Below are 185593 nucleotides of genomic sequence, written 5' to 3'. Positions count from 1 at the left end.
CCTGTTGGGGGGGGGGGGGCGGGGGGGGGGCCGTGACACACACCCCCGGCGCCCCCCCCGCCCCCGGGGCGGGGGGGGCCCCCCCGCGGGGGGGGGCCCCCCCCCGGCCGTGTCACGTACGCCGGTTCTCCTGCGCCGAGCTCCGGTGTACGCCCTCCCGACGGGAGGGTGAGCGGTCAGTCGTACCCGCGCGTGAGTAGGGGATGCCTACCCTCTCAGCGCGAGTCGCTGCCCGCCGTCTCGATGGCGGCGCGGCCTGCCTCCAGGCGCGCCACCGGGATCCGGAAGGGGGAGCAGGAGACGTAGTCCAGCCCCACCTCGTGGAAGAAGTGCACCGACTCCGGGTCGCCGCCGTGCTCGCCGCAGACGCCGAGCTTGAGGTCGGGGCGGGTGGCCCGGCCGGCCTCGACGGCGTGCTTGACCAGCGAGCCGACGCCGTCCCGGTCGATGGTCTCGAACGGGGAGACCCCGAAGATGCCCTTCTCCAGGTAGGCGGTGAAGAAGGAGGCCTCCACGTCGTCCCGGGAGAAGCCCCAGACCGTCTGGGTGAGGTCGTTGGTGCCGAAGGAGAAGAACTCGGCGGCCTCGGCGATCTGACCGGCGGTCACCGCGGCGCGCGGCAGCTCGATCATGGTGCCGAGCTTGATGTCCAGCGGGACGCCGGTGGACTGGACGACCTCGGCGAGCACCCGCTCGCACTCGTCGCGGACCAGCTCCAGCTCCTGGACGGTGCCGACCAGCGGGATCATCACCTCGGGGCGCGGGTCCCCGCCGGCCAGCCTGCGCTCGGCGGCGGCCTCGGCGATGGCCCGGACCTGCATGCCAAACAGACCGGGGATGACCAGGCCGAGGCGGACGCCGCGCAGGCCGAGCATCGGGTTCTGCTCGTGCAGCTTGTGCACCGCCTGGAGCAGGCGCAGGTCGTTCTCGTTCGGGTCCTTGCGGGCCTCGGCGAGGGCGACGCGCACCGACAGCTCGGTGATGTCCGGCAGGAACTCGTGCAGCGGCGGGTCGAGCAGGCGCACGGTGACGGGCAGCCCGTCCATCGCCTGGAAGAGCTCCAGGAAGTCGCCCTTCTGCAGCGGCAGCAGGGTGGAGAGGGCGAGCTCGCGGTCCTTGTCGTTGTCCGCGAGGATCAGGTGCTCGACCTCCTTGCGGCGCTCCTCACCGAGGAACATGTGCTCGGTGCGGCACAGGCCGATGCCCTGGGCGCCGTAGCGGCGGGCGCGCCCGCCGTCCTCGGCGTTGTCGGCGTTGGCCCGCACGGCGAGCCGGCGGCGGCCGTCGGCGTGCGACATCAGCCGGTGGACGGCCTGGACCAGTCCGCCCTGGACGTCGGCGCCGGCGTGCAGGGTGCCCTCGAAGTACTCGACCACCGGGGACGGCAGGACGGGTACCTCGCCGAGGTAGACCTTGCCGCTGGCGCCGTCGATCGAGACCACGTCGCCCTCGTGCACCACCAGGCCGTCGGCGGTGGTGAACTTGCGGGCCTTGGTGTCGACCTCCAGCTCCTCGGCGCCGCAGACGCAGGTCTTGCCCATGCCGCGGGCGACGACGGCGGCGTGCGAGGTCTTGCCGCCGCGCGAGGTGAGGATGCCCTCGGCGGCGATCATGCCGTCCAGGTCGTCCGGGTTGGTCTCGCGGCGGACCAGGATGACCTTCTCGCCGGAGCGGGACCACTTGACGGCGGTGTACGAGTCGAAGACGACCTTGCCGATCGCGGCGCCGGGCGAGGCCGCCAGGCCCCAGCCGATCTGCTTGGACTCGCCGGTCGGGGCGAAGCGCGGGAACATCAGCTGGGCCAGCTGGCCGCCGGTGACCCGCATCAGGGCCTCGTCGAGGTCGATCAGGCCCTGGTCGACCAGCTGGACGGCGATCCGGAAGGCGGCCGCGGCGGTGCGCTTGCCGACCCGGGTCTGGAGCATCCAGAGCTTGCCGCGCTCGATGGTGAACTCGATGTCGCAGAGGTCGCGGTAGTGGTTCTCGAGCTTTTGCATGATCGCCATCAGCTCGTCGTACGACTTCTTGTCGAGCTTCTCCAGCTCGGACAGCTGCAGCGTGTTGCGGATGCCGGCGACGACGTCCTCGCCCTGGGCGTTGGACAGGTAGTCGCCGTAGACGCCCTGGGCGCCGGTGGAGGGGTCGCGGGTGAAGGCGACGCCGGTGCCGGAGTCCTCGCCGAGGTTGCCGAAGACCATGCTGCAGACGTTGACCGCGGTGCCCAGGTCGTTCGGGATGCGCTCCTGGCGGCGGTACAGCCGGGCGCGGTCGCCGTTCCAGGAGTGGAAGACGGCGTGGACGGCGAGGTCCATCTGCTCGCGCGGGTCCTGCGGGAAGGCCCGGCCGGTCTCGCGCTCGACGATGCCCTTGAACACCTCGACCAGTTCCCGGAGGTCGGAAGCGTCCAGGTCCAGGTCGTTGACGGTGCCCTTGGCGTGCTTGGCCTCGTCCAGGGCCTCCTCGAACAGCTCGCCCTCGACGCCCAGCACGGTCTTGCCGAACATCTGGACCAGGCGGCGGTAGGAGTCCCAGGCGAAGCGCTCGTTGCCGGACTGGGCGACCAGGCCGACCACCGAGGCGTCGGAGAGGCCGATGTTCAGGACCGTGTCCATCATGCCGGGCATGGAGAACTTGGCACCGGAACGGACGGAGACCAGCAGCGGGTTGTCGGCCTGGCCGAGCTTCTTGCCCATCTCCTGTTCGAGGGCGTCCAGGTGGGCGCTGATCTCCTCGTGCAGGGAGGACGGCTCGCTACCGGTCTCCAGGAAGACCTTGCAGGCCTCGGTGGTGATGGTGAACCCCGGAGGGACGGGGAGCCCCAGATTGGTCATCTCGGCCAGGTTCGCGCCCTTGCCGCCAAGAAGATCCTTGAGGTCCTTGTTTCCTTCGGTGAAGGAGTAAACAAACTTCTGCTGGGACGGCACGGGTCGGTCTCCTCGTACGCGGTTGCCCTGACGCCGGAGAACATACCCATTTCGAAGGCACTTCTCTGCCCTGAATAGGCCACACGAGGCCGGTACCGAGTGGTAACCCGCTAGATCGAATGCACATAAAGGCGTTCACCTCTGTTGGTGAAATCGTCCCCCTGACGCGAGCCAGCGTTCAAGTCTTGAAGGCTCGGAAACGGGAAGATCGCCCGATTCGGACGCTGGGTAGCGACCGCGGGTCGGTCGCGTTGCCCCGGCTTGATTTCCTGCACCCGGATCGGCCGATCGGCGTCGAACCGGCTTCGGGAAGCGTTCCACGCTCGACCTGTCCATTCCGTCCACTGACCGACCGTCACCCGCCCTGGCGTGTGGCAAGCGTCACCAGCCCGTCTCACGGCTCGAACGTAGGACGCCTGCGCCAATCGTCGCACTGCGTCCAGGAACGTGCCCGTTCCGTGACATCAGCACGCCGAAAAGGAGCCCTCCTGTCCAGAATGGACAAGAGGGCTGGGACCGGGTGGCCAGCGGCCCCGAGGGGTCGAATTCGACGGATCGGCTAGATCATCCGCCGGAGGTGTCCGATTCGGCGTCCTCGCCCGGTCGGGCGCAGTCGTACGGATCGTCCAACCAGCCCTCCGGCAGGACCACCCGGCCGTTGCCGCTGGTGCGCCCGCGCGGGCCGTCCGCGCCGATCGGCCAGGTCTGGGTCTGCTCCACCTGGGCGAGGGTCCCGGCCAGTTCGGCCAGCGAGGAGGAGTTCGCCAGCCGCACCCGCAGCTCGGAGCCGACCGAGAAGCCCTTGGTGTACCAGGCGACGTGCTTGCGGAAGTCGACCACACCGCGCGCCTCGTCCCCCAGCCACTCGCCGAGCAGCTGGGCGTGGCGCACCATCGCCCGGGCCACGTAGCCGAAGTCGGGGCGGGCGTGGTCGACGTCGCCCTCGAAGATCGAGACCAGGTCCTTGAACAGCCACGGGCGGCCCAGGCAGCCGCGGCCCACCACCACGCCGTCGCAGCCGGTCTCCCGCATCATCCGCAGCGCGTCCTCGGCGGACCAGATGTCCCCGTTGCCCAGCACCGGGACGTGCGCCGGGACGGACTCGCGCAGCCGGGCGATCGCCGACCAGTCGGCCGTCCCGCCGTAGTGCTGGGCGGCGGTGCGCCCGTGCAGGGCGATCGCGGCCACGCCCTCCTCGGCACCGATCCGGCCGGCGTCCAGGAAGGTCAGGTGGTCGTCGTCGATGCCCTTGCGCATCTTCATGGTCACCGGCAGGTCCCCGGCGTTGGCGACGGCCTCGCGCAGGATCTCGCGCAGCAGGTTGCGCTTGTACGGCAGCGCCGAGCCGCCGCCCTTGCGGGTCACCTTGGGGACGGGGCAGCCGAAGTTGAGGTCGATGTGGTCGGCCAGGCCCTCGTCCGAGATCATCCGGGCCGCCTTGCCGACGGTCACCGGGTCCACCCCGTACAGCTGGATCGAACGCGGCTTCTCGCTCGGGTCGAACTTGATCAGCTGCATGGTCTTGGCGTTGCGCTCGACCAGCGCCCGGGTGGTGATCATCTCCGACACGTACAGGCCCTTGCCGCCGCTCTGCTCGCGGCACAGGGTGCGGAACGGCGCGTTGGTGATGCCGGCCATCGGCGCCAGCACGACGGGCGGCCACACCCGGATCGGGCCGATGTCCAGCGGCGCGAACCCGGTCGCGGTCGCGGTCGCCGACTCGGGCGCGGTGGGTGCGGGCGTGACTGTCATGCGCGGCTGACCTCTGGGCGAAGGGGACGGGACTCTCCATTGTCCCCCACCCGGGTGAGCCGCCCCGCCTACTCCGGATCCTGGCGGTACCCGATGTCCAGGGAGCCCGAGCCGACGTCGGCCTCCAGGCTCCTGCCGCTGGCGGCGTCGCCCAGGGCCGGATCGATGGAGCTGCTGCCCGAACCCGTCCCGCCGTTGATCCGGTAGCGGCTGTCCTTCGGCACCCGCACGGTCACCGAGCCGGAGCCGGTGCTCACCTTGACGTCCTGCGGCGCCGACCGGAAGGTCAGGTCCACCGACCCGGAGGTGCTGGACACCTCCGCCCGCGCCGAGGAGAGGTCCCTGCCCTGGGTCATCCCGGAGGTGGTGCGGGCGCGGACCGGGCCGGACAGCCCGTGCAGGAGGATCGAGCCGGAGGTCCCGTCCAGCCGGACGGCGCCGCTGAGGTCCGACACCTCGACCGCCCCCGAGGTCACCGTGCCGGCGACCTCCGTCCCCGCGGGCACCTCCAGCTCGATCGAGGCGCCGCAGTTGTAGAAGGGCAGCGAACGCCGGCACTCCACGCCGACGGTCATCGTGTCGCCGACCACATCGGCGCGCACCCGGGGCTCGGAGACCGTCCAGTCGAGGTTCTTGCTCACCACCACCCGGCCCTCCACCCCCGGCTTGATCCGCACGGAGGCGCTGCTCGTGGCCAGCTGCAGCTTGTGGACGGCGGTGACGAAGGTCTGCTGCTCGGTCCGCGACTGCCGGGCCACCAGGGCCAGGGTCTGCGCCCCGCCCATGACCACCACGAACACCACGGTGAGCACGCCGGTGATCCGCCACGCCTTGGTGGACCGCGCGCTCACGTGATCTCCAGGAAGCGCAGCACCGCCATCACCCGGCGGTGGCTGTCGTCGGCCGGCGGGAGGTCCAGCTTGGTGAAGATCGAGTTGATGTGCTTGGCCACCGCGCTGTCGCTGACCACCAGGGCGCCCGCGATGGCCGCGTTGGAACGGCCCTCCGCCATCAGCGAGAGCACGTCCCGCTCGCGCGGGGTCAGCTTCTCCAACGGGTCCCGGTGGCGGCGCACCAGCAGCTGGGCCACCACCTCCGGGTCCAGCGCGGTGCCGCCCTCGGCGACCCGCTGGAGCGCGTCCACGAAGTCGTCCACATTGGCCACCCGCTGCTTGAGCAGGTAGCCGACGCCGCTGGTGTTGGTCGACAGCAGATCCGCGGCGTACCGCTCCTCCACGAACTGGGAGAGCAGCAGCACGGCGGTGTCCGGCCACTGCTGCCGGATCACCATCGCCGCCTTGACGCCCTCGTCGTGGAAGCCCGGGGGCATCCGGACGTCCGAGACCACCACGCCCGGACGGTGCTCCTCGACGGCGGCCAGCAGTTCGACGGCGTCCCCGACGGCGGCCACCACCTCGAAACCCACCGCCTCCAGGACCTTGACCAGGCCGACCCTCAGCAGGACCGAGTCCTCGGCGATCACAGCACGCACGGCAACTCCACGGTGATGGTGGTGGGGCCCCCGAGGGGGCTGAGAACGGACAGCGTCCCGTCGACCGAGGCGGCGCGCTGGCGCAGACCGGTGAGCCCGGTGCCGCGCGAGGCGTCCGCGCCGCCCACGCCGTCGTCGCTGACGACCAGGCGCAGCCGGCCGCCGATCGTCCGCACCGAGACGTCGGCCCGCTCGGCCCGGGCGTGCTTGGCCACGTTGGTGAGCGCCTCGGAGACGGTGAAGTAGGCGACCGCCTCGACGGTCGGGGCGATCCGCTCGGACAGCTCGACGTCCAGCCGCACCGGCAACGGGGCCCGGGCGGCGACGCCGGACAGCGCCGCGTCCAGCCCGCGGTCCTCCAGGACCGCCGGGTGCAGGCCGCGGACCAGGTCGCGCAGCTCGTCGATGGCCGCCTGCGCCTCCTCGTGCGCCGCGACGATCACCTGCATGGCGTCGGGCGGGCAGTCCTTGAGGGTGCGCCGGGCCAGGCCCAGGTTCATCGCGAGGGAGGTGAGGCGCTGCTGGGCGCCGTCGTGCAGGTCCCGCTCGATCCGGCGGCGCTCGGCGTCCACCGCGTCCACCAGGCCGGCCCGGGACTCGGCGATCTCCTCGACCCGCTGCTCCAGCTGCTCCGCCCGGTTCGGGCCGAGCAGCAGCTGCGCCGCCCGCACCTCCAGCCGGGCGGCCAGCGCCGTCGCCCAGGGCGCCGCCGCCAGCAGCAGCACCCCGAACACCGTGAGCGCCGCGTCCAGACCGGCCAGCTCACCGCGCAGCCCCGCCTCGGGCGGCAGCAGCCACACCCAGGCGTACAGGGTGGTCAGCACCAGGGCGATGCCCCAGAGGTAGACGGCGGCCAGCGCGCAGAGCGCCAGCACCGGGCCGATCAGCAGGTGGTAGCCGACCTGGCGCCAGGTGAGGCCGATCCGCAGCCGGGCCAGCCGCCGGCCCGCGGGCGCGCCGGGCGGCGGCACCTCCACGCCGCGGAGGGCGCGCAGCCGTCCGCGCTGGAGGGCGGTGAGCCAGCGCGAGCAGACCAGCACGGCCCCGAGGACCGGGAAGAGCAGGCTGGACTCGGTCAGCGCCAGCCAGACCGGCACGGCCACGGGTATTCCGGCGGCGATGAAGCGGGCGTCCCGCCAGGTCCCGGCCGACCACGGTGGTCGCCGAAGGCTCCTGACGAGCGCTCGGCGCAACGTGGTGGAGGGCATGCCGGACAGCGTAGGGCCCGGTGATCAACGGCCGCCATGAAGGGGGGTCCCCGCCGGGGGTGTAGCTAGATACACCCCCGATTCGGTGTGGGGCACCACCGACAGGACCCCCCTCGCGACGAGAGGCTTGGGGACATGACGAGCACCGCATCGCACTCCGCCACCCCGCCGCACGGGCGGCCCGTCCCCGGGAACCACGGGGGTGTTCCCGGGGGCGCGCTCCGCCCGGCGCCGGGGCCGGAGGGGACGCTGCCCGCCGGGGCCGGGCCCTGGTCGGTCCGCAGCGTCGGGTCCGGTCGCGGCCGGGCCGCGTTGGAGCTGTACCAGCACGGCGAGCTGGCCGACGTCCTGGTCGCCGCCCGGCTCGCCCCGCGGCTCGTCCGCGGCGCGCGGCGCAGCCCGTCCGCCGGTCGGGGCTCGCACGTGCTCGCCTGGGGGCGGCTGCCCTCCGACGGCCGGGTGCCCTCGGTGGTGTTCACCGGCGGGCGGCGGCTGTTCGGCACCGTCCGGGCGGCGGCGGGCGAAGTGGTCACGGTGGCCGGGCAGTTCTGGCTCGCCCTGGCCGAGGGCCCGTTCGATGCGGTGCTCGTCGGGCACCCGGCGGGCGGGCCCGTCGAGCGGCTCCCCCTGCAGCGCGTGCGGAGCGAGGTCGGCGCATGAGTATCGCCCTCGTCCCCCCGGGCACTCCGGCGTACGTGCTGCCGGAGCGGTTCCAGCGGCTGCCGCGACTGGCCGCCTTCGGGCTGCTGCCCTGGCTGATGGTCCTGGCCGTCAACCACGAGACCCCGTGGGTGGTGCTGGACCTCGCGGAGTTCGCCGCGCTGCTCTCGCTGGACGCGCTGCTGCGCCGGCGCAGCCCCGCCGCCCTGTGGGCGGGCGCGGTGGTGGCGCTGCTGCTCGCCGGGGACGCCCTGGCCGACATCGCCTGCGCCGGGCCGGGGCACGCGGTGCTCGCCGCGCTGGTGATGGCCTGCTGCGTCGAACTGCCGCTGGCGGCGGTGTGCCTGCTGCTCGGGCGCGAGGCGATACCCGGGGCGGCCGGGCGCGGGATCGTACGTGGCGCGGCGGTACGCGGCTAGGGCCTGTCCGGCGGATCTTGCCAGGCGCGCGACGCCGGGCATCCCGCCTGGACGCACGCCCGAATCGCCCAAGTACGTCCAGTACGAGGCCGACTCGGGCGCACGCCCAGCCGGGCGCCCAACGCCGCGCGCTGATCTGCCAAGATCCGCCGGACAGGCCCTAGCGCCGTGTCGGCAGCCGGTCCATCAGGAGGCGGGTCTCCTCGTCCAGCGGGGTGTAGCTGATCAGCCGCGTCCCGAGCCGGGGGCCGAGCCAGAAGTTGGTGTACTCGCAGCGCAGCAGGCCCACGCCCGGCACCTGGAAGCGCTTGATCCCGTTGCGCGGCCGCATCACCTCGTGCCGCTGCCACTCCTCCTCGAAGTCCGGCGAGGCCTTGCGCAGCCGGGCCAGCAGCGCCTTCCAGGCGGGCTCGGCGGAGTGGTCGGCCATCGCGGCGCGGAACCGGGCCACCATGCCGAGGCGCTCCGTCCGGTAGTCGATCAGCACGTCGCGGAAGCGGGAGGGGGTGAACGCCAGCCACATCAGGTTCCGCTCCTCCGGGGGCAGCTCCCCGAGGTCGCCGACGATGGCGGTGTACGGCACGTTGTGCGCCAGGATGTCGTAGCGGGAGTTGACCGCGGCGGCCGGGTACGGCGCCAGCTGGTCCAGCACCAGTCGCACGCTCGGCGTCACCGAGGGGCACTCCTTCACCGGCGCCGGATCGTCCGCACCGGCCAGGGTGAACAGGTGCGCCCGCTCGCTCGGGTCCAGCAGCAGCGCCCGCGCCACCGCGTCCAGTACCTGGGCGGACACCTGGATGTCCCGCCCCTGCTCCAACCACGTGTACCAGGTCACCCCCACCGCGGCCAGCTGCGCCACCTCCTCCCGGCGCAGCCCCGGGGTGCGGCGGCGGCCGGTCAGCGGCAGGCCCACCTGCTCGGGCGCGATCCGCTCCCGGCGGCTGCGCAGGAACGCCGCCAGGTCGTGCCGGCGGGCTTCGCCGGGTGTGGCGCGGTGCGGCGCGGCGGTGCCGGGGCGGGCTTGCGCGGCCGGGGTCATCAGGCTCATGCTCCCCAGCATGCGGCACGCCGCAGCCTGTTGCCAGGTACTTCTCATACCTGGATAACCACACTCTGGTACCAGGCTGGGAACCGGCGGATCGTATGACCCGTGACTCAACGACTCGCCGTCGCCCCGGCCCCGCCCAGCACCGCCCGCACCACCGCCCCGAGCACCACCGCCCCGCAGGCCGCCGCCCCGCACACCCCCGCCCTCGGCACCGCCGGGCTGGTCACCGTCCTGCTCGGGGCCTTCCTGCCGATGCTCGACTTCTTCATCGTGAACGTCGCCCTGCCCACCATCGACCAGGACCTGGCCGCCGGACCGGCGGTGCTGGAACTCGTCGCCGCCGGCTACGGCATCGCCTTCGCCGTCCTGCTCGTCCTCGGCGGGCGGCTCGGCGACACCTTCGGCCGCCGCCGGCTCTTCGTCGCCGGGGCCACCGCCTTCGCCGTCACCTCGCTGGCCTGCGGCCTCGCCCCCGACGCGTGGTCCCTGGTCGCCGCCCGGGCCGCCCAGGGCGCCTCGGCCGCGCTGCTGATCCCGCAGGTGCTCGGCACCATCACCGCCGCCACCGACGGCGCCCGGCGCGGCCGCGCGCTCAGCGTCTACGGCGCGGTCGGCGGCATCTCCGTGGTGATCGGCCAGGTGCTCGGCGGGATGCTCGTCGCCGCCGACCTCTTCGGCACCGGCTGGCGCTCGGTCTTCCTGCTGAACGTCCCGTTCGCGCTGCTCGCCGTCCTCCTCGCCGTCCGGTACGTGCCGGAGAGCCGGGCCACCCGGGCCGCCGCCGTCGACGTACCCGGCACCGTGCTGCTCACCGCCTCCCTGCTCTCCCTGCTCGTCCCGCTGATGGAGGGCCGCGCGGCCGGCTGGCCGCTCTGGTCCTGGGTGCTGCTCGCCCTGTTCCCGGTGTTCGCCACCGCCTTCGCCCTGGTCGAGAGCCGCGCGGAGCGGCGCGGCGCCACCCCGCTGGTGCCGCCCAGCCTGCTGCGGATCCCCGAGATGCGGCGCGGCCTCGGCATCGCGCTGCCCTACTTCGCCGGCTTCGGCGGCTTCATGTTCGTCATCGCCGTCGCCCTCCAGCAGGGCCTGCGGCTCGGCGTGGTCGCCGCCGGCTGGGCGCTCGTCCCGATGGCCGTCGGCTACTTCACCGCCTCGCTCTCGGGCCCGCGGCTGATCGGCCGCTGGGGCAGCCGGGTGCTCAGCGCCGGTGCCGTGGTCCAGGCCCTCGGCCTCATCACCATCGCGCTGACCGTCCTCGCCGACGCGGACCACTTCTCCCCGCTGCGGATGGCCCCCGGCGTCGCCCTCGCGGGCATCGGGCAGGGCCTGATCGGCACCCCGCTGTTCCGGGTCGTGCTCGCCAAGGTGCCCGCCGCCCGGGCCGGCGTCGGCAGCGGCGTCCTCGCCACCGGCCAGCAGTCCAGCCTCGCCCTCGGCGTGGCCACCCTGGGCACCCTCTACTTGTCCCTCTCCCCCAGCCTCGGCATGGGCCGCGCGCTCGCCCTGTGCCTCGGCGTCCAGCTGCTGGGCTCCTTCACCGTGCTGTACCTGACCACCCGGCTGCCCCGCTCCATCGGCTGAGCCCCGCGGGCCCACGGGCCCGGGCGACGACGAACGGCCCCGCGACCGGTTCCCGCCGGTCGCGGGGCCGTCGCGCTGCGGTCGCGGGGCCGTCGCGCTGCCGCGACCGCCCGTACGGTCAGGCGAGTTCCCTGACCACGGACAGGTACTCCTGGATGGCGTCGCGGTTGCGGGTCAGGCAGTGGATGCGGCGGGTCATCCGCTCGGTCTCGGACTCCAGGGTGTCGAGCATCTCCGGGGTGGCGTCCGCGAAGTGGATCTTCCGCGGGGCGTCCAGGCAGGGCAGGATCTGCTTGATGATCCGGGTCGGCAGCCCCGCGTCCAGCAGTCCGCGGATCTGGATCACCCGGTCGACCAGGTACTCGTCGTAGTCCCGGTACCCGTTCGCCTCGCGGCGCGGGAAGATCAGGCCCTGCTTCTCGTAGTAGCGCAGCAGGCGCGGCGAGGTCTCCGTCCGCCGGGCCAGTTCGCCGATCCGCATGTGACCACCCTCACGTCGGGGCCGGGCCGTTCCGGCTGGACCTTGACATCCGTGTCAACGATAGACGATCGGTCACATGCCGACCCACGAACTCCCCTCCCCCTCCTGCCCCATGACGACCCCGGCCACGGCCGGAGGCGCCGCCTCGACCCCCTCGCCCGACCCGGGGCTTCCGCTCGGCCCGGCGAGAGGGGCGCCACCGGCCGGACTGCCCTGGCCGGCGCTGCTCGCCCTGAGCACCGGCGGGTTCATCACCCTGATGACCGAGGCGCTGCCCGCCGGCGTCCTGCCCGCGATGAGCCGGGACCTCGGCGTCAGCCAGTCCGGCGCCGGACAGTCCGTCACCCTCTACGCGATCGGCTCCATCGCGGCCGCCATCCCGCTGACCGCCGCCACCGCCGGCTGGCCGCGCAAGCGGCTGCTGCTCCTCGCCGTCGGCGGCTTCACCGTCGCCAACGCCGTCACCGCGGTCTCCGGCGACTACCCGCTCACCATGGCGGCCCGCTTCGCGGCGGGCCTGGTCGCCGGAATGCTGTGGGCCCTGCTGGCCGGGTACGCCCGCAGCATCGTCGCGCCCGAACAACGCGGACGGGCCATGGCCGTCGCGATGGGCGGCGCCACGGTCGCCCTGTCCGTCGGGGTCCCGGCCGGCACCCTGCTCGCCGGGGCCGCCGGGTGGCGGGTCGCCTTCGGGCTGATGAGCGTCCTCGCGCTCGCCCTCGCCGGCTGGATCGCCGCAGCCGTCCCCCCGGTCCCCGGCCGGGCCGAACACGACCGGCTGCCGCTCCGGCAGGTGGTGCGGATCCCCGGCGTGGCGGCCGTCCTGGCCGTCACGGCGACCTTCGTACTCGCCCACAACGTCCTCTACACCTACGTCGCGGCCCTGCTCGAACCGCTGCACCTCGGCGGACGGACCGACACCGTGCTGCTCGTCCTCGGCCTGGCCTCGCTGGTGAGCATCGCCGCCACCGGAGCCCTGATCGACCGGCACCTGCGCACCCTGACCCTCACCGCCTGCCTCCTCGTCGGCGCCGCGACCCTGACCCTCGCCGGCGCCCTGCTCGGCTCGTCCCCCTGGCCCGTCTACGCCGCCGCCGCGATCTGGGGCCTCGGCTTCGGCGGCGTCGCCACCCTGCTGCAGACCGCCGTCGCCGACGCCGCCGACACGGCCGCCGACCTCGCCCAGTCCCTGCTGGTCACCTGCTGGAACCTCGGCATCGCCGCCGCCGCGTCGGCCGGCGGCCTCCTCCTCGACCACGCCGGACCGCGCTCCCTCCCCTGGTCGGCCCTCGCCCTGCTGGCCCTCGCCCTGGCCGTCACGGCGGCCGCCCGCCGCCACGGGTTCCCGGGCAAGGGGTGACGCCCGTCCGGGTGAACCGGCCGCCCCGGGCCAGAGATCAGGACTGCTCGACCGGGTGGCGGCCGGGGAGTTGATCGGAATCACCCGCGAGGGACGGCTGATCGCCGTACTCACACCGCCGGCCCCGGAGCAGCGGGTGCTGGAGAACCTCGTACGCGACTGCACCAGCGGCCGACTGGATCCCGCCCTCGATCGCCGTCCGACTCCCGTCGGCCACCGAGGCCCTCCACGGGATGCGCGACGAGGAAGGTCGCTGATCGGCCTCGGCTCCTGCCCGCTCCGATCCCCCGGGCCACCGGCGGCGCCCCTGCCTAGGCGGCCGTCCCCCCACCCGGGGGCAGTCCGCCGATGAAGGTGTCCAGGCGGGCGACGGCGGTGCGGAGCAGGTCGATGGATCCGGTCGGGTCGTCCGGGAGTTCGAGGCCGTGGTCGGCGGCGGGGAGTTCCAGGACCTGGTGGCCGGTGGCGTCGGCGACGCTCCGGTCCCACAGCCTGTCGGCGCTGCCGCCGATCAGGAGGGTCGGCGCGGTGGCCCGGCCGAGGGCGCGGGCCACGTGGTCGAGGGTGAGCACCGGGGTGAGCCAGGCGGCCGGGAGGGCGCGGTCCGCGGCGAGGCCGGCGGCCAGGGAGCCCAGCGACTTGCCGACCAGCAGGCGGCAGGCGCCGCCCTCCGCGTCGACGGCCGCGCCGACCTGCCGCTCGACCCAGGCGATCCGCTGCTCCGTCGTGAACTCGGCGAACGCCTCCGGGATCCGCCACCACAGCTCCTGGACCGTCCAGCCGTGCCGGGCCAGGACCGAGGAGGCGAAGTGCAGCAGTGGACGGGCGGGCGAGTAGCCGACGCCCGGGACGACCAGCGCGACCCGGTCCGGGTCGCCGTCGATGCGGGTGGGGAGGCTCGGTGCGGGGGAGGCGGACATGCCCGCAGGCTACTGCCGTCCGCCCTGGCGGGTGCCGGTCAGGCCCGGTTCCCCTCCGGGAGGACGGCCTGGGGCCGGGTGCCGACCACCGCGAGGGTGCCGGCCACGGCGATCGCGGCGAAGACGGCCAGCGCCCCGGTGACGCCGACCGCACCGGCCAGCGTGCCGCCCAGCAACGCGCCCACCGGCATGACGAGTTGGCCGATCGAGCGGGACAGGCCGAGCACCCGCCCCAACTGCTCCGGCGGGGACAGCTGTTGCTGCAGGGTCACCCAACTGACGCCCCAGACCGTCGCGCAGAAGCCGAACACCGCCTGGTAGACGACCAGCACCGGAAGGGCCGCCCCGAGCGAGGCCAGCGGGATCAGGAACAGGGCGGCCGCGGCCAGCGGGCCGAAGAGCGGGATCACCCTGGTCAGCCCGACCCGCCGGATCACCCGCTTCGCGGTGAGCACCGCCGTCACCGCGGCGATGCTGTAGACGGCCTGGGTCAGACCGAGCTCCCCGGGGCTCAGGTCCACGACCTGGTAGGCGAAGTAGGCGAACAGCCCGGCCAGCCCGGCCCCGCCCAGGTTGAGCGCCGCCGCGGCGACGGCCAGCCGGGCCAGCAGCGGCCGGCCGCGCAGGACGTCGACGCCCTCCCGCAGCGAGGCCGCGACCCCCGGCCGGGCGGCGGCCTGCGGCGGCTCCTCGTCCCGGCGGAGCCGGGGCAGGCTCATGGCGAGGGCGGACAACCCGTAACTGACCGCGGCCGCGACCATCGCGGTGGCCGCCCCGACCGCCTGCACCAGCGCGGCGGCCAGCCCCGGCCCGGCGATCTGGCCGACCGAACGGGCCCCGGCCAGCTTGGCGTTGACCGCCACCAGGCCGTCCTTCGGCACGAAGTCCGCCGCCACGGTCGGCACCGCGATGGCGGAGATCCCGCCCAGCGCCCCGGAGACCGCCGCGACCGCGCAGAGGTGGGCCAGCGTCAGCGCACCGGCGGCGTGCGCTAGCGGGACGGTGGCGATCAGCAGCAGCTGGGCGAGGTCCACCGCGACCAGCAGTCGCCGCCGGGAGGCGACCCGGTCCACCAGCACCCCGGCGAACGGGCCGGTCAGCCCCTGCACCCCGTACTCCAGGGCGAACAGCAGCGAGGCCGCCAGCGGCCCGGCGTCCAGCAGCAGGATCGCCAGCGCGGGCAGGGCCAGCGCCGTGACCTGGGTGCCCGCCACGCTGACGCCCTGCGAGAACATCAGGGCCGGTACGGCGTTCCGCGAGGCCCGCGGAGTGACCGACGGACCGGCCGCGGGGGACGTCCTGCGCCATCATCTGCCATGCGCCCCAAGCTACTTCAGCTATGGCGGACGGGCACCCCGGTCCGCGATACTTGGTTCGCACAGTGATCGAGTCCGAAGGAAGGGGGAGCTCATGAGCTTCGTTCTCGCGTTCCTGGCCGCCCTGGCGGCCGTCGTCGTCGGCACCACCCTGTTCCTGGCCCGTCGCGACCGGGCCCACCGACGGTGGGCGGACGGCACGGAGGGCCTGCTGATCGAGCGGCGGCGGACCTCCCAGGCCGCCCGGATCCGCACCACCCACTCCACCTGGGCCACCCACCACGGCAACGGCCTGTTCCCCGACGACCTCCAGACGCAATACGTCTGACGGGGCGACGCCAGGGCGGACGCGGCGGTACGGCGCCGGACGGAAACCCGGGTGCACCCACCGGCCCGGCCGCGCGACACTACCCCGCATGAGCTCCGACGCCGCCCCGACCCCGCAGGTCCGGGCCCTCGACCACGTGGCCTCGCTCGCCGCCGGCCCGCCGGTCGACCCGGCCCTGCGGGTGACCCTCAACTTCCACCCGGACCGGGTCTCCCGCGGCCGGGCCGTCCTCGACGCCCTGGCCGAGGACGGCGTCTACCTCTCCCAGTTCGCCACCGGCACCAGCAACGGCGGCCTGACCGCCCACCCGGGCGGGGACCGCTGGCGCTGGGAGAGCCGGATCTTCAACGGCGCCTACGACGACGCGGCCCCCGGCGAACGCCCCGTCTACGGTGCCCTCGACCACCGCCGCAATCCCGTCGGCGCCGCACCCCGCTTCGGGTCCGCGCACTTCCGGCTCACCGCCCCCGCCCTGGAGCGCACCACCTTCTGCTACCCGGACAGCTTCCTGGAGCCCACGGACTTCGGCACCGCGGCCCACATGGGGCTCATCCCGCTCGCCCTGGCCGACGACCGGGACGCCCTCGACGACTGCATCGAGGCGCACGTCCACGGCCCGGTCCGGCTGGCCGTGGACGTCGAGGCCCTGGTGCTGGACCCCTGCTACCGGAACACCCCGGTCGAGGACGCCGCCCGCCGCCTCCCCTGCCCGCTGGAGTGGCACCCCGGCTTCCGGCTCACCGTCGAGGAGCTCCGCCGCCACCCCGACTACCGCGGCCGGGAGTTCGTCGACCTCGGCGCCCGGATCGCCGAGGACGGCGCCCTCGACCCCCGGATCATCGGCGCCGCCGCCGCGACCGGCCGCCACGACCCCCCAGGACCTCAAGAGGGTGTGGCACTACCTCGCCCGCTTCGGCGCCCCCGCGTAGGGGGGTCGGCGGATCCTCGCGGCCCGGTGCGACAGTCCGGCGCCGCCCTGCTCCGGTGACCCGCGTCGCTCCTCCCGCCGCGGTTACCCTGGGGGCGGCGCCGGAGCCGGGGCGCGATCGAGAACCGAGGTCTCCCCTTGTCCGAGTACCAGGCCGCGCCGCGGACGGTCGTCGAGGCCTGCTTCGACCCGCAGGGCACCGCTTCCCTCGCCTACGTCTACGACCTCGCCGCCGCGGCCGGACTCGCCGACCAGCCGGTCCGGCTGGCGATCCGCCGGCTGGAGGCCGCGGGCGTCCTCCGGCAGGAGGGCCGCGGCCGCAAGGGCCGCCTCCTGCTGACCGACACGGGCCGGCTCCGCTCCGACACGGACGTCCGCCTCGTCCGCCTCGCCTACGCCCAGGACGCCGGACTCGCCCCCTGGGACGGGTTCTGGCGGCTCCACACCTTCTCCGTACCGGAACAGCGCCGCCCCGAACGCGACGCCCTCCGCACCGCGCTGACCCGCCTCGGCGCCGCCCCGCTCGCCCCCGGCGCCTACCTCAGCCCGCACGACCTGCTGGCCGAACTCGTCGGCGAGACCTCGGAGTCCACCGTCGGCAGCTACCTGGTCACGGCGGAGGCCACCCGGCTGACCGGCCCCGGGTTCACCGACCCGGCCTCCGTCGCGGAGCGCCTGTGGCCCGCGGCCGACACCCTCGCCGCCTACCGGCCGCTCGCCGAGGCGCTCGCCGCGGAACCGGTCGGCACCGACCACGGCTCCACCGCACTCGTCGCCTCCGCCCTGGGGTTGGCCGACGCGTTCAGCCGGGCACTGGAGCACGACCCACTGCTGCCGCCCGAACTGCGGCCCGCCCCCTGGCCGCCCGCACGACTGCGCCACGCCTTCCGGGAGCGGTGGGCGGCGATCCGGCGCCAGGCCCCCGACCTGTCCCTCTTCCGCTCCTTCGACCCGCCCGGGGCAGAAAAGGCCTGAGTGCCGAGAAAAGCAGTTGGCCCGGCGGCGCCGCCGCTCCGACAATCGCCGGATGACCGATGACCAGATCGACCCGGCCCGCCTGCGCGCCGCCCGCCGGGCCTGCACCCGCTTCCTCTCCGGCGCCCGCCCGCTGACCATGCGCGAGCGCCTCACCGCGCTCGCCGAGGCGGTCGAGCCGGACGCCCACCCCGACATCTACGGGAACGGCGGGCCGGTCGGGGAGCTGGAGGAGCGCACCGCCGAGCTCCTCGGCACCGAGGACGCGGTGTTCTTCCCCAGCGGGACGATGGCCCAGCAGGTCGCCCTGCGCCACCACGCCGAGCGGACCGGCAACCCGGCCGTCGCGCTCCACCCGCAGAGCCACCTCGAACGGCACGAACGCCACGCCCACATCCAGCTCACCGGCCTGCGCAGCCTCTGGCCCACCACCGAGGCGCGGCAGCCGACCGCCGACGACCTGCGCGGTCTCGGCGAACCGTTCGGCACCCTGGTGGTGGAACTCCCACTCCGCGACCCGGGCTTCCTCCTGCCCAGCTGGGACGAGCTCACCGAACTGGTCGCCGCCGCCCGCGAGGCCGGTGCCCGGGTGCACTTCGACGGCGCCCGCCTCTGGAACACCACGACCCACTTCGGCCGGCCGCTGGACGAGATCGCCGCCCTGGCCGACAGCGTCTACGTCTCCTACTACAAGGACCTCGGCGGCATCAGCGGGGCCGCCCTCGCCGGGGACAAGGCCTTCACCGCCTACGCCCGCACCTGGCGCCACCGTTACGGCGGCCAGCTCTACCAGCAGTGGCCGGCCGCCCTCGCCGCGCTCGCCGGCCTGGACACCGAGCTCCCCCGGATCCCCGGCTACACCCGCCACGCGGCGACCCTCGTCCCCGCCCTGGCCGCCCTTCCCGGGGCGCGGATCCTCCCGGAGGCGCCGCCCACCCACGACTTCCAGCTCTGGCTCCCCCACCCGGCGCGCGTCCTGAACGCCGCCACCCTCGCCCTCGCCGAGCGGGAGGGGACCTGGTTCCTGGACTGGACCGACGCCGCCCCCGGCCTCGCCATGGCCGAGGTCCGACTGGCGGGCTCGGTCCAGGACTGGACGGCGCAGGAGGTCACCGGACTCGGGCTGCGCTTCCTGGAGCTGGTCGCCGCCGCCGAACAGGACTGACCCCCGGGAGGGCCGGCCCTCCGACGGAGCCCGCCGTCAAACGGATGGCGGGCGCCCGACCCTTCGTGTCAGAATGACGATTATGAGCAAGCAGCAGGCCGGAGACTTCGCCGACGTCCGCAGCCGCGAGCAGTTGGCGGGCCTGATGGCCACCGGGGCGCGGCCGAAATGGGTGATGTTCTGGGGGCACACCGCCCGCAAGGGCGGCAGAACGCGACAGGAGTGCCTGAGCCAGTGGTGGCCCGGGCAGTTCACCGTCGACGGGGTGGCGTACGCCTCCGCCGAGCACTGGATGATGGCCGGCAAGGCCCGGATGTTCGGCGACCGGGCGATCGAGCAGCAGGTGCTGGCGGCCCGGACGCCCGCCGAGGCGAAGAAGCTGGGCCGGCTGGTCCGGGACTTCGACGACGAGACCTGGACGGCGGGCCGGTTCGACCTGGTGGTCGAGGGGAACGTCGCGAAGTTCGGCCAGGACGAGGCCCTGCGGGAGTACCTGCTCGGCACGGGCGGCCGCGTCCTGGTCGAGGCCAGCCCGGTGGACCGGATCTGGGGCATCGGCCTCGGCGCGGACGACATCCGGGCCGAACGCCCGCTGGAGTGGCGGGGGTTGAACCTGCTCGGGTTCGCACTGATGGAGGCGCGGGCGCGACTGGCCGGATGAGGCCGGTCGCTCCCCGGCCGGACGGGGCGGCCCCGCCGCGGAGCGCGACCGGCGCACTTCTCGCAACGGCCGCCCTCTGCGCGCTCCTTGACACCACTCGGGCACGACTGGTCGCGCTCTCGTAACTCCATCGCCACATTCCGACGCCAGGATGTCCCGCAGTCAGGGTACAGATGGACAGGTTGGGGCGATCATGCGCATGCGGTCGACGGAAGAATCCGCAGGCCAGCAACCGGAGGGCGAGCAACGGGCCGCCGAACTCCGGTCGGAACTGGACGAGTTGCTCCGCGCGAGCCGTTACGCGGGCCAACGCGAACGCCGGCTGAACGAGGCGATACGGGCGGCCCCGGGCCGCCGGCGCCCGGACGACGACCTGCTGCGGCAGCTCGCCCAGGCCCGCACCCTGCGCGAGGGCCTGGGTGCGCGCTGCCTGCAACTGAGCGATCAGTTAAGGGAATTGGAGATCCACCTCAGACAGCGGCCGCACCCCCGACCCGCCCCGGAGCAGGCGGATCACCCGCCCCTCTCTCCTCACCAGCCCCCACCGCCCCCGCCACCGGCGCCGACCCCACCCCCGGCCCCGATCCCGGCGACGGCCCCGCCCCCCGCAGCGGCGCCGTCTCCCGCTCCACCCGTCCGCCCCGACCTCGGCGCCCTCACCGAGCGGATCACCGGACTCCACCGCAGCGGCGCCCTCCCCGAGGCCGGGGAGCTGCTGGACCGGGCCGCCGCCCACCTCGCCCCCGCCGACGCCGCCCTGCTGGTCGGGATGCTCTCCCGGCGCGGCCCGACCGGCGCCTCGCTCCAACTGGCCCGGACGGCCGCCCGGGGCGCCCCCGAGCACGCCGTCACGGTGCTGGCGGAGCTGCGGGAGCTGGGCCTGGCCGAGGAGGCCGCCGAACTGTTCCACGCCTTCCGGGCCTACCCGGCCGCCGCGGTCCCGGCCCTGCTCGCCGCGCTGGAGCGGGCCGGGCAGCACGCCGACAGCGCCACGCTGCTCTGGGAGTGGGGCTCGGCACCGACCCCGGAGCTGACCTCGCTGGCCGCCGGCCTCCAGCAGCACGGCCGCCCCGCCGACGTCCGCACGCTGCTGCGCCAGGCGGCCGGCCGCCCGACCGCGGACCTGGCCGGACTCGCGACCGAGCTGCCGCCCGCGCTCGCCACCCTCCTGCTGCACGAGCTGGCGGCCCTGCGCCCGCCGGTCGAACTGGTGCGCCTGGCCGCCGCGTTGGAGAACCACCGGGACCTCTACGGGCAACTGCTGGCCGCACTGCTCGCCGACGGCACCCGCCACCGCACCACCCTGGCCGCCCTGCGCACGGCCGGCCTGCCGACCGCCCCGCCGGCCGCCCCCCGCTCCCGCTGGGGCCGGCGGTAGCCCCCCGCCCCCGGAACGACAGGAACGCAGGGAGCCCCCGGCCCGCCTCCACAAAGGAGGACGGCCGGGGGCTCCCCGAAGTACCGCAGTACCGGACTACCGCAGTACCGGACTACCGAAGGACCGGACTCAGCAGCCGATCAGCCGCGCCGCCAGGTAGCCCTTCACCTGGTCGAGCGACACGCGCTCCTGCGACATGGTGTCGCGGTCGCGCACGGTCACCGCGTTGTCCTCGAGGGTGTCGAAGTCGACCGTGACGCAGAACGGCGTGCCGATCTCGTCCTGGCGGCGGTAGCGCTTGCCGATCGCGCCCGCGTCGTCGAACTCGACGTTCCACGCGGTGCGCAGGTCGGCGGCCAGGCCGCGGGCCTTCGGGGAGAGCTCGGCGTTGCGCGACAGCGGCAGCACGGCGACCTTGACCGGGGCCAGGCGCGGGTCGAGCCGCATGCCGACGCGCTTCTCCATGACGCCCTTGGCGTTCGGCGCCTCGTCCTCGAAGTAGGCGTCGATCAGGAAGGCCAGCATGGCGCGGTTGAGGCCGGCCGCCGGCTCGATGACGTACGGGAAGTACCGCTCGCCGCTCTCCTGGTCGAAGTACCGGAGGTCCTTGCCGGAGGCCTCGCTGTGCACCCGCAGGTCGTAGTCCGTGCGGTTGGCGACGCCCTCCAGCTCGGAGAACTCGGAGCCGCCGAAGTTGAAGCGGTACTCGATGTCCACGGTGCGCTTGGCGTAGTGGGAGAGCTTCTCCTTCGGGTGCTCGAAGAAGCGCATGTTCTCGGTGCGCATGCCGAGGTCGACGTACCAGTCCCAGCGCTGCTGGAGCCAGTACTCGTGCCACTGCTCGTCCTCGCCCGGCTTGACGAAGAACTCCATCTCCATCTGCTCGAACTCGCGGGTGCGGAAGATGAAGTTGCCGGGGGTGATCTCGTTGCGGAAGCTCTTGCCGGTCTGGGCGATGCCGAACGGCGGCTTCTTGCGCGACGTGGTCTGGACGGAACTGAAGTTGGTGAAGATGCCCTGGGCGGTCTCGGGGCGCAGGAACGCCAGGCCGCTCGCCTCCTCGGTGACGCCGAGGTGGGTCTTCAGCATGCCCGAGAAGTCCTTGGGCTCGGTGAACTGGCCCTTGGTACCGCAGTCGGGGCAGTTGACGTCCTTGAGGCCGTTCGGCGGCGGGAAGCCGTGCTTGGCCTCGTACTTCTCCTCCAGGTGGTCGGCCCGGTGGCGCTTGTGGCAGGAGAGGCACTCGGTCAGCGGGTCGTTGAAGGTGGCGACGTGGCCGGAGGCCTCCCAGACCTCGCGGGCCAGGATCACCGACGAGTCGAGTCCGACGACGTCCTCGCGGGCCTGGACCATCGTGCGCCACCACTGGCGCTTGATGTTCTCCTTGAGTTCGACGCCCAGCGGCCCGTAGTCCCAGGCGGCACGCGTGCCGCCGTAGATCTCGCTGCAGGGGTAGACGAAGCCTCGGCGCTTGCTCAGGCTGACGATCGTGTCGATCTTGTCGGCGGCCACAGTGCTCTCTTCAGTACGTACGGCACGGTCAGGGCACGGCTGGTTGCTCGTACCCGAATACCCAAGGTTACCGGCCGGACGGGTACGGGTTTCAAATCGATATGGTCCGGCTCCCCCCGTCCACGGCCACCTGTCGTTCACCCGTCCGAGTGAGTTGACAATCATTTCCACTTGAGATGAGAATGATTGTCATGATGATCGGACTGCTCAGCCGCCGGACCCGCAAGACCGCCGCCCTCGCCGTCGCCGCCCTCGCCTCCTCACTGGCCCTCACGGCCTGCGGCGGCAGCAGCAGCGCCCAGGGCACGGACGGCAAGCTGAACGTCGTCGCCTCCTTCTACCCGATGGAGTTCCTGGCCCAGCAGATCGGCAAGGAGCACGTCTCGGTCACCGACCTCACCGCGCCCGGCGTCGAGCCGCACGACCTGGAACTCACCGCCAAGCAGGTCGCCGGCGTCCAGAAGGCCGACGCGATCCTCTACCTCAAGGGCCTCCAGCCCACCGTCGACCAGGCCGTCGACCAGTCGGGCAGCAAGCACAAGATCGACGCCACCGCCGCCAGCCCGCTGGTCGACCACCACCTCGACGAGGGCACCGCCGAGGGCGACGGCCACAAGCACGAGGGCCCGGCCGGCGACCCGCACGTCTGGCTCGACCCGAGCCGCTACGCCGCGATCGCCAAGAGCGTCGGCGCCGAGTTCGCCAAGGCCGACCCCGCCCACGCCGCCGACTACCGGAAGAACACCGACGACCTGGTCACCCGGCTCACCGCCCTGGACCAGGAGTTCCGGACCGGGCTGCAGGACGTCAAGACCAAGACCTTCGTCACCAGCCACGCCGCCTTCGGCTACCTCGCCGACCACTACGGCCTCACCCAGGTCGCCATCAACGGCGTCGACCCGGAGTCCGAGCCCACCCCGGCCCGCCTCGCCGAGGTGCAGAAGGCCGCCAAGGACAACGGCGTCACCACGATCTTCTTCGAGACCCTGGTCAGCCCCAAGCTCGCCGACACCGTCGCCAAGGACCTCGGCCTCAAGACCGCCGTGCTGGACCCGCTGGAGGGCGTCAAGACTGATGCATCCAACGGCGCCGCCAAGGACGACTACCTGACCGTCATGAAGCAGAACCTGGCCAACCTCCGGGCCGCCCTCGGCGCGCCCACGGCGACCGCCGCCCCCACCCCCGCGAGCTGACGGGACGCACCACCATGACCCACCCGATACCCCCGGCCGTCCGCCTCCTCGACGCCGTCGCCTCGCGCGGCGGCCGGCCGGTGCTGCGCGGCGTCGACCTCACCGTCCGACCCGGCGAGGTCGTCGCCCTGCTCGGCGCCAACGGCTCCGGCAAGTCGACCACCGTCAAGGCCGTGATCCGCTCCGTGCCGCTGGAGCAGGGCACCCTGGAGCTGTTCGGCACCCCGTACGGCTCCTTCCGCGCCTGGCACCGGATCGGGTACGTCCCGCAGCGCACCACCGCCGCCTCCGGCGTCCCCGCCACCGTGCGCGAGGTGGTCTCCACCGGGCGGCTGGCGCAGCACCGGCTGCTGCCGTTCCGCCGCCGGGACCGCTCCGCGGTGGACGGCGCGCTGGCCGCCGTCGGCATGCTGGACCGGGCCGGGGACGGCGTCGCCGACCTCTCCGGCGGCCAGCAGCAGCGGGTCCTGATCGCCCGCGCCCTGGTCGGCACCCCCGACCTGCTGATCATGGACGAGCCGATGGCCGGCGTCGACGCCGCCAGCCAGCAGGTGCTCGCCGACACCCTGCGCGCCGAGGTCGGCCGCGGCGCCTCGGTGCTCCTGGTGCTGCACGAACTCGGGCCGCTGGAGCCGCTGATCGACCGCGCCGTGGTGCTGCGGGACGGCTGCGTCGCGCACGACGGCCCGCCGGTCCCCAACACCGGCCTGCACGCGCTGCCCGGCCACGACCACGTCCACCCGCACGCCGACCTCACCCCGCCGAGGCTGCTCGCATGACCGAGATGCTCTCCTACGACTTCATGCAGCGCGCCCTGCTGGCCGCCGTACTGGTCGGGATCACCGCCCCCGCCGTCGGGATCTACCTGGTGCAACGCCGCCAGGCGCTGATGGGCGACGGCATGGGCCACGTCGCGATGACCGGCGTCGGCCTCGGCTTCATCTTCCAGACCAGCCCGGTCTGGATGGCCGTGCTGGTCTGCGTGCTCGGCGCCGTCACCATGGAGCTGGTCCGCTCGCGCGGCAACCAGCGCGGCGACATCGCCCTGGCGATGCTCTTCTACGGCGGCATGGCCTGCGGCAAGCTGCTCGTCTCGATGTCCGCCCAGGCCGGGGCCGGCTCGCTGGAGAGCTACCTGTGGGGCTCGATCCTCACCGTCGCCCCCGCCGACCTGGCCACCATCGCGGTGCTCGGGGCCGTGGTCATCGCGGTCACCGTCGGCCTGCGCCGCCAGCTCTTCGCGATCTGCCAGGACGAGGACTTCGCCCGGGTCACCGGCGTTCCGGTGCGCACCCTCAACCTGCTGCTCGCGGTGATGGCCGCGGTCACCGTCACGGTCGCCATGCGGGTGGTCGGCCTGCTGCTGGTCAGCGCGCTGATGGTGGTCCCGGTGGTCGCCGCCCAGCAGTTGACCCGCTCCTTCGCCGCCACCCAGGCCGCCTCGATCGCGCTCGGCGTGGTGGTCGCGCTGGCCGGCGTCACCGGTTCCTACCAGCTCGACGTGCCCTCCGGCCCGGCCATCGTGCTGCTCGCCATCGCGGTGTTCGCGGTGTTCAGCGCGATCGCCGCCCCGCTCGCCCGCCGCCGCCACCGGCGCCGCAGCGACGCCGACCCGGCCCCCCAGGTCTGCGACGTCCGGCTCCCGGACCGAATCCCCGACGCCTTCCCCGACGGAATCACCGACGCCTTCCCCGACCCGATCCCCGGCCGCGGCACCGGCCGGATCCCCGGCCAGGACCCGGGAAGGACTTCCTCCGACACGACCACTCCGGAGCGGCGGGCCGGGCTGGCACAATGAGGTGCGTGACGCCCACGACCCCAGGAGGACCCACGGTGACCACCGCAGGCCCGTCGCCGCGCGCCCGCTCGACCCGGCAGCGAGCCGCCGTCTCGGCGGCCCTGGACGAGATCGCGGACTTCCGCAGCGCCCAGGAGCTCCACGACCTGCTCAAGCACCGCGGGGACTCCGTCGGTCTGACCACGGTCTACCGCACCCTCCAGTCGCTCGCCGACGCCGGTGAGGTGGACGTGCTGCGCACCGCCGACGGCGAGGCCGTCTACCGCCGGTGCAGCAGCGGGCACCACCACCACCTGGTCTGCCGGCACTGCGGCGCCACCGTCGAGGTCGAGGGCCCCGCGGTCGAGCGCTGGGCCAACTCGGTCGCCGCCGAGCACGGGTTCAGCGACATCGCGCACACCCTGGAGATCTTCGGCACCTGCGCGGACTGCGCGAAGAAGGGCTGAACGGCCGTCCGTACGGGGGCAGCCCGCGCGGACGACGGCCGAAGGGCCCGCGGGAACGGTTCGTTCCCGCGGGCCCTTCGGCATGCGCGCGCCGGTCGGCGTCAGCGCTGGGTGGGCAGCTCCAGCGGCGCGGCGACCTCGTTCGGGATCGCCCCGCCGAAGCGGCGGTCGCGCATCGCGAACTGCTCGCAGGCGCGCCACAGGTCGCGGCGGTCGAAGTCCGGCCAGAGCACGTCCTGGAACACGAACTCGGCGTACGCGGACTGCCAGAGCAGGAAGTTGGAGGTGCGCTGCTCGCCGCTGGGGCGCAGGAAGAGGTCCACGTCCGGCATGTCCGGGTGGTACATGTACTTGGCGATGGTCTTCTCGTTGACCTTCTTCGGGTCCAGCCGTCCGGCCGCCACGTCCAGCGCGATCGCCTGCGCGGCGTCGGCGAGTTCGGCCCGGCCGCCGTAGTTGACGCACATGTAGAGCGTCACGGCGTCGTTGCCCTTGGTCTGCTCCTCGGCGACCTGGAGCTCCTGGACGACGCTCTTCCACAGCTTGGGCATCCGGCCGGCCCAGCGGATCCGCACGCCCATCGCGTCCATCTCGTCACGGCGGCGGCGGATGACGTCCCGGTTGAAGTTCATCAGGAACTTCACCTCGTCGGGCGAGCGCTTCCAGTTCTCGGTGGAGAACGCGTACAGCGAGATGTTCTTGACGCCGAGCTCGATCGCGCCCTTGAGCACGTCCAGCACCACGGACTCGCCGATCTTGTGGCCCTCGGTGCGGGGCAGCCCGCGCTCCTTGGCCCAGCGGCCGTTGCCGTCCATCACGATGGCGACGTGGTCCGGGACCAGCTCGCCGGGGAGCTTCGGGGGCTTGGCGCCGCTGGGGTGCGGGGTCGGGGGTTCGTAGACCCGCTGCTTGCCGCCGCCGAAGAGCCGTCGCGCTGCCATGTGCTCACTTCTCCACGTATCTCATCGAGCGGATGCCCCGCTCCAGGTGCCACTGCAGATAGGCCGCGACCAGGCCGCTGCCCTCCCGCCAGTACCGCGGCTCGCAGGCGTCGGCCGTCCGCCAGTCCCCTGACAGCAGCGCCCCGAGCAGTACCAGTGTCTCAGGGGAGGGTACGGCACATCCGGGCACTCGGCAGTCCGCGCAGAGCACCCCCCCTGCGGGGAGGGAGAAGAAACGGTTCGGCCCGTCCAGGCCGCATTTGGCGCAGTCCGTGAAGCTCGCGCCGTACCCGTTCACCGCGAGCGAGCGCAGCAGGAAGGCGTCCAGCACCAGGTGCGACTCGTGCGTCCCGGCCGCCAGCACCCGCAGCCCGCCCACCAGCAGCAGGTACTGCTGGACGGCCGGCTCGCCCTCGTTCTCGGCGAAGCGCTCGGCCGTCTCCAGCATCGCCGTGCCGGCGGTGTAGCGGCCGTAGTCGGTGACGATCGATCCGCCGTACGGGGCGATGGTCTCCACCTGGGTGCACAGCGGCAGCCCGCGCCCGACCAGCTCGCTCCCCCGGCTGAAGAACTGCACGTCCACGTGCGAGAACGGCTCCAGCCGGGCGCCGAACTTGGACTTGGTCTTGCGCACCCCGCGCGCCACCGCCCGCACCTTGCCGTGGTGGCGGGTCAGCAGGGTGATGATCCGATCGGCCTCGCCGAGCTTCTGCGCCCGCAACACGACGCCGTCGTCCCGGAAAAGACTCATGCCCCCCATTGTCCCCCAGGGCTCTGACAGCCGTGGACAGCCGTGTTGCCCGCACCGGGGGCCGTGGGGGAGGACCACTGCGGTGCGGGTCACGGCGGGCCCGGAGGGGGGCGGGCCCGTTTGTGGGGGATACGGAAGGTCCGGAGGGGCGGGGCCGAGGCCCTACAGGTTCTCGTACGGTGCCCGGGTCGCCGCCTCCAGCAGCGCCGGCACCTGGCTCTGCGGCAGGTCCAGGCAGCTGCCGACCGCGGCCAGCGCCTCGCGCTCCTGCGGCAGGTAGCGCCCGTCCGCCAGGGCGATCGCCGCACCCAGCAGCAGCAGCCGCTCCCGGCCCTGCTGGGCCAGGTGCGGGGCGAGCGGTTCGAGCACCGCGTGCAGTTCCACGGTCAGGCCGCCGGCCATCCCGTGGGCGTCGTGGAGTTCGCCGCCGAGCCCGGACAGCGCGGCGAGCGCGGCCAGCACCTGGGCCTCGCCGCAGTCCTCGAACCCGGCCTCGCGCACCGCCGTGCAGGCCGCCTCGCGGGCCGCCCGGTGGGCGGTGCCGCCGGCCGCGAGCAGGGCCAGGGCGATGGTGTACTGGGCGTCCCGCAGCATCGCGCCGAGGCGCACGCTGGTGGGCTGCTCCAGGGACTCGACACCGTAGCGCCCGTGGCAGCTGGTGCACTGCACGCTGCCGATCACCGGTCCGAGCGGCGCGACCGGCGTCCCCAGCAACCGCAGCCACCGCCGGCCGTGCTGCCGGCGGTAGTTGCGGTCCCCGCCGCAGCCCGGACAGAAGAAATCACCGAGAACATCGGTCCGCCACCTCGGGCGAACACCCCACAACCTGGTCACGGCGCCACTCCCCAGACATGGCAGGCGGCCTGCACAACTATGGACAGGTCACGCGACCGGACACCGAGGCCGTCCCACCGACCCGGCTTGCCGGTGGATCGATGTTGCCACGGTTACCGGCACGTGTCAGTACCTCGAACGGCTTCCGATCCGAAAAAATGTGGCGCAGGCCACAGCCCGCCCGGGACGCCCGGCGGACACGGCGAAGGGCCGTCCCGCGGGACGGCCCTTCGCGTACCACCCTCGGGAGTTAGCCGCGCTGCGAGCGGTTGACGGCACTGATCATCGCCTTCAGCGAGGCCAGCACGGTGTTGCCGTCGATGCCCACGCCCCACAGCACCTTGCCGTCCACCGCGCACTCCACGTACGCGGCCGCCTGGGCGTCGCCGCCCTCGCTCAGCGCGTGCTCGGCGTAGTCCAGCACCCGTACGTCCACGCCGATCCGGGCCAGCGCGTCCGCGAAGGCCGAGACCGGGCCGTTGCCGGTACCGGTCAGGGTCACCGGCGCACCGTCCACCACGGCCTCGGCGGTCAGCGCGTCCCGGCCGTCCTCGGTGGTCAGGGTGCGCGAACCGGCCAGCGACAGCCGGCCCCACGGGTTGCCGGTGGTCGGCAGGTACTCGTCCTCGAAGACCCGCCAGATCTCCGCCGGGCTGACCTCGCCGCCCTCGGCGTCGGTCTTGGCCTGGATGATCCGGGAGAACTCGATCTGCATCCGGCGCGGCAGGTCCAGCTTGTGGTCGTTCTTGAGGACGTAGGCCACCCCGCCCTTGCCGGACTGGCTGTTGACCCGGATGACCGCCTCGTAGGTGCGGCCGACGTCCTTCGGGTCGATCGGCAGGTACGGCACTCCCCAGGTGTGCTCCGCCACCGGCACCCCGGCCGCCTTCGCGTCCGCCTCCAGGACGTCGAAGCCCTTCTTGATGGCGTCCTGGTGCGAGCCGGAGAAGGAGGTGTACACCAGGTCCCCGGCGTACGGGTGGCGCGGGTGCACCTCCATCTGGTTGCAGTACTCGGCGGTGCGGCGCACCTCGTCGATGTCGGAGAAGTCGATCTGCGGGTCGATGCCCTGCGAGAACAGGTTCATCCCCAGCGTCACCAGGTCGACGTTGCCGGTCCGCTCGCCCTGCCCGAACAGGCAGCCCTCGATCCGGTCCGCGCCCGCCATGTAGGCCAGCTCGGCGGAGGCCACGGCGGTGCCGCGGTCGTTGTGGGGGTGCACCGACAGGCAGACGAACTCGCGGCGCGACAGGTTGCGCGACATCCACTCGAACTGGTCGGCCTGGACGTTCGGGGTGGCCCGCTCGACGGTGGCCGGCAGGTTCAGGATGATCTCGCGGCCCTCACCGGGCTGCCAGACGTCCATCACCGCCTCGCAGACCTCCAGCGCGAAGTCCAGCTCGGTGTCCACGAAGATCTCCGGCGAGTACTGGTAGCCGAAGACGGTGTCGTCGCCCAGCAGCTTCTCCGCGTACTCCATGACCAGCCGGGTGCCGTCCACCGCGATCGCCTTGGTGGCCGCCTCGTCGTTGCGGAACACCACCCGGCGGAACAGCGGCGCGGTCGCGTTGTACAGGTGGACGGTCGCCCGCGGGGCGCCGACCAGCGCCTCGACGGTCTTCTCGATCAGCTCCTCGCGGGCCTGGGTCAGCACCGAGATGGTGACGTCCTCCGGGATCGCCCCCTCCTCGATCAGCGACCGCACGAAGGCGTGGTCGGTGGCGCCGGAGGACGGGAAGCCGACCTCGATCTCCTTGTAGCCCATGGCCACCAGCAGGTCGAACATCTTCCGCTTGCGGGCGGGGGACATCGGGTCGATCAGCGCCTGGTTGCCGTCCCGCAGGTCGGTGGAGAGCCAGCGCGGCGCCTTGGTGATCACCTGGTGCGGCCAGGTGCGGTCCGGCAGGTCGACGGTGCCGAACGGCAGGTAGCGCCCGTGGCGCATGCCCGAGGGCCGCTGGCGCACGGAGGCGGCGGTGATCGGGGTCGGCCGGTCGACGAAGGCGCGAGCGGCGGGGACGGACGCGGCGGAGGTCTGCTCGGTCATGGAGGGGACTCTCGGCTTCCTGTGGATGCGTGGTGCGGGCGGTCGGGAGGGATCGACACCGACTGGCCGGCCGCTGCTGCGCCCCGCGATACGCCGTCGCATCGCCGTTTCCGCGCACAGCTCGTTCCCCGCGGCGAGGGAGCCGGCCCGGTGGACTACAGGCCCTCGACGCGGCAGCTAAGAAGAAGCAGCCCGTTGCGCATGATGTGGCCCAGCGTAACCCAGGCCCGCGCGCCCCCGAAGTGATCCGGGCTTCCGTTCCACCCCTTGAGACGTGGAACGGTCCTGCCACGGGTGGTGACATCCGGTCATCCAGGCCTCACCCTGGGCCACATGACTGCAGGAGTCCCGCGCTGCGCGATCGTCCCGCCGTACGTCCTGGACCGCCTCGCCGAGGCCGGTCACCAGCCCGCCGTCCACTCCCTCGCCCTGGACGCCGCGCACCGCGCGGCCCGCCTCGCCGCTCCCCCGCCGACCACCGGCGCCCCCGGCCTCAGCCGGCTGGTCTACGACGCCGGGCACGGCCAGCGGCTGCCCGGGCGCACCGTCCGCACCGAGGGCCACGCCCCGGTCGCCGACGCCTCCGTCAACCACGCCTACGACGGCCTGGGCGCCACCTTCGCGCTCTACTCCGACGTCTTCGGCCGCGACTCGATCGACGGCCGCGGCCTGCGGATGGACGCCAGCGTCCACTACGGCCGCAACTACGACAACGCCTTCTGGAACGGCTCGCAGATGGTCTTCGGCGACGGCGACGGCCAGGTCTTCGGCGACTTCACCGCCTGCATCGACGTCATCGGCCACGAACTCACCCACGGCGTCACCCAGTTCACCGCCGGACTGGACTACCAGGACCAGCCCGGCGCGCTCAACGAGTCGGTCTCCGACGTCTTCGGCTCGCTGGTCAAGCAGTACGCCCTGCACCAGGACGCCGCCTCCGCCGACTGGTTGATCGGCGCCGGACTGCTCGCCCCCGGCGTCCAGGGCGTGGCGCTGCGCTCGATGAAGGCGCCCGGCACCGCCTACGACGACCCCCAGCTGGGCAAGGACCCGCAACCCGCCCACATGCGGGACTACGTGGACACCACCGACGACAACGGCGGGGTGCACATCAACTCCGGCATCCCCAACCACGCGTTCTACCTGTTGGCCACCGCCCTGGGCGGGTCGTCCTGGGAGCAGGCCGGGCGGATCTGGTACGACGCCCTGACCGGTGGCGGGCTGCCCGCCACCGCCGACTTCACCGCCTTCGCCCGGGCCACCGTGGCCGCCGCCAAGGCCCGTTACCCCGACAAGCCCCCGGTCGCCGACACCGTGACGGCCTCCTGGGCCCAGGTCGGCGTCAGCCCAGGCTGACCGCGGACGACCGGTTCACCACCGGTCCGGAGCGGTTTGAGACCGCCTTAAGGTCACGGTCGGGGAAAAGAGCCGCAAAAGCCTCCCCTGCGTAGCACCATGGACACCATGCGCATCCAGGTGACCCGGACCGGCGGACTCGCCGGAATCCTCCGCCACGCGGAGCTCGAAACCGTCGACCGCACGGACGCCCCGCACGTCCACGCGCTCGCCCGCGAGGCCGTCGCGGGCGGGCTGCGCGCGCCCTCGTACGGGGTGCCGGACGGCTTCCACTACGAGATCACCGTCGACGGGCGGACGGTGTACTGCGCCGACCCCAAACTCACCGACTCCCAGCGGGAGCTGGTCTCGCTGGTGCTCCGCGAGGGGGCGTAGGCCCCTCCCGGGCCCGGCGCGGCACGGGCCCGCCCGGACGCGCACGGCGTCCGGACGGGCCCGGGGCGGCTCACCGCCCGTCGCCGAACTCCCCGGTCAGAAGCCGAGCTTGCGCAGCTGCTTGGGGTCGCGCTGCCAGTCCTTGGCCACCTTGACGTGCAGGTCCAGGTAGACCGGCGTGCCGAGCAGCGCCTCGATGTGCTTGCGGGCGGTGGTGCCGACGTGCTTGAGCCGGGAGCCCTTGGCGCCGATCACGATCGCCTTCTGGCTCTGCCGCTCGATGTAGACGTTGGCGTGGATGTCCAGCAGCGGACGGTCCGCCGGGCGGCCCTCGCGCGGCAGCATCTCCTCGACCACGACGGCGAGCGAGTGCGGCAGTTCGTCCCGCACGCCCTCCAGGGCGGCCTCGCGGATCAGCTCGGCGACCATGATCTGCTCGGGCTCGTCGGTGAGGTCGCCCTCCGGGTAGAGCTGGTCGCCCTCGGGCAGCAGCTTGGTGAGGAGGTCGGCGACCAGGTCGACCTGCTGGTCGCCGACCGCCGAGACCGGGATGATCTCGGCCCACTCGAAGCCCAGCTCGATGCCGAGCTGGTGGATGGCGATCAGCTGCTCGGCCAGGCGCTTGGAGTCGACCAGGTCGGTCTTGGTGACGATGGCGACCTTGGGGGTCTTCTTGATCCCGGCGATCTCCTTGGCGATGAACTTGTCGCCGGGGCCGAGCTTCTGGTCGGCGGGCAGGCAGAAGCCGATCACGTCGACCTCGGCCCAGGTGGTGCGGACCAGGTCGTTGAGGCGCTCGCCGAGCAGGGTGCGGGGCTTGTGCAGGCCGGGGGTGTCGACCAGCACGAGCTGGGCGTCCGGGCGGTGCACGATGCCGCGCACGGTGTGGCGGGTGGTCTGCGGGCGGTCGGAGGTGATCGCGACCTTCGTCCCCACCAGGGCGTTGGTCAGGGTCGACTTGCCCGCGTTGGGACGGCCGACGAAGCACGCGAACCCGGAGCGGTACGAGGAGGAAGGGGCATTCATGCGCCCCATTCTCCCTGATCACCGGAGCCCCGCCGTCCGGGGCCGGTCCGTCCGGGGCGCTCAGCCCTTGCCGCCGCCCCGTCCGACCAGCGAGAACACCACCAGCAGCAGCAGGAAGGCGAGTGAACCCCAGAGCCAGTAGACCGTGCCGGTCTCCTGCCACTTGCCCATGCCCATCACGAACAGCACCAGCCCGGCGACGAACGCCAACGCCCCCATGCCCCAGCCCCTCACCGAGTCCACCCCTCCGGTGAGATTATCTGCTGAATGCAGGGGGCGCGGTCTCCCCGCACCGGCCCCGAGGGGGCCGCCGGGGGCCGCTCAGCGGGCCTCGGCCACCACCCGCAGCGTCCCGTCCGGCCCGGCCAGCAGCACCGGCGTACCGGCCCCGCCCAGGTCCCGCACGGCCGCCAGATCGGCCTCGGCGGGCTGCTCGGCCTCGCTCACCACGGCGGCCGCCTCCAGCGACTTCGCACCGCTGGCCACCGCCATCGCCACCGCCGTCCGCAGCGCGCTCAGCCGCAGCGACTCCAGCGCGACCGTCCCGGCCACGTAGGTGCGGCCGGTCTCGTCACGCACCGCGGCCCCCTCGGCCACGCCGTTGCGGGCGCGGGCCGAGCGGGCCAGGGTGATGATCTTCTTGTCTTCGGGGTCGAGTTCGACGATGTCACTCATGCCGCCGAGCATAGGCGGCACCCTCCCGGCGCCCTCGGTCAACCCGGCCCCCTCGCGCAACCCGGCCCCTCCGTCAACCCGGCTCAGTGGCCCACCGGGTGGGTGCGGCCGGGGTTCGGGTTGAGCACCTTGACGAAGGTCTTCGCGGCGCCGGACGGCAGCGGCTCCTCGTGCGAGGCCCGCTCGCGCCAGAACGGGTTGTCGTGCGGCAGGTGGCTGCTCACCCGGCCGTACATCCCGAAGGTGGTCACGACGATCCCGAAGACGAACGCGAACAGCACGTTCGACATCCGGAAGTTGAGGATGTTCGCGTCCGGCCGGCCGAGCACCGTCAGCCCGTAGAAGCCGGACAGGACGAACAGCACGCCGATCACCATGTTGAGGTTGGACGCGAAGTTCCCGCCGATCACCGCTCCGACCAGCAGGACCGCACCCGCCACGATGGACAGGATGCTCAGCGCCCCGTTGGTCGACAGCCCGGCGATCCGGTCACCGTGGGTGGCCAGGAAGCCGGGGTGGTCGGCCAGCCCCAGGATCCCGAACACGATCAGGAAGATCCCCCCGAGCCCCGCCCCGACCCGCCACACCAGGGCGAGCCGTCGATCGACGGTCGGCAGTTCGTCTTGCAGCTTCATGGCGACCTCCAGAGCCCGGCCGTCGCCGCGGGGCACGGCCGGGAGGCACGGCTAGCTGTAGGGATGGCTCCCCTGCATGTGGGGCGTCTCGTGCATGTAGAGCGAGCCGCACTGCTGGCAGCAGCGCAGCCCGGTGCCCCATTCCTGCTCGGGCCGCGTCTCGGCGTCGTCGGGCATGCTCCGGCCGCAGAGCGCGGTCGACGGGTCCTCGTCCCGCACCACGTGCCAGGACTTGACTCCGCCGGCCGCCCCCTGCGGGCCGTACTCCGCGCGAAGTTTGTGCGTCATGCCCTCCATGGTCGCGCGGCGACCGCCCACCCGCTACTCGCCCGCGGCCCGCACCGTTTCCGACCGGCGCACCGGCGAGGCGACCATCGAACCGATCCGGTTGCGGCGCCCGGCCGAGGACTCCGCGGTCAGCAGGATGCCGGTCAGGCCGTCTGCGGCCGGCTCGGGCAGCGGGATCTCGCAGGCCGACCCGGGGATCGGCACCCGGCCCAGGTGCTTGGCCAGCAGGCCGCCGACGGTCTCGACGTCCTCGTCCTCCAGCTCGATCCCGAACAGCTCGCCCAGGTCCTCCACCAGCAGCCGGGCGGTGATCCGGTACGAGCCGTCGCCGAGGTCCTCGACCGGCGCGATCTCCCGGTCGTACTCGTCGGTGATCTCGCCGACGATCTCCTCCAGGACGTCCTCGATGGTGACCAGGCCCGCCGTGCCGCCGTACTCGTCGATCACGATCGCGACGTGCGAGCGGCGCTGCTGCATCTCCCGCAGCAGGTCGCCGGCCGGCTTGGAGTCCGGGACGAACACGGCCGGGCGCATCACCGCGCCGACCTCCTCGGCCTCCGCCTCCCGGTTGATGTGGGTGCGGCGCACCAGGTCCTTGAGGTAGACGATGCCGACCACGTCGTCCTCGTTGTCGCCGACCACCGGGATCCGCGAGAAGCCCGAGCGCAGCGCCAGGGTGAGCGCCTGCCGGACGGTCTTGTGCCGCTCGATCATCACCAGGTCGGTGCGCGGCACCATCACCTCGCGCACGATGGTGTCGCCCAGTTCGAAGACCGAGTGCACCATCCGGCGCTCCTCGTCCTCGATCAGGTCGTCCTTCTCGGCGAGGTCGACCAGCGCCCGCAGCTCCGCCTCGGAGGCGAACGGCCCCTCCCGGTACCCCTTCCCCGGGGTCAGCGCGTTGCCCAGCAGGATCAGCAGCCGCGGGATCGGGCCGAGCACCGCGGCCAGCGGCAGCAGCACGAAGGAGGCCGCGGTCGCGGTGGAGATCGGGTGCTGGCGCCCGATCGTGCGCGGCGAGACGCCCACCGCGACGAAGGACACCAGCACCATCACGCCGAAGGCCAACAGCACGGCCTGCCAGGTCGGGTGGATGTTGCGCACGCACACCGCGGTGACCAGCACCGCGGCCGCCATCTCGCTGGCCACCCGGATCAGGGTGGCCAGGTTGAGGTAGCGGAACGGGTCGGAGGCGACGGCCAGTAGCCGCGCGGAGCCGCGCCGGCCGTTGCGCACGGCCTCCTCCGCCCGGAACCGGGAGACCCGGGAGATGCCCGCCTCGGCGCACGCGGCCAACCAGCCCAGGACGACCAGGGCCACGGCACCGAGGATGAAGCTCGTACTCTCACCGCTCACAGGAGTTCGGGCCCCGCGCTCAGTGGGTGGTGGGGGCCGGGGAGATGCCGCCGAGGCCCCGGCCCGCCCGCCAGTCGTCCAGGATCCGCTTCTGGAGGGCGAACATCTCTTCCTCCTCCTCCGGCTCCTCGTGGTCGTAGCCGAGGACGTGCAGCACGCCGTGGACGGTGAGCAGCTGGAGCTCCTCGTCCATCGAGTGCTTGGAGGGGGCCGCCTTGCCCTGCTGCTCGGCGACCTCGGGGCAGAGCACGATGTCGCCGAGCAGGCCCTGCGGCAGCTCCTCGCCCTCCTTGCCCGGACGCAGCTCGTCCATCGGGAACGACATCACGTCGGTCGGTCCGGGCAGGTCCATCCACTGGATGTGCAGCTCCTCCATCGCCGCACCGTCCACCAGGATCACGGACAGTTCGGACTGCGGGTGGATCCGCATCTTGTCCAGGGCGAAGCGGGCGACGTCGAGGATGGCTTCCTCATCGGCGTCCCAACCGGACTCGTTGGCGATGTCGATCGACATGACGGGCTGTGTGCTCAGCTTTCGGTGCGATGGGACTGTCGGGGTGCGCGCGCCGCGGCGGTCTTTCCGGGGCGCCGCTGGGCGGGCTTGCGGGCGGCCGGGGAGTTCTCCTCGGCCTCCTGCCGCGCGTCCCAGCGTTCGTAGGCGTCCACGATCCGGCCGACCAGCTTGTGGCGGACCACGTCGGTGCTGGTGAGGACGGAGAAGTGGATGTCCGGGACGCCGGCCAGGATCTCCTGGACGACCTTGAGCCCGCTGCGGGTGCCGCCCGGGAGGTCGATCTGGCTGGTGTCGCCGGTGACCACCACCCGGGAGTTGAACCCGAGGCGGGTGAGGAACATCTTCATCTGCTCGGGCGAGGTGTTCTGGGCCTCGTCCAGGATGATGAAGGCGTCGTTGAGGGTGCGGCCGCGCATGTACGCGAGCGGCGCGACCTCGATGGTGCCGGCCGCCATCAGGCGCGGGATGGAGTCCGGGTCCATCATGTCGTGCAGCGCGTCGTACAGCGGGCGCAGGTACGGGTCGATCTTCTCGTAGAGGGTGCCGGGCAGGAAGCCCAGCCGCTCGCCCGCCTCGACCGCCGGGCGGGTCAGGATGATCCGGTTGACCTCCTTGGCCTGGAGGGCCTGGACGGCCTTGGCCATCGCCAGGTAGGTCTTGCCGGTGCCGGCCGGGCCGAGGCCGAAGACGATCGTGTGCTTGTCGATCGCGTCGACGTAGCGCTGCTGGTTGAGCGTCTTGGGGCGGATCGTGCGGCCGCGGTTGGACAGGATGTTCGCGGTGAACACCTGGGACGGCGCCGGGCTGTCCGGGCCCTCCTCGCGGAGCATGGCGATGGAGCGCTCCACGGAGTCCTCCGTCAGGGGCTGGCCGGTGCGCAGCACCAGCATCATCTCGTTGAAGAGCTTCTGCACGAGGGCGACCTCGGCGCGCTCCCCGGTGGCGGTCACCTCGTTGCCGCGGACGTGGATGTCGGCGGCGGGGAACCCCTGCTCGATCACGCGCAGCAGCGAGTCCGCCGTGCCGAGCAGGGTGACCATCGGATGCTTCTCGGGGATGACGATCCGGGCGCTCACCCGGCCGTCGTCGGTCGGTTCGGGGCGCGACTGTCCATCGGTACGGGTCTGCGATGTGTCACTCATGGGTCGGCGCTGGGCCTGCCTCATCCCATCCGTGGTCTCGTGTGCCGCTCGGTCTCTCCGGGGCACCAGGGTACGCCGCGAGCGTGATCGCTGCGGCGGGCGGCGGGGCCGCACCCGACGATGCTGCGGCAGATCGCGGGGCGGCGCGAGCCCTTTTCGCGGGGAGCCCGTGCGGCGTCCACCCCCGGCGCCGCGCCGTCCCCGGGTGACGGCGGGTGCTCCACGGGTGGCGGCGGACCGTTCACGGGTGGCGGCGGGCGGGGACGGGCACCCGGGCGAGGTCCTCGGCGAGCACCAGGTCCCCGTCGAAGTGCTTGCGGGCGTCGGCCAGGTGCTGGCCCAGGTCCGGGTAGCGCTGCGAGAAGTGGGTCAGCACGAGGGTCCGCGCCCCGGCCTCGGCCGCGACCTTGGCGGCCTGGCCGGCGGTGAGGTGGCCGTGGTCCTCGGCGAGGTGGGCGTCGGCGTCGGTGAAGGTCGCCTCGACCACCAACAGGTCGGCCCCCTCGGCGAGTTCGTGCACCCCCTCGCAGAGCCGGGTGTCCATCACGAAGGCGAAGCGCTGGCCCCGGCGGTGCTCGCTGACCTCGTCCAGGGTGACGGTGCGGCCGTCCACCTCGACCGCGCCCTCGTGCTGGAGCCGGCCCACGGCCGGGCCGCGCACGCCGGCCGCGGCGAGCCGCTCGGGCACCAGCCGGCGGCCGTCCGGCTCGGACAGCCGGTAGCCGAAGGACTCCACCGGGTGGTCCAGCCGGACGGCGTCCAGCGCGAAGCGGGCGCCGGGCGCGGGCAGCGGGCCGGGCTCGTCGATCGGCCGCGGCCGCAGCACGGCGGTCTCGTGGTACGCGGTGGCGTGCCGCAGCCGCTCGAAGTAGACCTCGCCGGACGCCGGGAAGTAGACGTCCACCGGGTGCGGGACCCGGTCAAGGTTGATCCGCTGGATCACCCCGGCGAGGCCCAGGCAGTGGTCGCCGTGGAAGTGGGTCACCGCGATCCGGGTGATCTGGGTGGCCGAGACCCCAGCGTGCAGCATCTGGCGCTGGGTGCCCTCGCCGGGGTCGAACAGCAGGCCCTCGCCGTCCCAGCGGAGCAGGTAGCCGTTGTGGTTGCGGTGCCGGGTGGGCACCTGGCTGGCGGTGCCGAGGACGACGAGTTCGCGCTGGGACACCTGGGATCAGACCATGCTCTCGTTCATCGGCATCCCGCCGAGCACGTGCACATGGGCGTGGAACACGGTCTGCCCGGCGCCCGCGCCGGTGTTGAAGATCAGCCGGTAGTCCTCGATGCCCTCGTCCCGCGCCACCGCGCCCGCCTCGGCCAGCAGTTCGCCGGCGACCTCGGGCTCGGCGGCGCCCAGCGCCGCGGCGTTCGGGTAGTGGACGTGCGGGATCACCAGGACGTGCACGGGGGCCTTGGGGGCGATGTCGCGGAAGGCGAGGACGCGCTCGGTCTTGCGCAGCACGGTCGCCGGGATCTCGCCCGCCACGATCTTGCAGAACACACAGTCGGACTGCGGCTCGCCAGCCATCGGAATCTCCTCGGTTCGGTCGTCGATCACGGTTGCACGGGCCGTACGGGCGCAGCCTAGCCGAGCCGCCCGAGCGCCTGCTGGTACTCCTGCAGGTGCTTCCAGCGCACCGAGCGCATGCCGATGATGTCCCCCTCCTCCAGGTCGAACTCGTCGAAGACGAACGAGAGCACCAGGACGACGAAGCCGACCAGCCAGCGCCGGGTCAGCCGCCAGGTGTTGGGGCGCATCACCCGCTTGCGGCGCACCACCCGCATCGCCAGGATCCCCTTGCCCACGCTGAACCCGACCAGCCGGGCCAGCACCACCTGGTTGAGGAACGAGACCAGCACGCAGACGCCCAGGAACGCCGCCCAGAACGGCACCACCGGCCCGCTCGCGTGCTGGACGGCGTGGCCGGCCGCGGCCGCGACGGGCTTGGTACGACCCGCCGCGACGTCGGAGGCGACGGCGGCGGCGAAGCCCGCGCCCAGCGCGAGGCCGGCGTCCAGCACCATCGCCAGGAAGCGCCGGAAGCCGCCCGCCTCCCGGGGGCACGGCGGCAGCGCGGGCTGCGGGTGGGGCTGTTGCTGCGGGTACGGGGCCTGCCCGTACGGCGGCTGCGCCTGCGGGTACGGCTGGGGCTGACCGTACGGCTGGGGCTGCGGCGGGTACGGCTGCGGGGGCTGGGCGTACGGCCCCTGGCCGTACGGGTTCGGCCCCGGGCCGCCCGGCGGGTACTGCTGCTGCGGGTACGGCTGGTTCTGCGGGTACTGCTGCTGCTGCGGGTACGGCTGTTGCTGCGGGTACTGCTGCTGTTGCGGGTACTGCGGCGGCGGATAGCCCTGCGCCATGGTGTGCTCCCCCGTGAGCCGTCGACCAGATCAAGATCGCGATCAAGAACAGCCCCGCATCCTACCCACGCCCCGGCGCGGGAGCCCGGCCGCGCCGGACACCCGCGCCCCGCAGGGCCCCGCAGCGCCCCGCGCCGGCTACGCCCAGGGCAGCGGCGGCGCCGTGCGGGCCGGGGTGGCGGCCAGGGTGTCGAGGGCGATCCGCACGGCCTCGGCCAGCTGCGGGTCCTCGCCGGCCGCCCAGTGGTGCGGGGCGAACGGCACCTCGACGTCCGGGTCGACGCCGTGGTTCTCCAGGCCCCAGCCGTAGTTCTCCATCCACATCGCGTACTTGGGCTGGGTGACCAGGGTGCCGTCGACCAGCTGGTACCGGCTGTCGATACCGATCACCCCGCCCCAGGTCCGGGTGCCGACCACCGGGCCGATGCCGAGCGCCTGGATGGCGGCGTTGACGATGTCGCCGTCCGAGCCGGACAGCTCGTTGGCGATCGCGACCACCGGCCCGCGCGGGGCGTCCATCGGGTAGGGCACCCGGCCCTCGGTGTCCCGGATCGCGTACCAGCCGATGATCCGCCGGGCCAGCTTCTCTATCACCAGCTGCGAGGTGTGGCCGCCGCGGTTCTCCCGGACGTCCACGATCAGGCCGTCCTTGGCCATCTCGGTGGAGAGGTCGCGGTGCAGCTGCGCCCAGCCGGCCGTCTGCATGTCGGGGATGTGCAGGTAGCCGAGCCGGCCGCCGGACAGCTCCCGCGTCTTCGCCCGCCGGCCGGCCACCCAGTCGTGGTAGCGCAGCGCCTCCTCGTCGGCGAGCGGGACGACCACGGGGTGGCGCCGGTCGCTGCCGTCCTTGCCGGCCACAGTCAGCTCCACCGGCTGCCCGGCGGTGCCGGCCAGCAGCGGGGCCGGGCCGGTGACCGGGTCGACCGGGCGGCCGTTGACGGCGAGCAGGGCGTCGCCCGGGCGGATCGCGGCGCCGGGCGCGGCCAGCGGCGAGCGGGCCCGGGGGTCGGAGGACTCGCCGGGCAGGATCCGGCCGATCCGCCACTGCCCGCCGTCCCGGACCAGGTCGGCGCCGAGCAGGCCCTGGCGCCGGGCGGGCTCGGTGTAGCGGCCGTACGGGACGACGTAGGCGTGCGAGGTGCCGAGTTCGCCGTGCACCTCCCAGAGCAAGTCGACCAGTTCGTCGTGCGAGCCGACCCGCTCGACCAGCGGCCGGTAGCGCTCCAGGACCCCGGCCCAGTCGACGCCGCCGAGGTCGGGGCGCCAGAAGTTGTCCCGCATCAGCCGGCCGTTCTCGGCGTACATCTGCCGCCACTCGGCGGCCGGGTCGACGGTCACCCGCAGCCGGGTGAGGTCGACGGCGGTCTCGTCGTCCTCGCCGCCGGACTTGCGGTCGGCCGGGACGATCCGCAGCTCGCCCCCGTCCAGCACGGCCAGCCGGGTGCCGTCCCCGCTGACCGAGAACCCGTCGACGCCGTGCACCAGTTGCTCGACCCGGCGCTTCCTGAGGTCGAAGCGCTCCAGCACCGGGCGGGGCCGGTCGTCGTCCAAGGAGGCGGCCTCGTCGCCGAGTTCGCCGAGCAGCGGCGCCCTGGTCCACAGCACCCCGTCCTTGGCGGCGCGCAGCGTGTGGAAACGGCCGCCCTCGACCGGGAAGGGCACGATCCGGTCGGCGATGCCGTCCAGGTCCACCCGCACGGCCGGCACCGCCCCGTCCGCGGCCTCCTCGCCGTCCGCCGTGCGGGCCTTGGGCTCGTCCTCCTCCCCGCCGGGCGCCCGCCCGGCCCGCTGCGGGCCGAACGGGGAGGGCGTCTCGGCGGCGAGCGTCACCAGGTAGGGGCGGCAGCCGTTCGGGAAGGACAGGCCGAAGGCGTGGGCGTCGTAGACCGGGTCGAAGCTGCGCACCGAGAGGAAGGCCAGGTAGCGGCCGTCGGCGGTGAAGGCGGGCGAGGTGTCCAGGAAGCGCTGCGAGGTGACCTCGCCGACGGTGCGGGTGGCCAGGTCGGCCAGCACGATCTGGCGCAGCGAGTACGGGCCCATCCGGTGCACCGGGCGCGACCACGCCAGCCAGGCCGAGTCCGGGCTGAACACCAGGCCGCCGACCTCGCCGTCGGTGCTGCGGTCCAGCTCGTGCACGGCGCCGTCGGCCAGGTCGACCACCAGCACCCGGCCGTCGTGCACACCGACCGCGGCCCGCCGGCCGTCCGGGGAGACCACCAGCGAGTTGACCCGGCCCAGTCTCCCGGCGGCCAGCCGGCGCCGCTCGGGGTCGTGCACGGCGGGGGCGTACTCCAGGGCGTCCTCGCCCTCGGCGTCGGACACCCAGAGCACGCCCTGGGCGCCGTCCTCGCCCGGCACCACCCGGGCCAGCCGGGCGCGCACGCCCGGGGTCTCGTCCAGCACCCGGGCCGGGCCCTCGCGGTGGGTCAGCCAGTGCACGCTGCCGCGCACCACCACGGCGCCGGCCCGGCCGGTGCGGTCCGGGGCGACGGACTCCAGCCAGTGCGCGGCGTGCACGGGGTGGGGGCGGCGGCGGGCCCGCGAGCCGGCCGGGCGGACGTCCAGCCGGCGCGGGGAGGCGGTCTCCAGGTCGTCCAGCAGCCACAGGTCGCCGGCCCGGTGGAAGACCACCCGGGTGCCGTCGGTGCTGGCGTTGCGGGCGTAGAAGCCGTCCGGGTCGGTGCTGTGGCGGCGCAGGTCGGAGCCGTCGGGGCGGCTGGACCACAGGTCGCCGACGCCCTCGTGGTCGGACAGGAAGGCGATCCGGCCGTCGCCGTCCCCGGCCACCCAGAGCGGGGAGTCGAGCTGCCCGGCCAGGTCCTGGTGGATCCGGACGAACCGGTCCCGCCCGATCCACAACTTGCCGGCCCGGCCGCCCCGGTAGCGCTTCCACCAGGCCGGCTCGCGGTTGTTGACGGTCACCAGCAGCACCCTCCCCCCGGCTTCGGCCGCAGGGTCCCCGACGCCCGCCGGCTCGAAGGCGAGCCCGCCGACCGGCCCGTACGGCAGCCGCACCGGCTCGCCGCCGTCCAGCGGCACCGCGTGCGCCCAGCAGCGGCGCACCCCGGACTCGCCCGCGCCGGTGGTGGCGATCGGGCGCCCGTCGGCGGTCCACCCCTGCACCCGGGTCTCGGCGTTGCCCCAGTACGTCAGCCGCCGGGACGGTCCGCCGTCCACCGGCACCACGTGCACCTCGGGGGCGCCGTCCCGGGTGGAGGTGAAGGCGAGGTGGCGCCCGTCCGGGGAGAACCTGGGGTGCTGCACCGGCAGGTGATCGGCCGTCAGCCGCCAGGCCCGGCCGCCCTCCAGCGGGGCGAGCCACAGGTCGTCCTCGGCGACGAAGGCGACCAGGTCACCGTGCAGATGGGGGTGGCGCAGATAGGCGCCCGCGGAGGTGCTCAGGGAGTCCGTCACGCCGCCAGCGTAGGCAGGTGCGGGTACGAGCCGCTCCGTTTTCCGCAGACTCCGGGCGGGCGCACGGGAGTTGCCGGTGGGGTCAGGCCCAGCGGCCGGTGCGCCCCAGCAGCAGCGCCCCGGCGGCCACCCCGGCGGTCGAGGTGCGCAGCACCGAGGGGCCCAGCCGGTACGGCTTCGCGCCGGCCTCGGCGAAGGCGGCCAGCTCCTCCGGGGAGACCCCGCCCTCCGGGCCGACCACCAGCACGATGTCCCCGCCGGCCGGCAGCGCGGCGTGCGCCAGCGGCTCGGCGCCCTCCTCGTGCAGCACCGCGGCGAGCGCGGCCCCGGCCAGCAGCGGCGCCAGCTGCCGGGTGGTCATCGGCTCGCGCACCTCGGGGAAGCGCAGCCGGCGGGACTGCTTGCCCGCCTCCCGGGCGGTGGCCCGCCACTTGGCGAGCGCCTTGGCGCCGCGCTCGCCCTTCCACTGGGTGATGCAGCGCGAGGCGGCCCAGGGGACCACCACGTCCACGCCGACCTCGGTCATGGTCTCCACGGCCAGCTCGCCGCGGTCGCCCTTGGGCAGCGCCTGGACGACCACGATCCGCGGCGCCGGCTCCGGCTCCCGCCGCACGGCCTCCACCGTGACCTCGATCGCGTCCTTGCCGAGCACCGCGGCGACGGTGCCGTCCACGCCCAGTCCCAGCCCGTCCGCCAGGGTGACCGCCTCGCCGGCCGCCAGCCGCTTCACCGCCGCCGCGTGCCGCCCCTCGGGCCCGTCGAGGCGCAGCACGGCCCCGGGTGCGGCGGCGGCGATCCGCTCGGTCTCGACGACGAAGACGGGCGCGGTCATGGCGGGGAACCTCCTGGGATGGAACGGGAACACCGAAGGGGTGCCGGGGGTCCTCCCCCGGCACCCCTTCGCGGACGACTACCGGCCGTTGAAGGCGTCCTTCAGGCGTGAGAACAGGCCCTGCTGGCCCGGCGCGAACTGGCCGGACGGCCGCTCCTCGCCGCGCAGCACGGCGAGCCGGCGCAGCAGCTCCTCCTGCTCGGGGTCGAGCTTGGTGGGCGTCTGCACCTCGACGTGCACTATCAGGTCGCCCCGGCCGCCCCCGCGCAGGTGGGTGATGCCCCGGCCGTGCAGCGGGATCGACTGGCCGGACTGGGTGCCGGGCCGGATGTCGACCTCCTCCAGCCCGTCCAGGGTCTGCAACGGCACCTGGGTGCCGAGCGAGGCCGCCGTCATCGGGATGGTGACGGTGCAGTGCAGGTCGTCCCCGCGCCGCTGGAAGACCGTGTGGGTGGTCTCGGCGATCTCGACGTACAGGTCGCCGGCCGGGCCGCCGCCGGGGCCGACCTCGCCCTCGCCGGCCAGCTGGATCCGGGTGCCGTTGTCCACGCCGGCCGGGATCTTCACGGTCAGGGTGCGGCGGGCCCGCACCCGGCCGTCGCCCGCGCACTCGGGGCACGGGGTCGGCACCACGGTGCCGAAGCCCTGGCACTGCGGGCACGGGCGGGAGGTCATGACCTGGCCCAGGAAGGAGCGGGTGACCTGGGAGACCTCGCCCTTGCCGCGGCACATGTCGCAGGTCTGGGCCGAGGTGCCGGGGGCCGCGCCCTCGCCGCTGCAGGTGGTGCAGGTGACGGCGGTGTCGACCTGGAGTTCCTTGGTGGTGCCGAAGGCGGCCTCCTCCAGGGTGATCTCCAGCCGGATCATGGCGTCCTGGCCCCGGCGGGTGCGCGAGCGCGGGCCGCGCTGGCCGGCCGCGGCGCCGAAGAAGGCGTCCATGATGTCGGAGAAGCCGAAGCCCGCCGCGCCGGCGCCGAAGCCGCCCGCGCCACCGCCGCCCGGCGACAGCGGGTCACCGCCCAGGTCGTAGACCTGGCGCTTCTGCGGGTCGGAGAGCACCTCGTAGGCGGCGTTGATCTCCTTGAACCGCTCCTGCGTCTTCGGGTCCGGGTTGACGTCCGGGTGCAGTTCGCGTGCCAGGCGCCGGAACGCCTTCTTGATCTCGTCCTGCCCCGCATCCCGTCGGACGCCGAGTACCGCGTAGTAGTCCGTGGCCACCAAATGCTCCGCTTGTTCCGCCTGTAGTAGTGCTGCGACTGGACGCCGCCGTTAGATTTCCAACGGTCGGCCGTGTGCTACGACTCGGCCAGGATCTGGCCCACGTACCGTGCCACCGCCCGCACCGCCCCCATTGTGCCCGGATAGTCCATCCGGGTCGGACCGATCACACCCAGCTTGGCCACACTCTCGTCGCCCGAACCGTAGCCGACCGAAACGACCGAGGTGGAATTCAGCCCTTCGTACGCGTTCTCCCGCCCGATCCGGACCGTCATCGCGGCGTCCGTGGTCTCACCCAGGAGGCGGAGCAGGACGACCTGCTCCTCCAGGGCCTCCAGCACCGGCTGGATGGTGAGCGGGAAGTCGTGCCCGAAGCGGGTCAGGTTGGCCGTGCCGGCCAGCATGATCCGCTCCTCGTTCTGCTCGGCGAGCGCCTCGAACAGCGTCGCCAGGACCGTACTGACGGTCGGCCGGTCGGCCGGCTCGAACGCCGCCGGGAGCTCCTCCAGGAGCCCCGGGACGTCCGGCAGCCGCTGGCCGGCCGCCCGGGTGTTGATCCGCGAGCGCAGGTCCGCCAGGACCGTCTCGCCGACCGTGCCCGGGCAGTCGACCATCCGCTGCTCGACCCGGCCGGTGTTGGTGATCAGCACCAGCATCACCTTGGCCGGGGCCAGCGCCACCAGCTCGATGTGCCGGACGGTGGAGCGGGTCAGCGAGGGGTACTGCACCACGGCGACCTGGCGGGTCAACTGGGCGAGCAGCCGCACCGTACGGGTGACCACGTCGTCCAGGTCGACGGCGCCGTCCAGGAAGTGCCGGATCGCCCGGCGCTCCGGGGAGCTCATCGGCTTGATCTCGGCGAGCTTGTCGACGAACAGCCGGTAGCCCTTGTCGGTGGGGATCCGCCCGGCGCTGGTGTGCGGCTGGTGGATGTACCCCTCCTCCTCCAGCGCCGCCATGTCGTTGCGCACCGTGGCCGGGGACACCCCGAGGTTGTGCCGCTCCACCAGGGCCTTGGAGCCGACCGGCTCCTCGGTGCCCACGTAGTCCTGGACGATCGCGCGCAGCACGGCGAGCTTGCGGTCGTCCAGCTGGCGGACCTCTCCGGCCATGGGGCACGCACCTCCGTCTTCGCACGTTGTCCGTCTGTGATGCTGCGAGCCGCTCCGGTGAGGACCCCGACCCTGGCACTCTGCACGCACGAGTGCCAAAACCGTACCTGCCAGTGTACGGCCCGGGTCGTACCGCAGGAACGGCCCGGCCGGGGTGATCCTGCCCGCAGTTCCGGACGGCCACCGCGACACTCCGCGTGCGCGGGTGGTGCCCCGGGGCCGTCCGGGTGGCAGCATCGAAAGCGACGGCGAACGGAGGAGCAAGCGATGTCGAGCTCGGGCCAGCACACCCGTTTCGCGCCCGACCGCGGCCTGACCAGCCGCATGGTCGGGACGATGTTCGTGATCGGGCTGTTGTACGTCGGTTTCACGGGCCTGCTGATCGCGCTGCTGCGCGGGGCCTGGCCGCTGATCGTGCTGATCTCCGGCGGGCTGTTCGTGGCCCAGTTCTGGTTCAGCGACAAGATCACCGAGCGGGCCATGGGCGCCCACCGGGTGACCGAGGAGCAGTACCCCCAGCTGCACGGCACCATCGACCGGCTCTGCGCCCTGGCCGACATGCCCAAGCCCCGCGTGGCGGTCGCCGACAGCGACATGCCGAACGCCTTCGCCACCGGCCGCAACCCGCAGAACGCCGTGGTGTGCGTCACCACCGGCCTGCTGCGCCGACTGGAACCCGAGGAGCTGGAGGGCGTCCTGGCGCACGAGCTGTCGCACGTCGCCCACCGGGACGTCGCCGTGATGACCATCGCCGGCTTCCTCGGCGTGCTCGCCGGGGCGATGACCCGGGTCGCCATGTACGGCGGGTTCATGGGCGGCAACCGCAACAGCAACGACCAGAACGCGGCCATCGCGGCGCTGGTCATCCCGCTGGTGTCGATCGTGGTCTACGCGATCAGCTTCCTGCTCACCCGGCTGCTGTCCCGCTACCGCGAACTGGCCGCCGACCGGGCCGCCGCCCAGCTCACCGGCCGGCCCAGCGCCCTCGCCTCGGCGCTCACCAAGGTCACCGGGCAGATCGCCGCCATCCCCACCGAGGACCTGCGCCGGGCCCAGCCCTACAACGCCTTCTACTTCGCCCCCGCGCTGAGCGCCAAGGAGACCGCCTCCCAGCTGCTCTCCACCCACCCGACGCTGGAGAAGCGGCTGGCCCAGCTGGCCAAGATCTCCGAGCAGCTCGGCCGCTGACCCCCTGGGCTCCGGCCCCGCCCGACTCCCGGAAGGACCGCCGTGGGATTCCTGGACGCCCTGTTCGGCCGCACCAAGCCCGTCAAGCCCGACCTCGACCAGCTGTTCGGCGTGCCGTCCGCCGCGCTCACCCTGGAGGCCGGGGCCGGGTTCCTCCCCACCGGGCTCGGCTCGGTCTGCTTCGCGGCCGTCGAGGGCGCCGCCTTCGTCCAGGTGGAGCAGCAGGTCCGGGCCCTGCTGGACGCCGACACCGAACGCGGCGGCGTCCCGGTGGAGGCCTCCAAGGACGGCTACGGCTACTCCTGGCTGCTCACCCGGCACGCCCCCGAGGAACTCCCGGAACTGGTCAACGACCTGCACGCGGTCAACAGCGAGCTGGAGGCGAACGGCTTCGGCCCGCAGCTGCTCTGCTCCCTGGTCGCCTTCCGCAACCCCCAGGGCCAGTCGCTGGCCCTGGTCTACCTCTACAAGCGCGGCACCTTCTACCCCTTCGCCCCGATGCCCGGCGGCGGCGAGCGGCGCAACAGCCCGCTGGAGCTCCAGGTCAACGCGATGCTGGGGAACGACCTGCGGCTGGAGAAGGACCTCAGCCGCTGGTTCCCGGTCTGGGGGGCGCCGGGCCTCTGACGCCCCGTCCGTAAAATCGCCCCATGCGCAGCCACCAGTACGGACCCGACCTCACCCCGCCGTGGAAGAAGCAGCAGCCCGCACCCGAGGTGCCGGCCGAGCGGGACCTGGTGGTCGAGGAGGCGGCCACCGGCTACTGCGGGGCGGTGGTGCGCTGCGAGCGGACCGCGGAGGGGTTCACCGTCACCCTGGAGGACCGCTTCGGCAAGCACCGGGTCTTCCCGCTGGTGCCGCGCGGCTTCCTGCTGGAGGGCGAGGTGGTCACCCTGGTGCGCCCGGCCGCCCCCGCCGCGCCCCGCACCCCCGCCCGCACCGCCTCCGGCTCCGTCGCCGTCCCCGGCGCCCGGGCCCGGGTCGCCCGCGAGTCCCGGATCTACGTCGAGGGCCGGCACGACGCCGAACTGGTCGAGCGGGTCTGGGGAGACGACCTGCGCATCGAGGGCGTCGTCGTCGAGTACCTCCAGGGCATCGACGACCTCCCCGCGATCGTCGCCGACTTCGCCCCCGGCCCCGGCCGCCGCCTCGGCGTCCTGGTCGACCACCTGCTCCCGGGGACGAAGGAGCACCGCATCGCCGCCCGGGTCACCGGCGAGTCGGTCCTGGTCGTCGGCCACCCCTACATCGACATCTGGCAGGCCGTGAAGCCCTCCTCCGTCGGCATCCCCGCCTGGCCCGCCGTCCCCCGCGGCGAGGACTGGAAGCAGGGCACCTGCCGCCGCCTCGGCTGGCCCGTGGACACCCCGGCCGCCTGGAAGCACATCCTCTCCAAGGTGAACAGCTACAAGGACCTGGAGCCCGAACTCCTGGCGAAGGTCGAGGAACTGATCGACTTCACCGCCCTGCCAGGTCAGGAGTAGGTCTGAAACTCCGAGGTGTCGAGCGTGATGCCCAGCAGGTCCACCGGAATGGGCTCGCCGAACTTGGTGGTCCGAGAGGAGACGTAGTCCGGCAACCCGGACGCGCTCGCCCGGGTCGGCTCGGTCAACAGCACGCAGACGGCCTTGATCGGGTCGACGATCAGATAGGCCGGAATCCGGCCCTCCGCGTAGAGCTCCCGCTTGGTCTGGTAGTCGCGCAGGACGCTGGTGTTCGAGACCACCTCGAGCACCAGCGTGAGGAGAGGCGAAGGGATCAGGCGACCAGGACCCTCGACCGCGTCTCGCTCATAGACGACCAGATCGGGCTGAGGTTCGCTGGTGAGCCCGGGGATGTCGATGTCCTGCGTGACCGAGCGGTGCCATCGCATCCGGGGAATCTGGTCCTGGATCGACTCGACAATCCAGTTGTGGACCCGGTCGGGCCCGGCCATCATCACGATCTCCCCCCTGATGAGCTCGGCCTTGAAACCCTCCGGGATCTCCAGATTCTCGAAGATCCCTATCACCCGGTCATCGATGGCGGTCATCCCACACTCCTCCTGACGGCTGATACCACGTTAGCGACACTCAGTCCACGAGGTCACGCACTACTGCATCCGCCAGGAGGCGGCCCTGGAGGGTGAGGGCGGCGCGGCCCCGCCGGTAGGAGTCCTCGGCGAGGAGGCCGTCGGCGAGGGCCTTGGCGGCGGCCTGGCGGCCGGCCTCGGCCAGGAGGTCGAGGGGGATGCCGTCGGCCAGGCGCAGTTCCAGCAGGATGCGCTCGACCCGGCGGTCCTCGTCGCTCAGCAGCTCGCGGCCCAGGGCCGGGGTGCGGCCCTCGGCGAGGGCCTGGGCGTAGGCGGCGGGGTGCTTGGCGTTCCACCAGCGGACGCCGCCGACGTGGCTGTGGGCGCCGGGGCCGGCTCCCCACCAGTCGGCGCCGGTCCAGTAGAGCTCGTTGTGGCGGCAGCGCCCCTCGGGGGTGGTGGCCCAGTTGGAGACCTCGTACCAGGAGTAGCCGGCCGCGCTGAGCGCCTGTTCGGCGATGAGGTAGCGGTCGGCGTGCACGTCGTCGTCGATCATCGGCAGTTCGCCGCGCTTGACCCGGGCGGCCAGCTTGGTGCCGTCCTCGACGATCAGGGAGTACGCGGAGACGTGGTCGGGCCCGGCGCCGATCGCGGCGTCCAGGGAGGCCCGCCAGTCGTCGTCGGACTCGCCGGGGGTGCCGTAGATCAGGTCGAGGTTGACGTGGTCGAAGCCGGCCGCGCGGGCCTCGGCCACGCAGGCCTCGGGGCGGCCGGGGGTGTGGTGGCGGTCGAGCAGCCGCAGGACGTGCGGGCGGGCGCTCTGCATGCCGAAGGAGATCCGGTTGTAGCCGCCCTCGCGCAGCTCGGCGAGGTACGCGGGGTCGACGGACTCGGGGTTGGCCTCGGTGGTGACCTCGGCGTCCGGGGCGAGCCCGAACTCCTCGCGCAGGGCGGCGAGCATCTTCACCAGGTCGCGGGCGGGCAGCAGGGTGGGGGTGCCGCCGCCGAGGAACACCGTCCGCACCGGGAGGTCGGTCTCGCCGAGGACGCGGCGGGCCAGCCGGATCTCGGCGACCACGTTGTCCGCGTAGGTCTCCTGCGAGGCGACGGCCCCGGAGGAGCGCAGTTCGGTGGCGGTGTAGGTGTTGAAGTCGCAGTAGCCGCAGCGGCTGGCGCAGTACGGGACGTGCAGGTAGAAGCCGAACGGCCGGTCGCCCAGCCCGGTCAGGGCGTGCGCGGGCAGGGAACCGTCGGACGGCACCGGTTCGCCGTCGGGGAGTGCGGAGGGCATGACCCCATTGTCCCGTACGACTCACCCGGACTCGTGAGCCGTACGGGAGGGGGGGCGGCTCAGGCCTCGTTGGCGCCCGCGTACATGGCGGTCACCGCGTCCGCGTAGGTCCGCTCGACCACCGGGCGCTTGATCTTGAGGCTCGGGGTGAGCTCGCCGTGCTCGATGTCGAGGTCGCGCGGCAGCAGGTGGAACTTCTTGATCGTCTGCCAGCGCTGGAGGTCGGCGTTGACCCGCTTGACGAAGCCCTCGATCAGCTGGTGCACGGCCGGGTCGGCGGCCAGCTCGGCGTAGCTCTTGCCGGCCAGGCCGCGCTCGGCGGCCCACGGCATCAGCACCGCCTCGTCCAGGCCGATCAGCGCGGTGCAGAAGTTGCGGCCGTTGCCGATCACCAGGATGTTGCTGACGAACGGGCAGACCGCCTTGAACTTGCCCTCGACCTCGCTGGGCGCCACGTACTTGCCGCCGGAGGTCTTGAACAGGTCCTTCTTGCGGTCGGTGATCCGCAGGAAGCCGTCGGGGGTGAGCTCGCCGATGTCCTCGGTGTGGAACCAGCCGTCCGGCTCCAGCACCTCGGCGGTCTTCTCCGGCAGGTTGTGGTAGCCGCGCATCACGCCGGGGCCGCGCAGCAGGATCTCGCCGTCCTCGGCGATCCGCACCTCGGTGCCGGGCAGCGGGCGGCCGACCGTGCCGATCCGGACGTCCTCCTTGCGGTTGACGCAGGAGCCGGCGCTGGTCTCGCTCAGCCCGTAGCCCTCCAGGATCGGCACCCCGGCACCGAGGAAGAAGTAGCCGATCTCGGGGGCCAGGGCGGCGCTGCCGGAGACGGCGCCGCGCAGCCGGCCGCCGAAGGCGGCCCGGATCTTCGCGTACACCAGCTTGTCGGCGAGCGCGTGCTGCAGCCGCAGGCCCAGCGGGGCGCTCCCGACGCCGGTGGCGACCCGGCTCTCCTGGACCACCCGGGCATGCTCGCGGGCGACCTTGGCGGCCCACAGGAAGATCTTGTACTTGGCGCCGCCCTCGGCCCGGGCCCGCCCGGCGATGCCGTTGTAGACCTTCTCGAAGATGCGCGGCGCCGAGGCCATGGTGGTCGGCCGGATGACCGGCAGGTTGTGGATGATCCGGTCGACCCGGCCGTCCACGGCCATCACGTGGCCGGTGGCGATCTGGCCGGAGATCAGCGTCTTGCCGAAGACGTGCGACAGCGGCAGCCACATGAACTGGACGTCGTCGGGGCCGAGCAGGCCGCTGGCCTCCTGGGCCCGGCCCTCGTAGGCCCAGCAGTCGTGCACCAGGCGCACGCCCTTGGGGCGGCCGGTGGTGCCGGAGGTGTAGATGAGGGTGGCCAGCTGCTCCTTGTCGAGCCCGGCCACGGCCTTGTCGACCGCGTCCGGGTGCTGCTCCAGGTACTCGGCGCCGCGCCGTTCGAGCTCGGCCAGGGTGAGCAGGTCCAGGCCGGCCGTGTCGAGTGCCTCCGCCCCGGGCGCCCCGGCGGGGGCGTCGAAGAGGATCACGGTGCGCAGCTCGGGCAGCTCGTCGATGTGCTCGACGGCCTTGGCCAGCTGGGCGGCGTTCTCGGCGAACATCGCCCGGGAGCCGGAGTTGGAGAGGATGAAGGCCGTCTCGTCGGCGTTGGTGCTCGGGTAGACGGTGGTGATGGCGGCGCCCGCGCACATGGCGCCCAGGTCGGCGAGGATCCACTCGACCCGGGTGGAGGAGGCCAGCGCGACCCGGTCCTCCGACTGGATGCCGAGCGCCATCAGGCCGGCGGCCACCGCCTTGACCCGGACCGCGGTCTGCGCCCAGGTGAGCGAGCGCCACTGCTCGGCGCCGGGCGCGCCGTCCGCGGCGTGCTCGTCGACCGAGGCCGGGTAGCGGTAGGCCTCGGCGTTCGGGGTCAGGGCGACCCGCTCCAGGAACAGGTGGGCGACGGAGGCGGGACGCCCGGCGACGATGTCGGCACTGCCGGAGTCGATCAGGGACTGCGCGGAACTCAACGAGGACCTCCGGGGGCGGGTGGCCGTCTGAGGGATTGTCGCGGCGTCCGTGGGGGCGTCCGCCGGGCCCCCGTTAACGTGGTCGGTACCGGTCAGTAACAAGGGCGTAGTCAGCAGCCTAGGGGGAAACCGGTCATTCCGTAAGGGGGCGGCCCCAGCTGGCACGCCCCCTCGGCGCCGGTGCCCGCCGGAGGGCGCGAACCGGGCCGCCGATGGCAAAGGCCCGGCAAACCTCCGCCGGACGGCCCCCGAATCGTCTGTACGACGCTACAGAACGACGAGAATTGGGGTGCGAACCCGACCGGCGAAGACAAGAGTGTGCCAGTGCTGATCAGACTGCTCCGGGCGTACCTGCGCCCATACTCCCGACCGATCACCCTGCTGGTGGCCCTCCAGCTGGTGTCCACCCTCGCGGCGCTCTACCTGCCCACGCTCAACGCCGACATCATCGACAAGGGCGTGGTCACGGGCGACACCGGCTACATCCTGCGCCTGGGCGCCGTGATGATCGGCGTCACCCTGCTCCAGGCGCTCTGCTCGATCGGCGCCGTCTACTACGGCGCCCGCACCGCCATGGCCTTCGGCCGCGACCTGCGGGCCGCCGTCTTCGACCGGGTGCAGAGCTTCTCCTCCCGCGAGGTCGGCCAGTTCGGCGCCCCGTCGCTGATCACCCGCACCACCAACGACGTCCAGCAGGTCCAGATGCTGGCCCTGATGAGCTTCACCCTGATGGTCGCCGCACCGATCATGTGCGTCGGCGGCATCATCATGGCGCTCAACCAGGACGTCCCGCTGTCCGGCCTGCTGCTCGCCGTCATCCCCGTGCTCGGCATCGTCGTCGTCCTGCTGGTGCGCGCCCTGCGGCCGAAGTTCCGCAGCATGCAGGTGAAGATCGACACCGTGAACCGGGTGCTGCGCGAGCAGATCACCGGCATCCGGGTCATCCGCGCCTTCGTCAAGGACGGCCACGAGCAGCAGCGCTTCGCCGACGCCAACGAGGACCTCACCCAGGTCGCCCGGCAGGTCGGCCGGCTGATGTCCGTGATGTTCCCCGCCGTCATGCTGGTCGTCAACGTCTCCAGCGTCGCCGTGCTCTGGTTCGGCGCCCACCGCATCGACAGCGGCGGCATGGAGATCGGCGGGCTCACCGCCTTCCTCTCCTACCTGATGCAGATCCTGATGAGCGTCATGATGGCCACCTTCATGTTCATGATGGTGCCGCGCGCCGAGGTCTGCGCCGAACGCGTCGAGGAGGTCCTCGGCACCTCCTCCAGCGTCGTCCCGCCCGCCGCCCCGGTCACCGAGGTGCTGCGCCGCGGCAACCTGGAGCTGCGCGACGTCGACTTCCGCTACCCCGGCGCCGAGGCCCCGGTGCTGCGCGGCATCGACCTCACCGCCCGCCCCGGCGAGACCACCGCCATCATCGGCTCCACCGGCGCCGGCAAGTCCACCCTGCTCGGCCTCGTCCCCCGGCTCTTCGACGTCACCTCCGGACAGGTCCTGCTCGACGGCACCGACGTGCGCGAGCTCTCCGCCGACACGATCGCCGACAGCGTCGGCATCGTCCCGCAGAAGCCCTACCTCTTCACCGGCACCGTCGCCAGCAACCTCCGCTACGGCCGCCCCGACGCCACCGACGAGGAGCTCTGGCACGCCCTGGAGATCGCCCAGGCCAAGGACTTCGTCGAGAAGCTGCCCGAAGGCCTGGACGCCCCCATCTCCCAGGGCGGCAGCAACGTCTCCGGCGGCCAGCGCCAGCGCCTGGCCATCGCCCGGGCCCTCGTCCGGCGGCCCGACGTCTACCTCTTCGACGACTCCTTCTCCGCGCTCGACTACGCCACCGACGCCAGGCTGCGCAAGGCCCTCGCCCGCGAGACCTCCGACGCCACCGTCCTGATCGTCGCCCAGCGCGTCTCCACCATCCGCGACGCCGACCGGATCATCGTCCTCGACGAGGGCGCCGTCGTCGGCACCGGCACCCACCGCGAACTGATGGCCGACAACCCGACGTACCGGGAGATCGTGCTCTCCCAGCTCACCGAGCAGGAGGCGGCGTGACCACCCCAGGAAAGCCCGCCGGAAAGCCGGCCGGGGCCCCCGCCGGACCGGGCGCCGGACAGCCCGCGGACAAGCTCCCCAGCGACTCCCAGGCCGCCGCCGCCCGCCGCGGACCGGCCGGACCGGGCCGCTTCATGGGCGGCCAGGGCACCGAGAAGTCCATGGACTTCAAGGGCTCCGGCAAACGCGTGCTCGGCCTGCTGCGCCCCGAACGCAACGTCCTGATCGGCGTCCTGCTGCTCGGCGTGCTCGGCATCGGCTGCGCCGTCACCGGCCCGAAGATCCTCGGCGACGCCACCGACCTGATCTTCGCCGGCGTCATCGGCGCCCGCTTCCCCGCCGGCACCTCCAAGGCCGAGGTCATCGCCGGACTGCGCGCCCACGGCGACGGCGGCGTCGCCGACCTGCTCTCCGCCGTCGACTTCACCCCCGGCCAGGGCATGGACTTCGGCGCCATCGGCTCCATCCTGCTCTGGGTGCTCGGCATCTACCTCGCCTCCGCCCTCTTCGGCATCGTCCAGGGCCGCCTGGCCACCCGGGCGATCCAGTCCGCCAGCTACCGGCTGCGCCAGGACGTCGAGGCCAAACTCGCCCGGCTGCCGCTCAGCTACTTCGACAGGCAGCCGCGCGGCGAGGTGCTCAGCCGGGTCACCAACGACATCGACAACATCGGCCAGTCGATGCAGCAGACCATGGGACAGATCGTCAACTCGCTGCTCACCGTGGTCGGTGTGCTCGCGATGATGTTCTGGATCTCCCCGATCCTCGCCGCGATCGCCCTGGTCTCCGTACCGCTCTCGGTGGTCGTCGCCGCCAAGGTCGGCAAGCGGGCCCAACCGCAGTTCGTCCAGCAGTGGAAGTCCACCGGCCAACTCAACGCCCACATCGAGGAGATGTACACCGGCCACATCCTGGTCAAGGCGTTCGGCCGGCACCGCGAGTCCGCCGAGACCTTCCGCGAGCACAACGACGCGCTGTTCCACGCCAGCTTCCGCGCCCAGTTCATCTCCGGGATCATCCAGCCCGCGATGATGCTGATCGGCAACCTGCAGTACGTGCTGGTCGCCGTGGTCGGCGGCCTGCGGGTGGCCAGCGGCTCGCTGTCCATCGGCGACGTCCAGGCCTTCATCCAGTACTCCCGGCAGTTCAGCCAGCCGCTCACCCAGGTCGCCAGCATGGCCAACCTGGTGCAGTCCGGGGTCGCCTCCGCCGAGCGCGTCTTCGAACTCCTCGACGCCCCCGAGCAGAGCCCCGAACCGGCCATGCCCGAGAAGCCCGACACCGTCCACGGCCGGGTCGCCTTCCAGGACGTGTCCTTCCGCTACGACCCCGACAAGCCGCTCATCGACGACCTCTCGCTCAAGGTCGAACCCGGCCAGACCGTCGCCATCGTCGGCCCCACCGGCGCCGGCAAGACCACCCTGGTCAACCTGCTGATGCGGTTCTACGAGGTCAGCTCCGGGCGCATCACCCTCGACGGCATCGACATCGCCGCGATGTCCCGCGAGGACCTGCGCTCCGGCATCGGCATGGTCCTCCAGGACACCTGGCTGTTCGGCGGCACCATCGCCGACAACATCGCCTACGGGGCCGGCTCCGCCACCCGCGACGAGGTCGTCGAGGCCGCCCGGGCCGCCCACGTCGACCGCTTCGTCCGCACCCTCCCGGACGGCTACGACACCGTCATCGACGACGAGGGCACCGGCGTCAGCGCCGGCGAGAAGCAGCTGATCACCATCGCCCGGGCCTTCCTCGCCCAGCCGTCCATCCTGGTCCTCGACGAGGCCACCAGCTCCGTCGACACCCGCACCGAGGTGCTCATCCAGCGGGCCATGGCCCGGCTGCGCACCGGCCGCACCAGCTTCGTCATCGCCCACCGGCTCTCCACCATCCGGGACGCCGACGTGATCCTGGTGATGGAGAACGGCTCCATCGTGGAGCAGGGCTCGCACGACGAGCTGATCGCCGCCGACGGCGCCTACGCCCGGCTCTACCAGGCGCAGTTCGCGGAGGCCGTGGCCGAGGTGGACTGACCCGTCGGCACGCCCGGAGCCGGGACGGAACCCGCCGTCCCGGCTCCGCGCGCACCCGCCCCTCGCGGGGCACGACCGCCTTCGCTACGGTGGCCCCCGTGACCGCCCAGCCCACGGCCCCCGGACCGGCCCCCGACGCCTTCGAGGCGAACCGCCGCTACCTGGGCTCGGTCGCCTACCGGCTGCTCGGCTCCTTCACCGACGCCGAGGACGTCCTCCAGGACGCCTGGCTGCGCTGGCAGGACGCCGACCGCGCCGCCGTCGCCGACCCGCGCGCCTTCCTCACCACCGTGGTCACCCGGCTCTGCTACGACCAGCTGGGCTCCGCCCGCAGCCGCCGCGAGGCCTACTACGGCGAGTGGCTGCCCGAACCGTCCGTCTCCTACGCCGACGGCCCCGACTCCCCCGCCGACCTGGCCGAACGCGGCGAGTCCGTCTCCCTCGCCCTGCTCACCGTGCTGGAGCAGCTCACCCCGGCCGAGCGGGCCGCCTTCGTCCTGCACGACGTCTTCGCGGTCGGCTTCGAGTCCATCGCCGCCTCCCTGGACCGCACCCCGGACGCCACCCGCCAGCTCGCCTCCCGGGCCCGCCGCCGGGTCAAGGAGGGCGGCCGGCACCCCGGCGGCACCGACCCGGCCGAACACCGGCGGGCCGTCGAGGCGTTCGCCTCCGCCAGCGCCCGGGGCGACATCCTCGGCCTGATGGCGGTCCTCGACCCCGACGTGGTCTGGCACGCCGACGGCGGCGGCATCGTCCGCGCCGCCGCCCGCCCGGTGCGCGGCGCCGACAAGGTCGCCCGCCTGGTGGCCGGACTGGTCGCCAAGTGGTTCACCCCCGACGCCGCGATCGGCCTCGCCGCCGTCAACGGCGAACCCGGCCTGGTCTGGTACGAGCGCGGCACCGGCAGCGTCGGCGGGGTGCTGGCCTTCGCCGTGGCCGACGGCCGGATCACCGAGGCCTTCGTCGTGGTCAACCCCGAGAAGCTCGGCCGGATCGACCCGGTCACGACCCGCTGAACCGGGCCCCGCCGGGCTGTGACGCGGGTCACCGTCACACTCCGGCCGCCCGCGTCGTCCCCTTCCCGAACAGCGCTCCACCGGAGCGCCCCACGAGGAGGCGGACGAGATGAGCAGCACCACCAGCACCGATCAGCGGATCGTCGTCCTCGGCGCCGGGTACGCCGGGATCACCGCGGCCAAGGGCGCCGGACGCCGCCGCGCCGTCACCCTGGTCGCCCCCGAGGAGCGGCTCCTGCACCGCATCCGCCAGCACGAGACCGCCGCCGGCCGCGGCCGCGACTGGCCCGCGCTCACCGAACTCGCCTGCGGCCGCCGGATCGAGCACCGCCGGGCCCGGGCCGTCGCACTCGACCTGGCCGGGCACGAGGTCCTCCTCGACGACGGCACCACCCTCGGCTACGACACCCTGGTCCACGCCCTCGGCAGCCGCACCGCCTGGCACGGCGTCCCCGGCGCCGCCGAGCACGCCCACCCCGTGGAGCGCGCCGCCGAGGTCCGCCGGCTCATCCGCGAGGCCGCCCGCCCCGGCACCCTCGCCGTCGTCGGCGGCGGCGCCACCGGCATCGAACTGGCCACCGAACTCGCCGAGGCCCACCCCGACTGGCGGGTGCGGATCGTCGCCTCCGGCACCGTCGGCGGCGCCTACTCGCCCAAGGGCCGCGCCCACATCCGGCGCGTCCTCGACCGCCTCGGCGTCGACGTCCACGAGGACGCCACCGTCACCGAGGTCACCCCCGGCGGGCCACTCACCACCGCCGGCCCGGTCGACGCCGACCTCACCCTGTGGGCCGCCTCGCTGGAACCCCACCCGCTGGCCGCCGAGGCCGGACTGGCCGTCGACGAGCGCGGCCGCGCCCTGGTGGACGACCACCTGCGGTCGGTCTCGCACCCGGACGTCCACGTGGTCGGCGACGCCGCCGCCGTCACCGTCCCCGGCGTCGGCACCCTGAGGATGGGCTGCGCCACCGCGCTGCCGCAGGGCCAGTACGTGGGCCGGCTGCTCGACGGGCGCACCTCGGCGCCGTTCTCCTTCACGTACCTCGTGCAGTGCCTCAGCCTGGGCCGGCGGGACGGGCTGCTCCAACTGGTCCACCCCGACGACTCGATGAAGCCCACCGTGCTCACCGGCACCGCGGGGCGGCTGGCCAAGGCCGGGATCGTCGGCCTCGTCCTCGGCGCGCTCAAGTAGCCGCCGGGGGCCACCGGTTCCGTCCGGGGCCTACCGGTTCCTGTGCCCGGCGGGAACGCGGAAGGGCCCGGGCAGTCCCGCCCGGGCCCTCCTCGTACCGCTTCCCGCTACGCCTACTTCTTGTCCTTCGGCGTCTCGGCGTCGGTGGACAGCGCGGCGATGAAGGCCTCCTGCGGGACCTCCACGCTGCCGACCATCTTCATCCGCTTCTTGCCTTCCTTCTGCTTCTCCAGCAGCTTCCGCTTACGGGAGATGTCACCGCCGTAGCACTTGGCGAGGACGTCCTTGCGGATCGCGCGGACTGTCTCACGGGCGATCACCCGGGAGCCGATGGCGGCCTGGATCGGCACCTCGAACTGCTGGCGGGGGATGAGCTTCTGCAGCTTGCCGGCCATCATCACGCCGTAGCCGTAGGCCTTGTCCTTGTGCACGATCGCGGAGAACGCGTCCACCGGGTCGCCGTGCAGCAGGATGTCGACCTTCACCAGCTGGGCGGCCTGCTCGCCGATGGGCTCGTAGTCGAGCGAGGCGTAGCCGCGGGTCTTGGACTTCAGCTGGTCGAAGAAGTCGAAGACGATCTCCGCGAGCGGCAGGGTGTAGCGCAGCTCGACCCGGTCCTCGGAGAGGTAGTCCATGCCCTGGAGGTTGCCGCGGCGGGACTGGCAGAGCTCCATGATCGCGCCGACGAACTCGTTCGGCGCCAGGATGGTGCCGCGCACGACCGGCTCGAACACCTCGGAGATCTTGCCGCTCGGGAACTCGCTCGGGTTGGTGACGGTGTGCTCGGTGCCGTCCTCCATCACCACCCGGTAGACCACGTTCGGGGCGGTGGAGATCAGGTCGAGGTTGAACTCGCGCTCCAGGCGCTCCCGGATGATCTCCAGGTGCAGCAGGCCGAGGAAGCCGCAGCGGTAGCCGAAGCCCAGCGCGACCGAGGTCTCCGGCTCGTACACCAGGGCGGCGTCGTTGAGGCGCAGCTTGTCCAGGGCGTCGCGCAGCAGCGGGTAGTCCGAGCCGTCCAGCGGGTACAGGCCCGAGAACACCATCGGGCGCGGGTCCTTGTAGCCGCCGAGCGCCTCGGTGGCGCCCTTGTGCATCGAGGTGATCGTGTCACCGACCTTGGACTGCCGGACGTCCTTCACACCGGTGATGATGTAGCCGACCTCGCCGACGCCGAGGCCGTCGGCGACCTTCGGCTCGGGCGAGATGACGCCGATCTCCAGCAGCTCGTGGGTGGCGCCGGTCGACATCATCGCGATGCGCTCGCGCTTGGTGAGCTGGCCGTCCACGACACGGACGTAGGTGACCACGCCGCGGTAGGAGTCGTACACCGAGTCGAAGATCATCGCGCGGGCCGGGGCGTCCTTGACGCCGACCGGGGCCGGGACGGTGTTGACGATGTGGTCCAGCAGGTCCTCGACGCCGAGACCGGTCTTGGCGCTGACCTGGAGCACGTCGGAGGGGTCGCAGCCGATGATGTGGGCGATCTCGGCGGCGTACTTCTCCGGCTGGGCGGCCGGCAGGTCGATCTTGTTGAGGACCGGGACGATCGTGAGGTCGTTCTCCAGCGCCAGGTACAGGTTGGCGAGGGTCTGGGCCTCGATGCCCTGGGCCGCGTCGACCACCAGGACGGTGCCCTCGCAGGCCGCGAGGGAGCGGGACACCTCGTACGTGAAGTCCACGTGGCCGGGGGTGTCGATCATGTTGAGGATGTGGGTCGTCCCGGCGTCCGGCCCGGTCTTCGGGGCCCACGGGAGGCGGACCGCCTGCGACTTGATGGTGATGCCGCGCTCGCGCTCGATGTCCATGCGGTCGAGGTACTGGGCGCGCATCTGCCGGGGGTCGACGACGCCGGTGATCTGCAGCATCCGGTCTGCGAGCGTCGACTTGCCGTGGTCGATGTGGGCGATGATGCAGAAGTTGCGGATCAGCGCCGGGTCGGTACGGCTGGGCTCTGGCACATTGCTGGGGGTCGCGGGCACCTTGGTCCGATTCTCCGTTGGTCCGGGGCCGGGGGTGTCCGGATCATCGCTGACCGGCTATCCCGGGGACCGGACAGTCTCGTCCGATCGAAATAGTTCCTCCCATCCTCCCACGACTACGGGGCGGGACGCCGTTCGGGCACCTCACAGCCTCCCGAGGGCGCCCGAAGGGCTTCGCCCGGCCGCACCGAGGGGTTCCGCGGCTCGGCCGGGTACGTGCGGTGGCGGGAGCTGCCGCACCACTTCTCCCGGCCTTCTACCGGCCGCGGACCGGCCGCCGGTTTGGGGCGGGCGGCGGGCCCCTGGTAGCGTGGTCAGCTGCACCTGGCCTCGGCATGCCCTCTCAGCTGGTCCGACGGCCGCACGGTGCAGCCCGTTCAAACCATTCAGACAAGACTGAGGCTCCTTCGTGGCGAACATCAAGTCCCAGATCAAGCGCAACAAGACCAACGAGAAGGCGCGCCTGCGCAACAAGGCCGTCAAGTCCTCGCTGAAGACCGCTCTGCGCAAGGCCCGTGAGGCCGCTGCCGCCGGTGACACCGAGAAGGCCACCGTGCTGGCCCGCGCCGCCTCCAAGGCGCTCGACAAGGCCGTGAGCAAGGGCGTCATCCACGCCAACCAGGCCGCCAACAAGAAGTCGGCCATCACCAAGCGCGTCAACACCGCCGTCCAGGCCTGACGCCCCCGGGGGCTCCGGCCCCCACCGCCTCAGGGCGACCGGCCCTCTACCCGGAACCCCGAGGCGTGCGAGACTCGCACCGCACGCGGCCTGCGTTCGCCACGCGGGTGCGGTGCAGCACGAGCTGTACGACAGGCGCCGCAGTCATCCTCTCCCCGAGGGCGACTGCGGCGCCTGTCGCGTTCCGCGCCCCGGCCGCTAGGGTCGGTCAGGCGCGACCGGGGGTGCGGGGAGCACCCACGGCGGCCAGTCCCGAGGGGGGAACTTCCATGACGACGCCACCGCCGCCACCACCGTCGCCGGGTCCGGGTCCGGGTCCGGGTCCGGGTCCGGGTTCGAACGGACCGGGCTACGGCTTTCCGCAGCAACCGGCCACGGCGCCCGTACCCGGCACGGGCGGGCCGGGCGGACCCGGTGGATCCGGCGGGCTCGGCGGGCCGGGGGCCGGCAGCTTCGGGCCGCCGCTCGGGCTGCCGACCGCGCCCGGGCTGCCCGCCGCGCCGCCCAAGGGCGGTGGGCTGCGCCGCAACGCCGTCTGGGCCTTCGTCGGCGCGGTCCTCGCCTCGGCCGGCTGGGCCGCCGCCGTGGTGGCCGTCCCGGACCTCGTCAGCAACGACTCCTCACCGCGCAGCCTCGGCAACTACCACCTCTCCGACGACTTCTGCGCCACCGCGAAGCCCTCCCGGCTGCTGGAGACCTACACCGTCACCACGGACAGCAGTTCGCCGTCCCACCACACCGACCGGACCGCCGCCCTGGACAGCATGAACTGCTCCATGTCGCTCAAGCGGACCGGCGGCGGCACCGACAGCGAGTACGCCAGCGTGTACATCCGTGCCGACCTGCACAAGGCCGTCAACCCGGCACCCGAGCAGACGGCCGGCAAGGAGCTCTACCGGGCCCGGGGCTACCAGATCACCGACATCCCGGGGATCGGCGAGGACGCGTTCTTCATCTACAAGGACGACGGCGGTTCGGGCTCGTACCACAGCCTGTTCGGCGAGGTGCAGATCCGCGACGGCGGGATGACCTACTACATCAGCTACAACGCCAGTTACACCCAGGGGAAGGCCAACCCGCCGTCCATGACCGAGCTCCGCAACGACCTGCAGACCGACGCCGACAACGCCGTACGGGCCATGCGCAAGTAGCGGTCCGCCGCCGCGGTCAGTACGAGGGACGGGAGCCGGCCCGGGCGGCCTTGGCGACGGCCACCACCGCCCGCTCCAGGGCGAAGGCCGGGTCGGCCGAGCCGCCCTTGACCGCCGCATCGGCCTGGGCGATCGCGGTGAGCGCCGTGGCCACCGCATCGCCGGTCCACCCGCGCATCTGCTGACGGACCCGGTCCACCTTCCACGGCGGCATGCCCAACTCGCGGGCCAGATCGGCCGGACGCATGTTCCGCCCGGTCGTCGCCAGCCGGCCGATGCTGCGCACGCCGGAGGCCAGCGCGTAGGTGATGCCGGTCGGCGGCTGGCCGACGGCCAGCGCCCAGCGCAGCCGCTCCAGCGCCTCGGCCGCCCGGCCGGTGACCGCCAGGTCGGCCACCTCGAACCCGGTCGCCTCGGCCCGGCCGCTGTAGTAGCGGGCCACCACCGTCTCGTCGATCGTGCCCTCGACGTCCGAGGTCAACTGGCTGCACGCGGCGGCGAGTTCGCGCAGGTCGCTGCCGAGCGCGTCCAGCAGTGCCTGGCAGGCCTCCTGGGTCGCGGAGCGGCCCAGCGTACGGAACTCGCCCTTGACGAAGGCCAGCCGCTCGCCCGCCTTGGCCAGCTTGGCGCAGGCCACCTCGCGCCCGCCCGCCTTGCGCCCGAAGTCCAGCAGGCCCTTGCCCTTGGCCCCGCCGGCGTGCACCAGGACGATGATCACTTCCTCGGCCGGGGCCTCGATGTACGCCTTGACCTCCTTCACCGACTCGGCGGAGAGGTCCTGCGCGGCCCGGACCACGATCACCTTGCGCTCGGCGAACAGCGAGGGCGTGGTCAGCTCGGCCAGACTGCCCGGCTGCAGGCCGCCGGGCGGGAGGTCCCGCACGTCGGTGTCCGGGTCCGCCGCCCTGGCCGCGGCCACCACCTGGGCGACCGCACGGTCCAGCAGCAGCTCCTCCTGACCGACCGCGAGGGTCAGCGGGGCGAGCAGGTCGTCGGGTGCACTCTTCCTGGCCATCGCCTACCAGCATCCCACGCGCCGCGGACACTCCCGCCCGGACGGGCGGGAGCGTACGGGCGGGGGCGGGGGACGGGGGCCAGTGGTCCGGGGCCGGGGCCGGGGACGGGGCTCGTGAAGGCCGACCGCCCTGCGGGGGCGCGCGGCCCGACCTGGAGAATGGCCCGGTGACCGAGAACCACACCCCCGACCTGCCGGACGTCGAAGACCCGTTCGTCCGCCAGCTGCTCGTCCTGCCCGACCGCGACACCGCCGACGAGGCCGCCGAGGAGCTCTCCGCCGCCCATCCCGACCTCGGCGACCTGGAGATCGTCCGCGACGCGCTGGCCGGCGAGGACGACGCCGAGGACGCCCAGTGGCTCGTCGTCCTCGACCCCCCGTCCGACGGCTGGACGCCCACCCTCCTGCACGCCCTCGACACCGTCGCGGCCTCCTACGAGGGCTGGCGCGAGGAGGCCTGACCCGACCGTCGCCCGCCCCCGGCGCTCCCGGCGCTCGCCGAGGTGGTCAGTTCGGCAGCACCCAGTCCGGCCGCCAGGTCCCGGGGGCGTCGTGGGCGGGCGTGGTGGCGGCGAGGTGGGCCCGGAGGGTGGCCAGGGCGGGGTGGGGGTTGTCCCGGTGCCACAGCAGCGAGTGCGGGTAGACCGGCGTCGGGTCGGTCACCGGGATGCGGCGCAGACCGTGCCCGGCGGGCCAGACCAGCCGGGTGCGCTCGCTCATGAAGGTGGCCAGGGCCGGGGTGTCGGCGACGGTGTCCAGCAGCGCGTCGGAGCCGAAGTTGGGGCCGGTCGCCTCGATGGTGAGGCCGAACTCGGCGACCAGGTCGTCGTAGTAGGCGGCCCACTCGGTGCCGGGGGCGATGCCGGGCATCCAGATCCGGTGGCCGACCAGCTGGGCGACGGTCACCGAACGCGCGCCCGCCAGCGCGTGCGCCGGACCGGTGAGCAACTGCAAGGGCTCGTCGAGCACCCGGACGGACTCGACGTCCTCCGGGAAGGGCCGCCCGGGTGCGGCGACGGCACGGAAGGACGCGTCGATCGCCCCCGAGCGGATCGCGGCGACGGCCGCCGCCACGTCGAACAGCATCACCACGTCCAACTCGATCCCGGGGTGCGCGCGGTGGAAGTCGCGCATCAGACCCGACCCGGCGCCGCGCGAGGCGATGATGTCGACCCGCAGCGGCCGACGGCCCGTCCGCACCGAGGCGACGGCCCGCTCGGCGGCGCGCAGCAGTTCACGTGCGTGGGGCAGGAACGCCTGTCCGTCGATGGTGAGTTCGGCGCCGCGCGGGGTGCGGGTGAACAGGCGCACCCCGAGGTCGCGCTCCAGGGCGGCGATGCGCTTGGAGACGGCCTGCTGGGTGACCGCCAGGTCGACGGCGGCCTTCTGGAACTGGCCGGCCTCGGCGGCGGCGGCGAAGGTGCGTACGGCTTCGAGGTCCACGTCGGCCCACCCTAGGCCGATCCGACGCGCAATGTCAGACACGCCCTTGTGAACAACGGATGGTTGTACCCGTGGGGCGGATCGGTTGTTTGACCTGCGGTCGAGCCGCTCGGTTAGCTCTCCCCGGTCAACGTCGGATTGTTCGAACGGGATGCCGAGGGAGTGCGCCGGACATGGTGGGCACGGGGGACGCGGCAGGTGCGGCAGCCGCCGCAGGCACGGCAGCGACAGCGACAGCGACAGCGACAGCGGGCAGGTTCGGCAGGAGACGGCTGGGACCGCGGTTCGGGTGGCTGTGGGCGGCCTACGCGGTCAGCGCGTACGGGTCCGGACTGGGATTCGGCGCCCTGCCGTTGCTGGCCGTCCTGGTGCTGCACGCCGGGCCCGCCCAGGTGTCCGCACTGTCCGCCGTGGGCCCCGCCGTGGGGGCGCTGATCGCGCTGCCGCTCGCCCCCTGGGTGGAGTTCCGGCGCAAACGCCCGGTGATGATCACCATGGACCTGGTCCGGTTCGCGGCCATGGCGACGATCCCGGCCGCCTACGCCCTCGGACTGCTCGGCTTCGCCCAACTGCTGGCGGTCTCGGCCGTCGTCGCCGCGGCCAAGATCGCGTTCAACGCGGCCGCCGGCGCCCACCTCAAGGCCCTGGTCCGACCCGAGGACCTCCTGGTGGCCAACTCCCGCTTCGAGTCGACGAACTGGAGCTCCATCGCGATCGGACCGCCCCTGGGCGGGGCCGCCATCGGCCTGTTCGGACCGGTCACCACCGTGATCGCCGACGCCCTCAGCTACCTGCTCTCCGCCCTCGGCATCGGCGCCATCCGCGGCCGGGAGGAGACCCCGCCGCCCGCCGGGCGGAACCCGGGGCGGGCCGGCTCGGTCCTCGACGGCTGGCGGCACATCCTCGGCGACCCCGAGCTGCGGGCGCTCTACCTCAACAACCTGCTCGTCTCCGGGCTGATCATGGCCACCGAACCGCTGCTGGCCGTCCTCATGCTGCGCCAACTCCACTTCCCGCCCTGGCAGTACGGCCTCGCCTTCGCCGCCCCCTGCCTCGGCGGACTCATCGGCTCCCGGCTCGCCCAGCGCGTCGTGACCCGCTACGGCCGGCACCGGGTGTTCCGGACCGTCGGCGCCCTGCGCGCCGTGTGGCTGATCGGCCTGGTCCTCGTCCGCCCCGGCGTCGTCGGCCTGGTCACCGTGATGGCCGTCGAACTCGCCATCATCATCAACATGAGCCTCTACACCCCGGTGCTCGCCACCCACCGGCTCGAACGCACGCCCGAGCACCTCCTCGCCCGCACCCTGTCCGCCTGGTCCATCGGCCAGCAGACCGCCATCGCCGTCTGCACCACCCTCGGCGGCCTCCTCGCCGACACCACCGGCCCACGCACCGCCCTCGCCGCCGCGGGCCTCCTCATCCTGGCCACCCCCCTCCTCCTCCCCCGGGGCACCCCCGCCCCGGCCCCTCACCCCCCGGCCCCCACCCGTACCTGAGGCCGCCGGGCCCCACGCCTACCCAATTCGGGTGAAGGTCCGTCCACCCACCGACGGGGCGGCGGCGGGCCGCCGTAGCCTCGGTGGCGCCCCGTCGCCGCTCGGGTGCGCGATCCGGGCGAAGGTGCGGGATCCGTCGATCCGGAAGGCCACCGACACCATGACACGCTCAGCGGGCGGACACGACGAGACGCCGACACCCGGCGGGCCCTCCCGCCGCCACCTGCTCAGGATCGGCATCGGCGTCGCCGTGGGGGCCGGGGCCCTCGGCTCCGGCGCTCCCGCCGCGCTCGCCAACGGCCCGTACGACCCGACCGCCCCGACCATCGCGACCAAGATCAAGAACCTCAGCGGCCCGGCCGAGACCGGATCGTTCGGCGCCGCGTGGACCGACCTCGGCATCCCCGTCCGGTGCCCGGACGGCACCATGCTCTTCGTCTGCGGCGACACCTACTCCGGCGACCAGCTCTTCACCGGCCAGTGGAACGCGCCCGTCGGACTGCGCTCCAGCAGCGCCGACCTGGACAACCTGCGCATCGACGGCGTCGTCCAGGGCGCCTACGGCATCAGCCTCGTCGACGAGCCGCACACCCAGGTCGGCGACAAGTTCACGACCGCGATCCCCTCCGACGCCTTCGTCGTCGACGGTGTGATGTACATGCACCTGATGCGCGGGGTCATCTACGACACCCACCACACCGACTTCTGGCGCTCCACCGACAACGGGCAGACCTGGGAGTACCTGTGCCAGTGGCCCGGCGACCTGTACGGCGGGCAGTTCCAGCAGAAGACCTACGCGGTGGCCGACGACGGCTACTGCTACGTGCTGTCCACGGTCTTCAACCGTGAGGTGGAATCGGGGATGCTGCTGCACCGGGTGCGGAAGGAGAGCCTCGGCACCCCGGACGCCTACGAGCCCTGGGGCTACACCGACGGCAACTGGCAGTGGAACGCCCCCGCCCCGACGACCGTCTTCGGCACCCGCAAGTGGGGCGAGCTGTGCTTCCGCGCCATGGACGGCAAGTACGTCCTCACCTGGCTGAACACGGACCCGCTGTCGATCAGGGCGATGGTCTTCGCACTCCCGACCTCGGACCTCACCAGGACGCTGGAACAGGCCATGATCCTCCCCGGCGCCCCGGGCCAGGAGACCGCCAACTTCGTGGCCAGCCCCTACGGCGGCTTCGTCATCCCCGGCTCGACGTTCGGCAACTTCCACATCGTCGTCAGCCAGTGGTACGACGTGACGAACTACCGGATCATGCAGTACCGGATCAACATGCTCTCCTGACCGCCCCTACCCCGGCCTGATCTTCCCCGGCCCAACTGGCCAGGGCCGTAGGCGCATTGCTCCGGTGGCGGGGGGGGGGGGGGGGGGGCCCGGGGGCCGCCCCCCCCCCCCCGCCCCCCCCCCCCCCCCCCCCCCCCCCCCCCCCCCCCCCCCCCCCCCGCCCCCCGGCCCCGGGGCGGTCGCCGATGTCGGCGGGGGGGGGCGCGCCCCGGCCCGCCCGGCCCCGCGCCGCAATCCCTTTCCCCGGGGCCCCCGCCCACCCCACGTCGTGGAGGCACAGCCCGTGCCAGGCAAGAGGGCAGGTCCGTGCAGTGTGCTTACCCTCGCAGTTCGGCCCCGCCGTCCACCACGGCGGGGCCGACCGGTGGGACCCGCCCTCTCCGCGGGTACCTTCGCGGTACGGCGACGAACCCCGAAGGGAACTCATCATGGCGCAACCAGTAGCACCCGTCAGTCCCCCGTCCGCATACCGCGGCTTGATCCTCGACTTCGCCGGTGTTCTGACCACGGATGCTCTCGCCGTCCACCGCGAGTGGTGCGTCAGTCAGGGACTTGACGCCGAGGCATGGCGCCGCACGCTGAACACCCATCCGGTGGTTCGGCAGCTGTACGTTGACCTGGAACGTGGCGCTCTCAGCCAGGCGGACTGGAACCGGCAGGTCGCGCCGTATCTCGGTCTGGCCGACCACGAGAACCTGATGGGCCGGGCGTGGGCCGGGGTCCGGGCCGCGGCCGACATGGTCACCCTTGCCAAGGCGGCGCGTGAGGCCGGCTACGTGGTCGCCCTGCTGTCCAACAGCTTCGGACTGGACCCCTTCGACCCGTACGCCGCCTGTGGCGTCTGGGAGTTGTTCGACGTGACCGTGGTGTCCGAGCTGGAGGGCATCGCGAAGCCAGACCCGGCGATCTACCGGCTGGCGCTGGAGCGGATGGGCCTGTCAGGCGAGGTGTGCGTGTTCGTCGACGATCACCCGGTGAACCTGCCGCCGGCCGAAGCGCTCGGTATCACGACGGTGCTCGCCGACGGCCGGCCAGAGACCGTCGCCCGGATCGCATCCCTGCTCGGCATCGGGGCCTGCGTCTGAGCCTCCCGCTGTACGGTCATACCCGCACACTGCGGAGGTACCGCCCCGGGAAGGCCATCACCTGAGACGGAGTCAGCCTGTGACCCTCTGGGCAGAACGCACCACGGCGGAACGAGTCAAGATCCTGCGAGGCCGGGAGGTCACACAGGAAGACCTGGCCGAGAAGTCCGGGGTCTCCCTGGGCACGATCCGAAAGCTCGAACAGGGGGGCAACCTCTCGCTCCCTTCGCTGATGAAGGTCGCTGTCGGTCTCGGCACCGACGTCTCAGTGATCCTCGGACAGCAATCCCCGCGCCGAGGCATGGCCCTGGAGGAACGCTCGGCCCTACGCGCAGTATCAGCTGCCGTCCACGACACCGGACTCGGCATCGGCACCGACGTGGAGCCCGGCAGTCTGGAGGACCTGCGAGACGCGGCACGGCGCGCTGACGCCGCGTTCTGGAGCGGACGCTACGTCGAGCTCGGCGCGATCCTGTCCCTCCTGCTGCCGGAGGCACGGGCGCTCTACGACGCCACCACACCGGATCGACGCGAAGCCGCCGGTGGAGTCCTCGCCGATGCCTTCCAGACTGCTGCCGTCATGGCCAATATCCTCGGCGCCCGCGACCTCGGGTACACCGCGATCACCCACGGCCGAAACGTCGCCGACCAGGTGGGTGACGGCCTCCGCGCGGCCCACCTGATGGCCTCGCTGTCGTGGATCTGCCTGCGCGATGGCCACACTGCCAAGGGCGTCCACGTCGCCGAGCAGTCCGCCGCCAAGGTCGAGCCCCGCATGTCCGACAGCGACCCGGACCGGCTCAGCGTGTACGGGCAACTGGTCACGAACGCGGCCGTCGCCGCGTCCCGGGGCGGCGCGAGCGCGGACACCGCCCGCGACTACTTGAGCCAGGCCCACGCCGTCGCGGCCCGGATCGGCCGCGAGCACGCCCGGGGCGACCAGGGCCAGCCGTTCGGCCCGTCCTACGCCGCCACGCAGGCCATGTCGGTGGCGACGGCCCTGGGCGACACCGCCGGAGCGCTCAGGCTGATCGAGACGACTCATCTCGATCCCGGCATGCCGCTGTCCACCCGCGCCAGGTTTCACCTGGACATCGCCCTGACGCGGACCGAGACACGGCAGTGGGAGGCAGCGGCCGCAGCGCTGAAGGAAGCGTGCCGGATCGCCCCGACATGGGTCCGGCACCAGGCGCTCCCCGGAGTGATCACGGACCGGATCGCCGACGTGTCTGTGGCGATGGCGAGGAGCGTTGCGCAGGCCGCCGGTGTTCCACTGGTGATCAGATAAGCCCTCCATGTCGGACCATGGTGTCCGCGACCTGCTGGTATACGCAGCTACCACGCCCCGTAACGCCCAGCCGTAACAACCGCCGCGGGTACCACTGAACGTGGTAGTCGGCCGTGTGCGAGTTCTCCGGCTACCACGACCCATGTATTCACCGACGGTGAATGGTCGGTGACAGTGGTCGCCATGACCAGCGACCACCCCCGACCCGTCGGCCGCGCCCCCGTCGCCATCTACATCTGCTCCGGCGACGAACCCGCCGCCGATCTCATCGCCGCCCACGTCCGCGTCTTCGCCAGGGCCCGCCGGTGGACCGTGGCCGTGCTCGCCGTGGACAGCAACCCCACGCAGCCCCTCGCCGAGCGACCCGGCTGGCAGGCCATCACCGACGCCCTGTCGGAGAACAGGGCCTGCGGGGTCGTCACCTGGACCCGCGACATGATCCATGACGACCCTCTGAACAGCCCCGGCCGACAGTTGGCCGCCTTCGACCGGCTCGCCACCGTCCTGCTCGAGCGCGGCGCCTTTCTCACCACTGCCACGCACCCGGGCACCCCGGCCGGAACCGTGCCGGAGCGCCGCTCCCCGGGCGACCACTGGCGGCGGCGTGACCTCGCGTCCTCGGCCGCGGGCCTGTTCATTCCCCGCCGTGCAGCAGGACGAGGTACCGACCCGAGGACCTCCGGATGCTGACCCGTACGGTGACAGCCGCCCGGGAGCAACGATGAACACCACCCTCGAACGGCCCCGGGAAGCCGAGGGAGCGCCCTCGGCAACCCGTCCTGCACCGGCCACCATGCGGCTGCCGTACGCCTTCCGGTCCGCCCGCGCAGCCCGCCTCATGGTCAACGCCAAGCTCATCGAGTGGGGCTTGGAGGCCCTGATCGACGACGCCGAGCTGATCATCTCCGAGCTGGTGAGCAACGCGGCGAAGACCGGCTGCCGGACGTACATGATCGTCGCCGTCCGCCGACCCACCGCCGGAGTCGTGCGCCTGCTGGTCTCCGACGGCTCCGCGTCGCCGCCCGTGCGGATCGAAGCCGGTCCCTCCCACGAATCCGGACGAGGACTGGCCCTGGTACACCACCTCACGAAGGCCAAGTGGGGCGTCCGACTGTGGCCGCACGGCAAAGTCATCCACGCCGACCTCGGGGTACCCAGCGAGTTGGCCTGACGGCACCCCTCGGACTCCGCCCGGCGTCCCGGGCGGATCAGGTGCCGGCCGAAAGCCTCCCCCGAGCGGCGGCCGGCACCTCCTTCACGGCGCGCTCCCACCACAGCGCCCTGCATCCCGATACCCACGTGAGGAGGACCCCTTTGAGCACTCCCTTCCGGAAGATCCACGGAGCCGGAAACGACTTCGTGCTGCTCAACGGCGCCGACCAGGACACCGGCCGCGACTGGCACGACATCGCGGTGAGGCTGTGCGCGCGCCGAACCGGTATCGGCGCCGACGGTCTGGTGGTCAGCACGCTGATCAGCAGCGCCCCTCCGGTCCTGGAGGTCTCGTGCTTCAACGCCGACGGGTCGATCGCAACGATGTGCGGCAACGCGCTGCGGTGCTCGGCCTGGGCTGCGGCCGAGGACTTCGGCTTCGACACGATGACCCTCGTCATGGCCGGGGTCGAGCACGAGGCGACCGTCACCCGTGAGGCTGTGGCGATCACCGCCGAAGTCGGCGCCGTCGACATGCGGGTGGTCGAGTCCGTGTGGGGCGGCCGCCCCTTCTGGTTCGACTCCGCTCACACCGGCACCGAACACGTGGTTGCCGTCGTAAACGACGTGGACGGCCTCGACGCCGAGGCCTGCGGACGTCTGATGCGCCACCACCCAAAGCTCGCCCCGCTCGGCGCGAACGTCAACTTCGTGGAGAGCATCGACCGGCAAACCCTCAAGATCCGCACCTATGAGCGCGGTGTCGAGGCCGAGACGCTCTCCTGCGGAAGCGGGGCTGTCGCCGCCGTCGTCATCGCGGGACGCCGTGGCCTGGTCACCGCGGGCCCCGTCGCCGTCCACAACCGCGCCGGAACCCCCCTCACCGTCGCCCCGCACGCCGATCGACCGGCCAAGTCGTACTGGGTCGCCGGCCCCGTCACCCTCGCCTACGAAGGAGTCATCTCGTGACCATCACCATCGACTGGCATGACACCGCCGCGCTGAGCAAGGAGATCCAAGCCGTACGGGAGCGCAAGTACCGCGGCACCAACGTGGGCCTGGTCTACGGCGGCGTCTCCGCCGAGGACCGCCTGTACCTCTCCAGGAGCCCCGTCGAGCAGATGTCCGTGACCGCGCTCTCCGAGTCCCTGGACACGATCGGTACCGCATTCCGCGTCCTGGACCCGTGCGAGCCCGGGTTCGTGTCAGAGCTGCTCGGCGTCGACATCGTCCTGTCCAACCTGCACGGGCCCTTCGGCGAGGACGGCCGGCTCCAGGGACTGCTGGACTGGCTGCGCAGGCCGTACTGTGGCAACGGTGTTGCGGCGTCCGCCATCGCCGCCGACAAGATCCTCTGCAAGAGGTACATGAAGGGGCTCGGCGTGCCGACTCCGCCGTGGCAGGTGTGGACCGGCGGCAGCGCTGTGACCTGCGGCGGGCTGCCCATGATGGTCAAGCCGACCATGGGCGGATCGAGCGTCGGAATGAGCCTGGTCCGCACCACCGAAGAGCTCACCGCCGCACTCGAAGAAGCGACCCGCACCGACCCCTCGCCGGTCCTGGTCGAGCATTACATCTCCGGGACACCAGTGACCGTAGGACTGCTGGAACTTCCCGGCGGCGTCCTGGCGTTCCCGCCGCTGGCCACCGAGGTCCAGCAGGCCGATTTCTACGACGCCGACACGAAGCTCGACGCCGACGGCCGCGGCGGCGTGTCCGTGACGCTGGCGGACCTGCCGCCGTCCGTCCTGCGCACGCTCACCAGGCACGCCAGGACCCTGTGGGAAGGTCTCGGCTGCCAGGGGGGCGCCCGGGTCGACTTCATGGTCACCGCCGACGGCGAGGTGTTCGCCCTCGAGGTGAACACCACCCCCGGCATGTCGCGGGACAGCAACTTCGCCGCCGGAGCGTCGATGTGCGGCCTGACCCATGAGGACGTCGTTCGCGCGATGCTCCACCAGGCCCTCGCCCGGCCGACCTACGATGTGCCTCTGCCCGTCCCGAGTATCGGTGCCGTCCCGGCCCAACTGGACGCCACCGTCTGAACGATAACGCTTCGGAAGGTCGCCGCCATGCTGCATGTCCACGAGGTCCCGATGTGCCGTCAGCTCGTCCCCGTTGAGGAGTGGGAACAGCAGGGCGGCATGGAGCTCGGGGACCGGCTCACCTGGTCGAACCGAGCCTGCGGCATGGCGGCCCTCCGCATGATCCTGCTCGCCTACGGCAAGGAGCCCCCCACTCTCACCGAGCTCATCAAGATCGGCGTCAAGCGCGACGCCCTGACCGACCGAGGCTGGCTGCACGCGGGGATCGCCAAGATCGCCATCGACTTCGACATCGCCGGTCAGGCCGAGCCGGTGGCGGCCGAAGAGCTGACCGACCAGCTGGCGAAGGCACCGCTGATCATCTCCGTGACCGAGCAGTTCCCCACCGACGGCCGCCGCGGAGGACACCTGGTCGTCGCCCACGGCTTCGAGAGCGGCGACGACCAGGTCATCCACTTCCGGGATCCCTCGGCGTGGGGCCAGGACAACGACCGCGTACCACTGAGCCGCCTCGCCAAGTCCTACACCGGCCGCGCCATCACCTTCCCGCCCCTCCCGGCGGCCGGACGCACGATCGCCGTTCTCGGCGAGATGGGCGAGCTCGGGGAGGACTCCGTCTCCGCACACCGCGAGATCGGCCGGTACGTCGCCGAACAAGGAATCGACCTGCTGATCGCGGTCGGCGGTGACCTGCCCAAGCAGCTTGCCCTCGCCGCCGCCGCGCACGGCACCGACGTGGCCCTGGTCGCCGACGCCGAGACCGCAGCCGCCTACCTTGAGAGCATCGTACGGCCCGGTGACAAGGTGCTGGTCAAAGCCTCCCGCTCCGCGATGCTGTGGCAGGTGTGCCAGCAGCTTCTCGGCCAGAAGGTCACCGGCTGGTGACCGCGTCAGGCCTCTGAAAGCCCTGGTAGGTCAACTGCATCCGGGCCGCCTCGACCCCACACAACCCCGGTGTCTCCGGCGCCTCCCCTGCCTGGTATCCGCAGACGGCTCGGGCCTTCTCCAGCGGCGGGGGGGGGGGGGGGGCCGCCCCGGCCCCCCCCCCCCCGCCCCGCCCCGCCCGGCCCCGCGCCGCAATCCCTTTCCCCGGGGCCCCCGCCCCCGCCCCCCTCCCACCCTCCACCTCCCCCACCCCCTGCCCACCCCACCCCGTGGAGGGAAGAAGGAGAGCGGGGTCACTCGGGCGGGGCGCGGGGCCCACGGGTGGAGTGCCCCGGGGCGGTGTGCCCGGCGCGGGTGCCGTGGGCGGGCTGGGGGTGGACGGCGACGGCGAGGGTGGACGGGGAGTCGCCGGTCACGGCGATGTCCCCCGCCCGGTCGGTGCGCAGCACAGTGGCACCCGACGCACGCAAGCGGTCGACGGTACGGGGCGACGGATGCCCGTACGGGTTGCCCTCGCCGCAGGAGATCAGGGCGAGCCGGGGCCGCAGGGCACCGGTCAGGTCCCAGTCCTGGTGGGCCGAGCCGTGGTGCGCGACCTTCAACACGTCCACTCTCCCGAGGCGCCCCAACAGGGCCGACTGGGCAGGCGGTTCGAGGTCGCCCAGCAGTGCCATCCGCAGACCGCCGGCCGAGGAGACGAGCAGTGCCACGCTCGCGTTGTTCGCTCCCGGCGCTTCGACGGCCGCCCCTGGAGCGGGCGACACCACGTCCCAGGACAACTCCGCACCGGCCGAACGCCGTTCACCACGCCCCGCACGCAACAGCGGTACGCCTGCGCCCGCCGCCCAGGCCGTCACCCGGGCCGCCTCTCCCGGTGGGTCGTCCAGCACCGTGCCCTCCACCGCGCCCACCTGGCGCCCCCGCAACACCCCCGGCACGCCTTCGACGTGGTCCGCGTGGAAGTGCGTCAGGAGCAGGAGCGGCACGGTCGTGATGCCGAGCTCCCGCAGGCAGCGGTCGGCGGCGTCCGGATCCGGCCCGGTGTCGATCACCACCGCGCTGTCCGGCGCACCGGTCGACAGGGCCAACATGTCTCCCTGCCCGACGTCGCACATCACCAGCCGCCACCCCGGCGGCGGCCAGCCCGTGGCGATCCGGGCCAGCTGCGGCGGGCGCAGCAGCACGCCCAGCAGCACCACCAGCAGAACGCCGGTCACCACGGCCCGGGCCCAACGACGACCGGCACCCGGCGGACGGCCGGACTCCGCCCGGCGGGGCAGCAGCAGCGGCGCCACCCAGCAGGCCGCCAGGGTCGCCAGGGCGACCGTCGCCACCCCGAACCAGCCTCCGGGCCACGACAGTTGCCCACCGGGCAGCTCGGCCCCGCGCCGACCGACGAAGGCCAGCCAGCCGGCCGGCACCCCGGCCGGCTCGGCCAGCAGCCGAGCCAGGGACGGGAAGAACGGTTGCAGCGCGAGCACCCCGAAGCCGAGCAGCGTCGCCGGCGCCACCGCCAGTTCGGCCAGCAGGTTGCACGGCACCGCGACCAGGCTGATGTGCCCGGACAGCACCACCGTCACCGGTGCGCACAGTGCCTGCGCCGCCGCCGTGGCCGCCAGCGCACCCGCCAGGTGGTGCGGCCACCGCCGGGCCCGCAGGGACTCGGCCCAGTGCGGCCCGAGGACGAGCAGCCCGGCGGTGGCGAGCACCGAGAGCAGGAAGCCGAAGGAACGCGCCAGGTACGGGTCCAGCAGCACCAGGACCAGGACGGACCCGGCGAGCGCCGGTACGGCCTGGCGGGGGCGGCCGGTGGCCAGGGCCAGCATGCCGATCAGTCCCGTGCCCGCCGCCCGCAGCACGCTGGGTTCGGGTCGGCAGACCGTCACGAAGGCCAGGGTCAGCGCCGTACCGGCCAGGGCACTGGTGCGCAGCGACAGCCCCGACAGCGCGGCCAGTCCGCGCCGTTCCGCCGTGCCGGCCTGCGCCGGTGCGCCCAGCAGTACGCCGAGGACGATCGCCAGGTTGGCCCCGCTGACGGCCACCAGGTGCACCAGGTCGGTGGCCCGGAAGGCGTCCACCAGGTCGTCGGGCAGTCGCGAGGTGTCGCCGACGACCAGCCCGGGGAGCAGCCCGCGCGCGTCCGGCGGGAGCCCGTCGCTGGCCGTGCGCAGGCCTTCGCGCAGCCGCCCGGCGATCCGCTGCGGCAGGCTCGGCGGTGCGAGCTGCCGGGGCGGGCCGTGGACGAGCAGCAGTGCCGCGGACTCGGTGTCGTAGCCCGCTCCCGCCGGCCGCACCTCGGCCTCGACGGCCAGCCGCTCGGACGGCAGCAGCCGCAGCCAGGAGTCGCTCTCCGGCCCGCGGACCATGACCGTCACCGGGGTGTGTGTCCGGGTGGCCCGTCCGTCCGGGAGAACGGTCGCGCGGTCGGCCACGGCCTCGACGGTGAGGAGGCTCTGCCCACCGGTGGTGCCGCCCCGGGAGGTGTGGACCTTGGGGTCCCCCGCGACGGTCAGCTCCACCTCGACCGCCGTGGCGGGCGTGCCCGGGGCGCGCGGCGGCGCGTGCTCGGCCGCACGGGCGAGCTCCGGCAGCGGGCCCCGGTGCAGGTCGGCGGTGTGCAACGGGGTCGCGATCGCGGCCGCCGCACCGGTGAGCAGGACGGCCGCCAACGCCACCGCCGCCCCGCGCCGGGGCAGCAGGCCCGGCCGGACGAGCAGCAGGACGGCCGCGAGCACGGCGGCACCCGCCGACAGCAGGATCAGCGGCTCGGACCCCGGTTCCACGGGCAGGAGCACCGCTGTGACCAGCCAGGCCGAGACGGCGGGCAGCAGCAGTCGGAAGTCGGCGCCCGAGGAGCGGGTGCGCGGGAGCGGCGCGGTGGTGGCGGTCACGGCGGTACCTCCTTTCGGCATCGGCGAGGGGCCCGCAACGGGGCCGGAAGTGGGACGGGAACAGAGGGACGGGAACAGGGGGACGTCAGAGGGTGAGGAGCGGACGGAGTTCGGCGAAGGTGCGGGCACCGATGCCGCTGACCTGCCGGAGCTGGTCGACCGAGCGGAACGAACCGTGCGAGGCGCGGTAGGCGAGGATGCGCTGGGCGAGGGTCGGGCCGACGCCCGGGAGGGCGTCGAGCTGTTCGAGGGTGGCGCGGTTGAGACTGACGGGTGGCCGGGGCGTACCGGCACCGGGCAGTCCGCCGGCGCCTCCGGGAGCGGGGACGGGTACGGGAACGAGCGCCTGCTCACCGACCGTGATCTGCTCACCGTCCGTCAGGACGCGGGCCAGGTTGAGGCTCCGGGTGTCCGTCTCCGGCAGCGGACCGCCAGCCGCCCGCAGCGCGTCGGCCACCCGCGATCCCCCGGGCAGGGTGTGCAGACCGGGCAGGTGGACCCGGCCGCCGACGTCGATGACGACGGCGGGCTCGGCCCCCGGGCCCGCGGGGCCCGTGGGTGGCCCGGCCCCGCTGCCGGGCGGGCCGTCGATGGCGGGCGGGCCCGGCTCCGGCGGCGCCGACGCGGCCGCCAGTGCCGGAACGGCGACCGCCTCCGGTCGGGCCAGCCAGAAGTGCTGCACGGCGTAGCCCACCGCGAAGAGGAGCAGGACGGCCAGCCCGGCCACCGCCCGCCGGTCGAGCGCCAGCGCCGAGGCGAACCGCAGCCGCGCCCCGCCGCCCGGCGGATCGGGGAGGTGCACCGGCTCGGGCGGGCCGGCCCCCGGCGGCACTGCGGCAGGCGGTACGGCCGCCACCGGACCACCCTCCGGCGGCTGGCCGGCAGTCGGCTCACGGCCCGCCGGCTCGCTGACCACCGGCTCGTCCTCTGTCGGCAACAGCGCCGCCATCCGCAGCCGTACCGTCTCGTCGATCGCTTGGCGCTTCGCCGCGCCCAGGCCCAAGGTCGTCATGGCGAGGACGTTAGGAGCACCTCGCGAAACCCGTGGAAATTTCCGAAAGCCTGTGGAAAACCCGGGGGTTGTGGATAAAAAGTGTCACTCACACGAGTGGCCACACCATCACGCAGTTGACCCGAGCCGCCCTGAGCCGCCCGCCCCAACCCCCCGCCTCAGCGCGGCGCGACCACCACCGCCAGCAGCCCCGGCCCGACGTGCGCGCCGATCACCGCCCCGACCTCGCCCACGTACAGCTCCCGCAACCCCGGCACCCGCGCCCGCAGCCGCTCCGCGAGCTGCTCGGCCCGCTCCTCGGCGGCCAGGTGGTGGACGGTGATGTCCACCTCGCCCTCCCCCGAGCGCTCGACCGCGATCTCCTCCAGTCGGGCGATCGCCCGCGACGCCGTCCGCACCTTCTCCAGCGGCTCGATCCGCCCCCCGTCCAGGTGCAGCAACGGCTTGACCGCCAGCGCCGAACCCAGCAGCGCCCGCGCCGCCCCGATCCGCCCGCCCCGGCGCAGGTGCTCCAGGGTGTCCACGTAGAAGAAGCCGCTGGTCCCGGCCGCCCGATCGGTCGCCGCCCCGGCCGCCTCCGCGAGGCCCAGGCCGGCTTCGATCGCCTCGGCCGCCGCCAGCACGCCGTACCCGAGGGCCATTCCGACCAGTCGGCTGTCGACCACCCGCACGGGCACCGGCGCCTCGGCGGCGGCCAGCCGGGCAGCCTCGACCGTGCCGGACAGTTCGCCGGAGATGTGCACCGACACGATTCCCCGCGCCCCGGCCTCGGCGGCCGCCCGGTAGGTGGCGGCGAAGGTCTCCGGGTTGGGCCGTGAGGTGGTCACCCGCTGCTTGCCGCGCAGCGCCTCGGCGACGTCCTTCGGGGAGATCTCGACGCCCTCGCAGCGGACCTCGTCACCGACCGCGACGCTCAGCGGTACCACCGTGATCCCGTGCCGGTCGAGCGCCGCCTGCGGCAGGTAGGCCGTGGAATCGGTGACAAGTGCGAGGTCGGAGGGCATGAGGCGGAGGTTACTCCCCGTTCGTCCGGGATGACAGCAGCTGTCCGCGCGCTCCTGGACAGGCCCGGCCGCGCGCGGGAATCAGCTCGCGGACGGCCCCGTGGAGGGCCCCGCCGACGGCTTCCGCAGCCGCTGCGCCAGCTTCGCCAGCGGGTCGGCCAGCCCGAGGATGTCCTCGGCGTTGGGCCGCCCCCTGCCGTCCGTCAGCCCGGCCCGGGCCGCACCGGCACCGGCACCCGCACCCCCGCCTGCCCCAGCCCCAGCCCCAGCCCCAGCCCCCGCACCGGCAGCACCGCCCCCCGCCGTGTCCCAGTGCCGCAGCGCCCCCGCCTCGCTCTCGCACTCCTGGCTCAGCCGGCTCAGCTCGTCGTCCGCGAACCGGTGCATCCGGTCCTGGGCCGCCCACCGCATGGTCTCCGCGGCGTGGGTGATCCGCTCCGCGCGCTCGCGCAGTTCCGGCAGCTTGGCCGCGATCCGCGTGGTGTCCGGCTCGCGTTCCAGCACCCGCAGCTCGCCGTCCAGCTCGGCCGCGTGCGCGTCGAGCCGGGTGAGCAGCGCGAGCGACTCGCCGAGCTGGCCGTCCTGCTCCAGCCCGCCCTCCAGCACCTGTCGGGTGCCGTCCAGCGAGGTCCGCAGCTGGAGGCGGACGGTGGCGATCTGCGCGGGCGGGCCGACCTTGGTGTACTTCTTCGCCTTGAGGGTGGCGGTCTCGACGGCGCGCCGGGCGTTGGCCTCGTGCCTCTCGACCTTCGCGGCAACGGCCTTGGCCGCCTTGACCGTGCCGACCACGGCCAGGACGAGCGTCGCGACCCCGAAGAGCAGGACCAAGCCGATCATCACGCCGAACACGTCCATCGCGCGTCACCTTCCGCCGCCGTTTCGGCCCCCACCGGGCCCAACGCGGGCCGCACTGCCGTGGGTTCCACCGTAGCCGCCGCACCCGGGCCCGGAAGGCCCGGAACGGGCCCGGCGGACGGAGATCAGGGACAGATCCGGGATCTCCCGGAGGGCCCGCACCCGCTCCACCTGCGCCTCTGCACCCCTGCGCCTCTGCCCCCTGCGCCCCACCCCGCACCCTCGCACGAGGTCCGGACAGAACACCGGGCGGGCGCCCCGAAGGACACCCGCCCGATCAACTCCTGTCCGGAGCCGTCCCGAACCGACCTCAGCCGGTCACGATGTTCACCAGCTTCGGCGCCCGCGCGATCACCTTCCGCACCGCCGCGTCACCGATCGCCGCGACCACCGCCGGGTCCGCCAGCGCCAGCGCCTCCAGCTCCGCGTCCGTGATGCCCGGCGCGACCTCCAGCCGGGCCTTGACCTTGCCCTTGATCTGCACCACGCAGGTCACCGACTCGTCGACCACGTACGCCGGGTCCGCGACCGGGTAGTCGGTGTGCGCCAGCGACTCGCCGTGGCCCAGGCGGCGCCACAGCTCCTCGGCGATGTGCGGGGCCAGCGGCGCGACCATCAGCACCAGCTGCTCGGCCACGGCCCGCGGCGTGGAGCCGCGCTTGACCAGGTAGTTGTTCAGCTCGATCGCCTTGGCGACGGCCGTGTTGAAGCGCAGCCCGGCCATGTCGCCGCGGATGCCGTCGATCGCCTTGTGCAGGGCGCGCAGCGTCGCGTCGTCCGGCTCCTCGTCCGTGACGACCAGTTCGCCGGTGCCCTCGGAGACGACGTTGCGCCACAGCCGCTGCAGGAAGCGGTAGGAGCCGACGACGGCCCGGGTGTCCCACGGACGGGAGACGTCCAGCGGGCCCATCGACATCTCGTACAGGCGCAGGGTGTCCGCACCGTACTCGTCGGCGATCTCGTCCGGGGCGACGGCGTTCTTCAGGGACTTGCCCATCTTGCCGGCCTCGCGCTTGACCGGCTCGCCCTGCCAGAAGTACTTGCCGTCGCGCTCCTCGATCTCGGCGGCGGGCACCGGGAAGCCGCGCTCGTCGCGGTAGACGTCCGCGGTGATCATGCCCTGGTTGAACAGCTTGTGGAACGGCTCGACGGAGGAGACGTGCCCCAGGTCGTGCAGCACCTTGTGCCAGAAGCGGGCGTACAGCAGGTGCAGCACGGCGTGCTCGGCGCCGCCGACGTACAGGTCGGCGCCGCCGGCCGGCTTGGCCTCGGTGGGGCCCAGCCAGTAGCGCTCGTTGGCCGGGTCGGCCACCGCGTCGGCGTTGGTCGGGTCGACGTAGCGCAGGTCGTACCAGCAGGAACCCGCCCAGTTGGGCATGGTGTTGGTCTCGCGGCGGTAGCTGCGGACGCCGTCGCCCAGGTCCAGCTCGACGTTGACCCAGTCCTCGTTGCGGGACAGCGGGGTCTCCGGCGAGGAGGCCGAGTCGAACGCGTCGTAGGTGCGCGGCGAGTAGTCGTCGACCTCGGGGACCTCGACCGGCAGCATCGACTCGGGCAGCGCGTGCATCACGCCGTCCTCGTCGTAGACGATCGGGAACGGCTCGCCCCAGTACCGCTGGCGGCTGAACAGCCAGTCGCGCAGGCGGTAGTTGACGGTGCCCTCGCCGATGCCGCGCTCGGCCAGCCAGGCGGTGGCGGCGGCCTTGGCGTCGACCACGCTCAGCCCGTCCAGGGACAGCGACGAGGACCGGGACCCAGACTGCGGCGAATCACCCTCGGAGCGCACCGAGTTGACGATGACCGAGTCGTAGGTGTCGAAGGCGTCGTCCCACTCCGCCGGGTCCGAGCCGCGCCCGTCGGTGGGCTCGACGACGCAGCGCATCGGCAGCGCGAAGGCGCGGGCGAAGGCGAAGTCGCGGTGGTCGTGGGCGGGGACGGCCATGATGGCGCCGGTGCCGTAGCCCATCAGCACGTAGTCGGCGATGAACACCGGGACGGACGCGCCGCTGACCGGGTTGACGGCGTAGGCGCCGGTGAAGACGCCGGTCTTGACCTTGGCCTCGACCTGGCGCTCGACGTCCGACTTGGCGGCGGCGGTGGCCCGGTAGGCGGCGACGGCCTCGGCGGGGGTGGCGGCGCCGCCGGTCCACTCGGCGGGCACGCCCTCCGGCCAGGCGGCGGGCACGATCGAGTCGACCAGGTCGTGCTCGGGCGCCAGCACCATGTAGGTGGCGCCGAACAGGGTGTCGGGCCGGGTGGTGAAGACGGTGATCTTCCCGCCGTCGACCGCGAAGTCGACCCGGGCGCCCTCGGAGCGGCCGATCCAGTTGCGCTGCTGCAGCTTGATGGCCTCGGGCCAGTCCAGCAGGTCCAGGTCGGCGATCAGGCGGTCGGAGTACGCGGTGATGCGCATCATCCACTGGCGCAGGTTGGACTTGAACACCGGGAAGTTGCCGCGCTCGGAGCGGCCGTCCGCGGTGACCTCCTCGTTGGCCAGCACGGTGCCCAGGCCCGGGCACCAGTTGACCGGCACCTCCTTGGCGTACGCCAGGCGGTACTCGCCCAGCACCTCGTCGCGCTCACCGGCGGTCAGTTCGGCCCAGGCGCGGCCGCCCGGCACCTCACGCTCGCCGGACTCGAACCGGGCGACCAGCTCGGCGATCGGGCGGGCCTTGCCGGCCGCCTCGTCGTACCAGGAGTTGAAGATCTGCAGGAAGATCCACTGCGTCCAGCGGTAGTAGTCCGGGTCGATCGTGGAGATCGAGCGGCGCGGGTCGTGGCCCAGGCCCAGCCGGCGCAGCTGGTGGCGCATGTTGGCGATGTTGGCCTCGGTGGAGACCCGCGGGTGGGTGCCGGTCTGCACCGCGTACTGCTCGGCGGGCAGGCCGAAGGCGTCGTAGCCCAGCGTGTGCAGCACGTTGTGGCCGGTCATCCGCTGGTAGCGGGCGAAGACGTCGGTGGCGATGTAGCCCAGCGGGTGGCCGACGTGCAGGCCCGCGCCCGAGGGGTACGGGAACATGTCCATGATGAAGCTGTGCGGCTTCGCGGCGACGTCGCCGGCGGCCGGGTCGGCCAGCTCACCGGTGGGGTTGGGGGCGTGGAAGGTGCCCTCCTTCTCCCAGATGTCCTGCCAGCGGGACTCGATCTCCGCCGCCAGCGCGGCGCTGTACCGGAACGGCTCGGTCGCGGTCTCGGCCGCGCCGGACGCAGGGGTCGTCTCGCTCATGGTCCTTCAAGCTCCATCGGTGTCAGTTGGCGAACCGCGACGCGGCCGACCGTGGACCCCTCCCACGGCGCGGGCGGGGGCGGAAAACAAAAAATCCCCTCGCAGGAGGGGACGCCACGCCGACTCCGGCACCGCCCGAGGGCGCGGCCGGTCCTGGTCAGCGCGGCCGGCTAAGGAGCAGGCGCACGGTTCGCATGGGCTCAGGGTACCGCAAGCAGGTCAGGGCTCTCCTGGCCGTCCCACCGGCGGCACCGCGCCCCTGCGGCCCCCACGGCCAACCGCGCCGCGCCACCGACCGCCGCACAGCCGCCCACCCCCACAGCCGACCGCCGACCGCCGAACCACGGCCAACCGCCCACCCCCACCGCCTACGGCGCAGCCGCCCGCGCCGTCCCGCCGTCCCGCAGCCCCGCCGCCTCGAAGTCCCGCAGCGCCCGGGCCAGCCGCTCCGACTGCATCCCCGCCGCGAGCGCGCGCGCCAGCCCCGCCGTCCGGGCGGCCTCCCGCTGGTCGCCGAGCCGCCGGTGGGTCTCGGCCAGCCGGACCATCAGCAGCGCCTTGGACCGGGCGCGCCCCGACCCGAGCCCGGCGACGGCCTCGGCGAGCAGGGCCTTCGCCATCCGGTGCTGACCGAGCGCCAGCCGCCCCTCCCCCACCATCCCGGCGAGGTCGGCCCGAGCCTCCTCGGTGCCGGGGACGCCGTCGATCTCGGCGAAGGCCCGGGCGGCGGCCGCCTCGGCCTGGTCGGCCTCGCCGCGGCGGCCGTGGGCGCGGGCGATCCTGCCGTACTGGCGGGCCCGCCCGGTGGGGCTGAGTGCGGGCCCGTGGGCGTCCAGGGCGGTGCGCAGCGCGGTGACGGCGTCCAGGCCGCGCCCGCCGCTGCCCTGGGTGGCGAGGGCCACCAGCGCGCCGAGCCCGGCGACCCCGAGCCGGACGTCGCCGCTGACGTGGGCGGCGCGCAGCGCGGCGACGAAGGCCCGCTGGGCGGCCGCGTCGTGGCCGAGGTCGAACGCGGCCCAGCCGGCCAGCCGGGCCAGCCTGCTGGCGGTGCCGTACAGTTCGCGGCCGAGTCGTTCGTCGTACGCGCCGAGCTCCAGGAGCTTTGCCAGCATGGCGAGTTCGGCGCGGGTGGGGCCGAGGACGAGGCCGCCGCCGCAGGAGCGTTCGAGGCGCTGCTTGCTGCGGTAGGAGAGGCCGAGCTCGCCGGCCAGGGTGGGGTCGACGCGCAGCGCGCCCTCGCCGCCGCCGACCGGCGGTGGCGGTGAGGAGAGCCGTTCGGCGGCGTGGTCGAGGTCGGCGCTGCGGAACAGGTCGGTGAGCCGGACCGGTCCGGCGTCGGTGGCGGCCTCGCGCAGCGCGGTCTGGGCGGTGTCGGCGGTCCACGGGTCGGTGAGCAGCCGGGGCGAGAGGATCTTGGCGCCGCGGTGGCCGCCCATGCGGCCCCAGAGCTGCTCGTAGGTGACGGCTATGCCGAGGGTGCGGCTGAGCACCTCGCAGACCGTCTGGTCGTGCGGGCTGCGCGGCACCATGCCGCGGTCGCGCCACTTGTACGGGGCGGTGGAGCTGATCGCCAGGCCCGGCGGGAGGGCGAGGCTCACCTCACGGGCGAGCCGTTCCGGACTCCAGCCGAGCTGGTGCAGTATCCGGGCCAGCTCCTCGTTCCGCCTTCGCTGCAGATCGGCCATGGCACGACGGTAGCGGTCTTTCCCTCCCGTCCGCCGGTGGCATGCACACAACGGCGAAGAGCCGCCCCCCGTAACGGGAGGCGGCTCTTGACCACTGTGGAGCTATGGGGAATTGAACCCCAGACCTCTTGCATGCCATGCAAGCGCTCTACCAACTGAGCTATAGCCCCTTGACCTGCGATGTCGCCGGGTTTCCCGTCGTTTCCGTCCGGTTTCCCTCGGCGACATCGACTACTTTACACGGTCCTGGGGGTGCTCCTGAAATCCGCTTCCCGGGCCGGTCACCGCACCCCCGGTCACCGCACCCCCGGTCACCGCACCCCCGGTCCCCGAGCCGACCCGACCCGACCCGAGCCGAGCCGAGCCGCCTGGCACCGTCCCCGCCGGCACCCGGGCGAACAGCAGGGCGCGGGTACGGGGCACAGGAACCCGAGGGCCCCCACCCCGCGATCCCCTTCCAGGAAGCACGAAAGGCCGCCACCCTCAGGTGACGGCCTCTCGAACCACTGTGGAGCTATGGGGAATTGAACCCCAGACCTCTTGCATGCCATGCAAGCGCTCTACCAACTGAGCTATAGCCCCGCGACACTGGCGACCTGGCTCCGGAACTCCGATTTCCACGACCGCCGATGCGGAGTGGAGCTATGGGGAATTGAACCCCAGACCTCTTGCATGCCATGCAAGCGCTCTACCAACTGAGCTATAGCCCCGCACTCGCCGGATCTCCCGCTTCCCTTCCGGGCCGCGTTCCTTCCCTGCGAACGAGGAAGACTCTAGCTGGTCAGGCCCGGAACTGCGAAATCCGCTCCTTCCGGGCCCCTCGAAGCCCCCGTCGCCGAGTGCCGTCAGGTGCCGAGTGCCGTCAGGTGTCGTCGCCGATCACCGGCTGCGGGAGCGTGCCCGCGTTGTGCTCCAGCAGACGCCAACCGCGCGCCCCCCTGCCGAGCACCGACCAGCAGCAGTTGGACAGCCCGCCGAAGCACTCCCACACGGGAGGCTCCAGTCCCAGCAGCCGCCCGAGCATGGTCCGGATGGTGCCGCCGTGGCTGACCACGACCAGGGTGCCGTTCTCCGGCAGCTTGGCGACCGCCTCCAGCACCACCGGCACCGAGCGGTCGGCGACCTCGGTGGACAGCTCGCCGCCACCGCGGCGCACCGGCTCCCCGGCCGCCCAGGCCGCGTACTCCTCCGGGTGGCGCTCACGGATCTCGGCGTTGGTCAGGCCCTGCCAGGAGCCCGCGTAGGTCTCCCGCAGCCCCTCGTGGTGCTGCACGTCCAGTCCGGTGACCCGGGCCAGCTCGTCGGCGGTGCGCCGGGCGCGCTTGAGGTCCGAGGAGATCAGCAGGTCGGGGTGCAGGCCGGAGAGCAGCCGGGCCGCCCGCTGGGCCTGCAGCACGCCCTGGCCGGTCAGGTCGATGTCCGTGGTGCCCTGGAAGCGCGATTCGAGGTTCCAGGAGGTCTGGCCGTGCCGCCAGAAGACGACGCGCGGGCCGCGCGCATCCCTGCTCAGTGCAGGTCCTCGGGCTTGCCGAAGTCGTCGGCCGGGGCGACGGCGTTGCCGGCGTCGTCGGTGATCGCGTCGGGGCGGTTGCGCGACTCCACGGCGTCCTCGGGCAGCGGCAGCTCGGGGCAGTCCTTCCAGAGGCGGTCCAGCGAGTAGAAGGAGCGCTCCTCGGAGTGCTGGACGTGCACGACGATGTCCAGGTAGTCGAGCAGGATCCAGCGGCCCTCGCGCTCGCCCTCGCGTCGCACCGGCTTGATGTCCAGCTGCTCGCGCAGCTGGTCCTCGATCTCCTCGGCGATCGAGCGGACCTGGCGGTCGTTGTTCGCGGAGGCGATCAGGAAGGCGTCGGTGATCGACAGCACCTCGCTGACGTCGAAGGCGATGATGTTGTGCGCGAGCTTGTCGGCCGCCGCCTGGGCGGCGACGTTGATGAGCTGCTGGCTGTGGTCGGTGACGGTCACGGTGTTCTTCCGGCTCGGCGGCGTGGGACGGCCCCGGCACGGCGGCAGGGGTCGCCTTCCAGGATCTCACGCCGTCCCCGCGGCCTCGGAACGCATTTCCGGGGCCGCGGGGCGGGCGAGGGGCCGGAGCCGGTCCGCTACTGGGTCTTCGGCGGCTGGTAGTCCTTGCCGAGCACGACCACCAGGTCCGCGTTCTGGGCGTCGCCGACCTTCTTCACCGCCGTGTCCGGCAGCCCCAGGCTGGTCGCCAGGGACTTCGCCGCGCCCTGCCGGGCGTCGTCGGTGTAGCGGATCTCACTGGTGGCCTGCGGCGCGGTCTTGGCGCCGCCCGGGATGAACGTCAGGCCCGAGTTGACGATCTGGACCTGCGCCGCGGCGCCCGCCGCGTCGTTGCCGGAGGCGTCCTGGACCGAGACCCGGGCGGGGGCGTCGCCGGCCGCCGCGGACTTCACGGTGCCGCCGAGCACGTCCTTGACCTGCTTGCCGGCGGTCGCCTCGTCCAGGGTGCCGTCGGGCTTGACGGTCAGCGCGGTGGTGCCGAAGTGGCCGTCCTTGGCCTGCTGGGCGAGCTGGGTGAGCACGCCGGCCAGGGCGTCCTCGGGCAGCGAGGGGTCGAGCACCGCGTTCATCCGGTGCACGTCGTCCTTGGCGTCCTTGAACGTGGTCGGCATGGTGCGCACCACGGCGTCCATGACCTGGCCGAACCGGGCCAGCTGGGCGTCCCGGTTCTCGCCGGGCGCCTGGAGGGTGGCGTAGGCGACCGCGGCCTTCCCGCTGAGCAGGGTGTTCTTGCCCGCCGGGGAGAGCTGCTTGCCGTCCGGCTTGCCGCCCTCGCGAGTCTCGGCGTTGGTGTCCACCCGGACGCCGCCGAGCTGGGAGACCAGCAGTTCCAGGTACGGGGTGTCCAGCCGCCAGGTGCCGGCCACCGGGGCGCCGAGCACGGTGGACAGGCCGTCGCGGGTCGCCGAGGCGCCGATCGCGTCCATGGCCTGGCCGACCGTGGTCACCGGCGGGTCACCCGGGCCGGGCAGCCGCAGCACGTCGGGCAGCAGCAGCACCGTGCCCTTGTGCCCGGAGGCGTCGTCGACCAGCAGCGCGCTGGACACCTTGCCCTGGAGGTCGCGCAGGTGGACGACGTTGACCTGCCGCCCGCCCGCCGCGGCGGCCGCGGTCGGCTTGTCCCCGGTGAACCACAGGTAGCCGCCGACGCCGCCGGCCGCGAGCGCCAGCACCACGCCGAGGCCGACCAGCCGGTTCTTGAGCTTGCGGCGGCGCTCGGCGCGCACCTCGCTGCGGGACTCGGCGAACTTCAACCAGTCGATGACGTCCTCGGACTCCTCCGCCTCCTCGTCGACGAAGGTGAACTCGCCCGTCTGGTAGGAGTCCTTGGGCGCCCGGCCGCCGGCCTTGCCGGGACGGGCCCCGGCCACCTGCTCGGAGGGCGCGGCCTGCGCGGCCGGGGCGGCCTCCGCACCCGGCCGGGGGGTCCGGCGGCGCGGCGGCGGCACGGCGGCGGGCCCCGCCGGGGCGGACGGCTGCGGCACGGTCGGCTGCGGCTCGGCGACCACCGGCCCGGCCGGCGCGGCCGGGGCCACCGGTGCGGCCTGGTACGGCTGCTGCTGGTACGCCTGGTACCCCTGCTGCTGGTAGCCCCCGTACGGGTCCTGCCCGTACACCGGCTGCCCGTACTGGTCGTACGTCGGCGGCTCGTACGGCTGCTCCTCGTACCCCTGCTGCCCGTACGTCTGCTGCTGCGGGAACTGCCCGCCCTGCTGGCCGCCCTGCTGGTAGCCCTGGGCCTGGGCCTGGGCCTGCTGCCCGCCGTACGAGCCCTGCCCGTACACCGGCTGCCCGTACTGGTCGTACGTCTGAGGCCCGTACGGCTGCTCCTCGTACTGCTGCCCGTACGCCGGGGGCTGCTGCTGCCCCTGCGGGTGCCCCTCGCCCTGGCCCTGGTACGACTGCTGGTACGGCTGCTGGTACTGGCCGGTGGACCACTCCTGCGGCTGCCCGCCGTTGCCGCTGCCGTTACCGCTGCGATCGGTCACGCCCGCTCCTGGCTCAGGTCCCGTGCGGCGCGTAGAGCGCCCGCTTGTCGATGTAGCGGACCACCCCGTCCGGGACGAGGTACCAGACCGGCTCGCCCTTGGCGACCCGGTTGCGGCAGTCCGTGGAGGAGATGGCCAACGCCGGGACCTCCACCAGGGAGACCCCGCCCACCGGAAGCCCGGCGTCCGACAGAGTGTGCCCCGGACGGGTGCAACCGATGAAGTGGGCCAGCGAGAAGAGTTCGTCCGAGTCGTGCCAGGACAGGATCTGGGCCAGCGCGTCGGCGCCGGTGATGAAGAAGAGGTCCGCGGCCGGGTGCAGGGAATGCAGGTCGCGCAGGGTGTCGACGGTGTAGGTCGGGCCCTCGCGGTCGATGTCGATCCGGCTCACCGAGAACTGCGGGTTCTCGGCGGTGGCGATGACCGTCATCAGGTAGCGGTCCTCGGCCGGGGTGACCTGGCGGTCGCTCTTCTGCCACGGCTCACCGGTCGGGACGAAGATCACCTCGTCCAGGTGGAACGCGCTCGCCACCTCGCTCGCGGCGACCAGGTGGCCGTGGTGGATCGGGTCGAAGGTGCCGCCCATCACCCCGAGGCGCTTCTTCACCGGTTCCGGTCCGCCGGGATTCCCGGCCTGCTCTCCCATGCCGCCACACCTTACGCGACGCCCGTTGCGGTGCGGGAACGCCCGTGTGGGGGTTGTCCGCAGATGCGTGAGGGAGCGGCCGGCGCACCGGCCGGACGCTCCCCGAGCGGTCCCGGGACGGAGCTCAGCGGTCCCGGTTGAAGCGGGTGGTGATGAAGAGCAGGAGAACCAGGATGAACAGCGCGGCGCCACCCGTCAGCAGCGGGTTGAGGCTGTCGTGGTTGCCCCCCTCGGCGAGGAGGTTCAGGGCGGGGAGTGCGGCAGCAGTGCTCATGGTCGGCGGGACCTTCTCGGCTCGGTGACGGACCTGGGGGTGGTTCCGGGCCGGTGAGGGCCCACCCGTCATCGTACGGGGGGTTACGCGGCAACCGCTCGGCGGCCCACCGCCGCTGACCGGGCGTGAGCGAACCGAGGGGGACGCGGCGTCTACTGGCCCCGGAAGGCGCGGGCCATGATCCAGACCAGCAGGCCGATCCCGACGAAGGAGGCGATCACGATGATCCGCAGGAACAGGCCCGGGCCGGCCTCGTCGGAGATGGGTGCGGCCAGGCTGACCAGCGCTTCGGTGGACATCTGAGGGACTCCTCGAACTGCTCGGTACCGCGGCCGGGTCCGGTCTCGGTTCTCCAGGGCATTCAGGGTAAACCCGCCTCACACCGGCAGCGCCCACCGGCCCCCGCGCCGCGCCCGACCCACCACCGACCCGCCGCCAAGCCGCCGTCAAGCCGCCGCCGCACCGCCACCGCGGCCGTGCCCGGGGCCGTGCCCGGGCCCGCCCCCGGGGACGAGTACGCAACCGCGGACGTTGCACAGGCAGTCGTTGCAGACGAGTCACTGCCGGCGAAGACCAGCGGGGGGCCGGGCGCTGCGCCGAGGCCGCCGTCGACCAGGAGGTACGCAGACCATGACCGACACGACCGCGAACGCACCGAGCCGCCGTCGTCAGCGCTTCCCCGAGATCTCCACCCGGGCCTGGGAGCACCCCGCCGACCGCTCGGCGCTGGTCGCCCTGCGCCGGCTCTCCGGCTTCGACGACGTCCTGCGCAAGCTCGCCGGGCTGGTCTCCGAGCGCTCGATCCGGCTGATGTTCCTGGCCACCGCCGTGAAGACCTCCGAGCGCCAGTTCCCCGAGCTGTACGGCATGGTCCGCGACGCCGCCTACGTGCTCGACCTGGAGCAGGTCCCGGACCTGTACGTCAGCCAGGACCCGACGGTCAACGCGTTCACCATCGGCATCGACACCCCGATCATCGTGGTCACCAGCGGCCTGGTCGAGCTGCTGGACGAGGAGGAGCTGCGCTCCGTCATCGGCCACGAGGTCGGCCACGCGATGTCCGGCCACGCGGTCTACCGGACGATGCTGATGATCCTCACCAACATCGCCACCCGGATCGCCTGGGTGCCGCTCGGCAACCTGGCGATCATGGCCATCGTCACCGCGCTCAAGGAGTGGTTCCGCAAGGCCGAGCTGTCCAGCGACCGGGCCGGCCTGCTCGCCGGGCAGGACCTCCAGGCGTCCATGCGGGCCCTGATGAAGCTGGCCGGTGGGCACAACCTGGCCGAGATGAACGTCGACGCCTTCCTGGAGCAGGCCGAGGAGTACGAGAAGGCCGGGGACCTGCGCGACGGCGTGCTCAAGCTGCTCCAGCTGCTGCCGCAGACCCACCCGTTCGCGGTGGTCCGGGTCGCCCAGCTCAAGAAGTGGGCGGAGAGCGACGAGTACCGCTCGATCCTGGCCGGCGCCTACCCGCGCCGCACCGACGACCCGGACACCTCGGTCGGCGAGCAGTGGAAGGCCGCCGCCGAGCACTACACGACCTCGGTGAAGGAGAGCAAGGACCCGCTGATGGGCCTGCTGCGGGACGTGGCCGGCGGCGCCGCGACGGTCGGCGGCAAGCTGCGGGACACCTTCACCGGTGGCGGCCGCAACGACTCCGGCCCCCGCAACGGCTCCGGGGAGCGCGGCGACTCCGGGAACCGCGCCGACGGCTGACCCCCGCCCCCGCCCTCTCCCCCGCCTCCTCCGACGGGACGGCCGGTGCCCCGCCCGGGTCACCGGCCACCCCGCCGCCGCCCCGCCGCCCCGCTGCCCAAGACGCCCCCGACGCCGCCGCCACCCCGACGCCCGCCCCGCTCAGCTCCCGGCCAGCACCCCGCACACCTGCCAGGCCGGCCGCGCGTGGTTGCCCGGGTCGACCGGCGTCGGCGCGGCCACCGCGGTGCCCTGCGCGGTGGCCAGCACCGGCTGCAGGAAGCCCGCCATCGAGGCGGTGCACGGCTCCGGGCCGGCCTGCAGCACCGCGTCCACCAGCCGCAGCTGCGCCTGCCCCAGGTCGACCCGGTCCAGTTGGAAGGTCAGCTCGCGCCGCACCGTCTCCAGGGTGACCGGGGCGCCGGCCGGGGCGCCGGCGGGCTTCAACGCGTAGACGAAGGTGTGGTCGGTGGTGATCTGCAGCGTGCCGCCGTCCGACTCGTCGACCCGCATCGCGCCGACCACCTTCACGGTGTCGGAGGCCAGCGCGACCTGCGCCGGGTCGAAGCGGACGATCCAGCCGGTCACCGCGTGGTGCCGGTCGTCCACCGGCTGGGCGACGCTCGCGTCGAACTGGGCCTGCTCACCGGGCGTGACGAAGACCCGCACGTCCGTGGTGGCGCCCTGGACCAGCTCCGCCGGCGCCAGCGAGGAGGCGACCAGGTAGCGCTGCACGGTGTCGAGGGCCTTGGTCACCTCGACCTTGCTGAAGTGCTCGGTGCCCGCGCCGCTCGGGGTGTTCAGTCCGGCCGCCCCGTCGCCGTACCCGGTCGGCAGCGCCGCGAACGGGTGCGCCGGGTCGGCGACCGGGCGCACGGCCGAAGCCGGGCTCAACGCGACCAGGCTGACGGTCAGTTGACTGCCCTCCGGCCGGGCCGGGATCCCCTTGGGCGAGTTCACCCCGAAGTACACCGCGGCCCCGAAGGCCAGCAGGATGAGCAGCAGCAGGGCCAGCGCCTGACGCGGCACGCTGCCCAGCGGCCCGAGCCGCACCCGGGCCCGGGTGGCCTTGCCGAAGGAGCCCGCGAGCCGCTCCCGGGCGGACAGTTCCTGGATCCGGGCAGCCCGGACGAACGACTCGTCGAAGACGACGGACCGGAACTCGTCCTCATTGCCGGAACCGCCCTCGGGCGTACCCTCAGGAGGCTCGCGCGGGTCACCCATAGCACCAGGGTAGGCGCACACCGGGCCCGCCACGAGGGCCCCGGCGCAGATTGCCGGGAACGCTCCGTGACCACCGCCCCGGGGCGTGCGCCCCCGGACACTCCCTTAGGGCGTCGACGCCGCCAGTGACGGCTCGGCCGGCACCGACCGCGGGTCCGCGCCCGGGCTGCTGCTGCCGGACTCCGGGCGCCGGGGCGCCCCCGAGGAGCCGCCCACGCCCTGGTAGACGGCCGCGACCGCCACCGCCACCAGGCTCACGCCCATGATCACGGCGAGCACCCAGGCCACCGGCCGGTGCCAGCGCTGCTGGGCCACGTACCGTCCGCGGGCCCGCACCGGGTCGTAGCGCCGCCCCCACCGCCGGCCCCGGCGGCCGGTCGCCCGGCCCGGGCCCGACCAGGGGTCAGGGTAGAGGTGGTCCTCGTCGAGTCCGCTCGGGTACGGGCGCAGCTCCAGCGGAAGCCCGTCCGCAGCCGGCACGTCATAGCTCCAGCCCGGTCCCGCGGAGTCCGGCTCGAACCGCGCCTCGGCGGCGGCGAGCTGCCGCTCCTTGGCGGTCGGCTCGTGCACGGCGGCGGACCGGACGAAGGCCTCATCGAAGACCACGGTGGCGAACTCGTCGTCCGCACCACCGTGGTCGGCGCCGTCGGGGTACGGCAAGCCCCCCACATCCTCAGCCACGGATTCAGCGTATTACCGGCCGGGCGATTTGTCTGTGGCTCCCGGCAGTTGGTCCGTCACCCGTGTGACGACCGCCCCGCGCGGCGCCCCGTTCGGCGCCCGCGCCCCGCCCTCACTCGGCGTCCGCGCCCCCGCCCACGGTCTGCGTCTCCTCGCCGCGGACGTGCCCGTCACCAGTGACGATGTACTTGGTGCTGGTCAGCTCCGGCAGGCCCATCGGGCCGCGGGCGTGCAGCTTCTGGGTGGAGATGCCGATCTCCGCGCCGAAGCCGAACTCACCGCCGTCGGTGAACCGGGTGGAGGCGTTGACGGCCACCGTGGTCGAGTCCACCAACTGGGTGAACCGGCGGGCGGCGGCCTGCGAGGTGGTGACGATCGCCTCGGTGTGGCCCGAGGACCAGCGGCGGATGTGCTCCACGGCCGCGTCCAGCGAGGGCACCACGGCCGCCGCCAGGTCGTACGAGAGGTACTCGGCGCCCCAGTCCTCGTCGGTGGCGGGCACCGCGGTGACGCCGGTGCCCTCGGCGGCCTTGAGCACCGCCTCGTCGCCGTGCACCGTCACCCCGGCCCCGGCCAGGGCGGCCAGCGCGAGCGGCAGGAAGGCGTCCGCGACGTCCTGGTGCACCAGCAGCGTCTCGGCGGAGTTGCAGACGCTGACCCGCTGCGCCTTGGAGTTCAGCAGGATGCCGACGGCCATCGCCAGGTCGGTCCGGGCGTCCACGTACACGTGGCAGTTGCCGGTGCCGGTCTCGATCACCGGGACGGTCGAACCCTCGACCACGGTGCGGATCAGCGAGGCGCCGCCGCGCGGGATCAGCACGTCGACCAGGCCGCGGGCGCGCATCAGCTCCTGCACCGAGTCCCGGCTCTCCCCCGGGACGAGCTGGATGACGTCGGCCGGCAGCCCGGCCGCGACGACGGCGTCCCGCAGGACGGCGACCAGCGCGGTGTTGGAGCGGTAGGCGGAGGCGGAGCCGCGCAGCAGCACCGCGTTGCCGGACTTGAGGCAGAGCGCGGCGGCGTCCACGGTGACGTTCGGCCGGGCCTCGTAGATGATGCCGACCACGCCGAGCGGCACCCGCACCTGACGCACGTCCAGGCCGTTCGGCAGGGTGTAGCCGCGCACCACCTCGCCGACCGGGTCGGCCAGGCCGGCCACGTCCCGCACGTCCGAGGCGATCGCGGCGATCCGCTCGCCGGTCAGGCTCAGCCGGTCGACCACCGACTCGGCCGTCCCCGCCGCGCGGGCCCGGGCCACGTCCTCGGCGTTGGCCGCGACGATCTCGGCGCTGCGGGCGACCAGCGCGTCCGCGATCGCCAGCAGCGCGGCGTCCTTGGCCCGGCGCGGCAGCGGGGCGAGCGCGGCGGCCGCCTCCCGGGCACGGCGCGCTACGGCGAGGACGGGGCTGTCGGCGGTGGCGAGGTCGTTGGTCATGCCGCCAAGGGTAGCGACTGCCCCCGCGCCGCCGAGCCGTCATTTCGCCCGGTGAGACACCGCCCGGACGGCTCCGCACGCCCTCGGTACGGCCCGCGCCCCGCCCTCAGCACGGGCCCGCCCCACCACCGGTACGGCCGCCCCCCGCCCTCAGTACGGGTGCACCCCGCCCAGGTGCGGCGGCGGATCGCCGAAGCCCTCGGCGACCCGCTTGCGGTACGTCGCCCGGTCGACCACTTCCAGCCCGACGATCTCCCACGGCGGCAGGCTCGCGGTCACCTTGTGCTCGCCCCACAGCCGCAGCGCTATCGCCGCCGCGTCGTGCAGGTCCCGGGCCTGCTCCCAGTAGCGGATCTCGGCGTGGTCGGCCGCGTAGCGGGCGGTCAGGAAGAACGAGTGGTCGTGCGCCAGCCGCTCCAGCGAGGCCCGCAGCGCGGACAGCGGGGTGGTCTGCCCGGCCACGCTCAGCACCACGTGCCACAGCCGGGCCTGCTCCGGCACGCTCGGCGGATCCGCCGCCTGCGCGCGCTGCGGCCGCAGCCGGCGCACCCCGCCGGGCCCCTGCGACGGCGGACCGGCCGGCTCGGCGGGGCCGTCCCCGCGTCCGCCGTCGATGCTGGTCAGCCGCCGGCCCGCCGTCCCTCCGGTCAGCGCTGCCTCGCGCCTGCGTTCCACCGGCGGCCTCCTGTTCGGCGATCTCGTGTCGTCCCGTACCGGCCCGCCGGCCCCCGGCCGACCGGTACGGCTGCGCCCCTCCTCGCCCGCGGCCGGTCCGCTCCCGTACGGAGCGGCCCGCCGACCGCGCCGCGCCGTCCGGCCGCTGCCGGCCGTACGGCCGGTCAGCCGTGCAGAACGACCAGGTCGTCGCGGTGGACGACCTCGCGCTCGTACCCGGCGCCGAACTCCTGGGCCAGGTCGCGGGTGGACCGGCCGAGCAGGCGGGGCAACTCCCTCGCATCAAAGTTGACCAGTCCGCGGGCCACGATGTGGCCGTTTTCGGCAAGAAGGTCCACCGGATCACCCGCGGCGAAGTCCCCGTCGACCTTGGTCACCCCGGCGGGCAGCAGCGAAGCGCCGCCGGAGACGACCGCCTCGACCGCGCCCGCGTCCAGGTGCAGGGCGCCGCGCGGGCTGCTGGCGTGGGCCAGCCAGAGCATCCGGTCGGAGGTGCGGCTGCCGGTGCGCCGGAAGAGCGTGCCGGTGGGCCGCCCGGCCAGCGCGTCGGCGGCGTGGCTGGCGGCGGTGAGCACCACCGGGATGCCCGCGCCGGTGGCGATCCGGGCCGCCTCCACCTTGGTGACCATGCCGCCGGTGCCCACGCCCGCCTTGCCGGCGCTGCCGATCTGGATGCCGTCGAGGTCGTGCGGGCCGCTCACCTCGGCGATCCGGCTGGTGCCGGGCCGGGACGGGTCGCCGTCGTAGAGGCCGTCCACGTCGGAGAGCAGCACCAGCAGGTCGGCCCGGACCAGGTGGGCGACCAGCGCGGCGAGCCGGTCGTTGTCCCCGAACTTGATTTCGGCGGTGGCGACGGTGTCGTTCTCGTTGACGACCGGCATCGCGCCCATCGCCAGCAGCTGGTCCAGCGTCCGGTAGGCGTTGCGGTAGTGGGCGCGACGGCTGGCGTCCTCGGCGGTGAGCAGTACCTGGCCGACCCGGATGCCGTACCGGGCGAAGGAGGCGGTGTACCGCGCGACCAGCAGCCCCTGGCCGACGCTGGCCGCGGCCTGCTGGCGGGCCAGGTCCTTGGGCCGCTTGTCCAGACCGAGCGGGGCGAGCCCGGCGGCGATGGCACCGGAGGAGACGAGCACCACCTCCGGCGGCTCCGGGCGGCTGCGCGCCTTGGCGAGCGCGTCCACCAGGGCGTCCACCCGGTCGGCGTCCAGGCCGCCGGCCGCCGTGGTGAGTGAGGAGGAGCCGACCTTGACCACGATCCGCCGTGCGGTCAGCACCTCCTCCCGCAGTGAGTCCTCGCTCATCTCGCTGTACGCCCTTCCGGTGTGGTGCGGGTGCGGCGGGGCCCGGCCCTGCCGCCATGGCCGAAATCTACGCGATCCGCGCAGGTCACCCCCAGGGGGTTTCACCGGCTGGACCGGCCCCGCTCAAGCTCCGGACCTCTCGGGCGACGTGACGGCGCGTCATGCCGCAACACAGCGGACGGCCCCGCCACCTGTCGAGGTGGCGGGGCCGTCCGCTGCGCGGCGGGGTCGACTCAGTGCTCCTCGTCGTCCTCGATCGCGGCCTGCCGGCCGCTGGAGAGCGCCTCGAAGGCGAGGTACTCGGCCTCGGCCGCGTCCCGGCCCTTCTGCTTCTCGCGGCGGCGGTCGACCGCCGGGCGCTGGGTCTCCATCCGGTGGTCCTCACCGCGGCGACCGAGCATCTCGGCGCCGGCGGCCATGGTCGGCTCCCAGTCGAAGACGACGGCGTTCTCCTCCGGGCCGATGATGACGGTGTCGCCCTCGCGAGCGCCGACCTTCCACAGCCGGTCCTCGATGCCGAGGCGGGCCAGCCGGTCGGCCAGGTAGCCGACGGCCTCGTCGTTGCTGAAGTCGGTCTGGCGGACCCAGCGCTCCGGCTTGACGCCGCGGATGCGGTAGGAGCCGTCCTCCTCCTCGATGGTGAAGCCCTCGTCGTCGACGGCCGTGGGCCGGATCACGATCCGGGTGGACTCCTCGGCCGGCTTGGCGGCGCGCGCCTCGGCGACGATCTTCGCCACCGCGAAGCTCAGCTCGCGCAGGCCCTTGCGGGAGGCGGCGGAGACCTCGTACACCTGGTAGCCGCGCTCCTCCAGCGAGGCACGGGTCAGGTCGGCGATGTCCTGGCCGTCCGGGACGTCCACCTTGTTGAGCGCGACCAGGCGCGGGCGGTCCTCCAGACCGCCGTACTCGGCGAGCTCGGCCTCGATGGTCTCCAGGTCGGTCAGCGGGTCGCGGCCGGGCTCCAGGGTGGCGCAGTCCAGCACGTGCACCAGCACCGAGCAGCGCTCGACGTGCCGCAGGAACTCCAGGCCCAGGCCCCGGCCCTGGCTGGCGCCCGGGATCAGGCCGGGCACGTCGGCGATGGTGTAGACGGTTTCGCCCGCGGTGACCACACCGAGGTTGGGGATCAGGGTGGTGAACGGGTAGTCCGCGATCTTCGGCTTGGCGGCGGAGAGCACCGAGATCAGCGAGGACTTGCCGGCGCTCGGGTAGCCGACCAGCGCCACGTCGGCGACGGACTTGAGCTCCATCACGATGTCGCGGGCCTCGCCGGGCTCGCCGAGCAGCGCGAAGCCGGGCGCCTTGCGGCGGGCCGAGGAGAGCGCGGCGTTGCCGAGGCCGCCGCGGCCGCCCTGGGCGGCGACGAAGCTGGTGCCGTGGCCGACCAGGTCGGCGAGCACGTTGCCCTGGCGGTCCAGCACCACGGTGCCGTCCGGCACCAGCAGGACGAGGTCGGAGCCCTCGGCGCCGGTGCGGTTGCCGCCCGCGCCCGGCTTGCCGTTGGTGGCCTTGCGCTTGGGCGAGTGGTGGTACTCGAGCAGGGTGGTGACCTGCGCGTCCACGGTCAGGATGACACTGCCGCCCTCACCGCCGTTCCCCCCGTCCGGTCCGCCGAGCGGCTTGAACTTCTCACGGTGAACGGAGGCGCAGCCGTGGCCTCCGTTACCCGCGGCGACGTGCAGTTCGACGCGGTCCACGAAGGTGGTCATGGTTGTGCCTCCAGTACGGGGAAGGGTTCTTCTGCGTAAAGCGCGAAGGGTGGACCGGAGAATTCCGGCCCACCCTTCAGTGTGAGTCCTGTCAGACTCGGGAGTCCGTTCGGACTCAGGCCTCGACGGCCACGATGTTGACGACCTTGCGGCCGCGACGGTTGCCGAACTGCACCGCACCGGCGGTCAGCGCGAACAGGGTGTCGTCGCCACCACGGCCGACACCGGCACCCGGGTGGAAGTGGGTGCCACGCTGGCGGACGAGGATCTCGCCGGCCGAGACGACCTGGCCACCGAAGCGCTTCACGCCGAGGCGCTGGGCGTTCGAGTCACGGCCGTTACGAGTAGAGCTTGCGCCCTTCTTGTGTGCCATTTTTCGCTATCCCCTTACTTGCTGACCGAGTCGATGCTGGTGATACGCACCGCGGTGTGCTTCTGACGGTGACCCTGACGACGGCGGTAGCCGGTCTTGTTCTTGTAGCGCAGGATGACGATCTTGTCGCCCTTGGTCTGGTCGACCACCTCGGCGTGAGCCTTCACGCCGGCCAGGACCCACGGGTCGGAGGTGACGGCGTCACCGTCGACGACCAGGATGGTCGAGAACTCCACCGAGTCACCCGGCTTGGCCTCGATACGGTCGATCTCCAGCACGTCGCCGATGGCGACCTTGTGCTGGCGGCCGCCTGCGCGAACGATCGCGTACATGCGGTACCTACTTTCCCAACTCGGTCGGAACTCCCGACGCCAGCCACCTGGGTACGGACACAGGGGCCTCCCTCCGAACGCGCGCGCACGGGGCGCGGTGCTCTCGGAGAGGTGATGTGCTCGGGAGCGCGGCGTAGACACGCCGATGGTCAAGAATACGGACCGGCCGCCCAGGGGGCAAACCGGCCGGTACGACCGGGGGCGGGAAGGACTCCCGCCCCCGGCGTGGGCACTACTCGGACGCCGTATCACCCTCGGCGGCCGCGGCCTTCTTGGCCGCCGCGCTCGTCCGCTTGGTCGCGGTCTTGCGGGCGGTGGTCTTCTTGGCCGCCGTGGTGGTCTTCTTGGCGGCGGTCTTCTTCGCGGCGGTCTTGCGGGCGGCCCGCTTCTTCGGCGCCGGGGCCTCCTCGGCCGACGCCTCCTCGGCGGGGGCCTCCTCCGCGGCCGGGGTCTCGACGACCTCGGTCTCCGCGACGGCGGTCCCGGCGGCGGCCTCCGGGGCCACCTCCGCGACGGGCTCGGCCACGACCTCGACCGCCGGCTCGGCGGCCGGGGCGGCGGCGGCCAGGGCCGCCTCCAGGGCCGCGTCGGCCTTCGCCTGCAGCACCACGATCTCGGCGGCCTGCGGGGCACCGGCCGGAGCCGTCGCCTTGCGCACCGCGCGGCGGCGCGGACGGCCGGCCGGAGCGGCGGCGGGGGCCTCGGCCACCGGGGCCTCCACCTCCACGGCCTTCGGCGTCTCGACCACCACGGTCCCGACGGCCGGGGCCTCGACGCCCGGGACCTCCAGGGCCAGCTGGCCCTCGATCTCCTCGCGCACCGGCTCGGCGGGCTCCTCGAACGCCTCGGTGACGGCCTCGGCCACCGACCCGGCCTCGACGGCCTGCGGCTCCTCGTGGCCCGCGCCGCCCTTGCCCCGGCGACGGCGCTTGCCGCTGCCCGGGCCCGCCTCGACGGCGGTGGCCGCCGGGGCGTGGACGTGGGCGCTCGGCTGCTCCATGTGCACGATCACGCCGCGGCCGTTGCAGTGCACGCAGGCCTCGGAGAAGGACTCCAGCAGGCCCTGGCCGACCCGCTTGCGGGTCATCTGGACCAGGCCCAGCGAGGTGACCTCGGCCACCTGGTGCTTGGTCCGGTCCCGGCCCAGGCACTCCAGCAGCCGGCGCAGCACCAGGTCGCGGTTGGACTCCAGGACCATGTCGATGAAGTCGATCACGATGATGCCGCCGAGGTCGCGCAGCCGCAGCTGGCGCACGATCTCCTCGGCCGCCTCGATGTTGTTCCGGGTGACCGTCTCCTCCAGGTTGCCGCCCTGGCCGACGAACTTCCCGGTGTTGACGTCGATGACGATCATCGCCTCGGTGCGGTCGATCACCAGCGAACCGCCGCTGGGCAGCCAGACCTTGCGGTCCAGCGCCTTCATCAGCTGCTCGTCGATCCGGTAGGTGGCGAACACGTCCACCTCGGAGGTCCACCGCTGGAGCCGCTCGGCGAGGTCCGGCGCCACGTTGGAGACGTACTCGTGGATGGTCTTCCACGCCTCGTCGCCGGAGACGATGACCTTGGTGAAGTCCTCGTTGAAGATGTCGCGGACGACCCGGACGGTCATGTCCGGCTCGCCGTACAGCAGCGCCGGGGCGTTGCCGGTCGCGGCCTTCTTCTGGATGTCCTCCCACTGCTGCTGGAGGCGCTGGACGTCGCGGGTCAGCTCCTCCTCGGAGGCGCCCTCGGCGGCGGTGCGCACGATCACGCCCGCGTCGTCCGGGACGATCTTCTTGAGGATCTGCTTGAGGCGGGCCCGCTCGTTCTCGGGCAGCTTGCGCGAGATGCCGGTCATCGAGCCCTCGGGCACGTACACCAGGTAGCGGCCGGGCAGCGAGATCTGGCTGGTCAGGCGGGCGCCCTTGTGGCCGATCGGGTCCTTGGAGACCTGGACCAGCACGGACTGGCCAGACTTGAGCACCGACTCGATCCGGCGCGGGCCGCCGTGGCCCAGCGCACCGAAGTTGACCTCACCGGCGTACAGCACCGCGTTGCGGCCCTTGCCGATGTCGACGAACGCGGCCTCCATGGACGGCAGCACGTTCTGGACCTTGCCCAGGTAGACGTTGCCGACGTACGAGGTGGCCTGCTCCTTGTTGACGTAGTGCTCGACCAGCACGCCGTCCTCCAGCACGCCGATCTGGGTGCGCTGGCCGTTCTGGCGCACCACCATGACGCGCTCGACCGACTCCCGGCGGGCCAGGAACTCGGCCTCGGTGATGATCGGCACCCGTCGGCGGCCCAGCTCGCGGCCCTCGCGGCGGCGCTGCTTCTTCGCCTCCAGACGGGTCGAGCCCTTGATGGACTGCACCTCGTCCGGGTCGAAGGACGGCTCGGTGGAGCGGCGGCGCGGCTCGCGCACCTTCACCACCGTGCGGACGCCGTCCTCGGTGGTCTCGGCGGCCTCGACGGCGCCGGCCTCACCGCTGCGGCGGCGACGGCGGCGACGGCGGCGCGACGAGGACAGGCCGGCGGCCAGGTCGTCGTCGTCCTCGTCGTCCTCGTCGGCGACGGCCCGGGTCGACTCCTCGGCGGCGGGCTGCTCGGTCTCGACGGCCTCGGCGGCCTCGAAGTCCTCGGCCTCGCCACGGCGGCGGCGACGGCCGCCCCGACGGCGGCGGCGGGACGGACGGCCGTCCTCCCACTCGTCCTCGGCCTCCGGACCGGCGACGGGGGCCTCCACGACGGGCTCCTCGACGACCGGGACCTCGACCGGAGCGGCCTTCACCGGAGCGGCCTTGACCGGAGCGGTCTTCACCGCAGCGGCCTTGGCCGGGGCCGACTTGGCCGGGGCGGCCTTGGCCGGCGCCTCGGCGGCCGTCCTGCGACGGTTCGGCTCGACCCGGGTGCGGACCCGGCGGCGGCGGCCGACACCGCTGTACTCGTACTCGTCCTCGTCCTGGCGCTCGGCCTCGACGGCCGGGGCCTCGACCGGCGCCGGGGCGGCGGCGGGCTGCTGCGGCGCGGCGGGCGCGACGTAGGGGGCGGGCTCCTGGAACACCGGGGCCTGGAAGACCGCGGTGGCCGGGCGCACGGCGCGGCGGCGCACCCGGTGGTGCGGCTCGGCCTCGGCGGCCGGGGCGGGGGCGGCGACCGGCTCGGCGGCGACCGGGGCCTCGGCGACGGCCTCGACGGCCTCCTCCTCGGCGGGCTCCTCCTCGACGGCGGGCTCCTCGGCCACCGGCTCCTCCGCCGGGGCCTCGACCACCGGCGCGGCCTCGACCACGCGACGGCGGCGCGGGCGGCGGGCCGGAGCGGCCGGGGCCTCCTCGGCCACCGGCTCGGCGACCGGCTCCACGACCGGCTCGACGACCGGGGCGGGGGCGGCGGCCACCGGCTCCTCGACCGGGGCCTCGGCCTTCTTGCGGGTCCGACGGGCCCGAACGGGCTTCTCCGCCTTCTCCTCGGCCTTCGCCTCCGTGGTCTTCGTCTCCGTGGCCTTCGCCTCGGCCTCCGGTGCGGTGACCACGATCGCGGTCTCCTCCGGAGCGCCGGCCGGAGCCTCGGCACGCTTGCGGGTCCGGCGGGCCCGGACCGGCTTCTCGGCCGCCGGCGCCGCCTCGGCGGGCGCCTCGGCCGCAACGGCCGTCGGCTCGACCGGGACCACCGTCTCGGCCGTCTCGGCGGCCGCACCCTGCGGGGTGCCCGCCGGGCGGGACACCGCCCGGCGGCGACGGCGCGGCGGCGCGGCGGACGCGCCCTCACCACCGGTCGCGGCGGTTTCGTTCTGTTCCGTGGCCGCGGTCTGCTGCGGATCGGTGTTATCGAGCATGCGGGTGGATCTCCCGTCAGGCCCCCGGGCTCCACATCCGGGCACGGCACGGCACCAGTGGGCGGCCGGCATCGCGAGGATGCTCGGGCCGGACCCTTTGACGGTGCCGCCGTGCGGACGCGAGGCCGCACAGGGGCTCGTAGTCTCGCTCGGCGCCCCGCGTTGCGCGGGGTGTCGAAAGTCTTCTGGTCTGACCAGTCTTCTGAGTTTTTCCCAAGCTGAGCCGTCCCCCAACCCCGGGTGGCTCCCGGACGGGGTCCCGAGCCCACCGACCGTCGTGGTCGGCGGGCCCCGAGTGGCCGGCCTGTGCTGCGACGACGCTCGCTCCCCTGGGGAGCCGCGGCAACCCTGGAGGACCGTCGGGTCCAGTGAGGCACTGGACCCGGCCTCCGCCCCCTAGGCGGACGCGGTAGCGCGCGGCCTGCCGGCCGTTTCTCAGCCGGCCGGGGCCGCGGCGCGGTCGAGCGCCAGCGGGTCGGTCACCGTGCCGGACTCCTCATCGAGCGGCCCCTGCGCCAGCCTGGTCACCTCTGCGGGGACCGGCGGCGCCAGGTCGGCCGTCGCACGGAGACCGGACAATACGTCGTCGGGTCGTACGGCGGGTGTGGCGTGTCGTACTACCAGGCGCAGTATCGCACAGGGACGGCCCGTCCGAACATCGCGGCCGTTTCCGACCGCCGTGTCCGCACCGCCGTCGACCTGCGGCTCGACGGCGACGAGCGCCGCCACCGCACCGCGCGCGTCGAAGACCCGCACGCCGTTCTTGGTCCGGCGCTCGACCTCGACCTTCTCCTCGGCGAGGAACGCGCGGACCGCCTCGGCGGCCTCGGCCGGCTCGACGCCGTCCAGGCGCACCAGCCACTCGGAGGCCTCCAGGCGCTCCACGAAGTTGGGCGTGCGCACCTCGACCGCGTCGATCACGTCCAGGCCGTCCGGCAGCGACTCGTCCAGCTGCGCCCGCAGCTGCTCCGGGTCGCGCGCGGCGGCCAGGCCGATCTCCAGGTACTCCGCCTCGCTCGCCACCCCGGTCGGGGCGGCGTTGGCGTAGGACACCTTCGGGTGCGGGGTGAAGCCCGCCGAGTAGGCCATCGGAACGGCGGACCGGCGCAGGGCGCGCTCGAAGGCGCGCTGGAAGTCACGGTGGCTGGTGAAGCGGAGCCGGCCGCGCTTGGTGTAGCGGAGACGAATCCGCTGCACCGTCGGCGCGGGCGGCGGACCGTCGGGCGTACGGCGTGCCAGGGTCGCTCAGTCCTTAGTCAGTTCTCCCCGTCCGGCGCGGCGCAAACCCGCCACTGTCCGGACTCTGTCACCCCAAAGGGTACGCGCCCCGCCGCCCCGCTCGCTCCGCCCCTGGTCAGCCGCCCACGACCGACCCCCGCCCGGAACACTCCGGACGGGGGTCGAGAGCCCTGCGCCGACTACTTGTTGACGACCGTCAGCGGCAGCATCTTCTTACCGGTCGGGCCGATTTGGATGGCCGTGTCCATCTGGGGGCAAATAGACACAGGGGTATATCCACTCATAGGGTCTTTGACATGGGAAAACGCAGCCGTGCCGCCTCAGCCGCCAGCCAGAAGACCTATGCCGTTGATGCCGAGTGGACCCCCGCGGATCTGGCACTGCTGGAGGACCTGATGAGAGCCGAGGCCGCCCTTCCGGCGGACGCGCCCCGGGCCCTGCTCTCGGTCCGTCTCTCCGTGCTCACGGACGACACCACCTCCCCTGTCCGCCAGGAGCTCGACCTCCGCCGTGAGGCCCTCAACAAGGGCTGCCGCGTGATCGGCGTCGCCAGCGACCTGAACGTGTCCGCCACCAAGGTGCCCCCGTGGAAGCGGAAGCAGCTGGGCGAGTGGCTGAACGACAGGGCGCCGGAGTTCGATGTCCTCCTGTTCTGGAAGCTCGACCGGTTCATCCGCCGACTGTCCGACCTGAACGTCATGATCGACTGGGCGTTGAAGTACGGGAAGAACCTCATCTCGCTCCACGACACGATCGACCTGAGTACGGTCGTCGGAAAGATCATGGTTGCTCTGATCGGCGGCATCGCGGAGATCGAGGCCGCGAACACGAGCACCCGTGTTACGAGCCTCTGGGACTACGCCAAGACACAAGGTGACTGGCTGGTTGGCAAGCCCACCTACGGCTACGAGACCGGCGAGGATGAGAACGGGAAGGTTGTCCTCTATATAGGGGACGATCAGTACAAGGCCCTGCACTGGTGTCGGCGCATGGCCCGTCGTGGCGTCTCGGCCACGCGGATGGTCAAGGTCTTGAAGCGCTCGAAGCTGATGGGCGACAAGCTGACGACCTCCACCTTGCTCAGCAGGCTCCGCAACCCTGGCCTGATGGGATTCCGGGTCGAGGTGGAGTTGAAGGGGCGCGCACGCCGGTCAAAGCTGGTCCTGGACCAGCATGGCAAGCCCATCAGGGTCGCACCGGGCATCTTCACGGAGGACGAGTTCAACGAGTTGCAAGCCAACCTCGACAAGCGCAGCAAGAAGCAGCCGGCGCGCCAGCCTGGCGGCGCTACGAAGTTCCTCGGCGTCCTCATCTGCTTTGACTGCCGATCAAACATGACTGTCAAGCGGGGTGAGAACGCGTACGGCCCCTACGCCTACTTGCGGTGCCAGAAGTGCAAGAGCGGGGGGTACGGTGCCCCGAACCCCGAGATCATCTATGCGAAGGTGGTCCTGGATGTGCTGTCCGTCCTCGGTGATGAGCCTGTACAGGTCCGGGAGTACGCGAGGGGCGCGGAGGCCCGCGCGCAGGTAACACAGCTCGAAGAGTCTGTTGCTTACTACATGAAGGAACTCGAACCTGGCGGTCGTTACACCAAGACCCGGTTCACTCGTGAGCAGGCAGAAGCAACCCTGGACAAGCTGATCACCGAGCTTGGTGAGATTGACCCGGAAACCACCGAGGACCGTTGGCTCAACGTGGCCAACGGGAAGACGTTCCAGCAGCATTGGGAGGAGGGCGGCATGGAAGCCATGGCCGCCGATCTGCTGCGCGTTGGTGTGCAATGCGAAGTGACCAGGATCAAGGTCAAGGGGCAGCGCGCACCGGAGGTGAAGTTGAAGCTCATGGTCCCCAAGAACTACCGCGACCGCCTAGTTATAAAGGGAGACGACTTCGCCGACAAGCTGTAGTGCCGTCAGGTTGACACCTCGCTGCACGCCGACAGCCCCCCGCCTGTGGCGGGGGGCTGTCGTGTTACTCAGTGCTTGGCTGGGTCGTACGGTTCTTCCTGACCGTCGTCATCGATGATGACGATCTCGCTCGTGACTACCATCGCCCCCTACTCCCCCTCGCCAGCTTCCTCGACCTCGCCCATCTCCTCGTCCCAATAGCCAGCCGCCATGGCCTGCGCCAGTTCGTGAGGCACGCCGCTGCTGACAGCCCGGGTGTAGATCATTCCCGTGATCTCAGCGGTTTCCAAAACCGCCTTCGCTCGCTTGAGCCGCAGTGCTTCGGCGAATCGGTCCTCGATGTCCCCCAGCAGCTCGGCGTACTCGCTTCCCTCGTTGTTCTCACTCACTCGCAATCCCCCACTTCGTTGTTTTCAGCGCACAGCCAGCACAGGCCGGCTTCCCCACCGTCGTTCAGGTCAAAAAGGCCGTACGACTCATGGTTCTCGCACCATTCGCAGTCCTGGATATCGTCTTCGATCAGTGCTTGCTCCCTTCCTTGTCGAGCACGCTTCCCCAGCTCCTTTCTCCGATCTCGCCTTCGGCCGGTATCACGACCCCGCGGACCGTGAACGACATGATTTCGGCGGCCTGCCTGGTCAGTTCCTCTGCCTGTTCCTTGGGGAATGAGAAAACGATCTCGTCGTGAATCACGAGCCGGACCCAGGGGGTAAATCCAGCCTTGTGGAGTTCCAGGATCGCCCGGACGGTGATGTCCCGGCTTCCGCTTTGTACGTAGTAGTTCTGGGCTGCGTAAATTCGCCCTCGGTCGACGGGCAGCCGCCGACCGGTGACAGTAAAGATGTGACCGTACTTCCGGGCCTGCTCGGTCAGCTTGTCGGCGAGCTTTCCCACATGGGTGTACGTGGTGTTGAAGGCGTCGAGAGTGCGCTTTGCGACCTCTCCCGAAACGCCGGCCTGTTGAGCCAGTGCCTTGGGGCCTCCTCCGAACACGGTAAGGAAGTTCGCCATCTTGCCGATCTTCCGATTGACCCCGGCAGCGTCCGCGGTGATCTGGTGCAGGTCCTTGTTGTGAACGAATGCATTGATCATCACGGGGTCCCCGGATTCGGCTGCCAAGAACCGGAGTTCCATGTTGGCGAAGTCGACCGACACCGTCACATGGCCTTCCTCCGCGAGGAACATGTGCCGCACGTAGCCGTCTCCGGCTGGGAATGTCTGTGCCGCGATACTTCCGGAAATTGACATCCGTGCCGTCCGCGCTCCGACGGAATTGATCGATCCGTGTACGCGGCCTTGCGAGTCCATCCCCTTGAGGGCGTTCTCGAACCAGGTGGCCCGCCACTTGCCAGCCTTCGAGGCCTTCTTGACGGCCTCGGCCAGGGGGTGCGGGATGCCGTCCAGGACTTCCGCGTCCATCGCCAGGTTGCCCTTAGCCGTCCGCTTCGTCAGCTTGATGCCGAATCCGGTGAAAGCCTCGATAAGCTGCTGGTTCGAGTTGACGTTCTCGACTCCGAAGCTCCTGGCCACCTCCTTCCACTTCTCTTCTTCGGCCAGCAGCTCCGCTATTCGGGTCCTGGCATACTCCTCGTCCACCAGGTATCCGGTTCGTTCCACCAGGGCCATGACGTAGGCAAGGCGGTGTTCCCAGCTGAACAGGCCCTTTCGCTTAGACCTAAGGGGAATCAGCGGGTACAGAATGTGGAACAGTCGGTAGGCGAGGACGGGATCCATCCCCGCATAGAGCAGGTACTCATTATCGAATGTCCAGACCCGGGACCAGATATCTTCCTTCTTGACCCGGTAGCGCTTGGCTATCTGGGTCATCGAGCCCTTGACCTCGGTGGCCAGTTCCGCCGAAATGTAGTGCTTGGTCAGCTCTTCCAGTTTGAGGCCGGGCCCCTGCTCCGTGACGGCCCTGGGGTCAACCAGGTGGGCTGAGATCTTGGTACAGAGAAGCCGCGGGGCCAGATCCTCCAGGGTCACCCCAAAAGCGACCTCGGCCACGTGCGCATCAAAATTCGCGTTGTGTGCGATGACCCGGTGAGCTGTTCGCAGGGCCCAGGCTGCGGCCTCGGCGAACTCCGGGTCCACCTCAATGGGAAGAACCCATGATTCCGTGGCATTGCCGAACTGGGCCAGCCGGCACCGGAAATCGCGGTCCGCATCCCACCAGTTGAGGCCGGTGGTTTCGGTGTCGTACCCCAGTACCGGGTTGGCCTCTACAAAGTCGATGAAACCCCAGAGGTCCATCACGTCTTCGCAGACGTGGATTTGAACGGATTCTCGCTTGATTCGGTAGGTGATGACCTGAATGGGGTGTCTCCTAAATTGGCTCCTCCTCGCAGGAGTGCTGTTCGCTCGCATTGATCAGGTCGGCCAGGGTCACGGCGTTGCCGGTGCAGCAGCTACACCCGCCTTCCCCGGCGGAGCCGTTACAGGGCTCGTGCACCAGGGCGACGCCGCCGTCCTCCAGGCCCTCGACCACGTACTCCTCAGCGCCCATCGGCGCTCCAGGGGACGGTGGGCCAGCAGGTGGTCAACAGGGTTCCTCCAGGGGACAGAAGAGGGGGCCGGGCAGAGGCCCGGCCCCCGAGGTCATCGGGAATCCCTCTACTTCGCCTTGAACGAGCCGTCGGGCTGCTTCCAGAGCGGGGCGCACTGGTCCGGCTTCTGCGGGGCCTGGCAGAACATCGCGCTCCAGTTGCCCTTGTCGACCAGCTTCCGGCCGTGCGGGCAGTCGTCGTCACCCGGGCCGGAGGGCGTCCCCTTGCTAACCACCTTGCCGTTCTCGAACTTCGTCCGGGCCGCGGAGCCAGCGCCCGCCGGGGAGTTGAGCCCGGTGTTGTAGCTCTGCACCTTGGCGGCCTGCTCCAGCAGGCTCTTGAGCGCCGCGGACTCGGTTCGCAGCAGCGTGTCCATCTCGGTGAGGCTGCCGGCTCGCAGCACCAGGAGCGAGGCGTCGTAGCCGGCCCCGCCCTTGAACGAGAGCGTGACGTTCTCGGGAGCGGCGGTCTGGGCGTTGGTCGGGGTCTGGGTCACAGGCGCCTCCTGGGCGTTGGGGATGATGGAGTTTGCGGCCGGGGCCGGTTCGTCCCATGGGGACCGCTCGTCAAACGGGTCGGGGTAGGTCACATGGCCTCCTAGAACGGGGCGGGCGTGGCGTATTCGGCCTCGGACAGCATTCGGACCAGGGCCCGAACGTCCTCGTCGGCGAGTAGTACCTCCAGGACCCCGGACGGGGCCGAGATCATCAGGTATGTCTGGCTGTCGGACTTGTCGTCGTAGATCACGGTGGCTGCGAAGCTGACAGTGTCGGACACCCGGGAGTACTGCTTGCGGGTCTCGGTCATCGGCCAGCCCTCGCCTTGCTGCGGATGTGGGCGTTCATCGCCGTGGACAGGGCATCGACGGCGCGCTGAGCCGTCTTCGCCTCACCCGGCGAGGTCGGCGGGAGACCGTAGATGTAGGCCCGGGTAACGGCGTCCCTGTATTCCGGCTTGAGCTTCCGCAGAGCAGCCCCGGCATCAATACGGGCAGAAGTGATGTTGTCCGTGATCCGGCACCGGCTGAGATCGTCCTTCTTGCCGATCATCTCGCCGATTTCCTCATCCGTGTAGACAAAGGACTTGAGCGTGGACCGGACTTCATCCGGGGTGTAGAAATACTGATCGTCCATCAGGTCCTTCTGCATCTGCTCACGGGACGCATAAGACTTGGCTGCCCTCCATGCCACCTGGCGAAGGAAGTCGAAGTCCTCAGCCCGCTTCTCCAGGTGACTCCGCTGTTCCATCATGTGGAGCATGATTTCCTGATGGACGTCGTCAGCTTCCACTATCGGCCACTTTCGGGCCAGTTCGCCGGCCACCTTGCGGGAGATCTCAATGACCTTCTCCCAGTTCATTTCTGCCACTAGGCAGCCTCCCCCTTTCGTGATACGAACTTCCCCCCAGACCGCTTGATCTCCCCGTATCGCTGGCCCTCGACCACAAAGGAGCCGTCCCGCTCCACGGGAATGGCGTGCGGGGTCGCCGAGTACTTCCCGGCGTAGAGAAGACCGAATCCGGACTGCCAGTTGGCCGGACCGCTCCTGAGGTATCCGGCCTGCCGGACATCCATCAGATGTCCGACCTCGAATCCATAGATCGTGTTCAGCCGGCCGTTGTGCCCGGTGGTGTGGGGCGAAATAGCCAGCCGGTGAGTGTGGCCCATGATCAGATTCGTACCGGCCTTCACGGCCTTAAGCCTCGCGGTCGCTCCGGGCACCTGACTCATCCCCGGTGACTCGTGCCCGTGAACGGCCACCCAACCGGGAGCCACCGGGTAGTACGGCTCAGCCTTCTCTATCCCGTAGGCCGCGAAGTCGAGCAGGTGCTCAAAGCGGTAGAAGGTATCTTCCGCCGCAAGAGCCGGCGCCCGGCTGGCCAAGTACTTCCGCGGCCTCTCGTCATGGTTTCCTTCGAGAATCCTGACCGGACCGTCGTAGACATCCCGGAGCGGGCCCAGGAAAACCCTCTTGCAGTACTCCGAGTCCCGGATGACGTTGCCTTCGAACTCGGCCTTCGTGCCAGCGCTCCAGCGGGACGGCGCCGGGTAGTCGACGAGGTCACCGATTTGCAGGACTTCATCCGGCTGGTACTCGGCGATGAACTGGATGACGTTCCGCAGAGCCCGCTTGTCTTCAAATGGGATCTGAGTATCAGAGATTACTACGATTCGCCGCAAGCGGCCTCCTCTTTTTCTAGCTCTCGAATTGCATAGTCGAGGTACCACCGAGCCTTCCGGAGGTCTTCAAGCTTGCTACCCTTTCGTCCTGCTCGCAGGACGTACTTGACGACGTTGCCGAGTACGAAGCCGAGATGCTTCGTGATCTCAATGACCTCAATTGGTAGCCACGTGTAGTGGTTCGGATGGTTGACCGGATCATTGACATGAGTCAAAGGCCGAGCTTCTTCCGATAGGCATTCGCACCCTTGGCGTGGATGAATGAATTGATGTCCTCACCGTCATCGAGCTGGATCACGACCCCATTGGGCATTTGGGCTGCCCGCTTTTCGGCCGCCTTGATTCCGGCCTCGTCACCGTCGGCGACGTGGAAAACGCGCTCGTACCCAACCAGCGGGAGCGAGAAGTGCGGCTCCCAGGCCCCTGTTCCCTGGACGGCAACACATGGGACTCCCGCCAACTCCGAGGCCTGGGTGTCGAACTCGCCCTCGGAAACGGCCATATACGGACTAGGGGCGATCAGGGCCGACGTGTTGTAGAGGCGCGGAGGGTCCCCCGGAAGCGACTGGTACTTGCCGTGCCCCTCGTGCTTCTCCTTTCTGTGCGGGGCGTAGTACTCGCCGTTCTCGTCCTTCACGCAGGAGTCGCGTATACAGCGAAATCGGATGGTGGCCACACCGTGTGCTCCACCTGCCGGCCGCCGGTACGGGATGGCCAGCATCCCCCGGTACCGCTCATGCCCAATTTGAGCCGAACGGACGTATCCCAGACCGAACTTGGTTGCCACCTCCGCCAGCCCGCGGGCTGCCATATACGCTTCGGCGGGGCTTTCCTGATACTGCTGGAAGTACGTCTTCGCCGCCTCCACCGAACCGCTCACGTGCGAATTTACACGCTTCCCTGAACCCAATACTCATCTCCCTTCGGATCACGTCGATCCCATCTTCCGAGATGTCACAAACGAAGCACCCCCATCTGGCTTTCTCGACGCTTACCGAGGCGCTGGGATGTGACTCCGTGTGCAAAGGGCAAAGGATCTTCTGCCAGCCAGCCCGATCGGCCTCGACCTGGATCCCGTAAAAGTGCGCCAGCACGGCGCCGATCGGCAGCTTCATTCCCCCTCGTCCTTCCCGTCGTGGGTGTAGCGGGGCCCGAGCACCTGCCAGGCCGGGTAGCTCTCCAGGTAGTCAGCGGCCCGCCGGAGAACCTCCGGCCGGTCCCGCGCTCCTCGGGCCAGGAGCTGGCCGTTGCACCGAGCGCACAGCAGACCGCGGATTGCCTCGGTCCGGTGACAGTGGTCGACCGCCAGGTTTCCGCGCCTGGTCTCCTGGCAGATCGCGCACCGGCCGCCCTGCGCAGCCAGGAGGAGGTTGTACTCTTCGGAGGTCAGACCGTAGGTGGCCACCAGGCGCGAGTTTCGGGCCGCCGTCCTCCGCCGGCCCTTCTTGCAGGTCGAACAGATCCGACCCCGGGCGCCGACGAAGAACCGTTCCGCCCGACTCTTTCCACAACCTGTGCACAGCCGGTAGCCCTTGCGTGGCTCAGCCACGCCGTCGCAGCACAGCCTCAAGACGAAGCTGCTGCTGGAGATCGGTCAGGTCCCGGGCCAGGCCCTGGAGGTAGGTCAGCGGCACCACCGCCCAGTCCCGCTCACCGCCCTTGCCGCCGATCGAGATCGCCGCGACCTGGAACGAGTTACCCAGGCGAAGGAGGTCCTGTGCCAGGCGCCGCAGCCGCAGGCGTCGGCGATCCTCAACGGTCAGCACGACGGCGACCAGGCCCCCGCCGGCCTCCCGGATCGCCTCGGCGGTGATGGTCGGTTCGGCATTCAGAAGGACGTCAACAATCTCGCGATCGATGGTGTACCCGCAGGTAGTCATTCTTCCCCCTCAGAAAGTGGCGTCGGCCGGTACGAGACGCAGGCTCGTGCGGTCGAGTTCATAGCTGCTGTAGGTCTGACCGGAGGAGTCCTCAAATCCCTCACGGTTCTTGACATCCGACACGTGCAGGACTCGCCCGTCCATTCCGTCGATCTCCTTGAAAATGGTGAGGATCAACGAGGGAACCCGCCCGATCTTGCCCTTCACGCCCGAGAGCGGAATTGGCTTGGTGCCGTCCGAGTGCTCTCCGGTGACGTGGTGAAGAGCGAGGACATGGGCCCGGGTTTCCCGGGCCATCTCGGAGAGGTATTCACACAGTCCCTCCAGGCTGAACGTGAAGCTCTCCGCGTCTCCGATACTGCCCACATCAATATTCGTGATGTTGTCCACCACCACCAAGTGCGGGTAGCAGCCGAAGACTTCAAAGTACGCTGCCAGCGTTACTTCCAGGTCCGCCAACGAGGGTCGGGCATGGTAGACGAAACGAACCCACCACCGCTGTGCGAGGGCTCCGGCGTACTCGTCGAAGTCACCTTCGAGGAGTCGCCGTTTGACGTTTCGTACATCGCTGCCCGTAATGATGGACGTTGCCCGGCTGACCTGCGTTGCCGCCCCGGAGTCGGCGGAGAAATAGAGGACCGGGATGTTGCCGTGGAGAGCCAGGTTCAGAGCAAACAGGCTCTTGCCGGTGCCAGGCCCTGCAACCACGAGGCTGAACTCCCCTCGCCTGAACTCGACTTCATGATGACTGAGTCCCGTGAAGGGGTGGGGAATAGGCTCCCCAGCCGCCCCTCGGATGGCGACAGACTGTGCCAGAGAGTACATTCAATCCCCCCTTCCTCGAATCAAGTCTTCTTCGCGAAAAATAGGGCTCATCCGAGCCCCTTCGAGAGTCACACGTTAGCCAATCAACCATCCTCGAATCAAGTTCATTGTCGAGAAAATGAGCACTTGTGCTGCACGTCACAGAACCGGCAGAGGAATCCTGGCTTGGGCTCGAACCTGCCGGCCTTGACCCCGTCATCCATGGCCGCGAAGCGCTTGCCAACCTGCTCGGCCGTTACGCCGCTCAGATCTACAGGGCGGGACAAGCCTCCCTTCTTCGCGAGATACCAGTCGCCCGTCTTCACTTCGACATCGTGTGCAAGCCGCACGGCTACCCCGTACGTCTCCAGCTGGAACCTCGATTTGGTGGAGCCCGTTTTGAGGTCTCGCACACGGACCGTGCCGTCAGCCTCCGTCAGGAGCTGGTCGATGAACCCGCGGACCTGCACCCCGCCTAGCTCGACAGAGAAGCCGAGTTCAAGGCCGGGCTCGCCGGTACTCGTAGACCAGACGGCCGGCTGGTTCACCTGGCTCCACTCCCAGTACTGCCGCGTCTGCTCCTGACCAAGCACGTACCGATGCTCGATGTCCTGACCTCCGGTGCCGCTTGCCGAGAGCCACCGATCAGTATCGGGCTCCTGCTCCAGGGCGGCATTGACCAACCGCGCGTACTCGTCGCTGTACAGCTGGACTGCCTCCTCCAGCCCCATCGCACGGTTCGAGCCCTCGATGGCCTCGGCCGCACCGTGGAACGCAGTGCCGTGCATCGACCAGGCCGCCGGAAGCGGCGTCACCCTCTCCACGCGGCGCAGGCGGCACAACTCCCCGCACTTCTCCCACTGTTCGACCTGACTGACACTTCTGGGCTTGTTTCGGATATCAGACACTTAGCGCAACTTTCGGGCAGATTCGGACAAAGGTGTGCATCTGACTCCCTAGGAAGTCTGGGTGTGGCCATGGATTTTCCAGCCGCTGGACCGCAAGTTCATCGAGCCGCCGACCGTACCGAGTGATCAACTTCCCCTCCAGGCCGATCAGTTCATCGATATCTTCCTCCCCGAGATTATCGGCGTAGCAGATATCCCACACCTCGCCCATCGGAGTCTCGGCATGGTAAATCACGACGAGACCATCCGACCGCGTTACACGGAGTCGGTTTGGCGTGACGCGCTCAAAATTGGTATCCGAACCTTTGCCTGCCGTAGCGAGCACTGCCCCTCCTCGTTCGACCACACAGGGTGACACGCCCTGTGCGGGACGTCCACAACTTATCTCACATCACACTGACACCAACCTCGAATCAAGTGTGGGGATAGTCACCGAGCCTGTACGTTATGTAATCGTTAGCACCTCTCCTCGGAGCGCCTAAACCGACGTACCGTCAGAAACAGAACAGGTCCCACACTTGTGGGACCTGCCAGGATGAGGTTAGATCGCTGCCTAGGACTGGCTCTCGGAAAGACGCAGCAAGTTCATCTCTTCCGGATCCAGGTATGGCACGTCTTCGGGCCAGCGAATTACCAGCTGCTCGTCACTCGGCAACCGCGACACATACGAGAAGCCGGCTACCGTCTCAGGGTCGTAGGCCACGACCACCAGCTCCTTCCTGAGTCGCTGCTCGAACCTCATCGCCTTTGCTATTTGCTGATCGCTCATCTGGGAATCCCCAAGCCGCACTCTCAGCCAGTATTTCAGATACTGAATCGGCCCCTGATTGTGATGCGACCCCGCCCCCGTAGTTGCCTTCACCTTCCAAACCTGCCCGATCAGGGTATTCACTTGGTTGATTGTGGGCATTCTCCACAAGCCAATTTGATGAAGCCTGTAATCGACAGCCGCCGCAGTTGCACCATACATCTGAGCGATCTTCTTGTTGCTATATCCGAGGGCGAAGAGCTTTGAAAGCTCCAAGTTGTCTGGCAGTTTCGCCATTCTTGGTTTCCCTTGCCAGTCGAGGTTGATATATCCCGCGAAGTCCAGCTCACCATAGCTCAGAGGCAACCTCGAATCAAGTGGAACGAGCGTCGAAAGCCTGTTCGACGGCTCAATGTGACCTGGGTCTCACTTCAACGGATTGTGTCCTGGGCCGCCCTCCGGGGACACATACGTCTTTAGTGAGAGAACAAACAAGAGAAGAAGTCTCAAGAGAGTACTAAAATCTCTGAAAATCTTCCTTAGCTTGTACCAGGATACAAAACGAACCAAGCGCCCTGTTTTAGACCTTCCTGTTGAGATTTCAATCTCCAGGAGGAGTCCAGGGATCGGCCCCGGCTGCCAGACCAGCATCCGGCCGGGGCCACAGACCACCGGGAGGTGACCATGCCCAGAGCCGCATCTATCTGCCTGGTGAGCGGGTGTACCTCCCGGACAGCCCAGGACGGCCGGTGTGCCGGCCACCAGCTCCGCCGGCCCTGGTCTCGGACCTCGGCCCGTAACCAGCACCGACCGGGCGACTGGTCCTCCCGGCGGGTCCGGGTGCTCACCCGGGACCGCTGGCGGTGCCAGAGCTGCGGCGCCCGGGAGGAGCTGGAGGTAGACCACCTGACTCCGGTGGCCAAGGGCGGCTCCTGGCAGCTCGAAAACCTGTGGACCCTCTGCCGGGCATGCCACAGGATGAAGACCTACCGGGACCGCTGAGGCGGTCCAGCCGGATGTAGCTCAGATGGATAGAGAGCACTCCCATTGGTGGAGAGGTCGTAGGTTCGAGCCCTGCCATCCGGACGAGGTTCCCGTGCCGAATCATGGGACATAGGGGTGTAGCTCAGTTGGTAGAGCAGCGGTCTCCAAAGCCGCGTGTCGGAGGTTCGAGTCCTCTCGCCCTTGCCATACGGGTCGCGCCCGTAGGTTCCTGAAACTCCCCCGGCCAGGGGACGGAGGGAACGGTGCTGGTCGTCCAGCGGCTAGGACCCCTCCCGTGCAGGGAGGCGACACCGGTTCGAATCCGGTCCAGCACACACATCAACTGCCCGCCCTGGTGGCGGGCTTCGTCATGTTCGGAGGTGGCTCGATGACCCGAGGACCGCAGCCGAAGAGCAACGCCGTCAGGCGAAATGCCCACCCGCACGCCCGGGAGTTCAAGGCCGGCTCCCAGCCCGGCCGGGAACTCCCCCGGGGCCTTGGGATCACCACCGCGGGCGCCAAGCGGTTCTGGAGGACCTGGGCGACGTCGCCGCAGGCCTCTCAGTGGGCTGAGACCGACTGGGCCGAGTTGGAGATCACCACGAAGCTCGTGGATGCCCTGTATCAGGGGGACCTCCGGCATGCCGGTGAGATCCGGCAGCGAACGGCCAAGTGGGGTGCCACGGTCGAGGACAGGAACCGCCTGCGGATGTCGATCAACGACGAGGACCAGGGCGGGGACGCCGACCAGGCGCCAGCCGAGCTCACAACCACAGACCTTGACGAGGAGCTGTACCAGCTGCTGAACGGACCGTAGATGAGGTGATCGCTCCTGCAAACAGGGAACCTGCCCGCAGGGGTACCCGCCCCGAACGAGACACTCGGGTACCAGGTCATCCGCTGGTGTCAGAAGTACATCGTCCAGCCGGACGGCGAACACGCCGGTGAACCCTGGCAGTTCACCCCCGAGCAGCTGCGGTTCGTCCTCAACTTCTACCGGATCAAGCCGGACGGGGGGTGGGTCTACTCAGCCGGCACGCTGCGGCGTGCGAAGGGCTGGGGCAAGTTAGACCCCTCTTCTCGCGGCCCTGGCGATCGTCGAGTTCATCGGGCCGGCCCGCTTCTCCCACTGGGACGCGTTCGGCCTTCCGGTGGCCAAGCGGGTTCCGCTGTCGACGGTGCAGATCGGCGCCACGGCCCTGGACCAGACCGACCAGACCATGGAGATGATCCGTGGGATGCTCTCGGAGTCTCCGGCCGAGACGGAATTCGGCCTGGACATCGGCAAGGCCGTCATCCAGTTCAAGTCGGGCAAGCCCGGGACGATTCGGCCTAAGGCAACCGCCGGCCGAACGAACGAAGGAAATCGGCCGACCTTCGCCCTGATGGACGAGGTCCACCACTGGGTGGGCTCGAACGGCGGCCCGGACTTCTTCCAGACCCTCAAGCGGAATATCGAGAAGACCACCTCCGCGGGTTCCCGGTGGGTCACCACGACCAACGCCTACAACCCGAACGAGGACTCGGTTGCCCAGCGGATCCACGAAAGCGACATGGTCCGCCAAGCGTTCTGGCTGTACGACTGTATCGAGGGCGATATCCAGCCCGAGGAACTCCGGGATGAGGCCAAGGTCCGAATTGCCCTGGCCCAGGCTTACGGAGACGCCACGTGGGCCGATATCGACGGTCTGACCCGAACGATCCTCTTCGACCGTACGACCCCGGACAGCACCTACCTCCGGTTCTTCTTCAACGCCATCGCGGAATCCTCCGACGGTTGGATGAGCAAGGCGGAGTGGGCGGCCTGCCAGGACGACGACGATCCGATCAGGCCGGGTGACCAGATCGCCCTGGGATTCGACGGCTCCATCCGCGGCGACGCAACCGGCCTGATCGGGTGCCGGCTGCGGGACGGCAAGCTCTTCGTCCTGGGGCTGTGGGAGAACCCCCGCGACCCCAAACAGCCCGATTGGGAAGTAGATGTTCTCGCGGTCGAGGCGGCCGTGCAGAAAGCTTTCTCCACCTACCGGGTTGAGTGGATGTACGCCGATCCGCCGTACTGGCAGGAGAACATCGGCCGATGGGCGCTCCAGCACAATGAGCGCGGCCAGGACCACGTCTTCGAGTTCTGGACCAACAAGCCGACACGAATGACTCAAGCAATCGAGCGATTCCGTACGGCCGTCATGGTTCGGGATCTCCGCCACGACGGGGACGAAGACCTGACCCGTCACGTTCTGAATGCCGCTACCCGAGAGGTCCCGCAAGGGACTCTCATCACCAAGGACTCCCCGCGATCGAAACGGAAGATCGACCTTGCCGTGTGCGCCGTGCTGGCCTTCGAGGCCCGAGCGGACGCCATCGCCGACGGCCGGTTGCAGATTAAGCGCAAACGCGTAGTCGGGTTCTGACGACCCCGCATAGAAAGGGGTCCATCTGACAGAACTTTCGATACCTGGGATCGGCTTCTCTCCATCCACTCCTCGCGAGTGGATTGACTATCTCCAGAGCAAGCTGGTCCGTGACCGTCCGAAGTTCCGCCTTTACTCGGACTACTACGACGGCAACCATCAGCGGCTCGCATTCGCTCAGGCCCGGCACATCAGCGAGTTCGGCCACGTCTTCGACAAGTGGCGGGACAACTTCTGTGGGCTGATCGTCGACTCGGTCAATGAGCGGCTGGCCATCGACGGATTCCGCATGACCGATGAACCGGACGCCGACAAGGACGCCCGGGACATCTGGCAGCGGAATTTCATGGATGCTGAGTCCAATGCCGGCCACCTCGATGCCATGGTCCAGGGCGCCGCCTACGCGGTGGTCTGGGCGGGCAAGGACGGCCGCCCGGCCATCACCATGGAGTCGGCCGAGAACCTGGTCGTCCAGTACAAGCCCGGCTCCCGCCGGGAGATTGACGCGGCTGCCAAAATCTACCGGGACGACTGGGGCCGTGAGTGGGCAACGCTCTGGCTCCCTGACCAGGTCTACACCTGGCAGGCCGGCCGTTTCGGTTGGGCCGAGGGCGACGCTACCTCGGAGCGGAACCCGCTTGGCGAAGTTCCCGTGGTGCCGCTCAACAACCGGTCCCGGCTTACCGGTGACCCATTTTCGGACCTGGCCTCGGTCATTCCTCTCCAGGACGCCACGAATAAGGTCGTTTCGGATGCCCTGCTTGCCTCCGAGTTTGCGGCCTGGCCGCAAAAGTATGTCACGGGCCTTGAGGTCGTGGAAGATGCCGCGGGTAACCCTGTGGAGCCTTTCAAGGTCGCCGTGGACAAGCTTCTCCAGGCCGAGGACCCGCAGGCCAAGTTCGGCCAATTCGACGCCGCCGATCTCGGTAACTACGTGAAACTCGCGGAGATGCTGGTCCAGCATATGGCCAGCACCAGCCGAATTCCCTTCCACTACTTCCTCAACGGTGGAACGGTCCCGAGCGGTGAGAGCATCACCGCGGCCGAGGCAGGGCTCATCGCCAAGACCCGTGAGCGAATGCTGCACTTCGGGGAGTCCTGGGAGCGCGTCATGCGCCTCTGTTTCAAGATTCTCGGGGACAAGCGAGCGGAAGCTTGGGGAGCCGAGGTCATTTGGCGTGATCCGGAGAACCGGACGGAAGCCCAGCACATGGACGCCCTTCTGAAATTGAAGATGATCGGCGTTCCGATGGACCAGCTCCTTTCGGATGCGGGATACACGCCGCAGCAGATCGACCGGTTCCGAAAGATGCGCGAGGACGAGGCTAAGGCCGAAATGGAACTGGCCCAGAAGTACCCTCGCCCGGATCTCCAGCCCCAGCACGATACCGCTGCTCTAGACGCCAAGAAGGCGGCTTCCAGGCCCCCGCAAGGAAATTCAGGGAACAGCGCCCGAAAGCTCAACCCCTCGAAGGCCTGACCGCCTTGAGCGTTCCGGCCCCGCAACGGGGCCTCTTCTGTTTCTGACGAATGGAGTAGCCCATGACTGACCCCACCTCTCCCCCGACTTCCGAGAACCAGCCGCCGGCCACCGGCCAGGCACCGCCGACCGTCGAGCAGCTCCAGGCCGAGATCGACAAGTGGAAGTCCCTTTCCCGCACCAATGAGAAGCGTTGGAACGACGCGTCCGGCGAACTGGAGACACTCCGCCAGGAGCGCATGACCGACGCCGAGAAGGCCACCGAGAAGGTTCGGGCCGACACCCGGGCTTCCGTACTCGCCGAGATCGCCCCTCAGCTTGTTGAGGCCGCTATCGCCTCCGAGGCCGCGAAGTCCGGCATCGAGGTCGGCGACCTCCAGTTCACGCCGCTGGAGCAGTTCATCGGCGCAGACGGCACGGTCAACCGCGAGCTGGTCATCAAGTTCGTTCAGAGCCGCGGTGAAGGCAAGCCGCGTTACGCCCAGAACCTCGGCCTCGGCCGCCAGGGCGGCACGACCGCCGGCCAGCTGTCCCGCGGCGACCTCGCCCGCATGACCCCCAAGGAAATCCAGGAAGCCCGCAAGGCGGGCCTGCTCGACGCGCTCATGCGCGGCGCCCTCTGAGACGTAAGGTAACCGCTTGACTTTCTACTCCCAGCCCGGGAACAACCCGGGTGCCGGTAAGTACCAGACCACCGCCGGCCATTTCATCCCCGAGATCTGGACCGCTCAGCTCCTGGCCGACCTCGAAGAGCACCTGGTGCTCAGCGCCTCACCTTTCACGAACCGCAACTACGAGGGCGAGTTCCGGCGCGAAGGCGACGTCGTTCGGATCCCACACTTCGTGGACGGCACCGTCACCGACAAGGGCATCGTGAAGGCCTACGGCGAGATCGGCACCGCCGACCACGCGGCCCTTGAGTACATGAAGATGGTCGTGGCCAAGGGTTCCAGTTTCCACCTCGAACTGGACGGCCTCCACCAGCTCCAGACCAAGGCCGGCATCGACCTGATGTCCAACCTGGTGGCCCAGCGAGCCCGCGCCTCGGCCCTCGCCATCGATGAACTGGTCGCCCTCACCCTGCTCGCCGGCCTCCAGGGCAAGGACCTCAACGGAGCGGAGGACCGCAATGCCGCGGTCACCAACCTGCCCAACCTCGAACTCGGTCCGATCTCCGCCGTCCAGGCCGCCGACACCGGCCGAGACGCCAAGGAGTGGCTCAGCGTCTACGACTACGTCGTCAGCATGCTGGAGACCCTCGACACCCGCTCCGCCCCCCAGGACCGTTGGCTGTTCATCAGCCCTCGGATGCGCTCGATGCTGCTTCGCGACCCCAAGTTCATCGACGCCTCGCAGCACGGCGGTTCCGGTTCCGTCGTGGCCTCCGGCCAGATCGGCACGATCCTCGGCCTGCCCGTGATCGTCGCCAACGCCCTCGGCTCCCACACCCGACCGACCTCCCCGGTGATCAAGCGCGGCAACGAGAAGTTCAAGGCGGTCGATCTCTTCATGGGGTCGACGTCCGCCGTCTCCGTCGTCGTCCCGTTCGCGGAGATGGAGGCCTACCGGCCGGAGAAGAAGTTCACCGGGGCGATCAAGAGCCGCATCCTCTATGACGCCAAGGTGTGCCGCCCGGAACAGCTCCTGGTCGCTCAGGGCGTCGAGGCGGAGATCAAGGTCCACAACTCCACCATCACCCCGCCTCCGGCTCCCAAGTAATGAGTCGGTTCGCCACCGTTGAGGACGTGGCCGCCCGCCTCGGGCGGCCCGTCCTGTCCGACGAACAGGCCCGGGTCAACGCCCTCCTGGATGACGTCTCGGCGTTCATCACCGAGTACTGCACAGGGAGTTGGGACCGGCAGAACCCTCCGGTGCCGTTCCGCGTCGTGGCCTGCCACGAGGTGATCCGTTGGCTCTCGGTAACCCCGGGAGTGGTCGCGGAACGGACCGGCGAGCTGGAGGTCCAGTTTCAGGCCGGGGCGTCCGTCCTCGGTCTCTCCGAGGCGGCCAAGGCGAGCCTGCGCCGCTACCGGCGCTCGCTCTCCTCGATTCCCCTTGCCCGGGAGGTGCCGCCCTGCCCCGCTACTCCGAGCCCGTAGAGATCTGGCGCGCCGCCCTGGTCGCGGACGCCTACACCACCCGGCGGGACTGGGACCACCCCACCCGCATCTGGGCGGGCTTGGCCTCAGTCCAGCCCGGCAAGCCGTACACGGTCAGGAGCCCGGAGCGGGAGACCACGGTGGACCGCCTCCTGATCTACCTTCCCGCTGGTGCCGATGTTGACTCCGCGGACCGCATCACGGTGCACGGGATCCGCTACCAGGTCGAGGACGAACCCGCTCGGTGGACCGGCGGCCGCCTGGCCCACATCACGGTGAAGGCGGTGAGGGTGAGGCGATGAGCAAGTTCACCCTGCGGATGATCTCCGGGTGGGAGCGTGAGGTGCTGTCGACTCCCCAGGCCCAGGCCCTCGTGGAGTACCACGTGGCCCGAATCGCCGAGCTGGCCATCAAGGCCTCCCCGAAGGCCTCGCACCGGTCCAACTGGAACTCGATCAAGCGGAACATTGAAGCCCTGGTCACCCTGTATGACAACTGGTACGGCCAGGTGGTCATTGAGGCCGACCACGACGTCCGACACGCGATGCTCCAGGAGCTGGGCTACCGGGACCGCAAGGGGCGCCGGCACCCCGGCCGCTTCTACCTCAAGGAGGCCCTGGAGAAGGCGAGGATTGAATGATCGACCCCGTCAACGTCACCTGGTCCTACCTGAGTTCGCTCCCTGACATACCCAAGGGCAGCGTTACCGGCGACATGGTCGGTCGGCAGGCCGGGGACACCACGATCTACCTGGCCCAGTCCGGCGGCCACCGCATGGTCCGGGACCGGATGGACCGTGCCGATATCGAGTACGACGTCTACGCCGACAGCAGGGCCGAGGCCTCCCGCCTGGCCCTCGTCGTCCGCCAGCACCTCCTTGAGCACTTGCCCGGCCGGGAAGTCGCTGGGGCCCTGGTGCTCGACGTCGCCGAGATCTCCAGCCCCCGGTACTACCCCGACTCCACCAGCCGCGAGCACATGTACGGCGGCGAGGCCTCGCTCTTCTACGTCGAGACCTGAGGGAGCCGGCACAGCACGTCGGGTTCGACCTTCCCTGTCTCAGCAGAGGTCACGGGATCCCAGCCGTGCCGGGAGTACCAGGCCACCAGCTGCTGGCGGTCCAGGCCGAAAGGCCCCGGTTCAACGGACAGCATCAGCGCCACGCCCTCCCGGTCGGCCGCCGCGGCGATCTCACTGAGGAGCTCGCTACCCCAGCCCCGGCCCTGAAAGTCGGGATCGACCCGAATCTCGGCGAGGATCACGACGCTTGGCGTTTCGGGCTCGTACCGCAAGGACGCGTAGGCCCTGCCCTGGTGGTTCAGATACGCGGATTTCACAGCGGGCAGCCTATCGCCATCTTCCCCAAGACACTGGGGAATTCATCATTCTCCTCACGCCTCGTGGCCATGCGGCCCCGGGGCTCTCTTACGCCCGGAGGCAGCCCTTTTGACTGATGCCCAGCGAATTCGATTTGCCCCCAACGGTGGCCTCCATGTTGCACCGGCCCCGACCGGCCGACCGGGCGGCACCGAACTGCCCGCCGATGTCGGCGACGGCAGGACCGCGCCAACCGGCTACAAGTCGCTCGGCTACGTGGACGAGGGCGGGGTGACGATCACCCCGAGCATCGAGACCGACCCGGTTAACGCCTGGCAGTCCGCGACGCCCGTTCTCTACGCGGTGAAGTCTGCGTCGGTGCAGATCAAGGCAACCCTGATCGAGAGCAACGCGCTTACCACAGAGCTCTTTTGGGGTGCTTCCTGGATCGCGCTCAAGGACTCAACAGGTAAGGAAACCGGCGTCTATCGCCTCGACCTCTCCAGTACTCCTGATCTCCAGGAACTCTCGCTGGTAATCGACTGGTCCCAGCGCAACACCTTCTACCGCTGCGTAATCCCTCGGGCGATGATCAACGACCGTGGAGCCATCACCCTCCAGCGCAAGGAATCCCAGAAGTACGAGCTGACAATTTCGGCTCTCGATACCGCCGGAAGCCTCGGTTATGTCCTCACCAACGACAACCTCAAGGGCACCAGCGGCGGCATCACTCCCCCGGCCCCGTTCGCGGCTACGGTCACCGTTCCCGGTTACACCTCCAACGATTCCGCAGCCAACGCCTGGACTGCCCGCGTGACAGCTACCGGAGTTACCGGCCCGGCTACCGTGAAGCTGCTGAACACCGCCGGTGCGGCCTTCCAGCTCCAGACCACCCTTTCGACTGACGGCACCTTCGACGTGACCGTTCCCAAGGGGCAGGCGACCGCCGAAATCAAGGTTTCGCACGCTGGCGTGGACTACTGCTACTCGGTGACCGATAAGCAGCAGATCGGCGTCTCGAAGGCCTGCACCGTCGTGGCCGGCTGAACCAACTCCCCTGCCGGGGAGGGCTTGTAGTCTCCGGCCCCATTCTTCTTCCCCCCAGATACTGGAGTTCCCCATGCCTGCTGCCAAGACCGCCCCGACGACTGCCACCGAGGCGGAGGCCACCGAGAGCCCGACCACCTTCGAGCATGCCGGGATCACCTTCGTTGTCCCGCCGCCGCTGGATATGCCCCTTGACCTTTTGGAGGCCGACACCGAGATGGAGGCCGTCCGCCTGATCGTGGGCGATGAGGCCTGGAACGCCTACCGATCCGGCCGTCCGACCATCCGGGACTTCCAGGCCCTCGCCAGCCGCGTCAACGAGGCGGCCGGCTCGGGAAACTGATCGGCACCGTCCGCGTCATCCGGGAGCACAACGAGGCCCTGGAGGCCGATCTCCTGGAGTTCTACCGGGTCGATCTCCTCGACCTGTGGCGCGGACGGCTCTCGCTTCGCCGGGTCGGCGTGTTGATCAACTCCCTGATGCGGAAGCCAGGCAGGTCCGTCCTCCTGGCCGAGCTGGACGAGTCCACCCAGTGGGGCAGTACGGAACACCTGCTGGCACGGGTGAGTGATGCCCTCGAACTCTCCAACTACCTTTTCATCAAGGCTAATTCAGAAGATTCGGATCTCCCGATTCCCGATCCGATTCCCCGGCCAGGTGCGGCCACACCTCAACTCGAAGTGCCAGCAGTTGAGTTCGCCGACGGCGCGGAATTGTCGGCCTTCTTCTCACGAATGAACTCACTCTGACCTAGGAGGGCTGCATGGCTCCATCCTCTCGCGGCCCGATCAAGGTCGGCAGCGGCTACATCGACATCATCCCCAAGGTCAGCTCCGAGGCCTCACAGAAGTTCCGGGCCGAGCTGGTCAAGGAGATGGAGAAGGCCGGCACCCAGGCCGGTCAGGTCTTCGGCACAGCCGTTACCAAGGGCTTCGAAGGCCTCCCGAAGGCAGCTGCAACGGCGGCCCGGAAGGCCAAGCAGGCTGTTGAGGCGGAGGGCAAGGACTCGGCCGAGGTCCTGACCGCCATCGAACGGGATCTCACCCGGCAGTACGGCACCGAGGCAGCTCGCCGATTCAGGGAGATCCGGGACCTGGAAGCCCGGAAGCAGGCCCTTGCCGAGGAGACGTCGACCGTCACTCAGCGGGCCCTCCGTGCCACCGTGCAGCAGGAAACCGAGGCTGCCGCGGCCCGCTCCAGGGCCACCCAGGCGACCGAGCGGGAGCGGGTTGCGAGCCTTCGCCGAGTTGCCGAGGAGGCTGCTCGAACCGCCCGTACGGAGCGGGCCGAGCGACAGCGGGCCCTAGAGGACGAGGCCCGAGTCGATCAGCAGATCGAGGCCACCCGCCTTCGGATGGAGCGCGAGTCCCAGGCCGCCATCCGGGAGACTGCACGGGTCCGTCAGCAGGCCCAGCAGGAGGCTATTCGCGGGGAGTTGGCCCAGGTCGCCGCGGTCCGTGACAGCCTCCGTCAGCAGCTCGCCGCGACCCGAACCACGCTGTCCCAGATCGAGACCTCGCACACCTCGTTGATGACGAGCCTCAGCAGGGGCTACAAGAGGACGTTCGAGGGCATCGAGAAATTCGGAACTGGCCTTTCAGAGTCCGGCCATATCGTCACGAATAACCTGGTTGCTCCGTTGGGCCTCGCGGCTGCCGCCGCCACCACGTTCGGCGTTAAGTCCGCTGACGCCATGATCTCGGCTCAGACCGGTCTCCGCGGAATGGGAATTGAACTCAAGGACATCAATTCCCTCCTGACGCAGATGAGCGAGTACGGAATCGAGACGCCTTACTCAGTCAACGACATGTTGAAGTACGGCACGCGATATGCGCGCGCCAACTCCGCCCACAACCACAAGTTCGCTTCCACCGATCCCGTCGAACACGCCGAGGGCTCCCGGGAAGTTGCTCAGCGTTCCGTCGACATGGTCAAAATGATCGGCGACTCAGCGGCCTACGGCGGTGTTCTCGACTCCAAGATGGTCAGCGACGGCATGTACGCCCTTGAGGTCATCCAGGACATGGGCCGTACGCCGCTCAGGAACCTCAAGCAGCTGGAACGAGCAACGGGCATTCCCGGCCAGCAGATTGCGAAGCTTCTCGGGTTCAAGGATCGCGCCCTCACCAAGGACGAGATCGCGAACTTCAAGAAGATGGACAAAGAGAATGGCGTTGACCGGGAAATCCCCACCACGAGCGAAGCCTCGGCTCAGCTCTACGCTTTCATGGCTGATGCCAAGCATACGGGTGGAATCACCGGCGAGCAGCTGATTGAAAAGCTTCTCGCTCACTGGAAGGACCCTAAGCTCCAAATCGAGGGCGCTGCGGCCCGCATGGGTGGCGCCACGGTCGGCAGTCGTATCGAGAATATGAAGGAACAGGCCCAGTTCAAGCTGGGCCAGCTTTTCTACTCCGAGGGCGAGGACGGTAGTTACAACTACACCGGACTCGGCCAGAAGATCATGGGCCATAAGGTCACGGACGAAAAGGGCACCCGCTTTGAGGGCGGGCTCCTCAATGATGCCCAGGCTATCGGTAAGGATGTTTTTCCGACCCTTAAGCTGATGGTCGAGAAGTTCATCGACTCGCTGTCCAGGTTCACGAAGTGGATCAAGCAGGCGGCCGAGTTCCTGGAGTCGCACCCCGCTCTCCGGGACCTGGTGATCAAGGCCGCCGAACTCGGGGCCGTGCTCGGCCCGTTGGCGATCGGGGCCGGCATCCTGCTCAAGCTGGTCGGCAAGGCCGGGAAGCTGGTCGGCACGGTCGGCAGCGTCGTGGCCGCTCCTGTGATGGCCGCAGGCCGCGGAGTCCGGGGAGCTACCCGGATCGCCCGGCAGACCCGCGCTGGCCTGGAGAGTCGGAGCGAGGGCGACGGCTTCCTGAGCGGCTACCGCCAGCGCCGCATCGAGCTGACCGGCGGGACCGGTGGAGACGACCGTCGAGTCCGCAACGAGATCCGGGAGCTTGAGCAGCAGATCCGCCAGGCGGACGCCCGGACAGCGGAGCTGCGACGGGACCTCCAACAGCTCAACAGCACCCAACTACGCTCTCTCATAAGCGAGTTGTCCGGTAGCCCCCGTAGCGTCGAGGGTGCCGCTCAGTCGGCCCACACCGAGCTGGGCCAGGCACGCACTCAGGGCGTCGAGGCCCTGAACCGGGCCACCCTCGGAGGCCTCCAGCGAGAGTTGGGCGATTCCCGGCAGAAGGCCGTCCTCCTGACCGCCGAGCTCCAGTCCGCTGCCCGCGAAGTGACCCAGCTCGATGCGAAGAGCCTCGGCGCTCTCCGGGCGGAGTTCACCCAGCTCCACGCCGGGGTCAACTCGGTCTACGAGCGGATCGGCCAGGGCACCGGCGCCCTGTCGGTGGCCGGTCGGATCGGCCTCCTCGACCAGAGGTCCCTGTCCAGCCTCCGGGCCGAGTTCACCCAGCTGCACGGTTCCGTCGACCTGGTCCACGAGAAGGTGGGCCAAGGCACCGGCGCCCTGTCGGTGGCCGGTCGGATCGGGCTCCTGAATCAGCGGTCGCTGTCCGGCTTGAAGATCGAGTTCGAACAGGTCCACGGGGCCGCTGAGAGCGCCTACCTCAAGATCGGCCAGGGCACCGGAGAGGGCTCCCTCGCGGGCCGAATCGGCCTTTTGAACAACCGCTCGCTCAAGGACATCACGGAGAAGATCGAGAAGCTGAGTGCCGCCCTCATGGCGGCTCACGGCCACGCCAACAGCCTCGACAACTCGATCGACAACATCGCGAAGAAGGCGCCGGGTGGGAAGCCTTCGGGGAACAGTCCGAGTAAGCCCGAGACCCCGAAGAAGAAATATGCGACCGGCGGTGTTCTCCCAGGTTATGCGCCCGGGGTGGACTCCATTCCGGCGATGCTCTCTCCGGGCGAGGCGATCCTTCGGCCGGAGGTCACCGCGGCCCTCGGGCCGGCACTGATCCACCAGTGGAATGCGGCTGCCCGAAAGGGCCAGCTCTCCCGCTACGCTGGCGGCGGTATCGCGGGCCGGTTGGGTTTCGACCAGATCCGCGAGGCGATTCAGCTCAGCAATGCGTTTCCCTTTGCCTCCACTGCCGCTCAGGTCATGACCCATGCCAAGGCGTCGGACGATGTCGGCGGTGAGACTCAGGGCGGAATGCTGCGGGTCGGATCCAATGTCTCGAAGTGGATCGGCAGCGGGGTAGCAGACCGGTTCCGAAATATGTTCAACTTCGTGACCACGGATTCCTGGAGCCTGCTCCGACGCGTGCCCACCGGTATCGGCCAGATCGCCGGAATTCTCGGCGGTTCCATCTCGCCAGTTCTTGGTGAGTATTTCTGGAACGACGTATGGAAGGGCGAAGGGAATATTCTCCAACGCGGGAAGAGCTTCCTCAGCGACACCTTCTCGACCGACACCCTGAAAGCGGTGATATCCAACCTTGGCGGCGGCCTCTGGGAGTCCGTCAAGTCCATCGCAGGAACAGCAAAAGACCTGGTCACCGACCCCGTCGGGACAGTGAAGGAGGGAATCTCAGGGATCTGGGACATGGCCTCGGCAGAAATCGACCAGATCACCGACATGGTTCAGGCCATCAAGGATATCTACGAGGCGCCTGGCGATTATGCCTCGTCGGTCCTGGAGGACGTCCTCAGCACAGCCGAGGAGGCCCTTCCGAATCTGGACGGCCTTTTTGATTTCAGCTCCGGCTCCAAGGTCGAGGCGACCATCCCGATCAGCGACCTGGATTTCCGGGACATGCTGGGCGGAAAGCTCGACCCGACCGGGGACCAGGTTACCCGTTGGCGGCCGGTGGTTCAGCGAGTCCTTGGCGAACTAGGCCTATCCCAGGATTACACGGATCTGGTCTTGTCCCGGATCAAGGTGGAATCCGGCGGTGACCCGACCGCCGTCAATCTATGGGATTCGAATGCCCTGAATCCGAATATTGGTGCCTCGCAAGGCCTCATGCAGACCGTACCCGGGACGTTCGCCGCATATGCGGGTCCGTACCAGTACCTCGGAATGCAGAACGGCCTTGCAAGCATCTATGCGGGCCTCAACTACGCCACCCACCGCTACGGCGCCGGGTGGCCGCAGGCTCTCGCCGGGAACAAGGGCTACTGGTCCGGAACGCTTTCGGCGAGCCCTGGCCTGAAACTCGTCGGCGAGCAGGGTCCGGAGTTGGTCAATTTCCGAGGAGGCGAGCGAGTCCACAACGCCGGAGACACCCGGCGAATGCTCCAGGGCAAGCATTACGAGATTCACATCCACGAGGCCAAGGCCGAAGACACGACTCAGGCCGTTCTCCGGGCCATGCAATACGCGGAGGTGATGTTGGCAGCGTAATACCCAAGGGAGGCCCCTATTGCCGATTCCGGCGACTACCCCAACAATCCGGGACCAGCAGCCGGCACCCCTGCCGCTGCCCCCACAGCCGGTGGAATGGGGCCACACCCACGTCACGCTCACAGGTGCCGGAGGTCAGGGGGAGGAGATCCCCCTGACCTCCTTTGCCAGCCGGGAATGGCCGGCCACCCTGATCCAGGCCGGGGCGACCGGCCTCGACATGCCACCCGTCGAGCTGTACGCAGACGACTCCCCCAACTTGGACGGATCGATCTACCGCGGGTCCCGGGTCGCCGCCCGGCAGGTCATGATTCCTGTGTACCTCCACGGAGTTGACCGTCGTTCGCTCCGGGAGCTCAAGCGCCGCTTGATCCGGGCCGTCAACCCGAAGAACGGGCCCTGCCTGATCCGGATCACCGAAGGCGACTCCCAGACCCGGACCCTCACAGTCTTCTACAAGGACGGCTTGCAGGGCGATGAGGGCGTGGACAGCGCGGGGTTCCGCTGGACTCGGTACGGGCTCCAGTTCACGGCCTACGACCCCTGGTGGTACGGCCCCGATCTCCAGGTGGCCGAGTGGAGTTTCAGCGGCGGGAAGCCGCTCCTCACGACCGGCAAGGGGCTGTTCCCCCTCTCCCTCTCGCAGGGCGTCCTGAGCAACAGCAGCGTCCCCATCGTGAACCCCGGTGACGTCGAGGCCTGGCCCGTGTGGCAACTCAAGGGACCCGTCCGCGGCTTCCAGCTCACCGGCCCGGACGGCGGGTCGTTCGGGATCTCCGCTGGCGCCACCGGGACACCTGACGCTGTACCAGCAGGCCGGGTGCTCACCATCGACACCCGTCCCGGAGTGAAGTCGATCCGGGACGACCAGGGCGTCAACCTCTGGCCCCGGCTGGACGGCTCCCCCGCCCTCTGGCCGGTCCCGGCCGGGAACTCGAAGGCCTCCGTAAACCTGGCGGCGGGCGGCCCAGCTGCCAGCCTCCGCCTCACCTTCCGCCCCCGATACGAAAGCTACTGATGGGATACCGCATCGAGGTCCGGGACCGGAACCTCAACCGAATAGGCGTGATCGACACCTGGATCAAGCTGGATTTCATCGTCCGGTTCTGCCAGCAAGGCTCTTGGCAAATCCTGGTGAAGGCTGGAACCGATCAGGCGAACCTCCTGCAAAAGGGCGGCGGTATCGCCATCTATCAGGACGGGGTTGCCCGCCCGCTTCTTACCGGGCAGATCGAGTTCTTCCAAAAGTACTGGACCACCGTTCAGCACACGGGCGAGGGATCGATCTTCGTCGGCGGGAAGTGTGACAACAAGATCGCTTACTCTCGTCTGGCTTTTCCGAACCCCTTGGCCCCTGTCTCCCAGCAGTACAAGGCGAAGTCGAACCGTCCCGCGTACGGGCCAGCCGGCCGCGCGCTGCTGTGGGAATTGGAGCACGCCATCGGTGCCTCGGCTATCCCAGACCGCCGGGTCTCAGGCCTAGTTCTTCCGGCTACGGCAGACTTCGGAGACCAGGTCAATGACTCCCTCCGATTCGATGTGCTCGGTACGGTCCTGGAGAAATGGACCGACTCCAATTCCGTCGGCTACCGGATGGTCTACGACCCGGATGCCAAGCGAATCGTCCTGGAAATCTTCAAGCCCCGAGACCGGTCCCGAGATGTCAGGCTGAGTCCCGAACTGGGAAATCTCCGCGAGGTCGTGTGGACGCTCACCGCTCCCCGGGTGACTCGGGCCATCGTGGCCTGCCAGGGCGAGGGCGAGGAACGATACCTGTACCAGCAGATCGACACCGAGGCAGAGGCGGAGTGGGGCCTCCAGATCGAGCAGTTGGTAGACCGTCGAGACCTCCCGCTCAAGACCGACCCGGCTACCGGCCTGCCTATGAAGGCCCGGCCGGAAACCACCGACGAGGAGTTCGCAAACGCCAAGAAGGCTGTTCTTGACGCGGCCTCGGCCGCTCTCAAGCTGGGCGAGAAGAACGGCAACTTCCAGGTCTACCCGATCGATACGGAACAGGTCCAGTTCGGGCGGGATTATTTCGTCGGGGACCTGGTGACGATCTCGGTCGACGGGGTTGACTACGTGGATATCGTCCGCGAGGTGAACATCACCGTGGAAGACGGTGGAAAGCAGCTCACTATTCGCCCGAAGATCGGCGAGCAGGGCACCGGCGACCCGTTGAATCTGTACAAGACCGTGAACGAGCTCCGCGAGAAGCTCCGGAAAATCGAAGCGAGGATGTGATCAGTTGGCGGAAATAAGCTATCCCTTCGCCCAGGCGAATGCCTCCGGCGGATCTGAGATGGTCTCCCAGGTCCAGTGGCAGCAGATGGCCCACCTGTGGGGCGGAGACAGGATCGATTACCAGCTCACCAGCAGCACCTACGACGCCGCTGCCCTCCCTTTCGCCTGGAAGGTCATCAACGGTCGAACCGTCACCATCGACCCCGGGAATGCGTGGGTCGGCGGTTTCTACTACCAGCTCACCGCGACCGCTTCTCTGGATATCGACCCCAACCCCACGGATAAGCCCCGTAAGGACACGATCGTGGTCCGGGCTGATGTCACCAAGGGCTCGGTCAATCTGGCCGTCGTCAAGGGCCAGCCCTCCATTTCCCCCATCGCTCCTCAGCCCCAGCGGGCACCGGGCCAGCGCTGGGAGATGGTCCTCCTGGAAGTTGACGTACCGGCCACCAACGGTGCCCTCGTGGTCTACTCCCGAGGCCAGTTCGACATGCCGCGGATCGTGGCCACCCCGTGGAACACCCGCAGCACTGCCGACTTCCTGCCCCGGGGCTCCATGCTCTATGACCTGGACGTGGACGGCGGGGACACCCAGTACGAGGCCTACAGCGGCCGGGACGGCTATGTGATCACCCGCCACCTCGGCAGGGTCCGCACCTCGACGCCTGGCCTCTGGGGCACAACCACTCAGCCGGCCGAGGTCGACCGGGTATGCCGCTGGAGGTGGATCGCACCGAACACGGTCCATTTCAACATGAAGATCAAGAACTCCGGGTCCGACATCACCACCACGGGGTGGTACATGCAGGCCTCCCTGCCTCAGCCGGCCAACGGCCGGACCGCGCAGGTCTTCGAGGGCTACATCGACAACCCCGGCGGCAACGGCGGGCGCCCGTGGCTGAGCCAGGTCCGCGGCATCGCCTGGGAGGGCAACAGCACGAGCGCAGTGAACCTCTTCACCCCCGCCGGGGACCAGCTCTCAGTACTGCCCGGAATCCCTGCCCGTTCCACTCTCTACCTGTCCGGCACCTACGAGAGCGACGTTTTCGCCGAGTAAGGAGGGAAATCCCTTGGCACGAAATCTTTTTGGGGGAACCGCCTCCGACGTGGCGGAGTCCGTATCCGGTGCCCGTATCCCCGGAGCGGTCGGTACCGTCTGGGACGGGCCGTCGGACGGGGCCCGGCAGACTACGGACCTCACCGACTCCTCCGGTGCCCCGATTCTTCAACTCGTTGCCGACAACCGGGGCATGGTGCCCCCGTTCTACGGTCCCCCGACCGGCTCCGAACGGCTATGGGTCGACTTCGGCGCCGGACGGGTCGGCCTCCTGGCGACCAACGTCGGCGAGCGCCTGGTCCAGCACCAGGGAGCCGCAGACCCTCACCAGGACCGGGCTTACGCGGACGAGCGGCTCCTCAACTACCTGCCCCGGACAGGCGCCGACCTCTCGGTCCCGGCCGGTGCCGACTGGGCCCGGTGGGTGGTGCCGACCATCCCCGACAACACCGGTTCCGCCTGGAAGTTGAAGACGGCGGACGGCACGGAGTACACCCGGGTCTTGAACTCGGGCACCCTGCTGATCGACACCAACGGCCCCCGGCCAGCGCTCTGCATTGGCGCCCCCGCATACGGTGCCGGCCAGGTCGTCATCAACGTCACCAACTCCCGGTCGACCTCCTCAACGGCGTCTTCCGTCCTTCGAGTTCAGGGTGACGGCTCCGTAATCTCCGCAGGTTCGGTCACGGCGACGAACGTCGGCTCCGCCCGGGTGTTCTCCGGCCCGAACGCCCCGGCCAGCCCGAGGCCGGGCGACGTGTGGGTGCAGTATGGCTAACCAGCTCAAAGTCTGGTCCGGCAGCGCCTGGGTCGACCGAACACCACAGGCCTGGAACGGTGCAACGTGGTCACCGCGGCCTCCCCTGTACTGGGACGGTGCCGCCTGGATGGCCGGCGCCCCGGTGCCCCGGGAGTTTCCGGCCTACGTCGCCAGCACACAGCAGCTCGTTCAGGACCAGGGCCTCGCGGAGCTGGCCCTTCCGGCGGCCCGTACGAACGACTGGATCGTCTCGCTCTGCGTCGCGGACGGCTCCGCGCCAGCACCGCGCTTACTCGCCCCTGCCGGGGCTATCCCTACCCAGTACCGGTTGAGCAGCGGCTTGTTGATGGCCGTGGCGGTGTGGCCGTGGGAGCCCTCCCGGGGGTCGTCCGTCGTCTGGGACATCGGCGGTGCTCACGCTGCCGTCATGAACCTCACCTATCGACTTGGCGATATTTCTAGCATCGGTCTGACCCCGGTCGTCGGAATCCGGGAGCACGCCAACACCAACTCGCTTCCCCTGATGGCCTCGACCTCGTACCGCAACCTCTACGCGGCCGTGACGGTCTCCAACTCCCTTACGGGCCTGGCCTGGCCGTCCGGCGTCACGCCCCGGGCCCAGCAGCTCGGCCAGTTCGGCACGAGCCAGATCAGCCTGATGACCGGGGACACCCCGGGAGCCGGCGGTTCGCCCGGAGCCATCCAGCTGGACACCACGGTCCCGTCCGCGGCCGTCGTCCTGATCTCCATCCCCGGGCGGTCCGACGGCAAGGCCACCTGGATTCTCGGTGACCCTGTCGGCTCCGTTCTCGGAGACACCACGATTCTGGAGCTGTAACCTGATCTCACTCCCTTCTCTCAAGTCCTGGACTTCCCGCCAGGTAATCGGCCCCGCCGATCTCAACGGCCAGATCTACGACGTACACAACGCCCTCTATACCGTGGTGAATGACCACGAGGCTTCGATCAACAAGCTCAAGGGCAACCCTGTCCTTTCCCTGGCTCTCCAGAACTCCATCACCCTCGGGGCGAACAGCTCCACCATGGTCTACTGGAATACCTCCCAGCCACTCGCGCGCGTCGGAACTTGGGCCACCGCCGACAACGGTTCATTTCAGGTGCCCGAGGCTGGCGTATACAAGTTCACGATGAGCTGGGGCGGGTGGTCAGCCGGTAGTTCCACCGCCAAGTGCAGGGCCTGGATCGGCACCCGCGACTTCAACGTCAGCGGCTTCCTGTACCCGCCGACCGGCGGCGACGCCGCTAGCAACAGCTTCACGGGCGCCATGCAGCTGCCCGCTGGTGGCACCTTCGCGGCCTACGTCGTCTCATGGTGGCAGCCATTTCAAAGTGATGGCGGGAACGCGAACGAGCGTTCCGCCTGGAATCTGACCGTAGAGAAGATATCCGGTTAGGAGGAGAATGACCCCTACTGACATTTTCGGTTATGCCGGTACGGCAGCCTCCGTCACAGCCGCATTCGTGATGGTCCGGGCCGCCTGGCAGATCAATACCGCCGAAGTCTGGCGAGGTGAGGCCGAGGCCCAGAAGACCCGAGCGGACCGCCTCCAGGAGGACATGAATGAAATCAAGGAGCGCCTGACCCGCATCGAGGCGGAAAACCGCCGACTGGTCGAGCTGATCACAACGCTCGACCCCTCCCGGATCCGTTCCGGCGTCTGATCAATTCACTCATCCCGAGGGGCTGACCAAGAGGTCGGCCCCTTTCTCATGCCCTAGGAGGGTTCCCTGAGTCAGGTTTCCGAGGTTCTCCGCATCGCATCCGGCGAGGTCGGCTATCAGGCCGAACGCGCACCGGGCGAGCGTCCGTCAGGCCACCAGAAGTATTCCGGCCAGGTCCCTGGCCTTGAGTGGTCCAACTACCAGCCCTGGTGTGCGACTTGGGTGTCCTGGGTTGCCATGAAGGCCGGAGTGGCGAGCCTCTATCTGCGTACGGCGTCCTGCTCCAACGGCGTCGAGTGGTTCCAGTCCCGTGGCCGGTGGAGCGCCTACCCGGCGATCGGTGCCCAGGTCTTCTACGGGCCCGGCGGCGGTACCCACACCGGGATCGTCTACGCCTATGACGCAAGCACCATCTACACGTACGAGGGCAATACCAGCACGGAGAACGACGCCAACGGCAACAAGGTCATGCGGCGGGAGCGGCGCCGCCGGAACTCCTACGTCTACGGGTACGGTCTGCCCCAGTTCGCCGAAGGCATCGTCACCGCGGACCCCGATCTCAAGGGGCGCCCCGGCTTCACCTACCAGGCGACTGCCTCCGGCCCGGCCGGAAACTCCGGTTCGACCTCCGGCTCCTCGACTCGCACCGTCACCGTGCGGGCGGGCCAGACGCTGGCCGCGATCGCCGCGGCCGCCGGGATCAGCCTGGCCACCCTGCTGTCCCTCAACCCCAGTGTGCAGGAACACCCGGACCAGATTCACCCGGGCGACACCATCACCGTGCCGGCCCACCCCGGCGAGGTCCAGCAGCCCGAACCCGATCCGACCCCGACCACTCCCCCGACCGGCAGTTCCTTCCCCGGCGCCGGCCAGTTCGGGCCGGGCGCCAACAACGGGTACGTCACCAAGCTCGGGCAGCTCCTGGTCCAGCGCGGCGGCAGCCGCTTTTACTCCGAGGGTCCAGGCCCTCGCTGGGGCGAGGCCGACCGCCAGGCCGTTCGGGCGTTCCAGCTCGCTCAGGGCTGGGGCGGTGCCGCTGCGGACGGCATTTCCGGCCCGCAGACCTGGGACTACCTGATCAACGGCAAGGGCCGGAACATCGGCTCGTCCACCGCGACTCCTGTGGGGCCGTCGACCGCCAGCTCCTCCCGCTTCCCGGGCCGACAGGCCTTCCGGCCGGGCGCCACCAACCCGAACGTCACCCTGCTGGGCAAGCAGCTGGTCCGCCGTGGCTACGGCCAGTACTACCAGGTTGGCCCCGGCCCCCGGTGGACGGAGGCGGACCGCCGCGCCGTCCAGGCCTTCCAGCGCAACCAGGGCTGGAAGGGCAACTCCGCGGACGGCTACCCGGGCCCCCAGACCTGGTCTCGCCTCACCCGCTAGAACGTGGCATGGGACCCAGTGTCCCCGCGACGCTCCCGAGAGCCAGCAAGACGAACATCATCAGGCAGCTGCTACCCGCCTCCTGCCCTCCTTGCACGGCCCAGGGCCGCGCACCTGGTCGGGTGTGCGGCCCTGCGGCCAAGGCAGCTCTCTCAGAACTGTCGGGACTGCTTCCAGTCCACGTAGCCGTTGCCGTATGCCGTCACCAAATAGACGGCAGCGGCATAGGCGAACAGGTTGAAATGGTAGGCGACGTGTGCAGTCGACTCCTGGCTCCAGGTCCCATCCCAACCGGAGTCCTCATTGATCGTGGCCAGGCTAACCCGATTGTTGTGCGACAGTCCGATCTGACCACGACCGGTGCCCGACATCGCGACGATCGTATCGTCTCCGAGCATATCACCAAGAATTTCATGATTACGCCACGTGCTCTGGCCGTAGGTCTGTCGAATAACGTTTGCCCGACGATCCGTGCCGGTCCAGGCGAGGATTATGACATTTCGGAACGAGTCGCCACCGAGGCCAATCTCTCCCCCGATTGCGACCATTCCAGTGCGAGGGCTTCTCGCGCCCGGGACTATCGTCGGATTGGCCCATCGCGACCCATCGAAAAAGATTGTCCAGATTTCATTACTACTGGCGCCACGGAACGAAAGGAATAGGTTCTGGCGAGGGAGCGGAATTACAGAGACGCGGAGCTCATTGGGAGTTGCCACCCCGTTGGGAACCTGGTTCCACAGGCCCTGAGGGGTGTAGGTCTGACTGTTTGGAGTAGCTGACACCGGCGTATAGAAGACATACCCGTTAGTGCCCGTGTGGAATACCCAGAATAGGGATGTCGGGCCATTCTGGCTACTGAATACGACCTGGGGCTCGGCGTACGTGGTGGCTCCTGGCATTTCCGTTGCCGGGCCATGATTGACCGAAATCATGATGGCGTTGTTGAAAGTCCGCCAAACCTGAACCAAAACGTTGGCCTGAGAGCGGGACTCTGATATTGAATCGGCCGATTGAATGCGCGATCCCCCAGCAGTCTCAAACTGCCATGAGCCGCTCTCGCCCGGCTGACTGGCGTATGCCGGCGAATTCACGAGAACGAGTGTAGAGAATGAAGTAATTAGAGCGATGGCCCACATCGTCCATCGCTTTGCCAAGGGATTCAAGGAAGCTCCTAGCGGCCGATCTTCTCGGCCATTACATTCCAGGGCCCGCAGCAAGGGCCATCGGGCACCGGCCCGCGGGATGCCGGTCAGCCAAGGTAGGCGCGCACGGCGATACCACCGTGTTGCATGGCCACACCCCGTGACATCAGTCATTTGACTGTACTTCGCGCCATCGGCTGTGTCCGCGAACACCCGGTGACAGCCATCGCACCTCAGCCCACGCAGCCGGCGGGAACGTGAACCACGCATGATCAACACCAATCCAGCGGCACATCACGCCGCACTGAATGAATCAACTACCAAGGGAAATAGATGACTTCTCTCATCAGCACTCACGCTGTCCGCGTTGTGGCCGCCGTCGCAGCCCTGATCCCGCTCCTCACCGCCTGGTACCCGGCCATCCCCTGGGAGGCCCTGGTGGCGGCCGCGGCCGCACTGCTCGGCGTGGGTGAGATCGCCCAGCGGCACGAGGACGCGAAGACCAACCTGGCCCTGCACGAGACCTCGCCGTACGATCGCGCGGCCAGCCTCCAGGCCGAGCTGACCAAGCAGGAGGCCGAGCAGGCCGTCTGATCAGGAATGCAAAGAAGCCCCTCCCCTTGCGGGGAGGGGCCTTTTCGCATTTCAGGCGGGCCTTCGATGCCTGCCGGCCGACTTCTTTCGCGGCGGTGGCGAGGTTCCTTGGATCACCCCGTCACCCGAGATGCCGTGCAGGAGTCTCTGAGCGGCCGCGAAGTTCTCGGCGTAACTCTCGGGGAGCCACTGGTAGCCGTCCCACCGCAGGAGGACGCGGGGAAGGTCCGGATGGAGGTGGGAGGACCGGTCCTCATGGCCGATGATGACGGCCTTGAGCTGGCCTACCGGGCGTAGGCGGCGGTCTCGGCGTTCCGCCCACCGCTCCAACGGTTCCTCGCTATCCACACGGCCCTCCTTGCCCCGCTGAGGTTACTTGGGCCAGGTGATCCTTTGCCCGTCCGGCCCGACGGTGATCTCGAATCGTTCCAGAGCCGGGGAGCCGTCGGTGTGCCACCACGTGATGTGGTCTTCGATGTCGTCCCAGATCCGGGCCGGCCCGCTCTGGCGGACTTCCCACTTTCCTGCACTCTGGGTGAGCACCGCCCAGGCCCCCGTTTCGGCATCAAGGAGGACGTGGTGGTCCTGGTCGTCCAGACTGAGACGAAGCCTCTGCACCTTGGGGGCCGCGATCTGGGCGACGAAGCGCGCCGTCCAGTCGTCGAGGATGTCAGGGCCGTAGGCGGCCAACCGCTCTTCTCCGCCCCCGAGATCAGGCAGCAGCCCGATCGGCGGGGGCGTGTGCGGGCGGGCGAGCATGAACGAGATCTGCCCTTCGAGGAAGCTCCCTCGTGCCGTCCCGTCTTCCTGCACGGTGAGCCGGGCCAGCTCGGAGGAGTACAGCCAGCCGCACACCGTGGCGAGGATCATCCCGCCCGGCTTGGTCTGCTCGATCCACTCGTACGGCACCGTGAGCACGCCACACGTGACCGTGATCCGGTCGTAGAGACCGCCGTCCCTGTGCCCGAGCAGCCCGTCACCGACCACAAGATTCGGATGGGCTCCGCATGCCGCAAGCGCGTTCTTGGCGCGGAGGCTCACATCCGGGTCGACCTCGACAGAGGTCACCAGGTCATCACCGAGGCGGCGGCACAGAAGCGCCGTCGAGTACCCGGTGCCGGTCCCGACTTCGAGGACCCGGTGACCGTCCTCGACTCGTAGTTCCTCGTGCATGCGCACCACGAGGTTCGGCATCGTGCTGGACGATGTCGGGGCCCTCATGATTTCACCGCGGATGTCGCCCGGCACGACGGTCCCGGCGATCTGCGTGACCAATGACTCGTCCGCATAGCAGCGGCTGAGCCAGTCGTCCGCGTCCGGCAACACCGGTCGCCAAGCCGTGGGTACCGAGCCCGGTACCTGCTCGAAGAACCCGCCGGTCAGGAACTTCTGTCGGGGCACCGCTTCGACCGCGTACCGCCACGGCTCCGTACGCAGGTAGCCGGCCGCGGCCAGTTCCTCGGCGAGGCGGCGGCGGAGTTCAGCGTCGGCGCTCATTCGCTCTTCCTCTCCAGCAGATCCGCCATGGCGGCGATCATGGGCAGGCCGGTCTCGTGCTCCAGCCACGCCCATTGTCCGGACGGGTTGCATTCCAGGAACCACCATTGCCCATCGTGGTCGATCGCGAAGTCGAACGCACCGAAGACCAGCCCGAACCGGCTGAGGTAGGCGTACAGCTGGGTCTCCAGCCCCTCCGGGGGCTTCACCACCGAGTAGGCCAACCTGTCGTAGTCGGTGCGCCAGTCCAACAGATCCGAGTCGATCCGCACATAGAACACGCGATCGCCAATGACGGTCACCCGCACATCCGCGACCTTCTCGACGCGCTGCTGGAACAGGTGGGCCGTGCCGGCCACCGAGTCATCGATGTCCTCCGGCAGGACATCGGCAACCCGCACCGTGCAGGACACGCCATCGACACGGTAGAGCGGGGTGGACAGCGGTTTGTAGATCACGGGGCCATGCTGGCGGACGAAGGCGCGCGCGGCGTCCGGCTCGGTCGTGATCAGGGTGGGAGGGAGCCGGAAGCCACAGTCCGCGGCGACCGCGAGCCCCGAGGGCTTAAACTCTGCGTCGCCGATGCGGTGGGGGTGGTTGACGTACAGGCAGCCGGGCAGTGAGGCCAGGACGCCGCCGAGCCCGTAGCGGGCCTGGGTGGTGGCGAACCTGGTGTCCTGCTCGCTCAGGTGCGGGAAGGTGAAGCCGGACGGCCTGCGGTAGTACAGGGAGCGGACGTTGGACAGGTCAGCGGTACGCGTGGGGGTGGTGAGCGTGCCCGTGATGCCGTGAGGCGTGATCGTGGCCGCGAACGACAAGGTGGTGGGGAAGTCCCCGGAGTCGAACCGCACGACCGGGGCGGTGCCCCGGTCGTGCAGCTCGTCAATCACCAGGTCGGTCGTGGGGTCATCCAGGTTGGTGACGACCAGAACCGGACCCGGGTTGGTCACTGGTCGCCGTCGCTCCCCGTGTCCTGGTCGCCGCCGCCGGAACCGCCGGGGCCGGAACCGTCACTGGGGTTTCCGGTGTTGGTGCTCGGCTGGGTGCCGGTGCTGGTTCCGTGGCCCGGCATCTCCATCACCACACCCGTGGCGTCGAAGTAGCGGCCCGTCTGGGTGACCGGGTCCAGCTCGACGCGGGCGTAGGACGGGGCCTGCGCCGGGTACGGCGCCATGCGGCGGGTGCCCCACGGGACGGCCGTGGCGATGCCGTTGGGGAGCGGCTCCCCCATCGGCGTCCGGTCGGAGTGAACGAACATCAGGCTCTACCTCCATGTGTAGGTGGTGCTGATGAGAAATGCAGCGATGATGCGGCCCCAGGTCACCCTAACTGCCTTTACTGGGAGCCTTTTAGGGGATCGTGCCAGTACCTGCACCGGCACCACACCCCGCCCGCCCTGGCCGAAAGGCAGGGTAGCGACGCGACCAGGACGGGAGTCTCAACTTCGCGGACATGAAGGAACTCAACTACCCTCAATGCCTCAATTCACGCGGAGATCAGCGCAGTTTCCCCAACAGGTCAGGGACCCTCGGTCAGGGAAAGGATGTTGATCTTAAGGGGCGCGTGGGGGATCTTGAGGGCCTCGCGAACAGCGGTTTCCACCGCTTCTTCCCGGTCTTCCGCAACGTCTTCCTTGGTCACCAGGGGATGAACGCCCAGGCCCTCGATGTCGAGCTGGTAGCAGTCGTCGGCCGACGTCAGCCGCACATTGACGATCTGCTCGCGCGAGCCGGGCCAAGAGTCATCGGGGTCCTGCAACGTCTTCCGGAGCCGGGGAAGGCCCGCCGAGAACTGGGAGCTCACGTTCGCAGCCAGGCAGGTCTCAAGGTCCTCCAGTCGCCGGGCCCTCTCCGCCGCGAACGTCCGTCCGACTTCGGCCACGAAGGCCCTCAGGCGACGGTCTCCCGAGGCAAGTGCTTCCTGCCTCCGGAAGCGTTCGTTCCGCTGCCAGTAAGCCCGCTGGACGGAGTCCTCGGCCATCTCGCGCACGTTCACCGCCAACTCGCTCCGACCCATGGCCCCGAGCCGGAACTTCAAGCTGATGAAGGCCAGCACCCGGTTTGTGCGGTAGTCGTCGTACTTCTCGCGGACCTTGCTGAGTTCCCGGCCGGCCAGGTTGCGGGCGTCCTCCCTCAGGGCTTCCAGCCCGTCAGCGATCAACCGCTGATGTCCGAGCCCGAGGTCGAGCGTGACACGCTGACGGTGTTGGAGGTACCCGAGTACCGCGTGACCGGCGACAGCGCCCGCCACCACCAACACGGCGGAGTTGATCTTCACTGACTTCTCCTAACTCTGAATGAAATCAGTCGAGTTGAATGGTCATCACGTCGGGTGGATCCACCTGGAACACTGCCCCTTGGGGGACCCGCAACCGCACCAACACTGCTCGTTCATGCCCCTACTTCGATGTCTCGTGATTCGAGTTGCCCGCCCCGGTGGTCCGCGGATCGCGCGGCCGAACCGGGGCGGGGGTTCCGGCCCAGGAGGTCAGGACTCCGGGGCCGGTGGTCTTGATCAACTGACCGGGATCGGCACACCCCGCAGGAGCATCGGTCGCCCGGCTCCGCTCTCCCACGCGTCCCATGCGTCCTCGACGCGGCGCTTCTGGTCGGGCTCCATCAACGCGTGGAGCCTGGAACGGGCCGCCCAGCGCAGGCTTCGGATCCCCCTCGGCAGTTCGTGGGCGAGCACCGCCCCCATCTGGCCCGGCCGGATCACACCACCGGCCCAAACGAGGTTGAGCCCCTCGGGGACCGCCGCCGCGTTGACGTAGTCCACCGTGAGAACCACCCGCAGCTCCAGGACGAGACCGGTTTCCGTCTCCAGGTGCCGGCGCGCGGCGAAGTGCGGCAGCTCGTTCGCCTCGGCGTGCCCGCCGGGCAGCGTCAGACCGTCCCTGTACTCGGGGTCGACCAGGAGAACCTGGAAGTCCTCCGAGCCGTCCGGGTCCTTGCGGAGGACGAAGATCTGCTGGCCCGAGCGTCTCCCGGGCGGGGTCGTCCTGATGCTCATCAACGTGCCTTTCCGTCAGCGAAGTTGAAGTCCGAGCCGCCTCCTGCCAGAGGGAGGTGCTGGCAGGAGACGGCAGGCCGCTCAACAAGGCCTCCGCCTCGGCCTCGGAGCGAAGTGGCGGGCCCTTCCACCCGCCGTGCACCTACCCGTGGCACCCGAGTCACGGGTAGGCGTTGAACCCCGCCGCCGCAGCAAGACGCCGTTCCCCTGCGGCGGCGGGAGCCTTTCAGTCCGACCGCTGGAGGCCGGTCTCCGTGTCCCCCTCCCAGGAGTCGTCGCACCTGGGCGGGAGCCGCCGCCGCCTGCGGCAGTTCGAGTTGTCCCGCGGTTCCGGGCGGCCACTGCGTACGAACCCGTCGGGTCCTCCGCTGGCGGCCAACATCATGGCGAACTCGGCGTCCAGGTCGTCCGAGGCCCGTTCCGACCCGGTCACGACCAGTCCCCCTGACCCTGGTACAGGCTGGCCCTCATGGCCTGCTGGCGGGAGAACCGCACCAGGGACTCGTGGTGGCTCTGGCAGGCCGGGATGCTGGCCATCCCATCACCCCAGGCGTAGTAGAGCCCGGGGGCAACCGGAGCCGGCTGCCCGTCGTTGCACAGAAGGCACCGGCCCCACCGGTACTGGTGGCGGGCGGGCATCTCACCCGCCACTGCCTCGCCCGGTCGATGAAGGGCGGTCTGGATGCCGATCATCACCGCAGCCTTCCGATCTTGGAGGCCTGCACGAACACGCTGAACCGGCCGATGCGGATCTGTTGGCCGTCCTCCATGAACCCGAAGTCGCCGCAGCCGCCGCAGGACCACCACGAGTCGTCCGCGGCCCGCTGGCCGTACGGCCGGTCACCGGTCCACTCGACCAACCCGCAGCACTCCGGGCGGACATCGGCCCGCCACCGGTTCCGCGTCGAACTCTCAACGACCGCGAACCCACCAGCCACCACCGTGCCCAGTTCCAGGCCGGCCAGCGCCAGCACTCCGGCGGGGCTCACGCCGACCACCCGCCCAACGGTCGGCGGTGCGGGTTACCACCGGTCCCGGGCGCGATCTCCCGGGGGTCGAGCGGCTGGATCCTGTCTCGCGGGGTCTCCCACAGGCGGTCGCTGTCACCCAGCGGCCGCAGTTCGACCGTGTTGCCGCACAGGCCCGGTCCCACGTACACGCCTTCGCGGGGCTGACCGTCTTCCATGTGCCCCAGGTCGTGGAGCACTTCGTGGAGCTGGGGGGTGAACGGGGGACTCTGCTCTTCGGACATGGGGGGCTCCGATCCGTAGTGCTACGACTACCCGGGGGCGCCAACTGTCCTCTAGCCTTGAGTAGTTCTCAACCTGTCAGAACTGACTGGAGAGTACCCTTGAACAAGAACGAACTGGACGCTGCCGCCTCTCCCGAAGCCGAGTTCGGTGACTTTCTTCGCAGCTCACGTGAGGCCAAGGGGTGGCGGCAGGAGGACTTGGCATATGCCGCCGGCTGCTCCCCCACACACATCTCGGCCCTCGAAAATGGTCGACGCCGTCCAACTCCCCAGATTGGCCGCAAGCTTGACAGTGCGTTTGGGTGGGATCGCGTCTTTGCGAACAGGGCCATCGATGCACGGTCTTCTGTGCTTCTCGAAGGGTTCGAGAAGTACGTGGCCCAAGAATCCAAGGCAGAAGAGCTAAGGCTGTTCACTCTGGGGATCATTCCGGGAGTACTCCAGACGCTCGACTACGCGCGTGCAATCGCGGCCGGGGCCGTGCGCCGGGGGAGCATCACACAAGAGGGAGCCGACGACCGGGTGGCTGTCCTCGCTCGTCGTCAGGCACGGTTGCGTCGAGAGCAACCCCCAGTCATCCATGCGGTACTGGACGAAAGTTGTCTTCGTCGGCCAGTCGGGGGCCCGGGAGTCATGTCAGCCCAGTTCGATCATCTCCTGGAGTTCGCCAAACTCCCGAACTCGCTGCTACAAGTTGCCCCGCTAGCCATAGGCGAAGACCGCGCCTTCGACTTGCCCGTGAACATCATCACGCTCCCGGATCGCTCCTTGATGGCCTACGCCGAGAGCGCACAGCAAGGCAACCTCGAACGGGACAGCGACGCAGTACGGCCGACCCTTGCGGCCTACTATCAGCTACAGGGCCTCGCGCTCTCCCAGGCGGAGACTGTTGCCCTGATCTGCCAGCTAAGAGAGGAACTACCGTGACCACCAAGGAACCTATGTGGTTCAAATCGTCCTACAGCAGCAACGGTGGCGACTGCATCGAGGTCGCGGGGAACCTTGTTGCCGAAGATGTTGTTCCCGTCCGTGACTCCAAGGACCCGCAGGGCCCTGCCCTGGTCTTCCCGACCACCGCCTTCACGGCCTTCGTGGCCGGGGTGAAGGCTGGCGAGTTCGGCGAGGTCTGATGGCATCAGGGAGGCCCCCACCCGAGCGGGTGGGGGCCTTCGGCGCCCTACTCGGTACTGCCCTCCGGGGTGACCAACTCGTACCCCTCGGGAAGGGCCAGATCCTCCGCCTCCAGGACACCGCTCACCGGCCACTGCGTCACGGGCACACCGTTCACCAGGCGAATGACCTCATCCCTGCAACAGGAGGCACAGATGGCAGTGTCCTCCTCGGTCACCCGGGACAGGCCGGGGAAATCCCCAAGCGGACCACGACACCGCGGGCAGACGTGGTCACTCACTCGAAGCCCTCACCCTTCGTCTCGTCCATCTCATCGAACATGCCGGCCAGCAGATACCGAGAGTCGCCCACGACCCGGTTCAACGGCGGACGACGAAACAGGGTCACCGGATACTGCGCGACGAGTTCCAGGCCCTCCCCATGGGCAGGACGCTCGTACGTCCGCTGTGCCCGTACCGTCGCCCCCATCTCCAGCGACCGAATCAGCAGGGATGCGGCCGCCCACTTGTCCCTGAGACCTATGCGGTAGGTGATCTCAATCAGATCGCCCTGGACAGAGCCCACCTCGACCTTGACACCCTCTGCGCCCACCAACTGCGCGAAGGCCGCTGCCCAGTTGGCGGGATCAAACCGCTCAGCTGTGTACTCGTTCACCACTGCTCCCTGTCTCCCCTGCCCTGGGGATGTTCCTCCCCGACCGTACCCGTAGGTGCCGACACAACCAGCTCCTCCCGCCACACGCCGTCCCGCCAGCGAGCGACCAGGTAGGCGAAGCGCCCCCGGACCGGAGTCCGGGGGCGCTGTCGCTGCGGCATCAGGTTTGGCGTCACCGACCCCACGACTCGACCTTCCGGCGCCACCAGTCCCGAGCCGTCTCGGTGTGGGCCTCCGAGGCCATCCACACCCAGTTCTCCGGGACTGGCCCCAGCTCGGCCGCGGGGGCCTTCGCGGCCGGCTCGGGGGTCGACTCGACCTCGACCACCAGCTCCTGGTCCTGGTCCTGGTCCTGGTCCTGGTCCTGGTCCTGGTCCTGGTCCTGGTCGACCGTCCTCTCCTCCTGGCCCACAGGAGCAACCCAGACCTGCGACATGCTGTGGACGGTGGCCACGATCTCCCCGGAGTCGACGTCGCGCAGGAAGTTCCGGCCCCGCTTCGACTCCTGCCACGAGAGGGCAACCAGGGTGCCGACCGGATCAGGATCCCCGGCCTTCACCGCGCCCCCGAACCAGAAGTAGGACGGGCGGTCGGACACGCTCACCAGGCTGCTCAAGCGCTGCTGCTGCCAGGTCCGGCCCTCGACAGCCCGCGGGGCCTCGGTGGGCTCGACCGTGAGCTCCTCCGGCTCCCGGTGCCCCTCGTCCAGATACTCGGCGATCAGGCGCCCGGTCTCCTCCCACGCAGGCCGGAAAGTCGCGATGAACTTCCTCCCCGCCCGCTGCCCGGCCGAGGAATCGGCCCGTACGTGGCCCTCGGCCCATTCCAGCAGCCACCCCAGTGTCTCGTGGGTGACCCGCCCACTGGCACCGTTCATGGTCCAGGAGCACCCCTTGAGATCGGCCACGACCTCCGGCCGGTCCTTCAACTGCCAGAGCTGACCGGGGACTCCGTTGGAGATCGAGCCGGGCATCTTGAACTCGTGCCGTCGTTCACGCGGGTCGTCCGGGACATGGTCAAGCTCATGCTTCTTGAGCACCGTCTTGGAAGCCTGCAACTTGCCGAAGTTGGGGTGGTCGCGCCAGGACCGGCAGATGTCCAACAGCGCTCCCAGGGCGGCGTTCGTCAGAGCAACGGTGGCCGAGTTGTTCGACCGCCCCATGTCCAGGGCCTTGCAAGCGTTCATCAAGTCGAACTGTCCGTCGGTCTCACACTCCAGGTCCCGCACGGCGTACTTCCGCAGCGCGGCGGGCAGGTGGGTAACGATCTCGTGGCTCATGGGCCCTCTCTTCTCTGTTTGGACTTCTCGGCTGTCGTGGAGGATGTTCAATGCGGGCACCCGAAGCTGTTCGGTGCACACGTTGCAATCACAGATGTGCTGGACACAGATGCACCCGGGGTCGTCGCACAGGCGGTCCGGACCATGGCCGTTGCCTCGGTCGAACCAGGTCTGGTACACGACGTGCTCTCGGTCGTACCGGTGACCGTGCGGCAACGGCTGCTCGTAGCAGGGCTGTTGTGCACACCGGGCCGCCTCCCTGTCTCGGAAGGCGGCCCGGCATTCGGTGCACTGGAGATACCCGTGAGGGCGTCCGTGAAGGCGGTGCGTCACAGCAGGGAGAGGAAGGGGTTAGCCGACCTCGTCGCCGCCGTCTTGGGCTTCGGCGGGGCCGTTCGAGCCGGGGCCCGTCCCGAGGCCGGCCGTTCTCCGGTGACCACGGCCAACGCGGGGGCGCCAGCCTTCTTCGACTTCCCGGCCTTCTTCGACTTCTCCTTCTTCGTCTTGATCGGTTTGGGCTTGACCACGGACTGAACCGCACGCACCGGCAACGGCATGACCGACTTCACTACTCGCTCCCGGACCGGAGCAGGCACGGGAATGGGCTGCTCAACCGCTGCGGGCCTCGGGTCCGCCAAGCGATAGATCGTTGCGGGCGCCCCCCGACCGCCGATCCGCTCCCGGACCATGTCTACGTCGCGCATCTGCTCCACCGTTGCCTTGACACCGGCCGCGTTGGCGCGAGATCCGAGCGCACGCAGGAGCACGCTGGACGTGGCCTCGCCGCCGTACCGCTGGAGCGTCTCCCGGATCAGGTCCGGCAAAGGCTTCGGGGCCTGCCGGCCTCGGGGCTCCGTCTCCACAGCGAAGCGTCGAACGCTGATCATGCTGTAGTCCACGAAGGCGCGGGCGGCCTCCCATGCCCGAACAGTGATCAGCGTCTTGCGCTCCGCAGCGGTGATGACGCAGGCGATCCGAAGAAGGTGCTCGTCCGCCCGTTCGATCAGGCAGGACAGCTCCTCCGGCAGGTCTCGAAGCGAATCCTCCAGCTCCTCCCGGTACCGGTCGTGCCGATCCGCCGCTGCATCGGACAGCTCCATCACCCGGGGCTCGGAGCGAGCCCACTTGTAGGCCCGGCTGAGCGTGGGCGACGCCTTGATGTTGGCCAGCGGGGACTTGATCCTGCTGGACAAGCGCTTGGACTGGTCGACCTCCACAGGCAAGAACCGGTTGAAGACGCCGCCGTAGGCCTCCTCCGAACGAATCAGCCTGCGCCAACGGGCAGGCTGAATGTGCCCGTGGAATCCGAGCAACGGGTCGTCAACCCGCTCCTCCTCACGCTTCCCGTTCTTGCCCTTGGTCGTGTTGACCAGGGCCGTACCGTCCCACGCACAGATCAACTGGTCGTAGTACGTCGCATCCCGATTCGCCGTCCGCAGCGTCGACGCCCATTCGTCCTCAACCACCAGGACCCGCCCGTCAACCCCGCTCTCCGCCGCCAATGTGTCCTGTACGACCTCAAAGAGCGTCGTCACCAGCGCGGCACCCGACTTGATGCCCTTTCGCTCGCGCTTCGCCAAGAACTCCGAGATGGACGTCCCGACAGCAGCCCTAGCCGTGGCCAGGGCATAGCCCTTTCGGCCGGTCTTCGACCTGCCGACCAGGACCGTCCACACATTCACGGGCCGACCGTTCGACTGCACCACTCGGCCAGCGAGGGCGGCGGACCACATGCTCAATGCCGCCGCGTAGATTCCGATCGGGTCGCCTTCGCTCCACTCCAACGACGCTTCCACGGCCTCGCCGATCGGGCCGTACTTCATCTGATCCCAGGTGGTCATTTCACTTACCTCTTTCTCGTTACGCGCTGATGGCCATGGGCTCGTCGATATCCAAAGCCTCGCTCAGCATTCCGCCGAAGCGGTCCCGGTGCTCCACGCACAGGTCCCACTCCAGGCTCCCGAGCGTGAGCCGTTCCACGGCCTCGACCACCGTTTCCGACTTGTTCCAACACGCGTTGCAGAAGACCTGTACAACCCGCTTCGTAGCCATCTCTCGTCCCTCCTCGTATACGGGTGTTCATGGCAAAGGCCGGATCCCCGAAGGAGTCCGGCCTCACCAAAAGCAACCGGAGTTACGACCAGCCGTCCCACCATCGGCGAACATCGTCCGCCGTGTATCGCGTTCCGTGCTCCTCCTTCACCACTGCTTCAAGCGTGAGGTCAGGGTCCTTTAGCGCCTCTTTGAATGCGGCCATGAAGAGGCCGATCAGATCCGTGTCTTTCTCGCTGTCGGTCAGCTCCGCCTCTATTAGGTCCCGAGCGTTCCCGAGGGCGTTCTCTATCTCGACGCTGGCGTAGTATCCGGTCATCACTTGCCAACTCCCATCTCTCTGTACAGGCCATTCATCGGATGAAGTTCAACAAGCTCAATTGGAGCCCAGACAAGCTGGCCGTTGAACCAGACTGAGAACAGACCGGCCTGAGGTCCACCGGACACCTTGCCCGCGCCCCTTATCAGGCCGTCCGAACCATAAACGATCACGTAGTCATGCTGCCGAATGTCCTGACTCACGCCGCTCAAATTTCAGGGCATCCTTCATGCGGTTCGACGCAGGCATGTATGCCAAGGGCCGTAACCCCGCCCTCGGCGAAAGCAAGGGCGGCGAGTCCCTGGGCAATGCCCACCCGGGCCTTGGCCCGACCCTTACCTCCGAACAGCGCGACGTCACCGTGCGAGGCGATCTGTTCAAGCGCCAACAGTCGCAGCGCCTCCACCTCACTTTCAGGCCTTCCACGCAGGTCCGAAATGCAAAGTGGCAGGAATCCCAGAAGGAATACCTGCCACGACTCCGGCACGGCCGTCTTTGTATCCGGATCACTGACTACCCGACCGAACATCGGGTGGTGTCGACTGCTCACGCCGCCACCCCCAGGTACGACAAGACCGCCTTATACCCACGTGCAGAGTGATAGGACTCCACCGCCCCGTTCACCAGAAGCTTGGCCACCCCGACCGGATCCGCGTATGCCTCGGCCATTCGGCCGCACTCCTCGAAGAGGACCGTCAACGCCGTACCTCGCTCAACGTCGTCCGGCATTTCCGCAATCCACTCGGCCGTCTCCCGGACGATCGCCTGGTCATCGATGTATCGCTTGATCATGCTCAAAGCTCTACTCCAGTCTCTTCCTTGTATGCCTCGCGAACAGCCTTGGGAATGGCCCCACGCGTCCCTACGACGAAACCATTTGCATTTCCCCACTCACGGCACATCTTCATGTGGCGGGCGTGATGCTCCGCTCGCTTCCTGGACTCCTCAGCGTCCGCCCAGAGTTCATCCCAGCGCTTTCGTTCCGCCTCCGCCTTAGCCTTGCGGGCGTCTTCCTTCGGCTTTTCCACAAGGTAGTACCGCACCTCATTTGAGTGAGGTACCGAGCTGTCCTCACGGTGTCGAAAGCCCTTGGCAATGATGAACGAGATCACGTTATCCTTGTTCAAGCGCCGGTGAATGAGCGGACACCTGCCTCCACCTTCCGGCTCCCCGAGGTACGAGACCACGTCCGGCATGGAGTCCACGACAGCCTGAATGTCAGCCGCTCTGACATTTGGCCCGATGTACCGGCGGAGAGCTGACTGTGACACCTCCCCCTCATACTCATCCAGCGCATGCCTAATCATTTCCTCAAGCATTGATCTACTTCCTCCGAATCGGCTTCGACCGAGCATGCATATCCGGATCGGAAACCGTCTTCTCCGTACATGGCCCGCACTTCGGAAAACGGGCGAACCAGGGTTCTCTAAACCGCTCGATTCCGACCCAATGGGTTGCCTCTCGACCGCAGTTGTTAGAGCAACCGCCCTGGTAGTTGTCGGGGTAGGACATTGACCGTTCCTCTCGTCTAGTGGCCAGCGCCACCACCAGGACCCCCGCAGCCGGCCGCGGGGCAGACTTCTCCCCGGGACGGTGGCCGGCTCGGGTCCTGGTGGTCACGCTGGCGACTAGCGCGTGTCTCTCAGCTGAGGCCCTGCTGCCGGTGCCGGATCGCATGCTCGCTTGCCTCGATCACCCGCTGAGCAATGACGGCGTGGTTCTCGTCCGTACCGGTCCCCGGGCACCACGTTCCCCGGGCCCACCGGGAACGCCGCTCAACAGCAATCCGGGTGGCGTGGAGCTCCTCCCGGGTCAGGTACCAAGGGCCCTCGTCCGGCAGGTTGTGGGAGAGCCGTACGGCCGCGTTCACGTACTCCGTGCCTGCCCACACCGGCTCAGAGGCCGCCAGCGCCCGCCGGAGGGTGTTCCGGATGAACGGGGCCTGGCACGTGTTGTCGACCAGCACCACCCACGTCTGGTCACCGTCCCGAAGCGGCCCCAGGCGCCCCCCGATAATCCCGGTGTCCTCCGGGTCGATGCCCCACTCGGTGAGGTAGGCCGAGATCGGCGTCCACGCCCAGTCGTCGAACACTCCGCCGTGATGCGGGCACAACAGCACACGGACCCGTTCACCGGTCCGCTTGGAGTCGGTCCACCGGACCCCAGTTGCATCCTCCGGGCAGTGCCCGACCGAGTCACTGGCGAACACCTCGCACAGGTACCCGGACCGCCTGAGACCGGCGTGGATCTCCAGAATCTCCCGGGCCGAATTCTCCGTGACCGCACGGGCCAGGTAGGCAGTCACTCCGTTCCGCTCATCCCACGCGTAGACGTACCAATCCTCCCCCTCATCTCGGATGTTGATCACGTACCCCTGGTAGTCGGGGGTGTATTCGGCCCCGAGACGTGCGAATCCCTTGCGGGCATCGGTCCAGCTACTCAACTTCTCGCCTCTCGGCTAGGTGTTGACCGTCGGCTGACAGGCCATGCAAAAGACCACCCCTCAGGGTGGCCTCAAGCAAGGCGGGTCAGACGTATTCACAATCCGACGGTCGTCCTCCCATAAAGGTCAGTCCGTGCATTACGCTTCCATCTCCTCTTCCTCAGCGTCCCGACGCTCCATCTCATACATGTGTATTCCGCCAGCGATGACCTTCTCAAGGTCGTGACCATACGATGCGGCGAGATGTGCCAGATCGCAGATGAGGTCTCCAACTAGCTCACGGAAACAGTCCTCTTCATGGAGATACTTGGCTTCTCCGTGCTGTCCGGTCTGCGCCGCAAACTTCACCGCAACCCTTGCCCAATGAGCGCGCTTCTCATTCATTTCAACTTCGGAATAGAACATCTCAGCAACCCCTCTCCAACTACATATGTGTTGACTGTCAACTGACAGGCCATGCAAAAGGCCGTCCCGAGGGACGGCCTAGAGCAAAGCGAGTCAGGCGTTGGCGGCTTCTCCCACCCCTGGCTTGTTCTGCATAAGCCAGTACCTCAGTTCATCTATGAACACATCGAGGTCATTCGACCGAGAGAACGCGCGCTCAGTGGCCAGCTCATTGAATCGATCCAATTCCCAGTCTTCACACTCCTGTTCCTCATCCTCGGGGTCATACGTCTTCAATTCCTCCCGAAAGGTCACCCTCCATCCCTCCTGAGCCTCCTCGTGGTCCTTGACTATGCTCTCGATCTTTTCTCGCAGGTTCATGATTTCCCTTTCAATGGAATGGGTTACGGCGGGAACAATTAGCGGGCACGGTTGCGATACCGGTCCTTGTAGAGGTTCAGCTCCACGAATACGGACGGAAGACCGTAAGAGGCCGCGTACGCGACCGCTTCCGCGTAGTCGTTAAAGACGCTGTGCCAAGCGGGTCCGATGTGAGCGACGTACATTGCGCCTCCATAGGCAGTAAGGGGAAGAAAAGGGTTGTCGACTGACAAGCCATGGATAGGCCGGGAAGCCCCGGCCACACCAAAGCGCGTCACTCACCGACGGTCGTGCAGCCAGTCACAGGCGGCCGCATATCCCTGCTGGCAGTCATCCCATTTGGCATCCCGGAAACCGTCGTTGAAGCTGAACACATTGGGTTCCGGGGCCCGGTGATCCGCCACCTCGACCCCTGCCCAGTAAGAGGCCGCCATGACGGCCACCAGGAGCACCCGAGAGAGGGCACTACGCATGGTCTTGTTCATTCAGTTCTCCAGTCCCCTAAGAACGATCAGCTCATCTGTGGCCGGAAAGAAGCTCAGCTGTCCGACCTCTGCCCATTCCTCGGCCGCCTTTCGGTGGCGCTCCTGGACCTTTGCGTGGCGCTTCTCGGCCCCGGGGGAGAAGTCGTCCCGGGTGAACTCCCACCACTCCCGGACGGCCTTGCAGCAATCCGGGTCGTCCGAGTAGCACGTCCCTTCCTCGGGGTGATTGCGCTTCCACTCAGCCTCCGAGTAGTGCGTCTCATCTGCTACCGCGCATTCCTCCAGGCGTTCCACCCATTCCTGGATGGCCCGGATCGCCAGCGCGTCATCGGCTCGGACGTAGAGCCGTTCGTAGTACCCGTGGACGAAGTGCCCGAATGAATGAATGGACACCCCTTCGGGGAAACGCTTCTCAAGGTCGCCGGATATGACCTCCCAGTTGCTCTCTTCGAGCGCGTCAGCGTCCCGGGTCTGCATAAAGGGGGTGGCAAGCCACAGACGGGTGAAGTCGTCCCGGTCGACGTGGAATGAGGTCCCCTTGTGCGCCTCCTTAGAGAACTCCTCCAACTTCGCCACGAAAGGCATTGCGGCCCGGATTCGGGCGACACGGCGCGTGCGTGCACCAGACATGATCCATTCCCTCTCTACCAGTGGTGGTTGGTGACGTCGCATTCACCGTCGACTACCTGAATGTGAATCCCGTGGGGACTGAGCACCCCGCAGCGGAAATCACCCCGCCCGGGGTTCTCCTCCTCTCCGTCCGTCTCGCAGTACTCGGCACATTCCTTGCGCGCTTTCTCTGCCGTTTCCTCGGCCCGCTCCCGCTTTCGGTGGACCCCGAACAGGTCCCCGACCTCGTTCCAGACGCGGTACTCAATCGCCATTGCCGCACATCCTCGAATCAAGTTTTAATGCAGCCATTAGCCCTAGAACGCCCGCTTCTGGCAAGCGTCGCACGGATTCCTGGCAGGGCAGCAACTAGCACGGGCGGTGCTGTAGCCAATGGGCTGGAAGAACCAGTTGTAGCGCTCCCACTTCACGCCGCGCTTAGAAAGCTCCGCCCGGACGGCGCCGACCGCGCATTCCGGACCGTCGGCCCTGACGTCAACCGTATCAACCAGCCCTCCGCCATTGCCTATTACCTCAACCGTGTAGACGCGGTACTCCCAGGTATGGAATCCGCCTCGAACCGTGCAACCGCATTTCTTCTTCACCAGCGTGTCAGTGGACATATCTCTCCCTAGGTCTGATGCCAGCCTGAATCTGGACCCACTACAGGCAGGTCCATCGAGAGCCGCAGAGGTGTGACCCAATACGGCCCTGCCGGGTAGTTTTGGCGCTCCCGGCCGCGCTTGGCCTCACACGCTTAAGGTCAGTCATCCCGGTGGGTGAGTATCAGTCACCCAACCTTCGCACTGCCGGACGCAATGGTGTCGGCTTGTAACGCAGGTGATCTATCCATGCCGGGTGATCAAGTCCGGTTATCCACCACGTACCAGGCCAGTCCTCGCAGGATTTACTCCCCGCTCAAGCACCTAGTCACTCCGGGCATCTATTCGCTTCATCCCGTGTGGTCTATGTGATGTTCAGTGCCGGTTTCCCCTTCGGCTTGCCAACCTCACAAGGGGACCTGTCACTTGCTTGTATGTGGCTCCCAGGAGCCTCTGTGTGCCGTTCTGTGGCCCCTTTGCTGGGGGCCGGTCATTCACTTGGTGGGTTTGGGGGCAGCTTCCTCACGCCCCGCCGGTCCGGCTTCCCTACTTGCCTGATGGCCTCTTCCCGATCCCCCGCTGTTGCGGTGGGCGGTACTTCCTGGCCCGGCGTTTCGGTGTTGCTTGCTCCGACGACCAGAACGTTAGGGCGACACCATCCTCGAATCAAGTTTGTCGTTGAGTGACATCTTCCCTGGATGCACCGAGAGTGCTCACTCCAAGGCCCTTAAAGGGATAAAGGGAGAGGCTTAGTGCGCATATGAGACCAAAGCGGACATGTGACTGGTCGTCATATGGGCTTTTGGCTACTCAAAGTTACGTTCAGATCGTTATCTTGGCGTTACCAGATTCACTAAAACCCTGGCGAAACTACACACATTCAACATATCCGATGGCATGTCAGACGGGCTCAGGCACCCCTCCGGACGCCCCTCCGGCCCAGTCCTGACAGGGCGTCAGACAGTGCCCCTCACCTGCCGCTTCCCAGTGCTCCCACTGAATGAATCCATCCCTACCCCTCCGAGTGCATTCATTCATCCCTGTGTCAACCGGGGGTAACACATGCATGCGTTCAGAGAGGACCCGCCGGGGGCACCGTCCTCACCCTCTGTACGGGTTTGAATCTTTCTGAGGGGCTGGAGGCCGCCTGGGCCGTCCTGGCGGCCGGCGGGGCTTCGAGGGCTGCTCAGAAGCCGTTCTCGGGCCTCCTGGGGCCCTTCCGGGGCCTCTTGGAGGTGAAGATGCCGCTCCGCGGCCTCGGAGAAGGCCTTGAATGAATAAAAGAGGCACCCTGAACGTGACGCCGGACACTCTTCCGACCAAGGTGTCCTCAGCTAGGGCCTGCCGACACATACATCTATTTTGTAGGGGGGTTATATACCCCCCGTCAGAGTGGGTTCTCTCTGTCTTCTCTAACTGGAGGCACGAGTAAGCCCTCCTCCCGAAAGAGGAGCCTACTGCTACTTCCAATGGCCCATAACCCTCACTCGGATGACACGTAGCACGTGCAGCCTCGGCCTCCGTGACTCCGACTTGATACCAAGCGAGGATCTCTAGAGGAGCTGAGATGAAGACTTCGACTATGAAGGCACTGGCCGCTGTGGGTGCTGCACTGACCATGGCTCTGGCACCAGCAGGTAGTGCCTCTGCAATTACTGGAGGGCGGGCGGCCACAGTTCAAGATGCTCCTTTCACCGTGTTCATTACAGGCCCGCTTCCACCCCATCCCTATCAATGCGCAGGAACCCTCATCAATTCAACAACGGTACTGACCGCTGCCCACTGTCTTGAGTACCTCAAGGGGGATGTAATAGTAAGTTCAGGCCTCTCTCGTACATCCCCCGACCAAACCGTTAGGTCTGAGAATATTATCGTTCACCCAGACTATAACCGGGACGACGGGGAGAACGACATTGGCTTGATCAAACTGCCCAGCGCAATGAAGGCGCAGCCTGCGGCTTTGCCGACAGTTGATGTGGACAATGGGTTGGTACTGGCGACCACAGGGTGGGGAAGCACTGTGCCGGGTGGCCCGCCTTCCGATGCGCTTCAAATCGCAAATTTCCAAACGGTAAATTACAGCCGGTGTGGAAATCTTGATTTTGAGTTCTTCGGCCTCGGAGTCTTCTGCTTCGGAAGCGACACGGCGAGAGTATGCCGGGGCGATGACGGCGACCCAATGGCCCAAAACGGAGTGGTCCACGGATTTGTTAGACGCAGGCTTTCCGGGAGCTGCACAGAAGGCGCCCCGGCCCTCGCGACTCGGGTTTTCCACTACGTGGCCTGGATCAAGGCCAACTCCTGAACCCTGGCCAGGGTCATCACGTTCAACCTGCTGGAGACAAAAGTAAGCCCCCTCTTTCGGGAGGGGGCTTACTTGTGAACCTCAGGTCGACTCGTCTTGGCCAGTCAGGCAGTTCCTCAGGACGACCTCCAGAACCGCATCGGCAATCTCGACTGCCACACTGGCCGGTACCTGCCCACTGTAGATCGAATCCAGCTTGGCCACGGCAGCCTCGCGTGCAAGATCACGAATTTCGGTCTGATCCACCCGGGTTCCTCCTTCAAGTCGGCAGGCGGCCCCAAGATGGCCGCATTGGAGATGCTGAGGGCCTGGATGTAGCTCAGTCTGCTCTCATGGCAGGGATCATCGTGCTCTTCGAGCTGGACCAGGCACAGAGCCCGGAGGGCGAGCCGGCCGTGCTCCTCGTGCACGCCGCGGGCCAGGACCCCGATGCCCCCGAGGACCCGCTTCCGCGGACCCTCTGTGGCAGGGGCACCGGGTCCATGGAGCACTCGCATTACCGGCCTGAGAGGCCTGGCGAGCCCTGGTACCCGTTCTACCTGCGGAACCAGCGTTGTCCCGCCTGTGAGGACGTCTTGAGGCGGGTCTGAGGCTCAACTGTCGGTCCTGTCACCCGTTCGGGTGGTCCCGGCCAGGGCGCTTGCTCGTTGTCAGTGGCCCGTGGCAGAGTTCCAACCAGCTCGCCGACCCGGGGACTCATGGGACGGCATGCAAGAGCCCCCCGCTTCGGTGGGGTAAGCCTGAGTCCAGGTGCGTTGGCTGTCCTGCCCCGGCAGGGCAGACTGGCGTTGGCGGTCACCCTTCGGGGCGGCCGAGGATATAAACACAGGTGTGCTCGTGAGGGCACAAGCAGATACCCCTGTGAGGGGGTATGCAAGACTCCTTCGGGTAACCGGAGGTTACCTGACCCGGTGGAACGATTATAAGCCCTAGAGGGTTCGCAATGAGCGAGCCATTGGGATCAGGTAGTTATCAGCCCTAGAGGGCTTGTGTTACGTCTCCGCCCTGCGCGGAGATCGCCTTGACCCAGATTGCCATGCTTTCCGGGATGAGGTTAATCCCTCGCATGAGGGATTGGCCCCGCAGTAGCGGGATAAGCTAGATCTCCCCGTGTATCGGGGTTGCTCCGAAAGGAGTTAACGACTCGGACCCGACGTCGAGTTGTTTCCCCGCTTGCCGGGGATGGGCCAGAGGTTCCGAGATTTCTGGCAGTCTTCCCCGGGAAGCCGGGGATGGCCCAACTACAGGCGTAGGATCGTCTCTGGTAGGACTGGATCTTCCCCGTGCAAACGGGGGTAGCCCAACTACAGGTGCGGGGTCGTACTTGGAGTCGGACTAATTTTTCCCCGTGCAAACGGGGATGGCCCCACTACTGGCGCTTCCCCAGGTCAAGTAGGGCTGCATTTTCCCCGCGTCAGCGGGGGTGACCCGTGCGGGGCTTAGGAAGACCGTAAGGGTAAGCACCAAAGTCCCCGCATCAGCGGGGGTCAGCCGCCTCTGGTCGGTACGTTGGAGAGTCCCTGTCGCAGGCCGGTTTGTCGGCTCACTGCAAGGTACCTCTGACCCTTCCCCGCGTCAGCGGGGGTCTTCGCCCCCTGATCTCGCATCAGGGGGCGACCTGCGTTTCAAGCCCTGTATCCGATCACTCCGAGAGGGCGGCTAGACCTCCGCGGAGGAACCTCCGTGCCACCTCGACGTCTCCAGGTCGGAATTCGACGGTCACGGAGACCCCATCGCGTCCTGCCGGCCACATGGCGATCGTAGAGCTGGCACCCAACACCCTGCTCAGCTGATCCACCAGCTTCCCGAGGTCAGGGTCACGCTCGTAGGCAACCTGCCTCTCTCGGTCCTGCTCACTGAGGTCTGCTGCCTCCAATGTCGTCTTCCGGTAGTCCTGCAACTCCGCGACCCGTGCCCAGGTTGCCACCATGTGACGTTTGCGCGCCCCCGGGCCGGCCCCGGACTCATCGATGGTGACTCCAAGGGTCCTGGGCGACGGCGGGGATGGTTGCAACCAGAGGAGGCAGTCCTGTCCCGGCAGACGGACTGACCGGCGTGAGGTCGACTCGCTCATCTCGGTCAGGCCTCCGGCGAGCACGGCCTCCTTGAGCCGCTTGCGCGCGGTCGCCTCGCTCACGTCCATGGCTGCCGCTGTGATCTCGACAGCCACCTCACGTGGTACGAGGGAGAGCGGATTGTCGATCTCGTGCTGCCTTACGACGTCCACCACGTTGGCCATGGCCCGCACTGTAAGCGGCGTTCCGCTCACGCGTGCAGTCTTTGGGCAGAGGGCGCCATCATGTTCAGGCTGTCGGCCCGTAGAACAGATGCGTTCCGAGACGTGTCCTCTGCCGGTGGAACCCGCCAGTACCTGTCAGGTCCTTGATCGCGAGTTGGTAGCCGTCTCCGCCATCATCGAAGCTGATGTTCGTCCCAGCCACACTCAAGATAATCGACTCGCCTCGGCCAGCAATGGTGTAGCCGCGTCGTCGGTACCACCGCATAACTGGCAAGTTCCCAGCCCGAATCTTGGCCAGGGTGATGCGAGTGCCTCGAGCGGCGACCAGCCGCTCGCCAGCGGTCAGGAGGGCCGTGCCTAGACCCCGGCTCTGCGATTCTGGTCGGACAGCCAGTAGTTCTACCTCCGCCAACCGGTCAGCAAGGATCCGCTGCCCCTTTGCTCCCAGTTCGGCATACTCCTGAATCAACCGAACGGGTGAGCCGAAGTACGTGAGGCCTGACAGTTGGCCGCCTGGCCCGTCCACTACCAGAACGGCGGCCTGGCCGTGCGGTAGGCGGAATCGGCCGCCGTACTCTTCGACGGCAGACTCTAGGCTCTTTCCGTTGGAACGCGGTTCGGCGCCGTGAAGGGCAAGCCTTGCGAGGTCCGAGACCTGAGCCCCTTCCCCGGCCCTGGCCAGCCTCACAGGCGCCAACATGGTCTCCATAGCCGCACCCTACTGCCGCGGATAGACTGCCCTGGTGCACCGCTCCCACGCGGCAGTTGTCAACTGTCCTGTGGGAACAGGAGGTCTGCCCCCGGAGTCCTGACTCCGGGGGCAGTGCCGTCTTCGGACCAGGGCCTGGCGCGTGAGTTGAGCCCGATAGGCTCAGACCGTACAGGCCTGGTTCGACCCCTTGCCTGATGTGGCCGCAGGAGTGCCACAGACGGGCCCCTCGGCGATGCCGAGGGGCCTTCGATGTTCCTGGGTCGGAAGAGGTGCGTAAGGGTGCTCCTAGGCCCCTGTCAGACCCATTCGATCTCGCTCTCGACTCCGGGTGTCTCGCTGCATGTGGGCAAGGGGGTCCGAAGCCGTTGGACGGCACTCGCCTCGCGCTGGCGGCCGAGCCGCCCAAGAATGTGATCTCTCTCACTCTCGGGCAGCTCGGCCAGCTGTTCAGCTAACGCTGCCAGCGAGCCGTTCATGCCTTCTGACCAGGGCTGTTGACGACCGTCAGCGGCAGCATCTTCTTACCGGTCGGGCCTGTTTGTACCCATGTCCCCATCTGGGGGCACACGCCGCAGTCGAAGCACGGCGTCCAGCGGCAGTCGTCGACCTCGACCTCCTCCAGGGCGTCCTGCCAGTCCTCCCACAGCCAGTCCTTGTCGAGGCCGCTGTCCAGGTGGTCCCAGGGCAGCACCTCCTCGTAGGAGCGCTCGCGGGTGGTGTACCAGTCGACGTCGACGCCGGTGCCGGCCAGGCCCTTCTCGGCGGAGAGCATCCAGCGGTCGTACGAGAAGTACTCGCGCCAGCCGTCGAAGCGGCCGCCGTCCTCGTAGACCGCGCGGATGACCGCGCCGATCCGGCGGTCGCCGCGGGAGAGCAGGCCCTCGACGATGCCGGGCTTGCCGTCGTGGTAGCGGTAGCCGATGTTCTTGCCGTACTTGCGGTCGCCGCGGATGGAGTCGCGCAGCTTGGCCAGGCGGGCGTCGGTGGCCTCGGCGGACAGCTGCGGGGCCCACTGGAACGGGGTGTGCGGCTTGGGCACGAACCCGCCGATGGAGACGGTGCAGCGGATGTCGTTCTGGCCGGTGACCTCGCGGCCCTTCTGGATGACGTTCTTCGCCATCTCGCCGATCTGGAGCACGTCCTCGTCGGTCTCGGTGGGCAGGCCGCACATGAAGTACAGCTTCACCTGGCGCCAGCCGTTGCCGTAGGCGGTGGCGACGGTGCGGATCAGGTCCTCCTCCGACACCATCTTGTTGATCACCTTGCGCATGCGCTCGCTGCCGCCCTCGGGGGCGAAGGTGAGGCCCGAGCGGCGCCCGTTGCGGGACAGCTCGTTGGCGAGGTCGATGTTGAAGGCGTCGACGCGGGTGGACGGCAGCGACAGGCCGATCTTGTCCTCGGTGTAGCGGTCGGCCAGCCCCTTGGCGATGTCACCGATCTCGGTGTGGTCGGCGCTGGACAGCGACAGCAGGCCGACCTCCTCGAAGCCGGTCGCCTTGAGCCCGCGCTCGACCATCTCGCCGATGCCGGTGATGCTTCGCTCCCGCACGGGGCGCGTGATCATGCCGGCCTGGCAGAAGCGGCAGCCGCGGGTGCAGCCGCGGAAGATCTCCACGGACATCCGCTCGTGCACCGTCTCCGCGAGCGGGACCAGCGGCTGCTTGGGGTACGGCCACTCGTCCAGGTCCATCACGGTGTGCTTGGACACCCGCCACGGCACGCCCGGGGCGTTCGGCACGACGCGGCCGATCCGGCCGTCGGCCAGGTACTCCACGTCGTAGAACTTCGGCACGTACACCCCGCCGGTGCGCGCCAGGCGCAGCAGCAGTTCGTCGCGCCCGCCCGGGCGGCCCTCGGCCTTCCAGGCGCGGATGATCTCGGTGATGTCGAGGACGGCCTGCTCGCCGTCGCCGATCACCGCGCAGTCGATGAAGTCCGCGATCGGCTCGGGGTTGAACGCCGCGTGGCCGCCGGCCAGGACGATCGGGTCCTCGTCGGTGCGGTCCGCGGCCTCCAGCGGGATGCCGGCCAGGTCGAGCGCGGTCAGCATGTTGGTGTAGCCGAGCTCGGTGGAGAACGACAGCCCGAACACGTCGAAGGCCTTGACCGGGCGGTGGGCGTCCACGGTGAACTGCGGCACCCGGTGCTCGCGCATCAGTGCCTCGAGGTCCGGCCAGACGCTGTAGGTGCGCTCGGCCAGCACCCCCTCGCGCTCGTTCAGCACCTCGTAGAGGATCATGACGCCCTGGTTGGGCAGCCCGACCTCGTAGGCGTCGGGGTACATCAGCGCCCAGCGGACGTCGCAGGCGTCCCAGTCCTTGACGGTCGAGTTGAGCTCGCCGCCGACGTACTGGATCGGCTTCTGGACGTGCGGGAGGAGTGCCTCCAGGCGTGGGAAGACCGATTCGACAGTCATGTACTAGGAACCCTTACGACGTGATTCGGTGCCGCGATTCGGCACGGGAGGGGTGACCCTCAAGGGTAGCCCAATCCGGGGAACGGCCCGTCCGGGACGGTTGCCCGCCGGTGCGCCCCGGCGCGATCCGCACCCGCCGGTGACCGCCCCGGCACGCGCGGTGCGCGCCCGCCGCCCGGCCCCGTCCGCCGTTGACACGCCCGGAACGCCCGTGCGGTACTGACAGGGCCCTGCCCAAGGCCCTGCACCCCTTCCGGAGACGGGAGTTGGGTCGTACGCTCGGCCAACGCCGACTCCCCGGCGGCCCGCTCGCCCCAGTACGCCCTCCCCCGTCCCCGCGCGGCCCCCTCACCCCGGCCCCGCGGAGCCCGTCCCCCGGCCCGCAGGCCGCGTCCGGCGGCGCGGCACTCCCGCGCGCCCCGGCGGCCGTACGACCGGTCGCAAGGAGAACCATGACCGACACCGGTCGGCGGGTCCGGCCCCTGGCCCTGCGCGCCCCCGACGCCCGGCCGGCCCGCTACCCCACCGCGGCCCAGGCGGAGAGCGCGGCCCGCCGCCTCGCCCTGCGCCACCCCGACCGCTGCCGGCTGCGCGAGGTGGGCCGCTCCCGGGCCGGGCGCCCGCTGCTGCTGCTCTCGGTGGACCGCGGGCCGCGCGCCGCCCTGGTGGTCGGCGGCCCGCACCCGAACGAGCCGATCGGCACCGCCGCCGCCGTCCGGCTGGCCGAGGTGCTGCTGGAGCGCCCCGCCCGGCCCGGGCTGTCCTGGCACCTGCTGCTCTGCCTGGACCCGGACGGCGCCGCCCTCAACGCCGGCTGGCTGGACGGCCCGCTCACCATGCGCCGCCACTACGAGCACTTCTTCCGCCCCGCCTTCGAGGAGCAGCCCGAACTGCTGCCCGCCCCCGGCTCCGGCCGCCCGCCGATGCCGGAGAGCCTGGCGCTGACCGGACTGATCGACGAGCTGCGCCCCTTCCTGCAGTGCTCGCTGCACGGGGTGGACTTCGGCGGCGCCTTCGTCCAGCTGACCGGCCCGGTGCGCGGCCTGGCCGAGCGCTTCGCCCGCTCCGCGGACCGGGCCGGCATCCCGCTGGACGTGGACTCCTACGACGCGGTCGGCTGGTCCAGCCCCGCCCCCGGCACCTATCTGATGCCGCCGCCCGGCAGCACCGGCACCCCCCGGGCGCTGCCGGACGAGCCCGAGCTGTCCACCTGGTCGTACGCGGCCCGGTACGGCGGGGTGACCGCCGTCCTGGAGGTCCCGATGTGGGCCGTGGACGCGGTCGGCGACGCCCGGGTCCATCCGGCCGGGCCGCGGGCCGTCGGCGAGGCGGCCCGCGAGCTGACCCTGCGCACCGAGCAGCTCGACGCGCTGCTCGCCCGCGTCCCGGCCCAGGCCCGGGAGGCGTACGGCCCGCTGGTGCGCACCGCCGAGTTCAACCTGGCGGTGGCCCCGCGAATGGCCGCCGAGTGGCTGGAGCTGTGGTGCCCCGGCCCGCTGAGCGCCGCCCGGGCGACCACGGCCGGGCTGGTCGCCGCCCGGCTGCCGCTGCGGGTGGCCTCGATCCTGCTGCGGTTGCTCGCCGACGCCCGCGGCCCGGCCGCCGAGGCCACCCGGGAGCGCGCCCGCGCCGTCGTGGCGGACAGCCTGGAGCGGCTGCGGCACCGCTTCGGTGCCCGCTGGGTGCCGGTCCAGGAGCAGCTGGCCCACCAGACCCGGGCGGTCCTGACCGCCGCCGACTGCCTCTTGCATCCTGCCTGACGATTCGTCAACTCTCTTGCAGGGCAAGGCGAAGGGCCGGCCCGAAGGGATCCGGACCGGCCCTGGGAGCCGAACGTTCAGGGGAGCCGAACGTTCAGGGGAGCCGACGGCTCACGCCGCTATCGGCCGCTGGCTGCGCACCGCCTGGAGCAGCCCGATGCCGATCCAGACCGCGAACATCGAGGAGCCGCCGTAGGAGACGAAGGGCAGCGGGATGCCCGCGACCGGCATGATGCCCAGGCACATCCCGATGTTCTCGAAGGCCTGGAAGGAGAACCAGGCGATGATGCCGGCCGCCACGATCGTCCCGTACAGGTCGGTGGCCTGGCGGGCGATCCGGCAGGCCCGCCAGAGGATCACGCCGACCAGCGAGATGATCGCCAGCGCTCCGACGAAGCCGAGTTCCTCACCGGCGACGGTGAAGACGAAGTCGGTCTGCTGCTCCGGCACGAACTGCCCGATGGTCTGGGTGCCGTGGAACAGCCCCTTGCCGGTCAGTCCGCCCGAGCCGATCGCGATCCGGGCCTGGGCGGTGTTGTAGCCGACGCCGTTGGGGTCGAGCTGGGGGTTGGCGAAGGCGGCGAAGCGGTCGATCTGGTACTGGCTGAGCAGCCCGAGCTTCCAGATCGCGATGCTCCCGCTGACCCCGAGCGCCAGGATGCCGAGCACCCAGCGGTTGGCGGCGCCGGAGCCGAGCAGGATGCCGAGCACGACCGCGGACATCACCATGACCGACCCGGCGTCCGGCATCAGCAGCACCAGGCCCATCGGCAGGCAGGCCCAGACCAGGCCCCGGAACACCGCCCGGTGCGAGGGGAACTCCCGCTCCCCCGCGTCGACCTGGTCCGACAGCACGACGGCCATCGCCAGCAGGATGGCGACCTTCGCGAACTCGGCGGGCTGGACGGAGAAGCCGCCGCCGAGCTGGATCCACGAGTGGGCGCCGTTGACGGTCGAGCCGATCGGGCTGAGCGTCGCCATCAGCAGCAGGATCACGCCGACGTAGACGAAGGGCACCAGGGTGCGGACCCGCCGGGCTCCTATCGCTATCACCACGGCGCACAGCACCAGGCCGATCACGAAGTTCGTCAGGTGCCGGTAGAGGAAGTACTGCGGGTCCCCGTGGGTGAGGTTGTCGCGCCCGCGGGTGGCCGACCAGACCAGCAGCGAGCCGACGAGCGAGAGGGCCAGGCCGGCCAGCAGCAGTATCCAGTCCAGCCGCCAGAGCGGGGAGTCCTTGGCCAGGGCCTTGGAGACCCCGCTGCGCTGCGGGCTCAGCCGCAGCTGCCGGTACGAGCCGTAGGAGGTCATGCCCGTCCCCTTCCCGGGCGGTTCGGTTCGAGCGCGGCGGCGTCGGCCGCGGTGTACGCGGCCGGGCTGCCGGCCGGGGGCGCCGGGTCGAGGAAGGCCGCCGCCGGGGCGGCGTCGGGCAGGGCCGGGGCCACCATCGACGGGGCCGCGGCGGACACCGGGGTGAGCTGCGTGGCGGCGGCCCCCCGGTCCGCACCGGCGTCGTACGAGGCCGGCTTGATGATCGCGGTGCCGTCCGGGTTGAACTTCGGCAGCTGGCCCTGCGGCGCGGGCAGCAGCGCCTTGCCGTTGTCGATGTTGCCCTTGTCGTCCACGCCGTACAGCGCCTGGTAGATCCGGCGCACGGCGTCGCCGGAGCCGCCGGAGCCGGTGCCGCCCTGGCTTATCGTCATGACGACCGCGTAGTCCTTGCTGTACGTGGTCAGCCAGGAGGTGGTCTGCTTGCCCTCGACCTCGGCGGTGCCGGTCTTGGCGTGCAGCTCGATCTTGTTCTGCGGCCAGCCGGCCCCGGCGAACTTCCAGGCGGCGGTGCCGCTGGTGATGACGCCGGCGGTGGCCTGGTCGATGTAGCTGAGCAGCTTCTGGTCGCCCGGGAACTTGGCGTCCTCGTGCGGGGCGATGTCGCGGACGAGGTCCCCGCTCGGGCTTATCACCGCCTTGGCGATGGTCGGCCGGTAGAAGGTGCCGCCGTTGGCCAGCGCCGAGTAGATCCGGGCCATCTGGACCGGGGTGACGAGGGTGTCGCCCTGGCCGATCGCGAAGTTGACGGCGTCACCGGCGCGCATCTGGTAGCCGTCGACGCAGTTCTCCCGGGCGATCTGGTCCGAGAAGCTGTTGCCGCCCTTCTGCGCCTGGGCGCACCAGGCGTCCTTGTTGTTGTCGTAGAAGGACTGCTTCCACTGCCGGTCCGGCACCCGGCCGGGGACCTCGGCCGGCAGGTCGATGCCGGTCTTGGCGCCGAGGCCGAACTCGTGGGCGGTCTTGAAGAACCAGTCGCCCGGGTTCTTCGGCTTGATGCCGCCGTCCTTCATCCACTGGTCGTAGGCCAGGCCGTAGAAGACGGTGTCGCAGGAGACCTCCAGCGCCTTCTCCAGGGAGATGGAGCCGAAGTTCTCGCTCTCGAAGTTCTTGAACTCGCGGCCGCCGATGGTGAGGCTCTTGGGGCAGGCGTAGGTGCCGTCCAGCGAGTAGCCGGCCTGCACGGCGGCGGTGGTGGAGACGACCTTGAAGGTCGAGCCGGGGGCGGACTGACCCTGTATGGCGCGGTTCAGCAGCGGGAAGTTGGAGTCCTTGCTGGTCAGCGACTGGTAGTCCTTGCCGCTGATGCCGCCGACCCAGAGGTTGGGGTCGTAGGTGGGGGCGCTGGCCATCGCGACGATCCGGCCGGTGTGCACGTCCATCACGACGGCGGCGCCGGAGTCGGCCTCGTAGTTGCGGTTGGTGACCTTGTCGAAGGTGTTCCGGGCGTCGTTCATGGCCTGCGCCAGGTTGTCCTCGACGACCTTCTGCACCCGGGCGTCGATGCTGGTGACCAGGTTGTCGCCGGTCTGCGGGGCGACGGTGCCGGCGGTGCCGATCACCCGGCCGAGGTTGTCGACCTCCAGCTTGGTGATGCCGGCGGTGCCGCGCAGGTCGCGGTCGTACACCGACTCCAGGCCGGCCCGGCCGATCTGGTCGGCCGGCAGGTAGCGGTCCAGGCCGCTCTTGGCGGCGGTCTTGCTGACCTCGTCGTCGGTGACCGGCGAGAGGTAGCCGAGCACCTGGGCCATGTTGGCGCCCTCGGCGCCGGTGTAGCGGCGCACGGCGGTGGGCTGCGCGGTGACCCCGGGGAAGTCCTCGCGGCGCTCCATTATCTGCATCGCCTGCTGGGTGGTCGCCTCCTTGGTGACCGGGATCGGCTGGTAGGGAGAACCGTTCCAGCAGGGCTGCTGGGTCTTGGCGTCGCAGAGCCGGACCTTCTCCTGGACGTCCTTGGCGGGCATCCCGAGCACGTCGGCGAGCCGGCCGAGCACCCCCTTGCCGCCGTCCTTCTGCTGGAGCAGCGAGGTGCGGCTGACGGACACCACCAGCCGGGTCTCGTTGCCGGCCAGGATCCGCCCGGAGGCGTCCAGGATCTCGCCGCGGACGGCCGGTTCGACCACCTCGCGGATGTGGTTGCCGGTCGCCTTGGCGGTGTACTCCTTGGCGTTGCGGATCTGCAGGTACCAGAGCCGTCCGCCCAGGGTGGCGAGCAGCGACAGCACCAGGATCTGCAGAACCACCAGACGGATCGTCACCCGCCGGGTACGGCCGGTCTCGGGGATGTTGCTCACGTCTCGTGCGCTCCAGGGGTGCGGGAGGGTCAGGAGGTCTGGGGGCGGGCCTGGACCGGCCGGTTACGGGCGCCGGGCGAAGCCGGGCACGCGCCGCTTCTTGTACGTCGGGCCGCTGGAGACCTCGCGCGTGGTGCGGTAGCGGGCCAGCGATCCCAGACCCAGGCCCGGCCCGCTCTCGTCGTCGTCGGCGGCGGTCACCGGGTCGCGGCCGAAGCGGCGGCCGAGCATCATCACCAGCGGCACCACGAACGGGGCCAGCAGCAGGTCGTACAGCAGGGCGCTGACCACCAGGCCGCCGAGGCCGACGTGCCGGGCCGCGGTGTCGCCGACCAGGGCGCCGACCAGCGCGTACAGCAGGGTGGAGGCGATCGCCGCGGCGCCGACCACCAGCAGCGCGCCGGAGACGGAGCGCTGGCGGCCGTGCTCGGGGCGCAGCAGCCCGGCGGCGTAGCCCATCAGGCAGAGCACCAGGGCGTAGCGGCCGATCGCGTGGTCGGAGGGTGGTGCGAGGTCGGCCAGCAGGCCGGCCGAGAAGCCGACCAGGCAGCCGCCGGTCGGCCCGTAGACCATGGCCAGGCCGACCACGACGAGGAGCAGTATGTCCGGGGTGGCTCCCGGGAGCTGGAGCCGGCCGAAGACGCTGACCTGGAGGATCAGGCCGAGCAGGATCAGGACGGCCGAGACGGGGATGCGGGCGAGGCGCATGGCTCAGTTCCCCCCAGTGGGCTTGGCGGGCGGGGCGGCGGGCGCGGAGCCCTGGGGCTGGGCGGGCGCGGCCGGGGCCTGGCTCTGCCCCGGGGTGGGGGCGGGCGGCAGCACGGCGTCGCGCGGGTCGGTGCGCGGGGGCACGACGACCACGCCGACCAGGTCCAGTCGGGTGAACTGGACGAAGGGCTCGACCAGGACGGTCTTGGTCAGCTGGCCGGCGTTGGCCTGGACCTCGGTGACCTTGCCGACCGGGACGCCGGGCACGAACGGGCGGCCGCTCTGCGAGCCGAAGGTGACCAGCCGGTCGCCGGTCTTGACCTGGGCCTTCCCGTTGAGCAGGGAGACCTTCATCGGACTGTCGCCGCCGCCGGAGGCGAAGCCGATCTCGCCGCTGCCCTCCAGCCGGGTGCCGGCCGAGAAGCCGGGGTCGGAGGCGAGCAGCACGGTGGCGGTGGTCGGGCCGACGGTGGTGATCCGGCCGACCAGGCCCTGGCCGTTGATGACGGTCATGTCGCGGGTGAGGCCGTCGTCGCTGCCGGCGTCGACGGTGATGGTCCAGGAGAAGCCCTGGGCCGGGCCGATCGCGATGACCTGGGCGGCCTTGACGGTATAGCCGCCGGCGCCGGCGGTGCGCAGCAGGTCGTCCAGCTGCTTGGTGCGCCCGGTGGCCATGTCGGAGGAGGCGAGCTTCTGCCGCAGTTCGGTGTTCTCGCGGGCGAGCTGGTCGGTGCGGCCGCTGTCGGTGGCGGCGTCGCGGAAGGCGCGGACGGTGTCCGCGACCGGGTCCACGACGGTGGCGGCGCCGCGCTCGACCGGGCCGAGGACCTTCGCGGCGGCGTGCCGGGCCGGGCCGAGCGGGGAGTCCTCACCGCCCTTGATGTCCACGGTGATGAGCGCGAAGGCGACGGCCACCAGCAGGATGAGCAGCAGCCGGCTCTCTCGTGTGTCCCTCACGGTGCTGGTACTGCCCCTTCGTACCTGGCGACCGCCCGGGGCTGTGGGGCCCGGGCGGCGGCCCGTTCAGTTGAGTGTCGGATGGTGTCGTCGTGGTGCTAACGGCGCGGCGAGGCGTCCAGTACCTGCTGGAGCGCCTCGAACTCCTCGACGCACTTGCCGGAGCCGAGCGCGACGGAGTCGAGCGGGTTCTCGGCGATGTGGATCGGCATGCCGGTCTCGCGGCGCAGCCGCTCGTCCAGGCCGCGCAGCAGGGCGCCGCCGCCGGTGAGCACGATGCCGCGGTCCATGACGTCGCCGGCCAGTTCGGGCGGGCACTGGTCGAGGGTGGTCTTGACCGCGTCGATGATCGAGTTGACCGGCTCGTCGATGGCGGCGCGGACCTCGGCGGCGGAGATGACGACGGTCTTGGGCAGGCCGCTGACCAGGTCGCGGCCGCGGATCTCGGCGTGCTCGTCCTTCTCGCCCTCCATGCCGAAGGCGCTGCCGATGCTCATCTTGATCTGTTCGGCGCTGCGCTCGCCGAGGAGGAGCGAGTACTCCTTCTTGATGTGCTGGACGATCGCGTTGTCCAGCTCGTCGCCGGCCACCCGGATGGACTGGGCGGTGACGATGCCGCCGAGGGAGATGACGGCGACCTCGGTGGTGCCGCCGCCGATGTCGACGACCATGTTGCCGGTGGCCTCGTGGACGGGCAGGCCGGCGCCGATCGCGGCGGCCATCGGCTCCTCGATGATGTGCACCTGGCGGGCGCCGGCCTGCGAGGAGGCCTCGATGACGGCGCGGCGCTCGACGCCGGTGATGCCGGAGGGCACGCAGACCACGACCCGCGGGCGGGCCAGGTAGCGGCGGCGGTGGATCTTGAGGATGAAGTAGCGCAGCATCCGCTCGGTGATCTCGAAGTCGGCGATCACGCCGTCCTTGAGCGGGCGGATGGCGACGATGTTGCCGGGCGTGCGGCCGATCATCTTCTTGGCCTCGGCGCCGACCGCCAGGATGCCGCCGGTGTTGGTGTTGACCGCGACGACGGACGGCTCGTTGAGGACGATCCCCTTGCCCCTGACGTACACCAGCGTGTTGGCTGTTCCGAGGTCGATCGCCAAGTCGCGGCCGATGAAGGACAGGTTGCTCGCCATGGGGTGTGGGTGCCTTCCCGGGCTCGGAGTTCTTGGGGGTGGACGGATGCGCGCCCACGCTTGGGCGGAGACCGGCTGAGCTGCCGTACCGGGCCCTTGAGTCGCGTCCATCGTAGTCACGCCGCACGGCACGGACATCGACGCGGGGCATACCGTCCATTGTCCGGAGCGTGATCGCTTCTCCGAGCATTGGGACGCCGTGTCGGCGTTCCCAGTTCCCTATTTCACGATAAGAATGCCCCGGCCGGGCCAATGGTCCCGACCGGGGCGGTACCAACGTCCCTGCCGGGGCGTGGCGTCCGAAGACGGACTCCGCGTCAGGCGTTCGCGGGGAAGAAGATCTTGATCTCGCGCTCGGCGGACTCCGGGGAGTCGGAGGCGTGGATCAGGTTCTCGCGGGTGATCGTCGCGTAGTCGCCGCGGATGGTGCCGGAGCCGGCCTCCAGCGGGTTGGTGGCGCCGGCCAGCATCCGGATGCCCTTGACGACCTCCTCGCCCTCGACGATCAGCGCGATCGACGGACCGGAGGTCATGAACTCCAGCAGCGGCTCGTAGAACGGGCGGCCGACGTGCTCGGCGTAGTGGGTCTCCAGGGTCTCCCGGTCGAAGGTGCGCAGCTCGACCGCGGTCAGCTGCCAGCCGGCCTTGCGCTCGATGCGGCTGATGATCTCGCCCGCCAGGCCGCGGCGGACGGCGTCGGGCTTGAGCAGGACGAGAGTGCGCTGGGACACGGTGCGTCTCCTGGTGATCTGGTACGACGTGCGGTACGGGGCAGAGGTTACCTTGCGTGAACGACCGGTCGGTTGCGCCCACCCGGCCGGGGTCAGGCGGCCTGGGCCTGCGCCTCGGTGGCGGCGGCGCGGGCGGCCTTGAACTCGTCGACCTTGCGGCCGTAGTGCACCGAGCACCACCACAGGCCGGCGAAGACCACGCCGAGGCCGAACATGGTCGGCAGGACGAAGCCGCTGGCGATCAGGCCGATCTGCAGCGCCCAGCCGATCTGCACCGCGCCGGGGCGGTTGATCATGCCGCAGAGCGCGATGCAGAGCGCCATCGCGATGCCGCTGACGATCCACACGGTGGCCGTCGAGACGCTGGAGAGCTGCATCGCGACCAGCGCCGCGAAGAGCACCAGCAGCGCCTCGCCGATCAGCGTCGAGGAGCAGAGCGTCCTCATGTCACTTCCTCCCGAGCAGCAGGCGGGCCTCGCCCACCGTGATGACCGAACCGGTGACCAGGACCCCGGCGCCGCCGAGGTCGCCCTCCTCCTCGGCCAGGGTGACGGCCGCGGTGATGGCGTCGTCGAGGCGGGGCTCGACCTGGACGCGGTCGTCGCCGAAGATCTCGACGGCCAGGGCCGCGAGGGCGTCCACGTCCATGGCGCGGTGGGTGGAGTTCTGGGTGATGACGACCTCGGCCAGGATCGGCTCGAAGGCCTCCAGCACGCCGGCCACGTCCTTGTCCCCCGAGGTGCCGATCACGCCGACCAGGCGGGTGAAGCCGAAGGACTCGTTGATCGCGGCGACGGTGGCCCGGGCGCCGTGCGGGTTGTGCGCGGCGTCCAGGATGATCGTGGGGCTGCGGCGGACGATCTCCAGGCGGCCCGGCGAGGAGACGCCGGAGAAGCCCTGGCGGACCTTGTCGACGTCCAGCTGGCCGCCGCGGGCGCCGCCGACGCCGAAGAAGGCCTCGACCGCGGCCAGCGCCAGCGCCGCGTTGTGCGCCTGGTACTCGCCGTGCAGCGGGATGAAGACGTCCTCGTACTCCTCGCCGCCGAGCCCGCGCAGCGTCACCAGCTGGCCGCCGACGGCGAGCTCACGGCGGATCACGCCGAACTCCATGCCCTCGCGGGCGACCGTGGCGTCCACCTCGACGGCCCGGCGCAGGATGACCTGGGCGGCGTCCAGCTGCTGCTGGGCGACCACGGCGACGGCGCCGGACTTGATGATCCCGGACTTCTCGACCGCGATCTCGCCGGTGGTGTTGCCGAGCTTGTCGGTGTGGTCCAGCCCGATCGGGGTGATCACGGCGACGGCGGAGTCGATGACGTTGGTGGCGTCCCAGGAACCGCCCATGCCGACCTCGACCACCCCGACGTCCACCGGGGCGTCGGCGAAGGCCGCGTAGGCCATGCCGGTGAGCACCTCGAAGAAGGACATCGGGACGGGCTGCGCGGCGTCGACCATCTGCACGTAGGGCTCGATGTCGCGGTAGACCTCGACGAAGCGCTCCGGGCTGATCGGGGCGCCGTCCAGGGTGATCCGCTCGGTGACGCTCTCCACGTGCGGGCTGGTGTAGCGGCCCGTGCGCAGTTCGAAGGTGTTGAGCAGCTGCTCGATCATCCGGGCGGTGGAGGTCTTGCCGTTGGTGCCGGTGATGTGGATGGAGGGGAAGGACCGCTGGGGCTGGCCCAGGATGTCCATCAGCGCCTCGATCCGGTCGAGCGAGGGCTCCAGCTTGTTCTCCGGCCAGCGCTTGGAGAGCTCCAGTTCGACGTCGCGCAGGGCGTCGCCGGTGCTGTCGTCGGAGGGGCGGAGGGTGTACGGATTCGGGTCGGCCTTGTCGCTCACGTCCACAGTCTACGGAGCGGCGGCGGCCCGTCCTCACAGGGCGAGGGGAACGGCGCCGACGGGATCGCGGCGGGGTGGGCGCGGGGTGAGAACGGCCACTTTGCCCCGTCTTTGCCCGGCTTCTTGATTTTGCTCCCTTTACTATTGATTCAGCGAGTTTGTACGGCAATGGAGCATCGATTCGCAACCCACAGGAGCTGACAGCCTTTGATCACGAGGAGCACTGCGCCATGCCCGACGCCCTGCACGACTGGATCGTGCTCCGCCAGGACGCCGTCGTCTGGTTCGCCGGACTGATCTCCCTGGCCCTCGTCGGCTACATGGCCCTCGTCTTCGGACGCTTCCTCGTGTACTGGGCCGGCTCCCGCCACGCCTTCCGGCACAGCCGCCCCGCCCCGCCCGGCGACCCCGCCGCCCTCCAGTGGCACCTGGTCATCCCCTGCCGCGACGAGGAGGCCGTGGTCACCCAGACCCTGGACGGCCTGCGGACCAGCGCACCCGAGGCCCACCTCTGGGTGATCGACGACGACAGCGAGGACGCCACCCGCGAACTCGTCCTCGCCGCCGCGGCCCGCGACCCGCGGATCCACCTCGTCCAGCGCCGCCGCCCGCACGCCCGGATCGGCAAGGGCGCCGCGCTCAACGCCGCCTACCGCGAGATCTCCGCCTGGCTCCCCGAGTCCACCGACCGCTCCCGGGTGGTCATCGGCGTGGTCGACGCCGACGGACAGCTCGACCCCGGCACCCTCGGCCAGGTCTGCAACCCCAAGGCCCTCGGCCGCCCCGACACCGGCGCCGTCCAGATCGGCGTCCGGATGCGCAACGCCGACGACGAACGCCCGCTGCCCGGCCGCGGCCGCACCGCCAACGCCCTCGCCCGCGCCCTGGTCCGGATGCAGGACGTCGAGTTCCAGGCCAACAACGCCGGCATGCAGCTGCTGCGCCGCCGCACCGGCAGCGTCGGCCTCGGCGGCAACGGCCAGTTCGTCCGGCTCACCGCCCTCGACTCGCTCACCGCCGAGGAGGGCCGGGCCGGCCGCCCCTGGCCCGAGCGCGCCCTGCTGGAGGACTACGAGTCCGGCCTCGACCTGCGCCTGGCCGGCTGGCGGCTCACCCACGTCACCGAGGCCCAGGTCTCCCAGGAGGGCCTGGTCTCGCTGCGCCGCTTCCTCACCCAGCGCACCCGCTGGGCCCAGGGCAACATGCAGTGCCTGCGCTACACCGGCCGGGTGCTGCGCTCCCCGCACTACCCGGCCTCCGGCAAGGCCGAGGTGCTCTACACCTTCCTCCAGCCGGTGGTCTGCGTCCTGCTGGTGCTGCTCTTCCCGCTCTCGCTCGCCATCACCACCGCCGGGCTGGTGCTCTTCCCCGCCGAGACCGCCGACTTCCAGCTCCGGTTCGGCCCGTGGATGCTGCTCGCCTTCGTGCTCGCCACCCTGCCGATGGTGTTCTGGGGCCTCGCCTACCGCAGGGCCGTCCACCCGGACCGCAGCCGGCTCACCGGACTGCTCTGGGGCGTCCTGGTGTGGCTGTACGCCTACCACCTCTTCGTGGTCGCCGCCCGGGCCGCCGTCCGACTGCTGCTCGGCCGCAACGGCTGGGCCAAGACCCGGCGCAACGCCGAGAAGGTCGCCGTCGGCGCCCCCACCGCGCTCGAGTCCTGAGCCCCCACTCCCCCACCCCGCGTCGTCCTCCCGGAGCCCCCGCATGAGCACGTGCCTGCCCCCGAACAGCGTCGCCGTCGTCCTCGGCACCCGCCCCGAGCTGGTCAAGCTCGCCCCGCTGATCCACGAACTCGGCGACGCCACCCGGCTGGTGCACACCGGCCAGCACTGGGACGAGGCGATGTCCGGCCGCTTCCTGCGCGACCTCGACCTGCCGGAGCCCGAGCTGCTCACCGGCGTCGGCGGCCGCCCCCGGGCCGGCCAGATCGCCCAGTCCCTCGGCCAGCTGGACGCCGCCTTCGCCGAGGACCGCCCCGCCGCCGTCGTCGTCCAGGGCGACACCAACGCCACCCTCGCCGGAGCGCTGGCCGCCAACGCCCGGGAGATCCCGCTGGTGCACGTCGAGGCCGGGCTGCGCAGCTACGACCGGGCGATGCCCGAGGAGCACAACCGGGTGATGGTCGACCACGTCTCCGACCTGCTCTGCGCCGCCACCGAGGACAACGTCGCCAACCTGCGCGCCGAGTCCCTCGACCGGGGGCGGATCGAACTCACCGGCAACACCGTGGTCGAGGTGGTCCGCCGTCAGCTGCCCGACGCCGCCACCCGCGCCGCGCTGCTCGCCGCGCACGGGCTGCGCCCGGACGGGTACGTGCTGGCCACCGTGCACCGCCCGGAGAACACCGACACCGCCGAGGCGCTCGGCGCCGTGCTCGCCGAGCTGGACCGGATCGCCCGGGCCGGCACCCCGGTGCTGTTCCCGATGCACCCGCGCACCCGGGCCGCCGTCGCGCGCTTCGCACTGGACGCCCTGCTGGAGCGCCTGGCCGTCACCGAGCCGGTCGGCTACGGCGACTTCCTCGGCCTGGCGAGCCACGCGGCGCTGCTGGTCTCCGACTCCGGCGGCGTGCAGGAGGAGTGCACCGTGCTCGGCCGTCCGCTGCTGGTGGTGCGCCGCTCCACCGAGCGCCCGGAGGCGGTCGACGCCGGCTTCGCCGCGCTGGTGCGGCCCGGCGAGGAGCTCGGCGAGCTGGCCCGCGGCTGGCTGTCCGACACCCCCGAGCGGCTGGCCCGGCTGGCCGCCACCCCGAGCCCGTACGGCGACGGCCGCGCCTCGGCCCGGATCGCCACGCTGACCGCCGCCCTGGCCGGACCCGCCGGGAGCACCGGGACCGCCGGGAGCAACGCCGCCCAGGACGCCCCGCTGGCCGCGTAGGGCCTCTTGACAGCCGGATTGGTCTACTCCACCTTGTGAGGCAAGTCTCCGTTCCCGACCGGGACTTGAGTTGTCGGTAGCTCCCGCACGCGCACCATCGACACCCCGGACGGCACTGACCCCACCCAGCGCCGCCGGGCCTCCCCCACTGGAGATGGAGTCATGCCACCTGCCCGACACCGGCGCCCGCGCGCCCTCCACCCGCTGCTCGCCGGCACCTGCGCCCTCGTCCTCGGCCTCGGCGGGCTCGTCCTGGCCGACGGCACCGGCGCACACGCCGCCGACACCGACCTGATCACCAACGGCGGCTTCGAGACCGGCGACCTCTCCGGCTGGACCTGCTCCAACGGCACGGTCCGGAGCACCGGCGCCCACTCCGGCCGGTACGCCCTGCAGTCCACCCCCGCCGGCTCGGACACCGGCGAGTGCACCCAGACCGTGTCGGTGAAGCCCTCCTCCTCGTACACCCTGAGCTCCTGGGTCCAGGGCTCGTACGTCTACCTGGGCGCCCGCGGCACCGGCGGCGGCGATCCGAGCACCTGGACCCCCGGCGGCACCGGCTGGAGCCGGCTGAGCACGAGCTTCACCACCGGCCCGGGCACCACCAGCGTCACCGTCTACCTGCACGGCTGGTACGCCCAGCCTGCCTTCCTCGCCGACGACGTCACCCTGCTCGGGCCCGGCGGGCCGCAGCCCTCCCCCAGCCCGACGGCCACGGCGACCGCCACCGGCACCGCCTCACCGAGCCCGACGGCCACCGGCACGGGCACCGGCACGCCCACCCCCACCGGCACGTCCACCCCGACCAGGCCGCCCGGCCTGCCCAAGCACGTCCTCACCGGGTACTGGCAGAACTTCGACAACGGCGCCACGGTGCAGCGGATCAGCGACGTCCCGGCCGCCTACGACATCATCGCGGTCGCCTTCGCCGACGCCACCGCCACCCGCGGCGGCCTGGGCTTCACCCTGGACCCGGCCCTGTCCACCAAGCTCGGCGGCTACACCGACGCCCAGTTCAAGGCCGACATCGCGGCCAAGCGGGCGGCCGGGAAGCGGGTGGTGCTCTCCGTCGGCGGCCAGAACGGCACGGTCTGGGTGGGCGACTCCGCCTCCGCCGCGACCTTCGCCGACACCGCCTGGGCCCTGCTGCAGAACTACGGCTTCGACGGGATCGACATCGACCTGGAGAACGGCATCGACTCCACCTACATGGGCCAGGCGCTGCACTCCCTGGCGGCGCGGGCGGGCAGCGGGTTCGTCCTCACCATGGCGCCGCAGACCATCGACATGCAGTCGACCGGGATGGAGTACTTCAAGCTGGCGCTGAACGTGAAGGACGTCCTCACCATCGTCAACATGCAGTACTACAACTCCGGTGCGATGAACGGCTGCGACGGCAACGTCTACTCCCAGGGCACCGAGGACTTCCTCACCGCCCTGGCCTGCATCCAGCTCAAGGGCGGACTGCGGCCCGACCAGGTCGGGCTCGGGGTGCCGGCCTCCACCAGCGCCGCCGGCGGCGGCTACACCGACCCCGGCACGGTGAACAAGGCGCTGGACTGCCTGGCCTCCGGCACCGGCTGCGGCAGCTACCGGCCGGACACCGCCTGGCCCGGCATCGGCGGGGCGATGACCTGGTCGACCAACTGGGACGCCAGGGCGGGCAATCCAGTCTCCGCCACCATCGGCGCCCACCTGCACGCCATGCCGTGAGCCGCCCCCGGGCCGGGGTCAGACCCCGGCCCGGGCCTCCGGGACGTGCGCGCAGCCGCCGTGCCGGCGGCGCAACTCGGCCGTGATCTCGGCCAGTTCACCCTCGGGCAGCAGCGGCAGCATCATCGCGACGCCCTGCAGCAGACCGCCGAGCAGGAAGGTGGTGTCCGCCGTCGCCGCGACCAGGCCGCGGACCTCGGCCACCCGGCCGTCCGCGACCGCCTCGATCAGCTGGGCGGCGTTCGCGCTCTCCTCGTCCACCTGGACGGCGCCGCCGTCCAGAGGGGCACGGCGGGCCATCGCCCGCAGCACCCGGTCGCCGACCTCGGGGGCGTACGCCTTGCGGACGGCCTCGGCGGCGATCCAGGTGAGCAGGGCGGTCACCTCCCGCTCGGCGTTCTCCGCCAGCAGCAGGTCCAACTCGTGGTCGAACGCGAGCTGGTTGCCGTGGCGGAAGGCGAGCAGCAGGGTCGCCGCCCTGGCCTTGGCCTCCTCGACCGCCTCGGCAGGCAGTTCCTGGGCCAACTCCTCGGTCACCACCACGCCATGCCTCCCGTCCGTCGCTCAGCAGGAACGCTCAGCAGAAACACCTTCGGAAACTCCGAGCACACCGTACACATCCGACCTGAAAACTTCCGCGAACGCGCGCGGGCAAGACCGGAATCAATTCGCTCGGAATAGGACCTCACCCGGTCCAGGATGAATATTCGCCGGAAGGGAGCAATGTTGCTGCTCTATTAGGCGTAGTGACCGTCCCGCCGGGCCCGCCGAAAACGGCGCGCCGCAAACGAACGCGCCGCAACCAGCGCGCCCGAAGGAGCACGCCGGAAGGAGCACGCCGGGAATCGGGCACGCCGGAGAACGCCGAAGGGCCGCACCCCGCGCGTCGCGGGATGCGGCCCCCCAGGGGCGGTGCGGGCTCAGCCCTGCGGCAGCGCCGCGAGCTGGGCGGTGATCCGGGCGATGTCGGCCTCGGCGGCCTCCTGACGGCCCCGGATCTTGGCGACCACCTCGTCCGGCGCCTTGGCCAGGAAGGCCTCGTTGCCGAGCTTGGCGGTGGTCTGGGTCTTCTCCTTCTCGGCGGCCGCGAGGTCCTTGGCGAGGCGCTTGCGCTCCGCCGCGACGTCGATGGTGCCGGAGAGGTCCAGCGCGACGGTGGCACCGGCCACCGGCAGCGAGGCGGTGGCCGCGAAGCCCTCCTCGGGGACGGTCAGCCGCAGCAGCGAGCGGATCGCGTCCTCGTGGACGGCCAGCACGGTGCCGGCCAGCTCCAGCTGGGCCGGGACGCGCTGCGCGGGCTGCAGGCCCTGGTCCGAGCGGAACCGGCGGACCTCGGTGACCACCTGCTGCAGCGTGGCGACCTCCGACTCGGCGGCCGCGTCGCGGTAGCCGCTGTCCTTCGGCCACTCGGCGACGACCAGCGACTCGGCGCCGGTGAGAGTGGTCCACAGCGCCTCGGTGACGAACGGGACGACCGGGTGCAGCAGCCGCAGGGTGACGTCCAGGACCTCGCCCAGGACCCGGCGCGAGGCGTCGGCCTGCGGGCCGCCCTTGGCCAGGGTGGTCTTGGAGAGCTCGACGTACCAGTCGAAGACCTCGTCCCAGGCGAAGTGGTACAGCGCGTCCGAGAGCTTGGCGAACTGGTAGTCCTCGTACAGCCCGTCCACCTTGGCGACGGTGGCGTTCAGCCGCGACAGGATCCAGCGGTCGACCGCGGTCATCTCCTCGGGCGCCGGCAGCGGGCCCTCGGTGGTGGCGCCGTTCATCAGCGCGAAGCGGGTCGCGTTCCAGATCTTGTTGCAGAAGTTGCGCGAGCCCTTGACCCAGTCCTCGCCGATCGGCACGTCGGCGCCCGGGTTGGCGCCGCCGGCCAGGGTGAAGCGGACGGCGTCGGCGCCGTAGGCGTCCATCCAGTCCAGCGGGTCCACCGCGGTGCCGGAGGACTTCGACATCTTCTTGCCGAACTCGTCGCGGACCAGACCGGTCAGCGCGACGGTCTTGAACGGCGCCTCGCCGTCCATCGCGTACAGGCCGAACATCATCATCCGGGCGACCCAGAAGAAGATGATGTCGTGGCCCGTCAGCAGGACGTCGGTCGGGTAGAACTTCTCCAGGTCGGCGGTCTTCTCCGGCCAGCCCAGCGTGGAGAACGGCCACAGGCCGGAGGAGAACCAGGTGTCCAGGACGTCCGGGTCCTGGACCCAGCCCTCGCCGGTCGGCGGCTGCTCGTCCGGTCCGACGCAGACGACCTCGCCCTCGGGGCCGTACCAGACCGGGATCCGGTGGCCCCACCAGAGCTGGCGCGAGATGCACCAGTCGTACATGTTGTCGACCCAGTCGAAGTAGCGGCGCTCCAGCTCCTTCGGGTGGATCTCCACCTTGCCGTCGCGGACGGCGTCGCCGGCGGCCTTGGCCAGCGGCTCGACCTTGACCCACCACTGCAGCGACAGCCGCGGCTCGACCACGGTGTGGCAGCGCGAGCAGTGGCCGACGGCGTGCATGTACGGGCGCTTCTCGGCGACGATCCGGCCCTGCTCGCGCAGCGCGCCGACGACGGCCGAACGGGCCTCCATCCGGTCCAGGCCGAGGAAGGGGCCGTGCACGGTGATCGCACCGCGCTCGTCCATCACCGTCAGGTTCGGCAGGCCGTGGCGCTGGCCGATGGCGAAGTCGTTCGGGTCGTGCGCGGGCGTCACCTTGACGGCGCCGGTGCCGAACTCCGGGTCGACGTGCTCGTCGGCGACGACCGGGATCTCCCGGTCGGTCAGCGGCAGCTTGATGGTCCGGCCGACCAGGTGCCGGTAGCGCTCGTCGTCCGGGTGGACGGCCACCGCGGTGTCGCCCAGCATCGTCTCGGCCCGGGTGGTGGCGACGACGATCGAGTCGTCACCGTCGCCGTAGCGGATCGAGACCAGCTCGCCCGGCGTGTCCTCGTGCTCCACCTCGATGTCGGACAGCGCGGTGAGGCAGCGCGGGCACCAGTTGATGATGCGCTCGGCGCGGTAGATCAGGCCGTCGTCGAACAGGCGCTTGAAGATGGTCTGGACGGCCTGGGACAGGCCCTCGTCCATGGTGAAGCGCTCGCGCGACCAGTCCACGCCGTCGCCGAGGCGGCGCATCTGGCCGAGGATGCGGCCGCCGTAGCTCTGCTTCCACTCCCAGACCTTCTCCACGAAGGCCTCGCGGCCCAGGTCGTGGCGGGAGAGACCGGCCTCGGCGAGCTGCTGCTCGACCTTGTTCTGGGTCGCGATGCCCGCGTGGTCCATGCCGGGCAGCCAGAGCGTCTCGAAGCCCTGCATGCGCTTGCGGCGGGTCAGCGCGTCCATCAGCGTGTGCTGGAAGGCGTGACCGAGGTGCAGGACGCCGGTGACGTTCGGCGGGGGGATGACGATCGTGTACGCGGGCTTGTCGCTCTTCGCGTCCGCGGTGAAGTAGCCACGGTCCACCCAGCGCTCGTACAGCTCGCCCTCTACGTCCGCGGGGGTGTAGGTCGTCGGGAGGGTTGCCGCATCGTCCCCGGTGGTGCTCACGGGGCGCTGGTTCGTCGTGTCGGTCACGACGCACAGTTTACGTAACCGTGGGCGCTGGTTACGAACCGCTTTCGGTCCGCGGACTCGGCCGGTCCGGGCGCTCCCGCCGCCGGTGCCGTGCGGTAGCGTGCCCGGGCACTCGTCCGGGTGACCGGGCGTGCACGGACATACCCATACGAAGATCGGCCGCGAGTGCGGCGGGGGAGCACGAGGACACATGTACGGCCAGGGACAGGGACAGCAGTATCCGCCGCCGCAGGGCCAGCCCTACGGCGGCCAGCCCTACGGCGCACCGCCGCCGCAGCAGCCCTACGGCGCCCCGCAGCCCCAGTACGGGTACCCGCCGCAGCAGCCCTACGGCGCCCCGCAACCGCAGTACGGCGTGCCCCCGCAGGGCCCGTACGGCCAGCCGGGCTACCCGGCGCCGCCGCGCAAGGGCAAGGGCGGCCTGGTGGTCGGCCTCGTCGTCGGCGCCCTGGTGCTCGGCGGCGGCGGCTTCGCCGCCTGGAAGTTCCTCGGCGCCGGCAGCGACTCGGGCGGCCGCTACAAGCTCAGCGCACCGCAGACGCTGCTCGACGGCTACGTCCAGAAGTCGGCGAAGGAGGAGGCCGCCGACATGAGCAAGCCCGAGGTCGCCAAGGTCGGCACCGACCTGCACGCGCTGGTGGCCAGCTACAGCAAGGGCGCCGACGTCAAGAACATGGACTCGCTGTCGGTCGTCGGCATCTACGGCTCCCTCAACGACCCCGCGCAGATCATCGCCGACTCCAAGAAGGACAGCGGCGGCCTGACCTGGTCCACCCCGATGACCGACTTCCCCGCCAAGGACGGCCACGCCTCCGACGGCAAGCTCAGCTGCGGCGTCGCCAGCATCATCGGCAAGCCCGGCCCGACGGTCTGCGTCTGGGCGGACAAGTCCACCTACGGCCGGGTCACGTTCAGCCACCTCAGCCTGGGCACCACCGGCAGCACGGGCGGCAGCGACTCGGGCCTCACCCCCGACCAGGCCGCGGAGAAGACCCGCACCATCCGCGACGCCATGAAGGTGGCCCGCTGACCCGCGGCCCCGCCCGGCCGCCCCCGCGGCAGCACCACTCCGCCGGTACCCCCGGCGGTCTCCACGCGCGACGTCCCAGAAAGGGTCCCGCATGTCCGACCAGAACCCGTACGGGCCCCCGCCGCAGCCCGGGTACCCGGCGACCCCGCCGCCGGCCGCCCCCGGCTACGGCGGTGTCCCGCCGCAGGCCCCGCCGCCCGGCTACCCCGCACCCGGCGGGCCGGAGGCCGGCGGCTACCCGGGCTACCCGGGCACCCCGGAGGGCGCGCCCGGGGCCTACCCCGGTTACGGCGGGTACGCGCCGGTGCCGCCGCGCAAGTCGCGCCGCACGCTGTGGATCGTGCTCGGCACCGTCGGCGCCGTCCTGGTCGTCCTGATCGGCGTGTTCGGGTACCTCGCCTGGAACGTGACCAGCGGCACCGGCACCGAGAAGCTCGTGATGCCGGCGACCTTCAAGGACCTCAAGGCCAACGACGACCCGGCGGTGACCGGGAAGCTGCAGGACGAGCTGACCTCCAAGATCGGCCAGGGCGACGGCAATTGGAAGCCCACCGGCGTCGCCGGGGTCTACCAGGACGCGGACTCCACCCCGCAGCTGATCGCGGTCGGCGTCTACGGCAAGGTGCTGCTGCCCAAGCAGGAGCTGGACCAGATGTTCGCCGGCTTCTCCGGCGCGGGCGGCACGATCAGCGGCCGGCACGCGGTGGACCCGGGCCCCAAGGGCGGCCAGATGGAGTGCGCCACCTCGCAGAGCGGCGAGAGCAAGCTGGCCCTCTGCGCCTGGGCCGACAAGAGCACCGTCGTCATGGTGCTCAAGGGCTCCGACGACGGCACCCAGCCCGACATCGACAAGCTCGCCGCCGACACCCGCGACCTGCGCGCGGTCGCCGAGGTGCCCAAGTAGGCCCGCCCGGGCCTGCGGTGACGAAGGGGCCCCGCACCGGATTCCGGTGCGGGGCCCCTTCGCTGCCTCCGGCCGAAGGCCGTCGGCCCGGACTCAGGCGCTCTTGTCGCGGCGCTCGCGCTTGATCATGTCGCGCGGGACGAGGGTGGGGATGGCGTGCTTGGAGACGACGTCCCCGGTGACCACCACGCGGGCGACGTCCTGACGCGAGGGGACCTCGTACATCACGGACATCAGCACCTCCTCCATGATGGCCCGCAGACCGCGCGCGCCGGTGCCGCGCAGGATCGCCTGGTCGGCGATCGCCTCCAGCGCGTCCCGGGAGAACTCCAGCTCCACGCCGTCCAGTTCGAAGAGCTTGCGGTACTGCTTGACCAGCGCGTTCTTCGGCTCGGTGAGGATCTGCAGCAGCGCCTCGCGGTCCAGGTTGTGCACGCTGGTGATCACCGGCAGACGGCCGATGAACTCGGGGATCATGCCGAACTTCACCAGGTCCTCGGGCATCACCTGGCGGAAGTGGTCGCTGGCGTCCGACTCGCGCTTGGAGCGGATGTTGGCGCCGAAGCCGATGCCCTTGGCACCCGCGCGGCCCTCGATGATCCGCTCCAGGCCGGCGAAGGCACCGCCGACGATGAACAGCACGTTGGTGGTGTCGATCTGGATGAACTCCTGGTGCGGGTGCTTGCGCCCGCCCTGCGGCGGCACCGAGGCGGTGGTGCCCTCCAGGATCTTCAACAGCGCCTGCTGCACGCCCTCGCCGGAGACGTCGCGGGTGATCGACGGGTTCTCGCTCTTGCGCGCGACCTTGTCGATCTCGTCGATGTAGATGATCCCGGTCTCGGCCTTCTTGACGTCGTAGTCGGCCGCCTGGATCAGCTTGAGCAGGATGTTCTCGACGTCCTCGCCGACGTAGCCGGCCTCGGTCAGCGCGGTGGCGTCCGCGATCGCGAAGGGGACGTTCAGCATCCGGGCCAGGGTCTGCGCCAGCAGGGTCTTGCCGGAGCCGGTGGGGCCCAGCAGCAGGATGTTCGACTTGGCCAGCTCGATCGCGTCCTCGCGGCCGTTGCCGCCGCTACGGCCGGCCTCGCCCGCCTGGACCCGCTTGTAGTGGTTGTAGACCGCGACCGACAGCGCCTTCTTGGCGAGGTCCTGGCCGACCACGTACTGGTCCAGGAACTCGTAGATCTCACGCGGCTTCGGGAGCTCCTCGAAGCGGACCTCGGAGGTCTCGGCGAGTTCCTCCTCGATGATCTCGTTGCACAGGTCGATGCACTCGTCGCAGATGTACACGCCTGGGCCGGCGATCAGCTTCTTCACCTGCTTCTGCGACTTGCCGCAGAACGAGCACTTGAGCAGGTCGCCACCGTCTCCGATGCGTGCCACGAGGTGCTTCCCCTTCGCCAGGGGCCCCGCGGGGGTTCCGGGGCCTGGTGCTGTGGACCGTCCGCGCCGACGGCGCTCGGTCTCGCTATCCGACGGTACTCTGCCGGGCCCGTGATTCCGTCCTCTTCGCCGGGTCTGCCCTACGCCCTGGGCGAATTGATACCGAACAGATGCCGTGACAGCGCCCGCCGACGGGTCGGGGCGGGGCGCGCAACCGGGGCACCCCGGACCGGCCCGATCCGGAGCGCCCCTCGGGGGGACCGCTCAGGCGTAGACCGCGATCCGCGGCT

General features: G+C 70.3%; 180 protein-coding genes, 6 tRNA genes and 2 pseudogenes. 72 read left to right on the top strand and 116 right to left on the bottom strand.

Going from position 1 to position 185593, the window contains the following annotated elements:
* Window positions 1-215: 215 nt before the first annotated feature.
* The 5 genes from ppdK to ACFY2K_RS12515 all read right to left on the bottom strand — a co-directional run bounded on the left by ppdK (window position 216) and on the right by ACFY2K_RS12515 (window position 7376).
* A complete protein-coding gene (gene ppdK / locus ACFY2K_RS12535) occupies window positions 216-2924 on the bottom strand; it encodes a pyruvate, phosphate dikinase (protein WP_375892521.1) in 2709 nt (902 codons plus the stop codon).
* Between the two features lie 564 nt (window positions 2925-3488).
* Window positions 3489-4676 (bottom strand): tRNA dihydrouridine synthase DusB, encoded by a 1188-nt coding sequence (gene dusB / locus ACFY2K_RS12530; RefSeq protein ID WP_375892519.1) that lies wholly within the window; start codon window positions 4674-4676, stop codon window positions 3489-3491.
* Window positions 4677-4744: 68 nt separating this feature from the next.
* Window positions 4745-5527, bottom strand: a complete 783-nt coding sequence (locus ACFY2K_RS12525) for a DUF4097 family beta strand repeat-containing protein (RefSeq protein WP_387711169.1) — start codon at window positions 5525-5527, stop codon at window positions 4745-4747.
* A complete protein-coding gene (locus tag ACFY2K_RS12520; protein ID WP_380644354.1) occupies window positions 5524-6168 on the bottom strand; it encodes a response regulator in 645 nt (214 codons plus the stop codon). Before ACFY2K_RS12520 ends, ACFY2K_RS12525 begins: the two co-directional genes overlap by 4 nt.
* The gene (locus ACFY2K_RS12515) at window positions 6156-7376 is read right to left on the bottom strand and encodes a histidine kinase (protein ID WP_380524899.1); all 1221 of its coding nucleotides are present in this window, start codon (window positions 7374-7376) and stop codon (window positions 6156-6158) included. The genes ACFY2K_RS12520 and ACFY2K_RS12515 overlap by 13 nt, the downstream gene beginning before the upstream one ends.
* A 135-nt stretch (window positions 7377-7511) precedes the next feature.
* Here ACFY2K_RS12515 and ACFY2K_RS12510 point away from each other — a divergent pair, with 135 nt between their 5' ends.
* Both ACFY2K_RS12510 and ACFY2K_RS12505 read left to right on the top strand, forming a co-directional pair.
* Entirely contained in the window at window positions 7512-8036 is a 525-nt protein-coding gene (locus tag ACFY2K_RS12510) for a hypothetical protein (protein WP_375892512.1), read from the top strand.
* Window positions 8033-8455: a hypothetical protein gene (locus ACFY2K_RS12505; protein ID WP_375892511.1), complete on the top strand. Its 423-nt coding sequence runs from the start codon at window positions 8033-8035 to the stop codon at window positions 8453-8455. Before ACFY2K_RS12510 ends, ACFY2K_RS12505 begins: the two co-directional genes overlap by 4 nt.
* Before the next feature lie 160 nt (window positions 8456-8615).
* Here ACFY2K_RS12505 and ACFY2K_RS12500 read toward each other — a convergent pair whose 3' ends face one another.
* The gene (locus ACFY2K_RS12500) at window positions 8616-9494 is read right to left on the bottom strand and encodes a helix-turn-helix transcriptional regulator (RefSeq protein WP_375892555.1); all 879 of its coding nucleotides are present in this window, start codon (window positions 9492-9494) and stop codon (window positions 8616-8618) included.
* Between the two features lie 111 nt (window positions 9495-9605).
* On the opposite strand from ACFY2K_RS12500, the gene ACFY2K_RS12495 reads away from it, so the two are divergent.
* Window positions 9606-11081, top strand: coding sequence for an MFS transporter (locus tag ACFY2K_RS12495; RefSeq protein ID WP_387711166.1), 1476 nt, complete (start codon window positions 9606-9608; stop codon window positions 11079-11081).
* 118 nt (window positions 11082-11199) lie between these two features.
* Here ACFY2K_RS12495 and ACFY2K_RS12490 read toward each other — a convergent pair whose 3' ends face one another.
* On the bottom strand, window positions 11200-11562 hold the full coding sequence (locus tag ACFY2K_RS12490; protein WP_375892507.1) for a MerR family transcriptional regulator: 363 nt from the start codon (window positions 11560-11562) through the stop codon (window positions 11200-11202).
* 76 nt (window positions 11563-11638) lie between these two features.
* Between ACFY2K_RS12490 and ACFY2K_RS12485 the strand changes: the two genes are divergently transcribed.
* Entirely contained in the window at window positions 11639-12922 is a 1284-nt protein-coding gene (locus tag ACFY2K_RS12485; RefSeq protein ID WP_387711164.1) for an MFS transporter, read from the top strand.
* Window positions 12923-13233: 311 nt separating this feature from the next.
* On the opposite strand, the gene ACFY2K_RS12480 is transcribed toward ACFY2K_RS12485, so the two are convergent.
* Together ACFY2K_RS12480 and ACFY2K_RS12475 are read right to left on the bottom strand one after the other, a co-directional pair.
* Window positions 13234-13842: an alpha/beta hydrolase gene (locus ACFY2K_RS12480; protein WP_387711162.1), complete on the bottom strand. Its 609-nt coding sequence runs from the start codon at window positions 13840-13842 to the stop codon at window positions 13234-13236.
* 38 nt (window positions 13843-13880) lie between these two features.
* Complete coding sequence (locus ACFY2K_RS12475; RefSeq protein ID WP_387711160.1) at window positions 13881-15077, bottom strand: MFS transporter; 1197 nt, start codon at window positions 15075-15077, stop codon at window positions 13881-13883.
* 175 nt (window positions 15078-15252) lie between these two features.
* On the opposite strand from ACFY2K_RS12475, the gene ACFY2K_RS12470 reads away from it, so the two are divergent.
* The 6 genes and pseudogenes from ACFY2K_RS12470 to ACFY2K_RS12445 all read left to right on the top strand — a co-directional run bounded on the left by ACFY2K_RS12470 (window position 15253) and on the right by ACFY2K_RS12445 (window position 20593).
* On the top strand, window positions 15253-15486 hold the full coding sequence (locus ACFY2K_RS12470) for a hypothetical protein (RefSeq protein ID WP_387711158.1): 234 nt from the start codon (window positions 15253-15255) through the stop codon (window positions 15484-15486).
* 88 nt (window positions 15487-15574) lie between these two features.
* Window positions 15575-16415: pseudogene (locus tag ACFY2K_RS12465) on the top strand (DUF3626 domain-containing protein).
* Between the two features lie 137 nt (window positions 16416-16552).
* Window positions 16553-17389: a PaaX family transcriptional regulator C-terminal domain-containing protein gene (locus ACFY2K_RS12460; RefSeq protein ID WP_387711156.1), complete on the top strand. Its 837-nt coding sequence runs from the start codon at window positions 16553-16555 to the stop codon at window positions 17387-17389.
* 52 nt (window positions 17390-17441) lie between these two features.
* A complete protein-coding gene (locus tag ACFY2K_RS12455; protein WP_387711154.1) occupies window positions 17442-18554 on the top strand; it encodes a threonine aldolase family protein in 1113 nt (370 codons plus the stop codon).
* A gap of 82 nt (window positions 18555-18636) precedes the next feature.
* Window positions 18637-19215 (top strand): NADAR family protein, encoded by a 579-nt coding sequence (locus ACFY2K_RS12450; RefSeq protein WP_387711152.1) that lies wholly within the window; start codon window positions 18637-18639, stop codon window positions 19213-19215.
* Window positions 19216-19414: 199 nt separating this feature from the next.
* A complete protein-coding gene (locus ACFY2K_RS12445; protein ID WP_375892490.1) occupies window positions 19415-20593 on the top strand; it encodes a hypothetical protein in 1179 nt (392 codons plus the stop codon).
* 129 nt (window positions 20594-20722) lie between these two features.
* Here the strand turns inward: ACFY2K_RS12445 and ACFY2K_RS12440 are convergent, their stop codons facing one another.
* On the bottom strand, window positions 20723-22105 hold the full coding sequence (locus ACFY2K_RS12440) for a glycine--tRNA ligase (RefSeq protein WP_380401709.1): 1383 nt from the start codon (window positions 22103-22105) through the stop codon (window positions 20723-20725).
* A 191-nt stretch (window positions 22106-22296) separates the two neighbouring features.
* On the opposite strand from ACFY2K_RS12440, the gene ACFY2K_RS12435 reads away from it, so the two are divergent.
* From ACFY2K_RS12435 to ACFY2K_RS12420, 4 genes are read left to right on the top strand one after another with little or no spacing between them, the layout of a single operon-like run.
* Entirely contained in the window at window positions 22297-23298 is a 1002-nt protein-coding gene (locus ACFY2K_RS12435; protein ID WP_375892488.1) for a metal ABC transporter substrate-binding protein, read from the top strand.
* Window positions 23299-23312: 14 nt separating this feature from the next.
* Window positions 23313-24077 carry a metal ABC transporter ATP-binding protein gene (locus tag ACFY2K_RS12430; RefSeq protein WP_387711149.1) on the top strand — a complete coding sequence of 255 codons (765 nt, stop codon included), beginning with the start codon at window positions 23313-23315 and terminating at the stop codon, window positions 24075-24077.
* Window positions 24074-25096 (top strand): metal ABC transporter permease, encoded by a 1023-nt coding sequence (locus ACFY2K_RS12425; RefSeq protein ID WP_387711147.1) that lies wholly within the window; start codon window positions 24074-24076, stop codon window positions 25094-25096. The genes ACFY2K_RS12430 and ACFY2K_RS12425 overlap by 4 nt, the downstream gene beginning before the upstream one ends.
* A 35-nt stretch (window positions 25097-25131) precedes the next feature.
* Complete coding sequence (locus ACFY2K_RS12420; RefSeq protein WP_360228723.1) at window positions 25132-25542, top strand: Fur family transcriptional regulator; 411 nt, start codon at window positions 25132-25134, stop codon at window positions 25540-25542.
* Window positions 25543-25643: 101 nt separating this feature from the next.
* Here the strand turns inward: ACFY2K_RS12420 and ACFY2K_RS12415 are convergent, their stop codons facing one another.
* The 4 genes from ACFY2K_RS12415 to leuA all read right to left on the bottom strand — a co-directional run bounded on the left by ACFY2K_RS12415 (window position 25644) and on the right by leuA (window position 30115).
* The gene (locus ACFY2K_RS12415; protein WP_375892484.1) at window positions 25644-26483 is read right to left on the bottom strand and encodes an isoprenyl transferase; all 840 of its coding nucleotides are present in this window, start codon (window positions 26481-26483) and stop codon (window positions 25644-25646) included.
* A 4-nt stretch (window positions 26484-26487) separates the two neighbouring features.
* A complete protein-coding gene (recO, locus tag ACFY2K_RS12410) occupies window positions 26488-27234 on the bottom strand; it encodes a DNA repair protein RecO (RefSeq protein WP_375892482.1) in 747 nt (248 codons plus the stop codon).
* 162 nt (window positions 27235-27396) lie between these two features.
* On the bottom strand, window positions 27397-27948 hold the full coding sequence (locus ACFY2K_RS12405) for a TerB family tellurite resistance protein (protein WP_375892480.1): 552 nt from the start codon (window positions 27946-27948) through the stop codon (window positions 27397-27399).
* Window positions 27949-28318: 370 nt separating this feature from the next.
* Window positions 28319-30115, bottom strand: a complete 1797-nt coding sequence (leuA, locus tag ACFY2K_RS12400) for a 2-isopropylmalate synthase (protein WP_380591176.1) — start codon at window positions 30113-30115, stop codon at window positions 28319-28321.
* A gap of 333 nt (window positions 30116-30448) precedes the next feature.
* Here leuA and ACFY2K_RS12395 point away from each other — a divergent pair, with 333 nt between their 5' ends.
* Both ACFY2K_RS12395 and ACFY2K_RS12390 read left to right on the top strand, forming a co-directional pair.
* Window positions 30449-31471 carry a M4 family metallopeptidase gene (locus ACFY2K_RS12395; protein WP_380524884.1) on the top strand — a complete coding sequence of 341 codons (1023 nt, stop codon included), beginning with the start codon at window positions 30449-30451 and terminating at the stop codon, window positions 31469-31471.
* A gap of 108 nt (window positions 31472-31579) precedes the next feature.
* Window positions 31580-31846, top strand: a complete 267-nt coding sequence (locus ACFY2K_RS12390; protein ID WP_375892475.1) for a protealysin inhibitor emfourin — start codon at window positions 31580-31582, stop codon at window positions 31844-31846.
* A 96-nt stretch (window positions 31847-31942) separates the two neighbouring features.
* Here the strand turns inward: ACFY2K_RS12390 and era are convergent, their stop codons facing one another.
* From era to hrcA, 15 genes are all read right to left on the bottom strand, one after another.
* On the bottom strand, window positions 31943-32872 hold the full coding sequence (gene era, locus ACFY2K_RS12385; protein ID WP_375892474.1) for a GTPase Era: 930 nt from the start codon (window positions 32870-32872) through the stop codon (window positions 31943-31945).
* A gap of 60 nt (window positions 32873-32932) precedes the next feature.
* The gene (locus tag ACFY2K_RS12380) at window positions 32933-33115 is read right to left on the bottom strand and encodes a hypothetical protein (RefSeq protein ID WP_360228745.1); all 183 of its coding nucleotides are present in this window, start codon (window positions 33113-33115) and stop codon (window positions 32933-32935) included.
* Between the two features lie 78 nt (window positions 33116-33193).
* Window positions 33194-33559 carry a cytidine deaminase gene (locus tag ACFY2K_RS12375; RefSeq protein WP_375892472.1) on the bottom strand — a complete coding sequence of 122 codons (366 nt, stop codon included), beginning with the start codon at window positions 33557-33559 and terminating at the stop codon, window positions 33194-33196.
* A gap of 71 nt (window positions 33560-33630) precedes the next feature.
* Window positions 33631-34182: a DUF4383 domain-containing protein gene (locus ACFY2K_RS12370; RefSeq protein WP_380524883.1), complete on the bottom strand. Its 552-nt coding sequence runs from the start codon at window positions 34180-34182 to the stop codon at window positions 33631-33633.
* Window positions 34183-34233: 51 nt separating this feature from the next.
* Window positions 34234-34470 carry a hypothetical protein gene (locus ACFY2K_RS12365; RefSeq protein WP_380401735.1) on the bottom strand — a complete coding sequence of 79 codons (237 nt, stop codon included), beginning with the start codon at window positions 34468-34470 and terminating at the stop codon, window positions 34234-34236.
* Between the two features lie 33 nt (window positions 34471-34503).
* Window positions 34504-35826, bottom strand: a complete 1323-nt coding sequence (locus ACFY2K_RS12360; protein ID WP_375892468.1) for a hemolysin family protein — start codon at window positions 35824-35826, stop codon at window positions 34504-34506.
* Between the two features lie 19 nt (window positions 35827-35845).
* Complete coding sequence (gene ybeY / locus ACFY2K_RS12355) at window positions 35846-36340, bottom strand: rRNA maturation RNase YbeY (RefSeq protein ID WP_030061268.1); 495 nt, start codon at window positions 36338-36340, stop codon at window positions 35846-35848.
* A gap of 14 nt (window positions 36341-36354) precedes the next feature.
* Complete coding sequence (locus tag ACFY2K_RS12350; RefSeq protein ID WP_375892466.1) at window positions 36355-37482, bottom strand: PhoH family protein; 1128 nt, start codon at window positions 37480-37482, stop codon at window positions 36355-36357.
* 241 nt (window positions 37483-37723) lie between these two features.
* On the bottom strand, window positions 37724-38647 hold the full coding sequence (locus ACFY2K_RS12345) for a ribonuclease Z (RefSeq protein WP_380524882.1): 924 nt from the start codon (window positions 38645-38647) through the stop codon (window positions 37724-37726).
* Between the two features lie 6 nt (window positions 38648-38653).
* The gene (locus ACFY2K_RS12340) at window positions 38654-39007 is read right to left on the bottom strand and encodes a histidine triad nucleotide-binding protein (RefSeq protein WP_380524909.1); all 354 of its coding nucleotides are present in this window, start codon (window positions 39005-39007) and stop codon (window positions 38654-38656) included.
* Between the two features lie 56 nt (window positions 39008-39063).
* The gene (locus ACFY2K_RS12335) at window positions 39064-39840 is read right to left on the bottom strand and encodes an RDD family protein (protein ID WP_375892461.1); all 777 of its coding nucleotides are present in this window, start codon (window positions 39838-39840) and stop codon (window positions 39064-39066) included.
* 138 nt (window positions 39841-39978) lie between these two features.
* Window positions 39979-43254: a S41 family peptidase gene (locus tag ACFY2K_RS12330; protein WP_387711142.1), complete on the bottom strand. Its 3276-nt coding sequence runs from the start codon at window positions 43252-43254 to the stop codon at window positions 39979-39981.
* Between the two features lie 82 nt (window positions 43255-43336).
* Complete coding sequence (locus ACFY2K_RS12325; RefSeq protein ID WP_375892458.1) at window positions 43337-44086, bottom strand: 16S rRNA (uracil(1498)-N(3))-methyltransferase; 750 nt, start codon at window positions 44084-44086, stop codon at window positions 43337-43339.
* Window positions 44087-44164: 78 nt separating this feature from the next.
* Entirely contained in the window at window positions 44165-45304 is a 1140-nt protein-coding gene (dnaJ, locus tag ACFY2K_RS12320; protein ID WP_188304451.1) for a molecular chaperone DnaJ, read from the bottom strand.
* Between the two features lie 77 nt (window positions 45305-45381).
* The gene (gene hrcA, locus ACFY2K_RS12315; RefSeq protein WP_375892457.1) at window positions 45382-46416 is read right to left on the bottom strand and encodes a heat-inducible transcriptional repressor HrcA; all 1035 of its coding nucleotides are present in this window, start codon (window positions 46414-46416) and stop codon (window positions 45382-45384) included.
* Between the two features lie 267 nt (window positions 46417-46683).
* On the opposite strand from hrcA, the gene htpX reads away from it, so the two are divergent.
* Genes htpX through ACFY2K_RS12300 form a run of 3 tightly spaced genes read left to right on the top strand, consistent with a single transcriptional unit; the run spans window position 46684 to window position 49088 of the window.
* Window positions 46684-47604 carry a zinc metalloprotease HtpX gene (htpX, locus tag ACFY2K_RS12310; RefSeq protein WP_375892455.1) on the top strand — a complete coding sequence of 307 codons (921 nt, stop codon included), beginning with the start codon at window positions 46684-46686 and terminating at the stop codon, window positions 47602-47604.
* Between the two features lie 42 nt (window positions 47605-47646).
* Window positions 47647-48231 (top strand): hypothetical protein, encoded by a 585-nt coding sequence (locus ACFY2K_RS12305; protein WP_380524878.1) that lies wholly within the window; start codon window positions 47647-47649, stop codon window positions 48229-48231.
* Window positions 48232-48254: 23 nt separating this feature from the next.
* On the top strand, window positions 48255-49088 hold the full coding sequence (locus ACFY2K_RS12300) for a DUF3097 domain-containing protein (protein ID WP_380524877.1): 834 nt from the start codon (window positions 48255-48257) through the stop codon (window positions 49086-49088).
* Here ACFY2K_RS12300 and ACFY2K_RS12295 read toward each other — a convergent pair.
* The 3 genes from ACFY2K_RS12295 to ACFY2K_RS12285 are packed head-to-tail and all read right to left on the bottom strand — an operon-like array spanning window position 49079 to window position 52903.
* The gene (locus ACFY2K_RS12295; RefSeq protein ID WP_375892449.1) at window positions 49079-49636 is read right to left on the bottom strand and encodes a Uma2 family endonuclease; all 558 of its coding nucleotides are present in this window, start codon (window positions 49634-49636) and stop codon (window positions 49079-49081) included. The two genes, ACFY2K_RS12300 and ACFY2K_RS12295, sit on opposite strands and share 10 nt — an antisense overlap.
* A 40-nt stretch (window positions 49637-49676) precedes the next feature.
* Entirely contained in the window at window positions 49677-50906 is a 1230-nt protein-coding gene (gene hemW / locus ACFY2K_RS12290) for a radical SAM family heme chaperone HemW (RefSeq protein WP_387711139.1), read from the bottom strand.
* A gap of 59 nt (window positions 50907-50965) precedes the next feature.
* Window positions 50966-52903, bottom strand: a complete 1938-nt coding sequence (locus tag ACFY2K_RS12285; protein WP_375892446.1) for an AMP-dependent synthetase/ligase — start codon at window positions 52901-52903, stop codon at window positions 50966-50968.
* A 324-nt stretch (window positions 52904-53227) separates the two neighbouring features.
* On the opposite strand from ACFY2K_RS12285, the gene ACFY2K_RS12280 reads away from it, so the two are divergent.
* The 4 genes from ACFY2K_RS12280 (at window position 53228) to ACFY2K_RS12265 (ending at window position 59202) form a co-directional block, all read left to right on the top strand.
* The gene (locus tag ACFY2K_RS12280; protein ID WP_375892444.1) at window positions 53228-54961 is read left to right on the top strand and encodes an ABC transporter ATP-binding protein; all 1734 of its coding nucleotides are present in this window, start codon (window positions 53228-53230) and stop codon (window positions 54959-54961) included.
* 134 nt (window positions 54962-55095) lie between these two features.
* A complete protein-coding gene (locus ACFY2K_RS12275) occupies window positions 55096-56994 on the top strand; it encodes an ABC transporter ATP-binding protein (RefSeq protein ID WP_387711208.1) in 1899 nt (632 codons plus the stop codon).
* A 98-nt stretch (window positions 56995-57092) separates the two neighbouring features.
* Window positions 57093-58010 carry an RNA polymerase sigma factor SigJ gene (sigJ, locus tag ACFY2K_RS12270; RefSeq protein WP_380524873.1) on the top strand — a complete coding sequence of 306 codons (918 nt, stop codon included), beginning with the start codon at window positions 57093-57095 and terminating at the stop codon, window positions 58008-58010.
* A gap of 109 nt (window positions 58011-58119) precedes the next feature.
* Window positions 58120-59202 (top strand): NAD(P)/FAD-dependent oxidoreductase, encoded by a 1083-nt coding sequence (locus tag ACFY2K_RS12265; protein WP_387711136.1) that lies wholly within the window; start codon window positions 58120-58122, stop codon window positions 59200-59202.
* A 113-nt stretch (window positions 59203-59315) separates the two neighbouring features.
* Here ACFY2K_RS12265 and lepA read toward each other — a convergent pair whose 3' ends face one another.
* On the bottom strand, window positions 59316-61184 hold the full coding sequence (gene lepA / locus ACFY2K_RS12260; RefSeq protein ID WP_375892440.1) for a translation elongation factor 4: 1869 nt from the start codon (window positions 61182-61184) through the stop codon (window positions 59316-59318).
* Between the two features lie 409 nt (window positions 61185-61593).
* Here lepA and rpsT point away from each other — a divergent pair, with 409 nt between their 5' ends.
* Both rpsT and ACFY2K_RS12250 read left to right on the top strand, forming a co-directional pair.
* Window positions 61594-61863, top strand: a complete 270-nt coding sequence (gene rpsT / locus ACFY2K_RS12255) for a 30S ribosomal protein S20 (protein ID WP_375892438.1) — start codon at window positions 61594-61596, stop codon at window positions 61861-61863.
* A gap of 269 nt (window positions 61864-62132) precedes the next feature.
* Complete coding sequence (locus ACFY2K_RS12250; protein ID WP_387711134.1) at window positions 62133-63014, top strand: hypothetical protein; 882 nt, start codon at window positions 62133-62135, stop codon at window positions 63012-63014.
* A gap of 16 nt (window positions 63015-63030) precedes the next feature.
* Here ACFY2K_RS12250 and holA read toward each other — a convergent pair whose 3' ends face one another.
* Complete coding sequence (gene holA, locus ACFY2K_RS12245) at window positions 63031-64029, bottom strand: DNA polymerase III subunit delta (RefSeq protein ID WP_375892435.1); 999 nt, start codon at window positions 64027-64029, stop codon at window positions 63031-63033.
* 167 nt (window positions 64030-64196) lie between these two features.
* Here holA and ACFY2K_RS12240 point away from each other — a divergent pair, with 167 nt between their 5' ends.
* On the top strand, window positions 64197-64490 hold the full coding sequence (locus tag ACFY2K_RS12240) for a hypothetical protein (protein WP_375892434.1): 294 nt from the start codon (window positions 64197-64199) through the stop codon (window positions 64488-64490).
* A 46-nt stretch (window positions 64491-64536) separates the two neighbouring features.
* Here the strand turns inward: ACFY2K_RS12240 and ACFY2K_RS12235 are convergent, their stop codons facing one another.
* On the bottom strand, window positions 64537-65472 hold the full coding sequence (locus tag ACFY2K_RS12235; RefSeq protein ID WP_375892432.1) for a LysR family transcriptional regulator: 936 nt from the start codon (window positions 65470-65472) through the stop codon (window positions 64537-64539).
* A gap of 293 nt (window positions 65473-65765) precedes the next feature.
* On the opposite strand from ACFY2K_RS12235, the gene ACFY2K_RS12230 reads away from it, so the two are divergent.
* From ACFY2K_RS12230 to ACFY2K_RS12190, 9 genes are all read left to right on the top strand, one after another.
* The gene (locus tag ACFY2K_RS12230; RefSeq protein WP_380591228.1) at window positions 65766-66968 is read left to right on the top strand and encodes an MFS transporter; all 1203 of its coding nucleotides are present in this window, start codon (window positions 65766-65768) and stop codon (window positions 66966-66968) included.
* 160 nt (window positions 66969-67128) lie between these two features.
* On the top strand, window positions 67129-68259 hold the full coding sequence (locus ACFY2K_RS12225) for a DUF4185 domain-containing protein (protein WP_380532596.1): 1131 nt from the start codon (window positions 67129-67131) through the stop codon (window positions 68257-68259).
* A gap of 428 nt (window positions 68260-68687) precedes the next feature.
* Entirely contained in the window at window positions 68688-69344 is a 657-nt protein-coding gene (locus ACFY2K_RS12220) for an HAD-IA family hydrolase (RefSeq protein WP_380524819.1), read from the top strand.
* Window positions 69345-69423: 79 nt separating this feature from the next.
* Window positions 69424-70632 (top strand): helix-turn-helix domain-containing protein, encoded by a 1209-nt coding sequence (locus tag ACFY2K_RS12215; protein WP_380595273.1) that lies wholly within the window; start codon window positions 69424-69426, stop codon window positions 70630-70632.
* Window positions 70633-70815: 183 nt separating this feature from the next.
* On the top strand, window positions 70816-71322 hold the full coding sequence (locus ACFY2K_RS12210; protein WP_380524817.1) for a hypothetical protein: 507 nt from the start codon (window positions 70816-70818) through the stop codon (window positions 71320-71322).
* Window positions 71323-71353: 31 nt separating this feature from the next.
* A complete protein-coding gene (locus ACFY2K_RS12205) occupies window positions 71354-71803 on the top strand; it encodes an ATP-binding protein (RefSeq protein WP_380524816.1) in 450 nt (149 codons plus the stop codon).
* A 143-nt stretch (window positions 71804-71946) separates the two neighbouring features.
* Window positions 71947-72753, top strand: a complete 807-nt coding sequence (gene dapF / locus ACFY2K_RS12200) for a diaminopimelate epimerase (RefSeq protein WP_380524814.1) — start codon at window positions 71947-71949, stop codon at window positions 72751-72753.
* Complete coding sequence (locus tag ACFY2K_RS12195) at window positions 72750-73829, top strand: ATP-grasp domain-containing protein (protein ID WP_380524813.1); 1080 nt, start codon at window positions 72750-72752, stop codon at window positions 73827-73829. The genes dapF and ACFY2K_RS12195 overlap by 4 nt, the downstream gene beginning before the upstream one ends.
* Window positions 73830-73856: 27 nt before the next feature.
* The gene (locus tag ACFY2K_RS12190) at window positions 73857-74714 is read left to right on the top strand and encodes a glutamate ligase domain-containing protein (protein WP_380524812.1); all 858 of its coding nucleotides are present in this window, start codon (window positions 73857-73859) and stop codon (window positions 74712-74714) included.
* Between the two features lie 293 nt (window positions 74715-75007).
* Here the strand turns inward: ACFY2K_RS12190 and ACFY2K_RS12185 are convergent, their stop codons facing one another.
* The 15 genes from ACFY2K_RS12185 to ACFY2K_RS12115 all read right to left on the bottom strand — a co-directional run bounded on the left by ACFY2K_RS12185 (window position 75008) and on the right by ACFY2K_RS12115 (window position 90619).
* Entirely contained in the window at window positions 75008-77605 is a 2598-nt protein-coding gene (locus tag ACFY2K_RS12185) for a ComEC/Rec2 family competence protein (protein WP_387711130.1), read from the bottom strand.
* Between the two features lie 85 nt (window positions 77606-77690).
* Window positions 77691-78617 (bottom strand): helix-hairpin-helix domain-containing protein, encoded by a 927-nt coding sequence (locus tag ACFY2K_RS12180; protein ID WP_387711128.1) that lies wholly within the window; start codon window positions 78615-78617, stop codon window positions 77691-77693.
* 158 nt (window positions 78618-78775) lie between these two features.
* Window positions 78776-79621 carry a DegV family protein gene (locus ACFY2K_RS12175; protein ID WP_375896665.1) on the bottom strand — a complete coding sequence of 282 codons (846 nt, stop codon included), beginning with the start codon at window positions 79619-79621 and terminating at the stop codon, window positions 78776-78778.
* An 81-nt stretch (window positions 79622-79702) separates the two neighbouring features.
* Window positions 79703-80476 carry a hypothetical protein gene (locus ACFY2K_RS12170; RefSeq protein ID WP_380644739.1) on the bottom strand — a complete coding sequence of 258 codons (774 nt, stop codon included), beginning with the start codon at window positions 80474-80476 and terminating at the stop codon, window positions 79703-79705.
* A gap of 310 nt (window positions 80477-80786) precedes the next feature.
* On the bottom strand, window positions 80787-83702 hold the full coding sequence (gene leuS, locus ACFY2K_RS12165) for a leucine--tRNA ligase (RefSeq protein ID WP_387711126.1): 2916 nt from the start codon (window positions 83700-83702) through the stop codon (window positions 80787-80789).
* A 368-nt stretch (window positions 83703-84070) separates the two neighbouring features.
* The gene (locus tag ACFY2K_RS12160) at window positions 84071-85387 is read right to left on the bottom strand and encodes a hypothetical protein (protein WP_380524806.1); all 1317 of its coding nucleotides are present in this window, start codon (window positions 85385-85387) and stop codon (window positions 84071-84073) included.
* Window positions 85388-85484: 97 nt separating this feature from the next.
* Window positions 85485-85557, bottom strand: a tRNA-Ala gene (locus tag ACFY2K_RS12155).
* Between the two features lie 339 nt (window positions 85558-85896).
* A tRNA-Ala gene (locus ACFY2K_RS12150) sits at window positions 85897-85969 on the bottom strand.
* A gap of 55 nt (window positions 85970-86024) precedes the next feature.
* Window positions 86025-86097: transfer RNA gene (locus ACFY2K_RS12145), tRNA-Ala, on the bottom strand.
* Between the two features lie 152 nt (window positions 86098-86249).
* Window positions 86250-86897, bottom strand: coding sequence for a histidine phosphatase family protein (locus ACFY2K_RS12140; RefSeq protein WP_375896681.1), 648 nt, complete (start codon window positions 86895-86897; stop codon window positions 86250-86252).
* Complete coding sequence (gene rsfS / locus ACFY2K_RS12135) at window positions 86894-87352, bottom strand: ribosome silencing factor (RefSeq protein ID WP_375896675.1); 459 nt, start codon at window positions 87350-87352, stop codon at window positions 86894-86896. Before rsfS ends, ACFY2K_RS12140 begins: the two co-directional genes overlap by 4 nt.
* A 137-nt stretch (window positions 87353-87489) precedes the next feature.
* Window positions 87490-89400 carry an LCP family protein gene (locus tag ACFY2K_RS12130; RefSeq protein WP_387711123.1) on the bottom strand — a complete coding sequence of 637 codons (1911 nt, stop codon included), beginning with the start codon at window positions 89398-89400 and terminating at the stop codon, window positions 87490-87492.
* A 13-nt stretch (window positions 89401-89413) separates the two neighbouring features.
* The gene (gene nadD / locus ACFY2K_RS12125) at window positions 89414-90046 is read right to left on the bottom strand and encodes a nicotinate-nucleotide adenylyltransferase (RefSeq protein ID WP_375893133.1); all 633 of its coding nucleotides are present in this window, start codon (window positions 90044-90046) and stop codon (window positions 89414-89416) included.
* Between the two features lie 124 nt (window positions 90047-90170).
* Window positions 90171-90320, bottom strand: a complete 150-nt coding sequence (locus ACFY2K_RS12120) for a hypothetical protein (RefSeq protein ID WP_350505430.1) — start codon at window positions 90318-90320, stop codon at window positions 90171-90173.
* A 152-nt stretch (window positions 90321-90472) separates the two neighbouring features.
* Window positions 90473-90619 (bottom strand): hypothetical protein, encoded by a 147-nt coding sequence (locus ACFY2K_RS12115; protein ID WP_188306314.1) that lies wholly within the window; start codon window positions 90617-90619, stop codon window positions 90473-90475.
* Window positions 90620-90950: 331 nt separating this feature from the next.
* Here ACFY2K_RS12115 and ACFY2K_RS12110 point away from each other — a divergent pair, with 331 nt between their 5' ends.
* Window positions 90951-92039 carry a M48 family metallopeptidase gene (locus ACFY2K_RS12110; RefSeq protein WP_380403592.1) on the top strand — a complete coding sequence of 363 codons (1089 nt, stop codon included), beginning with the start codon at window positions 90951-90953 and terminating at the stop codon, window positions 92037-92039.
* A 141-nt stretch (window positions 92040-92180) separates the two neighbouring features.
* Here ACFY2K_RS12110 and ACFY2K_RS12105 read toward each other — a convergent pair whose 3' ends face one another.
* The 10 genes from ACFY2K_RS12105 to ACFY2K_RS12060 all read right to left on the bottom strand — a co-directional run bounded on the left by ACFY2K_RS12105 (window position 92181) and on the right by ACFY2K_RS12060 (window position 104759).
* Window positions 92181-93242, bottom strand: a complete 1062-nt coding sequence (locus ACFY2K_RS12105; protein WP_375893131.1) for a hypothetical protein — start codon at window positions 93240-93242, stop codon at window positions 92181-92183.
* Between the two features lie 105 nt (window positions 93243-93347).
* Window positions 93348-93923, bottom strand: coding sequence for a hypothetical protein (locus ACFY2K_RS12100; RefSeq protein WP_375893129.1), 576 nt, complete (start codon window positions 93921-93923; stop codon window positions 93348-93350).
* Between the two features lie 112 nt (window positions 93924-94035).
* On the bottom strand, window positions 94036-95358 hold the full coding sequence (locus ACFY2K_RS12095) for a glutamate-5-semialdehyde dehydrogenase (protein ID WP_375893128.1): 1323 nt from the start codon (window positions 95356-95358) through the stop codon (window positions 94036-94038).
* Between the two features lie 150 nt (window positions 95359-95508).
* Window positions 95509-96033: a hypothetical protein gene (locus ACFY2K_RS12090; RefSeq protein ID WP_375893126.1), complete on the bottom strand. Its 525-nt coding sequence runs from the start codon at window positions 96031-96033 to the stop codon at window positions 95509-95511.
* 164 nt (window positions 96034-96197) lie between these two features.
* Window positions 96198-97334 (bottom strand): glutamate 5-kinase, encoded by a 1137-nt coding sequence (gene proB, locus ACFY2K_RS12085; protein ID WP_375893124.1) that lies wholly within the window; start codon window positions 97332-97334, stop codon window positions 96198-96200.
* 233 nt (window positions 97335-97567) lie between these two features.
* Entirely contained in the window at window positions 97568-99043 is a 1476-nt protein-coding gene (gene obgE, locus ACFY2K_RS12080) for a GTPase ObgE (RefSeq protein ID WP_375893123.1), read from the bottom strand.
* A gap of 115 nt (window positions 99044-99158) precedes the next feature.
* Window positions 99159-99416 (bottom strand): 50S ribosomal protein L27, encoded by a 258-nt coding sequence (rpmA, locus tag ACFY2K_RS12075; RefSeq protein WP_030058248.1) that lies wholly within the window; start codon window positions 99414-99416, stop codon window positions 99159-99161.
* Window positions 99417-99430: 14 nt separating this feature from the next.
* Window positions 99431-99748, bottom strand: coding sequence for a 50S ribosomal protein L21 (rplU, locus tag ACFY2K_RS12070; RefSeq protein WP_375893120.1), 318 nt, complete (start codon window positions 99746-99748; stop codon window positions 99431-99433).
* Window positions 99749-99980: 232 nt separating this feature from the next.
* A complete protein-coding gene (locus ACFY2K_RS12065) occupies window positions 99981-103562 on the bottom strand; it encodes a ribonuclease E/G (protein WP_380592999.1) in 3582 nt (1193 codons plus the stop codon).
* Between the two features lie 435 nt (window positions 103563-103997).
* Entirely contained in the window at window positions 103998-104759 is a 762-nt protein-coding gene (locus ACFY2K_RS12060) for a TIGR03936 family radical SAM-associated protein (protein ID WP_375893117.1), read from the bottom strand.
* A gap of 338 nt (window positions 104760-105097) precedes the next feature.
* On the opposite strand from ACFY2K_RS12060, the gene ACFY2K_RS12055 reads away from it, so the two are divergent.
* On the top strand, window positions 105098-106711 hold the full coding sequence (locus ACFY2K_RS12055; protein ID WP_387711118.1) for a recombinase family protein: 1614 nt from the start codon (window positions 105098-105100) through the stop codon (window positions 106709-106711).
* Between the two features lie 149 nt (window positions 106712-106860).
* On the opposite strand, the gene ACFY2K_RS12050 is transcribed toward ACFY2K_RS12055, so the two are convergent.
* From ACFY2K_RS12050 to ACFY2K_RS11985, 14 genes and pseudogenes are all read right to left on the bottom strand, one after another.
* Window positions 106861-107100 (bottom strand): hypothetical protein, encoded by a 240-nt coding sequence (locus tag ACFY2K_RS12050; RefSeq protein ID WP_387711116.1) that lies wholly within the window; start codon window positions 107098-107100, stop codon window positions 106861-106863.
* A gap of 130 nt (window positions 107101-107230) precedes the next feature.
* On the bottom strand, window positions 107231-108964 hold the full coding sequence (locus ACFY2K_RS12045; RefSeq protein WP_387711114.1) for a DNA polymerase: 1734 nt from the start codon (window positions 108962-108964) through the stop codon (window positions 107231-107233).
* Between the two features lie 73 nt (window positions 108965-109037).
* Window positions 109038-109217 carry a hypothetical protein gene (locus ACFY2K_RS12040; RefSeq protein ID WP_375885219.1) on the bottom strand — a complete coding sequence of 60 codons (180 nt, stop codon included), beginning with the start codon at window positions 109215-109217 and terminating at the stop codon, window positions 109038-109040.
* A 107-nt stretch (window positions 109218-109324) separates the two neighbouring features.
* Complete coding sequence (locus tag ACFY2K_RS12035) at window positions 109325-109753, bottom strand: hypothetical protein (protein ID WP_387711112.1); 429 nt, start codon at window positions 109751-109753, stop codon at window positions 109325-109327.
* A gap of 101 nt (window positions 109754-109854) precedes the next feature.
* The gene (locus ACFY2K_RS12030; RefSeq protein ID WP_387711110.1) at window positions 109855-110064 is read right to left on the bottom strand and encodes a hypothetical protein; all 210 of its coding nucleotides are present in this window, start codon (window positions 110062-110064) and stop codon (window positions 109855-109857) included.
* A complete protein-coding gene (locus tag ACFY2K_RS12025) occupies window positions 110061-110615 on the bottom strand; it encodes a hypothetical protein (protein ID WP_387711206.1) in 555 nt (184 codons plus the stop codon). The genes ACFY2K_RS12030 and ACFY2K_RS12025 overlap by 4 nt, the downstream gene beginning before the upstream one ends.
* Before the next feature lie 8 nt (window positions 110616-110623).
* Window positions 110624-111436, bottom strand: coding sequence for a metallophosphoesterase (locus ACFY2K_RS12020; protein ID WP_387711108.1), 813 nt, complete (start codon window positions 111434-111436; stop codon window positions 110624-110626).
* Window positions 111421-111651 (bottom strand): DUF3310 domain-containing protein, encoded by a 231-nt coding sequence (locus ACFY2K_RS12015; protein ID WP_375885210.1) that lies wholly within the window; start codon window positions 111649-111651, stop codon window positions 111421-111423. Before ACFY2K_RS12015 ends, ACFY2K_RS12020 begins: the two co-directional genes overlap by 16 nt.
* The gene (locus ACFY2K_RS12010; RefSeq protein WP_387711105.1) at window positions 111648-112316 is read right to left on the bottom strand and encodes a toprim domain-containing protein; all 669 of its coding nucleotides are present in this window, start codon (window positions 112314-112316) and stop codon (window positions 111648-111650) included. Before ACFY2K_RS12010 ends, ACFY2K_RS12015 begins: the two co-directional genes overlap by 4 nt.
* A gap of 52 nt (window positions 112317-112368) precedes the next feature.
* Window positions 112369-112551: pseudogene (locus ACFY2K_RS12005) on the bottom strand (CHC2 zinc finger domain-containing protein); the annotation flags it as partial.
* Window positions 112548-112841 carry an endonuclease VII domain-containing protein gene (locus ACFY2K_RS12000; protein ID WP_387711103.1) on the bottom strand — a complete coding sequence of 98 codons (294 nt, stop codon included), beginning with the start codon at window positions 112839-112841 and terminating at the stop codon, window positions 112548-112550. The pseudogene ACFY2K_RS12005 and the gene ACFY2K_RS12000, both read right to left, overlap by 4 nt.
* A 136-nt stretch (window positions 112842-112977) precedes the next feature.
* Window positions 112978-113316 carry a hypothetical protein gene (locus tag ACFY2K_RS11995; protein ID WP_387711102.1) on the bottom strand — a complete coding sequence of 113 codons (339 nt, stop codon included), beginning with the start codon at window positions 113314-113316 and terminating at the stop codon, window positions 112978-112980.
* A 9-nt stretch (window positions 113317-113325) separates the two neighbouring features.
* Window positions 113326-114141: an AAA family ATPase gene (locus ACFY2K_RS11990; RefSeq protein ID WP_387711100.1), complete on the bottom strand. Its 816-nt coding sequence runs from the start codon at window positions 114139-114141 to the stop codon at window positions 113326-113328.
* 104 nt (window positions 114142-114245) lie between these two features.
* Window positions 114246-115028, bottom strand: coding sequence for a RecB family exonuclease (locus ACFY2K_RS11985; protein WP_375885200.1), 783 nt, complete (start codon window positions 115026-115028; stop codon window positions 114246-114248).
* Window positions 115029-115089: 61 nt separating this feature from the next.
* Here ACFY2K_RS11985 and ACFY2K_RS11980 point away from each other — a divergent pair, with 61 nt between their 5' ends.
* Window positions 115090-115383, top strand: coding sequence for a hypothetical protein (locus ACFY2K_RS11980; protein ID WP_387711098.1), 294 nt, complete (start codon window positions 115090-115092; stop codon window positions 115381-115383).
* Between the two features lie 198 nt (window positions 115384-115581).
* Here the strand turns inward: ACFY2K_RS11980 and ACFY2K_RS11975 are convergent, their stop codons facing one another.
* The gene (locus ACFY2K_RS11975) at window positions 115582-116073 is read right to left on the bottom strand and encodes a hypothetical protein (protein ID WP_387711096.1); all 492 of its coding nucleotides are present in this window, start codon (window positions 116071-116073) and stop codon (window positions 115582-115584) included.
* A gap of 387 nt (window positions 116074-116460) precedes the next feature.
* On the opposite strand from ACFY2K_RS11975, the gene ACFY2K_RS11970 reads away from it, so the two are divergent.
* The 12 genes from ACFY2K_RS11970 (at window position 116461) to ACFY2K_RS11915 (ending at window position 123770) form a co-directional block, all read left to right on the top strand.
* Window positions 116461-116778 carry an HNH endonuclease gene (locus ACFY2K_RS11970; RefSeq protein ID WP_387711094.1) on the top strand — a complete coding sequence of 106 codons (318 nt, stop codon included), beginning with the start codon at window positions 116461-116463 and terminating at the stop codon, window positions 116776-116778.
* 10 nt (window positions 116779-116788) lie between these two features.
* Window positions 116789-116862, top strand: a tRNA-OTHER gene (locus tag ACFY2K_RS11965).
* Window positions 116863-116891: 29 nt separating this feature from the next.
* Window positions 116892-116967, top strand: a tRNA-Trp gene (locus ACFY2K_RS11960).
* Between the two features lie 56 nt (window positions 116968-117023).
* A tRNA-Ala gene (locus ACFY2K_RS11955) sits at window positions 117024-117095 on the top strand.
* A gap of 53 nt (window positions 117096-117148) precedes the next feature.
* On the top strand, window positions 117149-117577 hold the full coding sequence (locus ACFY2K_RS11950; RefSeq protein ID WP_387711092.1) for a hypothetical protein: 429 nt from the start codon (window positions 117149-117151) through the stop codon (window positions 117575-117577).
* A 334-nt stretch (window positions 117578-117911) separates the two neighbouring features.
* The gene (locus tag ACFY2K_RS11945; protein WP_387711090.1) at window positions 117912-119171 is read left to right on the top strand and encodes a hypothetical protein; all 1260 of its coding nucleotides are present in this window, start codon (window positions 117912-117914) and stop codon (window positions 119169-119171) included.
* 25 nt (window positions 119172-119196) lie between these two features.
* Window positions 119197-120651 (top strand): phage portal protein, encoded by a 1455-nt coding sequence (locus tag ACFY2K_RS11940; protein ID WP_387711204.1) that lies wholly within the window; start codon window positions 119197-119199, stop codon window positions 120649-120651.
* A 62-nt stretch (window positions 120652-120713) separates the two neighbouring features.
* Window positions 120714-121274, top strand: coding sequence for a hypothetical protein (locus tag ACFY2K_RS11935; RefSeq protein ID WP_387711088.1), 561 nt, complete (start codon window positions 120714-120716; stop codon window positions 121272-121274).
* 16 nt (window positions 121275-121290) lie between these two features.
* Window positions 121291-122370 carry a hypothetical protein gene (locus ACFY2K_RS11930; RefSeq protein ID WP_387711086.1) on the top strand — a complete coding sequence of 360 codons (1080 nt, stop codon included), beginning with the start codon at window positions 121291-121293 and terminating at the stop codon, window positions 122368-122370.
* A gap of 26 nt (window positions 122371-122396) precedes the next feature.
* Window positions 122397-122750, top strand: a complete 354-nt coding sequence (locus ACFY2K_RS11925) for a hypothetical protein (RefSeq protein WP_387711084.1) — start codon at window positions 122397-122399, stop codon at window positions 122748-122750.
* A gap of 298 nt (window positions 122751-123048) precedes the next feature.
* Complete coding sequence (locus ACFY2K_RS11920) at window positions 123049-123390, top strand: hypothetical protein (protein WP_387711082.1); 342 nt, start codon at window positions 123049-123051, stop codon at window positions 123388-123390.
* Entirely contained in the window at window positions 123387-123770 is a 384-nt protein-coding gene (locus tag ACFY2K_RS11915; RefSeq protein WP_387711080.1) for a hypothetical protein, read from the top strand. The genes ACFY2K_RS11920 and ACFY2K_RS11915 overlap by 4 nt, the downstream gene beginning before the upstream one ends.
* Here the strand turns inward: ACFY2K_RS11915 and ACFY2K_RS11910 are convergent.
* The gene (locus ACFY2K_RS11910; RefSeq protein ID WP_387711078.1) at window positions 123755-124087 is read right to left on the bottom strand and encodes a GNAT family N-acetyltransferase; all 333 of its coding nucleotides are present in this window, start codon (window positions 124085-124087) and stop codon (window positions 123755-123757) included. The genes ACFY2K_RS11915 and ACFY2K_RS11910 overlap by 16 nt on opposite strands.
* 109 nt (window positions 124088-124196) lie before the next feature.
* On the opposite strand from ACFY2K_RS11910, the gene ACFY2K_RS11905 reads away from it, so the two are divergent.
* From ACFY2K_RS11905 to ACFY2K_RS11850, 12 genes are all read left to right on the top strand, one after another.
* On the top strand, window positions 124197-125114 hold the full coding sequence (locus ACFY2K_RS11905) for a hypothetical protein (protein WP_387711076.1): 918 nt from the start codon (window positions 124197-124199) through the stop codon (window positions 125112-125114).
* 73 nt (window positions 125115-125187) lie between these two features.
* The gene (locus ACFY2K_RS11900) at window positions 125188-125457 is read left to right on the top strand and encodes a hypothetical protein (protein WP_387711074.1); all 270 of its coding nucleotides are present in this window, start codon (window positions 125188-125190) and stop codon (window positions 125455-125457) included.
* Between the two features lie 122 nt (window positions 125458-125579).
* Window positions 125580-125864 (top strand): hypothetical protein, encoded by a 285-nt coding sequence (locus ACFY2K_RS11895; RefSeq protein ID WP_387711072.1) that lies wholly within the window; start codon window positions 125580-125582, stop codon window positions 125862-125864.
* A 14-nt stretch (window positions 125865-125878) separates the two neighbouring features.
* Window positions 125879-130444 (top strand): hypothetical protein, encoded by a 4566-nt coding sequence (locus ACFY2K_RS11890; RefSeq protein WP_387711070.1) that lies wholly within the window; start codon window positions 125879-125881, stop codon window positions 130442-130444.
* A 220-nt stretch (window positions 130445-130664) separates the two neighbouring features.
* A complete protein-coding gene (locus ACFY2K_RS11885; protein ID WP_387711068.1) occupies window positions 130665-131462 on the top strand; it encodes a phage tail domain-containing protein in 798 nt (265 codons plus the stop codon).
* Window positions 131462-132691 carry a siphovirus ReqiPepy6 Gp37-like family protein gene (locus ACFY2K_RS11880; protein WP_387711067.1) on the top strand — a complete coding sequence of 410 codons (1230 nt, stop codon included), beginning with the start codon at window positions 131462-131464 and terminating at the stop codon, window positions 132689-132691. The genes ACFY2K_RS11885 and ACFY2K_RS11880 overlap by 1 nt, the downstream gene beginning before the upstream one ends.
* A gap of 4 nt (window positions 132692-132695) precedes the next feature.
* Complete coding sequence (locus tag ACFY2K_RS11875) at window positions 132696-133748, top strand: hypothetical protein (protein WP_387711065.1); 1053 nt, start codon at window positions 132696-132698, stop codon at window positions 133746-133748.
* A 193-nt stretch (window positions 133749-133941) separates the two neighbouring features.
* Window positions 133942-134526: a hypothetical protein gene (locus ACFY2K_RS11870; protein WP_387711063.1), complete on the top strand. Its 585-nt coding sequence runs from the start codon at window positions 133942-133944 to the stop codon at window positions 134524-134526.
* Between the two features lie 409 nt (window positions 134527-134935).
* Window positions 134936-135346, top strand: a complete 411-nt coding sequence (locus tag ACFY2K_RS11865; protein WP_387711061.1) for a hypothetical protein — start codon at window positions 134936-134938, stop codon at window positions 135344-135346.
* Entirely contained in the window at window positions 135297-135923 is a 627-nt protein-coding gene (locus tag ACFY2K_RS11860) for a hypothetical protein (RefSeq protein WP_387711059.1), read from the top strand. Before ACFY2K_RS11865 ends, ACFY2K_RS11860 begins: the two co-directional genes overlap by 50 nt.
* 7 nt (window positions 135924-135930) lie before the next feature.
* A complete protein-coding gene (locus ACFY2K_RS11855) occupies window positions 135931-136191 on the top strand; it encodes a hypothetical protein (protein ID WP_387711057.1) in 261 nt (86 codons plus the stop codon).
* A gap of 66 nt (window positions 136192-136257) precedes the next feature.
* Window positions 136258-137574: a peptidoglycan-binding protein gene (locus tag ACFY2K_RS11850; RefSeq protein ID WP_387711202.1), complete on the top strand. Its 1317-nt coding sequence runs from the start codon at window positions 136258-136260 to the stop codon at window positions 137572-137574.
* A gap of 152 nt (window positions 137575-137726) precedes the next feature.
* On the opposite strand, the gene ACFY2K_RS11845 is transcribed toward ACFY2K_RS11850, so the two are convergent.
* Window positions 137727-138665: a hypothetical protein gene (locus ACFY2K_RS11845; RefSeq protein ID WP_387711055.1), complete on the bottom strand. Its 939-nt coding sequence runs from the start codon at window positions 138663-138665 to the stop codon at window positions 137727-137729.
* Window positions 138666-139085: 420 nt separating this feature from the next.
* On the opposite strand from ACFY2K_RS11845, the gene ACFY2K_RS11840 reads away from it, so the two are divergent.
* Window positions 139086-139310 carry a hypothetical protein gene (locus ACFY2K_RS11840; protein ID WP_387711053.1) on the top strand — a complete coding sequence of 75 codons (225 nt, stop codon included), beginning with the start codon at window positions 139086-139088 and terminating at the stop codon, window positions 139308-139310.
* A gap of 51 nt (window positions 139311-139361) precedes the next feature.
* On the opposite strand, the gene ACFY2K_RS11835 is transcribed toward ACFY2K_RS11840, so the two are convergent.
* From ACFY2K_RS11835 to ACFY2K_RS11800, 8 genes are all read right to left on the bottom strand, one after another.
* Complete coding sequence (locus ACFY2K_RS11835) at window positions 139362-139658, bottom strand: DUF6087 family protein (protein WP_387711051.1); 297 nt, start codon at window positions 139656-139658, stop codon at window positions 139362-139364.
* A gap of 24 nt (window positions 139659-139682) precedes the next feature.
* Window positions 139683-140807, bottom strand: a complete 1125-nt coding sequence (tgmC, locus tag ACFY2K_RS11830) for an ATP-grasp peptide maturase system methyltransferase (protein ID WP_387711049.1) — start codon at window positions 140805-140807, stop codon at window positions 139683-139685.
* A complete protein-coding gene (gene tgmB / locus ACFY2K_RS11825; protein WP_387711047.1) occupies window positions 140804-141757 on the bottom strand; it encodes an ATP-grasp ribosomal peptide maturase in 954 nt (317 codons plus the stop codon). Before tgmB ends, tgmC begins: the two co-directional genes overlap by 4 nt.
* Complete coding sequence (gene tgmA, locus ACFY2K_RS11820; RefSeq protein ID WP_387711045.1) at window positions 141754-142065, bottom strand: putative ATP-grasp-modified RiPP; 312 nt, start codon at window positions 142063-142065, stop codon at window positions 141754-141756. The genes tgmB and tgmA overlap by 4 nt, the downstream gene beginning before the upstream one ends.
* A gap of 260 nt (window positions 142066-142325) precedes the next feature.
* Complete coding sequence (locus tag ACFY2K_RS11815) at window positions 142326-143084, bottom strand: hypothetical protein (protein WP_387711043.1); 759 nt, start codon at window positions 143082-143084, stop codon at window positions 142326-142328.
* Between the two features lie 237 nt (window positions 143085-143321).
* Window positions 143322-143819: an NUDIX domain-containing protein gene (locus ACFY2K_RS11810; RefSeq protein ID WP_387711041.1), complete on the bottom strand. Its 498-nt coding sequence runs from the start codon at window positions 143817-143819 to the stop codon at window positions 143322-143324.
* Between the two features lie 692 nt (window positions 143820-144511).
* Window positions 144512-144808 carry a hypothetical protein gene (locus ACFY2K_RS11805; RefSeq protein ID WP_387711039.1) on the bottom strand — a complete coding sequence of 99 codons (297 nt, stop codon included), beginning with the start codon at window positions 144806-144808 and terminating at the stop codon, window positions 144512-144514.
* Window positions 144805-145071 carry a hypothetical protein gene (locus ACFY2K_RS11800; RefSeq protein ID WP_387711037.1) on the bottom strand — a complete coding sequence of 89 codons (267 nt, stop codon included), beginning with the start codon at window positions 145069-145071 and terminating at the stop codon, window positions 144805-144807. Before ACFY2K_RS11800 ends, ACFY2K_RS11805 begins: the two co-directional genes overlap by 4 nt.
* A 99-nt stretch (window positions 145072-145170) precedes the next feature.
* Between ACFY2K_RS11800 and ACFY2K_RS11795 the strand changes: the two genes are divergently transcribed.
* Entirely contained in the window at window positions 145171-145998 is an 828-nt protein-coding gene (locus ACFY2K_RS11795; RefSeq protein WP_387711035.1) for a Scr1 family TA system antitoxin-like transcriptional regulator, read from the top strand.
* Complete coding sequence (locus ACFY2K_RS11790; RefSeq protein ID WP_387711033.1) at window positions 145995-146201, top strand: DUF397 domain-containing protein; 207 nt, start codon at window positions 145995-145997, stop codon at window positions 146199-146201. The genes ACFY2K_RS11795 and ACFY2K_RS11790 overlap by 4 nt, the downstream gene beginning before the upstream one ends.
* Before the next feature lie 277 nt (window positions 146202-146478).
* On the opposite strand, the gene ACFY2K_RS11785 is transcribed toward ACFY2K_RS11790, so the two are convergent.
* The 16 genes from ACFY2K_RS11785 to ACFY2K_RS11710 form a co-directional block, all read right to left on the bottom strand.
* A complete protein-coding gene (locus ACFY2K_RS11785; protein WP_387711032.1) occupies window positions 146479-146856 on the bottom strand; it encodes a hypothetical protein in 378 nt (125 codons plus the stop codon).
* 172 nt (window positions 146857-147028) lie between these two features.
* Window positions 147029-148135, bottom strand: a complete 1107-nt coding sequence (locus ACFY2K_RS11780) for a hypothetical protein (RefSeq protein ID WP_387711030.1) — start codon at window positions 148133-148135, stop codon at window positions 147029-147031.
* 329 nt (window positions 148136-148464) lie between these two features.
* Entirely contained in the window at window positions 148465-149976 is a 1512-nt protein-coding gene (locus ACFY2K_RS11775) for a DUF3987 domain-containing protein (protein ID WP_387711028.1), read from the bottom strand.
* Window positions 149977-149995: 19 nt separating this feature from the next.
* Window positions 149996-150187 carry a hypothetical protein gene (locus tag ACFY2K_RS11770; protein ID WP_387711026.1) on the bottom strand — a complete coding sequence of 64 codons (192 nt, stop codon included), beginning with the start codon at window positions 150185-150187 and terminating at the stop codon, window positions 149996-149998.
* Window positions 150188-150269: 82 nt separating this feature from the next.
* The gene (locus ACFY2K_RS11765; protein ID WP_387711024.1) at window positions 150270-150506 is read right to left on the bottom strand and encodes a hypothetical protein; all 237 of its coding nucleotides are present in this window, start codon (window positions 150504-150506) and stop codon (window positions 150270-150272) included.
* Window positions 150506-150709, bottom strand: coding sequence for a hypothetical protein (locus ACFY2K_RS11760; RefSeq protein WP_375885112.1), 204 nt, complete (start codon window positions 150707-150709; stop codon window positions 150506-150508). Before ACFY2K_RS11760 ends, ACFY2K_RS11765 begins: the two co-directional genes overlap by 1 nt.
* A 5-nt stretch (window positions 150710-150714) precedes the next feature.
* Window positions 150715-151056, bottom strand: coding sequence for a hypothetical protein (locus tag ACFY2K_RS11755; protein WP_387711022.1), 342 nt, complete (start codon window positions 151054-151056; stop codon window positions 150715-150717).
* Complete coding sequence (locus tag ACFY2K_RS11750; protein ID WP_387711020.1) at window positions 151053-151298, bottom strand: hypothetical protein; 246 nt, start codon at window positions 151296-151298, stop codon at window positions 151053-151055. Before ACFY2K_RS11750 ends, ACFY2K_RS11755 begins: the two co-directional genes overlap by 4 nt.
* Window positions 151299-151300: 2 nt before the next feature.
* On the bottom strand, window positions 151301-151825 hold the full coding sequence (locus ACFY2K_RS11745) for a histone-like nucleoid-structuring protein Lsr2 (RefSeq protein WP_387711018.1): 525 nt from the start codon (window positions 151823-151825) through the stop codon (window positions 151301-151303).
* A 323-nt stretch (window positions 151826-152148) separates the two neighbouring features.
* Entirely contained in the window at window positions 152149-152874 is a 726-nt protein-coding gene (locus tag ACFY2K_RS11740) for a hypothetical protein (RefSeq protein ID WP_387711016.1), read from the bottom strand.
* 213 nt (window positions 152875-153087) lie between these two features.
* Window positions 153088-153354, bottom strand: a complete 267-nt coding sequence (locus ACFY2K_RS11735) for a hypothetical protein (protein ID WP_387711014.1) — start codon at window positions 153352-153354, stop codon at window positions 153088-153090.
* Window positions 153355-153447: 93 nt separating this feature from the next.
* A complete protein-coding gene (locus ACFY2K_RS11730; protein ID WP_387711012.1) occupies window positions 153448-153714 on the bottom strand; it encodes a hypothetical protein in 267 nt (88 codons plus the stop codon).
* A gap of 278 nt (window positions 153715-153992) precedes the next feature.
* The gene (locus tag ACFY2K_RS11725; protein ID WP_387711010.1) at window positions 153993-154199 is read right to left on the bottom strand and encodes a hypothetical protein; all 207 of its coding nucleotides are present in this window, start codon (window positions 154197-154199) and stop codon (window positions 153993-153995) included.
* Window positions 154200-154775: a hypothetical protein gene (locus ACFY2K_RS11720; RefSeq protein ID WP_387711008.1), complete on the bottom strand. Its 576-nt coding sequence runs from the start codon at window positions 154773-154775 to the stop codon at window positions 154200-154202.
* 68 nt (window positions 154776-154843) lie between these two features.
* Window positions 154844-155083, bottom strand: a complete 240-nt coding sequence (locus ACFY2K_RS11715) for a hypothetical protein (RefSeq protein WP_387711006.1) — start codon at window positions 155081-155083, stop codon at window positions 154844-154846.
* Window positions 155084-155125: 42 nt separating this feature from the next.
* Window positions 155126-155431, bottom strand: coding sequence for a hypothetical protein (locus tag ACFY2K_RS11710; RefSeq protein ID WP_387711004.1), 306 nt, complete (start codon window positions 155429-155431; stop codon window positions 155126-155128).
* Between the two features lie 1546 nt (window positions 155432-156977).
* Between ACFY2K_RS11710 and ACFY2K_RS11705 the strand changes: the two genes are divergently transcribed.
* Window positions 156978-157715, top strand: coding sequence for a S1 family peptidase (locus ACFY2K_RS11705; protein ID WP_387711002.1), 738 nt, complete (start codon window positions 156978-156980; stop codon window positions 157713-157715).
* 81 nt (window positions 157716-157796) lie between these two features.
* On the opposite strand, the gene ACFY2K_RS11700 is transcribed toward ACFY2K_RS11705, so the two are convergent.
* The 4 genes from ACFY2K_RS11700 to ACFY2K_RS11685 form a co-directional block, all read right to left on the bottom strand.
* Window positions 157797-157961 carry a hypothetical protein gene (locus ACFY2K_RS11700; RefSeq protein ID WP_387711000.1) on the bottom strand — a complete coding sequence of 55 codons (165 nt, stop codon included), beginning with the start codon at window positions 157959-157961 and terminating at the stop codon, window positions 157797-157799.
* A gap of 1396 nt (window positions 157962-159357) precedes the next feature.
* On the bottom strand, window positions 159358-159954 hold the full coding sequence (locus ACFY2K_RS11695; RefSeq protein ID WP_387710998.1) for a hypothetical protein: 597 nt from the start codon (window positions 159952-159954) through the stop codon (window positions 159358-159360).
* Window positions 159955-160018: 64 nt separating this feature from the next.
* Window positions 160019-160663, bottom strand: coding sequence for a GNAT family N-acetyltransferase (locus tag ACFY2K_RS11690; RefSeq protein ID WP_387710996.1), 645 nt, complete (start codon window positions 160661-160663; stop codon window positions 160019-160021).
* A 475-nt stretch (window positions 160664-161138) separates the two neighbouring features.
* Window positions 161139-163082 (bottom strand): TIGR03960 family B12-binding radical SAM protein, encoded by a 1944-nt coding sequence (locus ACFY2K_RS11685; RefSeq protein WP_387710994.1) that lies wholly within the window; start codon window positions 163080-163082, stop codon window positions 161139-161141.
* A gap of 452 nt (window positions 163083-163534) precedes the next feature.
* Between ACFY2K_RS11685 and ACFY2K_RS11680 the strand changes: the two genes are divergently transcribed.
* Window positions 163535-164842 (top strand): M14 family zinc carboxypeptidase, encoded by a 1308-nt coding sequence (locus ACFY2K_RS11680; RefSeq protein ID WP_375893114.1) that lies wholly within the window; start codon window positions 163535-163537, stop codon window positions 164840-164842.
* Window positions 164843-164953: 111 nt separating this feature from the next.
* Here ACFY2K_RS11680 and rodA read toward each other — a convergent pair whose 3' ends face one another.
* From rodA to ACFY2K_RS11640, 8 genes are all read right to left on the bottom strand, one after another.
* Window positions 164954-166153 (bottom strand): rod shape-determining protein RodA, encoded by a 1200-nt coding sequence (rodA, locus tag ACFY2K_RS11675; protein WP_375893113.1) that lies wholly within the window; start codon window positions 166151-166153, stop codon window positions 164954-164956.
* Window positions 166150-168465 carry a penicillin-binding protein 2 gene (mrdA, locus tag ACFY2K_RS11670; protein ID WP_380524798.1) on the bottom strand — a complete coding sequence of 772 codons (2316 nt, stop codon included), beginning with the start codon at window positions 168463-168465 and terminating at the stop codon, window positions 166150-166152. The genes rodA and mrdA overlap by 4 nt, the downstream gene beginning before the upstream one ends.
* Window positions 168466-168528: 63 nt before the next feature.
* The gene (gene mreD, locus ACFY2K_RS11665; RefSeq protein WP_387710991.1) at window positions 168529-169173 is read right to left on the bottom strand and encodes a rod shape-determining protein MreD; all 645 of its coding nucleotides are present in this window, start codon (window positions 169171-169173) and stop codon (window positions 168529-168531) included.
* A 3-nt stretch (window positions 169174-169176) separates the two neighbouring features.
* The gene (gene mreC / locus ACFY2K_RS11660; protein WP_375893107.1) at window positions 169177-170130 is read right to left on the bottom strand and encodes a rod shape-determining protein MreC; all 954 of its coding nucleotides are present in this window, start codon (window positions 170128-170130) and stop codon (window positions 169177-169179) included.
* A gap of 98 nt (window positions 170131-170228) precedes the next feature.
* Window positions 170229-171254 (bottom strand): rod shape-determining protein, encoded by a 1026-nt coding sequence (locus ACFY2K_RS11655; protein WP_317621116.1) that lies wholly within the window; start codon window positions 171252-171254, stop codon window positions 170229-170231.
* 329 nt (window positions 171255-171583) lie between these two features.
* The gene (ndk, locus tag ACFY2K_RS11650; protein ID WP_375893106.1) at window positions 171584-171997 is read right to left on the bottom strand and encodes a nucleoside-diphosphate kinase; all 414 of its coding nucleotides are present in this window, start codon (window positions 171995-171997) and stop codon (window positions 171584-171586) included.
* 92 nt (window positions 171998-172089) lie between these two features.
* Window positions 172090-172443: a DUF4233 domain-containing protein gene (locus ACFY2K_RS11645; protein ID WP_375893104.1), complete on the bottom strand. Its 354-nt coding sequence runs from the start codon at window positions 172441-172443 to the stop codon at window positions 172090-172092.
* Between the two features lies 1 nt (window position 172444).
* Window positions 172445-173836 (bottom strand): bifunctional folylpolyglutamate synthase/dihydrofolate synthase, encoded by a 1392-nt coding sequence (locus tag ACFY2K_RS11640; protein WP_375893102.1) that lies wholly within the window; start codon window positions 173834-173836, stop codon window positions 172445-172447.
* A gap of 230 nt (window positions 173837-174066) precedes the next feature.
* Here ACFY2K_RS11640 and ACFY2K_RS11635 point away from each other — a divergent pair, with 230 nt between their 5' ends.
* The 3 genes from ACFY2K_RS11635 to ACFY2K_RS11625 all read left to right on the top strand — a co-directional run bounded on the left by ACFY2K_RS11635 (window position 174067) and on the right by ACFY2K_RS11625 (window position 178429).
* Window positions 174067-175500 carry a glycosyltransferase family 2 protein gene (locus tag ACFY2K_RS11635; RefSeq protein WP_380642109.1) on the top strand — a complete coding sequence of 478 codons (1434 nt, stop codon included), beginning with the start codon at window positions 174067-174069 and terminating at the stop codon, window positions 175498-175500.
* Between the two features lie 43 nt (window positions 175501-175543).
* Complete coding sequence (gene wecB / locus ACFY2K_RS11630; protein ID WP_387710988.1) at window positions 175544-176716, top strand: non-hydrolyzing UDP-N-acetylglucosamine 2-epimerase; 1173 nt, start codon at window positions 175544-175546, stop codon at window positions 176714-176716.
* A 162-nt stretch (window positions 176717-176878) separates the two neighbouring features.
* Window positions 176879-178429 (top strand): chitinase, encoded by a 1551-nt coding sequence (locus ACFY2K_RS11625; protein ID WP_387710986.1) that lies wholly within the window; start codon window positions 176879-176881, stop codon window positions 178427-178429.
* 18 nt (window positions 178430-178447) lie between these two features.
* On the opposite strand, the gene ACFY2K_RS11620 is transcribed toward ACFY2K_RS11625, so the two are convergent.
* Both ACFY2K_RS11620 and ACFY2K_RS11615 read right to left on the bottom strand, forming a co-directional pair.
* Window positions 178448-178972, bottom strand: a complete 525-nt coding sequence (locus tag ACFY2K_RS11620; protein ID WP_375893096.1) for a hypothetical protein — start codon at window positions 178970-178972, stop codon at window positions 178448-178450.
* Window positions 178973-179349: 377 nt separating this feature from the next.
* A complete protein-coding gene (locus tag ACFY2K_RS11615; RefSeq protein WP_375893094.1) occupies window positions 179350-181986 on the bottom strand; it encodes a valine--tRNA ligase in 2637 nt (878 codons plus the stop codon).
* Window positions 181987-182176: 190 nt separating this feature from the next.
* Between ACFY2K_RS11615 and ACFY2K_RS11610 the strand changes: the two genes are divergently transcribed.
* Window positions 182177-183016 carry a hypothetical protein gene (locus tag ACFY2K_RS11610; RefSeq protein WP_375893093.1) on the top strand — a complete coding sequence of 280 codons (840 nt, stop codon included), beginning with the start codon at window positions 182177-182179 and terminating at the stop codon, window positions 183014-183016.
* Between the two features lie 91 nt (window positions 183017-183107).
* Entirely contained in the window at window positions 183108-183920 is an 813-nt protein-coding gene (locus tag ACFY2K_RS11605; protein ID WP_380524790.1) for a hypothetical protein, read from the top strand.
* Window positions 183921-184013: 93 nt separating this feature from the next.
* Here ACFY2K_RS11605 and clpX read toward each other — a convergent pair whose 3' ends face one another.
* On the bottom strand, window positions 184014-185303 hold the full coding sequence (gene clpX, locus ACFY2K_RS11600) for an ATP-dependent Clp protease ATP-binding subunit ClpX (protein WP_030283761.1): 1290 nt from the start codon (window positions 185301-185303) through the stop codon (window positions 184014-184016).
* Window positions 185304-185593 lie beyond the last annotated feature (290 nt).

The organism is Kitasatospora sp. NPDC001309 (assembly GCF_042896295.1).
GTDB lineage: Bacteria > Actinomycetota > Actinomycetes > Streptomycetales > Streptomycetaceae > Kitasatospora.
This window is presented reverse-complemented; position numbering and strand designations above follow the sequence as displayed.

Bases quoted from the DNA above. Each gene is read 5' to 3' on its own strand.
- ACFY2K_RS12065 (WP_380592999.1), bottom strand. From the start codon at position 103,562: ATGCTCGATAACACCGATCCGCAGCAGACCGCGGCCACGGAACAGAAC.
- ACFY2K_RS12505 (WP_375892511.1), top strand. From the start codon at position 8,033: ATGAGTATCGCCCTCGTCCCCCCGGGCACTCCGGCGTACGTGCTGCCG.
- ACFY2K_RS11745 (WP_387711018.1), bottom strand. From the start codon at position 151,825: ATGCTTGAGGAAATGATTAGGCATGCGCTGGATGAGTATGAGGGGGAG.
- leuA (WP_380591176.1), bottom strand. From the start codon at position 30,115: ATGACCGAGCAGACCTCCGCCGCGTCCGTCCCCGCCGCTCGCGCCTTC.
- wecB (WP_387710988.1), top strand. From the start codon at position 175,544: ATGAGCACGTGCCTGCCCCCGAACAGCGTCGCCGTCGTCCTCGGCACC.
- ACFY2K_RS12450 (WP_387711152.1), top strand. From the start codon at position 18,637: ATGAGCAAGCAGCAGGCCGGAGACTTCGCCGACGTCCGCAGCCGCGAG.
- ACFY2K_RS12490 (WP_375892507.1), bottom strand. From the start codon at position 11,562: ATGCGGATCGGCGAACTGGCCCGGCGGACGGAGACCTCGCCGCGCCTG.
- tgmA (WP_387711045.1), bottom strand. From the start codon at position 142,065: ATGTTCGTTCACTCCGACCGGACGCCGATGGGGGAGCCGCTCCCCAAC.
- ACFY2K_RS12210 (WP_380524817.1), top strand. From the start codon at position 70,816: ATGACCAGCGACCACCCCCGACCCGTCGGCCGCGCCCCCGTCGCCATC.
- ACFY2K_RS12475 (WP_387711160.1), bottom strand. From the start codon at position 15,077: ATGTTCTCGCAGGGCGTCAGCGTGGCGGGCACCCAGGTCACGGCGCTG.
- ACFY2K_RS11990 (WP_387711100.1), bottom strand. From the start codon at position 114,141: ATGTACTCTCTGGCACAGTCTGTCGCCATCCGAGGGGCGGCTGGGGAG.
- era (WP_375892474.1), bottom strand. From the start codon at position 32,872: ATGAATGCCCCTTCCTCCTCGTACCGCTCCGGGTTCGCGTGCTTCGTC.
- ACFY2K_RS12175 (WP_375896665.1), bottom strand. From the start codon at position 79,621: ATGCCCTCCGACCTCGCACTTGTCACCGATTCCACGGCCTACCTGCCG.
- ACFY2K_RS11710 (WP_387711004.1), bottom strand. From the start codon at position 155,431: ATGTCCACTGACACGCTGGTGAAGAAGAAATGCGGTTGCACGGTTCGA.
- ACFY2K_RS12350 (WP_375892466.1), bottom strand. From the start codon at position 37,482: ATGAGTGACACATCGCAGACCCGTACCGATGGACAGTCGCGCCCCGAA.
- ACFY2K_RS11800 (WP_387711037.1), bottom strand. From the start codon at position 145,071: ATGTCCGAAGAGCAGAGTCCCCCGTTCACCCCCCAGCTCCACGAAGTG.
- leuS (WP_387711126.1), bottom strand. From the start codon at position 83,702: ATGAGCGAGACGACCCCTGCGTCCGGCGCGGCCGAGACCGCGACCGAG.
- ACFY2K_RS12040 (WP_375885219.1), bottom strand. From the start codon at position 109,217: ATGGGCGCTGAGGAGTACGTGGTCGAGGGCCTGGAGGACGGCGGCGTC.
- ACFY2K_RS12500 (WP_375892555.1), bottom strand. From the start codon at position 9,494: ATGACCCCGGCCGCGCAAGCCCGCCCCGGCACCGCCGCGCCGCACCGC.
- ACFY2K_RS12120 (WP_350505430.1), bottom strand. From the start codon at position 90,320: ATGAGCACTGCTGCCGCACTCCCCGCCCTGAACCTCCTCGCCGAGGGG.
- ACFY2K_RS11995 (WP_387711102.1), bottom strand. From the start codon at position 113,316: ATGACTACCTGCGGGTACACCATCGATCGCGAGATTGTTGACGTCCTT.
- ACFY2K_RS11735 (WP_387711014.1), bottom strand. From the start codon at position 153,354: ATGTTCTATTCCGAAGTTGAAATGAATGAGAAGCGCGCTCATTGGGCA.
- ACFY2K_RS11915 (WP_387711080.1), top strand. From the start codon at position 123,387: ATGATCGACCCCGTCAACGTCACCTGGTCCTACCTGAGTTCGCTCCCT.
- ACFY2K_RS11780 (WP_387711030.1), bottom strand. From the start codon at position 148,135: ATGAGCCACGAGATCGTTACCCACCTGCCCGCCGCGCTGCGGAAGTAC.
- ACFY2K_RS12430 (WP_387711149.1), top strand. From the start codon at position 23,313: ATGACCCACCCGATACCCCCGGCCGTCCGCCTCCTCGACGCCGTCGCC.
- ACFY2K_RS12325 (WP_375892458.1), bottom strand. From the start codon at position 44,086: ATGACCGCGCCCGTCTTCGTCGTCGAGACCGAGCGGATCGCCGCCGCC.
- ACFY2K_RS12340 (WP_380524909.1), bottom strand. From the start codon at position 39,007: ATGGCTGGCGAGCCGCAGTCCGACTGTGTGTTCTGCAAGATCGTGGCG.
- ACFY2K_RS12300 (WP_380524877.1), top strand. From the start codon at position 48,255: ATGCGCAGCCACCAGTACGGACCCGACCTCACCCCGCCGTGGAAGAAG.
- ACFY2K_RS12435 (WP_375892488.1), top strand. From the start codon at position 22,297: ATGATGATCGGACTGCTCAGCCGCCGGACCCGCAAGACCGCCGCCCTC.
- nadD (WP_375893133.1), bottom strand. From the start codon at position 90,046: ATGGGAGAGCAGGCCGGGAATCCCGGCGGACCGGAACCGGTGAAGAAG.
- ACFY2K_RS11610 (WP_375893093.1), top strand. From the start codon at position 182,177: ATGTACGGCCAGGGACAGGGACAGCAGTATCCGCCGCCGCAGGGCCAG.
- ACFY2K_RS11770 (WP_387711026.1), bottom strand. From the start codon at position 150,187: ATGGCTACGAAGCGGGTTGTACAGGTCTTCTGCAACGCGTGTTGGAAC.
- ACFY2K_RS12190 (WP_380524812.1), top strand. From the start codon at position 73,857: ATGCTGCATGTCCACGAGGTCCCGATGTGCCGTCAGCTCGTCCCCGTT.
- ACFY2K_RS12515 (WP_380524899.1), bottom strand. From the start codon at position 7,376: ATGCCCTCCACCACGTTGCGCCGAGCGCTCGTCAGGAGCCTTCGGCGA.
- ACFY2K_RS11855 (WP_387711057.1), top strand. From the start codon at position 135,931: ATGACCCCTACTGACATTTTCGGTTATGCCGGTACGGCAGCCTCCGTC.
- ACFY2K_RS12480 (WP_387711162.1), bottom strand. From the start codon at position 13,842: ATGTCCGCCTCCCCCGCACCGAGCCTCCCCACCCGCATCGACGGCGAC.
- ACFY2K_RS11880 (WP_387711067.1), top strand. From the start codon at position 131,462: ATGGGATACCGCATCGAGGTCCGGGACCGGAACCTCAACCGAATAGGC.
- ACFY2K_RS11935 (WP_387711088.1), top strand. From the start codon at position 120,714: ATGACTGACCCCACCTCTCCCCCGACTTCCGAGAACCAGCCGCCGGCC.
- ACFY2K_RS12225 (WP_380532596.1), top strand. From the start codon at position 67,129: ATGACACGCTCAGCGGGCGGACACGACGAGACGCCGACACCCGGCGGG.
- dusB (WP_375892519.1), bottom strand. From the start codon at position 4,676: ATGACAGTCACGCCCGCACCCACCGCGCCCGAGTCGGCGACCGCGACC.
- ACFY2K_RS12160 (WP_380524806.1), bottom strand. From the start codon at position 85,387: ATGGCCGATCTGCAGCGAAGGCGGAACGAGGAGCTGGCCCGGATACTG.
- ACFY2K_RS12170 (WP_380644739.1), bottom strand. From the start codon at position 80,476: ATGGACGTGTTCGGCGTGATGATCGGCTTGGTCCTGCTCTTCGGGGTC.
- ACFY2K_RS11750 (WP_387711020.1), bottom strand. From the start codon at position 151,298: ATGATCAAGCGATACATCGATGACCAGGCGATCGTCCGGGAGACGGCC.
- holA (WP_375892435.1), bottom strand. From the start codon at position 64,029: ATGGCCAGGAAGAGTGCACCCGACGACCTGCTCGCCCCGCTGACCCTC.
- ACFY2K_RS11900 (WP_387711074.1), top strand. From the start codon at position 125,188: ATGCCTGCTGCCAAGACCGCCCCGACGACTGCCACCGAGGCGGAGGCC.
- ACFY2K_RS11715 (WP_387711006.1), bottom strand. From the start codon at position 155,083: ATGGCGATTGAGTACCGCGTCTGGAACGAGGTCGGGGACCTGTTCGGG.
- ACFY2K_RS12030 (WP_387711110.1), bottom strand. From the start codon at position 110,064: ATGACCGAGACCCGCAAGCAGTACTCCCGGGTGTCCGACACTGTCAGC.
- ACFY2K_RS12025 (WP_387711206.1), bottom strand. From the start codon at position 110,615: ATGAACTGGGAGAAGGTCATTGAGATCTCCCGCAAGGTGGCCGGCGAA.
- proB (WP_375893124.1), bottom strand. From the start codon at position 97,334: ATGAGCGAGGACTCACTGCGGGAGGAGGTGCTGACCGCACGGCGGATC.
- mreD (WP_387710991.1), bottom strand. From the start codon at position 169,173: ATGCGCCTCGCCCGCATCCCCGTCTCGGCCGTCCTGATCCTGCTCGGC.
- tgmC (WP_387711049.1), bottom strand. From the start codon at position 140,807: ATGAGCGCCGACGCTGAACTCCGCCGCCGCCTCGCCGAGGAACTGGCC.
- ACFY2K_RS11635 (WP_380642109.1), top strand. From the start codon at position 174,067: ATGCCCGACGCCCTGCACGACTGGATCGTGCTCCGCCAGGACGCCGTC.
- ACFY2K_RS11680 (WP_375893114.1), top strand. From the start codon at position 163,535: ATGACCGACACCGGTCGGCGGGTCCGGCCCCTGGCCCTGCGCGCCCCC.
- ACFY2K_RS12055 (WP_387711118.1), top strand. From the start codon at position 105,098: ATGGGAAAACGCAGCCGTGCCGCCTCAGCCGCCAGCCAGAAGACCTAT.
- ACFY2K_RS11765 (WP_387711024.1), bottom strand. From the start codon at position 150,506: ATGACCGGATACTACGCCAGCGTCGAGATAGAGAACGCCCTCGGGAAC.
- ACFY2K_RS11890 (WP_387711070.1), top strand. From the start codon at position 125,879: ATGGCTCCATCCTCTCGCGGCCCGATCAAGGTCGGCAGCGGCTACATC.
- rodA (WP_375893113.1), bottom strand. From the start codon at position 166,153: ATGACCTCCTACGGCTCGTACCGGCAGCTGCGGCTGAGCCCGCAGCGC.
- obgE (WP_375893123.1), bottom strand. From the start codon at position 99,043: ATGACCACCTTCGTGGACCGCGTCGAACTGCACGTCGCCGCGGGTAAC.
- ACFY2K_RS11730 (WP_387711012.1), bottom strand. From the start codon at position 153,714: ATGAACCTGCGAGAAAAGATCGAGAGCATAGTCAAGGACCACGAGGAG.
- hemW (WP_387711139.1), bottom strand. From the start codon at position 50,906: ATGCCCTCCGCACTCCCCGACGGCGAACCGGTGCCGTCCGACGGTTCC.
- ACFY2K_RS12205 (WP_380524816.1), top strand. From the start codon at position 71,354: ATGAACACCACCCTCGAACGGCCCCGGGAAGCCGAGGGAGCGCCCTCG.
- ACFY2K_RS11885 (WP_387711068.1), top strand. From the start codon at position 130,665: ATGCCACCCGTCGAGCTGTACGCAGACGACTCCCCCAACTTGGACGGA.
- ACFY2K_RS12415 (WP_375892484.1), bottom strand. From the start codon at position 26,483: ATGGCAGCGCGACGGCTCTTCGGCGGCGGCAAGCAGCGGGTCTACGAA.
- htpX (WP_375892455.1), top strand. From the start codon at position 46,684: ATGTCGAGCTCGGGCCAGCACACCCGTTTCGCGCCCGACCGCGGCCTG.
- ACFY2K_RS12365 (WP_380401735.1), bottom strand. From the start codon at position 34,470: ATGACGCACAAACTTCGCGCGGAGTACGGCCCGCAGGGGGCGGCCGGC.
- ACFY2K_RS12295 (WP_375892449.1), bottom strand. From the start codon at position 49,636: ATGACCGCCATCGATGACCGGGTGATAGGGATCTTCGAGAATCTGGAG.
- ACFY2K_RS12375 (WP_375892472.1), bottom strand. From the start codon at position 33,559: ATGCTCGGCGGCATGAGTGACATCGTCGAACTCGACCCCGAAGACAAG.
- ACFY2K_RS12335 (WP_375892461.1), bottom strand. From the start codon at position 39,840: ATGGCGCAGGGCTATCCGCCGCCGCAGTACCCGCAACAGCAGCAGTAC.
- ACFY2K_RS11975 (WP_387711096.1), bottom strand. From the start codon at position 116,073: ATGGCGAAACTGCCAGACAACTTGGAGCTTTCAAAGCTCTTCGCCCTC.
- ACFY2K_RS11865 (WP_387711061.1), top strand. From the start codon at position 134,936: ATGAACCTCACCTATCGACTTGGCGATATTTCTAGCATCGGTCTGACC.
- ACFY2K_RS11870 (WP_387711063.1), top strand. From the start codon at position 133,942: ATGGTGCCCCCGTTCTACGGTCCCCCGACCGGCTCCGAACGGCTATGG.
- ACFY2K_RS12110 (WP_380403592.1), top strand. From the start codon at position 90,951: ATGACCGACACGACCGCGAACGCACCGAGCCGCCGTCGTCAGCGCTTC.
- rplU (WP_375893120.1), bottom strand. From the start codon at position 99,748: ATGTACGCGATCGTTCGCGCAGGCGGCCGCCAGCACAAGGTCGCCATC.
- recO (WP_375892482.1), bottom strand. From the start codon at position 27,234: ATGAGTCTTTTCCGGGACGACGGCGTCGTGTTGCGGGCGCAGAAGCTC.
- ACFY2K_RS12510 (WP_375892512.1), top strand. From the start codon at position 7,512: ATGACGAGCACCGCATCGCACTCCGCCACCCCGCCGCACGGGCGGCCC.
- ACFY2K_RS12445 (WP_375892490.1), top strand. From the start codon at position 19,415: ATGCGGTCGACGGAAGAATCCGCAGGCCAGCAACCGGAGGGCGAGCAA.
- ACFY2K_RS11725 (WP_387711010.1), bottom strand. From the start codon at position 154,199: ATGAACAAGACCATGCGTAGTGCCCTCTCTCGGGTGCTCCTGGTGGCC.
- ACFY2K_RS12250 (WP_387711134.1), top strand. From the start codon at position 62,133: ATGACGACGCCACCGCCGCCACCACCGTCGCCGGGTCCGGGTCCGGGT.
- ACFY2K_RS11625 (WP_387710986.1), top strand. From the start codon at position 176,879: ATGCCACCTGCCCGACACCGGCGCCCGCGCGCCCTCCACCCGCTGCTC.
- ACFY2K_RS11645 (WP_375893104.1), bottom strand. From the start codon at position 172,443: ATGAGGACGCTCTGCTCCTCGACGCTGATCGGCGAGGCGCTGCTGGTG.
- ACFY2K_RS12095 (WP_375893128.1), bottom strand. From the start codon at position 95,358: ATGACCAACGACCTCGCCACCGCCGACAGCCCCGTCCTCGCCGTAGCG.
- ACFY2K_RS12470 (WP_387711158.1), top strand. From the start codon at position 15,253: ATGAGCTTCGTTCTCGCGTTCCTGGCCGCCCTGGCGGCCGTCGTCGTC.
- ACFY2K_RS11775 (WP_387711028.1), bottom strand. From the start codon at position 149,976: ATGACCACCTGGGATCAGATGAAGTACGGCCCGATCGGCGAGGCCGTG.
- ACFY2K_RS11685 (WP_387710994.1), bottom strand. From the start codon at position 163,082: ATGACTGTCGAATCGGTCTTCCCACGCCTGGAGGCACTCCTCCCGCAC.
- ACFY2K_RS11810 (WP_387711041.1), bottom strand. From the start codon at position 143,819: ATGAGCATCAGGACGACCCCGCCCGGGAGACGCTCGGGCCAGCAGATC.
- ACFY2K_RS11705 (WP_387711002.1), top strand. From the start codon at position 156,978: ATGAAGACTTCGACTATGAAGGCACTGGCCGCTGTGGGTGCTGCACTG.
- ACFY2K_RS12455 (WP_387711154.1), top strand. From the start codon at position 17,442: ATGACCGATGACCAGATCGACCCGGCCCGCCTGCGCGCCGCCCGCCGG.
- ACFY2K_RS11950 (WP_387711092.1), top strand. From the start codon at position 117,149: ATGACCCGAGGACCGCAGCCGAAGAGCAACGCCGTCAGGCGAAATGCC.
- ACFY2K_RS12220 (WP_380524819.1), top strand. From the start codon at position 68,688: ATGGCGCAACCAGTAGCACCCGTCAGTCCCCCGTCCGCATACCGCGGC.
- ACFY2K_RS12115 (WP_188306314.1), bottom strand. From the start codon at position 90,619: ATGTCCACCGAAGCGCTGGTCAGCCTGGCCGCACCCATCTCCGACGAG.
- ACFY2K_RS12180 (WP_387711128.1), bottom strand. From the start codon at position 78,617: ATGACGACCTTGGGCCTGGGCGCGGCGAAGCGCCAAGCGATCGACGAG.
- ACFY2K_RS11695 (WP_387710998.1), bottom strand. From the start codon at position 159,954: ATGGCCAACGTGGTGGACGTCGTAAGGCAGCACGAGATCGACAATCCG.
- ACFY2K_RS11920 (WP_387711082.1), top strand. From the start codon at position 123,049: ATGAGCAAGTTCACCCTGCGGATGATCTCCGGGTGGGAGCGTGAGGTG.
- ACFY2K_RS12275 (WP_387711208.1), top strand. From the start codon at position 55,096: ATGGGCGGCCAGGGCACCGAGAAGTCCATGGACTTCAAGGGCTCCGGC.
- ACFY2K_RS12425 (WP_387711147.1), top strand. From the start codon at position 24,074: ATGACCGAGATGCTCTCCTACGACTTCATGCAGCGCGCCCTGCTGGCC.
- ybeY (WP_030061268.1), bottom strand. From the start codon at position 36,340: ATGTCGATCGACATCGCCAACGAGTCCGGTTGGGACGCCGATGAGGAA.
- ACFY2K_RS12105 (WP_375893131.1), bottom strand. From the start codon at position 93,242: ATGGGTGACCCGCGCGAGCCTCCTGAGGGTACGCCCGAGGGCGGTTCC.
- ACFY2K_RS11690 (WP_387710996.1), bottom strand. From the start codon at position 160,663: ATGGAGACCATGTTGGCGCCTGTGAGGCTGGCCAGGGCCGGGGAAGGG.
- ACFY2K_RS12045 (WP_387711114.1), bottom strand. From the start codon at position 108,964: ATGGACCTCTGGGGTTTCATCGACTTTGTAGAGGCCAACCCGGTACTG.
- hrcA (WP_375892457.1), bottom strand. From the start codon at position 46,416: ATGGCCGGAGAGGTCCGCCAGCTGGACGACCGCAAGCTCGCCGTGCTG.
- ACFY2K_RS11605 (WP_380524790.1), top strand. From the start codon at position 183,108: ATGTCCGACCAGAACCCGTACGGGCCCCCGCCGCAGCCCGGGTACCCG.
- ACFY2K_RS12390 (WP_375892475.1), top strand. From the start codon at position 31,580: ATGCGCATCCAGGTGACCCGGACCGGCGGACTCGCCGGAATCCTCCGC.
- ACFY2K_RS12265 (WP_387711136.1), top strand. From the start codon at position 58,120: ATGAGCAGCACCACCAGCACCGATCAGCGGATCGTCGTCCTCGGCGCC.
- ACFY2K_RS12485 (WP_387711164.1), top strand. From the start codon at position 11,639: ATGCCGACCCACGAACTCCCCTCCCCCTCCTGCCCCATGACGACCCCG.
- rpmA (WP_030058248.1), bottom strand. From the start codon at position 99,416: ATGGCACACAAGAAGGGCGCAAGCTCTACTCGTAACGGCCGTGACTCG.
- ACFY2K_RS12370 (WP_380524883.1), bottom strand. From the start codon at position 34,182: ATGAAGCTGCAAGACGAACTGCCGACCGTCGATCGACGGCTCGCCCTG.
- ACFY2K_RS11970 (WP_387711094.1), top strand. From the start codon at position 116,461: ATGCCCAGAGCCGCATCTATCTGCCTGGTGAGCGGGTGTACCTCCCGG.
- ACFY2K_RS12395 (WP_380524884.1), top strand. From the start codon at position 30,449: ATGACTGCAGGAGTCCCGCGCTGCGCGATCGTCCCGCCGTACGTCCTG.